The following is a 224,987-nucleotide window of genomic DNA, read 5'->3' on the forward strand; positions in this document are numbered from 1 at the left end:
GGTTGCTCCCATCGGTAAAGGCCAGCGGTCGCTGATCGTCGCTCCGCCGCGTACGGGTAAGACAGTTCTTTTGCAGAACATTGCGAATGCTATCGAACGGAACCACCCAGAGTGTTACCTGATCGTTCTTTTGATCGACGAACGCCCCGAAGAGGTGACGGACATGCAGCGCTCTGTGAAGGGTGAAGTAGTGTCATCGACATTCGATGAACCTGCGACCCGCCACGTCGCGGTATCAGACATGGTGATCGAAAAAGCCAAACGGTTGGTCGAGCATAAACGGGATGTTGTCATCCTGCTCGATTCCATCACCCGTCTTGGTCGCGCGTTTAACACGGTTGTTCCGTCATCCGGTAAAGTTCTGACCGGGGGTGTGGATGCCAACGCGCTTCAGCGTCCTAAACGGTTCTTTGGTGCTGCTCGGAATATTGAGGAAGGCGGATCTTTGACCATCATTGCGACTGCTCTGATCGATACGGGCAGCCGGATGGACGAAGTGATCTTTGAAGAATTCAAAGGCACGGGTAACTCCGAGATTGTGTTGGATCGCAAGGTTGCTGACAAGCGTGTCTTCCCGGCGATGGATATCCTCAAATCCGGTACCCGTAAGGAAGACCTGTTGGTCGACAAGATTGACCTGCAGAAAACCTTCGTTCTGCGCCGTATCCTCAACCCCATGGGCACAACGGATGCGATTGAATTCCTGTTGTCGAAGTTGAAGCAGACTAAAAATAACGCAGAGTTCTTCGATTCCATGAATACATAACTTATTGTTTAAAAACAGTGAGTTAACATGATTGATACGATATTTGCCTTGGCCACTGCGCAGGGTCGTGCGGGGGTTTCTGTTATTCGCATATCGGGGCCTGACGCACGTAACGTCGCATCAGCCTTGTGTGGGGAAATGCCAGCACCCCGTCGCGCGATGGTGCGGTCATTGCGCGACGATCAGAATGCTGTGCTGGATGAGGCTTTGGTCCTTTGGTTTCCGGCACCAGCAAGCTTTACCGGCGAGGATGTTGTCGAGCTTCAGGTACATGGCAGTGTCGCGGTCGTTCGTGCTGTCTTGGATGCTTTGGGTGCGACCGGTGGGGCGCGCGTTGCGGAGCCGGGAGAGTTCACCAGGCGCGCCTTGACGAACGGACGGCTTGACCTTGCTCAGGTAGAGGGATTGGCAGATCTTATCGATGCCGAAACCGAGGCTCAGCGGAAACAGGCACAACGGGTTCTTTCAGGTGCTATCGGTGATCGTGTCGAAGACTGGCGGGCAAAGCTGATACGCGCGGCAGCTTTGCTGGAGGCCACCATCGATTTTGCTGATGAAGATGTTCCAGTGGATGTTGGCCCTGAGGTCAATGACCTTTTGTCAGATGTATATCAGCAGGTGTCTCGCGAGATTGAAGGTTCGTTCGTCGCTGAACGAATACGCACGGGTTTTGAGGTTGCGATTGTCGGTCCTCCTAACGCCGGTAAGTCAACATTGCTGAATAAGCTGGCGGGGCGTGAGGCAGCGATAACGTCAGAGATTGCCGGTACTACCCGTGATGTCATCGAAGTTCGTATGGACCTCGATGGGCTTCCTGTCACGGTGTTGGACACAGCCGGCTTGCGGGAAAGCGAAGACAAGATAGAATCGATTGGTATTTCCAAAGCGAAAAATAGAGCAGAAGATGCAGACATTCGCCTTTTTCTGATTGGTCCGGATGAAGACCTCCCGCTGGCGATGCAGCCACACGATATTCGGGTCACGCCAAAATCCGACCTTCTTGAAGACATCAGTCATGGGATTTCAGGCGTGACAGGGGAAGGCATCCCGCAAATGATTGAAAAGCTGAAATATACGCTTGGAAAGAAAGCGGCTTCTGCCGGCATTGCCACCCATGCGCGGCACAGGGATGCCATGATTACAGCGGTGCAAGGCCTCACCGAAGCACAACAGGTTTTGGCTCAGGGCCCGGATATGTATGATATCGCTGCAGAAGAACTGAGAAGATCTATAAGGGCCCTTGAAATGTTGGTGGGTCGAGTCGACGTTGAGAATTTGCTAGATGAAATTTTCGCAAGCTTTTGCCTTGGGAAGTAGGAGTGTTTCACGTGAAACAATTTGATGTCGTGGTCATAGGTGGAGGACATGCTGGCAGCGAGGCGGCCCATGCTGCAGCGCGCATGGGTGCACGCACAGCGCTTGTGACAATGACCCGAGAGGGTATTGGCGTGATGTCTTGCAATCCTGCGATTGGCGGGCTGGGTAAAGGTCATTTGGTTCGTGAAATTGACGCAATGGATGGTGTCATGGGTCGCGTGGCGGATAAGGCGGGTATCCAATTTCGTCTCTTGAATCGAAGAAAAGGTCCTGCGGTGCAGGGCCCGCGCGCGCAATCTGATCGCGCGATTTATCAACGGGAAATGCTGGCCGAGACAGAAGCGCAGGAAAATCTGGAGATAATTGTTGGCGAAGCCGTTGATTTCATCATGAATCGAGGGATGGTATCCGGTGTTGTTCTGGCGGATGGGTCTGAAATTCCATCGCAATCCGTTGTTTTGACAACAGGGACATTTTTGCGGGGCGTTATTCACATCGGGGACGTGTCGCGACCAGGCGGGCGTTTTGACGACAAGGCATCTGTTAAGCTGGCTGACAGAATAGATGCGTTTGATCTGCCCTTGGGACGGTTGAAAACAGGTACTCCGCCTCGACTGGATGGCACGACCATCAAGTGGGATCTGCTGGATGATCAGCCGGGAGATGATGAGCCAACACTATTTTCTTTTATGTCAAAGGGTGTTTATGCACGGCAGGTGAGTTGCGGCATTACTCATACCAACGAGACAACTCACGACATAATTCGCAATAATCTGGCGAAGTCTGCGATGTACGGCGGCCATATTGACGGCGTTGGCCCTCGATATTGCCCGTCTATTGAGGACAAGATTGTCAGATTTTCGGATAAAACGTCGCACCAGATTTTCCTTGAGCCGGAAGGCCTGACGACAAATACAGTTTACCCGAACGGAATTTCGACGTCGTTGCCTGAAGATGTGCAGCTGGAGTATGTACATTCAATTTATGGCTTGGAAGGCGCTGTGATCCTCCAACCCGGATATGCAATTGAATATGATTACGTTGATCCCAGAGCGCTTGACGCCACGTTGCGATTACGAGACGTAAAAGGCTTGTATCTGGCTGGTCAGATCAATGGAACAACTGGCTATGAAGAGGCCGCAGCGCAGGGATTGGTGGCCGGATTGAATGCTGCCAGCGGCGCTTTGGGCCGTGATGAAGTGCGCTTTTCGCGATCGGAAAGCTATATCGGCGTAATGATCGATGATCTGACGACCCGCGGTGTATCCGAGCCGTACAGGATGTTTACCTCACGCGCAGAGTTCCGCTTGTCCTTGAGGGCAGACAATGCAGATCAGCGCTTGACGCCGCTCGGGATTGAGCTTGGCTGCGTATCAGAAGACAGAAAGACGCAATTCGGGGAAAAACTGGAGGCGCTGGAACAGGCGAAATCTCTGCTGACTTCCGAGACGTTCACACCCTCGCAAGCGAAAGCTGCTGGAATATCCGTTAACCAAGACGGGACAAGGCGGACGGCATTTCAATTACTTGCGTTTCCAAACGTCAGTTTCGCCGAGATTTCAAAGCTGGATCCTGAATTTGGAGTGTTGGACGATGATATCGCCCTGCAGATGTCGCGAGAGGCGCTCTACTCCAATTACATCGAAAGGCAGGCCAAGGATATTGCACTGCTTCGCAAGGATGAAGCACATGTTATTCCCGAAGGCTTTACCTATGCCGGTATTGATGGGCTTTCTAATGAACTAAAGGCCAAGCTTGAAGCGACACGGCCGGGAAATCTGGCGCAGGCCGGCCGGATCGATGGGATGACTCCGGCGGCTCTGACTTTGATCCTCGCAAAATTACGCCAGCAAGCCAAGAAACGCGCGTCATGACGCAGCCGCCTTTCGAAGGTTTGAATGTTTCACGTGAAACATTGGAGCGGCTGACAGAATACCATGACCTGGTTGTGAAGTGGACCGCACGGATCAATCTGGTATCAAAATCCAGTATATCTGATCTCTGGATCCGCCATATATGGGATTCCGCACAGATAATGATGTTGCCCGTTCATGGAAAGGTCTGGGTAGATATCGGTAGTGGAGGCGGGTTTCCGGCCTTGGTCATTGCAATCCTGTCTCACGAAACGGCGCCAGACCGGCATGTGATAATGATCGAAAGCGATCAGAGAAAAGCAGCTTTTCTGCGGACAGTCATTCGCGAGCTTGAGTTGAATGCAAAAGTCGTTGTTCAGCGCGTGGAAGATGTAAGCCCGCAAGGGGCAGATGTGGTGTCAGCGCGTGCGCTTGCTGATCTGACAGATCTTTTGGGGTTTGCGGATCGCCATTTGAATAAGAATGGCACTGCGCTGTTCATGAAAGGGGCGACTTGGGAAAAAGAGGTGCAAATCGCATCAGAATTGTGGTCTTTCCAGTGCGACGCGCATACAAGTAAAACAAATCCTGATGCAGCAATACTGGAAATAAAGGATATCGAGCGTGTCTGATCTGTCGCGTCCCGAAGGGCCGAAAATTATCGCGGTCGCCAACCAAAAAGGCGGTGTAGGCAAGACGACAACGGCGATCAATCTTGCAGCAGCACTCGCCGAGGCGGGCAAGCGGGTTTTGGTGGTTGATCTTGATCCACAGGGCAACGCATCCACTGGGTTGGGTGTCGAGATGGAAGACCGGACCTTCACCACCTATGATTTGCTGTTGGAAGACGTTGATCTGAAATCTGTTGTAATACCGACAGTTACGCCAGATTTGATGATCATTCCGGCGACAACAGACCTCAGTTCAGCTGATCTGGAGTTGATGTCGAATGAAAAGCGCAGCTTTCTTCTGCATGATGCCCTGCGCCAAATGCAGATGGACGCGTTTGAATTGGATTACATCCTGATCGATTGCCCGCCATCGCTGAATTTGCTGACGGTCAACGCGATGATTGCTGCTCATTCCGTGCTCGTCCCGCTGCAAAGTGAATTTTTTGCGCTTGAGGGATTGTCACAATTGATGTTGACCGTGCGGGAAGTGCGCCAGACCGGTAACAAGGATCTGAGAATCGAAGGTATTGTGCTGACCATGTATGATGCACGCAACAACTTGTCCCTTCAGGTAGAACAAGACGCGCGGGATAATCTGGGTGATCTGGTGTTTCAGACAGTGATTCCACGCAATGTGCGCCTGAGCGAAGCACCGTCTTTCGCGATGCCGGTACTCACCTATGATACCACATCCAAAGGAGCCGAAGCCTATCGTGCGTTGGCGGGAGAAGTCATCATGAAGAACAAAGTCAAAGTCGCGTAGAGGAGCAGAATATGGCGGAGGGAATTGATCGCAAGCGCGGGCTGGGACGGGGGCTGTCGGCCTTGATGTCAGATGTTGCGGAAACCGAGCAGACGGCCAGTGCAGGGCCGGCATCAGCGGATCGTAGTGTGCCAATCGAACAGGTCTCTCCCAATCCGGATCAACCCAGGAAGCGGTTTGCAGATGAAGACCTTGATGATCTGACCGCGTCAATTCAGGAAAAGGGCATCATCCAGCCATTGATTGTTCGCCCGGTGGGTCGTGATGCGTACGAGATTGTTGCGGGGGAGCGGCGCTGGCGTGCCGCTCAGCGTGCCCAACTGCATGAGATTCCTGTGCTGGTTCGGGATTTTACCGATGTAGAGGTTCTCGAAGTTGCGATCATCGAAAACATTCAGCGGGCTGATCTGAACCCCGTCGAAGAGGCGGCAGGCTACAAGCAGCTTATGGAGCGGTTTGGCCATACACAGGAAAAAATGGCAGAGGCGTTGGGCAAGAGCCGCAGCCATATCGCAAACCTGCTGCGGCTGTTGAATCTTCCCGAAGCCGTTCTGGAAATGGTGCGCGGGGGTGATCTGAGCGCGGGGCATGCGCGTGCGCTCGTGCCCGCTGACGATCCGTTGAAATTGGCTCAGCAGATCATCAAGGGTGGTCTGTCTGTTCGTGCCGCAGAAGCTTTGGTGAAGAAGCAACAATCCAAAGGTGATGGCAACATCTTTGAGGGAGACAAGCCCAAGAAGCCTGCCGCTGAAAAAGACGCGGATACCAAGGCCCTCGAAGGCGACTTGTCAGCGGCTCTGGGGATGAAAGTAGCGATTAACCACAAAGCTGACAGCGAGGAAGGTCAGGTTGTGCTGAATTACAGCAGCCTTGAAGAGCTGGATGAGCTTTGTCGCATCCTCAGCGGCTCTTAACCGCCCAGCAGTTTTGCGATCACAGCATTTAAAACGCTAAACCCTTGATTTGTAACAGTTAATCTATCGCTTGTGGATGTGATCATCCCAATTTCTTCAAGGTCGGAAATCGCGCGCTCTGGCAGACCATCACCTGCCAATGCTGCGTAGCGGTTCAGGTCTACACCTTCCTTTAGGCGAAGTCCCATGAGTAGCATTTCACTGGCCTGATCTTCTGCTGTGAGCGCCTGCCGAGGTTTTTCACGACTTGCCCCTTGAGGAGGCGACAACCACCGGGCCGGATTTCCGTAGGCCTCTGTCGCAAAGCGTTGTCCGTTTAGTGTGAGCCTTCCGTGGGCGCCTGGGCCAATCCCCACGTAATCACCGTACCGCCAGTAGACGAGGTTGTGTCGCGATTGTGCCCCGTCGCGCGCGTGGTTTGAAACCTCGTAGGCCGGCATGCCGGCATCTGCACAGATGTCTTGGGTCATGTCAAAAAGGTCTGCGCCCAAATCTTCGCCCGGCAGGCCTTTTAGCTTGCCCGCGTTATAGCGATCGCCAAAGGCTGTGCCCTGTTCGATGGTCAACTGGTACAGCGACAGGTGGTCGACCGCCATGGACAGTGCTTCTTGTAACTCGGTCTTCCACGCAGCGCGGGTCTGGTCCTGCCGTGCATAGATCAGGTCGAAGCTGACGCGATCAAAGGTTGCTCGGGCGATATCGAAAGCCGTGCGCGCCTCTGCCACCGAGTGAAGTCGACCCAAACGCCGTAGGTCTTCGTCGTTCAGCGCTTGCACGCCCATTGATATCCGGTTGACACCGCCGTCTCGATACGCACGAAAACGGCCAGCCTCGACAGATCCGGGATTGGCTTCAAGCGTGATTTCCAGATCATTGGCGACCGGCCATGCCGAGCGAATTTCGCGGATCACTTGCGCAACCGTTTCAGGATCCATCAGGCTGGGTGTCCCGCCACCGAAGAAAACCGAACGTAGCACGCGGCCTTGCGTTTCACGCGCAGCACGCTGCAGTTCGGTCAGATAGGCCGTGCACCATGCAGTTTGGTCAACATGCCGTGTGACGTGGCTGTTGAAATCGCAGTAGGGGCATTTGGCCTCACAAAACGGCCAGTGGATGTACAGGCCAAAACCGCCGTTTTCCCAATCGTCAGCCAAAACAACCCGCGATCAGTTTCTCAAATGCATCGGCCCGGTGGCTGATGCGATTTTTTTCTGACGGCTCCATTTCCGCAAAAGTCTTGTCGTACCCTTCCGGTTGAAACATCGGGTCATACCCGTGACCCGTACGCCCCCGTATGGGCCAGACAAGCGTACCACTTACCTTGCCGACGAAGATTTCTTCATGGCCGTCCGGCCAGGCCAGAACCATTGTTGCGTTAAAGCTTGCGCGTCGCGGGTGGGGCGCGTTTACCGCTTCAAGCTTGTCATGGGTTTTGGTCATCGCCATCAAGAAGTCACGCCCGTTCGGAGTCTCTGCCCAGTCAGCGGTGTACACGCCCGGAGCACCGTCCAAAGCATCAACCATGATCCCAGAATCGTCGGCAAGCGCGGGTAAGCCAGTTGCGGCAACAGCAGCCCGAGCCTTGATTCGGGCGTTTCCTTCGAATGTATCTTCAGTTTCTTCGGGCTCTTCCAGTTTCATCTCAGCGGCGCCCACCACGTCGACACCGTAGGGCGCAAAGAGCTGCTGCAATTCTTCCAGCTTGCCGGCATTATGGGTTGCCACCAAAAGGCGGGAGCCGTCGAACCGTCGCGTCATTCGGTGGCCGCCTTTTGTGCCAAAACCAGTTCGCTTACGCCTTTTTCTGCAAGGTCCATTAGCGCGTTCATCTGATCGCGGGAATAGGTAGCGCCCTCCGCACTCATCTGGACCTCGATCAACTGTTTTGAACCGGTCATGATAAAGTTGCCATCAACGCCTGCCTCGGAATCTTCCGGATAATCCAGATCGAGCACGGGCTGCCCTGCGTAGATGCCACAGCTGATTGCTGCAACAGGATCGACCAGCGGATCCGCGGAAATATCACCAGCTTTTAGAAGTTTGTTCACTGCAAGCTTGAGCGCAACCCAGCCCCCGGTGATGGACGCACAACGGGTGCCGCCGTCCGCCTGCAACACGTCACAGTCAACGGTGATCTGACGTTCGCCCAAGGCAACCCGATCCACGCCCGCGCGCAGGCTTCGGCCGATAAGGCGCTGGATTTCGACAGTTCGGCCACCTTGCTTGCCCGCGGCGGCTTCGCGGCGCATTCGCGTGTTCGTTGCGCGCGGCAGCATGCCGTATTCCGCAGTGACCCATCCCAGACCCGACCCTTTGATGAACGGCGGTACGCGATCTTCGATCGTTGCGGTACACAACACATGGGTATCGCCCATCTTGATGAGCGCCGATCCTTCGGCATGTTTGGTAAAACCTGTTTCGATGGAAACAGTCCGCATTTCGTTGAGGTCTCGACCGGAGGGGCGCATGGACTATCCTTTTTGCTGAGTGCATCGTCGATACGGGCGGACGACGCGTGATGCAAGCCCGATTGAATTTTCCACCCGCTGTGCTTTTATTCAATGGCGTGTGATAAAGGAATGCGATGAACGACGTACCGAATATCCTTGGTGAAATGAATGACCGCTCGCGTGAAGTATTCCGTCGGGTGGTTGAAGGGTATCTTGAAGACGGGTTGCCCGTCGGATCGCGTACCCTGACCCGGGATTTCAGCGAAAAGGTATCTGCGGCCACGATCCGCAATGTGATGCAGGATCTGGAGTATCTGGGCCTGCTGGACAGCCCGCATGTGAGTGCCGGGCGTGTCCCTACTCAGCTTGGTCTGCGGATGTTCGTGGACGGATTGATGGAGGTGGGCGATCTGACGGACAGTGACCGGGACCGGATCGATGCCACGATGACCTCGAACGCCGAGGATGTGAGCGGCGTTCTCGACCGCGTTGGATCGGCTTTGTCTGGCGTGACGCAGGGCGCTTCGCTGGTGCTGACGCCAAAACGCGAAGCACCCATCAAACATATAGAGTTTGTGGCGCTCTCGCCGGAACGCGCGCTGGTCGTGCTGGTTTTTGCAGACGGCCATGTGGAGAACCGGTTGTTCTCTCCGCCACCCGGTCAGACGCCATCCTCGATGCGCGAAGCCGCCAATTTTCTCAATGGTCTGATCGAGGGGCACACCATTGGTGACTTGCAGACCATCATAGCGCGAGAAATCGCAGGCCGGCGTCAGGAGATTGACGTTCTGGCGAGAGAGTTGGTGGAAAGCGGGCTTGCGGTATGGGAAGGAGAAGGTGAGCAGATTGAACGGCTGATCGTGCGCGGGCGGTCGAATCTGCTGTCGGGTGATGGAGAAACAGAGGACCTCGAGCGTATTCGCCGATTGTTTGACGACCTTGAGCGCAAGCGTGACATCGCCGATTTTCTGGAATTAGCCGAAGAAGGCGACGGCGTGCGCATTTTTATTGGGTCAGAAAACAAACTTTTTTCACTTTCGGGTTCCTCTCTGGTGGTTTCCCCATATATGAACGCTGATCGAAAGATCATTGGTGCCGTGGGTGTCATTGGTCCGACACGACTGAACTATGGACGTATTGTGCCGATTGTGAATTACACGGCACAACTGGTTGGCAAACTGATATCCGACCGGAGTTAGAGGTGAAGAATGGCTGAGCCAAAAGAAAACGAATTTCTGGATGATATCGAAGAGGCAGAAGCGGAAGCTTATGCTGAAGAGATTGAGGATATCGCGGACGAGGCGCTGGAGTTGGATGCGCTCCGTGCCGAACGGGATGAATACAAGGACCGTTTCATGCGCGCGCTGGCGGATGCCGAAAACGCGCGGAAACGCTCTGAACGGGATCGCCGTGAGGCCGAGAACTATGGTGGTTCGAAACTGAGCCGCGATATTCTTCCTGTTTATGACAATATGAAACGCGCGCTGGACACTGTGACCGACGAGCAAAGGCAGGCGAACGCCGCGTTGATCGAAGGGATCGAACTGACCATGCGCGAGCTTTTGAGTGTCTTCAAAAAGCACGGCATTGAGATCATCGCACCCGAAGTTGGTGACAAATTCGACCCCAAATTGCATCAGGCGATGTTCGAGGCACCGGTTCCCGATACCAAGGCAGGGGACATCATTCAGGTCGCCGCTGAAGGGTTCATGTTGCACGACCGTCTTTTGCGCCCTGCACAGGTCGGAGTGTCGTCAACACCGGCCAGTTAGGCGCGGGTGGAGAGCGGCCCTCCGGGGGGAGTTTATCTGGCAAAGTGAAGGAGCGGTCAGGACCTGGCCGCTTCTTTCAGTTTATAAACCAGATCAAGCGCCTGTTTTGGGGTGAGTTCGTCCGGATAGATTTCGGCGAGCGCATCTTCGAGCGCAGAGGATTTGGGGGGCGCAGGTGGCGGTGGCGGGGTCGCGGAGAACAGCGGCAGATCGTCTATGAGTGTCTTTTGCGTCGCACCACCCTCCCGTTCACCTTTTTCCAGCGCGTCAAGAACGACGCGGGCGCGGGCGATAACGCTGCCTGGCAAGCCGGCAAGCTGGGCAACCTGAACCCCATATGAGCGATCGGCTGCGCCTTTGCGCACTTCGTGCAGGAAAATCACTTCGCCTTCCCATTCTTTGACCGCAACGGTGGCGTTCGAGACACCTTTGAGCTTGCCAGAAAGCGCGGTCATCTCATGGTAATGCGTCGCGAAAAGCGCACGGGACGCATTGACGTCATGCAGGTGTTCCAGCGTGGCCCAGGCGATGGACAGACCATCATAGGTGGCGGTGCCGCGGCCGATTTCATCGAGGATCACCAGTGCGTGGGCATCCGCCTGGTTGAGGATGGCGGCTGTTTCGACCATTTCGACCATGAAGGTGGATCGTCCGCGCGCGAGGTCGTCAGAGGCACCAACCCTGCTGAACAGCTGGCTGACCAGACCGATATGTGCCGCGCGGGCAGGTACGAAACTGCCCATTTGTGCAAGCAGCGCAATCAGCGCGTTTTGACGCAGAAACGTCGATTTGCCCGCCATGTTCGGACCTGTGAGCAGCCAGATCTGTGCCTCCCCCGGATCGGCCGAGAGGTCGCAGTCATTGGCGATGAATGCTTCCCCGGATTGTTGACGCAGGCTGTGTTCGACAACGGGGTGGCGACCACCGGTGATCGCAAAGGCACGGCTGTCGTCAACTTTCGGACGCACCCAGTCTTCGGCGACGGCAAGCTGCGCGAGGCTGCTGACGAGATCGAGCGTGGCAAGTGCTGCTGCCGTTTGCGCGATGCGCGCGGCGGCTTCGAGCACGGCTGTGCGCAACGTGTCAAACAGCCCTTTTTCAATTTGCAATGCCCGCGCGCCGGCATTCAGGATTTTTGTTTCCAGTTCTGACAGGGCGACCGTTGTAAAGCGAACTTGGTTGGCGGTTGTCTGGCGGTGAATGAATGTTTCGGAAAGCGGCGGCGACAGCATCTTGTCCGCATGGGTTGCGGTTGTTTCGATGAAGTAGCCGAGAACATTATTGTGTTTGATCTTTAGCGAGGAAATCCCTGTTTCAGAGACGAAAGCCTGCTGCATTTCCGCAATTACGCCACGGCCCTTATCGCGCAGGTCCCGGGCTTCGTCGAGGTCTGCATCGTAACCTGCCGCGATAAAGCCACCATCCCGCGCCAAAAGGGGAGGTTCGGCAATAAGGGCCGCGTCCAGATGATCGCACAGGGTGTCGTGCCCTGCCAGATCACGGATTGCGTCTGACAAAACCTGTGGCATGTCGTGGCCCGACAAATCAGTGTGCAGTACTGCTGCCTCTGTCAGGCCGTTTCGAATCGCGGCAAGATCACGAGGCCCGCCACGGTCGAGTGAAAGCCGCGACAGGGCGCGATCCAGATCGGGCACCTTGCGTAGTGCCTCGCGCAAACCGTCGCGAAACGCGGCGTTTTCTGCAGCAAAAGCCACGCTGTCGAGGCGGTCGAGTACAGTTTGCAGATCGCGTGATGGGCTGGACAACCGCTGAGACAACAGGCGCCCGCCCGCGGCTGTGACCGTTCGGTCCATAACAGCCAGCAAAGACCCGGCGCGTCCGCCGGACAGCGCTTCGGTCAGTTCCAGATTGCGTCTGGTCGCGGCGTCGATCTGGACCGTGCGTGCCTCGGATTCTTTTCGGGGTGGCGCAAGGAGCGGGAGCTTACCTTTTTGCGTAATATCAAGGTATTGAAGCGTGGCGCCCATGGCAGCAATTTCTGCGCGGGAGAAACTGCCGTAAGCGTCCAGTGTATCGACCCCGAAGAGATCGCACAGGCGTTGCTCGCCACCGGTGCTGTCGAAGGTGGACCGCGCCAGCGGTGTAAGCGCCACGCGGAAATCTTCGGAGATTGGGCGCAATTCGGGTTCAAGACTGTCTGATACGATCAACTCGGAGGGGGCCAGTCGCGCGAGTTCTGGACCGAGGCGCGCCTGCGACAGGGACATCACATGGAAAGCACCGGTGGATATATCCACCCAAGCCAATGCCTGTGCGTCTCGTGCTTGAGCGTATGCGGCAAGGTAGTTATGGCGCCGCGCTTCGAGCAAAGACTCTTCGGTCAGCGTGCCGGGGGTGACCAGACGCACGACATCGCGTTTTACCACTGATTTCGAACCGCGTTTTTTTGCCTCTGCCGGGCTTTCCAATTGCTCGCACACGGCTACGCGAAAACCTTTCCGGATGAGCGTCAGAAGGTAGCCTTCTGCGGCGTGAACGGGCACGCCGCACATGGGAATATCGCTGCCGTCATGCTTGCCACGCTTGGTCAGCGCGATATCGAGGGCTTCTGCTGCGGCGACCGCGTCATCAAAAAACATCTCGTAGAAGTCGCCCATGCGGTAAAACAACAGCGCATCAGCATGGCGATCTTTGATCTCGAGATATTGCGCCATCATTGGCGTCACGGCAGAGCGCGGATCGCTCATAGTCTCCCCCTGATCTGGTGTCCGGGAACGATACTCCACACTCTATCTGGTTGAAAGAGGTGTTGGCCGTCGGTGTTGGCGCTAAACCTGTTGCTGGGCAGTTGTTTGCGGGGCGGCTGACCGCTATGAGCAATAGAGTCGGGTAAGGGAGGAACCGCATGTCAAAGAACCGTGTAACGCCAGAAGAAGCGCTTGCGTTTCACCTTGAACCGACACCTGGAAAGTTCGAGGTGACGGCGACGGTGCCGATGACCACGCAGCGTGATCTCAGTCTTGCCTACTCGCCGGGTGTCGCCGTGCCGTGCGAGGCGATTTCGGAAAATCCCGAGACGGCTTATGATTATACGACCAAGGGCAACCTCGTCGCGGTGATTTCTAACGGCACGGCGGTTTTGGGTTTGGGCAATCTCGGGGCGCTGGCGTCCAAGCCGGTAATGGAAGGCAAGGCCGTTTTGTTCAAACGGTTCGCAGACGTAAACTCCATCGACATTGAACTGGACACAGAAGATCCCGACGAGTTCTGCCGCGCGGTCAAACTGATGGGGCCTACTTTTGGCGGTATCAACCTAGAAGACATCAAGGCGCCTGAGTGCTTCATCATTGAACAGCGGCTTAAGGAAGAGATGGATATTCCCGTCTTCCACGACGACCAGCATGGCACAGCTGTGATTTGCGCCGCGGGGCTGATCAATGCGCTTCATATCTCGGGAAAGAAGATCGAGGATGTCCGGATAGTGCTTAATGGTGCAGGGGCTGCGGGGATTGCCTGTCTCGAGTTGCTCAAGGCTATGGGTGCGGGGCACCAGAACTGCATCATGTGCGACACCAAGGGTGTGATTTACCAAGGGCGGTCCGAAGGGATGAACCAGTGGAAATCAGGGCACGCTGTCGCCACTGAAATGCGCACACTGGAAGAAGCGATGAAAGGGGCGGATGTTTTTCTTGGGGTGTCGGTCAAGGGCGCTGTCACCCAAGAGATGGTCGAAAGCATGGCGGAAAATCCGGTGATTTTTGCCATGGCCAACCCTGATCCGGAAATCACGCCAGAAGATGCGCATGAGGTGCGTCCGGACGCGATTGTTGCCACAGGGCGGAGCGACTATCCCAATCAGGTGAATAACGTTTTGGGCTTTCCCTACCTGTTCAGGGGTGCGCTGGACATCAACGCGCGCGCGATTAACGACGAGATGAAGATCGCTTGTGCCCACGCATTGGCGAAGCTTGCACGCGAGGATGTTCCGGATGAAGTTGCACTGGCCTACGGAAAGTCGCTGAGTTTTGGTCGTGACTACATTATTCCAACTCCTTTTGATCCACGGCTGATCCACCGGGTGCCGCCGGCGGTTGCCAAGGCGGGCATGGATACAGGTGCCGCGCGCAGGCCCATCATCGATATGGATGCTTACGAAGTGTCACTGCGCGGACGCATGGACCCGACGGCCAGCATTTTGCGCGGTATCAATGCGCGCGCACGTGCAAATCAGGCGCGCATGATCTTTGCCGAGGGTGACGATCCGCGAGTGCTGCGGGCGGCGGTCACATACCAGCGGTCAGGATTCGGCAAGGCGCTTGTCGTCGGACGTCAGGAAGACGTGCGCAAGAAGCTCGAAGAAGCGGGGATGGCCGAGGCGGTGCGCGAGATTGAGGTTGTCAATGCAGCCAATACTACGCATCTCGATCAGTATAAAGATTTTCTTTATAACAGGCTCCAACGTGGTGGTTTTGACGTGCAGGATGTGCACCGTCTGGCCGCGAGAGACCGGCATGTATTCTCTGCTTTGATGCTCGCGCATGGCCATGGGGATGGTTTGGTGACCGGGGCGACACGCAAGTCAGCTCACATCATGGACCGGATCAACCATGTGTTTGACGCAGACGTCGGCAGTGGCGCGGCGGGGATCACCGCGATCTTGCACCGCGGCCGGATCGTATTCATAGCCGACACATTGGTACAGGAGTGGCCGGATGAGAATGATCTGGCCGATATTGCAGAACGCGCAGCGACTGTGGCCAGAAATATGGGTCTGGAACCACGTGTCGCTTTCGTCAGCTTTTCGACCTTCGGATACCCTGTTTCAGAGCGCGCCACAAAAATGGCCCGCGCGTCAGAAGTGCTGGATGCCCGTGGCGTTACCTTTGAATACGAAGGTGAGATGACCGTCGACGTCGCAATGAACCTGAAAGCGCAAGAGAACTATCCGTTCTCTCGGTTGACCGGGCCTGCAAATATTCTGGTTGTTCCTGCGCGACACTCCGCCAGTATTTCGGTGAAGCTGATGCAGGAAATGGCCGGCGCCACTGTAATCGGCCCCATACTCGCGGGTGTCGACGGCTCAATTCAAATCTGCTCCACCGTTTCGACGGCGAATGACATCCTCAACATGGCCGTTCTCGCAGCCTGTCGGGTTGGCTGATGGCGATATACAATCTGGGGTCAATTAACATTGATGTGGTCTATCGGGTACCGCATCTGGTTGCACCGGGCGAAACGCTCGCCGCAACAGAAATGACGCGTGGACTAGGCGGCAAGGGCACCAACATGTCCGTGGCTGCGGCCCGAGCGGCGGCGCGTGTTGTCCACATTGGCGCAGTTGGCAGCGACGGGCGCTGGGCGGCAGAGCGGTTGATGGAATACGGAGTGGATACTCGGTTTATCGCAATGGTGGATGCACCGACCGGTCACGCAAACATCTGTGTCGATGATGCAGGCGAAAATGCCATCGTCCTCTATCCCGGTGCGAATGGTGAGATCACGCAGGATGCGTTGGGGCAGGCATTATCCGAAGCTTGTGCGGGGGACACCTTCATCACGCAGAATGAAACCAACGCACAGGCAGAAGCGGTCAGGATGGCGCGAGACCTCGGATTGCGGGTGGTTTATGCGGCAGCACCTTTTGATGCCGATGCGGTGCGCGCGGTGATGGACGACCTCGATTTGCTGATCCTGAACGAGGTTGAGGCGGCGCAACTGAGCGCTGCAACAGGCTCTGATATTGAGGATTTGCCCGTTCTTGAAGTTGTCGTCACGATGGGTGCGCAAGGATGCCGGTGGTTCAAAAAAGGCGAGGCACCAAAAGACTTTGCCGCGCATCCCGCCGAACCGGTGGATACAACCGGCGCCGGCGACACATTCACCGGCTATCTGATCGCTGGACTTGACCGGGGCGCGCCAATGGCGCAGGCCATTGATCTGGCAATGCGGGCCGGTGCGCTGATGGTGACACGCCTTGGCGCGGCGGATGTGATCCCGGACCTCAAAGAGATTCAGGACCTGCGTCTGGGCTAGGTCTAGCTGCCAGTAAAGGGCGCGGCATCTCCCCAAAGCTCTTTGACCCGCTGGTCGCGGCCACATGCGTTGCGATACGCTTCATATGCTTTGGACTGCCGTTTTGGCCCAAACCTTGTCAGAACAATCTTGCTGCCTTTGTAATAATCCTGATGGTAGGCCTCGGCTGGATAGAACGGGCTGGCATTCAGAATAGGCGTGACGACTGTCTCGCCCAATGCGTTCTGTGCTTCTGCCTTTGCTTGCTTTGCAGCGTTTGCCTGCTCTACCGAGTTTGGGAAGATCGCGGTTCGGTAGGCGTCGCCGCGGTCACAGAACTGACCACCCGCGTCGGTCGGATCGACAGACCGGAAAAACATCGACAATAGCGCTTCTTCGCTGACCACGGATGGGTCAAACTGAATTTGTACTGCCTCATAGTGGCCGGTCCCGCCTGCCACGACCTGTTTGTACGTCGGATTCTCGACCGTTCCCCCGGTAAAGCCCGACACGACCTCTTTGACGCCGCGCACTTTCTCAAAATCTGATTCGACGCACCAAAAGCATCCACCAGCAACCGTAAGCGTCTCTAACTCAGCCGCTTTTGCTGCTTTTCCCTGTGCGATCAGGCCCAGTGCGATCATACCTGCAAGAGCCACGGACTTCAGTGTGTAAACATGTGTCATCGTAATTCTCCTTTGGAGCAACTTTGCTGATCAAACGCGCGAACAGCAATTAAGGTCCGTGTGATCTCACGCGGTGGTGATTTCTGTTTACAGCCTTGGCATTACGATGCGGGGTTTCTACCGTGTTTTGAAACAATGCGCGGCGTGCAGCGCGCCGTTTGAAACACAAGGAGGGGCGTTATGCGCATCGCAATGTGGTCTGGGCCGCGGAATCTGTCGACAGCGATGATGTACAGTTTTGCGGCCCGTGACGATTTCACCGTGATGGACGAGCCATTCTATGCGCCTTTTCTGGCCGCCACGGGCAACGACCATCCGATGCGCGACGAAATCCTTGCGCGGCACGAGACCGATCCGGCGAAAGTTGCCTCTGCATGCCTTGGCCCGTTGGAAACACCGCATCTTTATATGAAGCATATGCCGCACCACATGGAGCCCGGTTTTCCAATGGAGTGGACTAAAGAGTGCGTCAATGTTCACCTGATCCGCCACCCCGCACGAGTAATCGCCAGTTACGCGGCAAAATGGCCTGAAGTTACCCTGGAAGAAATCGGCTTTCAGCAGCAGATGCAGCTTTACGATCAGATTGGCGGTGCCGTGATCGACAGCTATGACATTCGCCAAAACCCTGAAGCTGCGCTGCGCAAGCTGTGCGCAACTATCGGCCTGCCGTTTGATCCGGCCATGCTGTCATGGCAAGAGGGCCCTCGCCCGTACGATGGTGTCTGGGCCGCGCATTGGTACGGGGCTGTGCATCGATCAAAAGGGTTTGCAGGCGCAGAAGGGCCGCTGCCCGAACTGAACGGTCGATATGCGGAGTTGCTGCGCGCCGCGATACCCGCTTATGAAAAATTGGCCCGCAGCAAGATTTAACCGAGCAGTTTACCGAGTTTCAGCGCCACTGACATGTCACCGGAGACTTTCAACTTGCCGGTAGCAAAAGCTGTGACCGGATTGAGCTTGCCTGCGATCAGCTTTTCGAGGTTGGCCGTAGAAATACCGATCGTGCAGTCGGCCGGGTGATCCGCCAATGTCGCCTCGCTGCCTGCCAGCGTCAGCATCCCATCTGCTCCGCAATCAAACTTCAGCGAATTGTCCAGCGGTCTCTTGTCGAGACCGCGCTGGATGCGCTGGGCAATCTCTGCAAGTGTCATCATTTCATGCGCCGATCGCGTGCAGCCAAAAGCTTTAGGCGCAGGGCGTTCAGCTGAATGAAGCCTGCCGCATCCTTCTGATCGTAAGCCCCCGCGTCATCCTCGAACGTCACATGCGCCTCGGAATACAGGCTGTGATCTGACCAACGGCCAACAGTGCGAACATGCCCCTTGTAAAGCTTCAGGCGAACGGTGCCTGTCACATGCGTCTGACTTTCGTCGATGGCGGCCTGCAGCATCGTGCGCTCCGGGCTGAACCAGAAACCGTTGTAAATCAGCTCGGCATAGCGCGGCATCAGCTCGTCCTTCAAGTGCATTGCGCCGCGATCAAGTGTGATGCTTTCGATGGCACGGTGCGCCTCAAGCAGCAGGGTGCCGCCGGGTGTCTCGTAGATGCCCCGCGATTTCATGCCAACAAAGCGGCCCTCAACCAGATCAAGCCGTCCGCATCCATGCTTGCCGCCCAGTTCGTTCAACTTGGTGAGGATAGCAGCAGGGGACATGGTTTTGCCGTTAATAGAGACTGCATCGCCCTTGTCAAAACCCACCTCGACATATTCCGGTGTGTCGGGGGCATCTTCCGGGTTTACCGTGCGCTGGTAGACATAATCCGGCGCGTCGACGGCAGGGTCTTCGAGCACTTTGCCTTCTGATGAGGTGTGCAGCAGGTTCGCATCAACGCTAAAGGGCGCTTCGCCGCGTTTGTCCTTGGCAATGGGGATCTGGTTCTTTTCGGCAAAATCAATCAGCTTTGTCCGGCTGGACAAATCCCATTCCCGCCACGGTGCGATCACCTTGATTTCGGGGTTCAGCGCGTAGGCTGCAAGCTCAAAGCGGACCTGATCATTGCCCTTGCCCGTAGCCCCGTGTGCAACCGCATCGGCTCCGGTTTCCTCGGCAATTTCTACCAGCCGTTTCGAGATCAGTGGGCGGGCAATGGAAGTGCCAAGAAGGTAAAGCCCTTCGTAAACCGCATTTGCGCGGAACATCGGAAACACGAAATCGCGTACAAACTCTTCGCGCAGATCTTCGATGTAGATGTCTGTCGCACCCATCATCTCTGCTTTCTTGCGCGCAGGCTCCAACTCTTCGCCCTGACCGAGATCGGCGGTGAATGTCACAACTTCGCAGCCGTATTCCGTTTGCAGCCATTTAAGAATGATTGAGGTATCGAGACCGCCTGAATAAGCGAGCACAACTTTCTTTGGCGCTTGCATGGTTTTTCCCCTTCGTTCGATGCACGCGCCCTAGCGGGTTTTCGCTGGCTGGGCAAGGTTGAACGCCGCGTTGACGGCAACGGGTTCTAAAGGTTAGGTCATCGGGTCTGTCAGAGGGATCGTGATGTCCGAAGAGTTCCGTACCGCCGCGCAGGCAGCGACTGCTGCAATGCGTGACGTATTTCCAGCCACGCCACTGCTGCGCAACGATCTGCTGAGCAAGCGCTACGGGGCTGACATCTGGCTCAAGCGCGAAGACCTCAGCCCTGTGCGTTCTTACAAATTACGCGGCGCTTTTAATGCCATGCGCAAAGTGATCCCGGCGCGTGATACATTCGTTTGCGCCAGTGCGGGAAATCACGCTCAGGGTGTCGCCTTCATGTGCCGTCACTTTCACGTAAAGGGCGTCGTTTTCATGCCTGTCACCACGCCTGAGCAAAAGGTAATGAAAACCAAGATGTTTGGCGGTGATAATGTCGAAGTGCGCCTGATCGGGGATTACTTTGACCAAACGCTTGGTGAAGCGCAGTTGTTCTGCAAAGAACAGGGCGCCCATTTTCTGTCGCCTTTTGATGATGAAGACGTGATTGAAGGACAGGCATCTGTTGCTGTTGAAATCGCAGAGCAGTTAGGCCGCGTTCCCGACCGGATTGTGCTGCCTGTTGGTGGCGGCGGTCTGTCAGCGGGCACGCGGAGTTACTTTGCTCAAGACACCGATTTTACCTTTGTAGAGCCTTCGGGCGCCAAAAGCCTCGCCGCTGCGCTGGAAGAAGGGCACCCCGTTGACGTATCGCCGATCAACAACTTTGTGGACGGGGCAGCGGTCGCTCAATTGGGCGCGCGCACCTTTGACCGGCTTCGGTCGGTTGAGCGGTCAGACGTTCTTGATCTGTCAGAAGATCGCATCTGCGGCACGATTATCGAAATGCTGAATGTCGAGGGTATCGTGCTGGAACCGGCGGGCGCACTGGCGATCGAGGCATTGGGCGAGATTGCGGACAGCATCAAGGGCAAGACGGTTGTTTGTGTTGCGTCGGGCGGAAATTTCGACTTTGAACGATTGCCCGAGGTCAAGGAAAGAGCGCAGCGCTATGCCGGATTGCAGAAATACATGATCCTGCGGTTGCCCCAGCGTCCCGGCGCGCTGAAGGATTTTTTGCAAACACTTGGCGCGCACGACAACATCACCCGGTTCGAGTACATGAAAAAATCGGCTCGAAACTTCGGGTCAGTATTGATTGGCATAGAAACAGACGATCCGCACAATTTTGAAGAGATGTTCCAACGAATTGAGGATGCGGGTTTTACCTACTCTGACATCACCAATGACGAAATCCTCGCGCAGTTTGTCATCTGATGGGAATGACGCCGGAAAATCGTGTGGTTCTTGTCACCGGCGGCGCGCAGGGCATCGGGGCGGCGCTGGTCGCGCGCTGCAAGGCGAAAGGTGCGCGTGTTGCGGTGCTGGATCAGGTTGCCTGCGCGACTCCGGATCTGTCTTTGATTTGTGACGTGGGAGACGCTGTCGCACTTGGGGATGCCGTGACGCAAGTTGAAAAAACGCTTGGTGCCATTGACATATGCGTCTCTAACGCGGGTGTTTTGAGCAGTGGCAGCGTACCGCTTGGTACGACGGCAGACTGGGAGAAGTGCTGGCGCGTCAATGTGATGGCGCATGTGCACATGGCGCATGCGGTACTGCCAGGTATGGTCGCCCGTGGATCTGGTTGGTTTGTCAATGTAGCTTCGGCTGCAGGGTTGCTGAATCAGATTGGTGATGCGGCATATTCGGCAACGAAGCACGCGGCGGTCAGTTTTGCCGAAAGCCTTGCGATCACCCATGGTGTAGATGGTATTGGCGTAAGCGTGGTGTGCCCGCAATACGTTGCCACGGGACTGATCGGTCTATCTGACGAAGACGCCTCAAAGTCAGAAAATTTGCTCACTGCGGATGATGTGGCGGTGCATATCCTTGCCGCAGTTGCTGAGGGAAGGTTCAGAGTGTTGCCGCATCCTGATGTTGCGCAGTTTGCGCAGATGCGCGCACAGGACCACGATGCCTGGATCGCGGGGATGAGACGCCTGCGGCAAAAAGCTGTCGATAGTTTTGGAAGCGCTCCGCCTGAAGCGATCTATAAACTGCTTTGATCATCCATGTGTTCGGGCAATTCGGCAATGAACTGAGAACGCGAAGCGCTATAGCTGCCTATAATACCGTCTATATCCACGCTGGTGTCTGCGGTTTGTGCCATTTCCTGTTCGGCCGCTGCGCATCTTTGCGAAAACTCTGCAAATCCCAAACTAAGCGCGCTGCCTTTGAGAAAGTGAAGTTTTTCCGCAAGTGTCTGAGGCGCTATCTGCGTGGTCAACTGCCCGATCTCTTCATCAACTTCGAGCAAAAACAGCTCGACAACCTCGTCAAAATCTTCGGCGCCTACTTCTTCGCGCAACTCCGATACTCGTTTCCAATCGATCATTTCCGGTCTCCCAACACGCAGGTTTATGGGGCTGGAACGCTTAAAAATGAGTATTCGCGTAGCATTAAAAAGAAGACAATTTTAGGCTTCACGCGGCTTTAATGTTCAGCGGAATATAGGTGGGCCACACGCAGTTCTCTTGAGGCCGAATGACCGAACCTTCCCCGAAAACAGTGGCCGATATACCACCTGTCACCGCCGCACCTCAGCGGCGGGTGCTTGTTGTAGATGACAGTCGATTGCAGCGCAAAATTCTCTCAAGTTCTCTAAAGCGCTGGGGTTACGACGTGATCGAAGCCGACAATGGGGCAACCGCGCTCGAAATTTGCCGGCAAGATCGGCCCGAACTCGTGATCAGCGACTGGATGATGCCCGGCTTGACGGGCCTCGAGTTCTGCAAGGCGTTCAAAAACCTGACGGACGACTCCTATGGTTATTTCATTCTGCTGACATCCAAGAGCGAAAAGCGTGAGGTGGCTGAAGGTCTCGATTCAGGAGCGGATGATTTTCTTACCAAGCCGGTGGATGGCAATGAAATGCGCGCCCGTATTACCGCGGGTGAGCGCATTATCGATATGCAACGGCAGCTGACTGAAAAGAATAAGGTCATCGGCGACACGCTGGATGAACTTCAGCGGTTGTATGACTCGCTGGACAACGACCTGCAGGAAGCCAAGCAATTGCAGCAATCGCTGGTTCCCGAGCGGCACAAGTCAATTGGCAACAGCAGTCTGTCTTTGTTGTTGCGGTAAAGCGGGCATGTCGGGGGGGATCTGGTTGGCTATTATCCAGCGGGCGACGGGCATCTGGGCCTGTTTGCTCTGGATGTTTCCGGCCACGGGATCAGCTCTGCCCTGATGACCGCGCGGCTGGCAGGATATCTGTCAAGCACAGCATTGCATCAGAATGTCGCGTTGGAAAAAGGCCCCGACGGGGAATATCGGTCGCGTCCACTTGCGGATGCGATCGAATCGCTCAACGAACTCGTTCTCGACGAGATGGAGACGGAACAGTACTTCACCATCATGCTTGCCGATGTCGATTTGCGAACCGGCGCGGTCGAGATCGGGCAGGCCGGGCATCCGCATCCGGTGGTGCAGCGCTGCGACGGCACGCTTGAGCAAGACGGGACCGGCGGGTTTCCGGTCGGGCTAATGTCTGGCGTCAGCTTTTCGCAATTTTCGCTCAAACTTGACGCGGGCGACCGCCTGATCATCTTCTCCGACGGCGTTACCGAATGCCCCGGTGAACAAGGAGCAATGCTTGGCGAAGAGGGTTTGGAAGAGATGCTTGCCGAGCTGAGCGATATCAAGGGGCCAGCGATGCTCGAAGCTTTGATCTGGCGACTGGGAGAGTTTGCCGGTCAGGCAGATTTCCCCGATGATATCTCAGGCATCTGTTTTGAATATCACCCCGATATGATGCCGAAGTAACGGCTGAGGTAAAGGCGATCACCGTCATTACCCAATAGTTCTGCGGCCGTTCTTGGTGCTACAAAAAGTGTCTCGTGATCTGCTTCTATAGGGTCGGCGATATGCAAAACCGGCCGCGCCACATAAACATGGCAGATCTTCTCGGCCCACAGATCATATTCCGGCATAAAGACAAACCGGCGAAACGCGCCCATACGGCGCGGCGCGGTGATGCGCCATCCGGTTTCTTCGAGTACCTCGCGGTGGAGCGCTTGCAATGGGCTCTCGCCCGGATCAATACCACCGCCGGGAAGTTGAACGTCGAGCGCGTCCGCGACCTGCAAGGTGAGCAGAACCTGCCCGTTTACAGGCAAAATCGCGTAGGCACCGGGGCGTGCGGTGTACTTGCGCGTTGCATCTGGTGCATGGCCGATACGTGGTATCATTCTGGCCTGTCCTCTTTTCATAGGGGTTGAGACGCTTATATGGACGCGGTATGCCAAGCGGCCAAGGCTAAGGAAACCCCTGATGACACTCGGACAACAGATTGCGTGGGATGACACTGTCCTGCCATTTCAACTCGATGCCAGCGACATACGCGGTCGCGTGGCCCGTCTAGATGGTGCGCTGAACGGCATTCTCAGTCAGCACGACTACCCGCCTCAGGTCGAGGCACTGGTGGCCGAAATGGCGCTTTTGACAGCGCTGATCGGCCAGACCGTGAAATTGCGTTGGAAACTGCAGTTGCAAGTCCAAAGCAAGGGCGCCGTTCGGATGATTGCCACCGATTACTACGGCCCGGAAGCAGAGGGCGATGTGGCCCGTATCAGAGCCTATGCAAGCTATGACGCAGACCGGCTGACCGACGCGGCGCCGTTCGATCAGGTGGGCGAGGGGTACTTCGCCATCATGATTGACCAGGGAAAGGGTATGACGCCGTATCAGGGGATTACGCCCTTGGCGGGCAAATCACTGTCTGACTGTGCCGAAGCCTATTTTGCGCAATCCGAGCAATTGCCGACACGGTTTTCACTGAGTTTTGGTAAGTCGACAGAACCCGGGGTCGCCGAGCACTGGCGCGCAGGTGGCGTGATGCTTCAGCACATGCCCAAAGCGTCCCCTTTTGTCGCTCAGGGCGAGGGTACAGGCGAAGTGCTTCAGGCTGACGACATCGTGCACGGGGACGAGAAGGACAATTGGAACCGGGTGAATATCCTGCTCGACACCGTCGAGGATATTGAACTTATCGGTCCTACCTTGCCGCCGAACGACTTGTTGTTGAGGCTGTTTCACGAAGAACAGCCGCGCGTTTTTGTGACGCAACCCGTGCGATTTGGCTGTACCTGTTCGGAAGACCGTGTGCGGCAGTCGTTGTCGATCTACTCGGCGCGGGACATCGAAAAAATGACGACAGACGCCGGTCGCGTGACGGCAGATTGCCAGTTCTGCGGGGCGCATTACGATCTCGATCCCGCAACCGTTGGCTTCGAGGCCGAAAAAGGCGGCGATGATGCATGACGTTGCAGAGATCCGGGCGGCTTTGTCTCGCCCGGGTCGCCCCTCTTCGGATTTTGATCTGAACCCTGAAACCGTTCTGCCGCAGGGCCGCAAGCTACGGCCTGCCGGCGTTTTGGCGCCAGTGATCGAAGCGCCTGACGGTCTGCGGTTGCTTTTGACCAAGCGATCCTCGGCCCTGAAACACCACCCCGGCCAGATTGCCTTTCCGGGTGGAAAACAGGATGAGGCCGATCCCGATGTCACTGCGGCGGCTTTGCGCGAGGCGCGCGAGGAGATCGGACTTCCGTCGGAACAGGTGGACATCCTCGGCAGACTGCCCGCACACGAGACGGTCACAGGGTTCTTGGTAACCCCTGTGATCGGGCTTGTTCGCGGGTCATTCACGATCACGCCGGAACCCGGAGAAGTCGATGAGGTATTTGACGTACCGCTGGCTCATGTGTTGGACGAGGATAATTTCGTCGTTGAAGGGCGTCGCTGGCGTGGGCAGCGCCGCTCTTATTTTGCGGTTCCCTACGGCCCCTATTACATCTGGGGGGCAACTGCGCGTATGTTGCGTGCATGGACCGATCAGATGAAATAAAAGTGCCATCCGGCACGCTTTGGCTGGAGGATTCCGCGGCACAGGCAGTTTGCAGGGCCGTCGCGGCGCGAGGTGCAAGCATATATTATGTCGGTGGTTGCGTCCGGGATGCGATATTGGGCGTGACTGGCGGCGACGTGGATTTTGCATCTGATGCGCGCCCCGAAGAAGTGACACGCCTTGTCGAAGAGGCAGGTCTCAAGGCGGTACCAACCGGTATTGAACACGGGACCGTCACCGTCGTCAGCGCGGGCAAGGGTTTTGAAGTCACAACGTTCCGAGCCGATGTCCAGACTGATGGACGTCGTGCTGTGGTGCAGTTTTCATCTGATATCACCGAGGACGCAAAGCGCCGCGATTTTACGATGAACGCCCTTTATGCAACGGGCGATGGCAAAATCGTCGATCCGCTGGGCGGTTTGGCGGATTGCCGGGCGCGACGGGTCCGTTTCATTGACGATGCGGCCACTCGCATTCGCGAGGATTACCTGCGCATCTTGCGGTACTTCAGATTTCACGCATGGATCAGCACACCTGAAGCAGGATTTGATCCCGACGCCTTGGATGCAATTTCCGCCAATTCAGACGGGTTAGAGACACTTTCCGCAGAACGCATCGGCGCAGAGATGCGGCGGCTGCTGGCTGCGCCGGATCCGTGTCGTGCAATAGCCACCATGGATCAGACAGGCGTCTTGATGCGCGTCCTTCCGGGGTCTGACACAAGTCTGTTGGGTCCGGTTGTGCACCTTGAAGCGCAATCAGGTCTTGTTGCGGATGTCATGCTGCGACTGGCGTCTCTGGGGGGACAAGATGCCACTGAAAGGCTGCGCCTGAGCCGGGCTGATGCGCAGGTGTTGCAGGCTTTTCTGGTGCATGGATACGGGGCAGTACCGCTGGCTGAAGTAGCGTACCGTCAGGGTGTGAGAATTGGTCTGGGTGCGGCAATCTTGCGGGCCGCGATGGCCAGTCAGCCATTGGAACCCAACACACATGCGCGACTGGAAAAAGCGGCGGCCGCACGCTTTCCCGTGACTGCAAAGGATCTGATGCCTGAATTATCCGGCAAAGCGCTGGGCGATGCGCTTCGCCAGATGGAGCAGCGATGGATTGCTTCTGACTTCAGCTTGTCTCGTGAAGATTTGATGAAAGCGCGCTGAAATCCTCGACAACTCGGGTCGGGCTCTGCTAGAGAAATCGCGTAATACGGAGGTGTACGAAATGTATCGCGGGATCTGGTTCGGCTGAAGCTGGCATAACCCACATCCTACCGGGCAGCCCGAGAGGCGTCTGGTCATTTCGTAATACGTCAAATCCAAGGCCTCCGTACCATGTTCCGTTTCTTCGAAAATCTTATTGATCCCTATTGCGACTACCCGCAGAAAAACGTGCCGCCGACGCGGTTGTGGCCGTTCTTGCAAGAGTACGCCGTACCGTTCCGGCGCGTATTTGCCATTACAGCTGTAATGTCCATCGTCGTCGCGGCCATTGAAATCTGGTTGATCTATTACATGGGGCGGGTCGTCGATCTGTTGCAGGGCGATCCGGCACGGGTCTGGGAGGATTACGGTACCGAGTTGGTCGCGGTGGCGGTATTCATTCTGCTGTTCCGGCCGATAATTCAGGCTCTGGATGTAGCGCTACTTAACAATACAATCATCCCGAATTTCACGGCGCTGATCCGGTGGCGCGCGCACCGCCACGTATTGGGTCAGTCGGTTGGCTGGTTCGAGAATGACTTTGCGGGCCGTATCGCCAATCGCATCATGCAAACACCGCCTGCTGCCGGTGAGGTGATCTTTCAGGTGTTCGACGCCATTTCATTTTCTCTGGCATATTTGATTGGCGCGGCAATCCTGCTGGCGACGTCGGATGAGCGGCTGCTGCTGCCGCTTGCTTTGTGGTCTGTTATGTACTTTTCGTTGGTCTACTGGACAGTAAAGCGCGTAGGTCCGGCGAGCCAGGCGTCGTCCAATGCCCGCTCTGTCGTGACCGGGCGCGTTGTGGACGCCTATTCGAATATTCACTCGGTGAAAATGTTCGCCCACCACGACAAAGAGATGAATTACGCCAAAGAGGCCATTGAGGACACGCGAAAGACATTCATGCGCGAGCAGCGCATCTTTACGCTGATGGACCTGATGCTGGTCTGCCTCAACGGGGTGCTGATCGTAGGTGTAGTGGGTTGGGCCATTGCGCTGTGGGTGCAGGGAACGGCGAGTGTTGGCGTCGTTGCCGCAGCGACGGCGTTGACACTGCGTCTTAATGCGATGACGGGATGGATCATGTGGGCCCTCACGTCGTTCTTTCGTGAACTGGGCGTTGTCGCCGAAGGCATGGAGACCATAGCGCAGCCGATTGCTCTGACGGATGTGAAAGATGCCAAGCCGCTTCATCTTTCCCAAGGCAGGATCGAAATGCAGGGTCTCAGCCACCATTATGGTCGCGCCAGCGGTGGTTTGGACAATGTCGATCTGGTTATAGAACCGGGCCAGAAAGTCGGACTGGTCGGCCGGTCCGGAGCGGGAAAATCGACACTGGTAAAGCTGCTTTTGCGTTTCTACGACCCCGAAGCGGGCCGCATCCTGATTGACGGGCAAGACATTACGCAAGTGACGCAAGACAGCCTGCGCCAGTCCATCGGTATGGTGCAGCAGGACAGTTCTTTGCTGCACCGTTCGGTGCGCGACAACCTTCTCTATGGTCGGCCAGAAGCGACCGAAAGCGAGATCTTTGCAGCGGCACGGCAAGCGCAGGCGCACGAATTCATCCTTGATCTGCAAGACCCCGCAGGTCGTCAGGGATACGACGCACAGGTTGGTGAGCGTGGCGTCAAACTGTCGGGTGGGCAGCGGCAACGCGTTACACTTGCACGGGTCATCCTCAAAGATGCGCCGATCCTCTTACTGGACGAGGCGACCTCGGCGCTCGACAGCGAAGTCGAGGCGGCCATTCAGGATACGCTTTATGGTATGATGGAAGGTAAAACGGTGATTGCGATTGCGCACCGGCTTTCCACGATCGCGCATATGGATCGTATCCTTGTGTTGGATAAAGGAAACATCGTCGAAGACGGCAGTCATGACGCGCTTTTGGCGCAAGGCGGACTATATGCAGAGTTCTGGGCCCGCCAGTCCGGGGGCTTTTTGCAGGTCGAGGATCAAACGTGAAGATATCCGAATGGATTGATGCCTTTCGTAGCGCCGAGGGACCGCCGCCGCAAACACTGGGAGCTTTCATGCGGTGGTGCCTGTCCGGGTCTTGGCCTGCGCTTTGGCTTGCCGCGTTTTTCTCCGCTGCTGCCGGTGCGATGGAAGCGGGGACGGCCTATATTCTCGGCTTGGTTATCGATGCCACTGCGGCTGCAGGCCCAGAGGCCTTTTTTGATGGCCGCAATCTCGCGCTCATCGCAGGGGCGGTAGCGTTCTTTTTGATCGCGCGGCCTTTGCTTTTTGGCCTGTCGGCCTCCGCAAATGCCATTATCGTTCAGCCTAACGTTAACCCGTTGGTCTTGTCGCGGCTGCATCGGTGGACACTGGGTCAGACGGTCGGTTTCTTTGATGATGATTTCGCCGGACGCATCGCACAAAAGCAGATGCAGGCGGCCCGCGCGGTCACGGACGTCGTGTCAGAGGTGATAAACGTGGTGGCGTTTGCGCTTGCGTCTCTGGCCGGTTCGGTGCTGCTGCTCTTTGCAATCGATTGGCGTGTCGCTGTGGGATTCGCGATTTGGCTGGTTGCCTATTTTGCCATGATAAACTGGTTTCTGCCGCGTGTGCGCAAAAGATCAGCGGGCCGCGCGGGCGCGCGTGCCATGGTGTCCGGCCAAGTTGTGGACACGATCACCAATATTAAGACCGTCAAGTTGTTTGCCCACGCCGACCACGAAGACCGTGCGGCGCTGGGCGCAATGGAAAGTTTCCGCCAACGTGCATTAGAATTCGGCTATCTCGCGGCGGGGTTTCGATTTGCGCTGATGACGCTTGCAGGCGTTCTGCCAGTACTTCTGCTAGGTGGGACCGTGATGTTGTGGCAGGCGGGTCAGGCAAGTCAGGGTGACATCGTTGCAGCGGGAGCCGTTGCAATTCGGATTGCCCAGATGACGGGTTGGGTCAGTTTCACGTTGATGGCGATTTACTCGAACATCGGCGAGGTTGAAGACGGTATCCGGACACTGACACCGCGTAACCGCGTTGAAGATGCGCCGGGAGCAACCGCGCTGTCGGTACCTCAGGGACGGATCGAGCTGAAAGACGTTGGCTTTGCCTACGGGCGTGAAAGTGGTGGCGTGCAGAATATCTCGCTGACCGTTGCACCCGGTGAAAAGCTGGGCATTGTCGGTGCATCCGGGGTAGGAAAATCGACACTGGTTTCACTGCTTTTGCGTCTCTACGACGCAGAAAATGGCACGATTACCATCGACGGTCAGGACATTACACAAGTTACTCAGGAAAGCTTGCGCCGGCAGATCGGGATGGTCACGCAAGAGACCGCGATGTTCAACCGGTCGGCGCGGGACAACATCCTCTACGGGCGACCCGACGCGACCGAAGAAGAGATGATGGCAGCTGCACGCAAGGCAGAAGCGCATGCGTTCATCGTTGATCTGGAAGATCACGCGGGGCGCAAAGGGTATGATGCGCATCTGGGTGAGCGCGGTGTGAAGCTGTCTGGTGGGCAGCGTCAACGTATCGCGCTTGCGCGTGCAATCCTGAAGGACGCACCCATTTTGGTTTTGGACGAAGCAACCAGCGCGCTCGACAGCGAGGTTGAGGCCTCTATTCAGGATGCGCTTGAGCGGGTGATGGAGGGCAAGACGGTTCTGGCCATTGCACACCGCTTGTCCACGTTGACCGAGATGGACAGGATCATTGTCATGGAAGCCGGACAGGTCGTCGAAGACGGATCGCACGCCGAACTATTGGCGAAGGGTGGCCTTTACGCGCAGTATTGGGATCGGCAGTCCGGCGGCTTTATCCGGACGGAGGCGGCGGAATAGGGCTGTTATCGTGCGCCCCAAGACCGTACATGCGTGACATGAGCGAATTCACGATCAATAGACTGGGGCTGCACGGCGACGGAATTGCGGACGGGCCCGTGTTTGTTCCACGCAGTTTGCCTGGCGAAGTGGTGACCGGCACGCTGGCAGGTCAGCAACTTCACGACATGCGCGTCCTCAGACCGTCGGACGCGCGTGTTGCGCCCCCGTGCCGCCACTTCAAGTCGTGCGGCGGCTGTCAACTTCAGCATGCTGCGGATGATTTCGTCGCAGACTGGAAAGTAGATGTCGTGCGTCAGGCATTGAATGCGCACGGGTTAGAGACTGTTTTCCGCCCCATTGCTACCTCGCCTGCGCAAAGCCGCAGACGTGCAGGCTATGCCGCGAGACGCACCAAAAAGGGCGCAACAGTCGGTTTTCACGCGCGTGGTTCCGATGCGATTATTCCGGTGCCCGATTGCCAACTGGTGACCAGCGAAGTGTTACAGGGGCAGGCAGTGGCCGCTGCGCTGGCCCAAGCGGGTGCCAGCCGCAAAACGGCTTTGTCGGTGATGGTAACGCAAAGCGATGCAGGGCTTGATGTTGCGGTGCGCGACGGCAAGGAACTGGACGGGCCGCTGCGCCAGCAGCTTGCCAAGATATGCGAGACTATGGGCATGGCGCGGCTGACATGGGGCGAAGAGGTTGTGGCAATGCGCGCACCGCCGTCTCTTGTGTTCGGTCCCGCGCAGGTCACCCCGCCGCCCGGTGCGTTTTTGCAGGCCACGTCCCACGGGCAAGCAACTCTGACAGAGGCTGTTGCTGATGCTGTTGCCGGCGCAACCCGCATTGTGGATCTTTTTGCCGGCTGCGGCACCTTCACGCTGCCGATGGCCTGCCGTGCCGAGGTCCACGCGGTGGAAGGAGATGCAGAGATGCTTTCCGCTTTGGACGCGGGGTGGCGCCATGCGACCGGCGTCAGGCTGGTTACGACCGAAGCGCGCGACCTGTTTCGCCGACCCTTGCTGCCGGACGAGTTCAAAGGCGTCGACGCGGTGGTGCTTGATCCGCCGCGTGCCGGCGCCGAGGGGCAAGTGGCGCAGTTGGTTCAGGCAAAAGTACCGCGCATTGCCTATGTTTCGTGCAATCCGGTGACCTTTGCACGCGATGCGGCACAGCTATCCGCTGCGGGCTTTGAGCTGGATTGGGTGCAAGTGGTAGACCAATTTCGCTGGTCGTCTCATGTGGAGCTTGTGGCCTGCCTGTCTGCCACCCATATGGCTTGAAATCGTTCAGGAGATTGAAATGGCGCTGAGGCAACGCATCGATGTGTGGTTGGACCAACGGTGGGTGACCAACCTTGTCGTCGCAGTGATCGTGTTCAACGCGGTTCTGTTGGGAATGGAGACTTCCCCAAGGATTATGGAACGGGCGGGCCCGTTGATCATTGCGCTTGATAAAGCCTGTCTGACCTTTTTCGTTATTGAAATCCTGCTCAAGCTTTTTGCGCGTGGCGGCCGGTTCTTTAAAAACGGATGGAATATCTTTGATGTCGTCATCGTGGGTGCGGCGCTTGTACCGGGCGCGCAGGGCATGTCGGTTTTGCGTGCGTTGCGCATATTGCGGGTGCTGCGCGTCATTTCCGTCGCCCCAAGCCTGCGGCGCGTTGTCGAAGGATTCGTCACGGCGCTGCCGGGGATGGGTAGCGTGTTTCTTTTGATGGCGATCATCTTTTATATCGGTGCCGTAATTGCGACCAAGCTGTTCTCTTCCAATTTTCCCGAATGGTTCGGGTCTCTGCCGCTGAGCGCCTACACGCTGTTCCAGATCATGACACTAGAGAGTTGGTCGATGGGAATCGTCCGCCCTGTCATGGAGGTTTACCCCTATGCCTGGGCGTTTTTCGTGCCGTTTATCATGGTCACGACATTTGCTGTCGTGAACCTGTTGGTCGGTCTGATCGTGAACTCAATGCAGGATGCGCATCAGGAAGAAGCGGGCGCCGTCACCGATGCCTATCGTGACGAGGTGCTGACGCGGCTGGTCGCCATCGAAGAAAAGCTTAATAAAAACCCGCCAGACTGACGTTTTTGTGAGCTTGATTAACCACATTGACATGTTAGAGGTGTAGAAAGAGCAGTACGTCGCAAAAACAAAAGCAGGATGGCAAAGCCATGAAACGACGTGAATTGTTGATGGGCTCCGCAGCCCTCATGACGCTGGGCGCTTGTGCGGATCCGAAATTTAAGCGTTACACCGGGCCCGAGGTAACCTTTGTCGTGGTCAATAAAGGCCAACGTCGCATGCATCTTTTGCATCACGAATCGCTGTTGGAAAGTTACGACATCCAACTTGGATTTGCGCCCGTTGGTCACAAGCAGTTCGAAGGCGACGGCAAGACGCCTGAAGGACTTTACCGGATTGACCGGCGTAACCCGAACAGTGATTTCCACCTGTCCATCGGTATTTCTTACCCGAATACGGCTGATGTCGCCTTTGCGCAGTCGCAAGGGAAGTCAGCGGGCGGAGATATTTTTATCCATGGCCAGAAATCCGGATTGCGTCGGGGCAAGGGTGACTGGACCTGGGGGTGCATCGCGGTCAAGAATAACGAGATCGAAGACGTCTACGCGATGGTTCGAAACGGGACGTTGATCCAGATAAACGCCTGATTATCAGACGTTATCCGGAGGTAATGCTGTTAGGGTGCTGCCGGTGATCAGCGTCCACCATATCTTGCCGTTGCTTTCCTGAAACCAGGCGAATCCCATTTTGTTGGCATTCGCGTTCAGAATAATGCGCCGCGTATCCGGTTGGTTCATCCACGCGCCCAGCGTTTCAAGTTCTGATTCGTATGTTTCAGAGATGTTTTCGCCAATGAGCCGTCCCTGAAAGCCGACCCGCTGCACCCGCTGAATCGGTGAAGAGCCGTCAGAACCGAAATGCCAGGGGCGGTTTTGGATCGACATATCGCGGGAATGCGTGGCGGCGGCGGCATTCAGTTGGGCGTCCAGCTCAAGCTGTGGCAGAGCTGAGGCACCGCGCAGGGCATTGACCGCATCAAGCATCCGGAACTGGATCTTGGCAGTATCTCTGTCGCTGATTCGATATACCTTTGGCAAAGGCCGACCGTCTGACCCAAGTTGAGAAGACGGCCCCGTCCCACAAGCAGTCAGCAGGGCAATTGCGGCAAAGCATAGGCAAATCAGTCGGATCATTTCGTACTCCTGGATCGGTTAGGTCACTTAACCCGCCGCGCGTGGTAATTCAAACTCAGTTCGGCGTGAAACTGCGTGATGACATCTGTTTGATTTGCGAATGATGCGCACAAACCATACATTGTGCTAAATAACGTTTTCAGGGTCTACGGAGGCATAAATGTCCGACAAGAAATCGCATCAGCAGGGACGGCGCGCGTTTCTGGCCGGGGCCGGCGCGATGTTGGCGACACCTGCACTGTCGCAGGGTTTTGACGGCGTCAATTCGCTGGCCACCACTCAAGGTGAGCGTGATCTGACAACGAACGTACGGCGCAACATCTCGAGCTTTCGTACGCTCGACTGGCAGCCCTACTTTTCGAACCTGCGCAACGGCGCCATTCTGGTAGATATCGATAGTCGTGTGCTGCATTATTGGGCAGACGGAGGGGATTTCTACAGACTGTACCCCTCAAGCGTTCCGCTGACCGAAGACCTTACAAGGCGCGGCCGCACCCGAGTGATTCTGAAAGACCCCAATCCTGATTGGCGTCCGACGCCTTCTATGTTGCAGCGCAACCCTGAATGGCCTGACTATATTCCACCAGGCCCGGATAATCCTTTGGGAACAAGGTCTTTGCACCTGAGCTGGACGTATTATCGCATCCACGGGACGCATGATACGCGCAAAATAGGTCGACAATCGTCAAACGGGTGCATCGGCCTGTACAATCAACATATCGAAGAACTGTACGAAATGGCCAAGGTCGGCACGCAAGTGTTGCTTATTTGACTACATTACCCCGGTTTGCTCGCCGTTTCCGTGAATCTGGTTTGCAAACAGTCTCGTATGGTGCTTAACGTGATTTCACGAGGTAAGTCTTGAGCGCGTGCTGAATTTATTTCGGCGCGCCGTCTTCTGGAGGTTATGAAATGAAGAAACTCGTTCTCGCAGCTGCTCTGACAGCCGCAGCATCCACAGCATTCGCTGGCTCCCTGGAAGAGCCAGTTGTAGAAGCACCTGTTGTCGTAGAAGAAGCCGAAGGCTCTTCTGCAGGCATCCTGCTGCCTCTGCTGCTGCTGGTAATCGTTGCAGCCGCTATCTCCTAATTGGGATGCGGAACCAGATAAAAGGCGGCACCTTTGTGTGCCGCCTTTTTATTTTGTCCTTACGGATAATGGCTTAGCCGATCCAACCTTTCAGGTTGTCATCAATGACATTGCATAGCGCAGTGATATGCGCATCGTCATCGTTCAGGCACGGAATGTAGGTAAACTGCTCTCCACCCGCTTCCTCAAAGCTTTCCTTGATCTCTTCGTTGATCTCTTCAAGCGTTTCGATGCAGTCCGCTGAGAAGGCAGGCGCGCAAACAGCGATATTCTTCTTGCCAGCTTCTGCAAGCCGGGCAACTTCTTCAACCGTATAGGGTTGAAGCCATTCTTCCGGTCCGAACTTTGACTGGAACGTTGTCGTAATTTCAGTGTCTGTCCACCCAAGCCGCTCTTTCAAAAGCCGCGTCGTCTTTTGACACTGGCAGTGATAGGGATCGCCTTCCATTAGGTAGCGGATTGGCACCCCGTGATACGAGCACACCAGAATATCGGGCCGTTTTTCCAATCCGGCATAGGCTTTCTCGATAGATTGGGCCAGTGCTTCGATGTAATCAGGCCGATCATAGTAGGGGTCTACCGTACGCGTTGTTGGTTGCCATTTTTCATACGTCAGCGAGCGAAAGAACTCGTCATTGGCTGTTGCTGATGTGGCGCCTGCGTAATGCGGGTAGAGTGGAAAAAACAAAATCTTGCGGCATCCGGCGGCTGTCATTTCAGCCACTTTCGATCGCGTGGAAGGGTTGCCGTAACGCATGCAGAAGTCGACCATAACGTCGTCGCCGTACTTTGCATGCATCGTGTCTTTTACTTTGACGGTCTGCGCTTTGGTAATGGTCATCAAAGGGCTTTCGCCCTCTGCCTCATTCCAGATCGACTTGTAGGCGGCACCGCTGGAGAACGGACGCTTGGACAAAATGATCAGTTGCAACAGCGGTTGCCAGATCCAAGGGCTGTAGTCGATGACCCGCCGGTCCGACAGAAACTCGTTCAGATAGCGGCGCATCGACCAGTAATCGTAATTGTCTGGTGTGCCGAGGTTGGCCAAAAGAATACCCACCTTGGGTTTTGCAACCTTTGGATGGTCCTCTGCGGCGTGAACCGGTCTTTCGGCGACGACGGAGGTTGAGCTGCTATCCAGCATCAGCATGTCCTTGAATTGAGTTTCAAGCCCTCAGATAGAGGGTTTTACGCGAGCGTCAATCGCGCAGCGGTGTTTCTGGTACGGACAGGGCGTCGGCCAGACGTTGCTTGGCTGACCCCGGTCTTAACGGTTTTTGCTGGCTTTCGTCGGGCGCCCAGCCTGTCAGAAAGACCATCTCGAATGTTGCTTTGATACGCTCATCGGTGGCGGGGTATGCATCTTGGTAGATGTCGTTGGCATGTTCGAAAAGCCGCGCAGAAGGGATACGCCGGTCGCGTTGTTCCAGCGCGTTTGCCTCGCCCATGCGCCGCAAGTCGCGCATCAGATGGAAGGCATCCCGGTAGGCAACGTCGAGCTTGATGCTGTCGGCAACAGGCAAGGCAAAGCCGGCCCGCTGCAACAGCGCGCCAAGATCACGTATTTCACCCATCGGCGCGACACGAGGAGACAGGCCGCCACTCAGCTTTATTTCAGACTGCCCAAGACAGGCGCGCAGTTCTTCGAGCGTTTGTCCACCAAGCGTTGCGCAGATCATCAACCCGTCAGGCTTTAGGCTGCGGCGCGCCTGAATCAGTTGGCCAACCGGGTCATTTGCCCAGTGTAGAGACAGAGAATGGATAACGAGATCATGTTTGCCCACCTCAAGATCAAGCGTATCCTTGTCCGCAACAATGCGGGCGTCGGCCAAGCGCGCTTCCCAAACCTCGGGGAAAGGTGTCACGACTGCGGGCGCCGTAAACGTCCTGTTAACCATGTCCAGCCGATCCTGAATCTCGTCTGCTGCCGATTCTTGTAGGAATAATGCGCTGCGGTCACTGCGGGCGCGATACCGGGCGAGGGCTTGCGTATCTGTCAGGCGGGTCTGAATTGTCATGAGAGGTGTCTTAGGATGGTGCAGCTTGGTTTTCAAACGGCAGTTTCACTTATTTATCCACCCCGGTGTTTGGGGTGTGGCGGTCAGGTGGAAAGTGATTTTGGTCTGTGTGGCACCTGCTGGCGTGATACGGCGTTTATCGGTGGGACGATTTGTGACAGTTGCGGGACACCGCTACCCGGTCACGACGAGAGTGGCACACTGAAATGTGATGACTGCATGAAAACGCCACGCCCGTGGTCCAAGGGGCGCGCGGCACTGGTTTACAAAGATAACGCGCGCCAACTCGTTCTTGCATTGAAACATGGCGACAGGCAGGAGATTGCCCAACCTGCCGCCCTGTGGATGTCGCGGGTCATTGAAAATTTGCCAAAAGAGAACCTGATCGTGGCACCAGTGCCGTTGCATTGGATGCGCCTGATGAAGCGGCGGTACAATCAGTCGGCCCTTCTTGCCCAGGCCCTTGCGCGTCACAGCGGCTTGCCTGTGTGCCCCGATCTGTTGCAGCGCCAGCGGCGGACACAATCGCTGGACGGGCTGACACGTGAGGTGCGTTTCACGTCGGTGAAAGGCGCAATGCGGGTGCATCCCCGCAGACGTCACCGGCTGATCGGTCGCCCGGTGTTGCTGGTCGACGATGTCATGACGTCGGGGGCCACCTTGTCGTCAGCTACAGATGCCTGCCTTGCAGCAGGATCAGGGCCGGTATACGTCGTGACCCTAGCGCGCGCGGTGCGGAATACCTAAATTCCTGACCAACACCACGTGTTGAAAAGGGATATGTGATGAAGACCGTCGAAATTTACACGTCGCCGCTGTGCGGATTCTGTCACGCGGCCAAACGCCTTTTGTCACAAAAAGGGGTCGAGTTTTCCGAAGTTGACGTTTGGGCCAACCCCGATCGCAAGCCGGAAATGATCCAGCGCGCAAATGGCGGTCGCACAGTACCGCAAATTTTTGTGGGTGATACCCATGTTGGCGGTTGTGACGATCTGTACGAACTGGAGCGCGCGGGAAAACTCGACACGTTGCTTGCCGCCTGATGAAAATCGCGCTTTTACAGTTGAATGTCTCGGATGATCCTGCGGCCAACCTGTCGAACACGTTGGAGATGTTGGACGCGGCGGTGGCGCAAGGGGCAGAATTTGTTCTGACGCCCGAGGTGACAAACTGCATATCGACCAGCCGCCGTCACCAAAACGACGTTCTCGCACTTGAACAGGACGACAAATCGCTCATGGCGCTGCGCAAGGCCGCAGCGCACCATGGCATTACGTTGCTGGTCGGATCTCTTGGCCTGAAGACAACAGATGAAGACGGCCGCTTTGCCAACCGGTCTTTCTTGATCGACGGGCAGGGTGATATTGTTGCACGATACGACAAGATTCACATGTTTGACGTGCAGGTTACGCCAGAAGAAACGTGGCGCGAATCCGATGGCTACCGCCCGGGCGCGCAGGCGGTCCTTGCAAATGCCGGTTTTGCAAAAATTGGTATGACGATCTGTTATGATCTGCGGTTTCCGGCCCTGCATGGCGCACTGGCGCGCGCCGGCGCACAAATTCTGACGGTGCCAGCGGCATTTTCACCGGTCACAGGGGCGGCCCATTGGCACACGTTGCTGCGCGCGCGTGCGATAGAGACGGGGTGCTATGTTATTGCACCTGCACAGACCGGCGAGCATGCGAGCGCCAATCACAAGACCCGCAAAACCTATGGGCATTCGCTTGTTGTCACTCCGTGGGGGGAGGTGCAACTTGACGCAGGTACCGCTCCGGGCGTTTACACAACCGTCCTTGATATGGAACAAGTTTCTAAGGCACGGCAAAAAATACCGAGCCTGGCAAACGCACGACCCTTTGACGGACCCTGATGACTGATGACAAGAACGCACTCGCGATTGCGCTATTCACAGAGGTGATGGCGGCTGATCAGTTGGTGCGGGCTCGGCTGAGCAAGGTTTTGCCCAAAGGCATGGAAATTTCTCATTTTACAGTGCTGAACCATCTGGCGCGTACGACCGAAGAACGCACACCCGCGCAGCTGGCTACCACTTTTCAAGTGACCCGGGGCGCGATGACCAACACGTTGAGCAAACTTGAATGGGCCGGTTACATTCATATCCGCCCTGATTGGGATGACGCACGTCGTAAACTGGTAGCGATTAGCACAGCAGGTCGTCAGGCGCGCGATCAGGCGGTCGGTTCTATCACGCCCGTAATCACAAAGGTGGTGGAAGAGTTGGGCGACACGCGTGTGCGGGACGCCCTGCCGATCTTGCGTGAAATGCGTCTGAAACTGCGCCAGCAGCCCTAGGCCGGTTTCACACTCGCCGTTACGTAGTTCACGCTCAGATCTCTGTCTGACAGACGCCACGACCAAGACACCGGATTAAAGACGAAACCCTTTCTGTCGACAGGGTCCAGACCGGCACCGCGCAACAGATCAAATAATTCGTCCGGGGTGATGAACTTGGACCATTCATGGGTACCTTTGGGCAGCCACCGCATGACATGCTCTGCGCCGATGATGGCCATCACGTACGACTTGGGGTTGCGGTTCAGTGTTGAGCAGATGTGCAACCCGCCGGGTTTGAGCAATTGCTGACAGGCTCGCAGATAGTCCGGAGGTGACGCTACGTGTTCTACCACTTCCATGTTGAGCACCACATCAAACTGCTCGCCGGCCTCTGCCATCGCTTCGGCCGTTGTGTGCCGGTAATCGATGCTCAGGCCTGATTGCTGTGCATGAATCTGCGCAACAGGAATGTTCCGCTCTGCCGCATCCGCGCCAACGACTTCTGCACCGAGCCGCGCCATCGGTTCTGACAGCAGCCCGCCGCCACAGCCGATATCGAGAATGCGCAGGCCCGCAAATGGCATATCTGCGGTCAGATCCTTGTCAAACTCACCGGCGATTTGCTGGGTAATGTAATCCAGCCTGCAAGGGTTGAGCATGTGCAGGGGCTTGAACTTGCCGTTTTCATCCCACCATTCCGCTGCCATTGCCTCGAATTTGGCAATCTCACCGGGATCGACGGTTGATAGAGGCGCTTGCATTCTGATCTCCATGTGCTCATTTACCATTTCGTATTATATAGAGCGATGATGGACAAATACCCGGATCAAAAGCGCGCAGTTCAGTATCTGTACCCGCCGATCGACCCTTTCGATCAGCGGATGCTGGACGTGGGTCAAGGACACCGCGTGTATGTCGAGCAATGCGGCAATCCTGACGGGGTGCCGGTGCTTGTATTGCACGGTGGTCCGGGCGGTGGGTGCAGCCCCGCAATGCGGCGCTATTTTGATCCAAAAAACTACCGCGTCATCTTGTTTGACCAACGTGGCTGTGGCCGGTCGCGTCCGCATGCAAGCGTCACCCACAACACAACGTGGCATCTGATCGACGATATCGAGTTGATTCGCCGGGAGTTGTCGATCGACGACTGGATCGTTTTTGGCGGTAGCTGGGGTGCCACGCTTGCGCTGATCTATGCCGAATCGCATCCGGACCGGGTGCGCAATCTGGTGCTGCGCGGTGTGTTCTTGATGACTCGCAATGAGCTGGACTGGTTCTATGGCGGTGGCGCGGGCAAGTTCTGGCCGGAGGTCTGGGAACGCTTTGTCGGGCCGATTCCGCAAGATGAGCGCGATGATTTCATCGAGGCTTACAGGCGCAGGCTCTTTTCAGGCGATATTTCACAGGAAACGCGGTTTGCAAAATCGTGGGCGTCTTGGGAAAACGCGTTGGCATCGATCCACTCCTCTGGTGTGACCGGTGACAGTCCGGGCGAATACGCGCGCGCCTTTGCCCGTTTGGAGAATCATTACTTCTCCAACGCGGGATTTCTGGATTTTGACGGGCAGATCCTCGCGCATATTGGCCGGATCTCTCATATCCCCGGAACAATAGTTCAGGGTCGGTATGATATGATCTGCCCACCTGAAAGCGCCTACGCGTTGGCCGAGGCGTGGGATAACTGCGAGCTTAAAATGGTGCGTAATGCCGGTCATGCCCTGTCCGAGCCGGGGATCAGTGCCGAGCTGGTGCGCACAATGGACAGGATTGCCGGGTTATGACGCGCCGTTCTTACATCGACCGGCGTGCGTTGTTTGCGTCAGGTGCAGCGGCGGCTTTGCTTGCGGCAAGTGGCGTGTCGGCGGGTTCACTGCCGCGGCGCGGTGGACGTCTGCGCATGGCGTTGTCAGGTGCATCGCGCGAAGATATTTTTGACCCCCGTGCTTTCGGATCATTTGCCGAGAGCCACAGCAGCGGGTTGTTCATGCAGGTTGCGATGGCAGGTGTTTTGTTCGAAACCCTGACCGAAGTGGCCGCAGACGGAACGTTGCGGGGCGAGCTGGCCACAGCGTGGCGCAGCAATGAAGATGCAACCATGTGGGAGTTTTCGCTGCGCGAGGATGTAAGCTTTCACAATGGCGCGCCCTTTACCTCAGCAGATGTGACACGCTTGGCCATTCATGCAAATGCGCATGAAATTCTGGATACGGTGGAGCGCGTGGTTGTCGCAGGAGAGCACAAGGTGCGGTTTGATCTGCATACCGCCGACAGACATTTGCCGTTCAAGCTGGCCAATCCGCAGCTTTGTATTTTGCCGCATGCTGATGTCGACATTGCCATGCAGCAGGGCATCGGCACCGGTCCGTACCGATTGCGCAAATTTGATGCCGGTCGGCACTTGATCGCGGATCGGCTGGATCGACACCACAAAGACGGGCAGGCTGCTTGGTTTGATGTGGTTGAACTGGTTGGAATTGCCTCGGACGAAGTGCGCGCCGAAGCATTACGCGATCATTATGTCGATGTTGCTGACCTCACTCGTATGGCGGACGTCGGAGATGTAGAAGGATTGACCGCATTGCCGCGCGACGGGTTCATGAATTGCGCCGTGGATAATTGCGTGGCATTGCCATCGCAGATCGGAGAAGCATGGCCGCTTGATAATCTTCGGGCACCGCAAAGGTGGTGGATGGCCTGATCGAGACGGGGCTTGCGGAACCCATGATATGGGTCTATATCAGCCTCAACAGCGGCGCTCTCGGGTCCACACCGAAGGCTCCACCGGAAATTTCGACGGGCCGCGCGCCCGTTTTTTTGTGCTTGAAGACAAAGTTCAAGGATCTATGACCAACGACCTGATTGCAAAAGCTGCCATTGATCGCCGCATGGCCGAGATCATCACACCGGTGATCGAGGATATGGGGTTTGAACTGGTGCGTGTACGCTTGATGTCCGGCAAGTCTACGACTTTGCAGATCATGGCGGATAAGCCCGATGGTGGCATCGAAGTAGACGACTGTGCCGAGATCAGCCAGGCGGTGGGTGCAGTGCTGGATGTCGAAGACCCGATCCTTGATGAATACACGCTTGAGGTATCAAGCCCCGGTATCGATCGCCCGCTGACCCGCCTCAAGGATTTTGAGATGTTCGAGGGTTACGAGGCGAAACTTGAGACCACCGAGATGATCGATGGACGTCGCAGGTTCAAGGGTGAGCTTGCCGGCGTCGAAGATGACGAGGTGTTGATCAATGTCCCTGAGGGGACAATCGGGTTGAAATTCGACTGGCTGAGCGATGCCAAGCTCGTTCTGACTGACGATCTGATCAAAGAAATGCTGCGCCAACGCAAATCGTCTGGCGCGATTGATGAAAGTAAATTTGACGAAATCTCCGATGAGAAAGCTTCGGGGACGTCTGCCGAGGGAGACCGATAAATGGCAATTACATCTGCAAACCAGCTTGAGCTGTTGCAAACGGCCGAAGCCGTGGCGCGCGAAAAGATGATCGATCCTGGCCTTGTTGTTGAGGCTATGGAAGAATCACTCGCCCGGGCTGCAAAGTCCCGTTATGGCGCTGAGATGGATATTCGCGTCTCTATCGACCGCAAAACCGGTCGAGCGACATTTACCCGTGTGCGGACAGTTGTCGAAGACGAAGAGTTGGAAAACTATCAGGCGGAGTTCACCGTAGAGCAGGCCAAACAGTATTTGGATGACCCAAAGGTGGGTGACACTTTCGTAGAGGAAGTGCCCCCTGTGGAAATGGGGCGCATTGCGGCGCAATCGGCAAAACAGGTTATTTTGCAGAAAGTGCGCGAAGCAGAGCGTGATCGTCAGTATGAGGAATTCAAGGACCGCGCAGGCACGATCATCAACGGTCTCGTCAAGCGCGAGGAATATGGCAACGTTATCGTTGATGTTGGGGCTGGCGAAGCGATTCTGCGGCGGAACGAAAAGATCGGTCGCGAAAGCTATCGCCCGAATGACCGTATTAGGGTCTACATCAAGGACGTTCGTCGCGAACAACGCGGCCCGCAAATTTTCCTGAGCCGCACTGCGCCAGAATTCATGGCCGAGCTTTTCAAAATGGAAGTACCTGAGATTTACGATGGTATCATCGAGATCAAAGCGGTGGCCCGTGATCCGGGTTCGCGCGCCAAGATCGCCGTAATTTCATACGACGGCTCGATTGATCCGGTCGGTGCCTGTGTTGGTATGCGTGGCAGCCGGGTGCAAGCCGTTGTGAACGAATTGCAGGGCGAAAAAATTGATATCATTCCCTGGAATGAAGACCAGCCAACATTCCTTGTGAATGCGCTGCAACCTGCTGAAGTAAGCAAGGTGGTGCTGGACGAAGAGGCGGGCAAAATCGAGGTCGTGGTGCCCGAAGAGCAACTGAGCCTTGCCATTGGCCGTCGCGGCCAGAATGTGCGCCTTGCATCGCAATTGACCGGTCTCGACATCGATATCATGACCGAAGAGCAGGAAAGCCAACGCCGTCAGGCCGAGTTTGAGCTTCGGACCCAGTTGTTTGTCGATAACCTCGACCTCGACGAGTTCTTTGCACAGCTTCTGGTGTCTGAAGGCTTCTCTAACCTTGAAGAAGTTGCATACGTTGAAGTTGATGAACTTCTGGTCATCGACGGTGTCGACGAAGATACAGCGAATGAACTTCAGGCCCGTGCCCGCGATGTGCTGGAGGCGCGGAACAAGGCCGCGTTGGAGAATGCACGCGCGCTGGGCGTCGAGGATAGCCTTATTGAATTTGAAGGGCTGACACCCCAGATGATTGAGGCGCTTGCAAATGACGATGTCAAAACACTCGAAGATTTCGCGACATGCGCGGATTGGGAACTGGCTGGCGGCTGGACCACCGTGGATGGCGAGCGTGTCAAAGATGACGGTGTACTTGAGCCTTTCGAGGTGACACTCGAAGAAGCGCAGGATTTGATCATGACCGCTCGTATCATGTTGGGTTGGGTCGATCCGGCTGATCTGGAAGCCGAAGCGGAAGCAGAAGCAGAAGGCGAAGGCGACGAAGAAGCCGCGGAGGAATCCGAGGTCTGATTTCAGGCCTCGGGCAACCTGATGGGTCGCGGTGGCGCTCCCAAAGACCGCACAGACGGTCCTGATCGCAAGTGCATTGCCACGGGCGAGGTGCAGCCGAAATTCGGACTGATCCGCTTTGTGGTCGGGCCGGAAGGGCAGATTGTTCCCGATGTATTGGGAAAACTGCCCGGCCGCGGGATCTATGTGGCGGCTGATCAGGCGGCGTTGGAAAAAGCGGTGCAAAAGCGCCTCTTTTCTCGTGGAGCCAAACAGGCGGTCACTGTTCCGGACGATCTGGTTCAGGAGGTCGAGCGGCAACTCGCGCATCGCGTGGTGGAGTTGATTTCGCTGCAGCGCAAAGCTGGCAAAGCGGTTGCCGGGTATGAAAAGGTCAAAGGCTGGCTCCAGACCGAAGAGGCCGAAGTGCTGATTCAGGCGGTCGATGGGTCTGGTCGCGGAAAATCGAAATTGAGCACGCCGCACTACGGTTCGTACATTGGCTGGCTCACGGCGGATGAATTGGGTTTGGCATTCGGGCGCCAAACTGTGATACATGGGGCGCTCGCCTCTGGTGGACTCACGCAACGTGTTGTAGAGGAAGCCCAAAGGCTGAAAGGCGTGCGCGTAAAAGAGAGTGGCAGCGGCCGCTCGAAAGGATAGACGAGCTAAATGAGCGATACTGACGGCAAGAAAACATTGGGACTGCGCGGTGGCGCACGTCCGGGCAACGTAAAGCAAAGCTTTAGCCACGGACGGACCAAGAACGTCGTGGTTGAAACCAAGCGCAAACGCGTTGTGGTCCCCAAACCCGGCGCGGCGAAGGCAACAGGCCCTGGTGCTGCGTCCAAGGGCGACCCGTCCAAGCGCCCGGCCGGGATTACCGACGCTGAAATGGAACGCCGGTTAAAGGCTGTCCAAGCGGCCAAGGCGCGCGAAGCTGAAGAGTCCGCGGCACGTGAGGCCGATGAAAAGGCACGTGCAGAAGAGCGCGAACGCCGCCGGGCTGAACAGGAAGCCAAAGAACGCGAAGAGCGCGAGCGCGAAGAGAGCCTCAAAGCGAAAGAGCAAGAGGAAAAGCGCCGCGCGCAGGAAGCCGAAGCAGCAGCCAAAGCCGCTGCCGCTCCGGCGGAAGAGCCTGTTGTGCAGCGTCCGACAAAGGAAAAAGCTGCGCCAGAGCCGCAAAACCGCAAGGGCCAGGATCGCGACCGCGACAACAAGCGTGGCGGCAAGGGCGGTGATGATAACCGCCGCGCCGGCAAACTGACCCTCAATCAGGCGCTTGCAGGCGGCGAAGGCGGCCGCCAACGTTCAATGGCTGCGATGAAGCGCAAGCAGGAACGCGCGCGCCAGAAAGCGATGGGCGGTCAGGTCGAGCGCGAAAAGGTTGTCCGCGACGTTCAGGTGCCCGAAGCGATTGTTGTGTCAGAGTTGGCCAACCGCATGACCGAAAAGGTTGGCGAAGTGGTCAAGGCGCTGATGAACAACGGCATGATGGTCACACAGAACCAGACAATTGACGCGGATACCGCTGAGTTGATTGTCGAAGAGTTCGGGCACAAAGTCGTCCGTGTATCGGATGCCGATGTTGAGGACGTAATTAAAGAAGTTGAAGACAATCCCGAAGATCTCAAGCCGCGTCCACCGGTCATTACGATCATGGGACACGTCGACCACGGCAAAACCTCGCTGTTGGATGCGATTCGCAATGCCAAGGTTGTTGCGGGCGAGGCAGGCGGGATCACGCAGCATATCGGTGCCTATCAGGTAAAAACCGATGGAGGTCAGGTTCTGAGCTTCCTCGATACTCCGGGTCACGCTGCCTTTACGTCGATGCGGTCGCGCGGTGCTCAGGTAACTGACATCGTCGTGCTCGTTGTTGCGGCAGATGACGCCGTGATGCCTCAGACGATAGAAGCGATCAATCACGCTAAAGCGGCAGAAGTGCCGATGATCGTTGCGATCAACAAGATCGACCGTCCTGCGGCCGATCCGAACAAAGTGCGCACCGATCTGTTGCAGCACGAGGTTATCGTCGAAAAGATGTCTGGCGATGTTCAGGATGTCGAAGTTTCTGCGATCACAGGTCAGGGTCTGGACGAGCTGCTTGAAGCCATTGCGCTGCAAGCCGAGATCCTTGAACTCAAAGCCAACCCTGATCGGGCGGCGCAAGGTGCGGTCATCGAAGCGCAGTTGGATGTCGGTCGCGGGCCTGTTGCGACCGTTCTGGTGCAGAACGGTACGCTGCGTCAGGGCGATATCTTTGTTGTGGGTGAGCAATACGGTAAAGTGCGTGCGCTCATCAATGACAAGGGCGACCGGGTCAAGGAAGCCGGGCCATCGGTACCTGTCGAAGTGTTGGGCCTTAACGGGACACCTGAGGCTGGCGACGTGTTGAACGTAACCGGAACCGAAGCGCAGGCGCGCGAGATCGCGGAATACCGCGAGCAAGCGGCGAAAGACAAGCGCGCGGCGGCTGGTGCGGCGACCACGCTGGAACAGCTGATGGCAAATGCCAAGGCCGACGAAAACGTGAGTGAACTGCCGATCCTCGTCAAGGCGGACGTTCAAGGCTCTGCCGAAGCGATTGTTCAGGCGATGGAAAAGATCGGCAACGACGAAGTCCGGGTGCGTGTGTTGCACTCTGGCGTTGGTGCCATCACCGAGACGGACGTAGGTTTGGCCGAAGCGTCAAACGCGCCGATCATGGGCTTTAACGTTCGGGCAAATGCCTCGGCTCGGAACACGGCGAACCAAAAAGGCGTCGAGATTCGCTATTATTCGGTCATTTACGATCTTGTGGATGATGTGAAGGCGGCGGCCTCAGGTCTCTTGAGCGCTGAAATCCGAGAGAACTTCATCGGGTATGCGACCATCAAGGAAGTGTTCAAGGTGACCGGTGTTGGCAAGGTTGCAGGTTGCCTCGTGACAGAAGGTGTCGCGCGCCGCTCTGCAGGGGTCCGTTTGCTGCGCGACAACGTGGTTATCCACGAAGGTACGCTGAAGACGCTCAAACGCTTCAAAGACGAAGTGGCCGAAGTACAGTCGGGTCAGGAATGCGGTATGGCGTTCGAGAACTACGACGATATCCGCGCAGACGATGTGATCGAAATCTTCGAACGCGAAGAGATTACACGCACGCTGAGTTAATCAGCGGCTTCAACAAAAAAGGGCGCCTTTACCGGCGCCCTTTTTTGTTTGGCGGAATGAAATAATTACGCCGCTTTGGTAACCGGAACGCCTGTATAGATTGAGTTGTCGAGTTTGACAGAGATCCGTCCATCCGGCCATGCCCGGACAAAGATCCCTTGGATGAAGACTGCGCTGCCTAGTGTTATTGTGCGAAGCATGTCGGCTCCTCCCCAGGAAAATGACATCGCTTTGGAACTAAAAGATTTTACGCAAATCACATAAACAAACTAACAATATATTAACGAATGTCGCGAAATTAGCAATAATCTTAAGGATTCTTACAAAAGATCACGCAATACGGGAATCAGTGGAATATCCGCCGCGGGCATTGGATAATCCTTAAGATTTTTAGCCCGAACCCACTTAAGATCCTGCCCTTCTCGTGACGCTGGCGTCCCTTCCCACTTACGGCAGGCGAACAAAGGCATCAGCAGATGGAATGTGTCGTAGCTGTGGCTGGCAAAGGTCAAAGGCGCAAGGCAAGAAGCCCAGGTGTTTATCCCCAGTTCCTCTTCGAGTTCGCGGATCAGGGCGATCTCTGGCGTTTCGCCCGGCTCTACTTTACCGCCCGGAAATTCCCACAACCCGGCCATTGATTTGCCTTCGGGCCGTTGGGCCAACAGAACACGTCCGTCAACATCAATCAGGGCAACGGCAGACACCAATACGGTTTTCATTCAAATCCCCTACAAATCTGCCAAGGTCAGGATCGGTAATCGGCGTTTATTTCGATGTATCCGTGCGTCAGATCACAAGTCCAGACCGTGGACGCGCCAGAGCCGAGCCCCAAATCAACGTCAATCACAATATGTTCGCCCTGCATATGAGCGGCTGCATCAGCCTCGACATAGTCAGGGCTGACCCAACCTTTGTCGGCTACCAGCACATCGCCAAAACGAATGGTTAACAGATCGCGGTCTGCCGCCGCACCTGATTTACCAACTGCCATGACGACGCGGCCCCAATTCGGATCCTGTCCTGCGATCGCCGTCTTCACCAGGGGGGAATTGGCGATAGACAGCGCGTGTGTCTTGGCGTCCGTATCACTGGCAGCACCAGCGACACGAATTTCCACGAATTTGGTAGCACCTTCGCCGTCACGGACGACCTGATGCGCCAGATCCAGCATGACATCACAGAGAGCTTTGGAAAATGTGGCGTTGCCGCTGACATCAGCACCGGACTGACCGGTGGCTGCAACCAGCAAGCTATCGGATGTCGACGTATCGCTGTCGACCGTGATGCAGTTGAACGTTTTCTCATTGAGCGCAGATACGAGTTCCTGCAACTCGGGTTGCGCGATACTGGCATCGGTAAAGATATAGACCAGCATCGTCGCCATATCAGGGGCGATCATCCCCGAGCCTTTGGCGATACCGCTGATCGTAACGGTTTTTCCTGCGACATCGATCTGACGGCTGCACCCTTTCGGAAATGTGTCCGTTGTCATGATGGCGCGCGCGGCGTCCTCAATCCCGTCCGGCGACAGATTGCCTGCAAGCGTGCTCAGGTGGCGCGTGATGCGCTCAAATGGCAGTGGCTCGCCTATGACACCGGTCGAAGCCGAAAACACACGGCTTTCAGGCACTCCACAGGCGTCCGAGACCGCTTTGGTGATCTTGGCAACCGCGTCTACGCCATTACGACCGGTAAAGGCGTTTGAGTTGCCGGAATTCACGAGAATGGCCGCCCCGTCAGAGGGGGGGCCTCCCAGCTTCGCCTGACAATCCAGAACAGGTGCTGACCGTGTTGCCGAGCGGGTGAAAACGCCTGCGATGGACGTGCCGTGAACCAGTTGCGCCAGCATCACGTCGGTGCGGCCTTGATATTTCACCCCTGCCGCGACGGTAGCGAATTGAACCCCGGCTATGCTGGGGATCTCTGGAAATGACTTGGGCGCCAGTGGCGATACCTTGGTCGTCTTTCCCATTGCCTAGTCCAGCAGGTCAGCCTGCCGCAGAACCGCAGGATCAATATTCAACTCGTTTGGAATTTCCACGGTAACCGCATCAGTTGAACCTGAGATGATCGCGGTGGCCGCATCGCGTTGCAGCTCATTGATCAGACGCGGGCGCTCTTCTTCCAGCGTCGGCGCGGTGGTCTTGCCAATTTCGTTCAGTTTGATGACGTGCCAGCCGAACCGTGTTTGTACCGGGGCAGATACCTCGCCCGCTTCCAGCGCAATTGTCGCGGCCTCGAATTCCTCAACCATTGCACCGGAGCCAAACCAGCCCAGATTGCCGCCGTTGGGGCCGGAGGGGCCAGTGGATTTTTCGCGTGCCGTCTCTGCAAAATCCGCGCCCTCTTCGATCATCTTTTTGACCTCTTGGGCTTCTTCCTCAGTTTCCAGAAGAATGTGCGACGCGTTGTACTCCGTTTCAGGTTGGAAATCACCGAACTGGGCGTCATATGCGGCCTGCACATCTTCGTCGGTTACAGCGCCTTCCAAAGCCGCTTGCAATGCTTCGTTGGCCTTCAATGCGCGTTCTTCGTTTTCCAATGACTTCACCACGCGCGCGGGAACATCGTCGCCGACAGATTCCGCAAGTGCAGTTTGCTGGATGAGTTGCTCTAAAATCCCGTCATAGAGCGCGCCGTTTTCCAGCGATTGGTAATTTTCCGGCAAGGTTTGAAACGCGGCAATCATGTGCCCGACAGTAATCTGCGTGTCGCCAACGGTTGCGACAACAGTATCTGCATCGACCGGGGTCGTTTCCTGAGCAAAGCCAGGCAGCGCCAAAGTTGCGGCAACAGCAGCACTGGCAAGAAGAGTGAAGGGTTTTTGCATGGATTCGTCCTATGAAGGGGTCGCGGCGCGGCGCGACATTGACACGGTTTGGCGTGACCCTTACATCGCGACAGGGGCGTTGCAAGGCTGTAACGTTCACTTCTTTTTTTATGGGTACTGCTGAGGACGAGCAAGCAGATGACTGCCCATGACACACAGGTCCGCTGGAGATTGCATGCTGGGTTTCGGAACGATTGCGAAAAAGGTTTTTGGTACGCCAAATGACCGCAAGATCAAGGCAACACGGCCGATCATTTCAAAGATCAACGAGCTCGAGCCAGAGTTCGAAAAGCTGAGCGATGACGGTCTGAAAGAAAAGACCGAAGAATTCCGCAAGCGGATTGAAGCTGGCGAAAGCCTCGACGATCTTTTGCCTGAAGCCTTTGCCAATTGCCGCGAGGCCGCGCGTCGCGCGCTGGGCTTGCGCGCCTTCGATACACAGTTGATCGGCGCATTGTTCCTGCACCGTGGCAACATTGCCGAACAGAAAACGGGCGAGGGCAAAACTCTTACCGCGACCTTCGCCGCCTATTTGAACGGCCTGACGGGCAAGGGTGTCCACATTGTCACGGTGAACGAATACCTCGCAAAGCGTGACGCGGCTTGGATGGGTCAGGTATTTGCAGCACTGGGTCTGACAACAGGTGTCGCCTATTCGGACATGCCTGAAGAAGCAAAGCGTATCGCTTATGACAGCGACATCACATACGCAACGAACAACGAGCTTGGGTTCGACTATCTGCGCGACAATATGAAGTCAGAACTGAGCCAGATTTATCAAAAGCAGCACAACTTTGCGATTGTCGACGAAGTCGACTCGATCCTGATCGACGAAGCGCGGACACCTCTTATCATCTCGGGCCCTGCGCAAGACCGCTCGGAGCTCTACAAAACAATTGATGCGGTAATCCCGTCGCTGGAAGATCACCACTTCGAACTTGATGAAAAGACACGCAACGTCACCTTCACGGACGACGGTAACGAGTTTCTTGAAGGGCTCCTGAAATCCGAAGGCCTGCTTGAGGAAGAGCAAACTCTCTACGATCCGGAAAGCACGACCATTGTGCACCACATCAATCAGGGCCTGCGGGCGCACAAGCTTTTTCAGCGCGACAAGGATTACATCGTGCGCGACGATAATGTCATCCTGATTGACGAGTTTACCGGCCGCATGATGCCCGGGCGCCGCCTGTCCGATGGTTTGCATCAGGCGATCGAGGCCAAGGAAGACGTGTCGATCCGGCCTGAGAACGTCACACTCGCTTCTGTAACCTTCCAGAATTACTTCCGGCTTTACGACAAGCTGGCCGGCATGACCGGCACCGCGCTGACCGAGGCTGACGAGTTTATGGAAATCTACGGTCTTGGTGTGGTCGAGATTCCCACCAACAAGCCGATCGCGCGGGTAGACGAAGACGATCAGGTCTACCGTACGCAGGGCGAAAAATATCAGGCTATGCTTGAACAGATCAAGGAAAGCCACGAGAAAGGTCAACCGGCTCTGGTCGGGACAACCTCTATCGAAAAGTCTGAAATGCTGAGCAATATGCTCACGCAGGCCGGGATCAAGCACAATGTTCTGAACGCCCGCCAGCACGAACAGGAAGCCCAAATCGTTGCGGACGCAGGCAAGCTGGCTGCGGTAACAATCGCCACGAATATGGCGGGTCGCGGGACCGACATTCAGCTTGGTGGTAACGTGGACATGCAGGTTATGAATGCAATTGCCGCTGACCCTGATGCCGATCCCGATGCGATCCGCGCCAAGATCGAGGCGGAACATGCAGATGAGAAAGAAAAGGTGCTGGCCGCGGGCGGGCTTCATGTTCTGGCGTCCGAGCGTCACGAAAGCCGCCGGATCGACAACCAGTTGCGCGGACGGTCCGGTCGTCAGGGTGACCCTGGCCGGTCATCGTTTTATCTGAGCCTTGAAGACGACCTGATGCGAATCTTTGGGTCAGAAAGACTGGAAAAGGTTCTGACGACTCTCGGCCTTAAAGAAGGTGAAGCGATTGTTCACCCTTGGGTTAATAAATCCCTCGAGAGAGCACAGGCAAAGGTCGAAGGACGCAACTTTGACATCCGCAAGCAGTTGCTGAAGTTCGACGACGTCATGAACGAACAGCGGAAAGTCGTCTTCAGCCAGCGCCGTGACATTATGGAGGCCTCGGACCTGTCTGAGATTACTACCGACATGCGTCATCAGGTGATCGACGACCTTGTAGATCAGTATCTGCCGCCTAACACCTATGCTGACCAGTGGGATGCTGAAGGGCTTTATGCGGCGACCATCGAAAAGCTTGGCGTCGATCAGCCTGTGCTCGAATGGGTAGAAGAAGAAGGCGTGGATGACGAAATGATCCGCGACCGCCTGATCGAAGCAACCGACAAGTTCATGTCCGACAAGGCAGAGCAGTTCGGTGCCGAAAATATGCGGAATATTGAAAAACAGTTGCTGCTGCAGTCCATTGACAGCAAGTGGCGCGAACACCTGTTAACACTGGAGCATTTGCGTTCTGTCGTGGGTTTCCGCGGTTATGCCCAGCGTGACCCGCTTAATGAATACAAAAACGAATCGTTCCAGCTTTTCGAAGGCATGCTCGACAGTTTGCGCGAAGATGTGACCCAAAAACTGTCTCAAATCCGGCCGATGTCGGAGGAAGAGCAACGCGCTATGGTAGAACAGATCCGTGCACAGCAAGCCGCCGCGGCCGCTGCGGCCGCCGGTGCTGTTCCCGCATCACCCGAGGTGCCGGAGCAAACCGGCGAAGCCCAAGCAGGCTTCGTTGAGGATGACCCTGCCACATGGGGTGATCCGGGCCGGAATGATCCGTGTCCTTGCGGGTCTGGAAAGAAATTCAAGCACTGCCACGGCCGTCTCGCATAGACAATTGCCTTTATCTTGCCCGATTGTGTCCTTGTGCATGTCACAACAGGGCCGTCTTTACGTTTCATTAACAATTCGACGGAAATCGTTAAGAAGGCGTATTAGATGTCTCGGAAAACTGAAATTATGACTGCGGCCTGCACGTTAGGGTGTGCTGTCGGTATCGGTTTTGTAATGCAAAACGGCGAAATCGCCGAGTTGCGTTACGGCTCGGGCGAAATTACCGCGATGTCGACCACACCGCTTGTCGGCAAACCTGCAGTACCGCTACGCGTCACCGACCTCAGCATTGCGCCGGAAGAAATCGAAGAGACGCTTGATGCAGAGAACATCACGCTGACATCTGCCAAAATTGACATCCTGCCGGAGCCGGTCGAGCTACGCACGGGCGTCATTGAGGTATCAGCGCCAGCGTCCAGCATCGACGATATTGACGCAGGCAGCCATGACATTGCCCGTGCGCCGGACTGCGAGTTGACAGCACGCGCAACACCGACGGCTGGTGCCATGGTGGATGTAACGCTTGAAGCACCCTGCTATAGCGGTGAGCGCGTCGCGATCAGACATGAAGAGATGAATTTTGCCCAGAACCTGTCGGCGACCGGTAATCTGAAAGTGACGGTGCCCGCACTGGTCTCGGATGTGAGTATCTCCTTCTCATTCCTGAACGGCGAGGTCATCACGGCATTTGCAGATGTTCCCAGTGTCCCACTGTACGACCGCGTCGTGCTTCAGTGGCAGGGCAATATAGGGGCGCAAATCCATGCGCGTGAATTCGGGGCCGAATACGGCGCGGAAGGTCACGTCTGGGCTGGTGCGCCGCGTGACTTTACAGCGGTTGTTGCCGGGGCTGGCGGTTTTCTGACGTCGCTGGGCGATCCGGCTTCGCCCAAGCCAATGCTTGCCGAGGTTTATACCTTCCCATCCGGGCTTGCGAAAACCGAAGGTGGCGTGGCGCTGACGGTTGAGGCAGAGGTTACCGACGATAACTGCGGGTCTGAATTGCGGGCGCGTACATTCCAGTATTCTGGCGGCAAAGAGATATCGTCACAGCACATGAGCCTTGCCGTACCGAATTGCAGCGCTGTCGGTAACTTTCTGGTGTTGAATAATCTGCTGCAAGACCTGACAGTTGCACGAAAGTAGCAGCAAGCAGGATCAACCCTCATGCATACGAAATGTGCGGCCCTCGGTGCCGCACTTTTGTGGTTCACAAGTGTCGCCTTGGCGGCAGCACAGGATATCACACTGACATCACGCGACGGGCAGGTCGAAATCTCCGGCACTTTTTTAGGGTTTGATGGCGAGTTTTATCGTGTTCAGACCGCCTATGGAGAGCTGACGGTCGATGGCTCGGGCGTGCGTTGTGACGGGCCTGCATGCCCCAATCTGCAGGATTTCGTCGCCGAACTGTCGATTTCTGGCTCGGCCACGATGGGTGCAGTACTGATGCCAGCGCTGGTCGAGGGGTTCGCCCGCCAAGCAGGTTTGGATGCCCGGCGCGAAGACCAAGACACAACACATTTCATGTATTCCTTGTCAGACTCGGAAAATAAGTCGCTGATCGGTCAGTTTTCGTTCCGTTTGACCAATGCAAACGAAGGTTTTGCTGATCTGTTGGCAAATGAAGCTGACATCGTCATGTCGCTACGCGAAATCAGGTCGGACGAAAGCCTGCGTGCCGCCGAGGCGGGCATGGGTGACCTGAAGGATGCCAATCGGTCTCATGTGTTGGCACTGGATGCGGTTGTGCCGATCGTTGCACCGGGCAATCCGGTCCGTGAAATTTCACCAGAGCAGTTGGCGCGGGTTTTTTCCGGCCAGATCGTGAACTGGCGCGAACTGGGTGGTCCCGACGCGGAAATTGGGTTGTATGTGCCTGACGATGACACCGGTTTGGGGCAGGCGATGGCCGATCAGGTTCTGAAACCGGTTAGTTTTGATGTGGCGCAGGGCGCGCAACGGCTGGATACCGGGCAGCAGATTGCAGAGGTGGTACGTAGCGATCCTTTTGGCCTTGGTGTTACCAGTTATGCTGAAGTGGGCGGCGCGCAGGCACTCACGCTAACCGGTACTTGTGGTCGGACACTGCGCGCCACGCGCCGGTCGATCAAAACGGAAGATTATCCGCTCACCGCTCCGATGTTTTTGTACACACCTGCGCGGCGATTGCCGCAAGTTGCACGCGCATTTTTGGCGTATGTCCGCACGTCTGAGGCACAGGTGGTGATCCGCCGTGCCGGATTTGTGGATCAGGCCCCTGAAGAAATCAGTGTCGACGCGCAAGGAGACCGTTTTGCCAATGCCATTTCAGCCGCGGGGTCAGAGGTGCCTTTGGCCGAACTACAGCGCATGACCGCAATGCTCAACGGGATGGATAGGTTGACCACGTCATTTCGCTTTGAGAGAGGATCGGCAAAGCTTGACGCACAGTCGAGAGCAAATGTGGTTCAACTGGCGGCTCGGCTTGAGCAAGGGCGCTATGATGCCCGACGTCTCCTGCTTGTCGGGTTCAGCGACGGGGAGGGCCCGGCAACTGCAAACCGCGCCATCGCGATGGAGCGTGCAATTGCCGTGCGCGCCGCAATTGAAAAGGCGGCCGAGGCTGTTGACCTCAGCCGGGTCAATATCGGTGTTGCGGCCTTTGGGGAGGCGCTGCCCATGGCCTGCGATGACAGCGCATGGGGCCGTCTGGTCAACCGACGGGTCGAGGTTTGGGTCCGGTGATGGTCACAAGTACCCTTCTGACCTAAAGCTGAGTTCGCGCGACTTTCCGATGATGAGATGATCGTGCAGCGTGAGACCCAAAGCGTTGCAGGCAGCCGCAATCTGATCCGTCATGCTGATGTCGGATTGAGACGGTGTCGGATCGCCAGAAGGGTGGTTATGGACAAGAATGAGTGCACTCGCGTTCAACTCCAGGGCACGCTTGGCAACCTCTCTGGGGTAGACAGGCACGTGATCAACCGTTCCCTTGGCTTGCTCTTCGTCGGCAATCAGAACGTTTTTGCGGTCAAGGTACAGCACACGAAATTGTTCGGTTTCGCGGTGCGCCATCGTGGTGTGGCAGTAGTCGAGCAGCGCATCCCAACTAGACACCACATGCTGCTGTAGCACACGAGACCGCGCCATGCGCTGTGCCGCAGCTTCGACCACTTTCAGCTCTGTGATAACGGCCTCACCGACACCGGGGACATCGCGCAACCGTGCCAAGGGTGCCGAGAGAACACGATTGAAATCGCCAAATTGCGCCATAAGCGCATGTGCGAGAGGTTTTACATCGCGTCGTGGGATCGCGCGAAACAGGACCAGTTCAAGCAGTTCGTAATCCGGCAGGGCCTGCGCACCCCCTTGCATGAACCGCGTGCGCAAGCGTTTGCGATGATCACCGATGTATGACGGCACCTGACCACTGGGAAGTGGCGCAGGTTCTGCTTCATCCATCAAGAATGGCAACGGCGTTTCTTCAAATCTCTTGGGCTTGTCGACCATGCCCCAAGTCTAGAAGTAACTTGGTTTATGGCGTGTTAACGATCACCCGAACGCATTGCGCCGCCCGTGAGGGCGGCGCGATGTAACGGTTAGGCCGCAAGATGCAGCCGGTGCGACTTCAACCTGAAAAATCAGCCTTTCATGCTGTCCCAGAAACTTTTCACAGACGAAAAGAAGCTGGAGCTTTCGGGGTTGTTGTTTTCAGAAAGCTCGTCGAACTCCTGCAGGAGTTCTTTCTGGCGCGCGGTCAGATTAACCGGAGTTTCAACGGCCAGTTCGATGAACATATCGCCCGACCCACCGCCGCGCAGGGCAGGCATACCCTTGCCGCGCAAGCGCATCTGGCGCCCTGACTGGCTGCCAGCCGGGATTTGTACGCGACCGCGGCCGCCATCGATAGTTGGTACTTCGATCGACCCGCCCAATGCGGCCTTGGCCATAGACACGGGAACCCGGCAGAATAGGTTCGAGCTTTCACGCTGGAAAAGTTCGTGGTCAGCCACATCGATAAAGATATACAGGTCCCCTGACGGGCCGCCCCGCATTCCAGCTTCACCTTCGCCTCCGAGACGAATACGCGTGCCGGTTTCAACACCCGCCGGGATGTTGACGCTGAGGGCACGATCCTTTTCGACACGCCCTGCGCCCTGACAGCTTTTGCAGGGGTTCTTGATGATCTGGCCCAGACCTGAACAGGTTGGGCACGTCCGTTCGACCGTGAAAAAGCCCTGCTGAGCGCGCACCTTACCCATACCAGAGCACGTCGGACAGGTCGTCGGCTCTGAACCGCCCTCGGCGCCGGAGCCCGAACAATTGTCACAGGCAACCGACGTGGGTACGTTGATGGTCTTTTGCATGCCGCGGAAAGCATCTTCGAGGTCGATGCGCAAATTGTACCGCAGGTCGGAGCCGCGCGCTGCGCGGTTTCCACCGCCGCGCCCACCGCCGGCAAAATTGCCAAAGAGATCGTCGAAAACGTCTGAGAAGGCTGACGAGAAATCGCCATGACCGCCTCCCATACCGCCACCTGGACGCCCGCCGCCGCCGCCCATACCACCTTCAAAGGCGGAATGGCCGAACCGGTCATAGGCTGCTTTCTTATCCGCATCCTTCAGGACTTCGTAGGCCTCGTTGGCCTCCTTGAACTTGGCTTCTGCATCCGGGTTGTCTTTGTTGCGATCCGGGTGCAGTTCCTTGGCCTTAGTGCGGTACCCTTTTTTGATTTCATCGGCAGAGGCACCTTTGGCTACGCCAAGTACCTCGTAATAGTCACGTTTTGCCATGAAAATATCCCCTCGGTGGAACGTGACGGGCCGACCCTGAGGCCGGCCCGATCATAGGTTCCGGGTTTCGCACGCGATCAGGCGCGCTTGTCGTCGTCGAGATCTTCGAACTCAGCGTCTACGATGTCTTCGTCTTCGCCGTGCGGTGCGTCAGCAGCTTCGGCCACGTCCTCGCCGTCTTCCTGCGCGGCTTTGTAGATTGCCTCGCCAAGCTTCATCGCAGCCTCGGTTACGTTCTGAATGCCGGATTTGATCTTGTCCGCGTTGTCGGTCTCAAGCTCGTCCTTGAGAGCGGCAATTGCCAGTTCGATTGCTTCGATTGTGGTCGGGTCGACCTTGTCGGAGTGCTCTTCCATCGATTTTTCGGTCGAGTGGATCAGGCTCTCTGCCTGATTTTTGGCGTCGACGAGCTCGCGGCGGGCCTTGTCGGCCTCTGCGTTCTCTTCGGCATCCTTGACCATCTTTTCGATGTCCTCATCAGACAGACCGCCTGAAGCCTGGATCGTGATCTTCTGCTCTTTGCCGGTGCCTTTATCCATCGCACCAACCGACACGATGCCATTGGCGTCGATATCAAAGGTCACTTCGATCTGTGGCAGGCCGCGTGGCGCCGGAGGAATGTTCTCCAGGTTGAAGGCGCCAAGGATTTTGTTATCCGCCGCCATTTCACGCTCGCCCTGGAAGACCCGGATCGTCACCGCGTTCTGGTTGTCTTCGGCGGTGGAGAAAATCTGGCTCTTCTTGGTTGGGATCGTGGTGTTGCGATCGATCAGGCGGGTAAACACGCCGCCCAGCGTTTCAATCCCGAGTGACAGAGGCGTCACATCGAGCAGAACAACATCCTTCACGTCCCCTTGCAGAACGCCGGCCTGAATGGCCGCACCCATGGCGACAACCTCGTCAGGGTTCACACCCTTGTGCGGCTCTTTGCCAAAGAACTTGGTGACTTCTTCAACCACCTTCGGCATCCGCGTCATACCGCCGACGAGAACAACCTCGTCGATGTCAGAGGCAGACAGGCCCGCATCTTTCAACGCGTCTTTGCATGGTTTCAGGGAGGACTTGATCAGATCACCTACAAGGCTTTCCAGCTTGGAGCGGGTCAGCTTCATCACCATGTGCAGAGGCTGGCCGTTTGCGCCCATCGAGATAAACGGCTGGTTGATCTCGGTCTGGCTCGAGCTGGACAGTTCTATCTTGGCTTTTTCGGCAGCTTCCTTGAGGCGTTGCAGCGCCATCTTGTCAGCTGTCAGGTCGACCTGATGCTCTTTTTTAAACTCTTCAGCGAGGTAGTTTACGATACGCATGTCAAAGTCTTCACCACCGAGGAACGTATCACCGTTGGTGGATTTTACTTCGAACAGGCCGTCGTCGATCTCAAGGATGGTCACGTCAAAGGTACCGCCGCCAAGGTCATAGACTGCGATGGTCTGCGTGTTTTCCTTGTCCAGACCGTAGGCGAGGGCAGCTGCTGTCGGCTCGTTGATAATCCGCAACACTTCCAGGCCGGCAATCTTGCCTGCGTCTTTGGTGGCCTGACGTTGAGCGTCGTTAAAGTAGGCAGGGACCGTGATGACGGCTTGCGTGACTTCTTCACCAAGATAGCTTTCGGCTGTCTCTTTCATCTTTCCGAGGATGAAAGCAGAAATCTGGCTCGGGCTGTATTTTTCGCCCTTGGCCTCGACCCATGCATCACCGTTACCCCCGTCGATGACGGCGAACGGCAGGTTTTTCTTGTCTTTGGCAAGATCGGCATCGTCGTTCCGACGGCCAATCAGGCGTTTGACGCCAAAGATCGTGTTATCAGGGTTGGTGACGGCCTGGCGCTTGGCGGGTTGGCCGACAAGGCGCTCGTCGTCGGTAAAGGCCACGATGGACGGTGTGGTCCGGGCCCCTTCGGAGTTTTCGATGACCCGTGGCTGCGAGCCGTCCATGATGGCGATGCAGCTGTTTGTTGTTCCCAGGTCAATACCAATAACTTTGGACATGTTTTGATCCCTCATTTACTCAAGGCGATGACGCGAAGCGTGAGCCCATTTTGGCGCCGTTGCTCCGCTGGATTTACGCTCGTGGCCGCAGCCGCGAGTGGTTCGCAGCGTATATAGGGAGGGGACCCCCCACCTGCAACCTTTCGACCCCTTCTTCGCAGGGTTTCTTGGGCTAATTTGTTGCACGTTTGCACAGGAGAATGATCAGTGACGCAAATGACGGTCGCAGGTTTCGTGATTCACAAGGGTTTTCTGGACAAGGCGGCCCAGCAGCAAGTGGTTGAGGCGGTTCGCGGCGTCGTGCGCAAAGCGCCCTTGTTTGCACCCGTCACGCCGCGCGGTAAGCCTATGTCGGTGCGGATGACTGCCGCTGGTGAATATGGATGGATCACTGACCGTCGCGGATACCGCTATGATACTGTGCATCCAAACGGGGGTGCGTGGCCACCGATACCGGACCTGATCATGGATATCTGGAATGGTGTCAGCGGCGTCGAGCGTCGCCCCGAGTGCTGCCTTGTCAACTTCTACGGCGAAGGGGCTCGCATGGGCATGCATCAGGATAAAGACGAGGGAAGCTTCGATTACCCCGTGGTGTCGGTCTCGCTCGGGGACGAAGGCCTGTTTCGCATGGGAAGTCGCGAAAGGGGCGGCAAAACACAATCCCTATGGCTGCAGTCTGGCGACGTTGTCGTCATGGCTGGCGATGCGCGCCTCGCGCATCATGGCGTAGACCGTATCCGGTTCGGCTCTTCCTCGCTCTTGGACGGTGGTGGTCGGTTGAACCTGACTTTGCGGGTTGTCACCTGATCCGGGTCACAAGACGTGAGCAAACCGTTCCGGCAGCCGGTACAGCTTGTCATCGTCGATGTTGCCGTAGATGAAGCAGTTTGGTTTCTTTTCGACCTGCTTGAGCATCTGTGCCCGTATTTCGGGCAAGGCGAGGCCCTCACCCGCGAACGTTAGACGCTCGAGTATCTTGCCGTGGTTCTTGTCGGCGGCGTAAAATCCGCGCCCGGCGTCACCATAGCCGTTGGTTACCTTTCCTGACCCCAAAACAGTCTCTACCCTGTCGTTTGTGCGCTCTTCTATGGTCGCACTGTCAAAAAACTTGAGATGGATCGTGTAGAGATCATCCGGCAGGTGCCGTTCCTTGAGATTGTTGAAATGCCCACCCGCACGGTAGACCACCGGCGCGCGTACGAGGCAGGGTTTGCTGTAGTTGCGATTAGGTCTGAAAGTGCGTCGCCGCGACAGAATCGACGCTTCGGCTGTGATCGGCAGATGTTCGTCTTCCGGATAATGTACCAGATCAAGACACATCGGCGCGATGTTTATCGGCGCGGTTTCGGGATCCCAGTACCGGGCTTGCAGATGATCGACGAGCCCTGCGGATACGTCAGGGTCGACAACGACAAGCTCGTCAACGTCGGCGAGGATCATCCAATGGTAGAACTGGAGCATCCCGGACGTAAAATTGCTCAGCATGCGCCATCGGCGCCGGTCGAACCGGTGCATCGTCTCGTCGCGGGGAATATTGATGACGTTGGCGTCAGGCGCAATGCGCCTGTGTTCGGGATCACCGCCGTGGCTGAATATGTAAAGGCTCTGCGCACCGACCTGTGATTTGTAGTACCGGTACCAACGCTCGAGAAAGAAATAATCGCCATGCACCATGGTCGCCACACCGAGGGGCTGCTTGGTATCGTCCATATACGTTCCGTGCTGGTTTGTTTGCTGCTGCCTGCACCATGCTTGGGCCGTAATCAGGCTCTAAGCAAGAGAAAATCCGGCACCTAACGCTTGGCGCCCCAGCTTACCGAGGCATGGCGGCGGGTGTAGAATTCGCCCATCAGCCCGATCATCAGCAGCACCACACCAACCCACAGTGCATACTCCCAAGAGGTGTAGCGCGGGTTGTAATTGATAAAGGCAAACCCGCGCGCCTGATCGATCGTGTGAAATAAAGGGTTCCAGTCAAACATCGCGAGCATAAAGCCGGGCAGCGTGTTTGCGACAAACATCTTGCCCGACGCGATCATATTTGCGCGCTGATAGATCGTTGTAAAAATACTGACGAACTGAGGAAACCATGGCTTGATCGACAGCAACACAACCCCAAGCGCAACGCCGACGAACCAAGAGATCAACAGCATCCCGAAGGCGGCAAAGGGTTCTTCGATGGTGAAAGGCGTGAATGCCACGTGATACACGAACAAGATAATCGCCATGGAAAACACCTGAATATACAGCGAACCAACCGCGGCCGCCGCAATCGTGATGATGGTGTTGAGTGGCGCGTGCTGCATCATGGGGCTGGTCGGCCCTTCGGACCCGACAACCGCGCCAAGCGCCTTGGTATGGGTCAGAAACAGGAAAATCCCGGACATGATGTATAACAGAAAGTCGCCACGCAAGGCGGCGCCGCGCAATCCCAGTACAGAGAACATCACGTAAAAGGCCATGACAAAGATGATTGCCTGCAAAAGGTTCGTACCGATCGCCCAGAACGCGTTGTTGTGACTTTTGCGGACTGACCTGACCACCGAATGGTAAATCAGTTCCAGTATGGTCAGTGTTGCGCCCAGGTTGCCCTGTCGCTTCTGTGTGCTTTGAAACATCTCTGCCGAGCCTCGTGATCTTGGGCACAGTTGCACGGAATTCTTGCTGTTCCGTTACGCCGGCAGCATAAGAGGCTTTGAGAGTTTAGGCAATGACGGTGCCGAAAGGGAAAATCGCAATGAATTATAATGAGTTAGTAGTTGAAATGCGCAGGCTTTCGCTGCTCGCGGGTGCCCGGATCATGGAAATTTACGAGGGACCGGATTTTGACGTCAAGCTGAAGTCCGATGAGAGCCCGGTGACAGAAGCGGATGAAGCAGCGGATGCGATTATCTCGGCGGGGTTACGCGCGGCTTTTCCCGGCATTTTGTTAGTGACAGAGGAGCAAGCCGATACACACGGTGAAAAAGGCGACACCTTTCTGATCGTTGATCCGCTGGATGGAACCAAGGAATTCATTCATCGGCGTGGCGACTTCACCGTCAATATTGCCTTGGTGGAGAACGGCATTCCCACCCGTGGAGTTGTATTTGCGCCGGCAAAGGGGCGGATGTTCTTCACAAACGGTGAAGGGAAGGCTGTCGAGGAAACCGGGCCGCTCGACCTTTCTTCTGTGGGGGAAACACGCGGAATATCAGTCTCTAATCCGGATAATTCGGCTCTTTTGGTGGTCGCATCAAAGTCCCACCGCGATCAGGCAACGGATGACTATATCAACCAGTATGCCGTATCAGACAGCAAAAGCGCGGGCAGCTCGCTCAAGTTCTGTCTTGTGGCCACGGGGGAGGCGGATCTCTATCCCCGCTTGGGGCGCACAATGGAATGGGACACAGCCGCAGGTCATGCGGTTTTGCGCGGCGCAGGTGGCGATGTTGTCCGCTTTGATGACCATACGCCTTTGCGTTACGGCAAACCCGGCTATGCAAACCCGTTTTTTATCGCCCACGCGCCGGGCGTTGTGTTAAAGCCAGCGTAATGTCTGTTCTGATCGCAATACCCGCCCGTTTCGCCTCTAGCCGCTATCCTGGAAAGCCCTTGGCCAAGCTGCGCGGCGCATCAGGTGTTTCACGCAGCCTTATAGAACGCAGTTGGCTTGCAGCGTGCTCTGTGGCCGGCGTTGACCGCGTCGTCGTGGCAACAGATGACGACAGGATACGCGCAGCATCCGAAGCTTTCGGCGCCGAAGTGGTCATGACATCAAGTGGCTGTCAGAATGGCACCGAGCGCTGTGCCGAGACGCATAAGAACCTTGGCGAAGGCTTCGAGATAATCGTTAATCTTCAGGGGGATGCACCACTAACGCCAGCTTGGTTCGTCGAGGATCTCGTGGCCGGGTTACGCGCCGCGCCCGAGGCGGATATCGCGACCCCTGTACTGCGATGTGACGGGGCCACGCTGAACGGATTTCTCGATGACCGCAAAGCCGGACGGGTCGGGGGTACAACAGCTGTTTTTGCGGGCGATCACCGGGCTATGTATTTTTCCAAGGAAGTGATCCCCTTCACAGCCAAAGACTATAGCCCGCAAGAGGAGACACCGGTTTTTCACCATGTGGGCGTTTACGCGTATCGCCCCAAGGCCTTGGCTGAGTATCCGACGTGGCCCGTTGGCCCGCTTGAAACGCTCGAAGGGTTGGAACAGCTCCGCTTTATGGAGAACGGTCGCTCGGTCCTGTGCGTTGAAGTCGAGGCACGCGGTCGTCAGTTCTGGGAACTGAATAATCCGGAAGATGTTCCGCGGCTTGAACGCATGATGGCCGAGATGGGCGTGGAATAATTTCCTGTCGCTGGTACCCGTCTCATAATCGAAAGTATTTTCATTAAAAAATGGAAACGATGACCGGAAAATTCGGTATCATTTCTATAAATCGGCAAAAATATGGGAATTTGTTGAGATTATTCTCCGTTGTGCTTTACCTGCCGTGTGTGTTCGTGTTCTGAAACCGGTGGGTGAGTGTAAAAACGAGTACGAGAGGAAGATAGATGCAGCGCAAGGTCACAACAGCGGTTTTTCCCGTCGCCGGCATGGGGACGCGGTTTCTACCGGCGACAAAATCGGTACCGAAGGAAATCATGACTTTGGTGGACCGTCCGTTGATCCAATACGCGATCGACGAGGCCCGGGCTGCGGGCATCAAAGAGTTCATTTTTGTCACGTCGCGGGGCAAAGGAGCCTTGGAAGACTATTTTGATCACGCGCCGCAGTTAGAGCGTGAGTTACAGAAAAAAGGCAAAAAGAAGCTGCTTGAAGTCCTTGAGACGACCAACATGGACAGCGGTGCAATCGCCTATATCCGTCAGCACAAGCCACTGGGGCTTGGGCACGCCGTTTGGTGCGCACGCCGTTTGATCGGTGATCAGCCGTTTGCCGTTATCCTGCCCGATGACGTGATCGCAGGGGAAAAACCCTGCTTGCAACAGATGGTCGAGGCTTATGAAGAAACAGGCGGCAACATGGTCGCCGCGATGGAAGTTCCACCGGAAAAAGCGTCATCCTATGGCGTTCTGGATATCGACGAGGATATGGGGTCGATGGTCAGCGTAAAAGGCATGGTCGAAAAACCAGCGCCCGAGAAAGCGCCTTCAAATCTTGCCGTAATTGGCCGGTACATCCTCGCGCCTACGGTGTTGGACGCGTTAAACAACCTTGATAGCGGTGCGGGCGGTGAAATTCAGCTGACCGATGCAATTGCCAACGAGATCGGATCAGAACGCGGCGTTTACGGGTACAGGTTTCAGGGCCAGCGGTTTGATTGCGGCTCTAAAGCAGGGTTTTTGCAGGCGACTGTCGCATTTGGTCTGGCGCGTGACGATCTCAGAGATGACCTGTCGGCCTATCTCAACGATGTGGTCGCGATGAACAAAGCCGCAGAATAGGCGATTGATCGGCGCCGTTTGCCTTTGCGCTTTCTATTGCCGCAGTGTCGCGCGGTAATCCGATAGGGCGGCTTGGGTGAACGGCTTGGCATCAGAACTGAACAGACTTTGGTCCAGGTACAAGTTGCGCATCAGGCGCAAACGGCTTTTGCTGCGCGCTTGGAGAAAGCGGCGGGAACTACAAAGCGTCAGTCGAAAAACCGGCAGCATTGCAGATCGTGACGTCTTGCTGTTCGCTTGTGTCCGCAACGAAGCACTAAGACTGCCGTATTTTCTCGAACACTATCGGGATTTGGGCGTTGGTCATTTTCTGATTGTCGATAACGGCAGTACGGACGGCGGCGACAAATGGCTGGCGGAACAACCGGATGTGTCTCTGTGGCGTACTACGACAAGCTACAAATCAGCGCGGTTCGGAATGGATTGGCTGACGGCCCTGTTGTGGCGGCATGGCAGCGGACACTGGTGCGTGACCGTCGATGCGGACGAGCTTTTGGTGTACCCGGATCATCAGCGTCGCGGTCTGCCTGAGTTGACCACTTGGTTATCGGCACGAGGGGTGCGGCAAATGGGTGCTCTGATGCTGGACCTTTACCCAAAAGGGCCGGTACGTGATGCGACATACGCTGCCGGAGACGACCCCGTTGATGTCGCACCTTGGTTTGATGCTTATGGATACTGGGTGCAGCGGCAGCAGAAGATGGGCAATCTTTGGTGTCAGGGCGGTCCGCGCGCGCGAATGTTTTTTGCGGATCAACCTGAAAAAGCGCCGACACTAAACAAAATCCCGCTCGTCTTTTGGGATCGCGCCTATGTCTATGTGAATTCCACGCATAATGCCCTTCCCGCTAGCCTAAACCAGACGTGGGCGGAGCAGGGAGCACGAGAGGCGGTAAGCGGTGTTCTGCTCCACACGAAGTTTCTTGCCGATGCGCCAGCGCGGGCCGCGCTTGAACGGGAGCGCGGCGAGCATTTTGCCGATGCCACGCACTACCAACAGTTTTATGATGACATGTCCGAAAATCCGGATTTCTGGACGCCGCAATCGCACCGCTACAGCGGTTGGGAAGAGCTTTTGGATCTCAGACTGATGTTTGCGGGCAACTGGCTAAGTCGCTAGATCATCACCGAAACGCAGTTCTGCCAGTCGCCCGTTGCGAAATAGCCCTTTTTAGGCAATAAATCTTAAATAAGTCGCGATTAGAAACAACGCGGCAAATACCGAACCGGACAGGTGGCATCTAGGGGGAGCGTCAGCGGTCCGGCAGAGGCGGTGGCAGAGAAGGAATAGGCTTGGGTATTCTGGGGTCTTACCGGATGCGTTGGGCGCGTAAGCGCCTGCGTTTTCGTGCCCGAAGAAAATCTCATGAATTGCGCCGTGTTGCCGATCGCACCAGCCAGATCAAGCCGGGTGAACTTCTGCTGTTTTCCACCCAGAGAAACGAGAAAGTGCGCCTGCCGTTCTTTCTGGACTACTACCGCGACATGGGGGTTACCCACTTTCTGATCGTTGACAACGACAGCACCGATGGCACGCCAGACTATCTGGCAGCGCAGCCTGATGTGTCGGTGTGGCAATCGCGGGCGAGTTACAAAAAATCGCGGTACGGGGTCGATTGGCTCAACTATCTGCAAAGCCGGTATGGCCACGGTCACTGGTGTCTGACGGTCGATCCGGATGAGTTTCTGCTTTATCCGTTTTGCGATACGCGGCCACTGAGGGCGCTGACGGACTGGCTTGATGCCTGCTCGATCAGGGCGTTTAGCGCGATGCTGCTGGATATGTATCCCAAGGGCCGGCTCGAAGACCAACCATACCTGCCGGGCCAAAACCCGATGGATATTGCCTGCTGGTTCGACAGCGGCAATTACTCCATGTCGCGCAACCATCTTTACGGCAACCTCTGGATACAAGGCGGTCCGCGCGCGCGGATGTTCTTTCCCAAAGAGCCGGAACGCGCACCGGCGCTCAACAAGATACCTCTGGTAAAGTGGGACAGGCGGTACGCTTATGTTCACTCTACACATATGCTTCTGCCCCGGGGCCTGAACCTCGTTTACGACGAGTGGGGCGGCGAAAAAGCTTCTGGTGTTTTACTGCACGCCAAGTTTCTTGACACTTTCGCCGATAAAGCCGCCGAAGAGATATCTCGCCAACAGCACTATGCAGAAAGCTATGAATACAGAGCCTATGCAGAGGGTTTGCGTGACGATGGGCAGATTTGGTGCAACTGGTCTGAAAAGTATATCAACTGGCGGCAGTTGGAAATCCTTGGCCTGATGTCCAAGGGAAACTGGGCATGAGCGTCGGGATCGTCATGCTGGTTCACACGGCATTGGGCCGTGCGGAACAGGTCGTCCGGCATTGGTCGGCATCCGGTTGCCCGGTTGTGATCCATGTGGACAAATCCGTGCCGCGCAAGGAATATGATGGCTTTGTCCGGGCCTTAGCCAATGTGCCCACGGTTCAATTTTCCAAACGGTTTCGATGCGAATGGGGCACGTGGGGCATCGTTGCAGCAACGCAAGCTGCGTCAGAACAAATGCTGCGCGAGTTTCCCGGTGTGCGTCACGTCTATCTTGCATCGGGTTCCTGTTTGCCGCTGCGTCCCGTGCAGGAATTGATCGATTACCTTGCAGTTCGCCCGCAAACCGATTTCATCGAGAGCGCGACGACCGCGGATGTACCCTGGACTGTGGGTGGCCTCGATGCAGAGCGCTTTACACTGCGGTTTCCCTTCTCTTGGAAGAAAAACCGATACCTTTTTGACAAATACGTGCAGTTGCAACGGCGCTTGCGGGTCAAGCGCATCATTCCGAACGGGTTGGTGCCGCACATGGGATCGCAATGGTGGTGTCTGACGCGGCAAACCCTGTCGGCCGTGCTGCAAGACCCATCGCGCGCCGAGTATGACAAATATTTCCGGCGCGTCTGGATTCCGGACGAAAGCTATTTTCAGACGCTGGCCCGGCAATACTCGATCAAGATCGAAAGTCGTTCGCTCACGCTGTCAAAGTTCGACTATCAAGGTAAGCCTCACATCTTTTACGACGACCACCTGCAGCTTTTGCGCCGGTCCGACTGTTTTGTCGCACGCAAGATCTGGCCGCATGCAAACAGGCTCTATGACGCGTTTTTGACAGATGCTGCCGGTGCGATGAGCAAGCAGGAACCGAACCCGGGCAAAATCGACCGGATTTTTGCCAAGGCTGTCGAACGCCGCGTGCGGGGACGCGCCGGACTTTACATGCAAAGTCGTTTTCCGCGCGAAGACTGGGAAAACGGCGTCACTGCCGCGCCTTTTTCGATGTTTCAGGGGTTTGCAGAGCTTTTCGAAAACTTTGAACCTTGGCTGGCCAAGGCTACGGGCGCGCGGGTGCATGGTCATCTCTTTGCGCCGGATCGGGCTCATTTTGCGGATGGGCAAACCTCCATGAACGGGGCGCTCAGCGATAGCGCCACGTTGCGGGACTATAACCCGCACGGGTTTCTGACCAATCTTATCTGGAACACCCGCGGCGAGCGTCAGTGCTTTCAATTCGGTCCGGCGGACAATCAGGCAATCAACTGGCGCATCGCCAAAGACCCCAATGCGCAGGTGTCTGTCATTACAGGGGCTTGGGCCGTGCCGCTTTTCCGGTCAAATGCCAATTTTATCGACCTGCGGCAAGAGGCCGCCCGGTTGCAAAAAATCGAAAGCGACCATTTGGATGTTCTGCGTTCAACCTGGACCAAGGCGCGGGTCAGGACATGGACAATGGCCGAATTTATCGAAGCTCCGATGGAACCGTTGCAGACAATCCTTGACGAAATCGCCCCAAGCACACCGCGTCGGCTGTCAGAGGCGCCACGCATGGTAGATTTGTCGGGGTTCGGGCAATTCCTGCAAAATCTGAAAAACCAAGGCATGCACCCGTACCTCATGGGCGACTTTCAGGTGGACCCAAGCGCAGCAACGCATCGCGAGGTGCAAAGACCCAAACCCTATCTGGTACGCTGACGGATGAGTATGTTTCACTGTTTCGTGGTTTTTGCAGAAATGCGAACCGGATCCAACTTTCTGGAATCCAATCTCAATGCGATGTCGGGGGTGACCTGTCACGGCGAGGCATTCAACCCGCATTTCATCGGGTATCCCAACTTGTCCAGCCTGCTTGGCGTAACCGAAGACGCGCGTGAGGCAGATCCAATGGTTTTGCTGCAGGCCATTCGATCGGCGCCAGGACTGAACGGGTTTCGCTACTTCCATGACCATGATCCGCGGATTTTCGACGCACTGTTAGACGACCCGAGATGCGCGAAAGTCATTTTGACCCGAAACCCGGTTGATAGTTATGTCAGTTGGAAAATCGCGCGTAGCACTGGCCAATGGAAGCTGACGGATGCCAAACGACGCAAAGCGGCAAGGGCGCATTTCGATGCAGTCGAGTTTGCCGAGCATCTGGCCGCAACCGACGGTTTTCAGCAAAAGCTTGCGCGGCGCCTTCAGGCGCTTGGTCAGACCGCATTTCACCTGCGCTATGACGATCTCGGAGAACTTGAGATCATGAATGGGTTGGCGGCCTTTTTGGGGGCGGACGCGGGGCTGGACGCGATTGATACCAGCCTCAAAGTTCAAAACCCTGCACCGTTGTCGGAAAAAGTCGTGAATTTCGACGAGATGCAAACAGAGTTGGCGGGCGCTGATGTTTTCGGGCTGGATAGTGTTCCGGATTTTGAGCCATCACGCGTTGCCGCTGTTCCCTCTTATGTGGCCGCGTCCAAGACACCGCTGCTTTACCTTCCCGTGCGCGGTGGGCCGGAGGCTCCGGTTCGAGCGTGGATGGCACAGCTTGACGGCGTTGCCGAAACGCAGCTTTTGACCAAGATGTCGCAAAAAACACTGCGTCAGTGGAAAAGGGCAAACAAACGCCACCGTAGCTTTACCGTTTTGCGTCATCCTTTGGCCCGCGCTTATCATGCCTACTGCGCGCATATCCTTGGGTGGGGAAAACCGGTTTACGGTGCGATCCGCCAGACGCTTGTGCGTCGATATGATCTTCCCGCGCCGGAAGAGGCGCAGGGCGACGCTTATGACGCGGCAACGCACCGGGACGGATTCGAGATTTTCCTGAGATTTCTAAAGCAGAATTTGGCAGGTCAGACGTCAATTCGGGTAGATCCTGCGTGGTGCAGTCAGGTGCAGGCGCTGCAGGGGTTCGGGCGTTTTGCTTTGCCCGATTTCGTACTGCGTGAAGAAGAGTTGCCGACAGCCCTGCCAGAGATCGCCACGCGTGTAAGCGGGAAAAAGACGGCATATGCGCCGCAGGATAGCGACGGTTTTCCGATCAGCCTTGAGGCAATTTACGACGACACGCTAGAAGCTCTGGCGTCTTCGGCTTACGCGCGCGACTACCTGATGTTTGGTTTCGAGCCTTGGAAAAGCAGCTAGGCTGCTTGATCCGACTCTGCAGACGTCAAAATGGTGTAGAGCGTTGCCGGATCGTGGTTTGCGCGCAGCTTTGCGCAGATCGCAGGGTCACGCAGTGTCCGTGAAACAAGAGCAAGAGCCTTGAGGTGATCCACGCCCGCTTCTTCCGGCGCAAACAGACCGAACACCACGTCAACCGGCTGGCGGTCAACCGCGTCAAAGTCAATCGGCTTGTCCAGCACTACGAAAACGCCGGACACGGTTTCAAGTGCTTCCAGTCGCGCGTGTGGCAGAGCGATACCATGACCGACACCGGTTGGCCCCAACGCTTCGCGCGCCAAAAGAGCGTCGAGAACATCGTCTGATTTCAAGCCATATGCCTGCTCTGCCAGATCGCCAAGTTCTTGCATCAAGCGCTTTTTGCTAGAGGCCGAGGTCAATACCTTGACGGCCTCCGGCTTCAGGAGATTGCCAAATTCCATTATGCTCGCACTTTTCTGACGCTTTTTGCGCCGTTTCTACCTACTTTGGGTCGATCCAGCCGATGTTTCCGTCATCCCGACGGTACACGACATTCACACCCTTCTTGCCTTCGTTTCGGAATACCAACACCGGAGCGCCTGCCAGCTCCATCTGCATTACCGCTTCTCCGACGGACAGCGAAGGTATCTTCGTTTCCATCTCAGCGACGATAATTGGCTGGAGCGTTTCAGGCTCCGATTTATCCGACTCGTCTTCTGACGCGAGGATATATGAGGACGCACCGTAGATTTCAACCGGTTCCGCGCGATCTTTATGATGATCTTTCAAGCGCCGCTTGTATCTTCTCAGCTGCTTTTCCATTTTTTCGCAGCAACTATCAAAGGCAGCATAGATCTCTGTTTGGTGCGCTTTGGCCTGTGCTGTAAGGCCTGTGGACAGGTGCACCGTCGCTTCGCAAACGTATTCATGGGCGGATTTTGAGAAAACAACGACAGCTTCTGTCGGGCGCTCCGCATATTTTTTGACAGCTTCGCCAAGTTCTTCTTTGACGTGGGTTTGCAGAGCGTCGCCGATATCGATTTGTTTGCCGCTGATTTGGTACCGCATGTAATCTCCTTTTCGATCGGGCCCACGTGACGCGCGTGCACAACTGCACGCAATTACAGACACTTGGGTTACGGAAGATGGCTTTCAGGTATGTGCATTTTTGTGCTCTGGCGAGCTAACGGAGAGGAAAAATGACAAGAAGCTGAAGATGCCATAATCCTATTGAGCCCGAAAACCGACCCGCCTGTCAAACAAAAGCGATCAGTTAAACTGAGAATCTTTGTTCGATCTGGCGTTAAGAAATCTTAAAATTGTCGCCGAGGTAAACGCGCCGCACGTTCTCATTTTGCACAACCTCCTGCGGCGTTCCTGACATCAGTACGCGGCCTTCGTGCAAAATATAGGCGCGATCCACGATTTCGAGCGTTTCTCGCACATTGTGATCCGTGATGAGCACGCCGATGCCACGATTTTTCAGGTCAGCGACAAGGTGACGAATATCGCCGACAGAGATCGGATCGACCCCGGCAAACGGTTCGTCCAGCAACAGGTACTTGGGGTTTGCAGCAAGACAGCGCGCGATTTCAACGCGGCGTCTTTCACCGCCGGACAGGGCGAGCGCAGGCGCGCGGCGCAAATGCTCGATCGAAAACTCTGACAGAAGCTGCTCCAGCTTTTCGCGTCGCTTGTGCCGATCCGATTCTGTTATATCAAGGATTGCCGCGATGTTGTCTTGCACAGAAAGACCACGAAAGATGCTCATTTCCTGCGGCAGGTATCCGATGCCAAGTTGCGCACGGCGGTACATTGGAAAGGTCGTGACATCGCGACCGTCGATTTTGACGCTGCCGCCTTCCGGTGTCACCAGCCCTGCTATGGCATAGAAAGTGGTGGTCTTGCCCGATCCGTTAGGCCCCAGCAGCGCAACCACTTCGCCCCGTTCCAATTCCATCGAAAAGTCGCGGATGACTGTTTTCTTGCGGTACGATTTACGCAGATGATCTACCCGTAAACCCGCAGAGCCTTCGGCAACTGTCAGGGTTGGCCGCGCCATTATTGATCGCCAGTCTGCAAGATTGTTCTGACACTGCCCGACATCTGGGCCGTACCACTTTCGAGTTGTACGGTCATCCGGTCTGCGGAGAGCGCGGATGGCCCTTGCGCGAGCAAAACGCTGCCCGTCATAACAATAGTGCCATCGTCAACATTGTAGTCCGCTTTTTGGGATTCAGCGGCGTCAGTGCCGGAAACGAGAACCACATTACCCGTCGCTTCAATCCGTTCAACGCCGTTCGGATCTTGTCTATAGACAACCAGCACGCGATCTGCGGACAACCGCATCTCTCCCTGACCGATCACGACGTTTCCAGTAAAAATCGCTTCACCGGTCTCCTGATCTACAGCGAGATTATCGGCGGTGACTTCAACAGGAAGACCGGCGTTTTGCTGTACCACGCCAAAGGCGACCTGTGCGTCTTGCGCTGCTGCCACCGCCGGCAGGAAGCCGGCGAGCAGAGCGAATACCAAAGTTCTGAAATAAGTCACAAGTTAATCTTCCCGTTCTTGCGGGAGGTATAGCAGCTTCACCCCGCCAGTGAAAAGTAGTTGCGCGTCGGTTTGGTCGTCGGGGACAAAGAGGCGCATACTGCCCGCCTGAAGATCACCCAAAGGCGTCGATGCCGAGACCGGCCCGGGCGAAGTTACGTCAAGCCGGGACAGTCTGAACTGCAACTTGTCAGAGGTAACCCGATATCCGTCAGTTGTGATTGCTTCGACATCGCCGATAAGGTTTGAGATGTCGTTGATCATGTCCACTTCGGCATGATCTGCTTCGACCATGATTTGTTGACCATTCGCCATATCGACCTGAACAATCACTTCTTCGGCCATGTTAGAGCCGACCGTGCCATCCGGAGAGCTAAGTCGCTCGGCAATAAACGCGATCTGGTCACCGCGCGAGGATGTTCCGGAAAAGAAAGGGCCGGTGACCTGTTGATTGGTCAGACGTTCCTGAACCTCACTGTCGGCAAAAGGGATGGTTGCCGTGGGCGTGACAGCCCTTGAGATCAGAAAAAGAGTGGACAGGAGCGCGAGGGCCAGCAATGGCAACGCGACTTTGAGCAACGCGATCGTTCTGGAGTACCGATCCGCCTGCATCCCCGATCATCCCAGCCCGACGCGCAGGCAGTCATGAATGTGTATCAGTCCCGCTGGCACGTCCGGATTTGCCGGGTCAACCACCAGCAAACAGGTGATCTTTTTGCCGTTCATGATGCCAACGGCTTTTTCGGCCAGTTCATCCGGCGCAATCGTCACCGGAGACGCGGTCATCACGTCGCGCGCCCGTTTCGACATCAGCCCGTCCATGTGGCGACTAAGGTCGCCTGTCGTGATGATGCCGGTCAGCTTGCCAGCTTGGTCTGTCACGCCAGTCACACCAAAGGCTTTCTCTCCGATCTCGATCAGGGTGTCAGGCATCGACGTCTCTTCTGTGACCAACGGCATGGCCGCGCCCGCATGCATGAGGTCGGAAACCTTGCTCAGCTGAGCGCCCAGTTTGCCGCCCGGATGAAAGTCGCGAAACCGTTCAGGCGTAAACGCGCGATGCTCCATCAGCGCAACGGCGAGCGCGTCGCCCAGAGCAAGCGTCATTGTGGTGGAGGATGTGGGTACAATGCCCGTGCCGCAGGCTTCTTCCGCACGGGGCAGCACAAGTGCCACATCGGCCTGCCGCAGAAGGGTCGAGTCGGGCTTGCTTGCCACACCGATCATCGGGATGGAAAAGCGTCGGGTAAAGGCAATGACATCGGCCAATTCCGGCGTTTCACCCGAGTTGGACAGCATGAGAACCACATCTCCCTGACCCATCATGCCAAGGTCGCCATGGCTTGCCTCTGCGGGATGCACGAAATGCGCCGGCGTTCCGGTACTTGCCAGCGTTGCTGCAATTTTCCGCGCGATATGCCCGGATTTGCCCATACCAGTGACGATGATCCGCCCTGTCGCTTTGAGCATCAAGGTCACCGCAGCGTCAAAGCTTTCGTCCAGCCCGGCCTCAAGCGCCGCCAATGCGTCGGTTTCAATGCGGATGACCCTGCGGGCGGTATCTAGGAACGACTGACTCATGAGTGCGCAAAGATGTCCGTTTCAGGCCATCCCATCAAATCCAGCCGCGCTCGCATTGGCAAAAAGTCGAAACAGGCCTGTGCGACGTCGCTGCGGCCTTCGCGGGCCAGCATTTCATTTAACGCCTCGCGTAGCTTGTGCAGGTACAATACGTCGGATGCTGCATAGTCAATCTGCGCATCAGTGAGCGTTTCAGCGCCCCAGTCGCTCGATTGCTGCTGTTTGGAGATGTCGATCCCCAAAAGCTCCTGCAACAATTTGGCCAGTCCGTGCCGGTCGGTGTAAGTCCGGACAAGTCGGCTGGCGATCTTTGTGCAGTACACAGGCTCTGTCAGCGCGCCAAAAGCATTGAAGAGCGCGGCAATGTCAAAGCGGCCAAAATGAAAAAGCTTTAATACCTTCGGATCGGTCAGCAACCGGCACAGGTTTGGCGCTTCGGTCTGGCCTTTTGCGATCTGGACCAGATGTGCGTTGCCATCCCCGCCCGAAAGCTGAACGACGCAAAGCCGGTCCCGATGGGGGTTCAGCCCCATTGTTTCGCAGTCGATAGCGACCATCGGGCCAAGGTCCAGTCCGTCTGGCAGATCATTTTTGTACACGTTGTGCGTCATGGATGCTCCACGTTAGTCATCACAGCAAAAGGCAGAGTGCAGCATAAATGGGCGCGCCGCCCGCCTCGTGCAAGCAGCGTTATCGCCTATCCTACATCACTACAAGCGCGACGCACCATTTAGCCCTGTAGGCGAAGCACTACTCCGGCAGATCCACCCAGGCAGCATTTCGCGCAGACGACCGCACGCAGGCGTCAACAAAGTGCATGCCGCGCAAACCGTCCTGAATGGTCGGGTAGACAACCTCGGGCGACGGTTCCTTCCCGTTTCGATGTGCCTCGATGGCTTCGGCGGCTTCTGAATAGATGTTGGCAAAGCCTTCGAGATATCCCTCGGGGTGTCCCGGAGGAATACGGCTCATCCGCGCGGCGGCTGCACCCGCGCCTGCGCCGTTGCGGGTGATCAGCCGCTTGGGTTCGCCCAAAGGGGTAAACCAAAGGTTGGTGGGATTCTCCTGCGCCCATTCCAACCCGCCTTTCTCACCGTACACGCGCAGCCGGAGCGCGTTTTCGTTGCCCGGCGCAACCTGACTGCACCACAACATCCCGCGCGCACCCCCGGCAAACCGCAGCATGACATGCCCGTTGTCATCAAGTTTTCGCCCCGACACAAAGGCCTGAAGGTCAGCAGCAAGGCTCTCGACCCGCAAGCCCGTCACAAAGCACGCAAGATTATGCGCATGGGTGCCGATATCGCCGGTCGATCCGCCTGCACCCGAACGCTCGGGGTCGGTTCGCCACGCGGCCTGTTTGAAATCCTGCTCTTCGCTCAACCAGTCTTGCGGATATTCGACCTGAACCACCCGCACCTGACCGATTTCACACGCCGCGACCATTTCACGTGCCTGCCTGACCATCGGGTACCCGGTGTAGTTATGCGTGAGCACAAACAACGCGTCGGCGCTTTCTGCCGCCTTGGCCAGTTTTTTGGCGTCCGCCAGCGTAGAGGTCAGCGGTTTGTCGCAGATCACGTGAATACCACGCTTGAGAAACTCGCGGGCAGCGGCGTAATGCACATGGTTGGGCGTCACGATTGCGACGGCTTCGATACCATTTTTCAGCCGCGCCTCGCGGATCGCCATCTGCTTGAAATCATCGTAAGTCCGGTCTGCCGGCAGCCCCAGTGCCGCACCAGAGGCCCGAGCCCGCTCCGGTGTTGATGACAAAGCGCCGGCAACCAGTTCGTACCGGTCGTCTATCCGACTGGCGATCCGGTGTACCGCGCCGATGAAAGCGTCGTTGCCACCGCCAACCATTCCAAGCCTGATCCGTGTACCCATCTGTTCCTCCCTCGCGGGGCGTGTTCCCCGCTCTCTCACTTTGCAAAATAAACTCCCGCCGGAGGCGCACATCAGCCTCCTCACGGAAGGTTTCAGTCAATTCCGAGCATTTTGCGGTTGGCCGCCTCGTCCGCGCCGCCGTCGGCGAAGTCATCAAACGCGCGTTCAGTCACACGGATAATGTGATCTGACACGAATTGTGCGCCTTCGCGCGCGCCGTCTTCGGGGTGTTTCAGGCAGCATTCCCATTCTACCACGGCCCAACCGTCAAAATCATTTGCGGCCATCTTTGAGAATACCGCGGCAAAGTCGACCTGCCCGTCGCCCAGAGACCGGAACCGTCCCGCCCGGTCGACCCATGACTGGTAGCCACCATAGACGCCCTGCCGCCCGGTCGGATTGAACTCCGCGTCCTTGACGTGAAACATCTTGATCCGCTCGGCATAGATATCGATGTTTTCGAGGTAATCGAGACACTGCAGCACGTAGTGGGACGGATCGTAAAGCATATTGCAACGCGGATGATTATCGACCCGTTCCAGAAACATCTCGAAAGTGACACCGTCGTGCAAATCCTCGCCCGGATGGATTTCGTAGCAGATGTTAACGCCTTTATCCTCTGCGTGATCAAGAATGGGCCGCCACCGTTTTGCCAACTCATCGAAGGCTGTTTCGACTAATCCAGCGGGGCGCTGCGGCCACGGGTAAAGATACGGCCATGCCAATGCGCCCGAAAAGCTCACGTGATCTGCGATCCCCATGTTGGCGGATGCACTAATTGCTTTCATGACCTGATCCACGGCCCAGGCCTGACGGGCCGCTGGATCATTATGGACCGACGGGTCAGCAAACCCGTCAAAGCCTGCGTCATAGGCTGGATGTACCGCCACCAACTGGCCCTGCAAATGGGTGGAGAGTTCGGTCACTTCGATACCGTTCTCCCGCGCCTGCCCCTTGAACTCGTCGCAGTAGGTCTTGCTTTCAGCGGCCTTTGCCAGATCGAACAACCGTGCGTCCCAGCTTGGGACCTGAACACCCTTGTAGCCGCAATCGGCGGCCCACTTCGTGATGGCATCCCAAGAGTTGAACGGTGCTTCGTCGCCAGCAAACTGCGCCAGAAAGAGCGCGGGCCCTTTAATCGTTTTCATTGTAATCCTCCCTCTTTGGCCGCCGGGTCGGGCGGCAGATTTTCCTTCAGATACACGTCGATGCGAATGCGTTCCTGAGCCAGATTGATCGGTGCGCGGTCGCTGTTGGCACGCATGATCCGTATGGCGCTGCGGATAAGGTGTCCCGTGTCCTGACTGATCACCGCGTCGAACAGGCCGGACCCAAGTGCGGCGCGTGACAGTGGCGTCAGTTCGTGCGCGATCGTGACGGGCGAGGTACCGCCCGACTTTTCAAAATGCCTTACCAGTCCGGTATTCCCTGCCGCAGAAGAGTAAATACCACGGATGTTGTCAGATTGACCCAACGCTTGGGGCAAAAGACGTTCGATGAGGTCTGCATCGTCTCGGCCTTCGAGCGAGGGCAGAACCCGCAACTGGGGAAAATCGCGCGCCATCACTTCGTCAAAGCCAAGGCGCCGCTCAAGGTGATCGCGCGCCAGCATCGACCCGGTCACAACCAGAATATCCCCGGGCCCGGGCCCGACAAAGCGACCCATAAGCTGACCCGCTGTGCGTCCGGCTGCCACGTTGTCGATCCCGACGTAATTGTTGCGGTCAGAGCTGGGGATGTCGGATACGAGCGACACCACGACAACACCATCCGCCCGCAAGCCGGCAATACTGTCCCGTACGGATGGCGTCTCTGGGCCAAAGACTGCAACGCCGTCAACTTCGGAAGGATCGACCCTGCTGATTGCTTCTGCGAGGGCCATCGGATCGAATGCAGGAACACGCTGACACACTACCTGTGTCCGTTCGCGCACCAAAACGGCGGATTGCTCGGTAATGTGGTCTTCAAGCAGTGTCAGAAATTCCGTGGTGTTTGCGGGCATAATGAACAGGAACCGGTAAATTCGCCCACGCGCCAGATTTGCAGCCGCCGTATCCCGAACATAACCAAGGTCGGCGATGGCCCTGTGCACCTTGTCTACCGTGGTCTGACGCACGCCCGGTCGCGCATTGAGAACCCGGTCTACGGTCGCAAGGCTCACCTTTGCTACGCGTGCGATGTCGTTGACTGTCGGTTTCATGTGTGCGTCCGGGCTGTTTTTCATCTTGGCCGGCTTAGCCTTTCATATCGTGAGCAAGTCCCTCGAACAGGCGGGCAACAGCTTCGGCCCCCGGATCGTTGTGACCCATCAGATTTTCCTCTGGCACGTAAGAAGCACGGCCTGCCTTGGCTCTGCCCATTGTCGCCGTACCGTCTGCTCCGGCGCGGGCTGCGGCGGCTGCCGCGGCCAAGCCGTCATCAATTGCCTTGAGCGCCGGATCGAGCGCATCGATCATCGTGCGGTCGCCAACCTGTGCGCCACCTACTTGGCTGATCCGCTGCAAACCTTGACGCAGGGCCGCAAAAGTAGCCTGACCATTGGCACAGGCGTCGCCGGTCGCACCAAAGAAAATGGCCATGATAACGCCGGAAGAACCGCCCATCGTCTGGCTTAATTCGTTTCCAACGGCGCGGAACAGTTGCGTAAGATCGGCAAGCGGCATGCGGTCCAGTGATGACTTGAGCGCGCGTGCCGCGGTTGCAAGGGTGCTGCCCGTATCGCCATCGCCGGATTTTGCATCCAGAAGGTTCAGATCAGTTTCCGCCGCAACCAGCAGATCACAGCAATTTTCGATAAGGGCCCGCACCGACGCATTCTCCGACGGGATCGGTTTGATCGGGCTTAATCCGTCCGGCAGTGGTTTGACCGTGACCTCGCTTATCGCGTGCATGCCGGGCCAGTCGCGCAAAGGAATATCGCGGGCCAGCAGCTTCTCTGTTTCATCATCCAATGGAAGGACAGAAACCGAAAATCCGTGCATGTCGAGTGAAGTCATCAACGGCGCAGGGCCGATCAAGGCGGCAATTGCCCCGGCGCGTGCGTTATTCGTCAGGGCGTGCGCGAGCACAGACATTTCAAGCGGGGTTGTAGAGCCGAGGTTGTTCAGCAGGGCCACGTATTTCCCGTTCGAAATATGCGGTGCCAGTTTGTCCATGACAGCAGTCATGGCAGAAGTCGCAGTCTCGAAAGAGATTTGCTCGACTCCCGCCTCTCCGTGAATACCCAGACCGAGTTCCGCTTTGCCCTTGGCTATGCGATCCTCTTTTTCCGATCCCGGCACGGTGCAGGTATCCAATGACATGCCAATCGACGCCATGCCGCCAATTGTCTTCTCAGCCGCTGCGGTCACCGTATCCAGATCCGCTCCTGCTTCGGCCAGCGCACCGGCGATCTTGTGCACGAAAAGCGTACCTGCGACGCCGCGCGCCTGAGGCAGGTCCGGCAATGCGATGTCATCATCTACAACGACCATCGACACCTTCAAACCATACGCTCTCGCACGTTCTGCAGCGAGGCCAAAGTTCAAACGGTCACCTGTGTAATTCTTGACGATGAGCAGGCAGCCTGCTTCGCCTGTAACAGCAAGAATACCAGCGAGCACGGCATCAACAGAAGGTGACGCAAAAACCTCACCACAGACTGCAGCCGTCAGCATGCCCTCGCCGACAAAGCCTGCATGGGCCGGTTCGTGTCCTGAACCGCCGCCGGAGATGAGCGCCACGCGAGACTTGTCCCAACCGCCGCGGCAGACCACTTTGATGTGCGGATAACCGTCCAACCGGTACAGCGCGCCGTTTGATCCGGCCAAAAGCCCGTCCAGTGCGTCAGTGACCAGCGATTCCTTGGTGTTAATGAACTGCGCCATGGTCTTCTCCCTTCAGTAGATGCGGTTGCCTTCGGTGTCGAAACACAAAGGGTCTTGCGGCGCCACTCTGATCTCGCCACCCGCCGCGTAGCTGGCATGTGGATCGGCCAGCGTTATGATGTCGTGACCTTCGAGGTTCAGATGCAGCCTTGTATGGTCGCCCAGTCGTTCGACGCGGCCGATCTTTGCGGAACGTCCTTCTCCCTGCCGGACATGTTCCGGGCGCAGACCGATGCGGTGCGCGCCTTTCGGCGCTGGCCCAAACAGATCGCCGGGCAGAATGTTGATGCGTGGTTGCCCGAGCCGCGATGCCACGTAAACAGAGTTCGGGTTTTCGTAAATCTCGCGGGGTGTGCCGTATTGCACCAGCCGCCCCTCATTCAAGACGCCAACATGCGTTGCCATGGTCATCGCTTCGATCTGGTCGTGCGTGACATATAGAATGGTGGCACCAAGACTGGCCTGAATCCGTTTCAGTTCGACGCGCAGATCGCTGCGCAATTTGGCGTCAAGCGAGCTTAGCGGTTCATCCATCAGGTAAATCTGCGGTTCGCGCACCAACGCGCGCCCAATCGAAACACGCTGCATCTCGCCGCCGGACAGGGCGGTGGCCTTGTTGTCGAGCTTGTGGCTGATTTGCAGGACGCGCGCCACTTCATCGACCTTTTGCTCAATAATGTCGGCAGGTGTGTTGAGGATTGGAGACTTGAGCGGGAAAGCAAGGTTTTCGCGAACCGTCAGGTGCGGGTAAAGCGAATATTGCTGGAAGACCATGGCAACGTCGCGCTGGGCCGGTGTGTCGTCGTTGACCTTACGCCCGCCTATTGTGATCTCGCCCTTGTCCATTTTCTCGAGCCCGGAAATGAGGCGGAGTGTGGTGGTCTTGCCTGCGCCTGTCGGCCCGAGCAGAACAACAAAGGCACCGTCGGGAACCGTCATATCGATGTCTGCAACGCCGACCGTGTCGCCGAACGATTTAGACAGGCCTTTCAGAACGACTTCTGCCATGTCACAGCACCTCCTGGTTCAGTTCCGAGCGCAGGGCGCGCCCGGTGTTTTCGTCGAACAGGGTGATTGCATCACTTTGAAAAGAAAGCCCTACTGTCTCGCCGGGGTGGGCCGGTTGGCCCGAAGGCGCACGGGCTTTGAGGTCCCCGTTTGAGGTTTTCAACGTGATGATCTGGTCGGTGCCAAGATACTCTGCGGCGATGATTTCTCCCCGGTAGCCGCCTGCGTCGGACAGGGTTACGTGTTCTGGCCGTACGCCAAACACCAGATCACCCGACGCGTCTTCCAACTGGCGGGGCACCGACATTGTCTGACCGGCGAGCGTGATGTCGGATGCACCTTTGCCTACCGTGCCGTCGAAGCGGAGGAAGTTCATTGAGGGAGACCCGATAAAGTCAGCGACAAACATGGTTGCTGGCTTGTCGTAGATTTCCTGTGGCGTACCAAACTGTTCTACGACAGCGTTGTTCATGACAACAATCTTGTCGCCCATTTGCATGGCTTCGAGTTGGTCATGCGTGACGTAAACGGTCGTGGCATTCATCCGGTCATGCAGGGCGCGCAGTTCTTCGGCCATGTGTTCGCGGAACTCCGCATCCAGCGCACCCAAGGGTTCGTCCATCATGAAAGCCTTCGGGTCTCGCACGATGGCGCGGCCCAATGCCACGCGTTGCCGGTCGCCCCCTGACAGGCCGCCAACCGGCTTTTTCAGAATGTTTTGAATGCCGAGAATATTTGCGACTTCGTCCACCTTGGCACGGACCTGCGCGCGCGGCATGCCCTGACTGACAAGCGGATAGCTGAGATTGCGATATACGTTCATGTGCGGGTAGAGCGCGAACATCTGGAAAACAAAGGCGATGTCACGCTGGCTGGGCGGGCGTTGGCTGATCTCTTCGCCGTCGAGGTAGATTTCTCCGCTGGTTGGTAATTCCAGCCCGGCGATCATCCGCAGCGTGGTGGTCTTGCCGCATCCTGACGGGCCCAGCAGCATGAAGAACTCGCCATCCTCGATGGTGAACGAGCTTTCCTTTACGGCGACGAAATCGCCGAATTGCTTGCGGATGTTTTTGATGACAATCTGCGCCACTGGGTTACTCCGGGAAATGGCTGACAATGATGAACATGACGGTGCCGATGAGTGTGGTGATGAAGGAATAGGTGAAGGCCCACATCACAAAGGGCTGCATCAGCATGAAGACTCCGATGCCGATGATGATGGTGGCGAGCATCTCCCACGGGCCGCGCCGCAAGCGGATCAAACCGGTTATGAAATTGTTCATCAGATGGCCTCCGATAGGGTCGATTTGACGGTCGGTGTCGCGTCGTTATTGCGTCGGTAAAACGTCGGTGCGTTGCGGCCGGTGCTGAAACGACTGATTAAGCGGGCCAAAGAGGTGTTCGGACACATCATTTGCGCACCGCGCCAAAGGTAATCCCGCGCAGCAGGTGTTTGCGCAAAAGGATGGTGAAGATCATCACAGGCAACAGGAAGATCGTGGCGCCGGCGGCAACGGCGGGCCAGTCGAGGCCGCCCACACCGATGATCGTCGGGATGAAGGGTGGCGCGGTTTGTGCCGTGCCCGAGGTGAGCAGCACCGCAAACGCGTATTCGTTCCATGCAAAGATCAGGCAGAAGATCGCAGTGGAGGCGATGCCTGTTGCGGCCTGCGGCAGAACCACTTTGTAGAACGCCTGAAAGCGGGTGTAGCCGTCGATCAGGGCGGCTTCTTCGTATTCGGTCGGGATGCCATCGATGAAGGATTTCAGCAGCCAGACCGCCAGCGAAATGTTGACCGCGGTATAAAGCAGGATCATCCCGAGGTGTGTGTCGGAAAGCCCCAGTTGCCGGTACATCAGGAAGATCGGGATCGCCACGGCGATGGGTGGCATCATCCGCGTGCTGAGGATGAAGAACAGCAGGTCATCCGCCAGCGGGATTTTGAACCGGGAGAACGCATAGGCCGCAAGTGTGCCGAGAAAGACGCTGAGAAAAGTCGAGCCGAACCCGATGATGACCGAATTGAGAAAGCGTTCGCCGAATTTGGACGGGCCGGCGATGACCATGTCGTACTGGCGGACGATCTCTTCGTACCATGTCTGGGGCGGATTGGCGGCGAGGAATTCATCGGTTTGACGGGTGCGGGTGGTGAAGAGATTGACGTAACCTTCGAGTGTTGGCTCGAACACCACCTTGGGCGGGTAGCTGATGGCATCTGCAGGAGATTTGAACCCTGTCAGCATGATCCATGCCAGCGGGATCATGGTAATCAGCGCGTACAGGATGACCAGCGCGCCGGCGAAGGTCTTGGTGCGTTTGCTGGGCTCGGTTGCAGAGAAGCTGCTCATGATGCGTGCCTTTGCGCGTGTTGCCGGGTTGGGCGGGGGCTGTCTGCCCCCCGCGGGCTGCGCCCGCGCCCCCCGAGAGTTTTCTGGGCAAGATGACAGGGAGCGGTCATCGTTCCTTTACCTTGTTGAGTGCCTTGACGTAGATCGAGGCGAGGCCGAAGACGGTCACGAAAAGGATGATGGCGTAGGCTGATGCGTAGCCTGTGCGCCATTTCTCGAAGGCTTCGCGTTTGAGATTGATCGATGTGAGCTCTGTCGTTGAGCCGGGGCCGCCGCCGGTAAGTTGAACCACCAGATCGAACATCTTGAAGTTTTCGATGCCGCGGAACAGTACGGCGAGCATCAGGAAGGGCAGCACCATGGGGATGGTGATGGTGAAGAACTGCCGCAGTTTCGAGGCGCGGTCGATTTCTGCGGCCTCGTAGATGTAGTCGGGGATGGAGCGCAGCCCCGCAAGGCAGATCAGCATGACAAAGGGCGTCCACATCCATGTGTCCACGATGACGATGGACCACGGCGCCAGATCGACCGACCCCAGCATCTCGAAGCTTGACGGATCCTTGCCTGTGAAGAAGGCCACGATGTAGTTGAAAAGCCCGATCTGCGGCTGGTAGAGGAATTTCCAGAAATTGCCGACCACCGCCGGGCTGAGCATCATTGGCAGCACGATGATTGTCGTCCACAGGTCGTTGCCTTTGAATTTCTTGTTGATGAGATAGGCCAGCGTGAAGCCGATCAGCACCTGTAAAAAGATTGTCCAGAACAGGAAATGCGCGGTGGCCTGCATGTTGAGCCAGATATCGGTATCGGTGAGGATACGCTCGTAGTTGCGCAGGCCCACGTAGTCGACTTCGCGGTTCAGGCGGTTGGCGCGGAAGTTCGTAAAGCTGAGGTTGATCGTCCAGATCAGCGGGAAGATGTTGATCGCGAGCAGCAAAAAGATTGTAGGCGCCACGAATATCCAGGCAATGGCGCGATCGCTGAGACCTTTGATCTTGCGGGCGACTTGCGGGGGTGTGGCCTTGGCCGCTTTGGTGATCGGCGTGTCAGTCATGACGCGTAACTTTCCCGTTGCAAGGCCGCGGTGGCACGGCTTGCCTGACTTGAAGGGTGGGTGGGGGATGACCCCCACCACACAGTTTACGGATTACAGTTTGCCTTCGTCTTCGAAGGTTTCTGTCCAGTCCTCGATCAGCTTGTCCAGGGCTTCTTTTGCAGTGCCCTGATCAGCCACCACGTAGTCGTGGATGCGCTTTTGCATTGCCAGCAGCAATTCGGCGTAGGCCGGTTCCTGCCAGAAGTCCTGTACGGCGCCCATGGCTTCGAGGAAGTCGCCGGCGAAAGGAGCGCTGTCTACAAACTCCGGGCTTTCAAGCACGGCTTTGTGTGCCGAGTAGCCGCCGAGGTCCCACCATTTTTGCTGCACGTCGGGCTGTGCAAACCATTTGATGTACTCAAGCGCGGCGTCCTGCTTGTCGGAGTAGGCCACAACCGAGATACCCTGTCCGCCCAGCGTGGAGCCTGCCTGATTTTGCGGCGGGTTCACGAAGAAGTCGATCTTGTCACCGCCGGTGTTGGGGTCGGCGTAGAGACCGGGGAAGAAGGCGAACCAGTTCATTGCCATCGCCACCTGACCGGATTTGAACGCATCGAGCGATTCACCCATGTAGGAGTTGGTGTAGCCGGGTGGTGTGGCGGTCTCGTAGAACTCTTTGTAGAATTCCAGCGCTTCGACAGCTTCGGGCGAGTTTACCGCACCTTCCATGTCGTAGGAGCCTGCCTCGTTTTCATACTTGAAGCCCCAAGGATAGAGCGCCGAGGTCACGCCCATGGTGATGCCTTCCGAGCCGCGCTCGGTGAAGATGGCCGCACCGTAAACTGTTTGGCCATCGATCTCGCGGCCCTGGAAGAACTGCGCAATCTCGAGCATTTCCTTTTGCGTTTTCGGCTCGCCCAGTTCACGGCCGGTGGCGTCTTTGAACGCGGCGCGGATGTCTTCGCGTTCGAACCAGTCCTTGCGGTAGAACCAGCCGTTCGCGTCCCCCATGGCGGGCAGCGCGTAATAGTTCGGTGTGCCTTTGGGCCAAGTCGAGTACGCGTAGACGGTCGCATCTGCGAAGTCGCCCATCGAGATGCCTTCGGCGTCGAAGAAGTCGTTCAGTTTGACGTAGTGGCCGTTCTCCGCGCCGCCGCCGATCCACTGGCTGTCGCCGATGAGCAGGTCGCACAGTTTGCCGCCGGAGTTCAGCTCGTTCAGCATTCGGTCAGCGAAGTTGGGCCATGGAATGAACTCGAAGCTCATGGAGTGGCCGGATTGTGCTTCGAATTCCTTGCTGAGTTCAACAAGGGCGTTCGCCGGGTCCCAAGCGGCCCAGCACAGCGTCAGGTCTTCGGCCTGTGCCGCAGCGCCAAGGCTGGCGATCGACAGGCTGAGGGCGCTGACGGTTGTCAGTTTCGAATACTTCATGGTGATCCTCCCAAAATGCCGCGACCTGCGTTGAGCGATTCGGTCGCTTAGACAGCCCGACGCTAAATGAGGAACGTACCTCATGTCGAATGATTTTTGAGGGACGTACCTCAAAATCGTAGTAGAGCGCTGATTTAATTTGATAAGTATTTTTGATTTGGTGGCGGAATGGCGCTGTCAGCCTGTGGGTAACCGGGTGCGCGTCAGAGCTTCTGACCTAACCGGCGTTCGCGCCAGATGATCAAAAGCCCGCCAAGGATAATGAGGATGGCACCGGGGAAAAGCGCGTCCCATGGTGTTTCGTCAAAGAACACCCATCCGAGGACGAAGGCCAGCGGGATGCCGAAATAGTTGAACGGGGCGAGGTTGCTTTGCTCGGTCATGCGGTAGCTGACGACGAGGAACAGCACCGCGGTGCCGCCAAAGCCGCCCATCGCAGCGATCCAGCCAAGATCGGACCAACTGGCAAGCGGGGTAAAGCCGCCCCATGCCATCGCCACAATGAAGGAGCCGACAAGCGCGGTTACCGCTGAATAGAGACTAAGCAGGGGGCTGGGCACCGTGTCATCAAACATCCGCGATGTCACACCGACAAGCGCATAGAGAAAGGCGGCGCCCAAAGGCAGCAAGGCCGTCAGCTCGAACGCGTCAGAGCCGGGCTGCATCACCAGTATCACGCCCACAAAACCGATCAGCACGGCTATCCAACGGATCCAGCCGACGCGCTCTGCCAGTAGCGGGACCGCAAGCGCGGTCATGAAGAGAGCGTTTGCGTAGGTGATGGTGGCGGCAGTCGCAAAGGCCATAAGCCCGAGTGCCAGATAGAACATAAGCTGCGCAAAGGTGACGATAAAACCGCGGGCCAAGGCCAGTTTCCATTGCCGGATAACGACAGGGCGACCGGATGCGTGCCACGAGCGGGAAAGCCAAACTGCGATGACAGATGGAATGACGCCAAAGAGGTTGCGCCAGGCAGATAGCTCTTGGGCGCTGTAGCGCTCCGAGAGCAGTTTGATCACCAATCCCATGGCGTCAAACAACGTCAGCGCAACGAGGCTGAGCACGATGGCAAGACCTGTTCGGTCGGTTGGTCGCATGATGCTCTCCGGTGCGCTATCGCGCGACGCTAGCCTGCGCATGCGCCGACGACAAGCGCCGCCGTCATTCCGGGTCGACCTTGCCGCGCAGTGCCTTGACCTCGCCTCGCACCTTTTTCGCTTTCAGCCTGCGTTTTTTCGAGCCTAACGTGGGCTTTGTCGCGATGCGGCGTTTGGGCGGCACGAGCGCCTTGCGTACCAGTTCGGCAAGGCGGTCCCGCACAATTTCGCGATTGCGGGCTTGGCTGCGGGTTTCATCGCATTGCAGCACCAGCGCGCCCTCGGTTGTCCACCGCCGCCCCGCGAGCCGCTTGAGCCGGGTCTTGACCGGACCGGGCAGATTGGGAGAGCGGGCAGCCTCAAAGCGCAGTTCAACAGCGGAAGATACCTTGTTGACGTTCTGGCCGCCGGGGCCGGACGATCGCATGAAGCTTTCGGTGAACTCCCAGTCTTCGAGAGTAATGTCATTGTTGATTTTCAGCACGACACCCTCCTTTCCGCAGGGAACGAATTTGCAGCGTCCGGCGTTTTAACCCCTGACAACACGAATAACGAGGTGAAAAGGTATGCTTTCTACGCAATCGATCAATCAACTAAGTACAACACGCCCGGATCTCTATGCGTTTCGGATTGAAGGCGAGGTTTCGCGCGAGGACATGACAGAGATGGCCGAGCACATGAACTCTGCGTTTGATGCGCACGATCATGTGGATATGCTGCTCTATTTCGATGAATTTAAAGGGTCTGAAGCGGGCGCTTCGATGAGCCTTGAAAACATTCAGTCACGGCTGCGCGCTTTGAGTTCTGTACGGCGGTATGTGGTGGCGAATGCGCCCGAAGCGGCAGCCGGCATGGTGGAAACCTTTGGCAAGATACTGCCGGTAGAAGCGGAAAGCTATGACAGCGTGGACGAGGCATTCGAAGCGCTGGGCGCGAAAGCGATGTTGACCGCCAGCTAACAACACATTCTACAGAAAAGGGCCGCACGACATCTCGTGCGGCCCCATCGACTGGTCATAAGGAGGCGGGATCGGTTAGACGATCACGTCCACTGTGGTTATCTGCCCGTCCAAGGGCTGCCTTAGCAGGCGACCTCCACAGCTGTTCCGACACCTCTCTCCAATACCTTTCTCGACACTGGATCACCTCCTTTACTATCTGTTGACGTTGCTTGAATCGTCGCACAGCTTTTGGCAGCGACCAAGCTTTTTTTCATTTTCGTCGCAGATTTTGTCGACAGTGCTCAAGCTGCGCGCACAGCCTTTGCAGTGAGGGCGCGGAACGGGATCAATGCCAGCAGTGCGAGGCCCAGTTTGACCATCCAATCCGCCACGGCCAGAGAGACCCATAGCGGCGCATCAAACCCGACGCCCAGCAGCGGCAGCACTTCTCCGGCCCAGCTTACGTCGTTGGCAGGTTCCAGAAAGGAGAGGCTGGCCGAAAAGGCGATGGTGAAGAAGAGGGCGGTGTCGACCGTGCTGCCGATCAGCGTCGAGGCGAGGGGCGCGCGCCACCATGATCCGCCGCGCAGGGCGGAAAAGACGGCAACGTCGAGCAGTTGCGCTGTCAGAAATGCGATACCTGAGCCGATTGCGATGCGCAGCGTCACCAGCGGGCCGAACTCGCCCATGATCTGCGTGCCGATGAGCGAGCAGGCAACCCCCACAAGAAAGCCCACAAAGACAACACGCCGCGCGGCAGATGCCCCGTAGACACGGTTCATCACGTCGGTCACCAGAAAGGCGAGCGGGTAGGTAAAGGCCCCCCACGTCAGCCAGTTACCAAAGAGGAACTGGACGAGGATGTTCGAGGCCACGACGATGGCGGCCATGGCAAGGATGCCGGGAAGATGAGTGCGTGTCATAATGATAATCCGTTTTGGCAAGGGTGCGGCACTTGGTCGGCATGGGCCGACGGGCGGTCTTTACTGGCCTTGACCGTCCGGCGCAACCCCGACCGGCAGGGCATATTCGACGATTTCGCCGCGTGCGAGCGGCAGAAAGTTGTCGTCGACCACCATTGTCAGTCGGATGATGCCGTTCGCGTCCTGCCAGACGGACAGCCCTTCGAGGTTGCCATGCCGAAAGAGCGGGGTGTGCAGCACCGTCTCTGCGCCGGTGACCCCGGTATCGGTCATCTGCATGCGCCGCACCCGGGTGTAAAAGCCAAAGGGGTAGAGCCCCCGTTCGAGCAAATAGAATGCGCCATCGGGGCCAAAGTCGGCGCCCACCGGTTTGAAAGCGCGGTCCACAGGCAGGGTAAAGGCCTGCTCCCATCGCTCACCCGGTCGTTGGCGGTAGACCAGCGCTTGGGTTGCCCCGCGCGCAATCGCCTCGGGCAGGGCGATCAGTGTGCCGTCGGGCTGAAGGGCGAGCGCTTCGAGGCTGCCGTTCTTTGGCAGGGCTTTCCACGCCATATGCGTCTCTTCGACGGGGTTTTCAGTGTCGAAGCGGTCGAGTGTCATGATCCGGTGAGCATGCTCGAACGAGACGAACAAGGTCCCGTCGCTGGCCTGAGCGAGGCCTTCGGCGTCGGTGCGGGGCACCTCCTCGCTTTTCGGGGCGGGTTGGGCAAGCAGGCGGTTTGCAGTCAGGGAGACATCGGTCAGGCTGCCGTCGGGCGCGCGGGTCAGCGTTCCTTGTATCAGGTGCCCCCGATCGGTCACGGCGAAAAAGGCGGTGCCGTTGTCGGTTACTTCGATGCCGGAAATACCGCCCACCCAGTCAGCGGTTTTGGGTACCGGCACAGCGCTGGAAAGCTGTGCCGGCTGGGTGGTGGGCGGCGTTTCAGGATAAAACCAAAGCCACGGCGCGACGGCGACCGCCGCGATCAGGGGGATTGCAAAACGTCGGCGCATTGCGCGGGCAGGTCTGCCAGTTGGATGGTGCGGCGCGGTTTGCGCGGCTTGGCACTTGGGTCAGGTGGTGGCGGGTTGAGAATGTTATTGACCCAGGCTTGGGCGTCTGCGCAACCGTCGCCTGCGGGTGGTGGGCTTTGGTCAACGCAGCCAGACGTGCCGCGCGGACAGGCGAGGCGGACGTGGAAGTGGTAGTGGTGGCCGAACCACGGACGCACCTTGCGCAGCCAGCTGCGATCTCCGGTCGCGTTTTTGCACATCTCGACCTTGGCGCCGGGGAAGATGAAGATGCGCGCCACGCGTGGATCGGATGCTGCGGCCTTGACGATGGCCTCGTGTTGCGGGGTCCACTGGTCGTTCACGAAGGCCCCTTTATTGCGGCGCATCGAGATCGACGAGATGTTTTCGCGGTCTGCGACGGACAAGCCCAGATTGTCGGCGGGTCGCAACCAGATGTCGGCATCCAGCCCGATCTGGTGACTGGCGTGCCCGGACAGCATCGGGCCGCCGCGCGGCTGGCTCAAGTCCCCGACATAGAGACCGTTCCAGCCGGATTGTCGTGCCGCGACGCGGCTGAGGTCCTCGACGAAATCCACTGTTTCGGGGTGGGCCCAGTTGCGGTTGCGCGACAGGCGCATGGCCTGCCATGTCGGGCCTGTTTCCGCCAGCTGTGCGGCACCCGCGACGCAGCCCTTGGCGTAGCTGCCGAAAGGCGCCGGGGCAGTGCGGGTGGCCACAGATTTTGCGCCGAAGAGTTGTTTTGCGGGTGTGGCGCTGAGCGCGCCGCCGGACGTGCCGATGGTGGGCAGGCTGGCGGCTGCTGACGTCTGCGGTGGCGGCGCGGTGTTTTCGGTGCAGGATGCCAGCACAAAGGTGACGGCCAGTAGTGCGGATAAGGAGGGAAGTTTCATGCGAAGTCTCCTTTCGGTTTTACCCAGGCTAGCAGGACCAGCCCAAGCAGGAACAGCCCGACAATGGGCAGGATACCCAATCGCTGACTGCCGGTAAGGTCTGAAACCAGCGCGATCAGGAACGGTGCGATAAAGGATGTGGCTTTGCCGGACAGAGCATAAAGCCCAAAAGCCTCGGTCATACGTTCGGGGTTGGCCTGCCGGGTCATCATGTTGCGCGACGAGGCTTGCAGTGCGCCGCCCGCGGCACCGATGGTAGCCCCGGCAATGAAAAATCCGATGTCGGGCAGGCCGGACCCGGAAGGCAGGGTGAGACCCAGAATCGAGGTGGGTGTGATGGATACGACCAACCCAGAAGTCAGCACCAGCAGGACGCAGCAAAACACGATAATCGGCATCGGGCCGAACCGTTTGTCGGCGTGCCCGCCGATCCAGCAAAAGACCGCGCCACTGATCGCCGCGATGATGCCGAATATGCCAACCTGCGTAATTGACCAGCCCAGCACGCCCAAGGCGTAGATGCCGCCGAACGTGTACATGCCGTTGAGCGCGTCGCGGTAAAACATCGACGATCCCAGATAGGCGAGCAGGGACGGGTGGCGCGGCAGCCCTTTGATGGTGCGCCACAGGTCTTTCAGCCCGTTTTGAAAGCTGACGGTGCTTGCCCGGTCTATGGCGCGGTCTCTGGTGAAAAGGAAAAACGGCACCATGAAAACCACGAACCAAAGCGCGGTAAAGGGGCCTACGATGCGGCTGTCGGCGCTGGTTTCGGTATCAAGGCCGAAGGCAGGCGCAAGGCCTGCTATGGTGCGCCCGTTGTCGCCGGCCTGAAAGAAGACCAGCATAATCACCAGCGCCACCACGCCGCCGACATACCCGAAGGCCCAGCCCGAGCCTGAAATGCGGCCAAGTTCATCCGGGTCATCATGCAGGTCGGGCAGATAGGAATTTGTAAAGATGACGGCGAATTCGGAACCGATCAGACCCAGACCAAAGAAGAACAGAGCCCAGATCACAGAGAAGCTATCGGGGTCTGTCCACCAGAGTGCAGCGGCGCCGACCGTGTACAGCAGCGAGAAAAACCAGATCCATGGCAATTTGCGGCCCGTACCATCCGCAACAGACCCCAGAATCGGTGCGAGCACCGCTATGGTCAGGCCCGCAACCGTCAGACCGTAGCCCCAGTAAGCCTGCGCCTGCGCCTTAGCCGCAGTTTCACTCATGCCACCGGCAATCAGGGCGTCGCTTGCTGCCTGCGCAAAGTAAGGGCCAAAGATGAAGGTGAGCAAAAGGGTATTGTAAGGCTGGCTTGCCCAGTCAAAAAAGTACCACCCCCAGATGCGTTTGCGTGCGCTGATCATGATCGCTGCCTGTATCGGGTTTTTTGCTCTGCCTTAGTGCAACTAGAACAGGACCGGGCCGTCTGCGCAAGGAAAGGTTGAAGGCGTGTGAACCATGATCGCGCGCCCGGCCTTGTCCTTTTGCCGAGGCTTGCTTAATTGAAGGGCGACGTAAGGAAAGGTCGGCCCATGCAATCGCTTTTCGAGATCCTGATGCTGCTGCTCAATGTGCTGTGGTTCTTTATCATTGCTCATGTGATCATGAGTTGGCTTATCAACTTTCAGGTTCTGAACACACGCCAGCAGCTTGTTGCGCAAATCTGGTACGGTCTGAACCGTTTGTTAGAGCCGATTTACGGCCCTGTCCGGCGGATTTTGCCGCCCATGGGCGGGATTGACCTTGCGCCGCTTGTCGTACTGTTGGCTGTTGCGGCGCTGCGCATCATTCTGGTGAACAATTACGCCGCATTCGTCTGAGGCGGTCTTGTCTGATTTTTCGCCTTTGCGATCAGCGGGGGCTTGTTCATGATTCCTTAGTGTGGGAGTCTGCAAAAAAGAGCAGATAGAACACAGGACAGGACATGACAGGCGCCACAGCCTTGCTGCGTGACGTATTTGGATTCGACGCATTCCGGCCCGGGCAGGAAGAGATCGTCGACGCGGTATCTGCTGGCGAAAATGTTCTGGCGATCATGCCCACGGGTGGCGGTAAATCTTTGTGTTTTCAATTGCCTGCGTTGATGCGTGAGGGCGTCACGGTGGTGATCTCGCCGCTCATTGCGCTGATGCGGGATCAGGTGCGCGCCCTGCAGGAAGCGGGCGTCTCGGCGGGCGCGCTGACGTCTGGCAATACGCCCGAAGAAACCGACGCGGTTTTCGATGCTCTGTCGCGTGGCGACCTCAAGCTGTTGTACATGGCGCCCGAGCGTCTGGCAGCCGGCGCAGCGATGGGCGTTCTGCGCCGTGCCGGTGTGTCGCTGATTGCTGTCGACGAGGCCCATTGCGTCAGCCAGTGGGGTCATGACTTCAGGCCGGATTATCTGCGCATTGGCGCGCTACGGCGCGATCTGGGCGTGCCGCTGGCGGCTTTTACTGCGACGGCCGATGCAGAGACGCGTGCCGAAATTATCGAAAAACTGTTCGGAGATGTGGAGCCGCGCGTGTTTTTGCGTGGCTTTGACCGCCCCAACATTCACCTGATGTTTGCCGCCAAGGATGGCCCGCGCCGCCAGATCCTCGACTTTGCTGCGGCCCGCAAGGGCCAGTCTGGCATCGTTTACTGCGGGACACGTGCCAAGACAGAAAGCCTTGCCGGGGCGCTGCGTGACGCGGGGCATACCGCGCTGCATTACCACGGCGGGATGGACCCGGAAGACCGGCGCATCGCCGAAAGGCGGTTTCAGCAGGAAGACGGGCTTGTGGTTGTGGCAACGGTCGCCTTTGGCATGGGCGTGGACAAGCCCGACATCCGCTGGGTGGCGCATGCCGATCTGCCCAAGTCGATCGAGGCATACTATCAGGAAATTGGTCGCGCTGGCCGCGACGGGGCGCCTGCCGAGACGCTGACACTTTTTGGTCCGGATGATATCCGGCTGCGCCGCTCGCAGATCGATGAGGGGTTGGCCCCACCTGAGCGCCGGGCGGCAGATCACGCGCGGCTCAACGCTCTTTTGGGTCTGGCCGAGGCGCTCAAATGTCGCCGCGAGACCTTGCTGCGGTATTTTGGTGAAACTGACGTGACTTGTGGCAGCTGTGATCTGTGCGATGCGCCCGCCGAGGTGTTTGACGGGACGGTCGCGGTGCGCAAGGCGCTGTCGGCGATCTTGCGGACTGATGAGTGGTTTGGCGCGGGGCATCTTATCGACATTCTGCTGGGCCATGAAACCGACAAGGTCATCCAGCGGGGTCACCAGCACCTGCCGACCTTCGGCGTCGGTCAGGAGTACGACCGCCGTCAGTGGCAGGCCGTGTTTCGCCAGATGATGGGACATGATCTTGTCCGCCCCGACCCCGACAGGCACGGGGCGCTTCGGATGACCGATGCCGCGTTGCCCATCCTGCGCGATCAGGCGCAGATTTCGCTGCGTCGGGACAGTATTCGCAAGGCGGCGTCGCGCAGGCCAGCGGTAAAGGCGATGGTCTCGGAAGAGGATGCGCCGCTGCTTTCGGCACTCAAGGCAAAGCGTCGCGCATTTGCAGAAGCCGCAAAGGTGCCAGCCTATATCATCTTCAACGACCGCACGTTGATCGAGATGGCGGAAACACGGCCCGCGACCCTTGATGACATGGCGCGCATTGGCGGGATTGGCGCAAAAAAGCTGGAACGGTACGGCGCTGCATTTCTGGAGGTCATCGCGGGCGAGGTTGCGCAGATGCACCCAACCAGACGCAAGCTGGCGGGACGGGATGCGGGATCTGTTTATGATCGTCTGCTTGAAGTGCAGGCAAGCCTCACGCGCGGGTCTGAAGGCCACGACAAGCCGATGAGTTGCTCGGCGGCGCAGCTGGCGCGCATTGCCAAAATGCGCGAAGCCGACGAACAGACGTTGACGCGGGTTCTTGGCGACCGGCGCGCGGAACGGTTTGGTACCGCTTTTCTGGACGTCCTGCGGCAAGCGAGCTAGATAGCCCTCAAAGCGCAATGCGGCGCAGCTATTGATTGAGGGGAACGGGTATGCTGGTGGTGATCTCACCTGCCAAACGGCTTGACTGGGCGGAACGTGAAGAACAAGTGACCGAGCCTGCGTTTCAGGCAGACGCGATACGGCTGACAAAGACGGCCCGCAATCTGACCTTGGGCAACCTGAAGGGTCTGATGGATTTGAGTGATGACCTCGCACGGCTCAACCGCGACCGGTTTCGCGCGTTTCAAGATGTGCCGGAGCCTGAAGCCACGCGACCCGCAGCGCTGGCATTTGCGGGCGACACCTATCAGGGTCTCGAGGCCGCCAGTCTGGATGCCGATGAAATGGCGTGGGCGCAGGAGCATTTGCGCATCCTGTCCGGACTCTACGGCATTTTGCGCCCTCTCGATGCGATCCAGCCTTATCGACTTGAGATGGGCAGCCGGTTGAAAACGCGCAGGGGATCGAACCTTTACGACTACTGGCGTGATGACCTGTCGAAGGCGTTGAATGCGCAGGCAGACAAGGTGGGCGCTTGTGTGCTGGTCAATTGCGCAAGTCAGGAATATTTCGGCGCGGTCGCGCCCAAGGCGCTGAAGTTGCGGGTGATTACGCCGAGCTTCATGGAAGACAAAGGCGATGGGAAGAGCCCCAAGATCGTCAGTTTTTTCGCCAAGAAAGCCCGGGGTGCGATGGCGCGTTTTATTGTCCAGAACCGGTTGACCGATCCATCCGCGCTAAAGGATTTCGACCTTGGCGGATATGCCTATGACGCGGCGCGTTCCTCGCCGGATCAGCCTGTGTTCGTGCGGCCTTATCCCGCTGCCTGAGCGGGCGTCTCGGGTTCGGCCGGGTGCTGCGTTCCGGCGGGTTGGTGTTTAACGATCTGTTCGATGATCTGTGGTTTGCGCAGCGGCTTTGTCAGGTATTCGTCCAAGCCGGCCTTTAGAATCTCCTGATCGTCGCCGGCCATCGCGTGCGCTGTCAGTGCGATGATCGGCACATGGCTGCTGGTGTTTTCTTCCAGTTTGCGGATCGCGCCGGTTGCTTGCTTGCCGTCCATGCGTGGCATGGAAATGTCCATAAAGATGAGGTCCGGCTGAAATTCCTTGTAAAGCTCGACAGCTTCGGCACCGTCGCAGGCAAAGTTAAGGTCGATGGCGAGCGATTTGAGCATCTTGCCAAGAACCAACCGGTTGGTTTTGTTGTCTTCGGCCGCAAGGACGCGCATGGGTCGCCGGTCAGACGTGGCGGGCAGTGATGTGCCCTGCGGCGGGTCACTTGCGACTTGTGTCGGGGTGCTATTGCTTTGCGGAGCGAGCGGTTGATCCGGCGTTGTATCGCGCATGGAACGCTGCACTTGCTCTGGCGCGCCGCGCCGGTGAGAAAACACGGCAGGCTGCGCATCTGGCACTGAAGTCTCGGACGCGGGTTGCGCGGCTGCGGCGGTTTCGGCCGGATGCGACAGCCAGCCGAACAAGTCATTTCTGAAGAACGGGCGCTGCGCGATCACGTCCACCGCGGCGCTGTCCGGATCTTTGCGTGCCTGACTGGGGTGGCTGCTGAGCATGACGATCCGGTGCCGGTGACCGGCGGCGCGGGCGGCCTTGGCAAAATCGACCCCGCTTTTGTCTTCCATCATGTGGTCGGCGATGACCAGATCAACTGTCCGGTCCAGCGCGGCAAGCGCCTCGCATGCTGTGCTGCATGCGGTTACTTTCAAACCGAGCGTTTCGAGTTGATGGCGCAACAAATCCCGGTTCACCGTAAAATCATCCAGCACGAGCACATGGCGCAGGTTTTCCGAAATGCCCGGATGCTCTTTGGCAGGTGGCGTTACAAAGGGCAGGGTAATTTCGAACCCAAAGCATGACCCGATCCCTTCTTCGGAAGTGAGCCAAATCCGTCCGCCCATCAATGCGATCAGTTGCTTGCTGATGGCGAGGCCGAGGCCGGTGCCGTCGAACTGCCGGTTTCTCTCTGATTCCACCTGATTGAATTCCCCAAAGACGTGTTCGACCATGTCTTCGGGGATGCCGATCCCTGTATCTTCGACGGTCACCTGCAGGGTCGAGCAGGCGTTATCCAGATCGGAAGTGCCTGCGACCCGCACCATGACGTGACCCTGAGACGTAAACTTGACCGCGTTGCCCACGAGGTTGGTCAGAATCTGCCGGATGCGGCCAGCGTCGCCCACGAATTCGTCAGGCAGCATCAGGTCATAATCCGAGGTCAAGACGAGGCCCTTGTCCTTTGCCGAGGACTGCAAAAGCATGAGAATTTCATGAATGGACGCTTCGAAATTGAAGGGCGCGGTGTGAAGCTGCAGTTTCGCTGCCTCGATTTTGGAGTAATCGAGCACGTCGTTGATGATGACCAGCAGCGCATCGCCGGATTTCTTGATCGTGTCGATGTAGAGCAGTTGCTCTTCCGTGAGATCGGTGTCTGTGAGCACATCTGCCATGCCGACGATCCCGTTCATCGGCGTGCGAATCTCGTGGCTCATGTTGGCGAGGAACGCGGATTTGGCCCGGTTCGCCGCCTCTGCATTGGCGCGGGCGGCTTTGAGCTTTTCCTCGTATCTCACCGTCTCTGTGATGTTGATGCCCAGCGTAATGATATCGCCCTCCGGGCCGCGCCGGTCGATAAGGCGAATGTGCTCGCCGTTCCACAGTTGCAGGACAACGGGCGGTGGATCGGGTGTTTGGGCGCGTTCGATCATTTGATGGCGCCATGCAGCCGGTGTCAAATCGCCGGGGTTGATAATGCCCTCATCGGTCAAAAGCTGTAAAATGGTGACATAGCTGATGCCAGGTTTGACGTCTTCGAGCCCGTCAAATACCGCGAGGTAAGCGGGGTTGGCCATGATCAGTTCGAGGTCGGCGGAGAAAAAGGCAAAGCCGTCATTGATGGAGCCGAGAGTCTGCCACAGGCGGCTTTCCACCCTTGCAATTTCTTTCTGCGCGGCCGTCAGGTCGGATTTGACGCGCAGGTTTTCGTCGCGCACGGTGGCGACTTCGGCGCGGGTTTCGACGATTTCGTCAGAGAGTTTGCGTGCGTGTTGGCCAAGTTTCTGGTTCGCAGCAAAAAGCTCTGCCTGCTTGAGTTCGAGCAGGCGTTCCGCAGCCAGTCGGTTGCGCCTCTCCTGGGCTAGTTTATTGGCAATACTCACAAATCATTCAACCAGCGCTGTTGCGGCGTTGGCAGCACAATCATGCATTTTAGTGAATATCGATTTAACCGACGCGCTTTTAGACCTACCGGCGCCCCTCGCGCAGCCAGGCCCCAGTGATCAGTCCGGCGGACAGGATCAGAACGAGCCATGCGGGAAGCAGCGGAGTTTGCCGAACATCGCGGGTCTCATATGCGCCACGCGGGGTCAGCCCGATCCAGCCGCGCCCCGACGCCGGCCGCCCTTCGCGGACATCGCGAATGCGCGGCAGCCCGTCCTCAAGCATCAGAACACCGCCGCGAACTGCGCTGATGACAGGGCTGAGCAGGTCACCGGTTGCGATGGTTTGCTCAAACTCGCGCGGGGCTGCGGGGCCAAGGCCGATGACCGCTGTCTGATCGCCGTTTTCCAGCCTGTAGAGGCCGATCTCCGGCCCGTCGAAAACATTCTCGAACACGCCCGGATTGCTTTCTTCCAGAGGCAATTCGACGGTATTGCCCAATGGGTCCGTGATGGTGACGGGGGGTACGGTATCTTCGAGCGTACGGCGCTGAATGCGCATCCGTTGACCCGTCGCCTGTGCGGTGAGCGCCTCTTCTTCGAGTTCAGGTTCTTTCATCATCCAGTGCGCGAGCCGGCGCAGCAGTTCAAGCTGGGGCCCGCCACCTTCGTATCCGCGGCTCCATAACCATGCGTGGTCGGAGGCCAGAAGGGCAACACGCCCCTCGCCAACGCGATCAAGCACCAGAAGCGGGCGGTCGCCAGTGCCGGACATCACCACCTGCCCGCTTGGGTCTGCCACATCAACCTGACGTAGCCAGCGCCCCCAGTCGCCCCCGCCGGGCAGGTTCGACGACACCGGGTGCCGCGCGCCCAGTTCAGTCACTTCGGGCCGGTAGGGCTGGTCGATGACACGTGCGGTCGGCGCGGCGGGCAGTACAGGGCCCAATGGCGAGCGGAATATACTGTCCGCACCGGCAAAGTCAGGGCCGGCGGCGACCAGAACCGCACCGCCCTGCTGGATATAGTTGGCAACATTATCAAGGTAGAGTGAGGGCAGAATACCGCGCCGCTTGTACCTGTCGAAAATAATCAGGTCGAAGTCGTCGATCTTTTCCAAAAACAGCTCGCGCGTCGGAAAAGCGATGAGGGACAGTTCGCTCACCGGCACACCATCTTGCTTTTCGGGGGGGCGCAGGATGGTAAAATGCACAAGGTCGACCGAGCTGTCCGACTTCAGCAGGTTGCGCCACGTGCGCCCGCCCGGATGCGGCTCTCCCGAGACAAGAAGAACGCGCAACCGGTCGCGCACGCCGTTCATCTGTATGAGGGCTTTGTTGTTTCGGTCAGTCAATTCGCCATCGGCTTCGGGGACGGTGAATTCAATCACGTTCCGGCCCCCGTGCGGCAGGGTGACCGGCAACTCGATATCCTGATCCAGCGGCACTTGGAATTCCTGCGGCGGTGCGCCGTCAACAGAGATTTGCAAGGGCGCGACGACCGCATCGGTGGGGGCGGCGCCGATATCCTCGATGCGCAGGGTGAGGGTGACAGGTTCGCCAATGATTGCGAATGCGGGCGCATTGCGAATGCTGAGGCGTCGATCCCAGTCTGTGTCGCGGCCGCTTAGCAGCACATGCATGGGCGCGGGCAGATCTACAGGCAGATCCGCGTCGTGGACCTGCCCATCGGTTAGCGCGATGACCCCTGCGATGCGCGCGCGGGGTTCTTCCGCCAGCGTGTTTGACAGCGCAGTCATCAGTTGCGTGCCTGCGTCTCCTTCTCCGTCGGGGATCTGGACCCGCCGCACTTCGGTGTTGGCGCGTGCGGCTATCTGGTCGGCGAGTGTATCGGCGGCGGTTCCGGTTTGTTCAGCCCGGTCCGACAACCTCTGGCTGGCGCTTTCATCTTCGAGAAAGACAACGATATCCGTAAGCGGTGCGCGGTCTTCCTGCTGGTAACTTGGACCGGTGAGCGCGCCAAGCACAACCATCGCCGCCAGTGCGCGCAGCGGCCAGCCGTTGAGACCGCGAAGCCCGGCCAGCATGATGCTGGCGGCTGCGATCACGGCCACTATGGCGACCATTTCCCATGGCACGAGCGGATCGAAAATTACCTGTCCCGTCATTGGCCCAGCCTATCCAGCAGCGCAGGTACGTGTACCTGATCAGATTTGTAGTTTCCGGTCAGCACGTGCATCACGAGGTTCACGCCAAAGCGGTAGGCCAGTTCGCGCTGCCGTTCACCGGTAAAGCCGCGACCAATCGGCACCATTGGCGCACCGGTTTGTGTCATCGCCCAGGCCGCAGCCCAGTCGTTGCCGCCGATGACGACGGGTGTCACGCCGTCATTGAGGTTTCTGAATGGCATGCCTTCGACCTGTTCGGCGTCAGGCGGTGCCGCTTCTACCCAGACGTCGCGGCTGGTGTGGCGGCCGGGGAAGTCCTGCAACAGGTAGAACGTGCGGGTCAGCACGTGATCAGCGGGCAGCGGCTCCAGCGGTGGTACGTCTAGAGGCGCCGCGAGATCGCGCAGTTTGCGCCCGTTCGGGCTGGCTGCGCCAAAGCGGGCCACATCTGCATCGCGCGTATCAAACAAAATAAGCCCGCCCGATCGCAGATAGTCGTTCAGCTTGGTATAGGCCTCAGAGGAGGGGCGCGGCTGATCAGGGGTTATTGGCCAGTAAAGGATAGGGAAAAAGGCCAGCTCGTCTATTTCCAGATCGACGCCCACAGGATCGGCAGGTTCGACCGAGGTGCGGAAGTTCAGGGTCTGCGACAGGCCAAAAAGCCCCGCTTGGGACAATTCGTCTATCTGCGCATTTCCGGTGATGACATAGGCAAGAACCATCTCTGCCGTGACATCCAGCGCAAAGTTGTCGGCCGTGGCATCTTGTGCCCCGGCGGGCTGCGCCAAGCCGACGGGTAGGCCAAGGGCGAGGACAATGGCCGCCGCAGTGCGGTTTGCTTGCCCCAAAAGACGGCCTGTGAGGGCAAGTGACGCGACAACATCAGCCAGCAACAGCAGGATCGCGAGGCTCAGAAGCCATCCCGCTATGGGTTGCTCGGGCGGGACAGAAAAGCCTTTCACCGGAATACGCGCAGGCCAGAGTGCAGGTGCGATTGCCGTGTCTTCGGTGACGACATTGCGCGCGAGCCGCCGATCGCCAGATGCGTATAGTCCGGGCTGGAGATCGACGCTTGGTGGCGCGCTGACGAGATCAGGTCCGGGGACGCCGGGCAGTGTGCCCGCATCGCGCAGGGTGCCGTAGCCATCCATGACCTGCTCGGGTGTCCATGTTGTGCCATCCAGTTGTTCTGCATCCGGCCGGGTCGCCGAAGAAGCAACGGCAAGCCGTTCCAGCATCTGAACGAACAATCCGGACAAGGGCAGGGTTGACCAGTCGGCGGTGGCCGTAACATGGAACAGAACCACCTGCCCCTGACCGATCGACTTTCGCGTCACCAGCGGTGTGCCGTCGGTCAGTTCGGCAATGACACGCTCTGCCAGCGTCGGGTCGGGCTGGGCCATCACCTGACTGCTGATCTGAACGTCTTGTGGAACGGCCAGGCCAAAAAACGGCGAGCTTTCCGAAAAGGGCGCCAACGCCTTTGGCTCGCCCCAGCTCATCGCGCCGCCGACACTGCGTCCGCCTGTGCGAAGGCGCACCGGCATCAGCGGATCCTCGTCAACCCGGCTGATGTCGCTGGCGGCGACACGCGGCCCGGCAAACCGTACCAGCATACCGCCGTCTTCGATCCACGCGCTGATCCCGTCGGACTCCTGTTCGGACAGCGTCGCCACGTCGGCAAGGACAATCACATCAGGATTGGCTGGCAGTACGTCTGACAGGCCACCGCTGATCAGGTCGGCGTTCACGACCAGCGCCTGTTCGAGGTAGTGGAGCGGCGACAAAAGCTGCAAACCTTCGCGATCTTCGCGCCCTGCGATCAGGGCGATTTCGCGTCGCCGCAGGCTGTCATCGGCCAGCGTCGTCGCGCCGGCAGACCTCTGGCCCTGCACGTCAAACCGTGTGATGCGCGCGCGCAGTTCGGCCGGCAGCGAAATATCAGCCTGCGCAACGGTTGCATTCTCGTCGAACGTGGCCGGCACACTGGCAAGCAGGGTGGCGTTTCCTGCCGGATCGCGCCCTTGCACCTGCAAAGTCACGGAGCGTTCCGCGCCGCCAAAAGCGCGTTGGGCCGTCAATGTCACGACGCCGTCGGCAAAGCTGACCGGCGCCATTGCAATGACATTCGCCGCTGTTTGGTACACTTCAACCGCGCCTTTCGCCTCGAATATTGCCAACGCGTCGTCGCGTCCGGGAAAGTCGAGCCCGTCGCTGAACCATAGCGTATCGAAATCGGGCAGTCCGGATATGGCTGCGATGGCCTCGGCCACGCGCGCGTCGTCTGCTTGCCAAGCAGAGGGTGTAAAGCCTGCCAAGCGACTGCGCCACACATCAGCGGATTGAAAAACCGGTACTTCGGGATCGGTCAGTTCCAAAAAGGCGACAGTTCGGCTGGCGCGGCTGGCGCGCGTCAGCTGCGCGTCAATCGCTTCGATTTGTTCGGGCCAGCGGGTGGCACCGGCCCAGCTGCCATCTAATACAATCAGCAGGGGGCCATTACCTTCGGCCGCGTTCTTGTTGGGATTCAGGACCGGACCTGCAAGGCCAAGAATAATTGCTGTAACGGCCAGCATCCGCAGCAGCAACAGCCACCACGGGGTGCGGTCCGATACGCTTTCGTCATCCTTGAGGCCGAGCAGCAGAGCAACACCGGGAAAGCGGCGCCTGATCGGTGCCGGGGGTACAGCGCGCAGGATCAGCCACAAAAGAGGCAACGCCAAAAGCGCCAGCAACAGCCAGGGTGCTGTAAAGCCTATGCCACCAAGGACGGTCATGCGCTGCGCCCCGTGTCCAAGGCGCGGTAAAGCCACAAGAGCGCAGTCTGCGCTGACGCATCAGTGTGGTGCATGCCATATTGCCAGCCGGTAACAGCGCACAGGTGTTGCAATTCGGCTTTGCGGTCCGCCAGCCTTTCAAGATAGCGGTCTCTCAAGTCATTCGCCTTCAGCGTCTCGTGGCTCAGCGTGCCGCCAACACTTTCAAACACCGTCCGCCCCTTGAACGGGAACGCCTCTTCTGACGGATCGAGCACGTGCAACAGCACACCGCGTACGCCGCGATCGGCTGCTTTGGTCAGGGCGAGCCGCACCTCACCCACATCGCCCATAAAGTCGGAGATAAAGAGCGCCCGCGCAGACGGGATCATCGCGCGGTGTTCGGGCGGCGCATAGTCTTCGGGGGCATCTTGGCTGAACATTTCCGCCAGACGCAGGATTTGCGCATTGCCCCGGCGCGGTGGCAACGTCGTACCGGTTAGTCCCACGCGTTCTCCGCCGCGCACGAGAAGGATAGCGACGGCCAGTGCCAGAACGCGGGCGCGATCCGCCTTTTCCGGCAGGGAGTCTGTACTGGTAAAACGCATAGACGCGCCCTGATCGATCCAGAGCATGACCGACTGGGCGATTTGCCATTCTCGTTCGCGGACGTATTCAACGTCGCCCATGGCTGATCGCCGGTGGTCGATCAGGCGGCGGCTATCACCCGCCTGTGCCGGACGATACTGCCAGAAATCATCGCCTAGGCCGGCACGTCTGCGTCCGTGATCGCCCAGCAAAACCGCGCCTGCAAGATGTTCGGCGCGCGCAAGCAAGGCTGGCAAACGCGCGGCTTCAGTCTCCGCGGCGCTGCGAAGTTGCCGCGGGCGGGCGCTGTCCTGGAGGGCGGTAACTGCGCTCACGCAGCGGCCTTTGCGCCACCAAGCGAGGCAGCAGTGCTCTCAATCAGGTCAACGAGGCTGTCGCCGCGTGCCCGTGCGGCGAAATTCAGCGCCATACGATGGCTCAGGACAGGTCGGGCCATGTCGATCACGTCTTCGGCAGACGGTGCCAGACGCCCGTGCAACAGCGCGCGGGCGCGTACCGTCAGCATCAGGGCCTGCGCCGCGCGCGGGCCGGGCCCCCATGCGACCGTGTCGCGAACCTGTTGGCTGACGCCTTCTTCTTCGGGGCGGAACGCACGCACCAGATCGAGGATCATTTCAACAACACTGTCGCCCACTGGCATCCGGCGCAGCAATTGTTGCGCGTTCAGCAACTCCGCCGCGGTAAAGACTTCGGACGAGACAGCCTCGCCATCGCCGGTTGTTGCCAGCAGGATATCGCGTTCGGTGTCACGGTCTGGATAGGCGACGTCGATCTGCACGAGGAAACGATCCAATTGCGCCTCGGGCAGCGGGTAGGTGCCTTCCTGCTCGATCGGGTTCTGCGTCGCGAGAACATGGAACGGCACGCCGAGGCTGCGACTTTCGCCTGCTACGGTGACTGTTTTTTCCTGCATGGCCTGAAGCAGCGCCGACTGCGTCCGGGGGCTGGCGCGGTTGATCTCGTCAGCCATCAGGAGCTGGCAGAAGATTGGCCCCTGAATAAAGCGGAATGCGCGGGTGCCGTCGGAGGCTGTGTCCAGCACTTCGGAGCCAAGAATGTCGGCTGGCATCAGGTCTGGTGTGAACTGCACGCGGTTGCCGTGGAGCCCCATGACCGTGGAAAGTGTTTCGACCAGCCGCGTCTTTCCAAGCCCCGGTAGCCCGATCAAAAGACCGTGACCACCGCAAAGCAACGCCGTCAGCGTCAGTTCGACCACGCGTTCCTGACCGATAAACCGCTGCGTGATCGATTCTTTGGCCTCGCGCAGCTTGTCGCCCAGCGCTTCTATCTCGGCCACCATACCCTCTGCGTCTGCGTCATTCATGACATTGCTCTCCGATGAATTATATCTTCTATGTAAGACTATCGCGCTTGAGGAAAATGGCAAAAGCAATGAGTGGACAAAAAACCGTTACACCTTCGGCTGAAAGCCTTGCCGCATCGTTAACTGCTGCAAAAACACGCGGTTTGCCGCCAGTACACCTGTGGAACCCGCCTTTCTGCGGTGATCTTGATATGCGCATCGCGCGGGATGGCACGTGGTTTTACCAAGGAACGCCAATCGGACGGCCTGGATTGGTTAAACTTTTTTCGTCAATCATCAAAAAGGAAGGGGATAAATATTTTCTTGTGACGCCGGTCGAGAAGGTAGGGATCACGGTTGACGATGCTCCTTTCGTTGCGGTCGACTTTGAGGCGTCCGGCGCAGGAGAGCAACAGGTTCTGACCTTTTTCACGCAAGTTGAGGACAAAGCCGTGGCAAGTGATGAATTGCCCATCCGCGTGGAACGGGACCCCGAAACCGGCGAGCCGTCACCCTATGTGCGCATCCGGTCGAATCTGGATGCTCTCATCGACCGCAAAAGCTTTTACCGTCTTGTTGATCTTGGCGCGCATCATGACGACTGGTTTGGCGTCTGGTCGTCGGGTACGTTTTTTCCAATTATTCCCAGCAGCGAATTGCCATAACGCCCGCCTGGGGATGGACACCTGCGGCCTGACGGTGGGATAGATTCATCACGCGATAATGCGGAACGATTCCAATGGTCAAATTTGCCGCCAATCTAGCAAGCCTGTGGGCTGAGTTACCCTATCTCGATCGGTTTGAGGCCGCTGCTGAAGCGGGTTTCGAGGGCGTATCGGTGCCCTTTCCTTATGAAGCGCAGGTCAAGGATACGCAGCGGGCATTGCTGCGGTTTGGGCTGGACATGGTGCAAATCACCGCACCACCGCCGAATTATACCGGTGGTGCCCGCGGGTTTGCAGCACAGCCCGAGTTGAAGGACCGGTTCCGCTATGACTTGCGGCGCGCCTTGAGGTACAACGCGGCCCTGCGCGCGCCCATTCTGCAGATCACGGCAGGTACCGCTTCTGGTGACGACGCCCGTGCGTGTCTGACCGACAATCTGTGCTTTGCTGTTGGTACACTACCCGACAGTGTCGTTTTGACACTGGAGCCGCGCGCTTTGGATGGGGCTTTCTTGAACCGGTTGGACTCCGCAATAGAGGTAATTGCCGCAGTTGGCTCGCCACGCTTGGGTTTGCAACTGCACCTTGACCAGCTTTCGGCAATGGATCTGGATGTCCGGCAGGTGCTGCGCGATCATGGACCGGTTATTCGTCACGTGCAGACAGGTCCGATACCGCTGGAAAAACTCGGTGAGACTGTCCGGTGGGTCGAGGGCATGACACAATCCGAATGGATTGCGGTCGACTTTGACACCGGGGGCGACACCGATAGCCGGATTGGCTGGCTAAGGGATTACCTTTCCGATTAATGCGCCACAGCCCAATTAGGCCCGGTACCGGCATCGACGGTGAGGTTCACATCAAGCTTCACCACAGGGTCGGGTGCGCCTTCCATTATGGTGCGTGCAGCACGGATCAGGGCGTCTTCGGCGCCCTCTTCGACTTCGAACAGCAGTTCATCATGCACCTGCAAAAGCATCTTTGCGGGGATATCGCGGATCGCCTCAGGCATACGGATCATCGCGCGTCGAATGACATCTGCTGCGGTGCCTTGGATGGGCGCGTTGATCGCAGCACGGGCGGCAAAGCCTGCCTGTGGCCCCTTGGCTGCGATGTTCGGTGTATGGATCCGACGCCCGAAAAGCGTCTCTACATAGCCGTTTTCTTTGGCAAAGGCCTTGGTTTTATCCATGTAAGTGCGGATGCCGGGAAACCGTTCGAAGTAGCGGTCAATAAACCCCTGTGCTTCGCCGCGGGGAATACGCAGGTTACGCGCGAGCCCGAATCCGGAAATCCCGTAGATGACGCCAAAGTTGATGGCTTTGGCGCGACGGCGGATATCCGGGGTCATTTCCTCCATCGGGACGTCGAACATCTCCGAGGCTGTCATGGCGTGAATGTCCTGACCTTCGGCAAAAGCCTGTTTCAGGGCGGGAATGTCTGCAACATGCGCAAGAATGCGCAACTCGATCTGGCTGTAATCCAAGGCAACCAGTGTTTTGCCGTCTTCTGCGACGAACGCCTCTCTGATCCGTCGTCCTTCTTCGGTGCGGATCGGAATATTTTGCAGGTTCGGATCTGTTGACGCCAGCCGTCCGGTAGAGGCGCCCGCAATCGAATAGGACGTATGCACGCGGCCCGTGTCGGCATTGATATGGTCTTGCAGCGCGTCGGTGTAGGTCGACTTCAGTTTGCTAAGCTGGCGCCAGTCAAGAATGCGCCGTGGCAGTTCATGTTCTGTTGCCAGATCTTCCAGAACGTCTGCGCCTGTCGCATATGCTCCGGTTTTGCCTTTCTTGCCGCCTTCAAGGCCCATCTCATCAAAGAGGATTTCTCCCAGCTGTTTTGGAGAGCCCACGTTGAACTTGCGGCCTGCCAGTTCGTAAATTTCGTCTTCGAGGCCAGCCATCTTCTGACTGAAGGCATTTGACATGCGGCTCAGGGTGTCGCGGTCTACCTTGATGCCGGTCCGTTCCATATCTGCAAGCACCGGTACCATGGGCCGTTCCAGCGTCTCGTAGACGCGGGTGACCTGCGCACGGTGCAAAGACGGTTTGAACTGTTGCCACAGACGCAGGGTGATATCTGCGTCTTCTGCGGCATAGGGCACCGCATCTGCAAGAGGCACCTTGTCAAAGGTGATTGCCGATTTACCAGACCCTAACAAAGGCTTAATCGGGATCGGCGTGTGGTTGAGGTAGCGTTCAGACAGAGCATCCATGCCATGCCCGTGCAATCCGCCGTGCATCGCGTAAGACATCAACATGGTGTCGTCGATCGGTGAAACGGTGATCCCAAGATTGGCGAAAATCTTGGCGTCGTATTTCATGTTCTGGCCGATCTTGAGAATACTGTCATCTTCAAGAACGGGCTTGAGCATCTTGAGCGCCTCGTCCAAGCCCATCTGCCCGTCCGCCAAATCATCAGACCCAAAGAGGTCGTCACCAGCCTGTGCCTTGTGGATCAACGGCACATAGCAGGCTTTTCCCGGCTCAACGCACAAGGAAATCCCGACAAGATCGGCGATCATCTCGTTCAGACCTGTGGTTTCTGTATCGACGGCCACATATCCGCGTTCGTATATTTGATCGATCCAGCCTTGCAGCTCTTTGGCTGAGCCTACAGAAACGTACTGCGACCGATCGAAGGGCACGTCCTCTATCTCTGGCGCATCAGGCGCATTGGCCGGTGTATCGTTTATTTCCGGCATCTCGACATCAAGCTGGTCGGCGATGCGCTTGGTTAGGGTGCGAAATTCCATTTCCGCCAGAAACGGCATCAGCTTGTCTGCATCCGGATCGCGGACCTCAAGATCATCGAGAGTGAAATCAAGCGGTGTGTTTTCATCAAGCAGTACCAGCCTGCGGGACAGGCGGATTTGCTCGGCATGGTCGATCAGGGTCTGGCGGCGCTTGGGTTGCTTTATCTCTTCTGCACGCTCTAGCAGCGCGTCCAGATCGCCATATTCGTTGATCAGCAAAGCTGCGGTCTTGATCCCGATACCCGGTGCGCCCGGAACGTTGTCGACGCTGTCCCCCGCCAAGGCCTGCACGTCGACGACGCGGTCCGGAAAAACGCCGAACTTTTCGAAAACGCCATCGCGGTCGATGCGCTTGTTTTTCATCGCATCGAGCATTTCGACACCGTCGCCAACAAGCTGCATCAGGTCTTTGTCCGAACTGATGATCGTGCAACGGCCGCCGGCGGCGCGCGCCTGTACTGCCAGCGTGGCGATAATGTCGTCAGCCTCGTAGCCTTCTTTTTCCTTGCAGGCGATGTTGAAGGCTTCGGTCGCGCGGCGGGTCAGTGGGATCTGCGGGCGCAGGTCTTCGGGCATTTCATCCCTATTCGCCTTGTACAGGTCGTAAATCTCATTTCGAAAGGTGTGGCTGCCTTTGTCGAAAATCACGGCGACGTGGGTGGGTGCATCGGGCCCTGTGTTACCCTCCACATATCTGTGCAGCATGTTGCAAAAGCCGGACACAGCGCCGATTGGCAGCCCGTCGGATTTCCGCGTCAGAGGAGGCAAAGCGTGATAGGCGCGAAAGATGAAGGCCGACCCGTCGATCAGGTGCAAATGGCACCCTTTGCCGAAACTGCTATCTGACATGCAAAACCCCCTGATTGACTAGGCAGCGTTCTACATGAGGCGTGGTCCGATGACGACCCTTTTTCCCGCGATTTCGGGTGGGGAATGTGGTGATATTACTTTGCAACCCGTGCGGAATTCATCGCACGGCAGATCCAACAGCGCCGCGCCTCGATCACGCCTGACAGGATGCGAAAAGTGGCTCGCTGCTCAGAACCCGAAGATCGAGTCGAGGTTTTGAATGATAGCGATCAACAGCATGACGCCTGCAATGATCAGGACAATGGCCAGAAGTGCCTGAACGAAAACGGCACAAACGCTGACGGCAAGGCCATAGGCTGCAAAGCGCCGGGGCTCGCGCCGAATGAAAGCAATAATCGAAGCAAGGATTCCAAGGACGCCGACTGCCGGAGCCGCCACCATCAAAATGCGATCAATGTCCCATTGCGGCTGGACGATCGTCGTTTCCGGCTGTTCCAGGCCAAAGAAAGAGCGCCATGCAGCCGCGCGCATGTTGCCTGCGATTTCACCGATCTGCGTCCCAATATCCGGTTGTGGCGTGAATGGGCCTGCGAAAACGACGAGCAAAGCAATGACCAGACCCGCGCCGCCCAGCGCTATCGCGGCCAACGAAAAAGGTATCGGTTGATCAGGTGTGTCAAACTGCATGCGGTTGGTCCTTCTTTTGCGGCGTGGTAGCGCTCGAAAAGGGCAACAGTATGTCAGACGGTGGACGTAATTCTGTTAGATGATCCGGGCAGTTCAGCGTGCAATGCAGCGTCAGGTTTTGCCTTCAAAATCTTTGTGAATGTACTTGCAGTCGCAATACCCGCATTCGACCCACCCGGTGTCCTTTGGGATTTGCAGCCACACCCGCGGATGTCCCAAGGCCCCTTCGCCGCCGTCGCACGCGACGCGGTAACTGTCGACAATTTTGGTCTCGGGCGCATGCAGGGTCATGGATATTCCTTTGGCTGAACTTGCCTCGTTATGGCCAATGCGCAAGGTCTGGGCAAGCCCATGTTGGGCTTAATGGTCAATGCGAAGCTGATAACAGTTGTTGCGTGCGGAACGGACATGCAGATAAGCGATATCTTGGCGGCGTAACAGGCTTTGGCAGTGTAAATGCAGCGCATCTTTGGGCACGACCGCGCCCGTGCCATAGACGATTCTTTCGTTGGTGTTATAGCCCTTCACCAAATAGTCCGGTGACGTCGTAAGTATCTGCGGCAGGTCGTGACCCCCACCGCGGGTGCATGGATCGGCACATACAAAAATCGGTCCGGTTTCCGCGTAGGGATGCAGCCTGTCAAAGGGTCTGTGGGCCAGAATCAGCATGCCGGCTCCGGCCGGTATGTCGCGCAGGCAGTGGCGACAGGGCACGCCATCCCCATCCGAGAGTGCAAGTTCGGGGGTCATACCGTTGGCATCAGCGCCGCCGCGTTGCCAGTTACGAACAATATTCGTGTCTAATGCGACGTATTTCATGGATTCCTCCGCGTTTTGAGGGTTTTGTAGCGCGCAGCCAAGGTTCAAGGCGACCCGGATTTTGCGCAATTCACAAAGGGACTCCAAATGAGAACAAAAGGGGAATATACTGCTGCTCTGCCATGTTTAGCGAACTCAACATCACATCGAATTTTTCCTTCCTGAAGGGGGCCTCCCATCCGGAGGAATACATGGCGCGCGCGGCAGCGCTCGGGATGGAAGCGATTGCCATAGCTGATGAAAACTCGGTCGCTGGTATTGTCCGGGCACATGCACGGGGAAAAGAGATCGCACGGCAGGTGCGCGAACGACAGGCGTGGGAGGCGGAAAACGGACCAATGGGACCGATAGCTCCCCCCGATCTGGCACTGCCGGACCGCAGCCCTGCGCTTTACGCGACGCCCCGGCTTATTCCCGCGGCACGGCTGGTGTTTCAGGATGCGCCTGACATCACAGCACTGCCGGAAAACCGTCAGGGCTGGGCCAGCCTTTGCAGGCTTTTGTCAACGGGACGTCTGCGGGCGGAAAAAGGTGCCTGTGATTTGCAACTGGGTGATCTGCTGGAGCATGGCGCGGGGCTGCAACTGATCCTCTGGCCAGAGGCGCTTCAGGGGCAGACCAGCGCGGGCGCTTGGGTGCAAGCGGCGCAACAGTTGGCGCGCTGCTTTGCCGGAAAACTGCATATCGGTCTTACACCGCAATATGACGGGCGGGACTCTGATCGCTTTGCCGCTCTCAGCGCAGTGGCGCGCCGTCTTGATCTGCCGACCATTGCCAGCGCTGCGCCCTTGATGCACCACGGGGCGCGGCGCAAGTTGGCGGATGTTGTTACGGCAATCCGGCTGGGGCGACGGGTGGATGATCTGGGCCGGGATGCGCTGCCGAACAGTGAAGCACGCCTGCGCTCTGAGGAGGAAATGCGCCGCCTCTTTGCAGGGTTCGAAGACGCGGTAGATCGTGCATATTCCCTTTCACAGAGACTGGATTTCGCGCTTGATAGCCTGCGCTACGAGTATCCTTCAGAGATTGCCGACGGGGAAACGGCGAGCCAGCGGTTACGTCGGCTTGCTTATGAGGGGATGCGGTGGCGGTACCCGTCCGGAGCGCCTGACAAGGCCATCGGATTGCTCGAACACGAGTTGAAGCTGATCGCAAAGCTGAAATATGAACCCTATTTCCTCACAGTCCGCGACATTGTCGCCTTTGCCCGGTCACGGGATATCCTGTGTCAGGGGCGCGGGTCAGCGGCGAATTCAGTGGTCTGCTATTGCCTTGGCGTAACCTCTGTAAGCCCCGAAATCGGCACAATGGTGTTTGAGAGGTTTGTGTCTGAAGCGCGTGACGAACCCCCGGATATCGATGTCGATTTCGAACATGAGCGTCGCGAAGAGGTCATTCAGCATATCTATGAAAGATACGGCCGGCACCGTGCCGGACTATGCGCCACGGTGGTCCATTACCGTGGTAAACGTGCAATCCGAGAGGTGGGGCGCGCCATGGGCCTTACCGAAGACACGATTTCCGCGCTCAGCTCGCAGCTATGGGGGTTTTTCTCGACCAAAGGGATCGAGGCAGAGCGTATGGCCGAAATCGGCCTCGATGCGCGCGACAAACGGCTGCAACAGACCTTGGCGCTGGTCTATGAGATCAATGGTTTTCCGCGTCACCTGAGCCAGCATGTGGGCGGCTTTGTCATTACCGAAGGACGCCTTGATGAACTGGTCCCGATAGAAAATGCAACCATGGAAGGCCGCACGGTGATCTGCTGGGACAAGGACGACATCGAGGCGCTGGGCATTCTCAAGGTCGATGTGCTGAGTCTGGGTATGCTGACCTGTATCCGCAAGGCGTTTGATCTTTTGCAGATGCACCACAACACCCATCATACGCTGGCCACGCTCCCGCCGGAGGATCCGAAGGTTTACGATATGCTCTGCGCTGCGGACAGCATCGGGGTTTTTCAGGTGGAAAGCCGTGCACAGATGAATTTTCTGCCACGCATGAAGCCTCGGTGTTTTTACGATCTTGTCATTGAGGTTGCGATAATACGGCCGGGGCCGATTCAGGGTGACATGGTGCATCCCTACATTCGGCGGCGCAATGGCGAGGAAGAGGTGTCCTTTCCGTCAGATGAATTGGGTGATGTCCTTGGCAAAACACTTGGCGTGCCACTTTTTCAGGAGCAGGCAATGCAGATTGCCATTGTGGGGGCGGGCTTTACCCCGGATCAGGCAGACCGGCTGCGCCGTTCGCTGGCGACCTTCAAAAAGCATGGCAATGTGAGCGAGTTCAAAACACTTTTCCTGCGGGGGATGGCCAGAAAAGGCTATGATAGAGACTTTGCAGAGCGGTGTTTCAGCCAGATCGAGGGGTTCGGCTCTTATGGCTTTCCCGAAAGCCATGCGGCCAGCTTTGCGCTATTGGTCTATGCGTCGGCATGGATCAAGTGCCACCATCCGGGCATCTTTGCCTGTGCGTTGCTTAACGCGCAGCCCATGGGCTTTTATGCACCGGCGCAGATCGTGCGTGATACGCGTGAGCACGGTGTCGAGGTGCGGCCCGTATGTATCAATGCGAGCTTTTGGGACAACACGATGGAACCGGACGGGCAGGGAGGTCTGGCGCTGCGTCTGGGGTTCAGGCAGATCAAGGGGCTGGCGGAAGAAGATGCAAGCTGGCTGACGGCGGCGCGGGGCAATGGATACCGTTCTGTACGCGATGTCTGGCGCCGTGCGGGGCTGGCGCCTGCCTTGGTAGAAAAGCTTGCCGAGGCTGATGTGTTTGCTGTTCTGGGCGCGGGCCGCCGGGCGGCACTGTGGGAGGCTAAAGCATTGGCGCCCGGTGAGCCTTTGCCACTTTTCTCGGGTGATATTGACGGTGAGGTTGTGGACGAACCTGCCGCCCTTTTACCGGAAATGACGCTGGGCGAGCAGGTAGTGGAGGATTACGTTTCCATGCGGTTGACCTTGCGGGCGCATCCCATGGCGCTGTTACGGCACCGTCTGACGCCAGGGGCCGGGGATGGGCAAGAGATTTGTGCCTCCGGCGGGGATATTTGAGGTCAAAGAAACCTGAACCACCGAAAGAGGTTCACCCTGCCCGCTGCACGGGCTAGAAAAGCCGTGAACAAAAAGGGAGAGCAGAAGGTGAGTGCACCAAAACCTGTCGTGTTGTGCATCCTTGATGGCTGGGGTCTCAGCGAGAGCCGGGAAGGGAATGCGCCGCTGCTGGCCAATACTCCGACCATGGATCATCTGATCGCCACCTGCCCGCATGCCACATTGACCACTTTTGGGCCTGATGTGGGGTTGCCGCGTGGACAGATGGGAAACTCGGAAGTCGGGCATACCAACATCGGTGCAGGCCGTGTGGTTGCGATGGATCTGGGGCAAATCGATCTGGCCATCGAGGAGGGGAGCTTTGCCGAAAACCCGCGGCTTAGAGACTTTATAGAAACGCTGAAGGCCACAGGCGGGCGTGCGCATCTGATGGGCGTGGTGTCGGACGGCGGCGTGCATGGTCACATTCAGCACCTGATTGCCGCGGCGCGAACGATTGCCGAAGCAGGCGTGCCTGTTGTCATCCATGCGATGACCGATGGCCGAGATGTCAGCCCGCGTTCGGCGTTGGGGTATTTTGATACGCTTCTTTCGGCTTTGCCAGAAGGGGTCTGTGTCGCAACGGTTTGCGGGCGTTACTATGCCATGGACCGCGACAATCGCTGGGACCGCGTCGGTCGCGCTTATGCCGCCATGATCAACGGTAGGGGCGCGCAGGCGTGCTCCCCCAGCGAGGCTGTTGACGCTGCATACGCACGCGATGAAAACGACGAGTTTATCCAGCCCACGGTCATTGGTGATTATGAGGGTGCGCGGGATGGAGATGCCATTTTTTGTCTGAATTTCCGTGCAGATCGCGCACGGGAGATTATGGCAGCCATTGGTGCGCCCGGATTTAACGATTTTGAAACCGGGCCTCGACTCGACTGGGCGGCCATCATGGGCATGGCACAATATTCCGAGGCACATTCCGCCTACATGACGACCATGTACCCAAAACCCGAAATTGAGAATACGCTTGGTGACTGGGTCGCGCAAAAGGGATTGCGCCAGTTCCGATTGGCTGAGACAGAAAAATACCCCCATGTGACCTTCTTTCTCAACGGCGGGGAGGAAGTCTCGTTTGCTGGAGAAGACCGCGAAATGCCGAAGTCACCGGATGTTGCGACGTATGACCTTCAGCCGGAGATGTCGGCAGAAGAGGTGACAGCCGCGCTGGTTGGAGCCATCCGGGACCGCTACGACCTGATCGTTGTGAACTATGCAAATCCGGACATGGTCGGTCACACGGGCGATTTGCAGGCGGCAATTACCGCTTGTGAGGCGGTAGACGCCGGTCTGGGGGAAGCTTTGAGTGCTTTGCAAGAGGTTGGCGGCGCGATGGTCGTGACCGCAGATCACGGTAATTGCGACATCATGATCGATCCGGAAACCGGCGGGGCGCATACGGCGCACACGCTCAATCCGGTGCCTGTTGTAGTCTTTGGCGCATCGGAAGGTGCAACGCTTTCTTCTGGGCGACTGGCGGATCTCGCGCCGACCGTTCTGCATTTGATGGGGCTGGATACACCACCTGAAATGACGGGGACATGTCTGATCAAATGAGGCTGATTCTGTGTATGCTTGCCCTCATTCTGCCGGGGATATCTGTCGCGCAGACATCGCCCGCAGAGCAGGCGCGCGATGCGATCGAGACGCTGAACAGCGCGATGGCAGGTCTCGAGGCGGCAGACGGTTCACGCGACAGAGTGCGTGCCTTGACCGAAACGATTGGCGCTCTGGAAGAAGGCTTGGCGGCATTGCGGGACGGGCTTCGTCGGGCGGAGTTGCAGTCTACCGCGCTTGAAGAGCGCCTGCAGGCGCAAGAGAGCGATACAGCAGCGTTGTTGTCCGTCTTGATGCGCATGGGGGACGGGCGCACGCCTGCAATAATGACGCACCCCGGTGGCCCCAAGGGTGCAGTGCGGTCTGGCATGATCCTGACGGAGGTGACCGAGGCGCTTGACGCGCGCGCTGAAGGCCTGCGGTCGGATGTAGAAAAAATGGCAGCGCTTCAGAGCCTTCAAACAGAGGCGGAAGGGCAACTGGAGGAAGGGCTTGTTGCTGTGCAAGAAGCCCGTGCCGCCTTGAACAATGCAATCGCAGAGCGCACAGCACCACCCAAGCGGTTCGTGAACGATCCTGTTCGCGAAGCCATTCTCATCGCGTCCGCGGCCAGTCTTGCGCAGTTTGCAGAGGGCCTTGACCGCGTCTCTGTTGATGAAATTGCGCCGGCCGCGCGCGATCTGGAAGGTGAAAAGGGCGCCTTGCCCCTGCCGGTGCGAGGGGATGTCGTCCGTCGGGCCGGCGAGCGGGATGCAGCAGGTGTTGCGCGTCCGGGTATTATCATTGCGGCTCAGAATGACGCGCTTGTTACAACACCGGTACCTGCGACAATTCGCTATGCCGGCCCGCTTCTGGACCTTGGAAACGTGGTGATCCTTGAGCCGCAGGCTGATGTTCTTTTTATATTTGCGGGTCTTGGCGCCCTTTACGGTGCGGCGGGTGATGTCGTCGCGGCGGGCACCCCCTTGGGCCTCGTGCACAATTCCGGGCGTAAAAATGACGCAATGCCGTCAACAGATGGTGATCAGACTGGCGCTGGCGGTCGGGAAAGGCTCTATATAGAAGTAAGGCAAAACGACGTGCCGGAGGATCCGAGCCTCTGGTTTCAAACCGACAACGATGGATAGGACGATATGAAAAAATTTGCCATGGCAGCTCTGGGCGGCACGCTCGCCGGGGTGATCGCCACGACATATATTGCGGGGCCCCTGCTTGCGCAGGAAGCTGAAAAATCTGGTAGCGTGTATGAACAACTCGATTTGTTTGGAGATATTTTCGAGCGGATTCGCGCGCAGTACGTCGAAGAAGTAGATTCCGGCGAACTGATCGAGGCGGCCATCGATGGCATGCTCACATCACTTGATCCTCACTCCAGTTACCTCAGCCCGGATGATGCGGCGCAGATGCGCGTGCAGACCCGTGGCGAATTTGGCGGCCTTGGAATCGAGGTGACCCAGGAAGAGGGCTTTGTGAAGGTGGTGTCACCCATCGACGGCACACCGGCGGACGAGGCCGGGGTCGAAGCAGGTGACTTTATCACGCATGTCGACGGAGAATCGGTGTTAGGTCTTTCGTTGGATGAAGCCGTCACGCTTATGCGTGGACCGGTCGGGTCGGAAATCGTCATCACATTGGTACGAGAGGGCGAGGCAGAACCTTTCGACGTCTCTATCATCCGCGATACCATCAAGCTGACCGCCGTACGTACCCGCACCGAAGGCGATACTGTGGTGCTGCGGGTGACAACGTTTAATGATCAGACGTTCACCAACCTCGAAGCCGGTCTGGCCGAACAAATCGAGACGGCTGGTGGACTGGATAACATCAATGGGATCGTGATCGATCTGCGGAACAATCCGGGCGGTTTGCTGACGCAGGCAATCCGGGTTTCCGATGCATTCCTCGAAGAGGGAGAAATCGTCTCCACCCGTGGACGTCAGGTGCAGGACGGTGAACGCTTTAACGCAACGGCAGGCGATCTGGCCGAGGGCAAGCCGATTGTCGTGTTGATCAATGGCGGATCGGCGTCAGCCTCCGAAATCGTCGCTGGCGCATTGCAAGACCACCGGCGTGCGATCGTTGTGGGGACAAAAAGCTTTGGCAAGGGGTCGGTGCAAACTGTCATGCCGCTTCGCAGTGACGGCGCGATGCGCCTGACGACCGCGCGGTATTACACGCCGTCGGGCCGTTCCATTCAGGCGCTGGGCGTCTCCCCCGATATCGTAGTGGAGCAACCGCGTCGTCGGGATGCATCTGAAGAAGAGGATGATGCACCCAACCGGACGTCTCGCTCCGAAGCTGATTTGCGCGGGTCGCTGAACAACGACAGCCTGTCTGAAGACGAGATCAAACAGATCGAAGCAGACCGGGAAAAAGCCGAAGCTGCGGCAGCCTTGCGTGAAGAAGACTATCAACTGGCATACGCCATCGACATTCTCAAAGGCCTTTCTGCGATTGGCACACAGGAATGATCTGGTGACGACACTATAAAAAAGAATAAAGCCCTGGCGCCACGCGTCAGGGCTTTTCCTTTTATTGACGGTTGCTCAAGCGGTTTCGAGGCAATGGCGCCGAAACGCGCGCTTTAGCATGTCGAGTTCCGCTCGCAGCAGATCGACTTCGGCGCGCAGATCGTCGCCGAGAGCGTCCCCGGCAATTAGTGTGATACGCTCGACAACTGTGTCGGTAGCCGCATCGGTAATCAGCAGGGTTTGTACACCATCGGCAATGGCCGAGGCCGGGATCGGTACGTTTAATACCCAGGTTCCCTCCTCCGCCGCGCTTTCCAGTTGAATGCCGGCCACCGGCTGGTCCAGATGGGTTACGGCGACGGCCGGTTCTGCCGCGGCACCCGTGATGACACCTGCCCAGTGTCCCGCCTGCATCTGCGTTTTGGTCAGTTCCCACTGTGACATCAAAGGCTCCTATAATTGCGCGCGCGGGCGTCGGCTGAGGGTGAGGTCGCGGAGCGTCACCTGGTTCATCTGCGGGTTTTCAAAAATCAGGTCCACCCATGCCTTTTCGATGCGCTTTTCATTTATGTTGGCGTAGGCAAGATCGAACTCCGCCGAGACATTTTCGCTGCCTACTGGCAACTCGCGCACGATCTGTTCGGTGTTGGGCCCATGCCGGATGTTCAGCCGAACAAAGATTTCCAACGGCTGCTCCATCTCCACAATGGTGCTGATCTGCAAGATATGCATCCGCTTCAGACCCTCAATGGCGCCTGTAGGCAGGTCAAGCACGAGCGACAGGAACGACCCATCAAAGTTGAAGACATCGAGGCGCAGGCCGTAGGGTGCGAGGTCTTCCTCGCGTTGGTTTCGAACCTGGCGCAGGGTCAGTTCTGACATTGCGCAGTCGTGAAACAGGGTGATCTCGTCGCCGAGCATGGATTTGTTGGCGACCGAAGAAATGCCGCGCTGTGAGATCGCACTCCGCCAAAGGTCGGGGCGCCATGCCCAGTCGGCGTTGTGAGGCTTGGGAAAACTCGAAGATCCGATGACGGGTAGCGTAAGCCGCTCATCTGCGATGTGGATCAATGTGTCGAGATGTGTGCGCAGCACCCGGGCGCGCAGGCTCTGGCGGCGCAGGGTGCTGAGTTTCGATTTGCTTGCTTCGCGCGCAGCAATTGCCCAGCGGCTGACAGCGCGCCGGTAGAATGTGGTGGTCCAAAAGGTGTCGCCGATTTTTCCCATCGGTACCTGACTGCCTTTTTGCTGCTCGTTACATCCCTCATTTCATGAAAGGGTTGAATTCAGATAAACCGCAGGCTTCGGTCAGGGCAAGAGAATAGTCTAAAAAACCCCGCATGCGGGCGCATACGGGGTTTTCAGTCTCTATTTGGAAGGATTCAGAGATCCATATAGGCGTGACCTTCGTCTTTGCCGCCGGGGTGGGTGACCGCGCCAAGGTAGGTGGGTCCAACCAGTTTGGCATATTTCCACAAAGCGCCTGCGCCATAGATCGTCTGACGCGGGCCTTTCCATTCGGCTTTGCGTTCTGCCAGTTCCTCGTCGGAAAGTGCAACGGATATTGAACCCTCGACCGCATTCAGAGTGATCATGTCGCCGTCTTTAAGCAGCGCAATAGGGCCGCCATGCGCTGCTTCGGGCCCGACATGTCCAACGCAGAAGCCGCGTGTCGCACCGGAGAAACGGCCATCTGTGATAAGCGCCACTTTCTTGCCCATGCCCTGACCGGACAATGCTGCAGTAGTGGCGAGCATTTCGCGCATGCCCGGGCCACCTGCGGGGCCTTCGTTCCGGATGACGAATACATCGCCTTCGTCGTAGGCGCGGTTTTGAACCGCATCAAAGGCGTCTTGCTCGCATTCAAAAACACGCGCAGGGCCTGTGAAGAGCAGGTGTTGCGGCTCCATGCCGGCAATTTTCACAATTGCGCCTTCCGGTGCGAGGTTGCCTTTCAGGCCAACCACGCCGCCCGTTTTGCTGAGCGGTGTCTCCACGGGGTAGACCACGCGCCCGTCCGCTTCTAGGCTGACTTTGTCGAGTTCTTCACCGATGGAATAGCCGGTAGCTGTCATGCAGTCCTCGTGCAGCAAACCCGCTTTGCGCAGTTCTTTCATCACGACTGGGACGCCACCTGCCTCGTACAGGTCTTTGGCCACGTATTGCCCGCCCGGTTTCAGGTCTACGAAATAGGGTGTGTCGCGGAAGATTTCGCAGACGTCATCAAGGAAGAAATCGATACCCGCCTCATGCGCCATGGCTGGCAGGTGCAGACCGGCATTCGTCGATCCGCCGGTACACGCGACGATACGGGCTGCATTTTCGAACGCTTCGCGCGTGCAGATGTCGCGTGCCCGGATATTCTTTTCGATCAGGTTCATGACTGCCGCGCCTGATGCTTCGGCATAGGCGTCGCGGCTTTCGTAAGGCGCAGGCGCGCCGGCGGAATTTGGCAGCGCCAGCCCAATCGCTTCGGAGACGCATGCCATGGTGTTGGCAGTGAACTGTCCGCCGCAGGCACCGGCCGACGGGCAGGCGACACGTTCGAGTACTTCCAGCTCTGCTTCGGACAGGGTGCCGCTTTGCTGCCGCCCGACCGCTTCGAACATGTCCTGAACGGTCAGGTCGCGGTTTGCAAAGTCTTCCGGCACTTTGGCACCCGCTGGCGCACGACCGGGCAGGATCGACCCGCCGTAGAGAAAGACCGAAGGGACGTTCAGGCGGATCATCGCCATCATCATGCCCGGCAAGGATTTGTCGCATCCGGCAAGCCCGACGATAGCGTCATAGCAGTGCCCGCGCATCGTCAACTCGACCGTGTCCGCAATGGCCTCGCGCGATGCCAGAGACGAACGCATACCTTCGTGACCCATAGCGATCCCGTCTGTGACGGTGATTGTGGTGAATTCGCGCGGTGTACCGTCTTCGCGTTTAACGCCCATCTTGACGGCCTGCGCCTGTCTGTTCAGCGCGATGTTGCAGGGAGCAGCCTCGTTCCAGCAGGTTGCTACGCCGACGAGAGGCTGGTGAATCTCTTCGTCTGTCATCCCCATCGCATAGTAGTAGGACCGGTGCGGCGCGCGTGATGGGCCCTCGGTTACGTGTCGGCTTGGAAGCTTTGATTTGTCAAAACGCGAGCTGGACATCTGTCTCTCCCCTCAAATTCGTCTGACACGGCATAGCGGTCCCCTACATAGGCTGCAAGGCTCTGGATACGCAAAGCAGGTCGATTGCGCGCTTGTATTGGCAATTCACGGCACCTAGATTGAGCAAACGACAGTGACGCTGCGAAAACCTGCGCCTTGCATGTCCGTCCCGGAGCACACCGAAAGCCGGAATATGGAACCCAGTCTATTTTCTTTTATCTGGAAATTCTCCAAGCGAGATCAGTTGTTTCTGCTGTTTTTCACGCTGTTTACCTTTCCATTTCTGTACGCAACGCTCGAATTGCCGAAACGTATCATCAACGATGCGATCGGTGCTCAATCGAGTATTATCCGGGTTCTGGACACCCAACTATCGCAGACCGAATTTTTGATGATCCTGTGTGGGCTGTATCTGGGAGCGGTGCTCGTGCACGGCGTGCTCAAGATGCGACTGAACACCATGAAAGGTGTCCTTGCCGAGCGGTTGCTACGCCGTTTCCGCTATCAACTTATCGGCCGCATGATGCGCTTTCCCAGTGGCTATTTCCGGACCACGTCCCAAGGTGAACTTGTGTCTATGGTGACGTCCGAGGCGGAACCAATGGGTGGGTTGATGGGTGACGCTGTTGCCCAACCGGTTTTTCAGGCTGGCCAGATGCTTATCATCGTCGTGTTCCTGTTTGCCCAAAGCATCTGGTTCGGACTGGCGGGTATCGCTCTTATCCCGTTGCAGGCATGGTTGATCCCGATGCTGCAGCGCCAGATCAACCAGTTGAACAAAAAGCGCATCGTCGAGGTTCGCCATTTTGCGGCAGAGATTGGCGAAACGGCAGCGGGGATCACAGATCTACGCACCAATGGCGGCTGGCGGTATCGTCTGGCGACCTTTACCGACCGGTTGGGCAGGCTTTTTGAGATCAGGTTCCAGATCTACCAGAAAAAGTTTTTCATGAAGTTCCTTAACAACTTCATCACGCAACTGACGCCCTTTTTCTTCTACGCTGTCGGCGGGCTTCTTGCGATCCGCGGTGACATCACCGTGGGCGCGCTTGTTGCTGCACTTGCCGCCTACAAAGACCTCAGTTCTCCTTGGAAAGAGCTTCTGACCTATTACAATCAGGTGCAGGATATGTCCTTGCGCTGGCAGATCGTGACCGAGCGTTTTGCCCCCACCGGCATGATCGATGAAAAGCTGTTTGACGGTGAACCTGAAGAAATCCCCCATCTTGATGGCGCGATTTCCATTCAAAACGTGACGGTGCGCAATGCCGATGGCAACCCCGTATTGGAAAACATCTCGCTCGACATTCCTCCGGGATCACGGGTTGCGATCAAGGCATCCAGCCAGAACGAGCGCACGGCCTTTGCCGAGGTTCTGACACGTGAAGTCGTGCCGGCGCGGGGGGACATTACAATCGGCGGGCAGCCTTTGAACGATTTGCACCAAGCCGTCATTGCAGCCCGCGTGGGATACGCGCATTCGCGCCCCTATCTGTTTGACGGCACCTTGGGTGACAACCTTCTGATGCCGCTAAAGGCAAGCCCCAATACTGTCTTGTGGGACCCAGACCGGAAAGACCACAAGATGCTCGAAGCCAAGCGTTCAGGCAACTCTCTGGACAGCACCGAGGCCGACTGGATCGACCCTGGCCTTGCTGGCCTCGACACGAGCGAAGAAGTGCGCGGCTGGTGGTTCCAACTGGTCGAGGCCATGGGTATCGATGACTTTATGTTCCGGCGCATGTTGAAGTCCCGTATGGACGCCGAACAACACCCGGAGCTTGCCCGGCAGTTGGTTGGCTTGCGCGACGAAGTATTCAAGCGGCTTGAGGCTGCAGGGTTGTCGGAAATGGTAAACCGCTTTCACCCTGACGAGTTCAACCCATCTGTCCCGCTGGGTGGTAACCTGATGTTTGCATCGCCAAAGCGCGACATCTCGCAACAGGGTCTTGCCGCCGAAAAAGATTTCCTTGCGCTCATCATCGAGCTGGGTCTGGCAGAGCAAGGCATTGCCATCTCGCAGACGCTGATCGAAACCCTGCACCAGACCTTTGGCATGGATGGGACAGAACACCCCTTGTTCACCGCACTCGGGATTGACGAGGAGCTTTACGAAAAACTGGTCGATATTGCATCGCGACGTGCCGAAAAGGGTGATCAGGCGATCAGCGAAGACGAGTTCGCCTTGTTGCTGACGGTTCCTTTCGCATTCACGGCGGAACAGATCGGGCCAGGATTTCCCGAAAGCTTCAAAAGCGAGATCCTCGAAATCAGAAAGCACAAGAGCGAAGAGATGCGCGAGCGCATGAGAGATTTGTTTGTGCCCGTTGCGCCAGAGAATTATCTTCCGCGCCTGACGCTGATGGAAAACGTACTTTTCGGCCGGATTTCTGCGGTCGCTGGTGTGCAAGGCGAGTTGATCGAAGATATTGTTGCCGAGGTGCTAGGGGAACACGGGCTGAAACGTTACGTGGCCGAGACAATTCTGGATGTCCGCACAGGGCTGGGCGGCTCTAATCTGGCGAATGTCTTTCAGGAAAGGGCGGCGTTCAGCCGCGCAGGCATCAAGCGGCCCGATATCTTGATACTGGATACGGCACTTGCCAGCCATGACAGCGCAACGCGCAGCCGCACGCGCTCCAAACTGCAGGAACTTCTGCCGAAAACCACCATGTTCTTCCTCGAAGAGGATTTTCGGAATCCGCATGCCTATGACATCTTTGTCGAGATCAAGAATGGTCGTATCGACGGGGCCACCGACACGGATGAGCCCGAAGAGAACGAATCCGGTTCTGATGACCTGCGCCGTAAAATCAGGGTGATTTCGCGGACCGAGCTTTTTGCCAATCTGGATGCGCGCAGCCAGCGCCTGCTCGCCTTTGCTGCGCAGTGGTACAATGTCCCCGCCGGCAAACAGGTCTTTGCGCTCGGCGAGCGGGCGGACGCGGCATACCTGTGTCTGTCGGGGCGCGGCATGTTGAGCTACGTCGATCCTGCCGGCGTTCGCCGCGACGTCACTGCAGTTGAACCAGGTCGGTTGATCGGCGATCTTGCGATCATTCTGGACGAGCCCCGTCAGCTTGATCTGTTTGCCGAGGAAGACAGCCAGTTCTTGCGCATCGGGGCCGAGCAATTCCGATCTGTTATCGGTGATGACACCACTGTCCTGATGAGTCTGCTAAAGACAGTTGCCAGCCACTTGACTGGCGCGGCCGAGTTGTTGCGAGAAGCGCGTGTGAACGTACGCGAAGAGGCGGAGGAACATGAAGCCGCCGGCGCGAGAAACGCCCGCGAAGAACCATTGGCGGACAAATGATGTTGCTTCCTGCAAGAGGTTCTTACCGCCCCCATGAGGCTATGGTTTCGCCCGCGCGACCAAAAGCGCAGGTTTGGCGGCTGGTCGTAGGGATGATCCTGATTTCAGGCGTTTTCCTGCTTGGCAATCAATTTTTGCACCAAACCATGTTCAACCTGCTGGGGGCAGAGAATTATCGCAGTATAACAACCGTTTCGGGTCAGAGTTCGCAGGCGTCGATCATATTTCTGCTGCTCACCTTCGGCTTTTTGACGGTGGGCGTCATCGTCGCGCTGAGGGTGGCCCATACTAGAGGTGCGGGTGCCATGTTTGGGCCAGCGGCCGTTTTCCGGTCTCAATTCGTCTCGGTGCTGTCCATTCTGATTCTACTGAACGTCGTAATTTTTGTTTTGCCGCCGTGGGACATTGGTGGACCGTTAGAGCTAAACAATCCGCCGGTGCGCTGGTTGCTGGTCCTGCCCTTTGCGATGCTTGCTATCATGGTTCAGGTCAGCGCCGAAGAGATCCTGTTTCGCGGGTATCTGCAGCAACAACTGGCAGCCCGGTTCAATACCCCTATTATATGGATCGGCGTACCCGCCGCGCTGTTTGGTCTAGGACACTACATGCCCAACGAGGCAGGTGAAAATGCCAGCCTCATTGTGATCTGGGCGGTCGTGTTCGGTATCCTGATGGCGGATCTGACGGCACGTGCAGGTTCGCTGGGTCCGGCCATCGCCGTGCATTTCGTCAATAATTTTATCGCAATCGCAATCATTTCCATGCCGGACAGCCTGTCAGGGCTTTCGCTGTACCACACACCTTTCACCATGCAGGACACAGCGCAGGTGCGCGCGTGGCTGCCGGTTGACTTTGCCATGATGGTTGTCAGCTGGCTTGCGGCACGACTGGCCATCCGCCGCTGATTGCACTTTCACGGCGACCGGATTATCTACGAACTGAAAGAACCCAAAGGGGCGCATAGATGAACTGGATCACCAATTATGTCCGGCCGCGGATTAACTCGATCTTTTCGCGGCGTGAAACACCGGACAACCTGTGGACCAAGTGCCCTGAATGCGGAACGATGCTGTTTCACCGCGAGGTTTCGGACAATCTGAACGTTTGCACCAATTGCGAACACCACATGTACATCTCTGCAAGGGACAGGTTTCAGGCGCTTTTTGACAACGGTACGTTTACCGAAGTAGCAGTGCCGGCCCCCAAGCCGGACCCGTTGAACTTTCGCGATCAGAAGAAGTACCCGGATCGTCTGAAAGCTGCGCAGAAGCAAACGGGCGAGACCGAGGCCATGCTTGTTGCAGCGGGTGAACTCGGGCGCACGCCGATCATTGCGGCGGCGCAGGATTTTTCATTCATGGCAGGCTCAATGGGTATGTATGTGGGCGATGCTATCATTGCGGCAGCCGAAGAAGCGGTGCGTCTGAAACGGCCACTTGTCCTGTTTTCGGCAGCCGGCGGCGCGCGGATGCAAGAGGGGATCCTGTCCCTGATGCAGATGCCGCGCACAACTGTGGCCGTCCAGATGCTAAAGGAAGCAGGGCTACCATACATTGTCGTATTGACCCACCCGACGACGGGCGGTGTAACCGCAAGCTATGCAATGCTGGGTGATGTACACATCGCCGAGCCCAATGCACTGATCTGCTTTGCCGGTCCCCGTGTGATCGAGCAGACCATCCGGGAGAAACTGCCCGAAGGGTTCCAACGTGCTGAGTACCTTCTCGATCATGGAATGCTCGACAGGGTCACGCACCGCACCAAGATGCGCGAAGAACTGATTACCATTATTCGCATGCTGTTGTCGCTGCCGCCTGCGGTATGGGGTGATCTGCCGCCGCCCGACCCGGAAAAGCCTACAGCTGAACCGGCGGTCGATGCGGCGGTGAAAAAGGCCAAGCCTGCCGGTAAAGGAACTGCAAAGAAATGAGCGCCGGCACCTCGGGCGATATCCTCGCCCAGATGATGGCGCTTCATCCCAAGATCATTGATCTGACCTTGGATCGCATGTGGCGGCTTCTTGACGCCTTGGGAAATCCACAAAACGACCTGCCCCCGGTTATTCACATTGCCGGAACCAACGGCAAAGGGTCGACGCAGGCGATGATCCGCGCGGGTCTCGAGGCCGAAGGCCACAAGGTGCATGCCTATACCAGCCCGCATCTCGCGCGGTTTCACGAGCGCATCCGCCTTGCTGGGTCTCTGATTGACGAGGATGCACTGATCGACGTTTTGCAGGAGTGCTATGCGGCCAACAACGGGCGCGACATCACTTATTTCGAGATCACTACCTGCGCAGCGCTGTTGGCCTTTGCCCGTCACCCTGCGGATTACACAGTGCTCGAAGTCGGGCTGGGTGGCCGGCTGGATGCCACCAATGTGGTCGATACACCGCTGGTTACTGCGATTACGCCTGTTTCCATCGACCACCAGCAGTTTCTCGGAGATACGCTGGCCAAGATCTCAGCCGAGAAGGCTGGCATAATGAAGCGTGGTGTTCCCTGCATCGTGTCACGGCAAGAGCATGACGCCTTGGACGTGATAGAAGAGACCGCCGCCCGTGTCGGCGCGCCGCTGATGGCATACGGTCAGCACTGGCATATTGGCCCTGACCGGGACCGGATGAGCTTTCAAGACGAAACCGGTTTGCTGGACTTGCCACGGCCTAACCTGCCCGGTGCGCACCAGATCATGAATGCGGGTACGGCGCTGGCTGTTTTGCGTCAGATCGGGATTGGCGACGAGGGCTGCGAAGCTGCCGTAAGCAAGGCGGTCTGGCCCGCGCGTATGCAAAAGCTGTCGGAAGGGCCGCTGGTTAATGCGGTGCCGGATTGTGAGCTGTGGCTGGATGGCGGTCATAATCCTGCCGCTGGCGAAGCGTTGGCCGCCCATTTGGCAACGCTGCCAAAACGACCCACCTATCTGATCTGCGGCATGCTGAACACAAAGGATATCGGGGGATATCTGCGGCCGCTGGCGGAACAGGCCAGCCATCTTTTCGCGGTATCCATACCCGGTGAGACAAATACCCTTACCGCGCAAGATACGGCGGCAGCCGGAAAGCAAGCGGGCATGTCGGCGACAGCTTCGCCTTCTGTTCTCGACGCGTTGGAGCAGGTAAGCCAGCAATCGCCCGGTGCACGTATCCTGATCTGTGGATCGCTGTATCTAGCAGGGGTTGTATTGCGCGAAAATGGCTAGGTGAATCACTTTTGGCACACCGGGCTCTATGTCCGAATGACCCCATTGACGAAGTGATTCGCGCCTGACTATACGTAGCGCGTTGCGACGCTGCGTCCCCGTACCCAGCGCTGCGCTGCTCGTGATTGCCGTGGGGGAAATCACCATGTTCGGACAAGGAAATGGCCGCGTTTTTGCGCGGCCAATCAGGAAATCATTGTGGCGTCGCGCCCTGCGGTGGACGCCTCTTTTGGCGCTGGTTGGCGGAGCTGTCGTCGCGGGCGGTACTTTTGCGCCGCTGCCGGATAACGCCGATTTTGAGACCGCAAGTCGGTCAGATGCTGTGACCATCACGCTTCCCACACCGATCGCAACTATCCGGTCAGAGTCTGCAAGCCTGCTGCTGCGCGCGCCAACGGGTATCGCTGACACGAATGCTGAAGCTCAGGATTTGGCCGGCTTGGTTGCGCAGGCGCTCGATGCGCTGGGCCATCACAGGGACGAAGCGGATCTGTTACATGCACTCGTGCTGAAAACGCTGGCCGAGGGCCAGAGCGATGCCTACATCAACGCGGTGCTGAATGCTGCACTGGCGCGCGGCGCTTTCATACCGCCGCAAGGGATGCTCAACGGTGACGGAACGTTGAACACAGACAGGCTGCTCGACATGCTCGTCCAGATGGCCAACGCCTAACGCGCCCAGTCGGCCGATTGCATTTCCCGTAGTCGCGAGGCGGTCCTTTCAAATTCAAACGTGCCTTCGCCTTCGAGATAGAGCATTTCGGGTTTGGCGGCCGCAGAGCAGATCAGGCGCACGCGTGCTTCGTAAAGGGCATCAATCAGCGTCACAAAGCGTTTTGCCTCGTTGAAATTGTTGCGCGACAGCGTGGGAATATTGTCAATCAGCAAGACTTTTACGGCCTCGGCCAGCGCCAGATAATCTCCCGGTCCCAGTGGCCTACCGCACAGTTCGTGAAAGCTTGCACGCGCAACGCCATTGCGAAACGCGGGAATTTCGACATCCCGGCCCTTGACCCGCAAAACAAGTGGCATGCCCGGGCCTCCGGCCAGATCGTTCCACACGGCGTCCATGGTGGCGCGCGCCTCAGCATTTACGGGGGTGAAATACACTTGCTGACCGCCAAGCCGGTCTTGCCGGTAATCTGTCGGGCTGACCAGTTCATGTATCACCATGTTTTCCTTGATCAGCGCGATAAACGGCAAAAAGAGGTCGCGGTTCAGACCGTTCTTATAAAGGTCATCCGGCATTCGGTTGGACGTCGTGACCACCACGACACCAGCTGAAAACAACGCTTCGAACAAGCGCCCAACGATCATTGCGTCGGTAATGTCGGTAATCTGCATTTCATCGAAGGCAAGCAGGCGCACCGAGGCTGCAACATCAGCAGCAACCGGCGCAATCGCATCATCGACACCAGTCTTGCGGATTTCGTGAATTGCTGAGTGGATCTCCTGCATGAAAGCGTGAAAGTGAACGCGTCGAGCCGGGACACCTTCAAGGTTCTGGATAAAAAGATCCATCAACATCGATTTCCCACGCCCGACACCACCCCAAAAGTAGACACCCTTAGGGGGCGGCGGTGCTTTGCGGAAAATTCCTTTTTTCACAGGGGCACGCAAGGCGGATTCGATGCGTTCGAATTCAGGCAGGGCAGCGCGCTGTGCTGGGTCTTCCTTTAGCTCTCCTGAGGCGACCATACGGTCGTAAATATCACTTAATCCGGCCATAAGTGCTGCATAGCTTCTTGCTGAAGGTCAGGAAAGAGGGCGTTCAGATCAGTTTTCGTGAAGCGAAGGCAAAAATTGCTGATTTGACGGATATTTGCAGCGCTGTAGGGTGCCAGTTCAACAGAGGACTCCGCCATGCCAGGACGCGTACCGCTTTTTACACCCGTACTGATTGTCGGATGTGCCATCATCATCGTCAGTTTTGCCATTCGATCGACTTTTGGCGTGTTTCAAATCCCGATCGCCGAAGAGTTCGGGTGGTTGCGTGCCGAGTTCTCTCTCGCGATTGCAATCCAGAACCTTGCATGGGGCATCGGGCAGCCGCTGTTTGGTGCATTGGCGGAAAAAATTGGCGATCGAAAATCCATCATTCTGGGTGGGATTGTGTACGCACTGGGTCTTGCGCTGAGTGCACAAAGCACCACGCCAGTGGAACACCAGCTGTACGCTTGGTTGGTCGGTTTCGGAGTTGCTGGTACGGGCTTTGGTGTGATCCTTGCGGTTGTTGCCCGCGCTTCGGCTGACGAAAACAGATCAATGTCACTGGCAGTGGTTTCTGCCGCGGGCAGTATCGGTCAGATCTTTGGCCCGCCGCTGGCGGAATGGATGCTCGGGTTCATGACATGGCAGGCGACGTTCATGCTCTTTGCTGCAGCCATTCTGGCGGTGTTGCTTACCCTGCCGCTCATGCGTGCGCCTGTGGCCGCGACGCGACAGGAGTTGGACGAAGGTTTGGGGCAGATCCTTATCAAGGCCTTCAAAGATCCCAGTTACACTTTCATCTACCTCGGGTTCTTTTCGTGCGGGTATCAGGTGGCGTTTATGACCGCCCATTTTCCGGCCTTTGTCACCGAACTGTGCGGGCCGATTATGCCCGGCGGGTTTCTGGACAACATGGGGATCAGCACAACCTCGGCCTTGGGTGCTGTTGCGATCTCTCTGATCGGTATCGCCAACATCGGTGGTACCCTGCTGGCTGGTGTTCTGGGCAAGCGCTACCCCAAGAAATACCTGCTGGCGGGTATTTATACGGGGCGCACGATCATCGCCGCCATGTTTATCATGATGCCGATCACGCCAACCAGCGTCATCCTCTTTTCCATCGCGATGGGGTCACTTTGGCTGGCGACGATTCCTCTGACATCTGGTCTGGTCGCCCATATCTACGGTTTGCGCTATATGGGTACGCTGTACGGTATCGTATTTCTCAGCCACCAACTCGGGAGCTTTCTGGGAGTCTGGCTGGGCGGTCGCCTGTACGACGTCTACGGCGATTACACAGTGGTTTGGTGGATTGGTGTGGCTGTGGGCGCTTTCAGCGCAATCATCCACCTGCCCATCCGCGAGCGTCCGCTTGCAGCCCAGCCTGCGGCCTAGCTTGTGTCACCGACGAACTGTTTGATGAAGGCAGCAACCTTGCCGGTGTGTGTGTAGGTCAACCCGTGCCCGGCATCGTCTATCACAGCGTTTTTTGACCCATCGTTCCATTGGGCCAGCGTGTCTGCGGCGCTGACGGGAATGACATCATCGTCGCGGCCCCAGATTGCAAGCACCGGAATACCTTCACGCGCAATCGCCTCATGCGCGGGACGCAGATCGCAGTTGAGCATGTGCCGCAAGCTTGAAAGTACGGCAGGCACGAAACCGCGCCAGTCCAGTTCGGCATCTTGAAGCGCGGTGATGTTCGGCACAGAACTTTCAAGGTGCTTTTCCCGTTCGATGCCGCGCCGCAGGACCGTGGGGTAAATGGCAAGCATCAGCCAAGTCCCGATGATCGGTGTCTGGATCATGAAACGCAAGAATCCGTCGCCCAACCTGTTCATGCCTGCGGGCGCCAGCAAAATCACGCGCTGAACGGCAAGGGGGTTTTCTGCCGCAAATGCAGCAGCGACGGCGCCGCCCATCGAGTACCCGATGACAGTCAGGTCGTTATCGATCCGCTGATGCTGGAGCAAGTCGTTCAAGTGTTTCACAAAGAATTCAGGCGTTTGCCTATCGACGGCGTGATCAGAATAGCCGCGTCCGATATGATCGTAGGTCAGCACGCGAAATCCCATTTCGACCAATTGGGGTGTTAACCCTTCCCATACGAAACTGGGAGTGGTCAGACCGTGGATGCAAACGCAGACTGGCCCGTTCTCTGGACCTGACCATCTATAGTGCGTTTTGCCTTGTGGCAGGTTGGCAAAGGATCCCGGTGCATCGACGCGGGCGCTGTCGGTCATTGGTTTTCGTGTGATTTCAATAACCAGCGGAACCGCTACGATACCCGCCAACAGAATGAACACCCACAACATCATGAATGGGCAACCCAGCGATCCATTATGTACCGCGAGGTCATCAGATCAAGATGCGCGCCGCCGCCATTCTTGAAGAGCGTAATCTCATCATCGCGTTGCCGGGAGAAGCGTTCCGGCGCGTAGTAGTCGGCCACGATCTCGCCAGCACTGAAAGTTCCGGCTTCGATCGGGCGTTTCAACTCACCGATGTGTCCCACTGTTGTGTCGAGGCTGTCGACAAAAACGCGTGCCCTGGCAAGGGCCGCGTCGTCAGTCTCGCGCATATCCGGGCGATAGGCCCCGATCAGGTCTACGTGCTGTCCGGGCTGCAACCACGCGCCTTTAATAATCGGTTCAGTGGACATTGTCGCGCTGGTGATGATGTCGGCGTCGCGGACGGCTGCTTCGAGATCGGTTGCCATTTGCAACCCCGGCAGTTCCTCGGCGAGTGTTCGAGCATTTGCTTGCGTTCGGTTCCACACGGTGAAGACTGCATCGGGAAAGACACTGCGATAGGCAGCGTGTAAACCGCGTGCTTGGGTGCCAGCACCTACGATCAGAATTTTCCGACTATCTGGGCGGGCAAGCCTTCGGGCGGCAAGCAGACTGTCACCGGCTGTTTTCCACTTTGTGACCAAATGGAAGTCGATGATTGCGTCCAGTGTCCCGGTATCATCGCTGAAAAGCATAACACCGCCGTTGATCGTCGAAGCCCCTTTTTCGGTGTTGCCGGGAAACACGGTTGCTGCCTTTACAGCGAGGCCCAACCCGTCGATCCATGCGGAACGATTCAAAAGGGTGTCGGGATCGCGGTAGAGGAATGTGTCCGCGATTTCGGCTTTCGGGCGCGTGTGACCTTGGGCAAGAGCATCAGTCAGCCCGATCCAGTCGAGAATGGCGTCACCGGCTTTGAACGTTATGACCGGCGCGCTGCTCACGCTGCTTCCTCCGAGGTTAACAGGCCCGCGTCGACAAGGCGGTCAGCCCATCCCTGCGGGTGTTCGAACAAATGGGTCTGCCAGCCAAACGCGCGTGCGGCATCAATATTGTCTGCCCTGTCGTCGGTAAAGATCAGGTCGCTGCCGCCAAAGCCGGATGTCTCTTCGAGACGCCGGTAGATTTCCGGCGCTGGTTTTGTGACCTGCATGTGACCAGAGATAAAGTCACGGTCAAAGTCGCGCAGGAAGGGGTAGTGTGTGGAAGCATAATCGTAGCTTTGAATGCCGAAATTCGTCAGCGAAAATACAGGTACGTCTTTTGCTTGCAATGCTTTCATCAGGCGGACCGAATGATCGATGACGGGTGTTGCCAACTCGATCCAGCGATCATGCCACATACGAATTTCGTCGCGCCACTCTGGATTGCGGTCAGCCGCCGAGTAGATGGTTTCGGTAAAGTGATGGCCCAGGTCCACGAGTTCATTCATGCCGTGCAGGTCCACAGCGCTGAACATTGCCCGTCGTCGCTCTTCGCCGATTTCGGCATCGTAGAAACGTTCTGGCTGCCACTCGATCAGCACATTGCCAATGTCAAATACGACAGCTTTGGGTTGAGTATTATTCACTATACACTGCCTTTTGTTGCACGTTACTCTTTTTCGCGCGCGGCGCGCAAGAGTCGCTCCATGGTATTGAGGAACCGCGATCTGTCAGCTTTGCCAAAGCTTTTGCCGCCACCCTGACGGAAAGGATCTGCGGCGCGCAGATCAGCCATCAGGTCGCGCGTTGCCAGCACATTCCCAATGTTGGCCGACGTCAGAGTTTCGCCGTCCGGCTTGATGACCTGAGCACCGGCCTCAACGCAGCGTGCCGCCAGTGGGATGTCGCTTGTCACGACAACATCGGCAGGCCCACACCGCTCGGCGATCCAGATGTCGGCCACGTCTGGCCCCTCCGGCACGATCACTGTCTCTACCAAAGGGTTCTGGGACGGTCTGATGCCGCCGTTAGAGACGATATACATTTGCACATTGTGCCGGGTCGCTACCCTTTCTGCCTCTTGTTTGACAGGGCAGGCGTCTGCATCGACGTAGATCGCCATCACGCGTAGAGCGCATCGGCATGAAACGCTACGTGTTCTTCCATGAACGTCGAAATAAAGTAATAGCTGTGATCATACCCGGGCTGAAGGCGCAGAACGGCCTGTTGACGCCGTGTGTTGACGGCTTCGGCAAGGGCTTCGGGTTTGAGCAGGTCGATAAACTGGTCTTTTGTACCCGTGTCCACCAGCATAGGCCCGTCAAAACCTTTCTCGCGCATCAGGAGCGTTGCGTCATGCGCTGCCCAGTTCGTTTCGTCTTGGCCGAGATAGGCGGTGAACTGTTTGCGACCCCAGTCGCTTGCGGTTGGATGGGAAATGGGGGCAAAGGCCGACACGGACCGGAACCTTTCAGGCAGTGTCATCGCAAGGGTCAAAGCGCCGTGACCGCCCATAGAGTGGCCGGTGATCGCCTGCCGGCCCATGTCCAGTTGAAAACCGTTTTCCAACGCATCGGTCAGATCCTTGGTGATATAGTCCCACATACGAAAATGTGGTGCCCATGGGTTTTGCGTGGCGTTGATATAAAACCCCGCTCCTTTTCCCAGATCATAAGCGTCGTCGTCTGCAACATCGTCACCCCGCGGAGATGTATCGGGAAAAACAACCGCGAGACCCTGTTCGGCGGCCCAGGCCTGCGCTCCGGCCTTGGTCATTGCGTTCTCATGGGTGCAAGTCAGCCCTGACAGAAACCATAAAAGAGGTACGGGGCCGTCGCGCGCTTCTGCTGGCATGAACAGCCCGAAAGTCATATCACAGGCGCAGCTTTCGGACGTGTGCTTATAGACGCCTTGTACACCGCCAAAGCAGGTATTTTCAGAAACGGTTTCCACGGGTGTCCCCCATAAATTGAACTAAGTGCATCTTGGCTAGCGACTGTAACGCGGCGCGGCAAGCCTTATGACGGTGCAACCACGGCAATGACGGCGCTGACGGTGAAAATACTAAAAATTGTTGAAACCAGTATCGCAGCAGAGGCGCGTTGTGGCGCAACCCCGTAGTGTTGCGCAAGGATATAGACATTGCCTGCGATTGGCAGGGCGGCGGCGGAGATCACTACCGCCGCTGTGAAATCATCCACCGGAAAGAGGATCAGAAGTGCCAGCGCAACCAAGGCAGGATGCAAAACAAGTTTGCAAAGGCTCAACCATCCGGCCACAGCCACGCGCTCCGCGGATTTTCCGGCAAGCGACGCGCCGATTGCAAATAAGGCCCCGGGTGTTGCCGCGTCTGCCAGAATGTCGACAAACTCCGCCATGGGAGCGGGTATGGGCCACTGTAGCGCGCCCCACGTCAATCCTACAGCAACCGCAACAATCATCGGATTTTTTATCAGGCCCGCCCCAACCGTTCCGAGCGTACCAATTCCGATCCGACCCTCGCGGGCGGCCGTAATCAGGATGACGATCATGCTGGAGAACACAACCAGATCAATGCTGACCGCCATCACGATAGGCCCAATCGCGGCAGGCCCCAGCAACAGTGTCAGCATTGGGATGCCCAAAAAGCCGACGTTGCCCATCGTGGCGCATTGGGCCTCCACTGCTGCGGTCGCCAATTGCTGTCGGCGCGCAATGGCCACAACCACGACCAGCAGATAGAGTGCTGCAGTTGCCAGAAGGTAGCCCAGCACGAGGTTCTTGTCCCAAATCTCGGCAAGGGTGAGATTCGACGTAAAGCGAAAGATCAGCGCGGACAGCGCAAAGTAGAAGACGAATTTCGTCAGATATGCTGTCGCTTCTTGATTGAAAAAACGGGTGGCGCCGGCCCAGTACCCTAGGCCGACCAATGCAAAGAAAGGCAGGATTTTAAGAAATATCTCAACCATGGATGCGTCTCGCGCGCGGCTCCCTTATCAGCCTGATCCGATCAGCACGCCTGCCGCAAACACCAGTGCGCCACCCAGTACGACCTGCAATGCGGCTCTGAAAAAGGGTGTTTCCATATACTTGTTCTGTATCCACGCGATCGCCCAAAGCTCGACAAAAACAACAATGATAGCGGTTATTGTTGCCGTCCAGAAATCAGGGATCAGATACGGCAGCGCGTGACCCAAACCCCCAACTGTCGTCATGACACCTGACGCGATGCCGCGTTTGAGTGGAGACCCACGCCCTGACAACTCGCCGTCATCAGAGGCTGCTTCTGTAAACCCCATGGAAATCCCGGCGCCCACTGACGCGGCCAGCCCGACAAGGAAAGTTGTCCATGTGTCCTGCGTGGCGAAAGCCGTGGCGAAAATTGGCGCAAGGGTCGACACAGAGCCGTCCATGAGGCCGGCCAACCCGGGCTGGACCCACGTCAGGATGAACTGGCGTTTGGCCTGACTTTGTTCTTTCTCACGTGCGTCCTCCGAGAGGTGTTTGGCTTCCAATTCGACAGCGGTGGATTGATGTCCCGCCTCAGCTGCTGCCAAATCGCCCAGTAATTTCCGGGTTGCCGCGTCCTTGGTGCGAGAGGCTGCCTTGAGATAGAATTGTTCGGCCTCGCGTTCCATTGCTGCGGCTTCTTCGCGAATACGCTCCAACCCCAGATTTTCTACCAGCCACACGGGACGGCGTTGATAGTATCCTGCAACGTGTTCGCGCCGAATAAGGGGGATCGTTTCGCCAAAGCGAGAGACATGCAGATCAATCAGCCGTTGGCGGTGCTGGTCCTCTTCAATCGCCATGCCCTCAAATACGCGCGCACTGTCTGGAAAGTCTGAGCGCAGGGTGTCGGCGTAGCCACGGTATATGCGCGCGTCGTCTTCTTCGGACGAAATCGCCAGCGCCAAAATCTCCTGTTCTGTCAGATCGCGAAACCGCTTGCGCGCAAATGAAAACCGCATCGTAAGCCCCTTTCTTAGAATCATTCTAAAAAATAACCCTGAATTTGCAATCGCTTTACGCAGAGTTTTTGGTTTTTTTCTTGGGAACTGAACTGATCGGTTTATAGTTCAGGTAGATCAAGTCAAAAGGACACTTCATGACCACCACCACCGCAACCGTGCGCAAGGGGCGTAAATTCGATCAGGTTTTGAATGGTGCGCGGGATGTGTTTATGTCTGATGGGTTCGAAGGTGCGAGCGTCGATGAGATTGCGCGCGTAGCAAATGTTTCCAAGGCAACGCTATACAGCTATTTCCCAGACAAGCGACTGTTGTTCATGGAGGTCGCACGCAGCGAATGCGAACGTCAGGCTCGGGATGCGTTGGACAGCATTGATATGGCAGCGCATCCACGCGAAGTGTTGACGCAGACCGGTCTGCACTTTCTGCGCTTTATCACGACAGAGTTTGGCCAACGGATTTTCCGTATCTGCGTGGCGGAGTCCGACCGGTTTCCGGAGCTTGGTCAGCGGTTCTATGCCTCGGGGCCTGCGGTCTTTCGCGAAGAGATGGCAGCCTATTTCGAGCAAGCCGTAGCGCGGGGTGAACTTGCCATGGACGATCCGGTTATGGCAGCGGATCAGTTTGGCGAATTGTGCAAGGCGGATATTTGGCCTCGGCTGATTTTTGGTGTTTCCAAAACTGCCAGCGACGAAGATATCGCGCGAGTCGTGGAAAACGCGGTAGAGACTTTTCTGGCGCGTTACGGCCGCTAAGGGGACTCGACTCCATCGTTTGCAGTGGCTAAGTCTTTTATAGAACAAAATGGGAACATTTGAGTCTGTCGGGGTCTCTGCTGCCAATGAAAGAGCGCCGTATCCTGTCGTTGTGGTTTCCCCGTTTGGGGGCGGAACGGTTGATCCGGAAGGATCAGCTGCTTGCCGATGTGCCTTTGGGTGTGGTGGAGGAACATCATAACGCTCAGGTACTCAGCGCGCTTAACGCTGTCGCTGCCAGTTACGGATTGCGGGTTGGCCAGCCGGTGCGCGATGCCCATGCAATGTGCGAAGGGCTGGTGACGCGTGCCCGTATTGCTCCTGCAGAAGAGGCTTTTCTTACAGCGTTGCAGCGATGGGCGGGCAAATTCAGCCCGTGGGTATCGATAGAGGCAGAAGACGGGCTTGTGGTCGATCTGACCGGGTGCGCGCATCTTTTTGGTGGTGAGGAGCCTTTGTTGGGCGTGGTTCAGCATGACTGCAATGATCTGGGGCTGACCGTACGCATGGGGCTTGCCGATACCCGTGGGGCGGCATGGGCACTTGCCCGATTTGCCGGACAGAAGGCCGGATCGCATCGCAGCGGGGATGCGATCGACCAAGAAGCGCGCGCAACACGGTCGCGTGCCGGCAAACGGCGACACTGGACACGCGGCGGCGCTGCACCGGTCACAATCTTGGGGCCTGATGAGGCGACACATCGTATCGCGGCGCCCGGGCAGAATTATTCGGCGTTGAGCAATTTGCCGGTAGCGGCCCTGCGGCTGGAGCCTGAGATGGTGGCGCAGCTGTCACGTCTGGGCCTGCGCCGGGTCGGAGATCTTTTGGGCCAGCCTCGCGCCAGCCTCGCGCGGCGGTTCGGGCGTGGGTTGGTGATGCGTATGGATCAGGCGATGGGGTCCGCGCCCGAGCCGGTCTCCCCAGCCAAGCCAACTGACCACTTTGCCGTCCGGATGACCCTTCCCGACCCTATCGGATTGGAAGAAGACATTCTGGCGGGTATTGACCGTCTGCTGCCACGGCTTTGCACGGCGCTTGAGGTCAAGGGCCGTGGGGCGCGGCGTATTCTCTTTCAAGCAACCCGTACCGACCATGATATACAGAGTGTTGAGATCGGACTGGCGCGACCGTCTCGTGATCCGGCGCGAATTCGCCCGCTGTTGGCGCTGAAGCTTGATCGCATCGACGCGGGCTTTGGCATCGACATGCTGCGTCTTGAGGCGGTGCAATCAGAGCCGATACATGCCCGAACTGTTGTCGGCCATGCCGAGGCAGGCGCAGCCGTGAACAAGCGCCTCGCGGCAAACACCGCTCTGGATGACCTGATTGGGCGGATTGGTGCGCGTGTCGGGCTGGAGGTGATCAGCCGGCTTCATCCAGCGGCAAGCCATATTCCGGAAAAAACATCAAAAACGCTGGCCGCCGCGTGGTCAGAGCCGCACAAAGAGGACTGGCCCAAACCGCGCAACCCACGTCCGGTATTGCTGTGGCAACCTGAACCAGTGCAGGCACCGGATGTTCCACAAGTGCCTCAGAGTTTTCGCTGGCGGGGCAAGACCTTTCATCGCATACGCGCTGTCGGGCCTGAGCGGATCGCCCCCGAGTGGTGGCTTGATGATCCGAACTGGCGCTCCGGGGTGCGCGATTACTGGGTGACGGAAACCCAAGATGGGCAACGGCTTTGGTTGTTTTACGGGCATGGGCATCTGATGTCTTCTGGTTGGTTCTGCCAGGGCGCTTTTGCGTGAAAAACCGCTCAACCACCAGAAAGCGCCTGCGAATTGCAGGTTCAAATCCACGATGCGGGGTTGATTTGCGCGCAGAAGAGCGCAAGTCTTTATGCATGAACTATCAGGTGCCGCCTAACAGCAATTTGCATCATCTGCCCCCGGCGCAAGTTGCGTTTCACCGGACCGAGCTTTCCGTGATCCTGTCGCTTTATGGGCGCTTTGTTGCGGCCGGAGAATGGCGCGACTACGGCATCTCGTGTTTGCGCGACGTGGCTGTCTTTTCTGTTTTTCGGCGGACCGCGGAAAACCCGCTTTACCGTATCGAAAAGCGCCCGAAACTCCGTGACAAGCAAGGCATGTACGCTGTTGTCGGTATGGACGGCCAGATAATTCGACGCGGGCATGACCTGCGTACCGTGTTGCGGGTATTGGAACGCAAGCTGATCCGTGCGGTCGATACCGACTAGTCCCTGTTCACCGGCAAACGTCTGAAACCTGTTGGCGCACCGTCGCCCTGCGCTTCGATCCGGGTCAGCGCCTCGTTCACTGGTTCGAAAACCACAGCCATGTGCCCTGCGTTTGCGTGGATCAAAGTGTCTGCGTCGCAAACCAGTGCAACGTGCCCTTGCCAGAAGATCAGGTCATTGCGACACAGCCGGTCTGTTGACTGCAATTCAGCGCCAAGCAGTGATGCTTGCTGATCACTGTCACCCGGGCAGGGAATCGCACATGCGAGACATGCTGCCTGCACCAGCCCCGAGCAATCGATACCAAGGTGCGAATTGCCGCCCCACAGGTATGGCGTGCCTAGAAAAATCTCGGCAATTGATGCGGGATCTTTTCCTGTAGCATCCAGTCCGTGAACATGTTGGCGGGGCACATGGCCCTGTGGGGTCTCGATAAATGTTGCGGTTTCGCTGACGGCTGTCAGGCGACTGCCAAAGCTGAGCCACCCCAAGTCTTTGGATTTCATATCCGGGGCTTCGTAAAAGTGCGACGCGCGCGCTGTAACGCGATGCGTCGGTGTTGTTTCCTCACTCAGCGCTTCATTTGCGACGTAGCCGCAATATCCGTCCTTTGTGGCACGTACCAAGGATGTGCGGTCCTGACGATTCAGGATGTGCACGCTGTCTCCGAACAGAAGTTGCCGGTCGCGTGCCCCATGAGGCGCACGGCACAAGTCGGCAACGGGTACGCTGATCTGGGCCGGAGTGTTCGAAACGACCAGACTGGGATCAGGCGATACCCGTGGATCAGTCATCCGTCGGCCATTTTCGCAATGACACCCAGCAAGGCGCGAGTTGCCTGACCTACCCCGCCTTTTGGGCGCGCGGGCGCGTCAGAGGGGTTCCAGCCGTAAATGTCGAAATGAGCATACGTGCTGTCTTCGACAAAACGGCGAAGGAAAAGGGCAGCGGTGATTGATCCGGCAAAGCCGCCTTTTGGCGCATTGTCCAGATCGGCAATACCCGGTTCAATCATCGCCTCGTAAGGCGCATGGAACGGCATCCGCCAGACAGGGTCTGCGTGTTTGTGCGCGGCACTCTCCAAGGCTGCTACAAAATCCGTGTCATCGGTGTAGTAGGGCGCAAGATCAGGGCCCACCGCGACCCGTGCAGCACCGGTCAGCGTGGCCATCGACACGATCAGGTCAGGATCATCCTCTTGCGCCAGCGTAAGGGCATCTGCAAGAACCAGCCGCCCCTCGGCGTCGGTATTGTTGATCTCGACCGTTAACCCCTTGCGCGATGGAAGAATGTCTCCGGGTCGAAATGCGTCGCCGGAGACGCTGTTTTCCACCGCGGGGATCAGGATACGCAAATCGATTTTGGCTTCTGTCGCCATCAGCATTTGACCAAGGCCCAATACATTGGCTGCACCGCCCATATCTTTCTTCATCAGACCCATCGATGCACCCGGCTTGAGGTTCAGGCCGCCGGTATCAAAACAAACGCCCTTTCCGACCAAGGTTATTTTCGGGCCGTTGCCCCCCCAACGCATATCGATCAGGCGCGGTGCGCGACTTGATGCGCGCCCAACGGTGTGAATCAACGGAAAATTCTGATCGAGCAGTGCATCACCTTCGATGACCGTTATCTTGGCATCGTGTTTGGCGGCAAGTTGGCGCGCAGCGGCTTCCAGTTCTTCAGGGCCCATGTCGTTGGCCGGCGTGTTGATGAGATTGCGGGTCAGCGTCTCTCCGTCCAGTTGGGCTGTCAGATACGTTTTATCGACCCCATCAGGCAGGATAAGTTTGGCCTGCATGGTCGGACCGTTCGCATAGGTGTGAAAGCGATAGGCGGCGAGAAGCCAACCCAGAACTTCGACTTCCGTTTCGCTCTCGGGCAGTCCAGAGGCAATTCGGTAAGTCCATTTCGGCAACTTTGCAGCGGCGCCTGCCAGATGAAAACGGGTGCGCGCCCGTGCGCGAGCAGACCCGTAGCCAGCAACGGCCATTGCCGGCGTGCCATCTGCCCCGGGGACCAGAAGCGCCTGACCAAGTCCACCAGTGAACCCGTTAGCCGCAACCCACGTGCGCGCAGGCTCGCTCTGACGCTTTAGCCAGCCTTCCAGATCGTCTTGGGCGATCACATGCAGATCAATGGCGTCATCCGAAGGGTCGGCAATGGGAGAAGTCATACGTTGCGCCTTTTCGTGCTGCTACCCGATGCAGCCTAATGCGAAGCGGCGTGTGCGCAAGCCATCAGATCGTAATGTCCTGCAAATCCCATATTGCGGTCAGTGACCGCTCGCCAATGCGCAGAAGGCGCGCAAGGGTTGCGGACACCGCCGGCAGATCGCGTGCGTCGATTGTTTCGATGACATCTTCGGCGACGCGGGCCAAAACCAGCATTCCAATCTGTTCCGAAATGGCGATCAGCGATCTGGTGCATTTGCGCAACTCGTCCCACGCCTGTACGTCATGCAGTCTGCTGCAATGCGACAGTCTCAGCGCGAGTTCTTCCATGGCACGACAGACCACATCCTCTGCACTGGCTTCTCCAAGTTGGGTATAAAGGGCACCAAGCTTGTCCTGATCGACATGCACGGTTTCTGAAATCCTGAGTTTCAGGACATGTTCCATCTCTACTCACCTCTCTTTGCCCCCACGGCGACTTTTTGTGACATGAAAATCTATCCAAAGGATTGAGACAGAATGCTGTTTTTGCTCGAATTTGAAGTGATTTGGCGATAAACAGAGTAAACAGTGTGCGAGAGAAGATAGACTATGGAACAGGCGAAACCGCTGCCAGGCTACCTGGTGCAGCGCTATCATGGCTGGAAGGCAACCGGTTATGCGGAAAACCAATCTTGGTACAAACAGCTTGCGATAAACGGTCAGCATCCACGCGCGATGGTCATTTCGTGTTGCGACAGCAGGGTGCATGTAACCTCTATTTTTGGTGCTGATCAGGGCGAATTCTTCATTCACCGCAACATTGCCAACCTCGTGCCGCCGTACTCACCAGACGGCGATCACCACGGGACCTCTGCGGCGGTAGAGTATGCGGTGACGATGCTGAATGTCAGCCATGTCATTGTTCTTGGCCACTCCAACTGCGGCGGGGTCAAGGGATGCATCGATATGTGTCAGGGCCACGCGCCTGAACTCGATGACCCAACCAGCTTTGTTGGCCGTTGGATGGACATTCTCAAGCCGAGCTACCCGTTGGTGGCGTCGGAGAATGATCCCAAAGTACAGGCGCAAGCTCTGGAAAAGGAATCTGTTCTCGTCAGTCTCAAAAATCTGATGAGTTTTCCGTTCATCGCGACCCGCGTTGAAGAGGGGCTTTTGACGCTGCATGGGTTGTGGACAGACATTGGCGAAGGCAGCCTCGAATTCTTCCATGCTGACGATCAGGAATTCCGTCCGGTTTGAACGGGGCAGGCCCGAAACGGCCTCTTGATGATCCGGTTAAAGCTGCCTAAACGCCTCCTTGTGTCATGCAAGGAGGCATAATTTGGATCAGATCCTGTCGTTGGCCGCTAATAACCTGTTGTCGCCCATTATCTTGTCTTTCGCTCTTGGCGTGGCTGCATCTCTGGCGCGTTCTGATCTGACCATTCCGGAAGCCGCGGCAAAGGCACTGTCAATTTACCTGTTGTTTGCGATCGGGTTCAAAGGCGGTGTCAGCGTTGCCGCGCATGGCATAGATGCCAAACTCGGTTTGACGCTTCTGGCGGGGATCGTCCTATCTGCGGGTTTGCCCCTGATCGCCTTCGCGATGTTGAAAGTTATGACCGGACTGAGCCGGCTTGATGCCGCGGCGGTTGCTGCTCACTACGGGTCAATTTCGATCGTGACCTTTGTTGCGGCGACCTCGGTGCTGCAAAGCAGTGGGATCGCATCCGAAGGGTACATGGTCGCGGTAGCTGCCGCGATGGAAGCGCCTGCTATCCTGTCTGCGCTTTGGCTTGTGTCCCGTGGAGGAGATAATCGACGCATGGACAGCGAGTTGTTGCGCGAGATTTTGCTAAACGGTTCGATTGTCCTGCTCGTTGGTTCCTTCTTTATCGGTTGGATTACCGGAGAAGAGGGTCTGAAGGAAATTTCAAGTTTCATCGTGGCACCTTTCAAGGGCGTGCTGTGCCTCTTTCTGCTCGACATGGGGCTTGTTGCCGGGCGGGGGTTGCGCGGCGGCAGCGGCGTGCTCAAACCCGGTGTGCTGGCCTTTGGCGTCACAATGCCGCTTGTCGGCGCGAGCCTCGGCGCTTTGTGTGGTGTTCTGCTTGGCCTCACGCCCGGTGGGGTGGCGCTTTTGATGGTACTGTCCGCTTCGGCCTCGTATATCGCTGTCCCGGCTGCGATGCGGGTCGCATTGCCCGAAGCCAACCCTTCGATTTATCTTACCTTGTCGCTGGGCGTTACGTTTCCATTTAACCTGACACTTGGTATCCCGCTTTATGTTGCGGTGGCCACGGCACTTACAGGAGGATGATCAGATGAAAACGCATCGCGCGAAACGCGTGGAAATCACGATCGAAGCGATCATGCAATCGCGTCTGTCAGATGCGCTTTTGAAAGCAGGTGTCACAGGCTTTACCGTTCTTCCGGTTCTGGGGGGGTCAGGGCGCTCTGGCTCATGGACGCGCTCGGGTGAAATCGGACGCGCCAGCGGCATGGTGCAGGTTGTCTGTATTATCCGGCCAGAGCGGTTGGACGGGTTGCTTGATGCCGCGTTTGAAGTGGTCGAAAAACATATCGGTGTAGTCTCTGTAGTTGACTGCGACGTTCTTCGCGCGGAGCGATTTTAACGTTTTGTAAATCATGTTTAAGCAACGTGACGGCATGACAAAAGTACCCGTTACCCTTGAACTTTCTCCCGACCTTTTTTACGCGGTGCATGATCTGGCCTCTGAAAAAGAAGGCACGGTCGGTTCGGTTGTAGAAGATTTGCTTGCTTCGCATCTGGCGACCAACAAAAAGGCTCTTCCAACCACCAAATTTGCAGACGAACGGTTGGTTTTTGCTTTGCAAAAACTGCTGTTTCGCGATCTGGCCGAGGCTACGAGCTGGTCGGACCTCGACACGAGATTGTCCAAGCACGGCTATTATATGCGCATCGCGTGGGGCGGCTTGTCGCTACACAGCGAGACGAGCGGTCAAAAGCTTTGCAATCTGCACGACATGGGTTTTTCCTATGGAACCTTCGTGCGCCGGTTCGGGCCGGGTCGACCGAAAGATCCCAACGCAGTTTAAAAAAGTTCTCTTTCTGTGATGCGGTTCACAGCCAAAAGCGATTCGCTGTGGCTTTATGGTGTCAGAGATAAGGAACTTCGCCATGCAAACTCAGTTTTCAAAAGCCCGCCAGATCTGTTGGGAAATTCTTGACGCTGTAAAATATTGCCAGGGTATTCAGTCACAAGTGAACCGGTACCATTAACAAGTGCGCTGAACGCGTTTCCCAAGAAAAGGGCCGCCTGCGTTGAGCAGGCGGCCTGACATGGGTTTAAAAAACGCGTTCAGCCTTTTTTGAGTACACGCTGCCCCAGTAGCTCTGCAATTTGCACAGCGTTCAAGGCTGCCCCTTTGCGCAGATTGTCCGATACGCACCAAAGGTTGAGGCCGTTGTCGATCGTACTGTCTTGGCGGATACGACTGATAAAAGTGGCAAAGTCACCGACACATTCGACCGGCGATACATACCCGCCGTCTTCACGTTTATCGATGACCATGATCCCCGGAGACTGACGCAGAATATCCCGCGCCTCGTCTTCATCGAGAAATTCCTCTGTTTCGATGTTGATAGCCTCTGAGTGTCCCACGAAAACAGGCACCCGCACGCAGGTCGCGGTGACCTTGATGGAAGGGTCCACGATTTTCTTCGTTTCTGCGACCATCTTCCACTCTTCCTTGGTGGAGCCGTCTTCCATGAAAACATCGATATGAGGGATCACGTTGAACGCGATCTGTTTTGTGAATTTCCTGGCGGGCTTGTCGTCCGTCGGATTGTAGATCGACTTGGTCTGGTCCCAAAGCTCGTCAATGCCTTCTTTGCCTGCTCCGGAAACCGATTGATACGTGCTGACCACGACCCGTTTGATCTTTGCACGGTCGTGCAACGGCTTGAGGGCCACAACCATCTGGGCTGTAGAGCAGTTGGGATTGGCGATGATATTCTTTTTGGAATACCCCATTACCGCGTCCGGGTTCACTTCAGGCACGATCAGAGGCACGTCAGGATCATAGCGGTAGAGCGACGAGTTATCGATCACGACACACCCGGCCTTGGCCGCGCGGGGCGCATATTGCTTTGTGGCTTCAGAGCCTACGGCGAAAAGAGCAATGTCCCAACCGGCGAAGTCGAACGTGTCGAGGTCCTTCGTCTTGAGCGTCTTGTCTCCAAAGCTGACTTCCGTACCCAATGACTTACGCGATGCAAGCACGGCAATTTCGTCCACCGGGAAGTGGCGCTCGGAAAGAATGTTCAGCATTTCGCGGCCCACATTGCCTGTGGCACCAACGACGACGACGCGATAGCCCATCTTTTTACTCCAATATGCATGTGATGGTGCGGGCCTCTTATACCTATGACAAGCTGCTGGAAAGGGGGGGTGCTCTCGCCAAGCTGCGTCATAGGGTCTAAGCACTGCATTGTGATAGGCTGGCCACATAAACAAAGGTGGATTTCATGACGAACGCGGTGGCCGGTTTTCAGTTCTACGATGCCCTGCCAAAAGTATCGGCGTTCACTGCATTGACCGAAGATGCGCATTACCACGACGTGCCAGATGATTGGCTTATCGGCGTATCAGACATCGTGAACTCGACAGCAGAAGTGTCGGCGGGGCGATACAAGACAGTAAATATGGTTGGCGCGGCTGTCATCTCAGCCGTCATGAACGGGCTCAATGGCCGCGCCTTTCCTTTTGTGTTTGGTGGTGACGGGGCCAGCTTTGCGATTCCTCCTGACGCTCGCGAATGCGTACAAACCGCGATGTCGGAGGTCGTCCGCTGGGCAGAGGAGGCTTTTCAAATCGGTCTGCGCGCGGCGCTTGTACCGGTGTCTGAGGCAGTGCGCGCGGGTCAGCCGGTTCGGATTGCGCGATTTCAAGCCTCAGCAGGTATAGACTATGCCATGTTTTCCGGTGGTGGATTGATGTGGGCGGAAAACCAGATGAAATCAGGCAACTGGCTGGTGACAAAAGCGCCGGCGGGTGCAGCACCGGACCTCAGCGGACTATCGTGCAGGTGGGCGCATATGCCAGCCCGTCAGGGGGTGATACTATCGCTTGTCGTTGCGCCGGTTCAGGGCGCAAAGAGTGCCGATGTCGCACAAGTCTACCGCGCAGTGATCGACGCGGCAGAAGTTCTCGACCGCGCGGGCCATCCGGCCGACGATAATGGCATGAAGGCCAGATGGCCTGCTGCGGGCACCGGGCTAGAGGCGCAGGCAGCCAAGGGGAATGGTTCGCTCAGGCTCGCAAAAGCGAAAGTATTGCTCGAATCCTTGATTGCTTGGGTGTTGATCAAGACGGGGTGGTCTTTGGCAGGCTTTGACGCGCGCCATTACGCCCGGGTCGTCGCTCAAAACGCCGATTTCCGTAAACTGGACGATGGTTTGAAAATGACGCTGGATTGTGACCCTGCAACCCAAGCCACGCTCGAAGGTATTTTGGCCAAGGCTGCCGAGGCGGGAATAGTGCGTTATGGCACGTCAACCCAGACAGAGGCGATGATGACATGCATTGTGCCGTCGATCATGACTGACGATCACTTGCATTTCATTGATGGTGCTTCGGGAGGCTACACAAAAGCCGCGACCGAAATGAAACGCGCTAGCGCTTGATCCACTTGTTCGCTTCAACCTTTGCATTTTCGATAAGCAACGCGATATCCATTGCCACGGCCACAAAGCGCGCGCCGGCGTCCAGCGAGGCCTGTATCATCCCTTCGTTCGTAGTCAGGATGCCTGCGGCTTTGCCACTGTCGCTAATCCTTTTCAGGGCCGACAGGATCGTTTCCTGCATGTCCGGGTGCATCGTTTGGCCCAGATACCCAAGACTGGCTGACAGGTCGGCGGGCCCGATAAACACGCCATCCACACCTTCGACGGCAAGAATTTCGTCTAGGTTGTCCAAGCCCTGCTTGGTCTCGACCTGCACCAGAAGGCAGATTTGGTCGTCGGCTGTCGGTCCGTAATTTTCGAATTGACCGAACCCGCCTGACCGCGACACACCATATCCCACACCGCGTGTGCCGTGTGGAGGATACCGGCAGGCCCGCACCAGTTCTCGTGCCTGTTCTGCGGTTTCGACGATTGGTACCAGAATGGTCTGAATGCCCAAATCCAGCATCTGCTTGATGATCCATGTTTCACCGATCGGAACACGCACGACCGTATGGCTGGGGCTGCCTTCCAATGCCAGAACCTGATCGCGGATTGAACGGATGTCATTTGGTGAGTGTTCGCCATCAATCAAAAGCCAGTCAAAGCCCGCCTTGCCAAGTATCGCGGCTGTAAAACCCTCGGCGAGACTCATCCAGCAGCCAAAGACTGTCTGGCCTTCGGCCAAGGCTTTTTTGAACGGGTTGATTGGCGCAGGCATTACGGGTTCCTTTTTGAAGGGTTTTGCCACAGTAATGGGAAAAAAAACCGATTTGCCAGAGCTTGGACCAAACAATCTCATTGGCGCTAGAAGAACTGGCCGTTAACCTGCCACGAGACCTAAATTGAAAGGCGTGTTTTGATGGCCGAACATATCCACCCGCTGGCCCCCGATCACCTGCCCCGTTACTTCGCCGCCCCGGATGGTTCAGATTACCTTTTTACAGCGATGGTCGTGCTGGTTGTAGCCGTCATTCTGTTGCTTGGGGTTGTGTATTTCACATTGCACTCACTGCCGGAACGGATGGCGCATAAATCGAATGCGACGCAATTTCAGCTTATCAGTATTTTGTGCATCCTTGCGCTGTTTACGCACAACAACCTGTTTTGGGTGCTGGCACTCGTCTTGGCGGCCTTCAGAGCCCCCGATTTCGTCACACCGCTCAACAGCATAGCCCAATCATTGCAGAAAATCTCCGGCAAGGAAAAAACGAATGATTGAACTCTTTCTTTGCTCGCTGGTGACCATCTGGCCAGACTATTTTTTGCGGCGCTTTTTGCAGGGAAAACGGTTTGGCCGTGAAATTACTTTCTTTTCGGTCTGGTATGAATTGCGGTGGGGCATAACCGGTTGTCTGATGCTGACGATCAGCCTGTTGACTATCGTTTTCTACTATCACCCAAGCACGCCTTATGTTGCATCCTTCTTTCGCACAGTGACGATTTTGTCCGAAGGTGCCGGCCGGGTCGAAGAGGTATACGTTGGCAATCTTGACCGCGTCAAAGCCGGAGATCCGGTATTCCGCATGGACAGCAGCCGACAAGATGCAGCCAAAGAAACGGCCCTGCGCCAGATTGAAGAGGTAGAGGCGGCATTCTCGGTCGCAGAAGCGGATCTGGCCGCTGCGCTTGCTGCGGTGGATCAGGCTGAATCTTCATTACTGCAGACACAAGAAGACCTTGATCGCCGTCGTACACTTCGGGCTCAGGGATCATCGGTGGTTTCGGAACGCGATGTCGAAGTTTTGGAGAATGAACTCGGCGTGCGTCAGGGCGCATTGGATGCTGCCCGCGCCGGCGTCGAAGCGGTCAACGCGAATGTCAGCGTTCTTTTGCCGGCACAATTAGCAAGCGCCAGAGCTGCTTTGGAACAGGCGGAAGTCGAAATAGAAAAAATGACCGTCTATGCCGGCACCAACGGCACTGTCGAGCAATTTACGCTGCAGGTCGGAGACATCGTTAACCCGATACTACGACCAGCCGGAATTCTCATTCCGGAAGGCTCCGGTAAAAACCGTTTCGAAGCCGGTTTCTCGCAAATTTCCGCGCAGGTCATCAAACCAGGCGGTGTGGCGGAAATCATGTGCGCTTCCAAACCGTTTACAGTCATACCTATGGTGATTGTCGATGTGCAGGATGTTGTCGCTTCGGGGCAAATTCGGCCAACAGACCAACTGATCGACATTAGCCAGCGGTCAGTGCCCGGATCGATTGTCACCATATTGGAACCGATCTACCCCGGCCAGACAGACGATATCCCCGCTGGCAGCCGCTGTATGGCGACTGCCTATACGGACAATCACGACCGACTGGAAGATCCCTCACTTGGAACGGGGGAACGGATCTTTTTGCATGTGGTTGATACGGTTGGGGTCATCCATGCCGCAGGTCTGCGGATAAGGTCACTGCTGTTGCCGCTTCAAACGCTGGTGCTGACAGGTCACTGAGGCCGCCGGTCAAATGACCTTGATGACGTCTTTGTCGATGGCCAGCATGTAGCCGCGCCGCGCGATATTCTTGACCAGTAGTTCCGATACGATCTGGTTGCCCAGCGTGTCGCGCAATCGCTTGATCCGCGTCGCGCCGGCGGCTTCTTCGCAATCTGCGGCAGACCGGCCCGAGATCACCCCCTCGATTTCAGAGCCTGTCAAAACGTCGTCGTCCATGCGCGCTTCGGCCAGTACTGACATCGTTTCCATCGCCGCGTCGGTAAGCTTGAAGCCGAGATTGTTCAGGTAGACGGTATTTTCTTCGCGGCTGATCAATAGTGAGTTCACCTGTATGCCCGCGCGTTCAATCTGAGCCATCCGACGATTAAAACCAGCCAGCAAGACGAGGAAAATCAAGGCAGCAATCAACATCGCGGTCGCAAAAACCAGCAATACAAAGATCACCACGCGATAGCTGGCAAGCGTTTCGGAAAAGGCGGTGCCAGACTGCGCCAAAATCTCCAGTAGTTTGATTTCGGCCTGAGAAGTCAGGTCGTTATTTTCTACAAAAAGCTGTTCGACTCGCGCATTAAAGGCATTGGCGTCGGGTAGCGTCCAGAACAGTACCACTGCGGCTACGACCAGAATGGCCAGAATGCCAACGATGCCAAATCCGACAATCCGCCCTCCGGAACGGCGCATGTCAGAAGCGAAGGTAGTTTGGTCCTGCACTCTCTTTCCTTTCCGCCAGCCCAGTTTCATCAAAGACAGACACGATGTTCAGCAGGGTCCACCCACGTGCAGCGAGCCGCTCTGACAACTCGGCTGCGGCCGTCTGTTCAGAGCACTGCGATATTTGAGCGACGCCATAATGCAAGCGCAGTGGATCGTCCTGCTTTGCCTTGTAATCAGCATAGCAATCTGCTGCGGCGATCCCGCCAGACAGGAAAAGCACGACCAGCGGCGCAACAATATGTGCAATTTTTTTCATACGCTAAACCTGCGCCTGTGACTGCAGATATTCAATAACAAAGGGGGTTTGTCAGCTTTGATATCGGATAGCGCCGCGCCGATATTGCCTGTCGCAAGGGGGCGGGCCCAGTTTGGTCGCATCAAGACCGCGCGTTGATGCGCCGGATCAACAAGAACAAAGGACCTCGCCCATGACCCGCAAATTTATCGCAGCTGTGGTTTGTTCAGCGTTATCTGTTACTGCCATTGGCGCAGCCCCGGCAAAAGCAGACGAAGATCTTGCCAAAGCTTTGGCCGCCATTGTCGGGATCGCCATTGTCGGCAAGGTCATCAGTGACAAGTTGGATGATGACAAGCCACCGACGCAAACGGTCGCCCGTAATCGCGCCTACGATAATTTTCGTTTCGAGAATAACGCAAACACGGATCGTGTGATCACCCCGTGGGAGCCGCGCCCGTTGCCCCGACGCGTTGAACGCAGGTTGTTGCCCGGCGACTGCCTGCGCAGCTTTGAAACGTCTGACGGTCGCGTCCGCGTGTTCGGAAAGCGCTGCCTTGAGCGCAACTACAGTTACAATCAGTCGCTGCCGCGTTCCTGTGCTGTACGGTTTCGCGTCAATAACAAGAAGCGGCGCGGCTATGATGCGCGGTGCTTGCGGCGAGAAGGTTACCAATTGGCCCGACGTTAACGGAAGGCCGACACAAGGCGGGCAGGTCCCCTGATCCTGCCTTGGAACTGGAGGGGGGCGTTCGGGCGTCTCCCTCTCTTTTTTTGACAAGTGTGCGTCTCCGGTTTCAGCCGGAGGCACTTTTGCGCAGAACAAGTCTTGAGATTTCATGGCGATCAGTTGAAGACAGGGCATGGATCCTGATTTCGAGATCGAACGCGCAGCCATGGCGGCTGGTGCCAGCCGGGTTGCGGGCGTGGATGAAGTTGGACGGGGGCCTCTTGCCGGCCCTGTGACGGCTGCTGCCGTCGTTCTCAATCCTAAGGCTATTCCCGTAGGGCTCAATGATTCCAAGAAGTTGACGGCGAAAAAGCGTCATGCGCTGGCCGCAGAACTATATGACTGTGCCGAAGTCAGTGTCGCTCATGCCAGCGTCGAGGAAATCGAAGAGCACAATATCCTGCGCGCCAGCCATATTGCCATGCAGCGCGCCTTGGCAGGGTTGCGGCTGCCCCCGGACCATGTGCTGTTTGATGGGAACATGTTGCCGCGTGGTTTGACTCTTTCTGCACAACCCGTTGTTAAGGGTGACACCAAAAGTCTGACGATCGCTGCTGCCTCTATTGTGGCCAAAGTGGCCCGCGACGCGATCATGGTGGATTTAGCGCAACAACATCCCGGATACGGATGGGAGACCAATATGGGATATGGATCGAAAAGCCACATATCCGCGCTTCAAAATCTTGGTGTGACCCCACATCATAGACGTTCGTTCAAACCGGTACACAACATGTTGTATCAAGGAAAAATCATAAACTCTTGATTCAAAAAAGAAATTGACCGCGAATCGCCTTTGACTCATCTTAGGGCCAACGACGAGTGCAAAAAGCACCGGACAGAGGCAGATTGATGATGACCAAGACCAAGGGCGCCGCGGCGCTTCCTTTGAACACGATTATCGACGGCGATTGCATCGAAGAGATGAACCGCCTGCCAGCAGGGTCTGTCGACCTGATATTTGCTGACCCACCTTACAATCTTCAGTTAAAGGGTGATCTGCATCGGCCTGACAACAGCCGTGTCGATGCGGTCGATGATGCGTGGGACCAATTTGCAAGCTTTCGTGCCTACGATGAGTTTACGCGCGCATGGCTGAAGGCCGCGCGACGTCTGCTCAAGCCAAACGGTGCGATCTGGGTGATCGGGAGCTATCACAATATCTTTCGCGTGGGTGCTGCGCTGCAGGACGAGGGGTTTTGGATCCTCAATGACGTTGTATGGCGCAAAACCAACCCAATGCCCAATTTCCGCGGCAAACGGTTTACCAACGCGCACGAGACTATGATTTGGGCGGGGCGCGACGAGACCAGCAAGTACACGTTTAACTACGAGGCGCTAAAGGCGCTGAACGAGGGCATTCAGATGCGCTCTGACTGGGTGCTGCCGATTTGCACCGGACATGAGCGCTTGAAGGACGAGAATGGCGAGAAGGCTCATCCGACGCAGAAACCGGAGAGCCTGTTGCATCGGGTGTTGGTGGGGGCCACGAACCCGGGCGACGTCATTCTCGATCCTTTCTTCGGGACCGGCACAACAGGCGCCGTGGCCAAGATGCTTGGTCGTGATTTCATTGGCATCGAGCGCGAGGCCGCCTATCGCAAGGTCGCGGAAAAACGGATCAGCAAGGTGCGCAAATTTGACCGCGAAGCGTTACAGGTCAGCGCCTCCAAACGGGCCGAGCCACGTGTGCCTTTTGGACAACTTGTGGAACGCGGCATGCTGCGTCCTGGCGAAGAACTATACTCCCCGCGCGGTCAGATCGCCAAAGTGCGCGCGGACGGAACATTGATCGGGGACGACGTAAAAGGGTCTATCCATCAGGTTGGCGCAGCTTTTGAGGGTGCCCCCAGTTGCAACGGCTGGACGTATTGGACCTTCAAACGGGACGGAAAGAAAGTTCCAATTGATGTGCTGAGACAGCAAATCCGGTCTGAAATGGCCTCTTAGAACTCTTTGAATTTGAGAACACCGCCGGTGCCTGTGGCCTTCTGAACGAGGCTGCCTGTTAAAGGCACACACCTTTGCCCCGCCATTTGGCGGGGTTTTTTTTATGCCCGAAGGGTGGAGAGCACATAGCGCGTGCCAAGTTCTGATTTACTGACAAAGTGGCGGCAAAGTTTTCACCTTGCCCGTCCGGCAGGTCGTTATCCCGTGAGGTAAGGCTTGGCATTGCAAGTCGAACTGTTGCGCGCTGTCTTCAGAATGGTAGCGAGATCCGTCTGTATTTCCTTGCAGCGGTGGTCCAGAACGCGCCTTACCGTTCCCGGTCAAAAAGGCTGTTCTTGACCACGTGGCAACCTTGATCGCGGGCTTGGTGGTCGCGCGAGCGACGCAAAACTCTTGCACTTTTTAGGCCTTGGCGATCACTCGGCACCGCGTTTTAGCTGAAGCCGCGCGCGGGCATCGGATTTTTCGCCTTGTTGTAGGCGTGCCAGTCATCAATCTCGGGGTAGTACTGCGCGCGCCACGCGCGCACACGCGGATTCATCACCTTGCGCCACAGTGACGGGATCATGGCGGCCATGGTCATGACCGGGTATCCGTAAGGAAGCTGCGGTGCTTCGCTTGCGTCATAGGTCTGGAGCACTGGAAAGCGGCGATCCGGCTTGAAGTGGTGATCGGAGTGGCGTTGAAGGTTTATCAACAGCCAATTAGAGGCGCGGTGATCTGCGTTCCACGAGTGGTGGGGCTTTACGTGTTCGTATCGCCCGTCTCCTAGATACTTTCGCGTCAGGCCATAATGCTCGATGTAGTTGACGAGTTCGAGTTGCCACACAGCGGTACCAGCTTGGATCAGAAACAAAATTACGCCAGTCCAGCCTCCCAGAACAAACGCCAGCGCCAGCATCGCCGCCTGAAGCGCCCAGTATCGCCAGAAGGGGTTTGTCTTGTGATGCCATGGCAGGTTCTTGCGCGCGAGAAGCGCTGCTTCGGCTCTGAATGCCGATCTGAGGGACTGTCGCAGCACGCGTGGGTAAAACCGGTAAAAGCTCTCGTTGTAGCGTGCGGTGACCGCGTCTGCTGGCGTTGCCACATGGCGATGATGCACCAAAAGGTGTTCTGATCTGAAATGCGCGTAAAGAACCATCGCCAGCAATACATCCGCCATCCACCGCTCGATCTTCGGTTTTTGGTGCATCAGTTCGTGGCTGTAGTTGATACCAACCGTGCCGGTAATCACGCCCACTCCGAAAAACAATACTGCCCGTTCCACTGCGCCAAGGTGTTCGGCCTGCGGCACATACCAGATGAGGCTGAACAGCATGAGAAATTGCACCGGCGCCCAGATCAGTGTGATCGCACGGTGTATCAGCATATCCGATTCAACGGTTTGCGGATCCGGGTTTGAACTGTTGCGCCCGACCATCAGATCGAGACCAGAGAAAAGATACCATGTTGCGATCGGCAGAATGATCACTGTCCATCCGCCGACATAGGCGCCAAGAACGGCAAGGGGGATCAGCGCCAGCGATACCCAGAAAGGTGCTGCGTTCGGCAAGGCATCAGAGGCGGCTGCCTGAGTTGTCTCGGGGTGGCTCATGCAAGAAACACTAGCGCGGAACAGCGTTGCGCGCCAAGCCTAGCACATCTTGCTTTTCGCAACGTCAAAAGCCTTGCGCATCACCGTGGGCAGATCAGAGGGACGAAATTTTTCTGCTGACTGAAAGTAGCCCACTTTAGGCTCTGTTTCGGCACTAACGTGGGCAAAATAGACCCGAAGTATCAAATGGAAATGCGTGAAAGTGTGCCTGACTTCTGCCTCTACAACCGACCAGTCGCCGGAACAGGGCACGTCAACCGGCGGCATCGGCTCTGCCGTGTCGCGCCATTCAGATCCCGGCCATCCGATCATCCCGCCAAGCAAGCCGGTGTCCGGTCGTGTTTCGATCAGCCACGCGCCGTCTGCGCGTCGGGCGACAAAGACAACGCCCTGCCGGATTGGTTTTGCTTTTTTTGGCGACTTTTTGGGCAAAAGCGCCGCTGATCCCATTTGTCTGCCGCGACACTCGGGCCGCCACGGGCAAATGCCACAGGCCGGAGAACGTGGCGTGCAAATCGTGGCCCCCAAGTCCATGACTGCTTGCGCGTAGTCGCCTGCACGATGTTGCGGTGTCAACGCCTCGGCGCGGTCCATCAATTCCGGTTTTGCCTCCGGAAGTGGCGTGTGGATATCGTAGAGCCTTGCCATGACCCGTTCTACGTTTCCGTCCAGAACCGTGTGCGGCAGATCAAAGGCAATCGATGAAACAGCTGCGGCAGTATAAGGCCCTATTCCGGGCAACTTCAGCAAAGCTGCGTGATCTGCGGGGAATGCGCCGTCATAGTCTGTAACAACAACGCGGGCGCATTTCAGCAAGTTGCGGGCACGCGCGTAATAGCCCAAACCTGCCCATTCTCCCATAACATCGGCATCTTCGGCGGCGGCAAGGTCCCGCACTGTGGGCCACCGTTTGGTGAAGCGTTCAAAGTAGCTTTTGACCGTAGCGACAGTCGTTTGTTGCAGCATGACTTCGGAGAGCCAAACGCGATAAGGGTCCGGACGAATCCCGGCCTTGCGATCCGCAGGGGAAACCCGCCATGGCATGCTGCGGGCATGATTGTCGTACCAGTCTAGTATCTCATCAGCGAGGGCGCCGGTGTCAGCAGCTTGGTCACGCAATGTTTATGCCTTTCGGTTGGTGCTTGGGCTGGTTGACCGGTAACGAAAGCGTTAAGCTCAGCCATCGTCTTAAGGGAAGATAGTCATGCCTCCGCGACGCGCCAGTACAAAAGGCTTTACCCGCACGTCCAGTTTGCTGACGGGGCGTATCCGCAAGGCATCCGAAAAGCGCGGGTTCGCGCAGAGCCGCCTGCTCACCCATTGGGCCGAGGTTGTCGGCGAAGATGTGGCGGCAATGGCCCGTCCGGTCGAGGTCAGCTACGGGCGGGGTGGCATGGGGGCCACATTGACGTTGCTTACTACCGGAGTACATGCACCGGTATTGGAGATGGAAAAGGAAAAACTGCGTACGCGCGTGAACGGTGTTTACGGATATAACGCCATAGCGCGCATCCGTGTGACACAAACGGCGGCGACAGGTTTTGCCGAAGGGCAGGTTGACTTCCAGCCGGCGCAGAAAAAAGTACAAGCAACAGCGCCCGACCCGGCGGTGCAGCGAAAGGCCGCTGAAGTCGCGCAACCGATCGAGGATGACGGCCTGCGCGCAGCCTTGGCGCAGCTTGCACAAAACGTAATGAACAAGACACACCGATAAAAAAGGGAAACCTCAATGTCTCGTATGATGATCATTTCTGCCGCAGTCGCGGTCATTGGTCTGGGCGCCTATTTTGTAACTTCGCCGGGGTCTGGCACCAATGTCACCCCTGTCGATCCGTTGGGCGCGGCAAACGCTCAGGAAGCATCAGACGTGGATACGTCAAGCATCGCGGAAATGTCGCTTGGCAATCCGGATGCTCCGGTCACTGTGATCGAATATGCCAGTTACACCTGCCCGCATTGCGCGCGTTTCCATGAAGGCCCCTTCAAACAGTTGAAAGCGGACTACATCGACAATGGCAAAATCAACTTTGTTTACCGAGAGGTTTATTTTGACCGCTACGGTCTTTGGGCGTCAATGATTGCGCGCTGCGCTGGCACGCCCGAGGCGTTCTTTGGCATGTCGGACCTGATCTATGAAAAGCAGTCAACATGGTCACGAGCCGGTGAACCCGGTGCTATTGTAGACGAACTGCGTAAAATCGGCCTGCTGGCTGGTCTTGACGCCGGTAAGATGGAAGCCTGCCTGCAAGATGGCGACAAGGCGCGTACACTGGTCGCATGGTATCAGGAAAACGCGACAGCGGATGGCGTGGACAGCACGCCCAGCTTTGTCATCAACGGCACCAAGTACTCGAACATGTCTTATGCTGAGATGTCCGAGTTGATCGACGCAGCGGTCGAGTAATGGCCGCCCCGCTCGCCGGGCTGAAGGTTGTTGAACTGGCGCGTGTTCTGGCTGGCCCATGGGCTGGCCAGACGCTTTCCGATCTGGGGTGCGATGTCGTCAAAGTAGAAAGCCCGAACGGGGATGATACCCGACAATGGGGTCCCCCGTTTGTGACCAGAGACGACGACGTTTCTGCCGCCTATTTCCACTCCACAAACAGAGGCAAGAAATCGATCACGGCCGATTTTCGCACCGAAGAGGGTGTCGCGCGGCTGAAAGGAATTCTGGCAGACGCGGATATCCTGATCGAAAACTTCAAGACCGGCGGGTTGGCGAAGTACGGGCTGGATTACGACAGCCTCGCCAAGGAATTCCCATCTCTGATCTATTGCTCAATCACCGGCTTTGGGCATGACGGGCCTTATGCCCATCGCGCGGGCTATGACTTCATCATTCAGGGAATGTCAGGTTTGATGTCACTGACCGGCGATCCGGCGGGGCAGCCGCAAAAATATGGTATCGCCATTACCGACATTCTTACCGGTGTCTATGCAACCACTGCGATCCTTACCGCTGTACACCAGCGCAACACGACAGGTCGCGGGCAACACATTGATATGTCTTTGATGGATGTGGCCGTAGCAGTGACGTCGAACCAAGCGCTCAACTACCTGACTACGGGGACTTCGCCGCGCCGAATGGGCAACGCGCATATCAATCTCGCACCTTATCAGGTATTCGACTGCGCGGACGGACACATCATCATTGCCACCGGAAATGACCGGCAGTACCGCCGTTTGTGTCATCTGCTTGGCCTCGCTGAAATGGCCGAGGCCCCTGCGTTTCTTCGAAACGAAAACCGTCTTGAAAACCGTGATGAGATGAATGCACGTCTCACAGAGGCAACGCTGAAGCGGACCAAGGCGGAATTACTTGCCGCGTGCGAGGCAAACGGGGTGCCGGCCGGCCCGATCAACAACATGGCGGAAGTTATGGCGGACCCTCAGGTACAGGCGCGCGATTTGCAAATCTCGCTGGGCGGTGTGCCGGGAATTCGGTCGCCATTCACGTTCTCGGATGCAGACCTGGACCTGCACAAGCCTGCGCCAAAACTTGGTGAAAACGACAGTGACTTTGAATAAATTCTACCGGCTTGTAAGGTCCTGAAGAATTTTGCGAAGTGTGTCCTCTCCGTCGGAGAACGTCAGCCGTACCGGCAGTGTTATGACCTTTGTCCTGAAATCGGGTGGTAGACGCACCGCGTCCTTTTCAGTGGTGACCAGTTGCGCACCCCGCAGTTTGGCTTCGGCTTCGAGCCGCTTCATCAATGCTGTCGTCAGCAACTGGTGGTCATCCAGCGGTTCGGCATGAATAACATCTGCGCCAAGACCCTTTAAAGTATCAAAAAACTTCTTTGGATGCGCAATCCCCGCAAAGGCGAGTACACGGGTTTCGCTCCAGTCCATCCCTGTTTGCAAGGGCGCAAGGTGCGCCCGCACGTGGGTGATACCTTTTGGGATTATACTGCTGTCGAAACGCCTTTGGGCAGCATCGTCGCCTATGGTCAAGATGATATCTGCGCGTTTCAATCCGGCAGTCACGGGCTCGCGTAGCGGTCCGGCGGGCAGGCACAGGCCGTTTCCAAAACCTTTGGCAGCATCAACAACGACGATATTGAGATCTTTTTGCAAGCCGGGATTCTGAAATCCGTCATCGAGTACGATTACTGAGGCCCCTGCATTTACCGCCGCCTGCGCGCCCGCCGCACGATCCTCCGCGACCCAGACTTCGGCAAAAGCTGATAGCAAAAGCGGCTCATCCCCGACCTGTTTCGCAGTGTGCTGACCCGGATCAACCCGCACCGGACCTTTGAGCGTTCCACCGTAGCCACGCGAGACTACATGCGGTGTCTGGAATAAATCGGCAAGCAGGCTGACAACCGCCATTGTGGTCGGGGTTTTGCCCGTGCCGCCTGCATGCAGATTGCCGACGCAGATGACTGGTACGTCAAGCTTGAGACCCTGTGTAGATGCGAGCCTGCGGGCGGTGGCGGCAGCATATGCCCAGCCCAAAGGACGCAGAAGCTTTGCTTGCCAGCTGAGATTATCCGCAGTGGTATCCCAAAACTCAGGCGCGCGCATTTACGCCCTCCAATTCGCCGTCCAACCCAGCCTGCACAAAGTCGACGACCCTGTCAGTCAGGCTGGCACCCTCGCTGATCACGTCCCACCCGGCATGGGCCATTGATGCGGCTTGATCCGGTGCGATCAAATGGGTGATTGCAGTGCCAAGCCCGTCAGCATCTTGGACAATTCTTGCAGCGCCCGCTTTTGCGAGCCGGGAATAGAACGGCAAAAAGCGACGGACGTTCGGGCCATACAATACAGCAGAGCCCAAGGCGGCGGCATCGAAGGGATTGCTGCCATGATAGCCTGCAAACATCGAACTGCCGATGAAAGACACCGGCGACGCTCGGTAGAACAGGCCGATGTCGTCGGGATCGGTTGCCAGCAAGACCTGCACGGCATCATCGCAGGTGTTACCCTCTGACCAGTTCGCCATCCGAAACCCTTCTGATGCGATGTTTTGTTCGATCCTGGCCCGCAGGTCTTCTTGCGCCGGGTGCAGCACCAGTAAAAGGCGGTGTGACATTCGTTGAGCTTTACGGTGGGCGGCCAGTACAGGCGAAATTTCCTTTTCTTGCACATGGCTTGCAAACCAGACAGGGCGGCCTTTCAGTTGCTCTGCCAGATCGTCCAGATCACTGTGGTCGCAAGGCAAGGCACGCCCGCCTGCTTGCAGGGGCGGGGTGACATCGATGTTTGACGTAGAAAGCCCGAGCGTTTCCATGCGCTTTAGCGTTTCGCTGGAGCGTACCATAATGCCTGCGAAAGGTGTCAGAAGCTGCCGCGACAAATCGGGAAGCCAGCGGTCGCGGCGCCCATCAAACCCAGACACGTCGGCATCAATCAGCAACATGGGGCAGGCTTTGCTATGCGCCAGAGAGATCAGATTGGGCATCAGCCTGCCCCATGTCCATAAACCCATGTCTGGCGCCCAATGCTGCCAGAATGCTTTAACCGCATCCGGATGGTCGCTGGGGGCGACTTCCAGTTTCAGCGCCTCCTGCGCGCCAAAAACTTTATGAGCCGCTTCAATTTCTGCTTGGGTCTGTACGGTGATCAGGATCTGAAGCCCGTATCGCGCGGCACGCAGGCGTTGCGTGAGGTCTTCGATAGCCAGGAGGGTGTCGGTTTCGGGTGCATGTATCCAAACCAGCTGACCTGCGGGCCGTGGCCCCGACGGAAGAAAACGCCGGTCGCTGGTACGTCGCGCAAGGGCGCTGTAGGCCGCCAACCCGAATGAGCGGCCCATCACATGTTAGCCCAGTTCTTCTGTCGAGGATGCAGCGGCTTCTTCATCACGCAGCCGATGCAGATGGGCGATGTAGTAGCGCATATGCGCATTATCTACTGTGCGCTGCGCTTCGGACTTCCAAGCATCAAAGGCCGTAGCATAATTCGGAAAGATGCCGACGATATGAAGCTCGTCTACATTCTTGAACACGTTTTTGCTGGGATCGACGAGCTCGCCGCCAAACACGAGATGAAGTCGTTGGGTCATGTGGCTTTCCTTGGATCAGGTGCTCTTTGCGGGCGAAACTTGCTTATCCGGACGGGATGGTCAAGCTGCAGTTGGGTCAGGGTGGCCGAGCGCAAGCATCACGGCATCGTGCATGCCTGTCCCACAGGCGACCAATCCGTCCAGTTGCGGAACAGGGTTGTTAAAGCGCAAAGCAGCGCCCTTGCGGGTCGTACATCTGCCAGATGCCTCTTCGATCAGCAAAACGCCTGCGGCAACATCCCATTCCCAAGTTGGTCTGAAGGTGAGCATGCCGTCAAACCGGCCCTGTCCGACCAATCCCAGACGATAGGCAAGGGACGGTCGGTGCGATCGTTCGAACGATGGCACTCCATTCGGCCAGTGCTCGGGGGCAATAACCGGCTTGGTCGCCAGTATTTGTGCGCCCTCCAGCGCCGAAGCCTGCGAAACAGTCAACGGCCTGCCGTTGAGCCATGCGCCGCGCCCACGGGCTGCGGTGTAGAGTAGGTCACGCATCGGCAGGTAAATCGCGCCAGCGGTTACAATACCATTTTCGGCAACCGCGACGGAATGTGCCCACGTTCGTGATCCTTCGACAAAACTGCGTGTGCCGTCGATCGGGTCAACGATGAATACGGTTTGTTTGCCCAGCCGGTCTTGGGTGTCTTCGGTTTCCTCTGACAGCCAGCCGTACTCGGGTCTGGCAGAGCGCAGCACTGTAGTCAGGTAATCGTTCACGGCCAAATCAGCCTCGGTGACCGGTCCGGCACCGCCGGGTTTGTCCCATCGCTGCGCTGATGCACCGACAAAGCTGGTCGCAACCCGTCCCGCCATCCGGACTGCGTCTGTTATCAGAGCAAGATCACGTGCCGGCAACGGTCATCCCCGAAACCAGCAAAGAGGGCACAACGCGGCTCAGATGGGCGCGTGCATCGTTCGCCGGCACCAGCGATCTGAGCATATCGTGCAGGTTTCCGGCTATTGTGCATTCGTTGACGGGGTAGGTCAGCTCACCGTTTTCGACCCACACGCCTGCGGCCCCGCGAGAGTAATCACCCGTATTCGAGTTTATGGTGGACCCGATCATCGATGTGACCAAAAGCCCGGTGCCCATGTCTTTCAACAGGTCTTCTTTGCTGTAATCGCCTTGGGTCAAAGCCACGTTCCATGTGGCCGGCGACGGGCCGGACGACGGCCCGCGTGCAGCATTCGCTGTCGAATTCATGCCCAGCTTGCGGGCGGTCGCAAGGTCCAGCGTCCAGCCCGTTAATACACCGTCCTGCACGATCTGGCGGGGCGCCGTTGGCAAGCCCTCGGCGTCAAAGGGGCGAGACCCGGAGGCGCGCCGCCGATGCGGATCTTCATGCAGGCTCAGTCCACTTGCCAAAACCTGTTTGCCCAGAGCGTCACGCAGCCATGAACCGCCTCGGGCCACGGACGCGCCGTTCGCTGCAACGAGCAAGTGACCGATCAGCGATGATGCAACACGCTCGTCATACAATATCGGAAAGCTACCGGTCGGCGGCTTTCTGGACCCGGCCCGCGCAACGGCGCGTTCTGCCGCGGTGCGGCCAATTTCCTGGGGGCTGCGCAGATCGCTTTGAAAAATCCGGCTTTCGCCGTCATAATCGCGCTCCATCCCGGTGCCTTCACCGCTGATGGCAACACAAGACAAGCCGCGATCAGTCCGGGTATAGCCGCCCGAAAATCCGTTGCTGGCAGCAAGGTGGATTTCGCGTGCAGAGTATCCTGCCGACGCGGATTGCACCTGCGTCACCCCTGCAACGGCCTCAGCCGCAGCCTCGGCGCGGCGGGCATCTTCCTGCAAATCGGCCGGCGATGGCTCTGGTGTCGGGTCTGCAAGTTCCAGTGCATCTGCGTTGCGCAGCGCGCTGAGATCCGAGGCGGCTGCCAGCCCGCTGAATGGGTCTTCTGGTGCTTCGCGTGCCATGGCCACCGCGCGTTCTGCCATCTCGGCGATGGTGCTGTCCTTCGTGTCCGAAACCGAAACATTTGCGGTACGCTGACCAACGAACACACGCAGACCAAGATCGACCCCCTCTGCGCGCTCTGCCTGTTCAAGCTGCCCCCCGCGTACTTCGATGCTGACAGACGTGCCCTGAACTGCCATTGCATCGGCGGCATCTGCGCCCGCACGTTTGGCTGCGGTCAATAGTCGATCGGTAAGCGTGTCTAATTCAAACGCCATGAAATGCTCCAAGCTTTGGTGCTGCTTGAGGTAGACCCCGCTTGCCGCGCTTGCAAGGGTAGCGGCGGATTTGACCGCGTTTCGCGCCTTACTGGATACGCTGGCCGTTTGCCGAGATATGGCCCTGGTCGTTAATTTCAATGCGGGAGTTCAGTGTGTCAGGTGCCGCGCCGGGAACCGCAAGAAGCCCCATCATCATACGTACCCCTGTTGCCTGTTCCTGCGGCACGATGCCGATCGCGACCAGCTTGTCCAGCAACGCATTGCCACCCACCAGCATCAAATCAACGCCACCGACCGGTCGTGGTGCACCGCCTGCGGAGTTATCAAAACGGAATGCCCCATTCCCTGTCAGATCTGCGCCGGCCACAGAAATCTGTACCCGGTTAATGTCGACACTTTCTACTTCTGCCGGGGTGATATCGGGATTGCCAGACAGGCTGGCGGCCTCGGGATCGAGGAAATCAAAGAGCAGCCGCCCCTTGCCTGCAATTTCGGCAATTACCGTTGCTGGATCACGGGGCAACTGCGCTGCCGGATCGAAAAGACCCCAGAGAATGTCTGACATGGCAAAGCCGTCAAGCCGCAACCCAAGTCCGAAGTCTTGTGCCGTCTCTGATTTTCGCAGGGGCATTTTCAGGTCTACACCCGCCTCACCAACCGAAAACTCCACAGGAACCGGGATGCCATCAGCAGCGATTTGAGCGTTCAGCGCGTTCTGTGAAATGGCGTAGGTCAGGCCACTTTCACCCATCGTCACTTTCAGATCACCGGATGTCGATGTGAATGAGCCTGCAAACCGCTCTTCTTCACCAACAGCGGTAATTTGGGATTTACCGTCTTGAAAGGTAAACATCCCGTCTACTGCGAAACCCGCGTCCAGCATGGACGACATGTTTTCAGCCTGCACTACCTCCAGCGGTGACGCTGATGTGCCATTGAATTGCAGATTGGCCGCTCCGCCTGTCAAATCAACCTGTTCCGAGCTGTCCGGCTCGCCGATGCTGAAATTGTATTCAAATTCAGCAGCTTCCAATGATTGGGCGTTTCGCCGCATCGTATCCAGCAGAATGTTGCTGGTGCCGGATAGCTCATCTAAGCGGGCTTCGAAATTGTTTGTGTCTGCTGGCAGAATCTGGCCGTCCATTTCGATCTCGGTCGACGTGATCGCCATTCTGTTGGCGGTATATGCGTATTGCAGATTTGCAGGTGTGCCTGTGGCCGTGATGCGCAACCCATCCTGTGCCACGTTCATTTTCACCGTTGCTAGGCCGCCTGTTTCGGTGTCCGATGTCATGACCAAGGGCGAAACCGCAGGCAGTGAAACAGATACGCTGCCATCGGACTGCTCTGTCAGCACGATGCGATCAAGAGCGATTTGCGCCGATCCGTCGTTTTCGGGCGATGTGCTCGACACAATCAAGTTTGTCAGGGTCAGTTGATTGCCGGATCGCTCTTCGTTGGCCGAATAGGTGTATCCGAAGCTGGTAAAATTCGATTGCCAGTCTTTCCAGACCTCCTCGGCGGTTAAATCCGCCCAAGCGACCGGAGCCGCGAAAATGGCGAGAACCGCAGGAGTTGCGAAGGTGAGACGCATCATGTGGAGATCCTTTGTAACGCTTACAGCGTGCATCGTCTGCCATGACCTTAAGATGGTCAAGAGGTTGCGGGGTGGACCCTCAGGTATCGCCGCACTATCCATGGTCATATCAGCGTGAGCGGAGGTTTCATTGATGGATATGACGGGTAAAACGGTAATGATCACGGGCGCAAGCCGTGGCATTGGCGCAGAGGCGGGGCGTGTGTTCGCGGCTGCCGGAGCGAACGTCGCATTATTGGCACGTTCCCAGACAGCTATTGCGGATTTGGCAGGCGAGATCGGTGAGAAGGCCGTTGCCATCCCGTGTAACGTAGCGCGGTATGCTGATGTTGCGGCCGCGGTTGATGCCACTGTCGAAGCATTTGGCGGCGTTGACGTCTTAATCAACAATGCTGGCGCCATCGAGCCCATCTCGCATCTGACCTCTGCCGATCCTGACGGCTGGGCTGATGTCATCGACGTGAATCTCAAAGGTGTTTTCTACGGGATGCGCGCTGTGTTGCCGATCATGAAAGCGGCAGGCGGTGGATCTGTTCTGACCATCAGCAGCGGCGCTGCACATAACCCGATCGAAGCGTGGAGCCATTATTGCGCCTCCAAAGCCGGGGTTCATATGCTAACCCAATGCCTCGACAAAGAAGAAGCCGCGAACGGGATCCGTGCAATGGGGTTGTCGCCCGGTACTGTTGCCACGCAGATGCAAAAAGAGATCAAGGCCAGTGGAGTTAACCCAGTCAGCCAGCTTGACTGGGATGTTCACATACCTGCGGACTGGCCTGCACGCGCGCTTTTGTGGATGTGCAGCCCAGAGGCGGATGACTGGTGCGGCAAAGAGATATCGCTGCGACAAGAGGATATTCGCCAAAAGGTAGGCTTGATATGATCCGGGTTGTTCGCGATGACGAAGGTGTCTGGTCGGTTACGCTGGACCGCCCTGACAAGGCAAACGCCCTGACCGAAGACATGTTGAGCGAATTGGTGCGCCACATGCAGGCTGCGCGCAAGGCGCGTGCCGTCATCCTGACCGGTCGCGGGAGCGTATTTAGCGCCGGTGCAGATCTTGAGGCGGCCAAGGCCGGGCTTGCCGTCTCCCCTTTGTGGGAAGAATTGTCCGCGGCGATTGCATCATTGCAAGGGTTTTCCGTGGCGGCACTGAACGGAACATTGGCGGGCGGTGCTTTTGGTATGGCCTTGGCCTGCGATGTGCGGATCGCCGTTCCGACCGCAAAGTTTTTTTATCCGGTCATGAAGCTTGGCTTTATGCCCCAGCCAAGCGATCCCGGCCGTCTGGCCGCACTTGTCGGACCGGCCCGCGCCAAGCTGATCCTTATGGGGGCACAAAAGATTACAGCGGATGAGGCGCTCATGATGGGGCTGATCGAGCGCATCGTCCAACCCGAAGACTTGCTGGTCACGGCGCAGGAGCTTGTCAAAGCCACGGTGGGCGCTCCGGGAAATGTGGCCCGTGGTATCAAAGACTTGTGCCGTGGCGGTTAACGTTTTCGGCGTCCGCCCGGCACCTTTGACATAAACCCCGGAGGCCGCTTGCGGACCCATGTGACGAACTTTGACAGCCTTGGATGCGCGCGCAATGCATCCACAGTGTTGTAGTCGCGCGCCAACTCTGCCTCGGTGAGCGTTGCGTGAATTTCGCGATGACAGATGTGATGCAACAACACCGTTTCTCCCCCTTTCCCGCCTTTGAGTTTTGGGATCAGGTGATGCAGGCTCTGCTTGACGTCCGGTGGGATAGGGCGGCCGCACAAGGGGCACTCAGGTATCGACATCGGGCTTGCTCTGTGGTGTGGACATAGATCAGAACCTAGCGGGGCTACGCAGTGATTAAAGAGGGGGCGCGACGTGGAGTTTGACCTTTCGAGCCAGCCGGAAATTGTACAGCAGGCGGCCGCCTATGGTTTGCAGGTGCTGGAAGTTGGGCGATCGTGGCTGTTAAGCCCTGCAGCTTGGTCACAGTTTGCATTGCTCGTTGTCGCCTATCTTTTGGCGCTAGTCTTGGCCGCGCGCTTGCGAGGGACACTGCGTCGGTTTCTCACACCTGACGAAAGCGCCGATACGTTTCTGGCCAAGGTCCGCCGGACTACACTGCTTGGCCTGCCGTTACTTTTGCCGCTTTTGGCGTATGTCTTTACCGCGATTGGTGAAAGCGTTGTGCGCTCGATTTTTGACAGCGGTGCCGTCATCGCATTTGGCAAGCGGGTTTTCCTGTTCCTCGCGGCACGCATCTTCGTTCGCGAAATCCTAACTGACCCGCTTCTAAAGCTGCTTGGTAAATATGTGCTGCTGCCAATTGCGGCAATCTATGCGCTTGGGTTGCTGGATGAGGTTGCAACCGAACTCAATGAGATGACCGTCAGTCTGGGCAATATCACGTTTTCGGTGATGAGCCTTGTGCGCGGCGTGATCGCCGGCGGCGTTCTTTTCTGGTTGGGCGGATGGTCAAACCGTCAGTCTGCCGAGTTCATCGAAGCGCAGAAAGATATGCGCCCGTCAATGCGCCAGTTAATGGCCAAGGTGGTGGAGTTTGGGATCTTTGGCATCGCCTTTCTTCTCTTGCTGAACATCATGGGCATCAACCTGTCCGCACTCGCTGTGATCGGCGGTGCGATTGGCGTTGGCTTGGGTTTTGGTCTGCAAAAGATCGCGTCCAACTTCATCTCCGGCGTGATCCTTTTGATCGAAGGTCAGGCGACTGTGGGCGACTTTGTCGAATTGGACGGCGGCGAATCCGGGCAGATCGTGAAGATGACAGCACGTGCTGCAATTCTGGAAACCTTTGACGGGCGCTGGATCGTTGTGCCCAACGAAGACTTCATCACAACGCGCGTCACCAATTTTTCTGATTCCGGTTCCGCCAACCGATATGAGGCCCCGTTTTCTGTGAGTTACGACACAGATATCAATCTGGTGCCGGGTATTATCGAAGCTGCTGTCGCCACTCATCCCGACGTGCTTGATGCGCCCTATCCCCCTGACTGCGAATTACGAGGGTTTGGCGATAGCGGCATTGATTTTGCCGTTGAGTTCTGGGTGAACGGGTTGGACGATGGGCCAAATAAATACACCTCAGACGTGCTCTTTTTGATCTGGAATGCATTGAAAGAACACGACATCGAAATTCCGTATCCTCAACGTGTCGTCGAACTCAAGGGCGGGCTGCCACAGGCTGACGCGTGACGTCGCGCGCGTTGGTAATCGGCGGCGGTCCTGCCGGGTTGATGGCCGCCGAGGTGTTGGCGCAGTCGGGGGTTGCTGTGAGCGTGTGTGACGCCAAGCCATCACTTGGCCGCAAGTTTCTGATGGCGGGTAAATCCGGTCTCAATCTGACGATGGACGAGCCACTAGATGTGTTTGCGTCGCGCTATTCAGAGGGCTGCGAGGTACTTTCGCCAATCCTTCGGACATTTGATGCAGAGGCGGTACAACGATGGGCGTGCAGCTTGGGTCAGGAGCTGTTTACGGGTTCGTCGGGGCGGGTATTTCCCAAAGCTATGAAAGCGTCGCCCCTGATGCGTGCGTGGCTGGCAAGACTTGACGACCTTGGGGTCGACCGCAAAACGCGTTGGCGCTGGCAGGGTTGGTCAGATGGGGCGGCAGTCTTTGACACCCCGACCGGGCAAGAGAATTTCGATGCAGATGTGACGATACTGGCTCTGGGGGGCGCAAGCTGGTCGAGGTTGGGTTCTGATGGGCAGTGGATGAAAACGCTGGATCGCGCCGGTGTCGCGGTGGAACCGTTTGCGCCCAGTAATGTGGGCCTCGCGATTGACTGGACACCGCACATGACGCCGCATTTCGGTTCTGCGATCAAAGCTGTGGAATGGCGGGCCGGTACACAGGTCTCGCGCGGGGAGGCGACGATCTCTGCACGCGGACTGGAGGGTGGCGGCGTTTATTCTTTAACCCCTGCGCTGCGTCACGGCGAAGAACTCAGGGTTGACCTTGTCCCAGATCGATCTGTGGCCGATCTGGAAAATGACCTCGCGAGAAAGCCAGCAAAGCTGCGCCTCGCTCATTGGCTCAAGAATTCGTTGAGGTTGCCGCCGGCAAAGGTCGCCCTCTTTTTTGAGATGACCGATACCAGCCTGCGCAACCGCGAAAACTGGGTAAGACAAGTAAAGAGCCTTGGGATGACTGAAATCAAGTTGCGCCCCATGGATGAAGCTATTTCAACTTCGGGCGGCGTTTCCTTTGGCGCGCTTACAGATGGCTTGATGTTGAAGGCCCGGCCGGGTGTGTTTTGTGCGGGTGAGATGCTGGCGTGGGATGCGCCAACGGGGGGCTATCTGATCACCGCGTGTCTGGCGACAGGCCGACATGCCGCAAATGGTGCATTGGCTTATCTGGATGCTGCGGCCTGAAATGCGGGCCGTTCCCGCAATGATTTTCCGTAGTTAAACAATTTTTCGTCGGTCCGCGGAAATTTGGCGCCGATAGCCCAGTTCAGACAATGGCAGGCCAAGATATCAGGGATGGTCATCTGATCACCCATCAAATAGGGGCCTTCTAATTGGTCACTCAGCCGTTGCGCGTTCAGACTGAACTCTTCCTTTGTTATCGAAATGAGCTCTGGGATCCGCATTTCTTCGGGCAAGACGAATTTGTGCTTTGCCGCGGTCCATAAAACCGCATCGAACTCATCTATCAGCCAAAAGGTCATTGCATCCTGACGTGCGCGCTCGGGCGTGCCGGCTGGCGCTGTCAATGCACCGTGTTTGTCTGCGAGGTAAGTAATAATCGCCATTGAATCGGTGAGCACGTGATCACCATCGATCAGTGCCGGTATTTTGCCAGAAGGATTATACTTGATCGCTTCTTCCGAGCGTGGCGCAGCAGGAACATGATTATACGGGGCACCGATTTCCTCCAGCGCCCAAAGAACGCGCATCGCTCGTGATTTTGTTGCGCCAATTACCGTGTACATCGCTTATGATCCTTTTCGACCTCGTTTGAAAACAGTGACACGCGCAGAAATCGGGCGCAATCACTCACGTTGCGAAAAGGGGAAGGGCCAATGCCGTTAAAGGGTCGTTGCATGTGTGGTGCTGTGCGCTTCACGCTCGTCGAGAAGCCAAAAAGCGCAGGGGCCTGCCATTGTGAAATGTGCAGGCATTGGACCGGTGGCATCTACGTCGCTGTAGAGGTGCCGTCGGACGGTCTGACGCTTGAGGCTGATGACGGGTTGCGAGTGTATACATCATCTCCTTGGGCGGAACGTGCGTTTTGTGCGACGTGCGGCAGCAGCTTGTGGTACCGGGTGACTGCGGATGGGCCATATCAGGGCCGTTATCATCTTGGCATTGGAGCGCTCGACGATGCGTCCGGCATTCCTGTGACGAGTGAGCTTTACATCGACGAAAAACCAAATGGCTATAGTTTTGCGCAAAAGACGCACCAGATGACAGCTGCTGAAGTGCGGGCGCTGTTCGAAGGCGGCTAGCGCGCCGCCAACATGGCCAGGCGGATGAATGCCCTTTCAACCAGAGCCATCGCTGGCGCATGCTGCCCTGCAGAGCGCAATTGCAAATCGGTGTCGGTTAATACGCCCAGTGCCGTTTCCAGCTTGGCCGGTCCCCAATTTCGAGATTGCGCCAGCATTCGGTCGCGGTACGGACCAAAAATCGTTGGGCGACCTGACGTGTCGCTTGCCGCGCGGTGTAGCGCGCGGAAGTGGCGCATCGCACCGATACACAGTGTCACCGGATTTGCGCCTTGAGCGACGAGCTTTTGCATCATTGGCCCGATTTCGCGGACTTTCGCCTCTGCGACAACCATCAATACGTCGTCTACGTCAGCCTCCGTGGAAGTAGGAGCACAGGCCATAACATCTTCGATTGAAACCGGATCGGGATCATTGAGTTTGTAAAGAGACAGCTTTTCGATGGTCTGCCTGAAATCGCCGGGGTCTATGGCCTGTGCGAGGTCATTCAGTGCGGCCATCACATCTCCCATCGGCACAGAGAGGTCGGCGTCACGCAGCGCCGTTTCTATCTCGTCGCGCGTGGGCGGGTTGTCATATATGCCTGCAGCGTAGGCATTCGGGTGGCTTTCGAATGCCTTGCGTAGTTTGGATGTCGGCTTGAGCTGTCCTGCCGTTACAATGATTTGGGCATCGCCGGGTTGCCAGTCTTCCAGCGCCGCGAGGATTGACGGCGCGGTATTTTCGTTGGCCTCTTCCACAAATGCAGCCCGTGGCCCGGGGAAGAACCCCACAGCTTTGATTGCATCTACCAGCAGGGCGGGGTCCTTGCGAAGGTCAGCACCATTTATGCGCGTCAGGCGCATTTCTTCTTCGGCGCCTTTTCCCAAAAGCGCAGCCAGTACCTGCTGTCGTTTGAGCGCGACTCGCATTGCATCGGATCCATAGATCAGCAAACCGGTTTTGGCTTCATCCGGCTTGGCAAAATATCCATTAGCCTCGCGGGTCGATAACTTCATGTCAGATCGGCGCTGAGCAGACGTACAACGATCATATCTGCGAGCAGTATCATCAGGCGTTGCTGTGCGTCCCTTTGTGCTGCCAGCGTTGCAACAGTGGTGCCCGTGGTTGAATAGCTGGTAAAATTGTCCACTCGGCCAGAGACAACCGTCTGACCAGTGCTTTGGTCGACGAGTGCATAATCCGCCTGTCCCAGAAGGTTGAAACGTGCAGTGTCACCCTCACGGTCAACGGCAAGGTCTTCTTCTGCCGTAGCGACGCTTAGCGTGAGCTTGTACGCAGGGTCAGAGGAACGGCCCAGCCGCTCTTCCAGACGCCGTGTGACAAGAAACGCATCGCGGTCGGCTGGTTCGATGACTTCGATGCTGTTTTGCAGTGCGCTGCCCGATCCACCGGTGCCGTAGACGGGGGTAAAGCCGCAGGCGGCCACGGCCAGCAGTGCTATCGTAAGAAATGCGCGCTTAAACAACGACATTCACAATCCGTCCAGGCACCACAATCACCTTTTTCGGCGCAGCACCGTCCAAGGTTCTGACAACAGCATCGTGCTGTAGCGCCATCTTTTCAACCTCATCCTTACCCATATCGGCAGGCACATTGATCTCTGCGCGCCGCTTGCCGTTGACCTGTATCGGCAATGTGATCGTATCAGACACCAGCATTGCTTCATCGGCCTTCGGCCAAGCAGCCGTCGCGACGAGGCCCTCGCCGCCTTGATGTGCCCAGATGTCTTCCGACAGATGCGGTGTCATAGGTGACATCAGTTGTGCCAGTGTCATGATCGCCGTGCGTTGTGCCGGGTAACTCGCTTTGGATTTCTGTAGCGTGGCGGTGAAAGCATAAAGCTTTGCAATCGCAGCGTTAAACCCAAAGGATTCGATCCCCATGGTAACGTCGTGAATACAGACATGCATCGCTCGTAACAGTCCGTCGTCCCCGTTGCCGGATGCGTCCTTGTCCATCTTGCCAATCCGGTCGCACAGGTTCCAGACCCGTGACAGATGCTTGAAGGCGGCTTCTGCGCCTGCTGCTGTCCATTCAACATCGCGTTCCGGCGGGCTGTCTGACAGGACGAACCAGCGTGCAGTATCCGCGCCGTAGGCAGAGATGATGTTGATCGGATCGACCACATTTTTCTTGGACTTGGACATTTTGGCCGATGGGATGATTTCGACCTCGGTGCCGTCGGAGAGTTTGCCTTCCGTCACGTCCTCCGGCAGGTGGTAGACGGGGCGGCCTTTGTCATCGCGGGTCTGGTAAATTTCATGGGTGACCATGCCTTGGGTGAAGAGCGCATCAAATGGCTCACAGGCTGATTCCGGCAGATGCCCGCAGATATGCATCGCTCGGGCAAAGAAGCGCGAGTAGAGCAGGTGCAGAATTGCGTGCTCGATGCCGCCAATATACTGATCGACGTTCATCCAGTATGAGGCGTCTTCCATCACGGTGGGCGTGTCGGCACGAGGCGCGGTGAAGCGTGCAAAATACCACGAGCTGTCCACGAATGTGTCCATGGTGTCCGTTTCCCGCAACGCTGGTTTGCCGCAATCGGGGCACTGTGTATCGCGCCATGTCGCGTGCCGGTTCAGTGGGTTGCCGGGGACATCAAAGCTCACATCATACGGTAGCTCGATCGGCAGGTTTTCTTTCTTTTCAGGCACCACCCCACAATCGTCGCAGTGCACTACCGGTATCGGGCAGCCCCAATAGCGCTGGCGGCTGAGGCCCCAATCGCGCAGGCGGTACTTGGTGACACCCTGACCAATCCCGTTCGCTTCACAGAAATCAATGGCAGCGTCGATGGCCTGCAGGCCCGTCTGATGCGGATTTCCGGAAAAGCCCCTGTTATAAAACACTTTTTCCGTCTTTGGCGGCACAAATGGCTCTGGCAGGACTTCGTCTGCGTCCTGCGATGGCAAAAAGGTCGATAAGATCGGCAGGTCGTATTTTGTCGCGAATTCCCAGTCACGGGCATCGTGGGCGGGGCAGCCGAAAATCGCGCCTGTGCCGTAATCCATGAGGATGAAATTTGCGATATAGACCGGCAGTTCGTGTGCAGTATCAAACGGATGCCGCACTTTGATGCCGGTGTCATATCCCAGTTTTTCCGCTGTTTCGATAGCCTCTTCGGTGGTGCCGCCTTTACGGCACTCGGCGCAGAATGCAGCTATGTTCTCGTCATCCCGCTCCAGTAGTTTGGCCAGTGGGTGATCTGGGCTGATGCCGATAAAGGATGCCCCCATCAGTGTGTCAGGCCTTGTCGTGTAGACTTCGATCCGGTCATGCCCGTCAGGTGCATCGATGGTTGAAAACGCGAACTGCAGGCCGCGTGACTTGCCGATCCAGTTTTCCTGCATCAGCCGGACTTTGGCAGGCCAGTTCTCCAATGTATCGAGCGCGGCAAGCAACTCTTCGGAATAGTCTGAAATCTTGAAGAACCACTGCGTCAGTTCGCGCCGCTCAACCAACGCGCCAGACCGCCAGCCGCGCCCCTGTTCAACCTGCTCGTTGGCCAGAACAGTCATGTCGACCGGGTCCCAGTTCACCACGGCGTTCTTGCGGTACACCAAGCCTTTTTCGAGAAAGTCGAGAAAGAGAGCCTGCTGCTGGCCGTAATACTCCGGATCACAGGTGGCGAATTCGCGAGACCAGTCTATCGACAGGCCAAGCGGCTTCATCTGGTCGCGCATGTCCTTGATGTTGCCATACGTCCAGTCCTTTGGATGGCCGCCAATCGCCATAGCAGCGTTTTCGGCAGGCATTCCGAAGGCATCCCATCCCATTGGGTGCAGCACGTTATGCCCGGTTGCCATCTTATACCGCGCGATGACGTCGCCCATCGTGTAGTTTCGTACGTGACCCATATGGATGCGCCCGGAAGGGTAGGGAAACATCTCAAGCACGTAGTATTTCGGCTTGTCTGCACTACGGGTCGCTTTGAAGATCTCGTTGTGTGACCAAGCCTCTTGCCAGCGTGCTTCGATCTCGGCGGGAGTGTAACGCGTCATCACTGCGTCCTTTTAACGTAAGAGCGCCGGGTGCTGTGTCTGGTCAACACGCAAGGCCCGGCGCTGGAATTCTAAATGCCCTTGCGGGCGTGGTTTTACAGCCTGTCGTCTGCTATGCGCAACTGCCGTGCGCGGCTCAGTATGGCATTTTCCACCGCACGGACAGCGGATGCGCTCGCAGGGCCGTTGCGGGTTTGCAACGACACATTCAAGGCACGCGCATCCAAAGCGGGGTCATCAATCAGGATCGTCGCCCGATAGGCGCGCCCGCTGCCCGGCGGCGTCCCGTAACCGGTCAGGATAATTCCCGAAAACGGGTCGACCGATTCCACCGGAAGGAAATCAAGCACCTCGAACGACGCCGCCCACAGGTACTTGTTTACGTTTACAGTGCGCTCGGCGTTGCGGCTTGCGCCGAATGCTTCCCAAATCGTGGTACCGGTCGAGTTCCGCGCGAGATCCGCTTGGCTGGTTTCACCATTTCGTGGGGCTGCACCTGAAGTTGCCGTCGGCTGTGTGCCACAAGCCGAAAGCAATGCGGCTGTCGCTACCCCGACGATGATTGATTTTAGAGTGTTTAACGCCATCGGAAACCCGTATGAAAGCTGCTTACGCTTGGCTTAAAGCAGAAAACATGTCGTCGCAAGCTGTAGCCACTTTGCTGATGCCGCCCTTCGACGTTTTACAGTGTGACATCAAAGCACCATATTCCTGAAATCCCGGCCACACCAAACGACGATGCTTGAGATTGGTCCGGTTGTGAGACATTAGACGATCACACCTGGGGTGCACGACATTCTAGGAAACTTATGAACCTTAGGGACAACGACATGAAAAAAGTTCTTCTCGCGTCCACAATGCTCGTCGCCACAGGCGGCATGGCAGCAGCGGACATCACATTCAACGGCTTCGGCCGTTTCGGTCTGTACTATCAGGAAAACGACGTAGCCGGTGCAGACAGCACTCGCGTAGAACAGCGTTTCCGTCTGAACATCGTTGGCTCCGCCACAACAGACGGCGGTGTTGAGTTTGGCGCACGTATCCGTCTTCAATCTGACGAAAACGGTACTGCAGGTGTGGCACCATCCACGCCTAACCCAACATACGGCAACGGCGGCGCAGGCACAATCGGCGCTCCTGAATTCAACGTACAAGCAGGCGGCTTCCGTCTGGACGTTGGTAACACATCCGACGTCATCGACTCTGGCGACGTTGTTGACTACTACGGCTATGGCGTTGGTCTGACATCGTTCATCGAGCAGTCGTCCGGCTTTGGCCTGCCAGCTTCCGGCTTCGGCAACGGCGGCAACGTACCTCCGACCCTCAAAGGTCGCTACTCCGCGGGTGACTTCACAGTTGCGGCCTCTTACACTTCGAACAGCTGGTCCGACTCTCGTGAAGAGTGGCAGATTGGTGCTGGCTACAACTTCGGCAACTACTCCGCAGGCATCGCCTTCGGTAACGAAGACGACTCAAGCGGCCTTAACAACGTTGGCGACAACGACTTCTGGGCAGCGTCCTTCGGCGGCACAATCGGCTCCGTTGGCTTCTCCCTGTTGGTTGCTGACAGCGACAATCAAGACGACACATCCTATGGTGCGTCCATCCTGGTTCCAGTCGGTGCGTCTACAGAAATCATCGCAGCAGTTTCCGACAACGGCTTTGATGGCGACGACACAGCTTACGGTATCGGTGTTCGTCACAGCCTCGGCGGCGGCGTATCCCTCCGCGGCGGTATCGGCGAAAACAGCTCCGGTGACGCAGTTGCTGACCTCGGTGTTATCTTCAACTTCTAATAGTTGAAAATATCACGCTGAATTTGGGGCGGGCCTTTGGTCCGCCCCTTTTCTTATTGCCAAAGCGCTTATTTATAAACGGACACCAAGACGGAGAAACGCATGGCACTGTCGGATATCAAGGAACGGATCGCACAGGCGGAGGCGGATGCAGGCCGCGCTGGCGGCTCGGTGTCGCTGATCGCGGTGTCCAAAGTGCAGCCAAACGACCGGGTCGAGCATGTTTTGTCTCAGGGGCATCGCTGCTTTGGCGAAAATCGCGTTCAGGAGGCCGCTGGGAAATGGCCGATGTTTCGCGAAACTTATTCAGACATCGATTTGCACCTGATCGGACCCTTGCAAACGAACAAGGCACGACAGGCGTTCGAGCTGTTTCAGTCAATTCACACCCTCGACAGACCAAAGCTGGCCAAGACATTTGCGCGGCTGGCTCAGGAAACAGGGGCGTGTCCGGACCTCTTTATTCAGATCAACACGGGCGAAGAGCCGCAAAAGGCCGGTGTGCTGCCCGCGGATGCTGACAGTTTTATCAAGGAAAGCGTTGCGATGGACCTACCCGTCCGCGGCCTGATGTGTATTCCCCCGATTGATGAGGAACCATCTTTGCACTTTGCGCTGTTGGCCAAGATCGCTGCGCGCAACGGTCTGAAGGGGATCAGCATGGGAATGAGCAGCGACTTTGACACCGCAATCTCGCTCGGTGCCACGCATGTGCGCGTCGGCTCTGCTATTTTTGGCGCGCGGGTGCAGCAGGCCTGAGTGTTACGGGACAATCAGGCGCGTCCGGTATGTGATCCGCGCGGCGATGGCTCGTAAATGTGCACGAGACAGCGCGATGCACCCCTCTGTCGGGTAGCCCGGTCGCCGGAATTGGTGGATGAAAATGGCTGAACCCCGCCCCTTGACCGCGTAAGGCCAGTTCCAGTCGGTCAAAATCACCAGATCATAGAGCGGGTCGGCGCGGCGCAGTTTCTCATGACTGAACGGATACGGCGCACGCACCATCATGTTGTAATCGTCCGAGTTCACATCATCAGACCACAGGTCGCCGGGCCCAATGGGCAGCGCCCACTCCGCCGGCCGCGCGATCCGGTCCGGTCGGTAGAGCATACCGACAATGCGGTGCGTGCCTTGTGGTGTCGCGCCGTCTCCTTCCTGCTTACGTCGGGAAACACCGGTTTTTCCAATGGTGCATGGATAAGTATGCCCCTGAAAACGCACACCTTTTGGCGTCAGAACGAGATCATCGCGGGTCATTCAAGGTGGCCCGACTTTGCTCGCTTGGTCGCGAGATAATCCCGATTGTGCGGGTTCTCGCCAACCAGCAGGGGCACTCTTTCAGTGACAGTAACGCCGCAGGCATTCATCATGTCGACCTTGCGCGGATTGTTGGTCATCAATCTGACCTGATCGACACCGAGGGATGTCAGGATGTCCGCGCCCAAGCGAAAGTCACGTTCGTCGTCTTCGAAACCTAGTCGGTGATTGGCCTCGACCGTATCAAAACCCTGATCCTGCAACGAATAGGCACGCATCTTGTTGGCCAAGCCAATGCCACGCCCTTCTTGATTGAGATACAAAAGGATGCCTGCGCCCTCCTGAGCCATTTGCGCCATCGCTGCCCTGAGTTGTGGCCCGCAGTCGCACTTTAGCGAGCCGAGCAAATCTCCGGTAAAGCACGCCGAGTGTAAGCGAGCCAAAACAGGTTCTGACCGGTTCGGCCTGCCAATTTCGATTGCATAATGCTCTTCTGCGCCATCAGACGGGCGAAAGACATGAAGCCTTCCGGCCTCTGATACTGCCATCGGCAGGCGTGCGTGTATGACCGGTTCCATCTCGTTTCGCGCGGCCAACACCTTTTCTGTGTCAGCCAGCGACAGGCAAACAAGGTCGTGTGCTTTTGCAAAGTCTTTGGCATCAGACACAGCAACTGAAACAACAGCAGGTAAAAGCCTCGCGGCTTTGGCAATCTGGATCGCTGCGCGCATCGGGCGCGCGTCCCCGTCGCGCTCACACGCCAACGGTCCCTTCATGGGGTGGCGCAGGTCGCCTGCCGGATCGGCTATGCTTTGAAGCCAACTCAGGTCAGCATCCGATGGGACCAGAATCCGCGCCAGATCGCCGTCATATGCCCGTGCTTTCAGGGTTTCAGCGCGCCATCTGGTAATTGACAAAACCAATTTGGCTTTGACGTTTCGCAGAGCGCTCAACCGCTCGGGAGAGAGCGTTTCAACTGCTGCAAATACGATATCTTGTGGTCCTCTCAGCACGACTGGCACTCCCATGCGCAGGTCTGCTCGCGCGCGCGCGACGAGTTCTGAGTGATCCGGAGAGAAAGTCATGATGTAACAAAACCTACAAGATTACGGCTCACATCTAGGCGAAATGTACGGGAATTGAAACAAATTCCCCTGCGCTAACACGAGGGCGTGAGAACAATGACCTGATCCTTGAGAGATTTCGTACAAGAACACACTTATAGGTGAACCAAAGCGGAGAGTTTCGATGGGACAACTGAAAAAAATTCTTTTGGTCGATGACGATGATGATTTGCGTGATGCGCTTAGCGAACAGCTCATCATGACCGAAGACTTTGATGTTTTCGAAGCCGCTAATGGTGCCGATGCGATGGTCCGCGCCAAAGAAGCGATCTACGATCTTGTCATACTTGATGTTGGATTGCCGGATACTGACGGGCGCGAGCTATGCCGCCTGATGCGCAAGCAAGGCGTCAAAAGCCCGATCCTGATGCTGACCGGTCACGACAGCGATGCCGATACTATTCTCGGTCTCGACGCTGGAGCCAACGACTACGTGAGCAAACCGTTCAAATTTCCTGTCCTGCTCGCCCGTATTCGGGCGCAGTTGCGCCAGCATGAGCAGTCCGAGGACGCAGTTTTCCAACTTGGACCTTATACGTTCAAACCGTCGATGAAGATGCTGGTAACCGAGGACGACAAGAAAATTCGCCTTACCGAAAAAGAGACGAATATTCTGAAATTCCTCTATCGCTCTACCGAAGGTGTGGTGCCGCGCGACGTGCTGCTGCACGAGGTTTGGGGATACAATGCCGGTGTGACAACCCACACGCTAGAGACGCACATTTACCGCCTTCGTCAAAAAATTGAACCAGAACCGTCAAATGCGCGCCTTCTTGTGACCGAATCAGGCGGTTACCGTCTTATGGCCTGACAAGTTTCAATTGGCTTGATGCAGATCAAAAACGCCTTAGTTGATTTCATGTAGGGCTAAAGAGTTCCCGCCGCATGCCCGGGTAATGGCATGCACCTCCCTGTTGGACTTGGCCGGGCTTCGTGCCCGGCCCTTTTTTTGTTTTGGACTGAGGGAAATCGCTCCGGATTGTGTTTCTGCCATGGTGCACGGGCGATCAGGCGCGTATCGTCCCGCCACTACGAAAAGCGGAGAGCAGCGATGAGTTTTACCCTTGCCACCTGGAACATAAATTCGGTTCGGTTGCGCGAAGCGATCGTTCTGAAACTGTTGGCAGAGCAAGGCCCCGACGTGCTGTGTTTGCAAGAGTGCAAAAGCCCCGTCGAAAAAATCCCTTTGGAAGCTTTTGCCGCCGCTGGCTATCAGCACTTGGTTGCGCGCGGGCAAAAGGGTTACAACGGTGTCGCGATTCTTTCGAAACTGCCTATCAAAGAAGTGGCGGCGAAGGACTTTGCCAGCCTCGGACATGCGCGCCACATTGCCGGTCAGTTGGAAAACGGGGTGACGATCCACAACTTTTATGTACCAGCAGGTGGCGATGTGGCCGACCGATCGGTAAATGAGAAATTTGGCCAGAAACTGGATTACCTGACCGAGATGCGGGACTGGTTCCATTCGGAAGCACCCAAGAAATCAATTCTCGTCGGGGATTTGAACATCGCCCCGCGTGAAGACGACGTCTGGGATCATAAAAAACTGCTCAAGGTCGTAAGCCATACGCCGATTGAGGTCGAGCATCTGGCGCAAACACAGGATGCAGGCGCTTGGGTAGATGTGACGCGACAGGATATTCCAGAGGGTCGTCTTTACAGTTGGTGGTCATACCGCGCGCGGGACTGGGATATTGCAGACAAAGGCCGTCGGCTTGATCACATCTGGGCCAGCAAGGACATCGCAAACGCAGGTTATGACAGCCGCATCCTGCGCGAGGCGCGGGGCTGGGAAAAACCAAGCGACCATGCGCCTGTCTTTGCACGCTTTGACCTTTGAAAAACTCAAAATCCTCCCATATAAGGCCAGACGCGTGATCAGAAGGACTAAAGACAGATGATGGATCTCAATCTCGGTGCGGCACCTGCCGCAGAAGACCTGATCAAGGACACCACCGAAGCCACTTTCATGGCGGATGTCGTCGAAGCATCTCAAACCGTACCAGTGGTTGTCGACTTCTGGGCGCCTTGGTGCGGACCATGCAAAACCCTTGGCCCCCAGCTTGAAGATGCGGTGCGCGGCGCCAAAGGCGCGGTCAAGATGGTCAAGGTCAATGTGGATGAAGCCCAGATGATCGCGGGCCAGTTGCAAATTCAGTCGATCCCGACTGTTTATGCGTTTTACAAGGGCCAGCCGGTCGACGGGTTTCAGGGTGCTGTGCCGCCGTCTGAGATCAAAGCGTTTATCGATCGTGTGGTGAAAGCCGCCGGTGGCGAAGCGCCCGGCGATAGTTTGGCAGATGCGGTCGCAGCGGCCGAGGAAATGTTGGCGGAAGGGGCAGCAGCCGATGCCGCGCAAACGTTCGCCGCCGTTCTGGGCGAGGACGCGAACAATGCACCGGCGTACGGCGGCATGGTGCGGGCGCATATCGCCATGGGAGAGTTAGACCAGGCCGAAGCGATCCTGAATGGCGCGCCTGCGGAAATCTCGAATTCACCTGAACTGGAAGCGGCTTTTGCGCAACTCGAACTGGCGCGTCAGGCTGAAAAAGCTGGCCCACTGGATGAATTGAAGGCAGCGGTTAGCGCCAATCCGGATGATCACCAAGCGCGGTTTGATCTGGCACAGGCCCTTCATGCGGCTGGTGAGGTGGAAACCGCGGTCGATGAATTGCTTGAGTTGTTCCGCCGCGACCGGGAATGGAATGAAGGCGCTGCGAAGGCGCAACTTTTCACTATTTTCGAGGCGCTTAAACCAAATGATCCGATCATGCTGAACGGTCGTCGCAAGCTGAGTTCGATGATATTTGCCTGATGCGCCGCGCGGGCTAAGTCTTTGACTATGATAAAAGCCGCAGAGCTACCTGACACGATCGCAATTTTCCCATTGCCCGGTGCGCTGCTATTGCCGCGCGCACGGCTGCCTTTGCACATCTTTGAGCCGCGGTACCTTCAAATGATTGAAGATACACTGAAAACGCCGACCCGTTTGATTGGAATGATCCAACCCAATGAAGTGCCCGGCCGCAAAAGTAGCGGGTTGCACTCTATTGGCTGTGCGGGTCGCATCACGCAGTTTTCCGAAACGGAAGACGGGAGATACCTGATCACGCTTGGCGGCGTCTCACGGTTTCGCATGATAAAAGAGATAGAAGGGTTCGCGCCCTACCGTCGTTGCGATGTCGCTTGGGGTGGGTTCGAACAGGACCTTGGCCCTGAAGAAAAGGACCCGGACTTTGTTCGAAGCGATTTTCTGAAACTGTTGGAACGGTACTTTGATGCGCGTGAATTGTCGGCAGACTGGGATACGCTTAAGGATGCGGATGATGAGCTGTTGTTGAATTCGCTATCGATGATGCTTGATCTTGATCCCGAAGATAAACAAGCTTTGCTCGAAGCGCCGTCATTGCCGACCCGTCGGGAGACGCTTGTGACACTTTTGGAATATCACCTGCGCGGTGGCAGTGAAAAAGAGATGATGCAGTGACAGAAGTGTCCCCTACCTTTGACCGCCGCATGCTTGAATCGCTGATTTGCCCGCGCACCCAGACCCTGTTGTCTTATGATGCGGAAAAACAGGAACTGGTCTCAAAGTCGGCGAACCTGGCGTATCCGATCCGTAACGGTATTCCCGTTATGCTGGTCGATGAGGCGCGTGTTCTGGACTAAGGCTTTTGCCCCTTGAGCAACCGGGGCAAGTCACCAGTCAATCCAGCTGCTTCCCGGATAAACCCACGGCGCAGAGCAGGCCAAGAGCCGACAACGCCCATGCCAATGTCCCGTACTGCCCGAAGGATGGGATTGTCATTTGAAAACAGCCTGTTGAACGTGTCTGTCGCAATGGCAAGGGTCGTATTGTCGAACCGTCTCCACGTGCTGTATCTGTCCAGCACCGCGGTGGTTCCAATGTCTTCGCCCCGCCGCTTTGCCTCTGTCAAAACGTCTGCCAGCGCTGCGATGTCGCGGATGCCAGCGTTGAGCCCCTGTCCTGCGATTGGGTGGATGCCGTGCGCTGCATCGCCCACTAGCGCGACCCTGTCTGCGACAAGCGCATTCGCGAGAGAGAGCGACAATGGATAGCTGTAGCGTGCTCCAGTTAAAGATATCTGGCCCAGAAAACTGCCAAAACGCGGCCGCAATACATCCAGATAGTCGTCATCGGACATCGCGTTGATGTCTTCGGCGTTTTGCGATGCTTCGCTCCATACGATTGAAGACCTGTTGCCGGTCAGGGGCAAAATGGCCAGCGGGCCGGGCGGCATGAAAAACTGATGCGCGACGCCGTGGTGGGGCAGTTCGTGTTCGATAGCGCAGACAAGTGCGGTCTGCCCGTATTCCCACCCCGTGCGCGCGATGCCCGCGCGCGTTGCCGTCTGAGACGCGCGACCGTCACATCCGACAAGCAACCGGCAGCGTAATTCTGTGCCCGAGGCCAGTGACACCGTGACCCCCGTTGCGTCAACTTGCTGACCCGTAACCGCGTCGCCGTTGATCTGTGTGAGCTGCTCACTGCGGTCCATCGCGTCCATCAGAGCGGGGCGCAGGTGTCTGTCTTCGACCATATACCCCATCGGGCCTTCTTCGATTTCTGTATGGTCAAAGTGCATGAAGAATGGGGCCGGCCCTTCTCCGGCGCGCCCGTCGGTCACTTTGATATCCAGCATCGGCTGCGCGTTGTCTGCGAGCTCGTCCCAGATGCCCAAACCCTGCAGCAACCGCGTGGACGTAAGTGCCATGGCATAAGATCGGCCGTCAAAGCCTGCTTTCGTACGCGGTACGCGCGGCAGGGCATCCACCACGGCAACCGAGTGTCCAGCACCGGATAAGGCGAGGCCAAGCATAGGCCCGTTCAGGCCGCCACCGACGATGATGATGTCATGATCGAATTCCATGGCGGGAAATATGGCTCAACCGGGGGGATTGTCCATGCGTGCTTGCGTCGCTACCGTTCCCCAAGGGTAGATTTGAGGGATTTGAGATGCACCAGTGGCTCAAGATGACAGCGGCCGATCTTGGTCGTGGGATCGGCGCGGGCGAAATTGACCCGGTCGCTTTGACGCAATGCTACTTGGAAGCGATCGAAAACCATCCACTGACGGATCGCATATATGCCCGCGTCACTTCTGATCGAGCGCTTGCCGAAGCCAGAGCCGCTGCCTTGCGGGCGCAACAGGGTCAGCGCTTGTCGGTTCTGGACGGTGTACCAATCAGTTGGAAAGACCTGTTTGACACACAAGGCATCGCGACCGAGGCCGGGTCCAAGCTTCTCGCTGGCAGGGTGCCCGATCAGGACGCCGCGGTGCTGCGCAACGCGACGTCCGCCGGTTTGGTCTGTCTGGGCAAAACGCATATGAGCGAACTGGCCTTCTCTGGCTTGGGGCATAATCCCAGCACGGCGACACCCCCCTGCGTAAACGACGATGCGGCGGTTCCGGGCGGGTCTTCGTCAGGTGCCGGTACGTCTGTGGCGTTCGATCTGGCCGCTGCGGGGATCGGCTCTGATACAGGGGGCTCTGTGCGTATCCCGTCTGCGTGGAATGATCTTGTGGGCCTGAAAACTACGGCAGGCAGGCTCAGTCTGGAAGGCGTTGTGCCGTTGGCTTTGAAATTCGATACCGTTGGGCCATTGTGCCGTTCCGTCGAAGATGCAGCCCTTTTGCTCGGCGCGCTTGAAGGGGGCCGTGTCGCCGATTTGCGTGGAGCGAAGGTAGCCGGAAAGCGTTTTGCAGTTCTGCGCACGGCAGCACTGGAAGACGTAAGGCCCGAACCGATGAAGGCCTTTCAGGATGCCGTGGTCAGGTTGAGCCAGGCTGGAGCCATCATCCGCGAGATCGACGTGCCCGAGATTGATAACGTAATGCCCTTGAGCGGGTGTCTTTACACTTCAGAGGCTTACGGACTGTGGCGAGATGTCATCGAAGCAAACCCAGACGCGATGTACAGCGAAATTCTGGCGCGTTTCCGACTGGGGAAAGAACATAGCGCGCCTGACTACGTCGCTGCATGGGCGCAGTTGGAAGCGGCGCGCATAGCCTATGATCGTGCGACCAATGGCTTTGACGCGGTATTGTTGCCGACTGCGCCAACGATTCCGCCAAATCTGGAACGTTTGAACAGCGATCACGACTACTACGTAACAGAAAACCTCCTCGCACTTCGCAATACGCGGATCGGAAACCTGATGGGGTTGTGCGCTCTGAGCCTGCCAACCGGGACTCCCAGTTGCGGCCTCATGCTGATGGGCACACCTCACGGCGAAGAAGCGCTATTGCGCGTGGGCGCTGCCGTCGAAGCTGCGTTGGCCTAAAAGCCACAAGTAAAGATTTAGCGACGCCTTTTTGTGGACGCGCGCTGCCTGCTTGAGTACTTTAGCAGTAACGGGACGAAAACGATCCCGACTTGAGGCAGTTTTGATGGTGTATCCTGAGCGGTTTTCGAACCTTCCGGCGCATGCATGGCCGCGTTTGCGCGCTTTGCTTGATGTGAATGATGGCGGTGGCGCGCCCATTCACATGACGATTGGCGAGCCAAAACACGAATTTCCTCAATGGGTTATGGACGTAATTGCCGAGCATTCGGCAGGCTTTAACAAATACCCTCCGAACGATGGCGCAACGGAACTGAAACAAGCGATTGCCAGCTTTGTGCACCGCCGGTACGGGGTTGCTGCTGATCCTGAAAGCCAAGTTATGGCACTGAATGGAACGCGCGAGGGGCTGTACAATGCCGCCATGGCCCTGTGTCCGGAAACTAAAAACGGCGCTCGTCCAGCGGTTTTGATGCCAAACCCGTTTTATCAGGTGTATATGATTGCCGCGCTTTCCGTGGCAGCTGATCCGATCATGGTTCCTGCAACCGCAGACACCGGCCATTTACCCGACTATGCAAGTCTGCCTGAAGACGTCTTGAACCGTACCACTGCTGCCTACATTTGCTCGCCTGCCAACCCGCAGGGGGCAGTAGCGGACGCAGACTATTGGCGGGGGCTGATCGACTTGGCGGAACGCTATGATTTCAGGGTTTTTGCCGATGAATGCTACTCTGAGATTTACCGCGGCGCGCCGCCTGTAGGTGCATTGCAGGTTGCCTACGAGATGGGGGCTGATCCTGACAGGGTGGTCATTTTTCACTCACTGTCAAAACGCTCGAACCTGCCGGGTTTGCGTTCGGGGTTTGTTGCCAGTGGCGCAGGTAATATCGAGCAGATCAAGCAGCTGAGGAACTACGCAGGTACGCCTTTGCCGCTGCCATTGCAAATGGCGTCTGCCGCTGTTTGGAACGACGAAGTCCACGTCACGGAAAACCGTGCGCTCTATGTCGAAAAATACGAAGCAGCGGATCGAATTCTGGGCAACGTACCGGGTTATATGAGCCCTCAGGCTGGGTTCTTTCTTTGGCTGCCGGTCGAGAACGACGAAGAAGCTGCGGTAAAGCTCTGGAGGGAAACCGGCGTGCGCGTGTTGCCCGGAGGTTATCTGGCACAGGACTACGAGGGGTCAAACCCGGGGCAAGGATATATTAGGGCCGCCATGGTGGCCCCAAAGGCGGAAACGGTACGCGGCATCGAATTGATCCGCGACTGCCTTTATCCGCAATAAAAACAAGGGGTAAGAGAGTATGGCATATCAGACACGCGGGCGCGACAGACTGTTGGACAGCAACATGGCAGAGGCCATGGAAAAACGCGGCAAAGAGTTGTTCGGTCTTTTTCTGATAGCTTTGGGCATCATGGCGTGCGCGATGATTGCCAGCTACACACCGGATGATCCGAACTGGATGGTTGCCACGGATGCGCCAACGCAAAACTGGATGGGGCGTATGGGCGCAACCATCGCTGCTCCGTTGTTTATGATTGTGGGATGGGGCTCTTGGGGTCTTGGGATCGTTTTGCTCGCGTGGGGGCTTCGCTTTGCCCTGCACATCGGTGAAGAGCGTGCCATCGGGCGGCTGATCTTTGCGCCAATTGCCATCGCACTGGGGTCGATCTATGCCGCTACGCTGACCCCGGACGGAAACTGGTTGGACACGCACAGCTTTGGGCTTGGCGGTTTGTTTGGGGACACGGTAATGGGCGCGTTGCTGACGCTGCTTCCCATTGGGTCCACAATGACCGTCAAGCTGATGTCGCTCTTTATGGCGATTGGCATTCTCGCTTTTGGCGCGTTTGTGTTGGGCTTTACCCGGCCCGAGCTTGCGCGGATCGGGCGTTTTCTTTTGTTGGGTCTGGTGATGATCTATGCCGCTATCATGTCTGTCTTGGGGCGTGGTGCTCAAGGCGCGGTTTCTGCGGCACAGGATATGTCTGTCCGTCGCGCTGAGCGGCGTGAAGAAGCGCGCGCGGCAGCCGCGCAAGCCGCACTGGTGCAAACCGAAGTTGCGCCGCTTGCTGGCATACCGGCCTTTGAACCTGAGGCGCCAGAAAAACGCAGCGGGCTGCTGTCCCGCATGCCTTCCCTTGTCCGGCGTCCCGAACCCTTGCCAGAAGAAGAACTGGTCGCTTCTGAGTTTACGGATCCATATGACGACGTGCCCGGTGAAGAACGCATCAAGGCCCGTATTGCCGATGTCATCAAAAGTCGTGTGCGCAGCAGCACTGCTGTTCACGTGCCCAAAACCGCACCCCTGACGCGCGGCCGTGGCCGCGGGCCCGACCCGCTTGTGCTGGACACCAGCGGCGCTCGCGCCGAACCGCCTCTCACCGCAGCGCAGGCTGCACCAGCGGCATCTTTGCAACCGATCGATGAGCCAGAGATGTTTGAGGCCGATGCGTTTGAGGATGACCGCATCGATACCATAGATGCACCCTCGGTGCCGATCGCAGAACCAACACGTCGCGTGGTTCAAAATCCGCAACGCAAAGCGCCGCAACCGTCAAGAAAGGCAAAGGCCGAAGCGCAACCTTCGCTGTCGTTTGACGACACGCATCCGGGCTTTGAGTTGCCACCGCTAAACTTGTTGGAAAATCCGGTCGACGTGCCGCGTTTGCAGCTCAGCGACGAAGCGCTGGAAGAAAATGCGCGCATGCTGGAGTCGGTGCTCGATGACTACGGTGTAAAGGGCGAGATCGTTGCGGTACGCCCCGGTCCCGTTGTCACAATGTATGAGCTGGAACCTGCACCCGGCCTCAAGGCGAGCCGCGTGATCGGGCTGGCGGATGATATTGCGCGGTCTATGGCCGCTCTGTCCGCGCGTGTCTCTACGGTGCCGGGCCGGTCCGTGATCGGTATCGAATTGCCTAATGACAGCCGTGAAAAAGTTGTGCTGCGCGAGATTTTGTCAGCGCGAGATTTTGGTGACAGCAACATGCGGTTGCCGCTGGCTCTGGGCAAGGATATCGGGGGCGATCCGGTGGTCGCGAACCTTGCAAAGATGCCGCACCTGCTTATCGCGGGGACAACTGGCTCGGGTAAATCGGTCGCGATCAACACGATGATATTGTCACTCCTGTACAAGCTGACACCAGAAGAGTGCCGGATGATCATGATCGACCCTAAAATGCTGGAACTCAGTGTCTATGACGGAATTCCGCACCTTTTGTCGCCAGTGGTAACAGACCCTAAAAAGGCAGTTGTTGCCCTGAAATGGGTCGTCGGCGAGATGGAAGAACGCTATCGCAAGATGTCGAAGATGGGTGTGCGCAACATTGAAGGGTACAATAGCCGGGTCCGCGAAGCTTTGGCCAAAGGCGAGATGTTCACCCGGACGGTGCAAACCGGATTTGACGACGAGACAGGCGAACCAGTGTTTGAGACGGAAGAGAACACGCCGGTCGCGCTGCCTTACATTGTCGTGGTCGTTGACGAGATGGCCGACCTGATGATGGTTGCGGGCAAAGAAATCGAAGCCTGCATCCAGCGTCTGGCACAGATGGCGCGTGCGTCGGGCATCCACCTGATCATGGCGACACAGCGCCCGTCGGTTGACGTCATTACCGGTACGATCAAGGCCAACTTCCCGACACGGATCTCTTTCCAGGTCACGTCAAAAATCGACAGCCGCACCATTCTTGGTGAAATGGGCGCCGAACAGCTGCTGGGTATGGGCGACATGCTGTACATGGCCGGGGGTGCGAAGATTACCCGCTGCCACGGTCCTTTCGTCTCGGATGAAGAGGTCGAAGAGATCGTGAACCATCTCAAGGCGTTTGGCGAACCTGATTACGTCAGCGGCGTGGTCGAAGGCCCCTCCGAAGATGCTGAAAGCAACATTGATGCTGTTTTGGGCCTCGGTGGAAACACCGATGGCGAAGACGCGCTTTATGATCAGGCAGTTGCCGTCGTCATCAAGGACCGTAAGTGTTCAACCAGCTACATTCAGCGCAAACTGGCAATTGGCTATAACAAGGCCGCACGTCTTGTGGAGCAGATGGAAGACCAAGGTCTGGTTTCTGCGGCAAACCACGTCGGTAAACGCGAAATTCTGGTGCCGGAGCAGTGATAATCGGAGCTAAATCGCAAAATCACAGCCATTGATATCGTATAGCGGGGTGATAACCCCTATCTCACAAGATACCAATAGTGCTGTAAGGACCGCGTTATGAGCTTTTTTTCCCGTTGCCTCGCGATATGTGCGATCAGTTTGATGCCCACGATGTCAATGGCGGCAGAGCAGCTGAAACTTGCGGATATTTCAGCCTATCTGAACAGTTTGACGACGGTGAAGTCGAAATTTACCCAGATCAATGATGACGGGTCAATCAGTACGGGGCAGCTTTACATCAGTAGGCCAGGGCGCATGCGTTTCGAGTATGACCCGCCTCAGGAGGCTTTGGTTATTGCAGCCGCACAGGCCGTCTACATCATTGACGGTAAATCCAATCAGCCGCCCGAAACCTACCCGCTGCGTCGAACGCCGCTGTCACTAATTTTGGGCCGCAATATCAATCTGGGGCGTGCCAATATGGTCGAAAAAGCGGTCTTTGACGGCACATCAACAACCGTGACGGCGCGCGACCCTGACAACCCCGATAATGGTTATATAGAATTAACCTTTACCGATAACCCCACCCAGCTGCGCCAATGGGTCATCCATGACGCAAACGGCGGTAAAACGACCGTGATCTTGGGTGAATTTGAAACGGGCATGAACCTGCCGCGATCGCTGTTCAACGTGCAACGCGCGAGCCGCGACAGGTAGCGTTTAACCGATCAGACCACAGGTCGCCAATTGCGTCTGGTACAAGTCTGCCCGCGCATCCACCCGGTTTGCGACGGTCAACAGCCAAGACTTGCGATTGTAACTGCCGCGTGCGTATCCGGTATGCCCTTCGTGATAGGCAAGGTACTGGTTGCGCGCATCATGAAGCGGGATGCCGTTTTTTGCGCGACTGGTCACCATGTACCAGCCCATGAAGTCCGACGCATCCTTGATACGGTCGCGGCGTGCAAAGCGTTTGCCCGTGGCGCGTTGATAATCGTCCCATGTGCCGTCGAGTGCTTGGGAGTAGCCATAAGCGCTTGAGACGCGGCCCATCGGGATTACGCCAAGCGCGTATTTGTGTGGCGTGCGCGCGTTTCCAACAAAGCGGCTTTCCTGATGCATGGTAGCCATCTGGACGTGAACGGGCACGCCCCATTTGCGTTCGGTCGCTTTGAACGCGCGAAGGTATTCCGGGCGCTGTTCGACAATGCTGCACGCGTTATCAAGGTTGCGTGGCGCCGAATTGTAGCCGCCCCCACAGGAAGCTACCAAAAGCACGATTGCCATAGCGCGAAGAGTTCTGCTCATCTGCCTCTCTCGCATTTGTTTATTTGTTTTGAGTCAGTTTACCGCAAAAACGCGCAGAGTGAAATCACGATTTCTACAAAACGAACGCGAGTATTACCGGTAAGGCGGCAGCAGACATGAGCGTCGAAGCGACCACGAGGCCTGCGACCTCTTGGGCGTTTGCGCCGTATTTTTCGGCAATCATGTAAGAAGTTACAGCGACCGGTGTCGCGACCTGCAAAACCAGTACGCCAAAGCCTATTCGATCAAGCGCGAAGTATTCGCCGACATACCATGCAATTGCCGTACAGACCGCTAGTTTCAATGCGCTAAGTACGAAGGCTTTTGCGATGCCACTGGCTTCCAGTCGCGCCACGGCGACACCCAATGTGATCAGCATGAGCGGAATGGCCATCTGACCGATCAGCTGTAATGTGTTGGTTAGGAATACAGGCGTCTGCCAGCCTTGCCACAAAAAGAGCGTCCCTAACAGGGTCGCCGCCACCATCGGTTCGCGCAAAACCTTGCCGAAAGAGCCTTCTCCCGCGACCAGCCAGATGCCAAAGGTAAACGACCAGAGCGCCATGATCGCAAAAACGACAACCGCGTAGCTCAATCCAGTTTCGCCAAAAGCAAACAACGCCAGAGGCAAACCTACATTGCCCGTGTTGCCAAAGATAAGAGGTGCTGCGTATGTCCGTCTGTTCAGTCGCAAGATGCTGACCAATACCAGAAAAACAACTGTAACAAACGCGTAGGCAATAACAGCCGCTAAAGTCAGGCTAGTGAGCGCTGCGGGATCAATGTCTGCCTGCATCAAGGCTACAAAGATCAGGCAAGGCACCGACAGTGTCATTGCCAACTGCGTCACAAACCGGATTCGGTACTCCAACCCGGTTTTTACCCACACGAACCCGATCGCCGCCAAAAGGAATACGGGTGCTACAATTTCAAGCACTGTTAGCGTCAGGTTCACAGTCTGTTTCTCACTTTTCGCATCCGACCATTGGACAATCCCCACCTGTTCCGTCTACTAACGGAGACAAGGGGCTGCAATGTTATGCTAAGATCACGCGCAAAATATCATCTGGGTCAGGTAGTGCGCCACAAGAAACACCCGTTTCGTGGGGTCATTTTTGATGTCGATCCGCAATTCGCAAACACCGATGAATGGTACGAGGCGATCCCGGAAGACAACCGTCCGATCAAGGAGCAGCCGTTTTACCATCTGTTGGCGGAAAACGAGCAGAGCTACTACGTCGCATATGTGTCAGAGCAAAACCTCGTCGTGGATTATTCAGGAGAGCCGGTGGACCACCCGGATATACCCGACCTCTTCGGGCCGTTTCAAAACGGTTCTTACCCGCTGCACTTTCAGCTGAACTGATCCCTCAATACCCTAACGCACAGCCGTCCTTGCGCGGATCGCTGGCGCCCTCAAGAACGCCGCTTGGGTGAATTCGGATGGCCTGTGCGCCGCCGATAGCCGTATGCGGGATGCTAACCTCGTGCCCCAGATCGGACAGTTCCTGCCGGACGGTATCGCTGTAACCACGTTCCACCTGCATGTCACCAGCGTCGGAAAATGCACGCGGTGCATCGATCGCAGATTGGGGATCCATGCCGAAATCCGTCAGGTTAGAGACGAATCTGGCGTGGCCGTTGGGTTGATAGGCCCCCCCCATGACGCCAAAAGGCATGGTTACTTTGCCACTTTCCTGTAACATCGCAGGAATGATCGTATGCATGGGCCTCTTGCCGCCCTTCAACTCGTTCGGGTGGTCCTGTTCCAACGTGAAACCGGCCCCGCGGTTTTGTAGCAAGATCCCAAATTTATCAGATGCGATCCCTGATCCGAAGTCTTTGAAAATTGAATAAATCAACGACACCGACATGCCGTCCTTGTCGACAACGGTGATATAGATCGTGTCCTTGTGTACCATCTCTGTAAGCGGCGCGGCGGCAGGCATGACTTTGGTAGGGTCGATCAGTCCGGCGAGTTTCTCTGCCAGAGCAGGGTCGAGCATGTAATCGAGGCGGGTCATGTAATCAATGTCGCCGAGAAAGCGGTTGCGGGTGTCATAGGCCAGCTTTGCAGCCTCTGCTTCGATATGCGCGCGTTTGGTACCAAAGGGATCAAGCGCCCCGAGATCGAAATGCGAAAGGATATTCAGCATCAGAATGGCCGTAGCACCGTGCGAATTCGGCGGGTGCTCGACCAGTTCTATACCGTTGTACGTGCCTGTAATCGGCGTAACTTCCTCGCAGGCCGCATTGGCAAAGTCATCCAATGTGTGCACTCCGCCCGCCGCACGCAGGGTCGATACCATGTCTTCGGCAATCTCGCCGGTGTAAAACGCCTGTGCGCCATCCCGGCCGATCCGGCGCAATACTTCGGCTTGGCCCGGGGCGCGAAACAACTCGCCCACTTTAGGGGCTGCGTCATTGTGCAAAAAGTGTTTGCGGCCAGCGCCTTGCAGGTTATGCGCATAATTGGCCCAGTCAAAAGCCACGCGCGGCGCCACTGGTATCCCTTCTTCCGCATAGTGGATACTGGGCGCCAAAAGAGCGTCGAGCCCGAGCTTGCCAACGTGTTCCGACAAATGCGCAAACCCAGCAATTGCGGTAGGGATTGTGACCGCCTGAGCCGAAAAAACAGGGACAATTGTTTCGCCTGCGTCGCGGAGCTTGGCGGCGTCCTGTGCCGCGGGTGCGCGGCCAGATGCATTGAGCGCGCGCACGTCGTTCTGTCCGCCATGGGACCAAAGCACAAAGCAGTCGCCGCCGATCCCTGTCATTGCAGGTTCACACAAGCCCAGTATCACCGCGCCTGCAATGGCTGCATCCATCGCGTTACCGCCGCGCTCGAGAATGTTAATGGCGGTTTTCGCGCCCAAAGGATGTGAAGTCGCGCAGAGGCCATTGGTCGCAAATACTGCGGAGCGTCCGGGCAGGTGAAAATCGCGCATATGGGCTGTCCTTTTGCCGTGCTTGTGCGAGGCAAACTAGCAACCCGGTCGTGGATGTCCACGCATAGGGGTAGTTGATGTGGGGGGGAATGTCCTCGACGCCGCGCACTGGGTGGGGGCTATAACACGCGGCGCCGAGGGAAGCTATATGCAGCTACAAGAACAGGTATGACGTCGGAACAAGGCGGTAATGTGATCGGACCTAGGCGCTTTCACGATTTAATTGGGTAACATTAAGGCCAAGCCGCCATAGGTGCTAACAGCCAGTGAATATCAGATGCCGACCACAATACGCATCTTGAGAACGTTCTGGTTGCCAACCCGCTCGTAGGTCACGTCCTTGGCAAGGTTCTGGATGAGGAACCACCCGAACCCGCCTTCGGGCAGATCATCCAGATCGACTTCAAGGGATGCCAGTGTACCGGTAGGAAGCCTGCCGTCCGGCATCATTTTGCCTGTGTCTTTTATGAAAACGGTCAGGCCGTCGGGTTTCTTTGAACAGCGCATGTTGATTGTCCCGCCGTCCGGCTTGTCTGCATAGGCATGTTCGACAATGTTGTTGAGTACTTCGGCCATAACGAGCTCAACCGTGCCGGTCTCTTCAACTGTGAGATCGAGAGGTGCCAGCTTCTCCAGGACATGTTCCAAAGCTTCGCGAACGGCCATTTCACCGCTTTGAAAATCGTAGTCGAACACGATTGGTGCAGCGCTACCTTTGTCGCTCTGAGAAGTGGGTCGGATCATGATGCCTTCAATTCCGTCAATGCACCGTCAAGCGTTGGAAAAATCTTGAAAACCGTATCCATGCGGGTGAGTTCGAATACCCGTGCAACCGTCGGGGTCAGGCCGGCCAAGGCCAGTTGGCGTCGACCGCCGAGATGTTTCAGGGAGGCAACGATTGCGCCCAATCCGCTGGAGTCGATGAACTCAACACAGCTCAGGTCAAGGACGATCAAATCCGGGCCATCATCGGTGTTCTCACGCATGGCATCCTTGAACTCAATTGCGACTGCGGCGTCGATCCTCAATGCCTTGATTGACACAATGCGCAACCGGTCTTCTGTTTTGCTATCGATGTCCATAAAAACTCCGAACTCTATACCCCTTGCAGGCATTAGGGCCGAAGTCTTACAAAATCATTGAAACCAGATCGGAGACAGCAATGCACAAAGTACTGATAACCGGCGCCGCACGGACACCGATGGGCGGTTTCCAAGGTGATTTTGCGTCCCTTTCAGCTTCTGATCTCGGCGCAGTGGCCATTCAAGAGGCGCTCGCGCAGTCACAAGGGGCACCGGTCGAAGAGCTGTTGATGGGCTGTGTGTTGCCGGCAGGTCAGGGTCAAGCTCCGGCCCGTCAAGCAGGCTTTGCAGCCGGCCTCAGAGAAGAGGTACCAGCAACAACGCTGAACAAAATGTGCGGATCAGGTATGAAAGCGGCCATGATCGCGTTCGACCAGATCGCGCTTGGTGACAGGGAAGCGATGATCGCCGGTGGCATGGAAAGCATGACCAATGCGCCATACGTGTTGCCAAAGATGCGCGCAGGAGCGCGGCTCGGTCATGGGCAGGTGCTGGACCACATGTTTCTCGACGGGCTGGAAGATGCCTATGACAAAGGTCGATTGATGGGCACTTTTGCCGAAGACTGCGCCGAAACTTTCCAATTTACACGTGCGCGTCAGGACGAGTACGCGCTTGCCTCCCTGTCGCGCGCGCTGGCGGCCGAGAAAGCAGGCGCCTTCGAGAACGAAATAGCCCCGGTAGATGTCACCACACGCAAGAGCAGTGTGATCGTTTCAAGTGATGAGCAACCAAAATCCGCGCGTCCCGATAAGATACCGCAGCTAAAGCCAGCCTTTCGGGAGGGTGGCACGGTGACCGCCGCCAATTCGTCGTCAATTTCCGACGGTGCTGCTGCCCTGATGCTGATGTCTGCAGAGGCAGCCGAACGCCACGGCGCAACCGCCAGAGCATATATTGTCGGTCACGCAAGCCATGCGCAGGCCCCGGGCCTCTTCACTACAGCGCCCGTGCCTGCGGCGCAAAAACTCCTGAAAAAGCTGGGGTGGTCTCGTGATGACGTCGGTTTGTGGGAGGTCAACGAGGCTTTTGCCGTCGTGCCGATGGCTTTCATGCAGGAAATGAACCTGCCACATGACCGGGTGAACGTAAATGGCGGTGCTTGTGCGCTTGGGCACCCGATCGGCGCCTCAGGTGCACGGATTATGGTGACACTGCTCAACGCGATGGAAAAGCGCGACATTAAACGCGGCATCGCGGCAATTTGCATCGGCGGGGGCGAAGGGACGGCCGTCGCACTCGAACGACCCTGATGCTCTTTCATCTTGCCAGAAAAACTCTCGGGGGTCCGGGGGCAGACAGCCCCCGGGGCGCGACAGGAACAACACTATGAATGTCGATTACGACAACCTTTTGAAAACCATCGCCGCGCTGACCGAGGGTGAAACCGATCACGTGGCGCTCATGGCGACTGTCGCGTGCGAGGTACACCACGCCGATGAACGCTTCGACTGGACCGGATTTTACCGTGTGACAGCACCGGGGATCCTGAAAATCGGGCCTTATCAGGGGGGGCACGGCTGCCTCGTCATCCCTTTCTCCAAAGGCGTGTGCGGTGCTGCGGCGCGTACTGGTGAAACCCAGTTGGTGCCGGATGTAGACGACTTCGACGGGCATATCGCCTGCGCAACTTCCACGCGGTCAGAGTTGGTCATACCCGTTTTTGACCGCAATGCTGAGTTGATCGCAGTTTTTGACATCGATAGTGACCAGCCCGCTGCCTTCACGGTGCAGGATGCAGAACGCCTGACGAAGTTGCTCGCATCAGTCTTCGCGCGCTGAGTTCCATCAGACAGCCCCGGTTTTCAAACCGCTCAAAGGATTTCGCGTGGGCACGGTGAAATTCTACTGGATTTTTTCATGCGACTCAGGCACCGTGAAAAAAACCGAAGAAATTTCACCGCATGGAACACAGCGTACCTGATCAACCAAAGACTTTAGGGGCCGACTTGCGTGCGTTGCGCAAGGCGCGCGGTGTAACGCTGGCCGACCTGGCTGACCGACTGGGCCGCTCTGTTGGGTGGCTCAGTCAGGTCGAGCGGGATAAATCTGACCCGTCGATCAACGATCTTCGCGACATGGCCAGAGAGCTGGGTGTGTCCCTGTCGATGCTGTTCAGGCATAGCGCCGCCCCAGCAGAAGAGGCAGGATTTGTGGTGCGCTGCGCGGCGCGGCGTCCGATCGGGTCCAAGATTGAGGGCCTCGTCGAAGAACTATTGTCTCCCGATCTGACCGATGATTTTGAAATGGTGCACTCGACATTCGCGCCGGGTGCAGCAATCGAAGAGGCCGTGATGCGTCCAACCCAAGAGGTCGGATACCTCTTGTCCGGACAGCTGAACATCGAAATCGATGGCAAAACCCACATCATCACGCCCGGTGACAGTTTCCGCATCCGCGGTGAACGGTTTCGCTGGTCTAACCCGTACTCGGATCCTGCTGTCGCGATCTGGGTCATTGCGCCGCCGGTGTATTGATGAGTTTCGAGGCTTGGACCATATTCGCTTTCTTCTGGCTCTTGTTTGTCACCACGCCGGGGCCCAACGCGGTGAACTGCATTCAAAATGGCATGTACTTGGGGTTTCGGCGCGCACTTGTAGGTGTTTTGGCAATACTGACACAGGCCAGCCTGTTTCTGGTTTTGTCAGCATTGGGTATCACTGCCCTTATCGCCGCGTCGCCGACCGGGTTTTTCATCGCAAAAATCGTTGGTGCAGGCTTTCTGGTCTATCTCGGTGTGCGCGGATGGATGATGGCCAACAAGCCCGTCACAGTATCTGACAAGCCCGCCAAACACGTCTATCTGCATGCGCTGGCCGTTGCCACGATCAACCCCAAAAGCGTTGCAGGATACCTCGCGGCGTTTTCGCAATTCGTACAACCCGACGTACCAATCTGGGACCAGATGGTCGTAATTGTACCTACTGCACTGACGCTGACGGCGCTCAGCTACACCGGGTATACTGCGCTGGGCGCCGGGCTTGGGCGCGCGGCTCTTGGCGCTGTGTTCCACGTCTCCATCCGCCGCTTGCTGGCTGCATGTTTCGTAATTTACGGCGTTCTTCTCGGCACAACCGCCACGCCGGGGAGGGCTTGAGATGATCAGGGGCAGCTGTCTTTGCGGCGCAATCAGGTATCAGGCTGTCGGAACCGTCGGTGCCCCGGCAGCCTGTCACTGTACCCAGTGCCGCAAGCAATCCGGCCATGTGTGGGCATCTGCGTATCTCGAGGATGGCACGCTGGAAATCTCGGGTGATGTGCGCTGGTTCCAGTCTTCGGACAAGGCCAAGCGCGGGTTTTGTCCAACCTGCGGCTCCGCACTGTTCTGGAAGCACGACGACGATGCTTTTACCTGCTTTTCAACAGGTTCGATAGACGGACCAACCGGGCTGCATCTGCGTGGCCACATCCATACCGCCGACAAAGGCGACTACTACACGATTTCGGCTGCTGAGCCACAAAGGGAGACCTAAGACATGGCAGAATTTCCAACGACAGCGCGGGTTGTCATCATCGGGGGCGGCGTTGTCGGCACCTCCACGCTCTATCATCTGGCGAAAGCCGGGTGGAAAGACTGCGTATTGCTCGAAAAGAATGAGCTTACAGCCGGCTCTACGTGGCATGCCGCAGGCAATGTGCCGAATTTTGCCGGATCATGGGCGGTCATGAATATGCAGCGCTATTCCGCTGCCATGTACCGAACACTGGGTGAAGATGTCGATTACCCGATGAACTACCACGTCACCGGTGCGGTGCGTCTCGCCCACACCAAAGAACGGATGCAGGAATTCGAGAAAGTTGCCTCGATGGGGCACTATCAGGGGCTGCAGATGGATATCTGCACGCCTGAAGAACTGCTTCAGTACAACCCATTCATGGAAACACATGATCTGATGGGCGGCATGTGGGATCCGCTGGACGGCGACATTGACCCTGCTCAGCTGACCCAGGCTTTGGCAAAAGGCGCGCGGGATGCGGGTGGCCGTATCGAGCGGTTCTGCCCGGTTACAGGCATCGACCGCGACGGGGATGAATGGATCGTAAAGACCGAAAAGGGCGACATCCGCTGCGCGTATGTGGCGAACTGCGCCGGTTACTATGCCCAGCGCGTCGGCGAGATGTTCAAACCCTTCGGCGGGCGTACGGTGCCGATGGTCGTGATGTCGCACCAGTACTTCCTGACCGAGCCGATCCCCGAACTCGAAGCGTGGACCAAGGAAAACGGCAAGAAGGTCGCGATGATCCGTGACGTAGATATTTCCTACTACCTGCGGCAGGAAAAAACGGGTTTGAATCTCGGACCCTATGAACGGAACTGCAAAGCGCATTGGGTGACACCTGACGACCCGATGCCCGAAGATTTCTCGTTTCAGCTCTATCCCGACGATCTTGAACGGCTGGAATTCTACATCGAAGACGCGATGGCGCGGCTGCCGCTCTTGGGAACATCAGGCGTTGGGCGCAACATCAACGGCCCAATCCCCTATGCGCCTGACGGCCTGCCGATGGTTGGCCCCATGCCGGGTGTGAAGAACGCATTTGAAGGCCATTCCTTTACCTTTGGCATCGCTCAAGGTGGCGGCGCGGGCAAGGTGCTGTCCGAATGGATCATGCATGGCGAAACCGAGCTTGACATGTGGGCGGTCGATCCGCGGCGCTATACCGACTACGCCGATCACGACTACTGCCTGTCAAAGGCGCTGGAAACATACGGCCACGAATACGCGATGCATTTCCCGCATCACGAATGGCCTGCCGGACGCGACAAAAAGCTGTCGCCGGTACACGACAAGATCTTGGCTGCGGGTGGGCAGATGGGGGCCTACAACGGTTGGGAACGTGCCAACTGGTTTGCCAAGGACGGCGACGACACCTCCGAAGAAGCGACCCATACATGGGACCGCCAAGGCCCTTGGGCGCCTCGTGTCAAAGAAGAGGTGGAAGCCGTGCGTGACGGTGTCGGGGTTCTGGATTTGCCGGGCTTTTCCCGGTTCAGCCTTGAAGGATCTGGTGCTGCGGAATGGTTGCGCGGCAAAATCGCCGGCGCGCTGCCGAAAGCAGGTCGCATGACGCTTGGCTATTTCCCCGACAGCCGTGGTCGCATCCTGACGGAAATGTCGCTGATACGGCATGCCGAAGATCACTTTACCCTGATTACTGCAGCAACCGCGCAGTGGCACGATTTTGAGGTGCTGGCCAAAGATCTGCCCGACGGAGTTAACCTGAGCGATCTGACGCGCGAATTCAGCACGCTGATTGTCACCGGTCCGAAGTCCCGCGCACTTTTCGAAGAGATCGGAACAGAGGCCGATCTTTCACTGGGATGGCTGACGCATCAATCGGCCACTGTGGCCGGCATCCCGTGCAAGCTTGCGCGGGTGTCGTTTGCTGGCGAGCTGGGCTGGGAAATCCACGCGCGCAACGATGCAATCCCTGCGCTTTATGACGCTGTGATTTCCGCCGGTGCTGTTCCGTTTGGCATGTATGCACTCAACTCGATGCGCATGGAAAAAGGCTACCGAGCATGGAAAGGCGACCTGTCAACGGATTATTCCCTGCTCGAAGGCGGGCTTGAACGGTTCGTCAAGCTCGACAAACCGCAGGATTTTCCCGGTAAGGCAACCCTGCTCAACGAAAAGCAACAGGGCAGCAAAAAGCGTTTTGTCACACTTGTCGTCGACGCGGGCGAGCAGGACGCGCCTTATATGTCCCCTCTCTATCATGGCGATGAGGTGGTTGGTGAAACCACATCCGGTGACTGGGGCTACCGCATCGACAAGTCTATCGCCCTTGGCATGTTGCGGATTGATCTGACCGCCCCCGGAACAGAGATCGAAGTTGAAATCTACGGGCAGCGCCGCAAGGCGACTGTCCAAAAAGACCAACCGCTGTGGGATCCGCAGAATGAAAGGCTCCGCGCATGACACGGATAACGCTGCTTGACGGTGGCATGGGGCAGGAACTGGTTCACCGAGCGGGGGATAAACCTACGGCATTGTGGTCAACGCAGGTCATGGTGGACCACCCGGGCATGGTCGAAGGCGTGCACCGCGATTTTTTTGAGGCGGGTGCCACTGTTGCCACGACCAACACCTACGCGATACACCATGACCGCCTCGAAGGCACCGGTCTCGAAGACCAGTTTGGCGACCTTCATGATCGCGCTCTGGCCGAAGCAACCGCAGCCCGTGCGGCCCACGGCTCCGGGCGCATCGCCGGTTCGATTGGACCATTGCGGGCGAGCTATCGGCCAGACCTGCATCCCGATCAGGTGGTGGCGGTGCCGCTTTTTTCTGAAATCGCAGACCGGATTGCGCCGGGCTGTGATTTGCTGATCTGCGAGACAGTGGCATCTATTGCACATGCTCGCGATGTACTGGCAGCGGCAAAACAGACTGGACTTCCCGTCTGGCTGGCCTGCACCGTCAATGACCGCGATGGAACAAGACTGCGCTCCGGCGAGCCCGTGAGCGATCTTGGTGACGTGGCGCGTGCGGCAGATGCGGTCCTTGTCAATTGCTCCGCGCCCGAGGCGGTCACCCAGGCGTTGCCACTGATCGCGCCATTCGGCGTCCCCTTCGGTGGATATGCGAATGGTTTTGTCCAGATCAGCCAAGACTTTCTGAAAGCCAAACCAACAGTGGACAGCCTCGAACTTCGCAAAGACATGGGGCCCCGTGCCTATGCAGGGTATGTGATGGAATGGGTCGCTGCGGGTGCCACCATAGTGGGCGGATGCTGTGAAGTGTCCCCAGCGCATATCGCAGAGATCCACCACCGCCTGACAGCAGCCGGATATGACGTTGTCTGACACCGTGATGCTCTTTCACTTTGCCAAGAAAACTCTGGGGGGAGGTGCGGGCACCGCGCCGGGGGGCAAAGCCCCCATTACCCGTATTCCTCCTCCTGACTGCTTTAAGGAGACATCCGAATGACTTCCGTACCATCACACGCGCGCGTGGTTATCATCGGCGGCGGCGTAATTGGCTGCTCTGTTGCCTATCACCTGACCAAACAGGGTTGGAAGGACGTGGTGCTGCTGGAACGTAAACAACTGACGTCCGGGACGACGTGGCACGCAGCAGGCCTCATTGCCCAATTGCGCGCTACGGCGAATATGACCAAGCTTGCGAAATACAGCCAGGAACTATACGGCAACCTCGAAGCGGAAACCGGGGTCGCCACCGGTTTCAAGCGGGTGGGGTCCATCACCGTTGCCCTGACCGAGCACCGACGCGAAGAAATATATCGTCAGGCGGCTATGGCCCGCGCATTCGGTGTTGAAGTCGAGGAAATATCAACGCGCGAAGTGCAGGACCGCTACTCGCATCTGAATGTCGACGGTGTTACCGGCGCCGTCTATCTGGACAAAGACGGTCAGGGTGACCCGGCCAATATCGCACTGGCGCTGGCAAAGGGCGCGCGCCAGAACGGAGCGCGGGTGATCGAACGCACTTGCGTCACGCGGATCGCAAAAGAGGGGCGTCGGGTCACAGGCGTTGATTGGGCGCAGGACGGGCAAACCGGTCACATCAAGGCAGACATGGTTGTCAACTGCGGCGGCATGTGGGGCCACGAAGTGGGCCGCATGGCCGGCGTGAACGTGCCGCTTCAGGCGTGCGAACACTTCTATATCGTGACAGAGGCCATCGAAGGATTGACGCAATTACCGGTGCTGCGCGTGCCCGATGAATGCGCCTATTACAAGGAGGACGCGGGAAAGATGCTTTTGGGCGCCTTTGAGCCCAATGCCAAACCTTGGGGCATGCAAGGCATCCCGTCCGACTTTGAGTTCGATCAGTTGCCAGAGGATTTTGACCACTTCGAACCAATTCTCGAAAAGGCCGTCGACCGCATGCCGATGTTGGCCGAGGCGGGCATCCATACGTTCTTCAACGGCCCCGAAAGCTTTACGCCTGATGATGCGTATCATCTGGGATTGGCTCCGGAGATGGACAACTTCTGGGTCGCCGCCGGGTTCAACTCCATTGGTATCCAGTCTGCAGGCGGGGCTGGCATGGCGCTTGCCCAATGGATGGACGCAGGTGAAAAGCCCTTTGACCTCGGAGATGTGGACATCTCCCGCATGCAGCCTTTTCAGGGAAACAAAACCTATCTGTTCGAGCGGTCCAAAGAAACGCTGGGTCTGCTTTATGCGGATCACTTTCCCTACCTGCAAAAGGCAACAGCACGCGGTGTGCGGCGAACGCCGTTTCACCAGCACCTGCTCGACCGTGGCGCTGTGATGGGAGAACTCGCAGGCTGGGAACGGGCCAACTGGTTTGCAAACGACGGTCAGAAACCTGCGTATGAGTACAGCTGGCGGCGGCAGAATTTCTTTGAAAACGTCGCAGCAGAGCACAAAGCAATCCGCACAAACGTCGGTATGTATGACATGTCTTCCTTCGGCAAGATCCGCGTTGAAGGGCGCGATGCGGTGGCCTTCATGAACCACGTCGGGGGCGGGCAATATGACGTGCCCGTGGGCAAAATCGTCTACACACAATTCCTGAACCACACCGGCGGAATCGAAGCCGATGTCACAGTCACGCGCCTTTCTGAGACGGCTTTTCTGGTGGTCACTCCCGCAGCGACCCGGCTGGCTGATCAGACGTGGATGCAACGCCATATCGGTGAATTCAACGTGGTGATTACTGATGTCACGGCAGGTGAGGGCGTTCTGGCCGTTATGGGGCCCAATGCGCGCGCGCTCTTGCAAAAGGTCTCTCCTGCCGATTTCAGCAACGAGGCCAACCCTTTCGGGACGGCACAGGAAATTGAGCTTGGCCTTGGTCTGGCGCGTGTCCATCGTGTCACCTACGTGGGCGAACTGGGCTGGGAAATCTACGTGAGCGCCGACATGGCAGCCCACGCTTTTGAGGTTCTGCACGACGCCGGGCAGGATATGGATTTAAAGCTCTGTGGCATGCATATGATGGATTGTGCGCGCATCGAAAAAGGGTTCCGCCATTTCGGACATGACATTACCTGTGAGGATCACGTGCTCGAAGCCGGTCTGGGGTTTGCGGTCAAGACGGATAAGCCCTCTTTCATTGGGCGGGACGCAGTACTGCGCAAGAAAGAAGAGGGTCTGGCCAAACGGCTTGTTCAATTCCGTCTCACAGACCCCGAGCCGCTTTTGTATCACAATGAACCGGTTTTAAGGGACGGGGAGATCGTTGGCTATCTCAGTTCGGGGGCGTATGGTCATCATCTGGGTGGCGCCATGGGGCTGGGGTACGTCCCGTGCAGGGGAGAGACCGCAAGCGAAGTTCTCGCGTCGCGGTATGAGATCGATATTGCAGGCTCAAAGGTGCAGGCCGAGGCGTCACTCAAGCCTATGTATGATCCAAAGTCAGAGCGGGTGAAGGCGTAAGCTCAGGTTCCCCAAAGATCGGCCCGCCGCGCAAATTCATGCGGCGGGAGCCTCCGGCGGGAGTTTATTTTGCAAAGTGAGAGAGCCAAGGGCGCTCTGGTGTTCCTGGTCAAGGGGCTTGATGTTTGCAGGGTGATTTGCGAGCAGGGCGCATGGATGATATTTACACGCCCCCGGATACGCCGATTAAGATTTTGCACGAAGATGCAGAAGTTGTTTTGGTGGATAAACCCGCCGGGCTTTTGTCTGTGCCGGGCAAGGGGCCGCATCTGGCGGATTGCCTTCTGTCACGTCTGAAGGCTGTATTTCCTGATGTTCTGCTGGTGCACCGCCTGGATCGTGACACTTCTGGGGTTATGATTTTTGCGCTGACAGCCCATGCACAGAGGCATCTCGGGCTGCAGTTCGAAAAGCGGATGACACAGAAAACATACGTAGCGCGGGTCTGGGGCGTCCCGCAGCAAAAGACAGGGACGGTCGACCTGCCACTTATCGTCGACTGGCCCAATCGGCCGCGGCAGAAAGTCTGCCACGAGACGGGAAAACCTGCGCAGACTGACTGGCGTGTGCTTAAAGACGAGGGCGAGACTGCGCGGCTACGGTTGTCGCCTCGTACCGGGCGCAGCCACCAGTTGCGAGTGCACATGCGCGCGCTTGGCCATCCAATTCTGGGCGATCCGTTTTACGCCGACGGGCCCGCGCGCGCATTTCCGCGATTGATGCTGCATTCGCAGGAACTGCGCTTCAAACATCCCCAAGGCGGCCGGTCAATGAAAATGCGGGCTGCGGTACCTTTCTGAGTGCTTCGATTGCGAAGGCTTGACATGATACCGTTTGGTACTCTATTAAATGATACCTTCTGGTTTCACATGGGGATTCGATGCATCACGATCAGACCGTTTTTCGCGCGCTTGCAGATCCGACCCGACGCGACATTTTACGCATACTGAAGTCGCGTGATCTGACCATCGGCGAGGTTGCTCAAAACTTTGATATAACCCGCGCCGCGGTGAAGAAGCATTTGACAGTTCTGTCTGACGGTGGGCTCATCACCGTGCGTACGCAAGGCCGAGAGCGTATTAACTCTCTGAACCCAAGAGGAATTCAGCCAGTTCTCGACTGGTTGGGTATTTTCGATGAATTTTGGACTGACCGCCTCTCGGCTCTTAAGGCGGCTATTGAAAAGGATAGCCAATGACTGACCCTGTGCTTCGTAAAACAATATTCCTGCGCGCGACGCGAGAGGAGGTCTGGGCGTTTCTGACCGAGCCGGACAAACTTGCAAAATGGTTTCATGCGCCCAAGGTGCCGCTGGCCCAAGGGCAGCCGTTGGAATTGTTTGGCACGACCAGTGGCGACCTGCTGATCTGGGGAGAAGTGAGAGAAGCGCGCGCGCCCGAATATCTGGAGCACACTTTTACCGTCAAACCGATGGGACAGGCCGTCAGCGTTGTGAAATGGCGCTTGCGCAGTGTCTCGGGCGGAACCGAACTGGCGCTTGAACATTCCGGATTACCGTCTGCTGCAGAAGCGTTCGATCTCGTTCTTGCAATGGATCACGGTTGGGACAAGCATTTCATGCAGATGCGCGACGCCCTGCATCCTGTTCCCGCATAGGAAAAAGGCCCCCGACGGGGGCCTTTCGTTCCTGCGGCGATGCCGCTACTCCGCAGCCCATCCGGAAACGGCTTTGACCTCCAGGAACTCCTCGATCCCGAAAACGCCCCCTTCGCGGCCATTGCCTGATTGTTTGTAGCCGCCGAACGGAGAGCCTTTAGCGAACCCCTGGCCGTTGGTTTCGACCATTCCAGAGCGCAACCGCCGTGCCACGCGACGGCGCTTTTCGTCGTCTTCGGTCTGCACGTAATTCGTCAGGCCGTAGGGTGTATCATTGGCAATTGCGATGGCTTCGTCTTCGGTGTCGAAGGGAATAATCGATAAGACGGGTCCGAAAATTTCTTCGCGTGCAATGGTCATATCATTTGTCACATCTGCGAATACCGTCGGTTTCACATAGTAGCCGCGGTTAAGCCCATCAGGACGTCCAAGCCCACCTGCCACGAGGCGCGCCTCGCTCATGCCGGTTTCAATCAGAGCCTGAATTTTGTCGAATTGCGCCTTTGATACGACCGGACCAATGTGTTTTCCGGCCTCGGACGCGGGCCCGACATGGGTCGCCACAGCGGTTTCCGCTGCCATCTCGACAGCAGCATCGTAGCGTGATCTGTGCACAAGCATCCGGGTCGGCGCGTTACATGACTGCCCTGAGTTGCGAAAGCAGCGGATCGCACCGGCTTTGGCCGCTTTGGGATGTGCGTCTTCAAAGATGATGTTTGCTCCCTTACCGCCGAGCTCCAGGCTCACACGCTTTAGCGTGTCCGCCGCAGCCTTGGATATTGCGATGCCTGCGCGGGTTGATCCGGTAAAGCTGACCATATCGACATCGGGATGCGCCGAAAGTTGCGACCCAACACCCGCACCATCGCCGTTCAAAAGATTGAAGACGCCTTTCGGAAACCCCGCCTCATGCACGAATTCGGCAAACAACAGGCCAGACAGAGGTGCAATTTCCGAAGGCTTCAGGATCATTGTGCATCCTGCGGCCATTGCGGCCACCGTCTTGAGCACAATCTGGTTCATCGGCCAGTTCCACGGCGTGATAAGTGCACAGACGCCAATCGGTTCACGCAACGTCTTCTCAGTCGCTGTGAAATCCGTTTCGAATTCGAAAGCGTCAAAAGCTTCGAGGAACCCCTCGATATGCCAGCTTCCCGCGCCCACTTGCTGCGCGCGGCTCAATTCGATTGGCGCGCCCATCTCCATCGACATTGCCTGCGCCATTTCTTCCGCGCGGGATTTGTAAACTTCCATCAGTTTCACGATCAGCGCGCGCCGCTCTGCCTTGCTGGTCCGCGACCACGCTTCGAATGCGGCTCGCGCAGCGGCCACGGCGGCATCCGTATCCGCCTGATCCCCCAGCGATATGACCGCGCATTCTTCTTCGGTCGAAGGGTCGATCACCGAAAAATCACGCGCTGTCGCGGGTGCGACCCATTGGCCATCAATGTAAAACTCACGCTTTTCCTGCATGGGGTAACTCCTGTTGCGGGCGCGGCGCGCCCTATGTTGCGGCGCGCAGCATGCCTTTGCTGGTCACAGTGTTCAAGGGGGGGTGCAACGGCGCGCGTTTACGACTAGGACTCGTTGCGAAAGACAGCTTCACAATGGACCGGAGGATACCATGGCTTTGCGCATCAACGATACCGTACCAGATTTCACAGCCGAGACCGACCAAGGGACAATTCAGTTTCATGACTGGATTGGCGACAGTTGGGCCATTCTGTTTTCGCACCCCAAGGATTTCACGCCAGTATGTACAACGGAATTCGGTGCCGTGGCTCAACTGGCCGACGAATGGGAAAAGCGCGGCACCAAGGTGATCGGTGTTTCCGTTGACGGTGTGGAAGATCACAAGAAGTGGAAAGGCGATATCGAAGCCGTCGGTGGCGCAAAGGCAGGGTTCCCGATCATCGCAGACGAAGGTTTGGCAGTATCCAAGGCATTCGACATGCTGCCAGCCGAGGCCTACATGCCGGACGGCCGCACGCCGAATGACAGTGCCACGGTCCGGTCGGTTTTCATTATCGGGCCAGACAAGCAACTGAAGCTTAACATGACCTACCCCATGACAGTTGGCCGCAACTTTGCCGAAGTTTTGCGCGCGCTCGACGGGTTGCAGATGTCTGCCAAGGGTGTGGCAACACCCGCGAACTGGCAGGTTGGCGAAGACGTAATCATCCCTGCTGCTCTGTCTGACGAAGATGCCAAAGCCAAATTCGGCGAGTTCGAGACTGTTTTGCCCTATCTGCGCAGAACAAAAGCCCCCGAATAATCTGACAAGGAAGGGGCCGTAGGTATCGGCCCCTTTTTATCTCGCCGATGAGTAGTTTTTTCAAATTAGACACGGGCCAACTGCGCAACTTCGATGCAGTTCTTGGACCCGAGTGCGTGACGTTTGCAACCGGTACGTGGTCTGTTTTGCGGTCGCTCGCGACACATGCAGGCTGGTCGGGCGCTGTTACGGCGCTGATGCGGTCGGCATTCGCGCCCGCAACCGGGCAGCGCGCTCTGGTGCAAGGAAATCTTGACCGCAAACGCATTCGCTTGCCGCAGGTGTTCGGCAATCCGGTGGTCATGGCGGTCTATGGCTGGATCAAATCGACCCAAGCCGGGGTATTGAAAGCCGCTCTTGAGGCAAAGATCGCGGCTGAAAACCCTGAGGTAACCATTGTCTATAACGGGTCGGTCTACCCCGAGGCTGTGCTGGCATCGGTGAGCCGGGGGCGTCGTCGTGTTTTTGTCGAGGCGGGTTTCTTTCCCAAAACGCTTCAGATTGACCCCGAAGGATTGAACGGAGCCAATTCGGTTCCTCGCGATCCTGCGTTCTATCTGGATACGGATCAGGATTATGCAGCCGATGGTTTGCCTCAGGCGGTAAACAACCGCGCGTCCAAAGCCACGGGCGAGGGCGTCGTTGATTTGGAACCGGGTTATGTATTTGTGCCCTTTCAGGTGCCTTCCGACATGCAGGTCACGGTTCATTCCCCTTGGGTGCGTGACATGGAAGCGTTTCTGGATGTCGTGTTGGCCGCTGCAGAACGGCACCCCGACGACATTTTCGTCATCAAGGAACACCCAAGTTTCAAGCGATCCGTCAAAGGCCTCAGACCCACGCATCCACGCGTGATCTTTGCCAACGACAATGTAACGTCCGATCTGATCCAGAATGCGCGCGCTGTTGTCACGCTTAACTCGACCGTGGGTATCGAGGCCCTGCTGTTTGACAAACCGGTCATCACGCTGGGGCGCGCGTGTTACAACGTCGAGGGATTGGTTCTGCATGCAGACGGGCCGGATGCATTAAGCGACGCGCTGCGTGCGTCACAGAAATGGCGGCATGATGATCGATTGCGTCGCCAGTTCGTGGGCTTTCTGTGGAACAGCTATCTCGTGTCCGGGACTTACGATACACCGCCTGCTCATCTGAAAGAGATCATCCTTGGCAAGGCGAGGGATTAGCGACTGTCCCAGTCCTTTGCTTCGGCCTGCACAGTAGGGCGCAGCATCTCCTGCAAACCGGTCTGGAATACTTCAGCGCGCTGGCGCATGAATTTTTCCTCGCGGTTCTTTTTCAGGATTGGCGACCGAAGCTCGCGCAGAAAAACGTATGGATGGGCATTGAGAAAATAAATGCCGACTTTGCTGCGCTCAAGCACATCCGTTCTCGCGGCCTGCCAGCCGGGATCGCCGGGGGCCAGATCTTTGAGCGGGGCAAAGACGTTTCGCATAATGTGATCTGATCCAAGCTGGCGCTTGGCAACTTCGTAGAGCTCGGAATCCGTCAATGCGGCGTAAGCGTCGCGCACCTGCTGCGCCTCATACAATCCGCTGGCAGAGAAACCGCGCTGGGTAAAATAAGCGGTCAGTTTGATTTCGAACTGACGAATGATGATGCGTTTCGATCCCTGAAACATCGGCATTTTGCGCCAATAAGCGGCGAAAACCTCTGATGCGGCCAAGTCTTTACTGAAGCGGTAGAAATAGGAATGAAGGTGCCAGTGTCGGGTTTTACGGCTCTTTTTCGTATAGTAGATCCCGAACACATCTGTTTCAGCGGCGCGGGCGCGATCAATCAGATCGCAATCATCGTAGAGCGGGAACCAGATGCTGTCGTTAAGCAGGAACAAGTTGTCAAAAGGCAGCCCTGCTTTCTGAATGTGCATCAGGGCATCACGATACCCGCCAAAATCATACCCGAAATTGGGGCGGCAAAGTATCAATCGCGTTTTCTGCTTTAACTTGGCTTTGTCCGCATCCGACAGGGGCGCATTCGACACCACCAGCGGCCCGACACCACTGGCGATCAGATGATCCAGTTGTTCGTAAGTGGATTGCAAGACACCGTCGGGTTGGTAGATCAGAATGACAGCCAGATCGGCAAGGTCAGCGACGTGTCCTTCCGTTACGCGAACCTGTGGTTTGAGAAACCGATCATAGTAAAGCCGGTTCACCGGCCCCATCGCGAACAGGCGCGCTTCGCTGATCTGGGTCCAGACGCGGGCAACCTCGCGTTTTGCTTTCCACCAGTTTGCCATCTAAACGCACACCCCATGATCGCGCTGTACAGTGCCATCGCTTTAGCAGGCTTTTGGCGAAAGTATAAGCGCCTGCGCCCGCGTTTCGACCAACAAAAAAGGCCGCTCGCACGGGCGAACGGCCTTTCTTTCAGAGTAGGCGTAACGGCTTAGCCGTCGGCTTTTTCTTCTTTTTTGATCTCTTCGCCGGTTTCCTGATCGACGACTTTCATCGACAGGCGGACCTTGCCACGGTCGTCAAAGCCAAGCAGTTTGACTTTGACTTCCTGACCCTCTTTCAAGACATCAGAAGGGTGGTTGAGGCGGCGGTTTTCGATCTGGGAAACGTGTACCAGACCGTCCCGCTTGCCGAAGAAATTCACGAATGCACCAAAGTCGACAATCTTGACGACTGTACCGGTGTAGACCGCGCCTTCTTCAGGCTCTGCCACGATCGAGTGGATCATGTCATAGGCTTTTTGGATCGAGTCGCCGTTCGGGCTTGCGATCTTGATTGTGCCTTCATCGTTGATGTCCACTTTCGCGCCGGAAACTTCGACGATCTCGCGGATGACCTTGCCGCCCGACCCGATCACTTCGCGGATCTTGTCGGTTGGGATCTGCATCGTTTCGATGCGCGGGGCGTGGACAGAGAAGTCAGATGCACCGGAGAGAGACTTGTTCATCTCGCCCAGAATGTGCATCCGGCCTTCTTTGGCCTGAGCCAAAGCCTTTTCCATGATCTCAGGCGTGATGCCCGCAACCTTGATGTCCATCTGCAGCGAGGTAATGCCGTTCTCGGTACCCGCAACTTTGAAGTCCATGTCGCCGAGGTGATCTTCGTCGCCCAAGATGTCGGACAAGATCGCGTAGGATCCGTCGTCTTCAAGGATGAGGCCCATCGCGACGCCGGCTACGGCGGACTTCAGCGGCACACCAGCGTCCATCATGGACAGAGAACCGCCACAGACAGAAGCCATGGAAGAGGATCCGTTGGACTCGGTGATCTCAGAGACCACGCGAACGGTGTAGGGGAAATCCGTCGCCGCTGGCAAAACCGCCTGCAACGCGCGCCATGCCAGCTTGCCGTGGCCAATTTCACGACGTCCGGGAGGGCCCACGCGACCCGCTTCGCCAACCGAGTATGGAGGGAAGTTGTAGTGCAGCAGGAAGTTGGATTTGAAGTTGCCATGCAACGCGTCGATGAACTGCTCATCGTCGCCGGTGCCGAGGGTCGTAACCACAAGGCCCTGCGTCTCACCACGTGTGAACAGGGCAGAGCCGTGTGTACGGGGCAGCAGACCTGTTTCGCAAACGATGTCGCGGATTTCGTCCGTCTTGCGGCCATCGATACGCTTGCCGGTTTTCACGACATCGCCGCGCAGGATGGATGCTTCGAGACCTTTCATCGCCGAGCCGAGGTTGGGATCTTCCAGTTGCTCTTCGCTCAGCGCTTCCATGATTTTTTCGCGGGCTGCGGCAACGGCTGTTGTCCGCTCCTGCTTGTCAGAGATCGCGAATGCCGCGCGCATGTCTGCCTCGCCCGCTGCCGCAACGGCACTGGACAGGTCAGAGTAGTCTGCCGGCTGGAAGTCAAACGGCTCCTTGGCGGTGTCTTCGGCCAAAGCGATGATCAGGTCGATTACGGGCTGGATCTGTTCATGCGCAAAGTTTACGGCGCCCAGCATTTCTGCTTCGGTCAACTCGTAAGCTTCGGACTCGACCATCATCACAGCGTCTTTGGTTCCCGCGACTACAAGATCAAGGCGCTGATCCGGGTTCAGGCGCAGGTCCTGCATGTCGTCGACAGTCGGGTTCAGGATGTACTCGCCATCTTCAAAACCGATGCGCGCACCGGCGATTGGGCCCATGAACGGTGCACCGGAAATTGTCAGCGCGGCAGAGGCTGCAATCATCGCGACGATGTCCGGGTCGTTGACCAGATCGTGGGACAGAACGGTACACATCACCAGCACTTCGTTTTTGAAGCCGGGAACAAACAGCGGGCGGATCGGACGGTCGATCAGGCGGGCTGTCAGAGTTTCTTTTTCTGTCGGGCGCGCTTCACGCTTGAAGAAGCCACCGGGCACTTTGCCTGCGGCATAGTATTTCTCTTGGTAATGGACAGTCAGCGGAAAGAAATCCTGACCGGGCTTTTGCTTTTTGGCAAAAGTTACGTTGGCCATCACGCTTGTCTCGCCCAGTGTGGCGATTACTGAACCGTCCGCCTGACGGGCAACTTTTCCTGTTTCCAGTGTCAGCGTTTCCTCGCCCCACTGGATTGATTTTTTCGTTTCGTTAAACATCTACGTTTCCTGTTTCGGCCCTCGGGCCATTTGCATAGGGGGCGTATTCCCCCTGACCTCGGTATCTTCTTTGTCAGGCGCTGAGGTCCGGGCGCCGGCTTTCAGATGGCGGCGGCATACACGACATGGCGGCTTTTGGAAAGAGAAGCTTCAGTCTTTCATCCACGGCTTGGCAGGTGGCGATCTGTAGCTTGGGGCGTCGTCGGGAAACATGTCTAGCGTGCGCATGTCGCCTTGTGCCCTGTCGAACCGTCGCATCCACGGTTTATCCGGCGCAAAGCCGGTTGCCGGTTGCCATTCAAAGTACCCCAGAGCACCTGACGCGGGGATTGGCGTGATCGCCCGCGGATCGGCGAGCAGGAGCCCGGCATCGCCCCCGAACCATTCACTGTCAGATTCTGTAATTATATCAGTGACCTGAACGGTTCCAATGAGACCCCCGCGAACCAGTTCATCAGGGCGCGGACACCTGACGCCATGCCGCGCGAGACGCCACTGGCCGTACCGGTATTCCGCTTCGGACATGCCACTGGCCGCGTGGATGCAGATGTGTCCCGGACCCATGCGCCCCGCCGGTATCGAACCCATGGAACGGTTTTCGATCACCTTGCCGCCGTTTACGATCGCCCATGCCCACGGTTGGCGCACGGAGAGAGCGAGAGGTGGCAGGCCGGTCATCTTCAGCCCTGTGCAAAGGCCGCCAGCGCCACCACAAGCAGCATGGACGCCGCCATCGCAATATTGATCACACGTTGTTTGCGATGCGGCAGGTTCATGCGCCGCAGGCTGATACCGGCCCAGAGCCACGCAAAGTGGATCGGGATCCAGATGGCGTTGACGACAATAAACTTCAGAATGATTTCGAGGGTGTAGTTGTCGGGCAAGAACTGAAAGCCGGTAAAGAGCGCGGTGTTGACCGCATAGGCCTTGGGGTTGATGGCCTGCAGCAGTACCCCACCGGTAACACCTGGTGGGTGGGCACGTTCGATAAAGGCCAGTTTGCTGCCTGCGAAAGCGATGCGCATCGCAAGATAAAACAGATAGGCGATAGAGGCGAAGAAGAGCACGGTACGCAGACGCTCATCCGCAAAAAGGATCGCCGTCAGGCCGCTGACAATCGCAAGGCATACAAGGTTTGTGCCAATGAAAAGGCCGGTGACATAGCGCGTGCCCGCGCCCGCACCAAAGGCTGCGCCGACCCCTGCTGTCGAGAGCACACCGGGCCCGGGGGTGATGATCAGAAAAAAGACAGCGGCGGCAAAGGTCAGCATGAGGCCACTCAATCAGGCTCCGGTCGGAGGGGCAAGCAACATCGCCCGACCTGCGCTCGGCGCGGGTTTTCGAAACCTTTGCGCAACGCGCGCCGGGTAGTTTTCACGCAAGGGCGGGAATCACCCGTTAAGCCTTGTTTTGTTGGGAAATGCGGCATCGGTGTAACGTCGGTATTGCGTCGGTGCCTTGTCGGCACTGGTCGTGGTTAACAGCGCGTACGCCGGAGTTCGTTACCCAAATGTGCATCACACGCCCGCAAGCTGAGGCATCAACACACCGCGCATGTGGTGACAGATGAGACTGAGACGGATCTTGCCCTTTGCAGAGTCGGGTATTGTCCGGGGCACTGGAACAAAGACACGCGGCCGGACTGGCCGCGGAGCGGGTTGTTTATGGTCTGCACATAAAGCTTAATAAGTTTGTTGCGCTCGTTACCGATCGCAATTTGCGCGCAGAAACAGTTGAGAGACAGATCGAAAAATCCGGCGACATTTGAAAAACGCTGGCTCCCAATTCCGACAGGAACCAATGATGAAAAAGCTGATCGATGCTACCCTCGGAAAATGGTTCCGACACTTCTTTTTCGTCTTGGTGCGAACCTATTATGCGCTGTTTTACAACATCAGTTGCGCAAACAAGCACTTGCTTCAGGACGCGCCGGGAACCCTTATTCTGGCGACACATGTCAGCCGACATGACGGGCCGCTTATTGCTGCGATCCTGTACACGACCATGCGCATAAGACCGACCGTTCACTACGACGAATACCACAACTGGAAGCAGTGGTTTCCGATGTATGTTGCGGCGGCCATTCCTATGAGTTCTCCGACGTCATGGCCGGAGGAAAAACGGCGGGAACGAAAAGAGCATACGCTGGGTGTCATCCACAAGGTGCTGGCCAATGGTCATTCGGTTCTTCTTTTTCCTGCGGGGAAGGTCCGCAGACAAAAAGAGGAAGTCATCTCGCCGAGGCTGTCTGGCGTGCGGGATATTCTGCGAAGGGAACCGAACACGCCGGTTATGTTGCTAAAATTGGACGGGCTGGGGAAATTCCAGTTTGCAAAATACGATGGCTTTTGGAGTTTTCTGGGGATCAAAAAAGGCCGGCGACACGTCAGCATTCACATCGCGCGGCTTACGGACCTTGATCCGGAGGCCGACCTCGCGGAGTTCAACCGAAAGCTCGAAAGTCTTCTCAACCAATAAAGCAGCGCGATTGCGGGAATTGGAGCGCGCGCCGTGTTTGGCAGGGCTTTTAAGGCTGGCCGTTTCAACCCGTCACCGCTCCGAAATCCCCGCCCCCGATCCAGCCAATGCTGAATCGGAGGAGAGCAATGTTTTGGTTGCGCCGCCTAGTCGTCGGTTGTGGTGATGGCCTTCCACAGAACCGCGCCGATAACAGCACCCAGCATGGGCGCCACCCAGAACAGCCACAGTTGGGCCAGCGCGGGGCCATCGGCGAAGATGGCCACGCCAGTTGAACGGGCAGGATTAACCGAGGTGTTGGTGACCGGAATCGAAATCAGGTGGATCAGGGTCAACCCCAGACCGATCGCAATGGGTGCAAATCCTGCCGGTGCTCCTTTGGAAGTCGCGCCCAGAATTATGATCAGGAAAAAGCAGGTGAGGACAATTTCGATGACAAGGCCAGACATCATCGAATAGCCCTGCGGAGATGCCGCGCCGTATCCGTTCGAGGCAAAACCGCCAACGCCGCTGAAGTCCGGAGACCCGGCCACGATGACGTAGAGAACGACTGCGGCCAGAGTTGCGCCGACGACCTGTGCGGCCCAATAGGGCAGGAGTTCTTTGCTGTCGAACCGGCCAGCCACCATCAGGCCAAGCGATACGGCCGGATTGAAATGGCCCCCTGAAATGTGACCCACGGCGAAGGCCATGGTCATTACGGTCAGACCGAAAGCAAGGCTTACGCCTAACCAGCCGATTCCAACATCGGCGATGCCAGCGGCTAGAATAGCGCTCCCGCATCCGCCGAATACAAGCCAAAAGGTTCCGAACAACTCGGCGAGCAGTTTCTTTGTCATTGAAAATTCCCCCATAGAAATTGGCAAAAGGAGCGTGCCACTGTGCCGGAAAGATGCAGCAGTCGTTAATCTATGACAATGAAAATATGGCTCTTGGGGGTTTTGATCTGATCAGAACTGGCTGTGGCAGCAGCGTGTGGCGGGGCGCAATGTCAAACTATGACCAAAAGGGCGCAGGCTGTCGGACCGAGACACGCCATTTTCGGGGGGGTGCGTGCGGTGACAACCAAAACGGAGAAACAATTTGGGCGAATGACTGCTTTGCGCTTTTTTGACTGGTGATCTTGAGCGGGCAAATGCCCGCATTTGATCTTGACAAAAACGTGGTGCCTTCCAGTTATGTGGGTATGGAATTCGGCCTTTGACAGGCCGTGGGAATGCCCAGTAATCGAGAAAAACCTATATTTCGCAGACTGTTACAACAGATAGGCCTTTAATCATGCTTCGTTCTTTTTCAGTGATCATCAGCTTGATCGTTATTTGCTTTGCCAACCTGGCAATCGCGTCGGAAACCCCTAACCCTGCCGCTGTTTTTTGCGTTGACCAAGGCGGGACGTATCGCATCGTGGACGAGGCCGATGGCCAGCGCGGCGTCTGCACCCTTGCGGACGGGAGCGAGGTTGACGCATGGGCGTATTTCCGCGCTGAGCATAGTACTGAAGACAAAGGTGATGGCGTGACACAGTTGGGTAATCCGGCAGCAGCGTTCTGTGTTGCCGCAGGTGGCAGCTATTCGGTCGTGGACGAGGCCGATGGCCAGCGCGGCGTCTGCACCCTTGCGGACGGCAGTGAGGTTGATGCCTGGGCGTATTTCCGGGAGCAACATGCATCGGCTGTACAAGACAGTATTGCACCTGTTTTTGCCGACCGTATTTGGGTGGGTGGGCCGATCCTGACCATGGTCGATGAGGCGATGCGGGCGGAAGCGCTGGCGGAAAAAGACGGTGAGATTATCGGGGTCGGCGATGTTGATCGCGTGATGGCCTTTCAAGGCCCCGAAACCAAGGTCATCGATCTGGCGGGTCGTACGATGATCCCCGGCTTTGTAGATGCCCACGGTCATGTATTCATGATCGGTATTCAGGCGCTTTCGGCAAACCTATTGCCTGCGCCTGACGGCACGGTAAATGACATTCCCGCATTGCAAAAAGTGCTGCGCGACTTTGCCGAAGCCCAGCCGGACCGTGTCGGTGCGGCGGGGTTGATCCTTGGTTTTGGCTATGACGATGCGCAACTTGCAGAGCAGCGCCATCCGACCCGGGATGAGCTTGATGCGGTTTCAACGGATATTGCGGTTTATGCCGTGCACCAGTCTGGCCATCTTGGCGTGGCCAACTCCAAAGCGCTGGAACTTGCTGGTATCTCTGCTGATACACCGGACCCCGCGGGCGGTGTTATCCGGCGGCGCGAAGGCAGTATGGAGCCCAACGGCGTGCTTGAAGAGAACGCCGCCACGATGGTGATCGGCGGGCTGCTGGGTGGATTGGATGAAACCGCCAACCGCGCGGTATTCCGGGCCGGTCTCGAACTGATTGCAACCTATGGATATACCACCGCGCAAGAGGGGCGTTCGGTTCCTGTTGTCGCGGACCTGATGCAGGCGGTGGCGAGTGAGGAAGGGCTGGACATAGATGTGGTCACCTACCCTGATATGCTGGTGGATCGCGCATATATTCTGGAAAACCAGTCCCTGAGCTATACCGACCGTTTCCGCGTCGGGGGCGCAAAGCTGACCATCGATGGCTCGCCCCAAGGGTTTACGGCGCTGCGCGACCGCCCCTACTTTGATCCGCCCGAAGGCTTCCGGGCCGATTATGCGGGTTACTCTGCTGCTTCGAACGATCAGGTTTTTGAGGCCGTTGACTGGGCGTTCGAAAACGATGTGCAGATTCTTGTGCACGCCAATGGTGAAGGAGCGTCGGATATTCTGATCGGCGCCGTCGACACTGCAACAAAAAAGCACGGGAACACCGACCGGCGACCTGTCCTGATACACGGGCAATTCATGCGAGAAGATCAGGTGGACGCCTACAACCGCCTTGAAGTGTTCCCGTCGTTGTTTCCCATGCACACATTTTACTGGGGTGACTGGCACCGTGACCGCACGGTTGGCCCTGCGGCTGCCGACAACATCTCGCCCACCGGATGGGTGCGTGAACGTGGCATGATGTTTTCCAGCCATCACGATGCACCGGTGGCTTTTCCTGACAGCATGCGCATTCTTGACGCCACAGTGACCCGCCGTTCACGATCCAATGATATCATCGGTCCGGCGCAGCGCGTTGATGTGCTGACGGCACTCAAATCCCTGACAATCTGGCCTGCGTATCAACATTTCGAAGAAGATCGCAAAGGCTCGCTGGAGCCGGGCAAGCTTGCTGATCTGGTGATCCTGTCGCAGGACCCCACGGCCATAGACCCGGAGACCCTGGATACCGTTGAAGTGCTCGAAACGATCAAGGAAGGCCGGACGATCTACAACGCCAGCACCCGGGAGGGGCGTCTGAACTACCGCCCGCGCAACGACGGTACGGACCCTTATGCGGGTTTCCTGCGTACGTTCACAGTGTCACACGAAATGCAGGGTGCTCAAAGATCGTTCAGCGCGGTACGCCCTTCGGTTTTTGCAAATGCTCCGCATTCGGGTGCCTGTGTGGCGCGCACTTTGACCGATATCATCACCGCTTCGCTTGTGACGGATACGTCCGGCGAAAAGTAGCGGGAGGCTGAATGTCGAAGGGATGCAGACCGGTTTCCGATGCGAGCGCCGTCTGCAGGCCCATCGTGGCGGATATTGAAACGACGGTTTTGTGGTTTCTTTTCGCAGCGCCCACAAAAAAACCGCGCCGTTGACAGGCGCGGTTTTCGAAACTCGGTATTGGTCGCTGGTTAGCGGCGCAGGCCGAGGCGTTTGATGAGGTCTTGATAGCGGGCCTCGTCTTTGCCTTTTACGTAGTCCAGAAGCTTGCGGCGCGTGGCGACCATCTTCAGCAGACCACGGCGGCCGTGGTTGTCTTTTTTGTGCTCTTTGAAGTGCTCTGTCAGTGTCGCGATGCGCGAGGACAGAATGGCAACCTGAACTTCAGGCGAACCGGTGTCGCCGTCTTTGGTTGCGTATTCCTTCATGATGCGGCTTTTTTCTTCAGCAGTAATCGACATCGGGGGCTCCTAATTTGTTGGTTTCGGTCAAGGCGCAGGCCGGGATGTCGTCCAGCACAGGCCCGTGGAGGTACCGCGTGCAGAAAGGATTCTCGCAAGCGATGGGGGCGTATAGGCAAGAATGCCTGAAATGGCAAATGGTTTTCAGTCTCTTTCGATCAGCGGTATGGGCTGCTGTTTCTGCGAGGGCTTGAGACCGGCGATCAGCGCCGAACTCAGCGCCACCAGCGCAATGTCGGCGAGAGTCAGCCCCGGCTCTCCGTGGATCTCTGCCAGCGGGGCGCCGTTCATCTCGACATGTACCACATCGGGGTCGTCGGGGTCGGCGGAGACGGCCACTTCCGGCTCTGCCGCACCTTCTGCCATGTCGTCCCAGACCAGCACCAGTTGTTCATCGCGGGCTGCGTAGTCGATGATTTCCGGTGTTTCGGCCTGCGTGATCCAATCGCCTGCCAGCGGCATCTCTTCGACCGTGCGCTCTAAGGCGACGGGCGGCTCTGGCGGCATCGGGGCAAAGGGCGCAACATCATCTTGGGCGGTATCATCACCGGGCACATCAAAACCGCTGCCGCCTTCGGCATAGAGCATGTCGTCATCTGTGATGGTGTCATAGAGGATGGCGTCCTCTTCACTGTCTGAAAGACGCTGGTCTGTCGCCGGAGCGGCGGGTGCGCCGTAGGCAGAGACATGATCCAGCAGGTTGCCCGCGTCATCCACGTCTGGGTCGTGATCGATAAAATCGTCTTCGTCGTCGTCGGGCTGCTGCAATTGCACCACGGCAATTGATGCCGCGCCCATGCCTACTAGCCCCATCAATCCTGCCAGCCACAACATTTGAAACCTCGATACCGATGCCCACCGGCTTTGCGCTATCAGAGAAACACCAAGGTTCGGTTAACTTTTGGCCGGCGTTGTCCAGACCTCGGGCAGGTGTGCGTAGGGCACATAGAGCGGGTGGCGGGGGTGCCCGTGTTTGGTCAGCCCGAGGTGGTGGAGCGTCACGCCCGCGTTTGACAGCAGCCGTGCAACGTCAGGTCCGCGCGCGCGGTGGCTGGCGTGACTGCCCCATGCGGCGATCACAAGGCTGGCCTGCTGCGCGGCTGCGGTGATGATTTCATCATTGCGCGGGCCTACCGGCTCTGCCGCGCGGCGCATGGCGTGGGGGTCGGTGTCGCGCCACGCAAAGATGTTGGTCACGCTAAAGCCGCCAAAGCCCATGGCGCGTGCGCGGCGTTCGCAGCGCTCGACCGTCGGGTCGTTTCTGAACTCGTCTGCGCGGGACGGGTTGAGCATGATGAAGTTCACTGTGTCCTTTGTGCCTGCCCAGTGTCGGGTCAGCTGGTAGCGATAGAGGCCGCAGTCGGAAAACTGCGCCTCGGAGCGGGTTTGGTCTGTAGCATGGTGGCGGATATCCATGGCCGGCTGAGATGCCAGCCCGCAGCCGCCTTTGCAAGTCGCGAGATCAAGCCCAAACCGCGGACGAGAGAGACCTGCAAGGCGGGTTGTTGCGGGCCGTTACCCGATTGCGACGCTGCGCGGTCTGGGCAGGTCGAGCACGACGCCGCGCGTTTCAAGGACCGCTGCGGCCACGAGCGCGTAGACCACATGGCCCCACAGAGCGACCCACGTGATGCCGGTAAAGCCGAGGAACGGCTTCATGCCTGCGACGAGGTGCGCCATGCCGTAAAGGGCAAAGGCCCAGAGGGCGACGCCGTATACCACAGCAGTCACGCCCCAGTGCAGACCGGGCAGGATGCTGCGCTGCACGGGGCGCGCGATGGCATAGTAGCCGATGACGTAAAACAGCAGGCCTGTCATGCTGTGCAGCAGGTAGGCCGCACCGGCGGGGTTTGCGCCGAAGGTTGCCTTTAGCGTTGCGCCGGCGAGGCCCACCGGGGCGAGTTTGGCATAACCGAAGAGCGGGCTGAGCGCTTGTCCGAAGGTATCGAAGGCCACGGTGGCGAGGGCGCCGGCGGCAATGATGGTGAAGGCGGTGTGTTTCATGGTCAGTCTCCTGAAAGGTGGCTCGCTGCGGTGTGTCTGACCACGATGTGTGCAGCCCGCGGCGACACTGCGAGGCTGTTCACGCATCGATGAACGGGGTCGGGATTTTGTAACAAAAGGCTGAAACATCCCCCGCGTGTCGATGACGAACGCGCGAGGAATGCAACGAAATGCAACAATCGTGCAGGTCAGGTGGGGCGGTTGATCACCCGCGCCGGATGCAGTTCGCCCGATTTGAAGCGCCCTACGGCCACGGCCTTGCCGTCTTCGGAGGCCCAGCAGGTGCCGCCGTATTCTATGTCTGACGCCAAGACCATGCCGGGATTGCCGTTGCGCAGGCGGGCGGCACCTTCGGGTGTGGTTTTAACCTCGGGCAACTCGCTCAGGCCGACTTCGAGCGGCATGACATGTGCGTCAAGCTCGGCAGATTTCGCCATGGCGTCGATTTGTTCGACCGTCAGGCCGTCTTCGGCGTCAAAGGGGCCGGACCAGATGCGTCGCAGCCGCAACACATGGCCGAGGCAGCCGAGCGTTTCGCCCAGATCGCGGGCGATGGCGCGCACGTAGCCGCCCTTGCCGCAGACCATTTCGAGCGTGGCATGATCGTCGTCGGGGCGGTCGAGCAGCAGCAGGCTGTCGACGTAGAGGGGGCGTGCGGCGATTTCCATTTGTTCGCCGTCGCGGGCCCGCTTGTAGGCGCGTTCGCCGTCGATCTTGACCGCCGAGAACTGCGGCGGCACCTGTTCGATGTCGCCGATGAACGCGCCCAGCGCGGATTTGATTTCGTCATCGGTCGGGCGGGTGTCGCGGCTGCCAATGACCTCGCCCTCGGCGTCGTCGGTGTTGGTCGCTGCCCCGAAACGCACGGTGAACTCGTATGCTTTGAGGGCGTCGGTGACGTAGGGCACGGTTTTTGTCGCCTCGCCCAGTGCCACGGCCAGCACGCCTGTCGCTTCGGGGTCGAGCGTGCCGGCGTGGCCCGCTTTTTTCGCCTCAAGCGCCCAGCGGACCTTGTTGACCACGGCGGTCGAGGTCATCCCTGCGGGTTTGTCCACCACCAGCCATCCTGAAATGTCGCGACCTTTGCGTCTGCGGGCCATAGCTGCGCTCCTGTGTCCTGTGCCGCGCGCTCTTAGCGACCCGAGCCGCGAATGCAAAGCCCCTGCGCGCATATTCGGGCAGCTTTACCGGGTTGGTTCGACGACCCCGACGATCGGACCGAGTGCAAAGCCGAAATCGCTGCGGTTCAGTTGCGGCGCGTAGAGTCGGGATACCTTGCCATCAAAGTAGAGCGCATTGGGCACACCGAGGGCGTCGCGGAAAAATGACCCGAAGGTGTAAAAGTTCACCGGCTGATCGGAGATCACAAAGACCGCGCGGCGCCCGTCTGCCGAAGTTCCGACACCGTTGCGGATGAATTTCGATGTGCCGTCCTTGAGAAAGCGGGGGTGGAGTGCGCCGTCGATCACCAGCATCGGCCCGGACTGCGTGGCGTCGGTGCAGTCGGGCGCCGCTGCCAGAAAGGCCTGCGTTTCGATCACATCGGCGCGCCCCGGGCGCAGACACAGCACCCCGTTTGGCAAAAGCCCGAAGTTGCCGGGACCGGCATTGGGGATGACGCGCATGATTTCCTGACCGTCTTCGACATAGTGGCCGACGGGCGCGCGGTCATCGTGGTACATGCCGGCATTCATGGCAAAGACCAGCGCCTCGCCCTTGGTGGCGAGATGCCGGTCGATGTTGGTGAACTGGCCAAAAACCTCGCCGCGCGGATCTTTCAAAAAGAGTTCGATCTTCTCGCGGGCGGCATCAACCTCGCAGATCGTGTAGCGGGCACCCTGATAGTCTTGCGCGGTGCAGGACACTGCGCCGGCGGTTGTGCCTGCGGTGACAAGCGCGGCCGCGAAGATGGCCGCGCGGATCATTCCGGTTCGCTCTGCCCCGGCGTGCTATGCGTGTCGCGGCGCACGTCTTCGCGGTTCAGCATCTCGCGTGTCTTGTCCATCTGGTCAAAGGTCTGATCGAGTTGAAAGCGCAGGTCGGGCGCGAATTTCAGCGCCAGCTTTTTGGCCACGATGCGGCGCAACTCGCCCTTGTTGCGCGCCAGAAGCTCGATCACCTGATCCTGCCCCTGACCACCCAGAGGCAGCACATAGGCGGTTGCAATCTTGAGATCCGGCGAAGTGCGGACCTCGCCCACGGTGATCGACATGCGGTTGAGCTCGGGGTCATGCACGTCGCCGCGCGCCAGCACGTCCGACAGCGCACGCCGGATCGTTTCGCCCACGCGAAGCTGACGTTGTGAGGGGCCGGGCCCGTCGTGAAACTTGTTCTTTCCCATGACACCCATCTAAGTGGTTGCGCGCCCTTTGCCAAGCGGCCCGCGACGGGTTATGACGCCACGCAAAGACCAAAGGGGTATCACAGCATGGGCACGCCAATGAAGATCGCGATCACCGGAGTTTCCGGACGCATGGGGCGCATGCTTGTCGAAACGATCGACGCATCCGAGGCGGCGGAGGTCACGCAGGCGATCGAGCGGCCGGACCACCCTTGGGTCGGCAAGGACTTGGGCGACATGCTGGGCGGTCAGGCGCGCGGGGTGGTCGTCAGTGATAATGCGGGTTCGGTGTTTGGCGCGGTGGACGCTGTCATCGACTTTACCGCGCCGCAGGCAACAGTTGCATTTGCGCAGGAAGCCGCAGCACATGGGGTAATCCACGTGATCGGCACCACTGGCATGACAGACGAGGATATCGCGGCGCTGGAGCCTGCCGCGGCTCGCGCCGTGATCGTACGCGCGGGCAACATGAGCCTTGGCGTTAACCTGCTGGTGCAACTGACAAAGCGTGTTGCCGCTGCGCTGGATGAGGATTACGACGTCGAGGTCATCGAGGCGCATCACAACAAAAAGGTCGACGCGCCGTCGGGCACGGCGCTGATGCTGGGTGAAGCTGCTGCCGAAGGCCGCGGTGTTGCGCTTTCGGATGTAGCGGACCGGGCGCGCGATGGTATCACCGGCGCGCGGCGGCGCGGTGACATCGGCTTTTCCGTGATTCGTGGTGGCGACATCATCGGCGAACATGACGTCATGTTTGTGGCTGAGGGCGAGCGCATCACGCTGCGCCACGTGGCCTCTGACCGGTCCGTTTTTGCCCGTGGTGCATTGAAGGCCGCGTTGTGGGCGCGTGACAGGGCGCCGGGGGCCTACAACATGCTGGATGTGCTGGGTCTGAACGACGACTGACCCCCCCCAAATTTTTTTTGATCCAACTGCCGTGCGTGTTCGTATTGATCCCAAAGGATCAGTCAGGAGCAGTCAACATGCGCTTTGGAACAATCATTGCACTTGCCGCCGCGCTCGTGGCGACGCCGGCTCTGGCGGAGTTCACGAAAGTGGATGAGCAGGCCGAGTTTGTCTCTCTCGTGCAGGGCAAAAAATTGAAACGGCCCTTCGTCAACCTTCAGGTTTCTGCGGACGGGGACATTTCCGGCCGTGGTGCCGCGTGGGACGTCGAGGGAAACTGGACGTGGAAAGACGGCTTTTTCTGCCGCGACCTTTATTGGGGTGGCGACGCGCTGGGCTACAATTGTCAGGAAGTAAAAGCGACGGGTGACCGCATCCGCTTCACTTCGGATCGTGGGCAGGGCGATTCTGCCGAGTTCCGTCTGCGCTGACTGCTGGGCCGCACCTCAGAAGTCGATGGCGATGCCTTTTTTCTCCCAGTCACCGTAGCGAACGGGCTCTGGTCCGTCGCGCCCGCCCAGTTCCGGCGGTAAATCCATCTCTTGGGCTTTCTTGCGCCGCGCCTCGGCTTCAGCCAGCGCCCTTTGTGCGGCGGGTGGCAGTTTTGTGACGTCGTAGGAATCCTGCGGCACGTCGTCGTCCTTGGGTGTGTCGGTCATTTGGCGCTGTCCTTCAATCATGCCTTTGATATACGTCCGCGCAGGCTTTGGACAACCCGTCCGCCTTATCCAGACCAAGGAATATACATGGCTGACATCGGCGTTGCGGCGCGCAAAAGTGCGGTTTACCTGTTGGATCAGGTGCTGGGAGAGAAGCGGCTGATGTCCGAGGTTGTGGCGTCCGGTGCTTTGGAACGGTTACCGCAGGAGGATCGGGCACGGGCCGCTCGCCTGACGCTTGATACGTTGCGCGGGCTGGAGCGCGCGGACCGGTTGCTGCAAAAACACCTCAAGAAATACCCGCCGCTGACGGTGCGCAATGCTTTGCGCCTCGGGACGGTTGAGTTGTGTCAGGGGGCTGCGGCGCATGGTGTGGTGAACGCGATGGTCCAGCTGATTTCGACACATCGGAAATACGGCAAGATGAAGGGTTTGGTGAATGCGGTGCTGCGCAAGATCGCTGCCGAAGGGCCCGAAGCGTGGGCCACGCTGCGGGCACCGCGGCTTCC

Annotated in this window: 220 protein-coding genes and 1 pseudogene (2 of these 221 cut by a window edge); 113 read left to right on the forward strand and 108 right to left on the reverse strand. The window is 57.3% G+C overall.

What is annotated here, in order from left to right:
* The 6 genes in view from rho to AC2D8V_RS16240 are tightly spaced (at most 30 nt apart) and all read left to right on the forward strand, a layout consistent with a single transcriptional unit that may run on beyond the window.
* Positions 1-766 carry the 3' portion of a transcription termination factor Rho gene (gene rho / locus AC2D8V_RS16215; protein WP_484734630.1) on the forward strand. Its footprint begins 542 nt before the window's first position, so the window shows 766 of its 1,308 coding nt (coding positions 543-1,308); its start codon lies beyond the left edge, outside the window; it ends in the stop codon at positions 764-766.
* Positions 767-796: 30 nt separating this feature from the next.
* A complete protein-coding gene (gene mnmE / locus AC2D8V_RS16220) occupies positions 797-2,083 on the forward strand; it encodes a tRNA uridine-5-carboxymethylaminomethyl(34) synthesis GTPase MnmE (RefSeq protein ID WP_484735176.1) in 1,287 nt (428 codons plus the stop codon).
* Positions 2,084-2,085: 2 nt separating this feature from the next.
* Positions 2,086-3,957, forward strand: coding sequence for a tRNA uridine-5-carboxymethylaminomethyl(34) synthesis enzyme MnmG (gene mnmG / locus AC2D8V_RS16225; RefSeq protein WP_484734631.1), 1,872 nt, complete (start codon positions 2,086-2,088; stop codon positions 3,955-3,957).
* Positions 3,954-4,568, forward strand: a complete 615-nt coding sequence (gene rsmG / locus AC2D8V_RS16230; RefSeq protein ID WP_484734632.1) for a 16S rRNA (guanine(527)-N(7))-methyltransferase RsmG — start codon at positions 3,954-3,956, stop codon at positions 4,566-4,568. The genes mnmG and rsmG overlap by 4 nt, the downstream gene beginning before the upstream one ends.
* Positions 4,561-5,370 carry a ParA family protein gene (locus AC2D8V_RS16235; protein WP_484734633.1) on the forward strand — a complete coding sequence of 270 codons (810 nt, stop codon included), beginning with the start codon at positions 4,561-4,563 and terminating at the stop codon, positions 5,368-5,370. The genes rsmG and AC2D8V_RS16235 overlap by 8 nt, the downstream gene beginning before the upstream one ends.
* Before the next feature lie 11 nt (positions 5,371-5,381).
* Positions 5,382-6,284, forward strand: a complete 903-nt coding sequence (locus tag AC2D8V_RS16240) for a ParB/RepB/Spo0J family partition protein (protein WP_484734634.1) — start codon at positions 5,382-5,384, stop codon at positions 6,282-6,284.
* Here AC2D8V_RS16240 and hemW read toward each other — a convergent pair.
* The 3 genes from hemW to rph are packed head-to-tail and all read right to left on the reverse strand — an operon-like array spanning position 6,281 to position 8,752.
* Positions 6,281-7,438, reverse strand: a complete 1,158-nt coding sequence (gene hemW, locus AC2D8V_RS16245; protein WP_484734635.1) for a radical SAM family heme chaperone HemW — start codon at positions 7,436-7,438, stop codon at positions 6,281-6,283. The two genes, AC2D8V_RS16240 and hemW, sit on opposite strands and share 4 nt — an antisense overlap.
* Positions 7,431-8,042, reverse strand: a complete 612-nt coding sequence (rdgB, locus tag AC2D8V_RS16250; protein ID WP_484734636.1) for an RdgB/HAM1 family non-canonical purine NTP pyrophosphatase — start codon at positions 8,040-8,042, stop codon at positions 7,431-7,433. Before rdgB ends, hemW begins: the two co-directional genes overlap by 8 nt.
* Positions 8,039-8,752, reverse strand: coding sequence for a ribonuclease PH (gene rph / locus AC2D8V_RS16255; protein WP_484734637.1), 714 nt, complete (start codon positions 8,750-8,752; stop codon positions 8,039-8,041). Before rph ends, rdgB begins: the two co-directional genes overlap by 4 nt.
* A gap of 116 nt (positions 8,753-8,868) precedes the next feature.
* Between rph and hrcA the strand changes: the two genes are divergently transcribed.
* Positions 8,869-9,933, forward strand: a complete 1,065-nt coding sequence (hrcA, locus tag AC2D8V_RS16260; protein ID WP_484734638.1) for a heat-inducible transcriptional repressor HrcA — start codon at positions 8,869-8,871, stop codon at positions 9,931-9,933.
* Positions 9,934-9,942: 9 nt separating this feature from the next.
* The gene (locus AC2D8V_RS16265; protein ID WP_484734639.1) at positions 9,943-10,506 is read left to right on the forward strand and encodes a nucleotide exchange factor GrpE; all 564 of its coding nucleotides are present in this window, start codon (positions 9,943-9,945) and stop codon (positions 10,504-10,506) included.
* Positions 10,507-10,562: 56 nt separating this feature from the next.
* On the opposite strand, the gene mutS is transcribed toward AC2D8V_RS16265, so the two are convergent.
* Positions 10,563-13,214, reverse strand: coding sequence for a DNA mismatch repair protein MutS (gene mutS / locus AC2D8V_RS16270; protein ID WP_484734640.1), 2,652 nt, complete (start codon positions 13,212-13,214; stop codon positions 10,563-10,565).
* Between the two features lie 158 nt (positions 13,215-13,372).
* Between mutS and AC2D8V_RS16275 the strand changes: the two genes are divergently transcribed.
* Together AC2D8V_RS16275 and AC2D8V_RS16280 are read left to right on the forward strand one after the other, a co-directional pair.
* The gene (locus AC2D8V_RS16275; protein WP_484734641.1) at positions 13,373-15,628 is read left to right on the forward strand and encodes an NADP-dependent malic enzyme; all 2,256 of its coding nucleotides are present in this window, start codon (positions 13,373-13,375) and stop codon (positions 15,626-15,628) included.
* Positions 15,628-16,500 carry a ribokinase gene (locus AC2D8V_RS16280; RefSeq protein WP_484734642.1) on the forward strand — a complete coding sequence of 291 codons (873 nt, stop codon included), beginning with the start codon at positions 15,628-15,630 and terminating at the stop codon, positions 16,498-16,500. Before AC2D8V_RS16275 ends, AC2D8V_RS16280 begins: the two co-directional genes overlap by 1 nt.
* A gap of 2 nt (positions 16,501-16,502) precedes the next feature.
* Here the strand turns inward: AC2D8V_RS16280 and msrA are convergent, their stop codons facing one another.
* Positions 16,503-17,165 (reverse strand): peptide-methionine (S)-S-oxide reductase MsrA, encoded by a 663-nt coding sequence (msrA, locus tag AC2D8V_RS16285; RefSeq protein ID WP_484734643.1) that lies wholly within the window; start codon positions 17,163-17,165, stop codon positions 16,503-16,505.
* A gap of 180 nt (positions 17,166-17,345) precedes the next feature.
* Here msrA and AC2D8V_RS16290 point away from each other — a divergent pair, with 180 nt between their 5' ends.
* Complete coding sequence (locus AC2D8V_RS16290) at positions 17,346-18,038, forward strand: sulfotransferase-like domain-containing protein (RefSeq protein ID WP_484734644.1); 693 nt, start codon at positions 17,346-17,348, stop codon at positions 18,036-18,038.
* On the opposite strand, the gene AC2D8V_RS16295 is transcribed toward AC2D8V_RS16290, so the two are convergent.
* A complete protein-coding gene (locus tag AC2D8V_RS16295; protein WP_484734645.1) occupies positions 18,035-18,319 on the reverse strand; it encodes an SCP2 sterol-binding domain-containing protein in 285 nt (94 codons plus the stop codon). The genes AC2D8V_RS16290 and AC2D8V_RS16295 overlap by 4 nt on opposite strands.
* Positions 18,319-19,536: an argininosuccinate synthase gene (locus tag AC2D8V_RS16300; protein ID WP_484734646.1), complete on the reverse strand. Its 1,218-nt coding sequence runs from the start codon at positions 19,534-19,536 to the stop codon at positions 18,319-18,321. Before AC2D8V_RS16300 ends, AC2D8V_RS16295 begins: the two co-directional genes overlap by 1 nt.
* Before the next feature lie 124 nt (positions 19,537-19,660).
* Here AC2D8V_RS16300 and ilvA point away from each other — a divergent pair, with 124 nt between their 5' ends.
* The gene (ilvA, locus tag AC2D8V_RS16305) at positions 19,661-20,893 is read left to right on the forward strand and encodes a threonine ammonia-lyase IlvA (protein ID WP_484734647.1); all 1,233 of its coding nucleotides are present in this window, start codon (positions 19,661-19,663) and stop codon (positions 20,891-20,893) included.
* 5 nt (positions 20,894-20,898) lie between these two features.
* A complete protein-coding gene (locus AC2D8V_RS16310; protein WP_484734648.1) occupies positions 20,899-21,684 on the forward strand; it encodes an SDR family NAD(P)-dependent oxidoreductase in 786 nt (261 codons plus the stop codon).
* Here the strand turns inward: AC2D8V_RS16310 and AC2D8V_RS16315 are convergent.
* Positions 21,669-22,013: an Hpt domain-containing protein gene (locus tag AC2D8V_RS16315; protein ID WP_484734649.1), complete on the reverse strand. Its 345-nt coding sequence runs from the start codon at positions 22,011-22,013 to the stop codon at positions 21,669-21,671. The two genes, AC2D8V_RS16310 and AC2D8V_RS16315, sit on opposite strands and share 16 nt — an antisense overlap.
* A 149-nt stretch (positions 22,014-22,162) precedes the next feature.
* Here AC2D8V_RS16315 and AC2D8V_RS16320 point away from each other — a divergent pair.
* Positions 22,163-23,446 (forward strand): annotated as a pseudogene (locus tag AC2D8V_RS16320) (PP2C family protein-serine/threonine phosphatase).
* Here AC2D8V_RS16320 and AC2D8V_RS16325 read toward each other — a convergent pair.
* The gene (locus tag AC2D8V_RS16325) at positions 23,422-23,871 is read right to left on the reverse strand and encodes an NUDIX domain-containing protein (RefSeq protein ID WP_484734650.1); all 450 of its coding nucleotides are present in this window, start codon (positions 23,869-23,871) and stop codon (positions 23,422-23,424) included. The pseudogene AC2D8V_RS16320 and the gene AC2D8V_RS16325 sit on opposite strands and share 25 nt — an antisense overlap.
* 82 nt (positions 23,872-23,953) lie before the next feature.
* On the opposite strand from AC2D8V_RS16325, the gene hslO reads away from it, so the two are divergent.
* From hslO to AC2D8V_RS16365, 8 genes are all read left to right on the forward strand, one after another.
* The gene (gene hslO, locus AC2D8V_RS16330; RefSeq protein ID WP_484734651.1) at positions 23,954-24,943 is read left to right on the forward strand and encodes an Hsp33 family molecular chaperone HslO; all 990 of its coding nucleotides are present in this window, start codon (positions 23,954-23,956) and stop codon (positions 24,941-24,943) included.
* Positions 24,936-25,526 carry a CoA pyrophosphatase gene (locus AC2D8V_RS16335; RefSeq protein WP_484734652.1) on the forward strand — a complete coding sequence of 197 codons (591 nt, stop codon included), beginning with the start codon at positions 24,936-24,938 and terminating at the stop codon, positions 25,524-25,526. The genes hslO and AC2D8V_RS16335 overlap by 8 nt, the downstream gene beginning before the upstream one ends.
* Complete coding sequence (locus AC2D8V_RS16340; RefSeq protein WP_484734653.1) at positions 25,505-26,683, forward strand: CCA tRNA nucleotidyltransferase; 1,179 nt, start codon at positions 25,505-25,507, stop codon at positions 26,681-26,683. Before AC2D8V_RS16335 ends, AC2D8V_RS16340 begins: the two co-directional genes overlap by 22 nt.
* Positions 26,684-26,854: 171 nt before the next feature.
* Entirely contained in the window at positions 26,855-28,693 is a 1,839-nt protein-coding gene (locus tag AC2D8V_RS16345; protein ID WP_484734654.1) for an ABC transporter ATP-binding protein, read from the forward strand.
* A complete protein-coding gene (locus AC2D8V_RS16350) occupies positions 28,690-30,522 on the forward strand; it encodes an ABC transporter ATP-binding protein (protein ID WP_484734655.1) in 1,833 nt (610 codons plus the stop codon). Before AC2D8V_RS16345 ends, AC2D8V_RS16350 begins: the two co-directional genes overlap by 4 nt.
* A 38-nt stretch (positions 30,523-30,560) precedes the next feature.
* A complete protein-coding gene (locus AC2D8V_RS16355; RefSeq protein WP_484734656.1) occupies positions 30,561-31,787 on the forward strand; it encodes a class I SAM-dependent RNA methyltransferase in 1,227 nt (408 codons plus the stop codon).
* A gap of 19 nt (positions 31,788-31,806) precedes the next feature.
* Entirely contained in the window at positions 31,807-32,586 is a 780-nt protein-coding gene (locus AC2D8V_RS16360) for an ion transporter (RefSeq protein ID WP_484734657.1), read from the forward strand.
* 89 nt (positions 32,587-32,675) lie between these two features.
* Entirely contained in the window at positions 32,676-33,173 is a 498-nt protein-coding gene (locus AC2D8V_RS16365) for a L,D-transpeptidase family protein (RefSeq protein ID WP_484734658.1), read from the forward strand.
* A 3-nt stretch (positions 33,174-33,176) separates the two neighbouring features.
* Here the strand turns inward: AC2D8V_RS16365 and dalA are convergent, their stop codons facing one another.
* Positions 33,177-33,719 (reverse strand): divisome-associated lipoprotein DalA, encoded by a 543-nt coding sequence (gene dalA / locus AC2D8V_RS16370; RefSeq protein ID WP_484734659.1) that lies wholly within the window; start codon positions 33,717-33,719, stop codon positions 33,177-33,179.
* 160 nt (positions 33,720-33,879) lie between these two features.
* Between dalA and AC2D8V_RS16375 the strand changes: the two genes are divergently transcribed.
* Both AC2D8V_RS16375 and AC2D8V_RS16380 read left to right on the forward strand, forming a co-directional pair.
* Complete coding sequence (locus tag AC2D8V_RS16375) at positions 33,880-34,491, forward strand: L,D-transpeptidase (protein WP_484734660.1); 612 nt, start codon at positions 33,880-33,882, stop codon at positions 34,489-34,491.
* A 140-nt stretch (positions 34,492-34,631) separates the two neighbouring features.
* Positions 34,632-34,808 carry a hypothetical protein gene (locus AC2D8V_RS16380; protein WP_484734661.1) on the forward strand — a complete coding sequence of 59 codons (177 nt, stop codon included), beginning with the start codon at positions 34,632-34,634 and terminating at the stop codon, positions 34,806-34,808.
* A 73-nt stretch (positions 34,809-34,881) separates the two neighbouring features.
* Here the strand turns inward: AC2D8V_RS16380 and hemH are convergent, their stop codons facing one another.
* Together hemH and AC2D8V_RS16390 are read right to left on the reverse strand one after the other, a co-directional pair.
* On the reverse strand, positions 34,882-35,952 hold the full coding sequence (gene hemH, locus AC2D8V_RS16385; RefSeq protein ID WP_484734662.1) for a ferrochelatase: 1,071 nt from the start codon (positions 35,950-35,952) through the stop codon (positions 34,882-34,884).
* A 55-nt stretch (positions 35,953-36,007) separates the two neighbouring features.
* Positions 36,008-36,826, reverse strand: a complete 819-nt coding sequence (locus tag AC2D8V_RS16390) for a methyltransferase domain-containing protein (protein WP_484734663.1) — start codon at positions 36,824-36,826, stop codon at positions 36,008-36,010.
* 15 nt (positions 36,827-36,841) lie between these two features.
* Between AC2D8V_RS16390 and AC2D8V_RS16395 the strand changes: the two genes are divergently transcribed.
* The 4 genes from AC2D8V_RS16395 to AC2D8V_RS16410 are packed head-to-tail and all read left to right on the forward strand — an operon-like array spanning position 36,842 to position 39,142.
* Positions 36,842-37,573 carry a ComF family protein gene (locus AC2D8V_RS16395; RefSeq protein WP_484734664.1) on the forward strand — a complete coding sequence of 244 codons (732 nt, stop codon included), beginning with the start codon at positions 36,842-36,844 and terminating at the stop codon, positions 37,571-37,573.
* A 38-nt stretch (positions 37,574-37,611) separates the two neighbouring features.
* Positions 37,612-37,869 (forward strand): glutaredoxin 3, encoded by a 258-nt coding sequence (gene grxC / locus AC2D8V_RS16400; RefSeq protein WP_484734665.1) that lies wholly within the window; start codon positions 37,612-37,614, stop codon positions 37,867-37,869.
* Positions 37,869-38,699: a carbon-nitrogen hydrolase family protein gene (locus AC2D8V_RS16405; protein WP_484734666.1), complete on the forward strand. Its 831-nt coding sequence runs from the start codon at positions 37,869-37,871 to the stop codon at positions 38,697-38,699. The genes grxC and AC2D8V_RS16405 overlap by 1 nt, the downstream gene beginning before the upstream one ends.
* Positions 38,699-39,142 (forward strand): MarR family winged helix-turn-helix transcriptional regulator, encoded by a 444-nt coding sequence (locus AC2D8V_RS16410; protein WP_484734667.1) that lies wholly within the window; start codon positions 38,699-38,701, stop codon positions 39,140-39,142. The genes AC2D8V_RS16405 and AC2D8V_RS16410 overlap by 1 nt, the downstream gene beginning before the upstream one ends.
* Here AC2D8V_RS16410 and ubiG read toward each other — a convergent pair.
* The gene (gene ubiG / locus AC2D8V_RS16415; RefSeq protein WP_484734668.1) at positions 39,139-39,885 is read right to left on the reverse strand and encodes a bifunctional 2-polyprenyl-6-hydroxyphenol methylase/3-demethylubiquinol 3-O-methyltransferase UbiG; all 747 of its coding nucleotides are present in this window, start codon (positions 39,883-39,885) and stop codon (positions 39,139-39,141) included. The two genes, AC2D8V_RS16410 and ubiG, sit on opposite strands and share 4 nt — an antisense overlap.
* A gap of 48 nt (positions 39,886-39,933) precedes the next feature.
* On the opposite strand from ubiG, the gene pip reads away from it, so the two are divergent.
* The 6 genes from pip (at position 39,934) to infB (ending at position 47,319) form a co-directional block, all read left to right on the forward strand.
* On the forward strand, positions 39,934-40,905 hold the full coding sequence (gene pip / locus AC2D8V_RS16420) for a prolyl aminopeptidase (RefSeq protein ID WP_484734669.1): 972 nt from the start codon (positions 39,934-39,936) through the stop codon (positions 40,903-40,905).
* The gene (locus tag AC2D8V_RS16425) at positions 40,902-41,822 is read left to right on the forward strand and encodes an ABC transporter substrate-binding protein (RefSeq protein ID WP_484734670.1); all 921 of its coding nucleotides are present in this window, start codon (positions 40,902-40,904) and stop codon (positions 41,820-41,822) included. The genes pip and AC2D8V_RS16425 overlap by 4 nt, the downstream gene beginning before the upstream one ends.
* A gap of 145 nt (positions 41,823-41,967) precedes the next feature.
* Positions 41,968-42,558, forward strand: a complete 591-nt coding sequence (gene rimP / locus AC2D8V_RS16430) for a ribosome maturation factor RimP (protein ID WP_484734671.1) — start codon at positions 41,968-41,970, stop codon at positions 42,556-42,558.
* Positions 42,559-44,190: a transcription termination factor NusA gene (nusA, locus tag AC2D8V_RS16435; RefSeq protein WP_484734672.1), complete on the forward strand. Its 1,632-nt coding sequence runs from the start codon at positions 42,559-42,561 to the stop codon at positions 44,188-44,190. It begins immediately after the preceding gene.
* 21 nt (positions 44,191-44,211) lie between these two features.
* Positions 44,212-44,832 (forward strand): RNA-binding protein, encoded by a 621-nt coding sequence (locus AC2D8V_RS16440; protein ID WP_484734673.1) that lies wholly within the window; start codon positions 44,212-44,214, stop codon positions 44,830-44,832.
* A gap of 9 nt (positions 44,833-44,841) precedes the next feature.
* Positions 44,842-47,319 (forward strand): translation initiation factor IF-2, encoded by a 2,478-nt coding sequence (infB, locus tag AC2D8V_RS16445; protein WP_484734674.1) that lies wholly within the window; start codon positions 44,842-44,844, stop codon positions 47,317-47,319.
* Between the two features lie 65 nt (positions 47,320-47,384).
* Here the strand turns inward: infB and AC2D8V_RS16450 are convergent, their stop codons facing one another.
* The 4 genes from AC2D8V_RS16450 to AC2D8V_RS16465 form a co-directional block, all read right to left on the reverse strand.
* Positions 47,385-47,519 (reverse strand): hypothetical protein, encoded by a 135-nt coding sequence (locus AC2D8V_RS16450; protein ID WP_484734675.1) that lies wholly within the window; start codon positions 47,517-47,519, stop codon positions 47,385-47,387.
* Between the two features lie 120 nt (positions 47,520-47,639).
* Entirely contained in the window at positions 47,640-48,038 is a 399-nt protein-coding gene (gene mutT / locus AC2D8V_RS16455; RefSeq protein WP_484734676.1) for an 8-oxo-dGTP diphosphatase MutT, read from the reverse strand.
* Between the two features lie 26 nt (positions 48,039-48,064).
* On the reverse strand, positions 48,065-49,291 hold the full coding sequence (gene argJ, locus AC2D8V_RS16460) for a bifunctional glutamate N-acetyltransferase/amino-acid acetyltransferase ArgJ (RefSeq protein ID WP_484734677.1): 1,227 nt from the start codon (positions 49,289-49,291) through the stop codon (positions 48,065-48,067).
* A 3-nt stretch (positions 49,292-49,294) separates the two neighbouring features.
* Positions 49,295-50,149 carry a peptidylprolyl isomerase gene (locus AC2D8V_RS16465; RefSeq protein WP_484734678.1) on the reverse strand — a complete coding sequence of 285 codons (855 nt, stop codon included), beginning with the start codon at positions 50,147-50,149 and terminating at the stop codon, positions 49,295-49,297.
* A 175-nt stretch (positions 50,150-50,324) separates the two neighbouring features.
* Here AC2D8V_RS16465 and secA point away from each other — a divergent pair, with 175 nt between their 5' ends.
* The 3 genes from secA (at position 50,325) to AC2D8V_RS16480 (ending at position 55,763) form a co-directional block, all read left to right on the forward strand.
* The gene (secA, locus tag AC2D8V_RS16470; RefSeq protein WP_484734679.1) at positions 50,325-53,036 is read left to right on the forward strand and encodes a preprotein translocase subunit SecA; all 2,712 of its coding nucleotides are present in this window, start codon (positions 50,325-50,327) and stop codon (positions 53,034-53,036) included.
* Positions 53,037-53,141: 105 nt separating this feature from the next.
* Positions 53,142-54,182: a hypothetical protein gene (locus AC2D8V_RS16475; protein ID WP_484734680.1), complete on the forward strand. Its 1,041-nt coding sequence runs from the start codon at positions 53,142-53,144 to the stop codon at positions 54,180-54,182.
* Between the two features lie 21 nt (positions 54,183-54,203).
* Positions 54,204-55,763: a phosphate ABC transporter substrate-binding/OmpA family protein gene (locus AC2D8V_RS16480; RefSeq protein WP_484734681.1), complete on the forward strand. Its 1,560-nt coding sequence runs from the start codon at positions 54,204-54,206 to the stop codon at positions 55,761-55,763.
* A 3-nt stretch (positions 55,764-55,766) separates the two neighbouring features.
* Here AC2D8V_RS16480 and radC read toward each other — a convergent pair whose 3' ends face one another.
* From radC to dnaK, 3 genes are all read right to left on the reverse strand, one after another.
* The gene (gene radC, locus AC2D8V_RS16485; RefSeq protein ID WP_484734682.1) at positions 55,767-56,480 is read right to left on the reverse strand and encodes a RadC family protein; all 714 of its coding nucleotides are present in this window, start codon (positions 56,478-56,480) and stop codon (positions 55,767-55,769) included.
* A gap of 179 nt (positions 56,481-56,659) precedes the next feature.
* The gene (gene dnaJ / locus AC2D8V_RS16490) at positions 56,660-57,811 is read right to left on the reverse strand and encodes a molecular chaperone DnaJ (RefSeq protein WP_484734683.1); all 1,152 of its coding nucleotides are present in this window, start codon (positions 57,809-57,811) and stop codon (positions 56,660-56,662) included.
* A 77-nt stretch (positions 57,812-57,888) separates the two neighbouring features.
* Positions 57,889-59,799, reverse strand: coding sequence for a molecular chaperone DnaK (gene dnaK, locus AC2D8V_RS16495; protein ID WP_484734684.1), 1,911 nt, complete (start codon positions 59,797-59,799; stop codon positions 57,889-57,891).
* Between the two features lie 216 nt (positions 59,800-60,015).
* Here dnaK and AC2D8V_RS16500 point away from each other — a divergent pair, with 216 nt between their 5' ends.
* Positions 60,016-60,609, forward strand: coding sequence for an alpha-ketoglutarate-dependent dioxygenase AlkB family protein (locus tag AC2D8V_RS16500; protein WP_484735177.1), 594 nt, complete (start codon positions 60,016-60,018; stop codon positions 60,607-60,609).
* Positions 60,610-60,615: 6 nt separating this feature from the next.
* Here AC2D8V_RS16500 and AC2D8V_RS16505 read toward each other — a convergent pair whose 3' ends face one another.
* A complete protein-coding gene (locus AC2D8V_RS16505) occupies positions 60,616-61,512 on the reverse strand; it encodes a glycosyltransferase family 2 protein (protein WP_484734685.1) in 897 nt (298 codons plus the stop codon).
* A gap of 83 nt (positions 61,513-61,595) precedes the next feature.
* Positions 61,596-62,420, reverse strand: a complete 825-nt coding sequence (locus AC2D8V_RS16510) for an ABC transporter permease (RefSeq protein WP_484734686.1) — start codon at positions 62,418-62,420, stop codon at positions 61,596-61,598.
* A 119-nt stretch (positions 62,421-62,539) separates the two neighbouring features.
* Here AC2D8V_RS16510 and cysQ point away from each other — a divergent pair, with 119 nt between their 5' ends.
* From cysQ to AC2D8V_RS16545, 7 genes are all read left to right on the forward strand, one after another.
* Positions 62,540-63,337, forward strand: a complete 798-nt coding sequence (gene cysQ / locus AC2D8V_RS16515) for a 3'(2'),5'-bisphosphate nucleotidase CysQ (RefSeq protein WP_484734687.1) — start codon at positions 62,540-62,542, stop codon at positions 63,335-63,337.
* Positions 63,337-64,137, forward strand: coding sequence for a 3-deoxy-manno-octulosonate cytidylyltransferase family protein (locus AC2D8V_RS16520; RefSeq protein ID WP_484734688.1), 801 nt, complete (start codon positions 63,337-63,339; stop codon positions 64,135-64,137). The genes cysQ and AC2D8V_RS16520 overlap by 1 nt, the downstream gene beginning before the upstream one ends.
* A 206-nt stretch (positions 64,138-64,343) precedes the next feature.
* The gene (gene galU, locus AC2D8V_RS16525; protein WP_484734689.1) at positions 64,344-65,237 is read left to right on the forward strand and encodes a UTP--glucose-1-phosphate uridylyltransferase GalU; all 894 of its coding nucleotides are present in this window, start codon (positions 64,344-64,346) and stop codon (positions 65,235-65,237) included.
* 76 nt (positions 65,238-65,313) lie between these two features.
* Complete coding sequence (locus AC2D8V_RS16530; RefSeq protein ID WP_484734690.1) at positions 65,314-66,357, forward strand: glycosyltransferase family 2 protein; 1,044 nt, start codon at positions 65,314-65,316, stop codon at positions 66,355-66,357.
* A 197-nt stretch (positions 66,358-66,554) separates the two neighbouring features.
* Entirely contained in the window at positions 66,555-67,541 is a 987-nt protein-coding gene (locus tag AC2D8V_RS16535) for a glycosyltransferase family 2 protein (protein ID WP_484734691.1), read from the forward strand.
* Complete coding sequence (locus AC2D8V_RS16540; protein ID WP_484734692.1) at positions 67,538-69,238, forward strand: DUF5927 domain-containing protein; 1,701 nt, start codon at positions 67,538-67,540, stop codon at positions 69,236-69,238. Before AC2D8V_RS16535 ends, AC2D8V_RS16540 begins: the two co-directional genes overlap by 4 nt.
* Before the next feature lie 3 nt (positions 69,239-69,241).
* Entirely contained in the window at positions 69,242-70,669 is a 1,428-nt protein-coding gene (locus AC2D8V_RS16545) for a nodulation protein NodH (RefSeq protein WP_484734693.1), read from the forward strand.
* Here the strand turns inward: AC2D8V_RS16545 and AC2D8V_RS16550 are convergent.
* The 19 genes from AC2D8V_RS16550 to arfB all read right to left on the reverse strand — a co-directional run bounded on the left by AC2D8V_RS16550 (position 70,666) and on the right by arfB (position 87,964).
* Positions 70,666-71,130 (reverse strand): PTS sugar transporter subunit IIA, encoded by a 465-nt coding sequence (locus tag AC2D8V_RS16550; protein ID WP_484734694.1) that lies wholly within the window; start codon positions 71,128-71,130, stop codon positions 70,666-70,668. The genes AC2D8V_RS16545 and AC2D8V_RS16550 overlap by 4 nt on opposite strands.
* Positions 71,131-71,170: 40 nt before the next feature.
* Entirely contained in the window at positions 71,171-71,737 is a 567-nt protein-coding gene (gene hpf / locus AC2D8V_RS16555; protein ID WP_484734695.1) for a ribosome hibernation-promoting factor, HPF/YfiA family, read from the reverse strand.
* A gap of 235 nt (positions 71,738-71,972) precedes the next feature.
* Complete coding sequence (gene lptB / locus AC2D8V_RS16560; RefSeq protein ID WP_484734696.1) at positions 71,973-72,731, reverse strand: LPS export ABC transporter ATP-binding protein; 759 nt, start codon at positions 72,729-72,731, stop codon at positions 71,973-71,975.
* The gene (gene lptA, locus AC2D8V_RS16565) at positions 72,731-73,222 is read right to left on the reverse strand and encodes a lipopolysaccharide transport periplasmic protein LptA (protein ID WP_484734697.1); all 492 of its coding nucleotides are present in this window, start codon (positions 73,220-73,222) and stop codon (positions 72,731-72,733) included. Before lptA ends, lptB begins: the two co-directional genes overlap by 1 nt.
* A 3-nt stretch (positions 73,223-73,225) precedes the next feature.
* The gene (gene lptC, locus AC2D8V_RS16570; protein WP_484734698.1) at positions 73,226-73,834 is read right to left on the reverse strand and encodes an LPS export ABC transporter periplasmic protein LptC; all 609 of its coding nucleotides are present in this window, start codon (positions 73,832-73,834) and stop codon (positions 73,226-73,228) included.
* A 6-nt stretch (positions 73,835-73,840) separates the two neighbouring features.
* Complete coding sequence (locus AC2D8V_RS16575; RefSeq protein WP_484734699.1) at positions 73,841-74,803, reverse strand: KpsF/GutQ family sugar-phosphate isomerase; 963 nt, start codon at positions 74,801-74,803, stop codon at positions 73,841-73,843.
* Positions 74,800-75,414 (reverse strand): ribonuclease D, encoded by a 615-nt coding sequence (locus tag AC2D8V_RS16580; RefSeq protein ID WP_484734700.1) that lies wholly within the window; start codon positions 75,412-75,414, stop codon positions 74,800-74,802. Before AC2D8V_RS16580 ends, AC2D8V_RS16575 begins: the two co-directional genes overlap by 4 nt.
* A 139-nt stretch (positions 75,415-75,553) precedes the next feature.
* Positions 75,554-76,693 carry a Gfo/Idh/MocA family protein gene (locus AC2D8V_RS16585; RefSeq protein ID WP_484734701.1) on the reverse strand — a complete coding sequence of 380 codons (1,140 nt, stop codon included), beginning with the start codon at positions 76,691-76,693 and terminating at the stop codon, positions 75,554-75,556.
* Between the two features lie 92 nt (positions 76,694-76,785).
* Positions 76,786-77,841 carry a sugar phosphate isomerase/epimerase family protein gene (locus AC2D8V_RS16590; protein ID WP_484734702.1) on the reverse strand — a complete coding sequence of 352 codons (1,056 nt, stop codon included), beginning with the start codon at positions 77,839-77,841 and terminating at the stop codon, positions 76,786-76,788.
* Entirely contained in the window at positions 77,838-78,893 is a 1,056-nt protein-coding gene (locus AC2D8V_RS16595) for a LacI family DNA-binding transcriptional regulator (RefSeq protein WP_484734703.1), read from the reverse strand. Before AC2D8V_RS16595 ends, AC2D8V_RS16590 begins: the two co-directional genes overlap by 4 nt.
* A 34-nt stretch (positions 78,894-78,927) precedes the next feature.
* On the reverse strand, positions 78,928-80,559 hold the full coding sequence (locus AC2D8V_RS16600) for a dihydroxyacetone kinase subunit DhaK (RefSeq protein ID WP_484734704.1): 1,632 nt from the start codon (positions 80,557-80,559) through the stop codon (positions 78,928-78,930).
* 12 nt (positions 80,560-80,571) lie between these two features.
* Complete coding sequence (locus tag AC2D8V_RS16605; protein ID WP_484734705.1) at positions 80,572-81,567, reverse strand: ABC transporter ATP-binding protein; 996 nt, start codon at positions 81,565-81,567, stop codon at positions 80,572-80,574.
* 1 nt (position 81,568) lies between these two features.
* Positions 81,569-82,657: an ABC transporter ATP-binding protein gene (locus AC2D8V_RS16610; RefSeq protein ID WP_484734706.1), complete on the reverse strand. Its 1,089-nt coding sequence runs from the start codon at positions 82,655-82,657 to the stop codon at positions 81,569-81,571.
* A 4-nt stretch (positions 82,658-82,661) separates the two neighbouring features.
* Positions 82,662-82,850, reverse strand: a complete 189-nt coding sequence (locus AC2D8V_RS16615) for a hypothetical protein (protein ID WP_484734707.1) — start codon at positions 82,848-82,850, stop codon at positions 82,662-82,664.
* 127 nt (positions 82,851-82,977) lie between these two features.
* Complete coding sequence (locus tag AC2D8V_RS16620; RefSeq protein ID WP_484734708.1) at positions 82,978-83,916, reverse strand: carbohydrate ABC transporter permease; 939 nt, start codon at positions 83,914-83,916, stop codon at positions 82,978-82,980.
* 106 nt (positions 83,917-84,022) lie between these two features.
* Positions 84,023-84,970, reverse strand: a complete 948-nt coding sequence (locus tag AC2D8V_RS16625) for a carbohydrate ABC transporter permease (RefSeq protein WP_484734709.1) — start codon at positions 84,968-84,970, stop codon at positions 84,023-84,025.
* Between the two features lie 93 nt (positions 84,971-85,063).
* A complete protein-coding gene (locus tag AC2D8V_RS16630; protein WP_484734710.1) occupies positions 85,064-86,383 on the reverse strand; it encodes an ABC transporter substrate-binding protein in 1,320 nt (439 codons plus the stop codon).
* A 203-nt stretch (positions 86,384-86,586) separates the two neighbouring features.
* Positions 86,587-87,480 carry a DMT family transporter gene (locus AC2D8V_RS16635; RefSeq protein ID WP_484734711.1) on the reverse strand — a complete coding sequence of 298 codons (894 nt, stop codon included), beginning with the start codon at positions 87,478-87,480 and terminating at the stop codon, positions 86,587-86,589.
* Positions 87,481-87,544: 64 nt separating this feature from the next.
* Positions 87,545-87,964 carry an alternative ribosome rescue aminoacyl-tRNA hydrolase ArfB gene (arfB, locus tag AC2D8V_RS16640; protein ID WP_484734712.1) on the reverse strand — a complete coding sequence of 140 codons (420 nt, stop codon included), beginning with the start codon at positions 87,962-87,964 and terminating at the stop codon, positions 87,545-87,547.
* 82 nt (positions 87,965-88,046) lie between these two features.
* Between arfB and AC2D8V_RS16645 the strand changes: the two genes are divergently transcribed.
* Positions 88,047-88,439, forward strand: coding sequence for a SpoIIAA family protein (locus AC2D8V_RS16645; protein ID WP_484734713.1), 393 nt, complete (start codon positions 88,047-88,049; stop codon positions 88,437-88,439).
* A 284-nt stretch (positions 88,440-88,723) separates the two neighbouring features.
* Here AC2D8V_RS16645 and AC2D8V_RS16650 read toward each other — a convergent pair whose 3' ends face one another.
* Genes AC2D8V_RS16650 through AC2D8V_RS16665 form a run of 4 tightly spaced genes read right to left on the reverse strand, consistent with a single transcriptional unit; the run spans position 88,724 to position 92,609 of the window.
* On the reverse strand, positions 88,724-89,344 hold the full coding sequence (locus AC2D8V_RS16650; protein ID WP_484734714.1) for a queuosine precursor transporter: 621 nt from the start codon (positions 89,342-89,344) through the stop codon (positions 88,724-88,726).
* 60 nt (positions 89,345-89,404) lie between these two features.
* The gene (locus AC2D8V_RS16655; RefSeq protein WP_484734715.1) at positions 89,405-90,337 is read right to left on the reverse strand and encodes an esterase-like activity of phytase family protein; all 933 of its coding nucleotides are present in this window, start codon (positions 90,335-90,337) and stop codon (positions 89,405-89,407) included.
* Positions 90,310-91,248: a penicillin-insensitive murein endopeptidase gene (gene mepA, locus AC2D8V_RS16660; protein ID WP_484734716.1), complete on the reverse strand. Its 939-nt coding sequence runs from the start codon at positions 91,246-91,248 to the stop codon at positions 90,310-90,312. Before mepA ends, AC2D8V_RS16655 begins: the two co-directional genes overlap by 28 nt.
* Positions 91,245-92,609, reverse strand: coding sequence for an MFS transporter (locus AC2D8V_RS16665; RefSeq protein WP_484734717.1), 1,365 nt, complete (start codon positions 92,607-92,609; stop codon positions 91,245-91,247). The genes mepA and AC2D8V_RS16665 overlap by 4 nt, the downstream gene beginning before the upstream one ends.
* A 168-nt stretch (positions 92,610-92,777) precedes the next feature.
* Between AC2D8V_RS16665 and AC2D8V_RS16670 the strand changes: the two genes are divergently transcribed.
* The 3 genes from AC2D8V_RS16670 to yaaA all read left to right on the forward strand — a co-directional run bounded on the left by AC2D8V_RS16670 (position 92,778) and on the right by yaaA (position 96,042).
* Positions 92,778-93,065 (forward strand): YggT family protein, encoded by a 288-nt coding sequence (locus AC2D8V_RS16670; protein WP_484734718.1) that lies wholly within the window; start codon positions 92,778-92,780, stop codon positions 93,063-93,065.
* A 104-nt stretch (positions 93,066-93,169) separates the two neighbouring features.
* A complete protein-coding gene (gene recQ / locus AC2D8V_RS16675; RefSeq protein WP_484734719.1) occupies positions 93,170-95,212 on the forward strand; it encodes a DNA helicase RecQ in 2,043 nt (680 codons plus the stop codon).
* Positions 95,213-95,262: 50 nt separating this feature from the next.
* A complete protein-coding gene (yaaA, locus tag AC2D8V_RS16680; protein ID WP_484734720.1) occupies positions 95,263-96,042 on the forward strand; it encodes a peroxide stress protein YaaA in 780 nt (259 codons plus the stop codon).
* Here yaaA and AC2D8V_RS16685 read toward each other — a convergent pair.
* The 5 genes from AC2D8V_RS16685 to AC2D8V_RS16705 form a co-directional block, all read right to left on the reverse strand.
* Positions 96,027-98,384 carry a response regulator gene (locus AC2D8V_RS16685; RefSeq protein ID WP_484734721.1) on the reverse strand — a complete coding sequence of 786 codons (2,358 nt, stop codon included), beginning with the start codon at positions 98,382-98,384 and terminating at the stop codon, positions 96,027-96,029. The two genes, yaaA and AC2D8V_RS16685, sit on opposite strands and share 16 nt — an antisense overlap.
* A gap of 85 nt (positions 98,385-98,469) precedes the next feature.
* Entirely contained in the window at positions 98,470-100,512 is a 2,043-nt protein-coding gene (locus tag AC2D8V_RS16690; protein WP_484734722.1) for a hypothetical protein, read from the reverse strand.
* Positions 100,509-103,289, reverse strand: coding sequence for a DUF4159 domain-containing protein (locus AC2D8V_RS16695; protein ID WP_484734723.1), 2,781 nt, complete (start codon positions 103,287-103,289; stop codon positions 100,509-100,511). Before AC2D8V_RS16695 ends, AC2D8V_RS16690 begins: the two co-directional genes overlap by 4 nt.
* Positions 103,286-104,191 (reverse strand): DUF58 domain-containing protein, encoded by a 906-nt coding sequence (locus tag AC2D8V_RS16700; protein ID WP_484734724.1) that lies wholly within the window; start codon positions 104,189-104,191, stop codon positions 103,286-103,288. Before AC2D8V_RS16700 ends, AC2D8V_RS16695 begins: the two co-directional genes overlap by 4 nt.
* A complete protein-coding gene (locus AC2D8V_RS16705; RefSeq protein WP_484734725.1) occupies positions 104,188-105,201 on the reverse strand; it encodes an AAA family ATPase in 1,014 nt (337 codons plus the stop codon). Before AC2D8V_RS16705 ends, AC2D8V_RS16700 begins: the two co-directional genes overlap by 4 nt.
* Before the next feature lie 68 nt (positions 105,202-105,269).
* Here AC2D8V_RS16705 and AC2D8V_RS16710 point away from each other — a divergent pair, with 68 nt between their 5' ends.
* Complete coding sequence (locus AC2D8V_RS16710; protein WP_484734726.1) at positions 105,270-105,845, forward strand: DUF1285 domain-containing protein; 576 nt, start codon at positions 105,270-105,272, stop codon at positions 105,843-105,845.
* 74 nt (positions 105,846-105,919) lie between these two features.
* A complete protein-coding gene (locus AC2D8V_RS16715) occupies positions 105,920-106,654 on the forward strand; it encodes a TIM barrel protein (protein ID WP_484734727.1) in 735 nt (244 codons plus the stop codon).
* On the opposite strand, the gene polA is transcribed toward AC2D8V_RS16715, so the two are convergent.
* From polA to AC2D8V_RS16735, 4 genes are all read right to left on the reverse strand, one after another.
* Entirely contained in the window at positions 106,651-109,455 is a 2,805-nt protein-coding gene (gene polA, locus AC2D8V_RS16720; RefSeq protein ID WP_484734728.1) for a DNA polymerase I, read from the reverse strand. The genes AC2D8V_RS16715 and polA overlap by 4 nt on opposite strands.
* Positions 109,456-109,644: 189 nt before the next feature.
* Entirely contained in the window at positions 109,645-110,103 is a 459-nt protein-coding gene (locus AC2D8V_RS16725; protein WP_484734729.1) for a hypothetical protein, read from the reverse strand.
* Positions 110,104-110,214: 111 nt separating this feature from the next.
* A complete protein-coding gene (locus AC2D8V_RS16730) occupies positions 110,215-110,394 on the reverse strand; it encodes a zinc-finger domain-containing protein (protein WP_484734730.1) in 180 nt (59 codons plus the stop codon).
* 69 nt (positions 110,395-110,463) lie between these two features.
* Positions 110,464-110,922, reverse strand: a complete 459-nt coding sequence (locus AC2D8V_RS16735; protein WP_484734731.1) for a DUF1203 domain-containing protein — start codon at positions 110,920-110,922, stop codon at positions 110,464-110,466.
* 122 nt (positions 110,923-111,044) lie between these two features.
* Between AC2D8V_RS16735 and AC2D8V_RS16740 the strand changes: the two genes are divergently transcribed.
* From AC2D8V_RS16740 to AC2D8V_RS16755, 4 genes are all read left to right on the forward strand, one after another.
* Positions 111,045-113,981, forward strand: a complete 2,937-nt coding sequence (locus tag AC2D8V_RS16740) for an error-prone DNA polymerase (protein ID WP_484734732.1) — start codon at positions 111,045-111,047, stop codon at positions 113,979-113,981.
* Positions 113,982-114,068: 87 nt separating this feature from the next.
* Entirely contained in the window at positions 114,069-115,586 is a 1,518-nt protein-coding gene (gene gpmI, locus AC2D8V_RS16745) for a 2,3-bisphosphoglycerate-independent phosphoglycerate mutase (protein WP_484734733.1), read from the forward strand.
* A complete protein-coding gene (locus tag AC2D8V_RS16750; RefSeq protein WP_484734734.1) occupies positions 115,571-116,713 on the forward strand; it encodes a murein hydrolase activator EnvC family protein in 1,143 nt (380 codons plus the stop codon). The genes gpmI and AC2D8V_RS16750 overlap by 16 nt, the downstream gene beginning before the upstream one ends.
* A gap of 6 nt (positions 116,714-116,719) precedes the next feature.
* Positions 116,720-118,057: a S41 family peptidase gene (locus tag AC2D8V_RS16755; RefSeq protein ID WP_484734735.1), complete on the forward strand. Its 1,338-nt coding sequence runs from the start codon at positions 116,720-116,722 to the stop codon at positions 118,055-118,057.
* Positions 118,058-118,132: 75 nt separating this feature from the next.
* Here AC2D8V_RS16755 and AC2D8V_RS16760 read toward each other — a convergent pair whose 3' ends face one another.
* The 3 genes from AC2D8V_RS16760 to ilvD all read right to left on the reverse strand — a co-directional run bounded on the left by AC2D8V_RS16760 (position 118,133) and on the right by ilvD (position 121,203).
* The gene (locus AC2D8V_RS16760; RefSeq protein WP_484734736.1) at positions 118,133-118,501 is read right to left on the reverse strand and encodes a hypothetical protein; all 369 of its coding nucleotides are present in this window, start codon (positions 118,499-118,501) and stop codon (positions 118,133-118,135) included.
* A gap of 9 nt (positions 118,502-118,510) precedes the next feature.
* Positions 118,511-119,284, reverse strand: a complete 774-nt coding sequence (locus AC2D8V_RS16765) for a DUF6478 family protein (RefSeq protein ID WP_484734737.1) — start codon at positions 119,282-119,284, stop codon at positions 118,511-118,513.
* Positions 119,285-119,439: 155 nt separating this feature from the next.
* The gene (gene ilvD / locus AC2D8V_RS16770; protein ID WP_484734738.1) at positions 119,440-121,203 is read right to left on the reverse strand and encodes a dihydroxy-acid dehydratase; all 1,764 of its coding nucleotides are present in this window, start codon (positions 121,201-121,203) and stop codon (positions 119,440-119,442) included.
* Positions 121,204-121,396: 193 nt separating this feature from the next.
* Here ilvD and AC2D8V_RS16775 point away from each other — a divergent pair, with 193 nt between their 5' ends.
* From AC2D8V_RS16775 to AC2D8V_RS16795, 5 genes are all read left to right on the forward strand, one after another.
* Positions 121,397-124,519, forward strand: a complete 3,123-nt coding sequence (locus tag AC2D8V_RS16775) for an ABC transporter transmembrane domain-containing protein (RefSeq protein WP_484734739.1) — start codon at positions 121,397-121,399, stop codon at positions 124,517-124,519.
* A 41-nt stretch (positions 124,520-124,560) separates the two neighbouring features.
* Entirely contained in the window at positions 124,561-125,424 is an 864-nt protein-coding gene (locus AC2D8V_RS16780; RefSeq protein WP_484734740.1) for a CPBP family intramembrane glutamic endopeptidase, read from the forward strand.
* Between the two features lie 59 nt (positions 125,425-125,483).
* Positions 125,484-126,449 (forward strand): acetyl-CoA carboxylase, carboxyltransferase subunit beta, encoded by a 966-nt coding sequence (gene accD, locus AC2D8V_RS16785; RefSeq protein WP_484734741.1) that lies wholly within the window; start codon positions 125,484-125,486, stop codon positions 126,447-126,449.
* Positions 126,446-127,720, forward strand: a complete 1,275-nt coding sequence (locus AC2D8V_RS16790) for a bifunctional folylpolyglutamate synthase/dihydrofolate synthase (RefSeq protein ID WP_484734742.1) — start codon at positions 126,446-126,448, stop codon at positions 127,718-127,720. Before accD ends, AC2D8V_RS16790 begins: the two co-directional genes overlap by 4 nt.
* 145 nt (positions 127,721-127,865) lie before the next feature.
* The gene (locus AC2D8V_RS16795) at positions 127,866-128,393 is read left to right on the forward strand and encodes a hypothetical protein (RefSeq protein ID WP_484734743.1); all 528 of its coding nucleotides are present in this window, start codon (positions 127,866-127,868) and stop codon (positions 128,391-128,393) included.
* On the opposite strand, the gene zapE is transcribed toward AC2D8V_RS16795, so the two are convergent.
* The gene (gene zapE / locus AC2D8V_RS16800) at positions 128,390-129,448 is read right to left on the reverse strand and encodes a cell division protein ZapE (RefSeq protein ID WP_484734744.1); all 1,059 of its coding nucleotides are present in this window, start codon (positions 129,446-129,448) and stop codon (positions 128,390-128,392) included. The two genes, AC2D8V_RS16795 and zapE, sit on opposite strands and share 4 nt — an antisense overlap.
* Positions 129,449-129,583: 135 nt before the next feature.
* Here zapE and AC2D8V_RS16805 point away from each other — a divergent pair, with 135 nt between their 5' ends.
* Positions 129,584-130,825, forward strand: coding sequence for an MFS transporter (locus AC2D8V_RS16805; protein ID WP_484734745.1), 1,242 nt, complete (start codon positions 129,584-129,586; stop codon positions 130,823-130,825).
* On the opposite strand, the gene AC2D8V_RS16810 is transcribed toward AC2D8V_RS16805, so the two are convergent.
* From AC2D8V_RS16810 to mbfA, 7 genes are all read right to left on the reverse strand, one after another.
* A complete protein-coding gene (locus AC2D8V_RS16810) occupies positions 130,822-131,748 on the reverse strand; it encodes an alpha/beta fold hydrolase (protein WP_484734746.1) in 927 nt (308 codons plus the stop codon). The two genes, AC2D8V_RS16805 and AC2D8V_RS16810, sit on opposite strands and share 4 nt — an antisense overlap.
* On the reverse strand, positions 131,745-132,665 hold the full coding sequence (locus tag AC2D8V_RS16815; protein WP_484734747.1) for an ornithine cyclodeaminase family protein: 921 nt from the start codon (positions 132,663-132,665) through the stop codon (positions 131,745-131,747). The genes AC2D8V_RS16810 and AC2D8V_RS16815 overlap by 4 nt, the downstream gene beginning before the upstream one ends.
* On the reverse strand, positions 132,662-133,291 hold the full coding sequence (locus tag AC2D8V_RS16820) for an HAD family hydrolase (protein ID WP_484734748.1): 630 nt from the start codon (positions 133,289-133,291) through the stop codon (positions 132,662-132,664). Before AC2D8V_RS16820 ends, AC2D8V_RS16815 begins: the two co-directional genes overlap by 4 nt.
* A 23-nt stretch (positions 133,292-133,314) precedes the next feature.
* Positions 133,315-133,767, reverse strand: a complete 453-nt coding sequence (locus AC2D8V_RS16825; protein ID WP_484734749.1) for a YaiI/YqxD family protein — start codon at positions 133,765-133,767, stop codon at positions 133,315-133,317.
* A complete protein-coding gene (gene fghA / locus AC2D8V_RS16830) occupies positions 133,767-134,597 on the reverse strand; it encodes an S-formylglutathione hydrolase (protein WP_484734750.1) in 831 nt (276 codons plus the stop codon). The genes AC2D8V_RS16825 and fghA overlap by 1 nt, the downstream gene beginning before the upstream one ends.
* Positions 134,598-134,662: 65 nt before the next feature.
* Positions 134,663-135,592, reverse strand: coding sequence for an AEC family transporter (locus tag AC2D8V_RS16835; RefSeq protein ID WP_484734751.1), 930 nt, complete (start codon positions 135,590-135,592; stop codon positions 134,663-134,665).
* Positions 135,593-135,619: 27 nt separating this feature from the next.
* Positions 135,620-136,594, reverse strand: a complete 975-nt coding sequence (mbfA, locus tag AC2D8V_RS16840; protein ID WP_484734752.1) for an iron exporter MbfA — start codon at positions 136,592-136,594, stop codon at positions 135,620-135,622.
* A gap of 137 nt (positions 136,595-136,731) precedes the next feature.
* On the opposite strand from mbfA, the gene AC2D8V_RS16845 reads away from it, so the two are divergent.
* From AC2D8V_RS16845 to AC2D8V_RS16855, 3 genes are all read left to right on the forward strand, one after another.
* Positions 136,732-137,349, forward strand: a complete 618-nt coding sequence (locus AC2D8V_RS16845; protein ID WP_484734753.1) for a TetR/AcrR family transcriptional regulator — start codon at positions 136,732-136,734, stop codon at positions 137,347-137,349.
* A gap of 86 nt (positions 137,350-137,435) precedes the next feature.
* Entirely contained in the window at positions 137,436-139,097 is a 1,662-nt protein-coding gene (locus AC2D8V_RS16850; RefSeq protein ID WP_484734754.1) for a Y-family DNA polymerase, read from the forward strand.
* Positions 139,098-139,192: 95 nt separating this feature from the next.
* Entirely contained in the window at positions 139,193-139,546 is a 354-nt protein-coding gene (locus tag AC2D8V_RS16855; protein WP_484734755.1) for a DUF2794 domain-containing protein, read from the forward strand.
* Here AC2D8V_RS16855 and AC2D8V_RS16860 read toward each other — a convergent pair.
* From AC2D8V_RS16860 to AC2D8V_RS16870, 3 genes are all read right to left on the reverse strand, one after another.
* Positions 139,543-140,340, reverse strand: a complete 798-nt coding sequence (locus AC2D8V_RS16860) for a C40 family peptidase (RefSeq protein ID WP_484734756.1) — start codon at positions 140,338-140,340, stop codon at positions 139,543-139,545. The genes AC2D8V_RS16855 and AC2D8V_RS16860 overlap by 4 nt on opposite strands.
* Positions 140,337-141,719: a leucyl aminopeptidase family protein gene (locus tag AC2D8V_RS16865; protein WP_484734757.1), complete on the reverse strand. Its 1,383-nt coding sequence runs from the start codon at positions 141,717-141,719 to the stop codon at positions 140,337-140,339. Before AC2D8V_RS16865 ends, AC2D8V_RS16860 begins: the two co-directional genes overlap by 4 nt.
* A 64-nt stretch (positions 141,720-141,783) precedes the next feature.
* Positions 141,784-142,164 (reverse strand): hypothetical protein, encoded by a 381-nt coding sequence (locus tag AC2D8V_RS16870; protein ID WP_484734758.1) that lies wholly within the window; start codon positions 142,162-142,164, stop codon positions 141,784-141,786.
* Positions 142,165-142,308: 144 nt separating this feature from the next.
* Here AC2D8V_RS16870 and AC2D8V_RS16875 point away from each other — a divergent pair, with 144 nt between their 5' ends.
* The 4 genes from AC2D8V_RS16875 to AC2D8V_RS16890 all read left to right on the forward strand — a co-directional run bounded on the left by AC2D8V_RS16875 (position 142,309) and on the right by AC2D8V_RS16890 (position 144,780).
* Positions 142,309-142,959: a carbonic anhydrase gene (locus AC2D8V_RS16875; protein WP_484734759.1), complete on the forward strand. Its 651-nt coding sequence runs from the start codon at positions 142,309-142,311 to the stop codon at positions 142,957-142,959.
* 82 nt (positions 142,960-143,041) lie between these two features.
* Complete coding sequence (locus tag AC2D8V_RS16880; protein ID WP_484734760.1) at positions 143,042-144,019, forward strand: sodium-dependent bicarbonate transport family permease; 978 nt, start codon at positions 143,042-143,044, stop codon at positions 144,017-144,019.
* A gap of 4 nt (positions 144,020-144,023) precedes the next feature.
* Positions 144,024-144,335 carry a P-II family nitrogen regulator gene (locus AC2D8V_RS16885; RefSeq protein WP_484734761.1) on the forward strand — a complete coding sequence of 104 codons (312 nt, stop codon included), beginning with the start codon at positions 144,024-144,026 and terminating at the stop codon, positions 144,333-144,335.
* Positions 144,336-144,369: 34 nt separating this feature from the next.
* Positions 144,370-144,780 carry a hypothetical protein gene (locus AC2D8V_RS16890; protein WP_484734762.1) on the forward strand — a complete coding sequence of 137 codons (411 nt, stop codon included), beginning with the start codon at positions 144,370-144,372 and terminating at the stop codon, positions 144,778-144,780.
* Positions 144,781-145,043: 263 nt separating this feature from the next.
* Here the strand turns inward: AC2D8V_RS16890 and AC2D8V_RS16895 are convergent, their stop codons facing one another.
* Entirely contained in the window at positions 145,044-146,066 is a 1,023-nt protein-coding gene (locus tag AC2D8V_RS16895; protein WP_484734763.1) for an aspartate-semialdehyde dehydrogenase, read from the reverse strand.
* A 146-nt stretch (positions 146,067-146,212) separates the two neighbouring features.
* Here AC2D8V_RS16895 and AC2D8V_RS16900 point away from each other — a divergent pair, with 146 nt between their 5' ends.
* Complete coding sequence (locus AC2D8V_RS16900; protein ID WP_484734764.1) at positions 146,213-147,370, forward strand: DUF3095 domain-containing protein; 1,158 nt, start codon at positions 146,213-146,215, stop codon at positions 147,368-147,370.
* Here AC2D8V_RS16900 and AC2D8V_RS16905 read toward each other — a convergent pair.
* Positions 147,360-148,130: an HpcH/HpaI aldolase family protein gene (locus tag AC2D8V_RS16905; RefSeq protein ID WP_484734765.1), complete on the reverse strand. Its 771-nt coding sequence runs from the start codon at positions 148,128-148,130 to the stop codon at positions 147,360-147,362. The genes AC2D8V_RS16900 and AC2D8V_RS16905 overlap by 11 nt on opposite strands.
* A 141-nt stretch (positions 148,131-148,271) precedes the next feature.
* Between AC2D8V_RS16905 and AC2D8V_RS16910 the strand changes: the two genes are divergently transcribed.
* Together AC2D8V_RS16910 and AC2D8V_RS16915 are read left to right on the forward strand one after the other, a co-directional pair.
* Complete coding sequence (locus tag AC2D8V_RS16910; RefSeq protein ID WP_484734766.1) at positions 148,272-148,631, forward strand: hypothetical protein; 360 nt, start codon at positions 148,272-148,274, stop codon at positions 148,629-148,631.
* A complete protein-coding gene (locus AC2D8V_RS16915; protein ID WP_484734767.1) occupies positions 148,624-149,856 on the forward strand; it encodes an HlyD family secretion protein in 1,233 nt (410 codons plus the stop codon). Before AC2D8V_RS16910 ends, AC2D8V_RS16915 begins: the two co-directional genes overlap by 8 nt.
* A 9-nt stretch (positions 149,857-149,865) precedes the next feature.
* On the opposite strand, the gene AC2D8V_RS16920 is transcribed toward AC2D8V_RS16915, so the two are convergent.
* The gene (locus AC2D8V_RS16920; RefSeq protein ID WP_484734768.1) at positions 149,866-150,570 is read right to left on the reverse strand and encodes a winged helix-turn-helix domain-containing protein; all 705 of its coding nucleotides are present in this window, start codon (positions 150,568-150,570) and stop codon (positions 149,866-149,868) included.
* Complete coding sequence (locus AC2D8V_RS16925; RefSeq protein ID WP_484734769.1) at positions 150,542-150,829, reverse strand: hypothetical protein; 288 nt, start codon at positions 150,827-150,829, stop codon at positions 150,542-150,544. The genes AC2D8V_RS16920 and AC2D8V_RS16925 overlap by 29 nt, the downstream gene beginning before the upstream one ends.
* A 172-nt stretch (positions 150,830-151,001) precedes the next feature.
* Between AC2D8V_RS16925 and AC2D8V_RS16930 the strand changes: the two genes are divergently transcribed.
* From AC2D8V_RS16930 to AC2D8V_RS16940, 3 genes are all read left to right on the forward strand, one after another.
* Positions 151,002-151,499, forward strand: a complete 498-nt coding sequence (locus tag AC2D8V_RS16930) for a hypothetical protein (RefSeq protein WP_484734770.1) — start codon at positions 151,002-151,004, stop codon at positions 151,497-151,499.
* A 172-nt stretch (positions 151,500-151,671) separates the two neighbouring features.
* On the forward strand, positions 151,672-152,301 hold the full coding sequence (locus tag AC2D8V_RS16935; RefSeq protein ID WP_484734771.1) for a ribonuclease HII: 630 nt from the start codon (positions 151,672-151,674) through the stop codon (positions 152,299-152,301).
* Between the two features lie 86 nt (positions 152,302-152,387).
* On the forward strand, positions 152,388-153,485 hold the full coding sequence (locus AC2D8V_RS16940; protein ID WP_484734772.1) for a DNA methyltransferase: 1,098 nt from the start codon (positions 152,388-152,390) through the stop codon (positions 153,483-153,485).
* A gap of 433 nt (positions 153,486-153,918) precedes the next feature.
* On the opposite strand, the gene AC2D8V_RS16945 is transcribed toward AC2D8V_RS16940, so the two are convergent.
* Positions 153,919-155,079 carry an alkane 1-monooxygenase gene (locus tag AC2D8V_RS16945; protein ID WP_484734773.1) on the reverse strand — a complete coding sequence of 387 codons (1,161 nt, stop codon included), beginning with the start codon at positions 155,077-155,079 and terminating at the stop codon, positions 153,919-153,921.
* Between the two features lie 39 nt (positions 155,080-155,118).
* Positions 155,119-156,198, reverse strand: a complete 1,080-nt coding sequence (gene mutY / locus AC2D8V_RS16950; protein ID WP_484734774.1) for an A/G-specific adenine glycosylase — start codon at positions 156,196-156,198, stop codon at positions 155,119-155,121.
* A gap of 85 nt (positions 156,199-156,283) precedes the next feature.
* Between mutY and AC2D8V_RS16955 the strand changes: the two genes are divergently transcribed.
* From AC2D8V_RS16955 to AC2D8V_RS16965, 3 genes are read left to right on the forward strand one after another with little or no spacing between them, the layout of a single operon-like run.
* Positions 156,284-156,793 (forward strand): DUF721 domain-containing protein, encoded by a 510-nt coding sequence (locus tag AC2D8V_RS16955; RefSeq protein ID WP_484734775.1) that lies wholly within the window; start codon positions 156,284-156,286, stop codon positions 156,791-156,793.
* A 15-nt stretch (positions 156,794-156,808) separates the two neighbouring features.
* Positions 156,809-157,483 carry a DsbA family protein gene (locus AC2D8V_RS16960; RefSeq protein WP_484734776.1) on the forward strand — a complete coding sequence of 225 codons (675 nt, stop codon included), beginning with the start codon at positions 156,809-156,811 and terminating at the stop codon, positions 157,481-157,483.
* On the forward strand, positions 157,483-158,607 hold the full coding sequence (locus AC2D8V_RS16965; RefSeq protein ID WP_484734777.1) for a CaiB/BaiF CoA transferase family protein: 1,125 nt from the start codon (positions 157,483-157,485) through the stop codon (positions 158,605-158,607). Before AC2D8V_RS16960 ends, AC2D8V_RS16965 begins: the two co-directional genes overlap by 1 nt.
* Positions 158,608-158,610: 3 nt before the next feature.
* On the opposite strand, the gene lpxK is transcribed toward AC2D8V_RS16965, so the two are convergent.
* From lpxK to AC2D8V_RS16995, 6 genes are all read right to left on the reverse strand, one after another.
* Positions 158,611-159,606: a tetraacyldisaccharide 4'-kinase gene (gene lpxK, locus AC2D8V_RS16970; protein WP_484734778.1), complete on the reverse strand. Its 996-nt coding sequence runs from the start codon at positions 159,604-159,606 to the stop codon at positions 158,611-158,613.
* Entirely contained in the window at positions 159,593-160,840 is a 1,248-nt protein-coding gene (locus AC2D8V_RS16975) for a 3-deoxy-D-manno-octulosonic acid transferase (RefSeq protein ID WP_484734779.1), read from the reverse strand. The genes lpxK and AC2D8V_RS16975 overlap by 14 nt, the downstream gene beginning before the upstream one ends.
* A gap of 6 nt (positions 160,841-160,846) precedes the next feature.
* Entirely contained in the window at positions 160,847-161,089 is a 243-nt protein-coding gene (locus AC2D8V_RS16980; RefSeq protein ID WP_484734780.1) for a DUF4170 domain-containing protein, read from the reverse strand.
* A gap of 60 nt (positions 161,090-161,149) precedes the next feature.
* Entirely contained in the window at positions 161,150-161,944 is a 795-nt protein-coding gene (locus AC2D8V_RS16985; protein WP_484734781.1) for a 3'(2'),5'-bisphosphate nucleotidase CysQ, read from the reverse strand.
* On the reverse strand, positions 161,931-163,277 hold the full coding sequence (locus AC2D8V_RS16990) for a TldD/PmbA family protein (protein ID WP_484734782.1): 1,347 nt from the start codon (positions 163,275-163,277) through the stop codon (positions 161,931-161,933). Before AC2D8V_RS16990 ends, AC2D8V_RS16985 begins: the two co-directional genes overlap by 14 nt.
* An 88-nt stretch (positions 163,278-163,365) precedes the next feature.
* Positions 163,366-164,877, reverse strand: a complete 1,512-nt coding sequence (locus AC2D8V_RS16995) for a DUF2125 domain-containing protein (protein ID WP_484734783.1) — start codon at positions 164,875-164,877, stop codon at positions 163,366-163,368.
* Between the two features lie 133 nt (positions 164,878-165,010).
* Here AC2D8V_RS16995 and AC2D8V_RS17000 point away from each other — a divergent pair, with 133 nt between their 5' ends.
* Both AC2D8V_RS17000 and AC2D8V_RS17005 read left to right on the forward strand, forming a co-directional pair.
* Positions 165,011-165,760, forward strand: coding sequence for an SDR family oxidoreductase (locus tag AC2D8V_RS17000; RefSeq protein ID WP_484734784.1), 750 nt, complete (start codon positions 165,011-165,013; stop codon positions 165,758-165,760).
* Positions 165,757-166,374, forward strand: a complete 618-nt coding sequence (locus tag AC2D8V_RS17005) for an enoyl-CoA hydratase/isomerase family protein (RefSeq protein WP_484734785.1) — start codon at positions 165,757-165,759, stop codon at positions 166,372-166,374. Before AC2D8V_RS17000 ends, AC2D8V_RS17005 begins: the two co-directional genes overlap by 4 nt.
* Here AC2D8V_RS17005 and AC2D8V_RS17010 read toward each other — a convergent pair.
* Entirely contained in the window at positions 166,371-166,664 is a 294-nt protein-coding gene (locus tag AC2D8V_RS17010) for an HNH endonuclease family protein (protein ID WP_484734786.1), read from the reverse strand. The two genes, AC2D8V_RS17005 and AC2D8V_RS17010, sit on opposite strands and share 4 nt — an antisense overlap.
* Before the next feature lie 73 nt (positions 166,665-166,737).
* Here AC2D8V_RS17010 and AC2D8V_RS17015 point away from each other — a divergent pair, with 73 nt between their 5' ends.
* Complete coding sequence (locus AC2D8V_RS17015) at positions 166,738-168,072, forward strand: mechanosensitive ion channel family protein (protein WP_484734787.1); 1,335 nt, start codon at positions 166,738-166,740, stop codon at positions 168,070-168,072.
* On the forward strand, positions 168,069-169,256 hold the full coding sequence (locus AC2D8V_RS17020) for a TIGR03862 family flavoprotein (RefSeq protein WP_484734788.1): 1,188 nt from the start codon (positions 168,069-168,071) through the stop codon (positions 169,254-169,256). Before AC2D8V_RS17015 ends, AC2D8V_RS17020 begins: the two co-directional genes overlap by 4 nt.
* Here the strand turns inward: AC2D8V_RS17020 and AC2D8V_RS17025 are convergent.
* A complete protein-coding gene (locus AC2D8V_RS17025; RefSeq protein ID WP_484734789.1) occupies positions 169,235-169,819 on the reverse strand; it encodes a glutathione S-transferase family protein in 585 nt (194 codons plus the stop codon). The genes AC2D8V_RS17020 and AC2D8V_RS17025 overlap by 22 nt on opposite strands.
* 90 nt (positions 169,820-169,909) lie before the next feature.
* On the opposite strand from AC2D8V_RS17025, the gene AC2D8V_RS17030 reads away from it, so the two are divergent.
* Entirely contained in the window at positions 169,910-170,335 is a 426-nt protein-coding gene (locus AC2D8V_RS17030; RefSeq protein WP_484734790.1) for a GFA family protein, read from the forward strand.
* Here AC2D8V_RS17030 and holA read toward each other — a convergent pair.
* The 4 genes from holA to AC2D8V_RS17050 all read right to left on the reverse strand — a co-directional run bounded on the left by holA (position 170,332) and on the right by AC2D8V_RS17050 (position 174,929).
* A complete protein-coding gene (gene holA / locus AC2D8V_RS17035) occupies positions 170,332-171,333 on the reverse strand; it encodes a DNA polymerase III subunit delta (RefSeq protein WP_484734791.1) in 1,002 nt (333 codons plus the stop codon). The genes AC2D8V_RS17030 and holA overlap by 4 nt on opposite strands.
* Entirely contained in the window at positions 171,330-171,809 is a 480-nt protein-coding gene (lptE, locus tag AC2D8V_RS17040) for an LPS assembly lipoprotein LptE (protein WP_484734792.1), read from the reverse strand. The genes holA and lptE overlap by 4 nt, the downstream gene beginning before the upstream one ends.
* Positions 171,796-174,342 (reverse strand): leucine--tRNA ligase, encoded by a 2,547-nt coding sequence (leuS, locus tag AC2D8V_RS17045; protein ID WP_484734793.1) that lies wholly within the window; start codon positions 174,340-174,342, stop codon positions 171,796-171,798. The genes lptE and leuS overlap by 14 nt, the downstream gene beginning before the upstream one ends.
* A gap of 95 nt (positions 174,343-174,437) precedes the next feature.
* Positions 174,438-174,929 (reverse strand): DUF3576 domain-containing protein, encoded by a 492-nt coding sequence (locus AC2D8V_RS17050; protein ID WP_484734794.1) that lies wholly within the window; start codon positions 174,927-174,929, stop codon positions 174,438-174,440.
* Between the two features lie 243 nt (positions 174,930-175,172).
* Between AC2D8V_RS17050 and AC2D8V_RS17055 the strand changes: the two genes are divergently transcribed.
* Entirely contained in the window at positions 175,173-176,138 is a 966-nt protein-coding gene (locus AC2D8V_RS17055; RefSeq protein WP_484734795.1) for a porin, read from the forward strand.
* Between the two features lie 102 nt (positions 176,139-176,240).
* A complete protein-coding gene (locus AC2D8V_RS17060; RefSeq protein WP_484734796.1) occupies positions 176,241-176,897 on the forward strand; it encodes a YggS family pyridoxal phosphate-dependent enzyme in 657 nt (218 codons plus the stop codon).
* A gap of 3 nt (positions 176,898-176,900) precedes the next feature.
* On the opposite strand, the gene AC2D8V_RS17065 is transcribed toward AC2D8V_RS17060, so the two are convergent.
* Both AC2D8V_RS17065 and ribA read right to left on the reverse strand, forming a co-directional pair.
* Complete coding sequence (locus AC2D8V_RS17065; RefSeq protein WP_484734797.1) at positions 176,901-177,395, reverse strand: L,D-transpeptidase family protein; 495 nt, start codon at positions 177,393-177,395, stop codon at positions 176,901-176,903.
* Positions 177,392-178,480, reverse strand: coding sequence for a GTP cyclohydrolase II (gene ribA, locus AC2D8V_RS17070; RefSeq protein WP_484734798.1), 1,089 nt, complete (start codon positions 178,478-178,480; stop codon positions 177,392-177,394). Before ribA ends, AC2D8V_RS17065 begins: the two co-directional genes overlap by 4 nt.
* Positions 178,481-178,643: 163 nt before the next feature.
* Here ribA and AC2D8V_RS17075 point away from each other — a divergent pair, with 163 nt between their 5' ends.
* The 5 genes from AC2D8V_RS17075 (at position 178,644) to AC2D8V_RS17095 (ending at position 182,188) form a co-directional block, all read left to right on the forward strand.
* Positions 178,644-179,330: a response regulator transcription factor gene (locus tag AC2D8V_RS17075; protein WP_484734799.1), complete on the forward strand. Its 687-nt coding sequence runs from the start codon at positions 178,644-178,646 to the stop codon at positions 179,328-179,330.
* A gap of 240 nt (positions 179,331-179,570) precedes the next feature.
* A complete protein-coding gene (locus AC2D8V_RS17080; protein WP_484734800.1) occupies positions 179,571-180,359 on the forward strand; it encodes an exodeoxyribonuclease III in 789 nt (262 codons plus the stop codon).
* 57 nt (positions 180,360-180,416) lie between these two features.
* Entirely contained in the window at positions 180,417-181,334 is a 918-nt protein-coding gene (locus tag AC2D8V_RS17085; RefSeq protein ID WP_484734801.1) for a tetratricopeptide repeat protein, read from the forward strand.
* A 27-nt stretch (positions 181,335-181,361) separates the two neighbouring features.
* Positions 181,362-182,006: an LON peptidase substrate-binding domain-containing protein gene (locus tag AC2D8V_RS17090; RefSeq protein WP_484734802.1), complete on the forward strand. Its 645-nt coding sequence runs from the start codon at positions 181,362-181,364 to the stop codon at positions 182,004-182,006.
* A 29-nt stretch (positions 182,007-182,035) separates the two neighbouring features.
* The gene (locus AC2D8V_RS17095; protein WP_484734803.1) at positions 182,036-182,188 is read left to right on the forward strand and encodes a Trm112 family protein; all 153 of its coding nucleotides are present in this window, start codon (positions 182,036-182,038) and stop codon (positions 182,186-182,188) included.
* On the opposite strand, the gene AC2D8V_RS17100 is transcribed toward AC2D8V_RS17095, so the two are convergent.
* Positions 182,185-183,411: an FAD-dependent monooxygenase gene (locus AC2D8V_RS17100; RefSeq protein ID WP_484734804.1), complete on the reverse strand. Its 1,227-nt coding sequence runs from the start codon at positions 183,409-183,411 to the stop codon at positions 182,185-182,187. The genes AC2D8V_RS17095 and AC2D8V_RS17100 overlap by 4 nt on opposite strands.
* Before the next feature lie 86 nt (positions 183,412-183,497).
* Between AC2D8V_RS17100 and AC2D8V_RS17105 the strand changes: the two genes are divergently transcribed.
* From AC2D8V_RS17105 to AC2D8V_RS17120, 4 genes are all read left to right on the forward strand, one after another.
* Entirely contained in the window at positions 183,498-184,826 is a 1,329-nt protein-coding gene (locus AC2D8V_RS17105) for an amidase (RefSeq protein WP_484734805.1), read from the forward strand.
* A 106-nt stretch (positions 184,827-184,932) separates the two neighbouring features.
* Positions 184,933-186,117 (forward strand): aminotransferase class I/II-fold pyridoxal phosphate-dependent enzyme, encoded by a 1,185-nt coding sequence (locus AC2D8V_RS17110; protein ID WP_484734806.1) that lies wholly within the window; start codon positions 184,933-184,935, stop codon positions 186,115-186,117.
* Positions 186,118-186,136: 19 nt separating this feature from the next.
* The gene (locus AC2D8V_RS17115) at positions 186,137-188,956 is read left to right on the forward strand and encodes a DNA translocase FtsK (RefSeq protein ID WP_484734807.1); all 2,820 of its coding nucleotides are present in this window, start codon (positions 186,137-186,139) and stop codon (positions 188,954-188,956) included.
* Positions 188,957-189,055: 99 nt separating this feature from the next.
* Positions 189,056-189,655: a LolA family protein gene (locus AC2D8V_RS17120; protein ID WP_484734808.1), complete on the forward strand. Its 600-nt coding sequence runs from the start codon at positions 189,056-189,058 to the stop codon at positions 189,653-189,655.
* Between the two features lie 3 nt (positions 189,656-189,658).
* Here AC2D8V_RS17120 and AC2D8V_RS17125 read toward each other — a convergent pair whose 3' ends face one another.
* Both AC2D8V_RS17125 and AC2D8V_RS17130 read right to left on the reverse strand, forming a co-directional pair.
* A complete protein-coding gene (locus AC2D8V_RS17125) occupies positions 189,659-190,246 on the reverse strand; it encodes a transglycosylase SLT domain-containing protein (protein WP_484734809.1) in 588 nt (195 codons plus the stop codon).
* A 73-nt stretch (positions 190,247-190,319) separates the two neighbouring features.
* On the reverse strand, positions 190,320-191,201 hold the full coding sequence (locus AC2D8V_RS17130; protein WP_484735178.1) for an AEC family transporter: 882 nt from the start codon (positions 191,199-191,201) through the stop codon (positions 190,320-190,322).
* An 84-nt stretch (positions 191,202-191,285) separates the two neighbouring features.
* Here AC2D8V_RS17130 and hspQ point away from each other — a divergent pair, with 84 nt between their 5' ends.
* Entirely contained in the window at positions 191,286-191,612 is a 327-nt protein-coding gene (gene hspQ / locus AC2D8V_RS17135) for a heat shock protein HspQ (protein WP_484734810.1), read from the forward strand.
* 4 nt (positions 191,613-191,616) lie between these two features.
* Here the strand turns inward: hspQ and AC2D8V_RS17140 are convergent, their stop codons facing one another.
* From AC2D8V_RS17140 to AC2D8V_RS17150, 3 genes are all read right to left on the reverse strand, one after another.
* Positions 191,617-193,194 carry a gamma-glutamyltransferase family protein gene (locus AC2D8V_RS17140; RefSeq protein ID WP_484734811.1) on the reverse strand — a complete coding sequence of 526 codons (1,578 nt, stop codon included), beginning with the start codon at positions 193,192-193,194 and terminating at the stop codon, positions 191,617-191,619.
* A 273-nt stretch (positions 193,195-193,467) separates the two neighbouring features.
* The gene (locus AC2D8V_RS17145; RefSeq protein WP_484734812.1) at positions 193,468-193,938 is read right to left on the reverse strand and encodes an ATP-binding protein; all 471 of its coding nucleotides are present in this window, start codon (positions 193,936-193,938) and stop codon (positions 193,468-193,470) included.
* Positions 193,935-194,276: an STAS domain-containing protein gene (locus AC2D8V_RS17150; RefSeq protein ID WP_484734813.1), complete on the reverse strand. Its 342-nt coding sequence runs from the start codon at positions 194,274-194,276 to the stop codon at positions 193,935-193,937. Before AC2D8V_RS17150 ends, AC2D8V_RS17145 begins: the two co-directional genes overlap by 4 nt.
* Before the next feature lie 80 nt (positions 194,277-194,356).
* On the opposite strand from AC2D8V_RS17150, the gene AC2D8V_RS17155 reads away from it, so the two are divergent.
* From AC2D8V_RS17155 to AC2D8V_RS17210, 12 genes are all read left to right on the forward strand, one after another.
* The gene (locus AC2D8V_RS17155; protein WP_484734814.1) at positions 194,357-195,529 is read left to right on the forward strand and encodes a thiolase family protein; all 1,173 of its coding nucleotides are present in this window, start codon (positions 194,357-194,359) and stop codon (positions 195,527-195,529) included.
* A gap of 76 nt (positions 195,530-195,605) precedes the next feature.
* Positions 195,606-196,058 (forward strand): GAF domain-containing protein, encoded by a 453-nt coding sequence (locus AC2D8V_RS17160; RefSeq protein ID WP_484734815.1) that lies wholly within the window; start codon positions 195,606-195,608, stop codon positions 196,056-196,058.
* 122 nt (positions 196,059-196,180) lie between these two features.
* The gene (locus tag AC2D8V_RS17165; protein WP_484734816.1) at positions 196,181-196,753 is read left to right on the forward strand and encodes a helix-turn-helix domain-containing protein; all 573 of its coding nucleotides are present in this window, start codon (positions 196,181-196,183) and stop codon (positions 196,751-196,753) included.
* Positions 196,753-197,373: a LysE family translocator gene (locus AC2D8V_RS17170; RefSeq protein ID WP_484734817.1), complete on the forward strand. Its 621-nt coding sequence runs from the start codon at positions 196,753-196,755 to the stop codon at positions 197,371-197,373. The genes AC2D8V_RS17165 and AC2D8V_RS17170 overlap by 1 nt, the downstream gene beginning before the upstream one ends.
* 1 nt (position 197,374) lies before the next feature.
* Positions 197,375-197,749 (forward strand): GFA family protein, encoded by a 375-nt coding sequence (locus AC2D8V_RS17175; RefSeq protein WP_484734818.1) that lies wholly within the window; start codon positions 197,375-197,377, stop codon positions 197,747-197,749.
* Between the two features lie 3 nt (positions 197,750-197,752).
* On the forward strand, positions 197,753-200,200 hold the full coding sequence (locus AC2D8V_RS17180) for a GcvT family protein (RefSeq protein ID WP_484734819.1): 2,448 nt from the start codon (positions 197,753-197,755) through the stop codon (positions 200,198-200,200).
* The gene (locus AC2D8V_RS17185; RefSeq protein ID WP_484734820.1) at positions 200,197-201,087 is read left to right on the forward strand and encodes a homocysteine S-methyltransferase family protein; all 891 of its coding nucleotides are present in this window, start codon (positions 200,197-200,199) and stop codon (positions 201,085-201,087) included. The genes AC2D8V_RS17180 and AC2D8V_RS17185 overlap by 4 nt, the downstream gene beginning before the upstream one ends.
* A complete protein-coding gene (locus tag AC2D8V_RS17190; RefSeq protein WP_484734821.1) occupies positions 201,074-201,211 on the forward strand; it encodes a hypothetical protein in 138 nt (45 codons plus the stop codon). The genes AC2D8V_RS17185 and AC2D8V_RS17190 overlap by 14 nt, the downstream gene beginning before the upstream one ends.
* Entirely contained in the window at positions 201,208-203,652 is a 2,445-nt protein-coding gene (locus AC2D8V_RS17195; RefSeq protein ID WP_484734822.1) for a GcvT family protein, read from the forward strand. The genes AC2D8V_RS17190 and AC2D8V_RS17195 overlap by 4 nt, the downstream gene beginning before the upstream one ends.
* A 152-nt stretch (positions 203,653-203,804) precedes the next feature.
* Entirely contained in the window at positions 203,805-204,452 is a 648-nt protein-coding gene (locus AC2D8V_RS17200) for an RluA family pseudouridine synthase (protein WP_484734823.1), read from the forward strand.
* An 80-nt stretch (positions 204,453-204,532) separates the two neighbouring features.
* On the forward strand, positions 204,533-204,850 hold the full coding sequence (locus tag AC2D8V_RS17205) for an ArsR/SmtB family transcription factor (RefSeq protein WP_484734824.1): 318 nt from the start codon (positions 204,533-204,535) through the stop codon (positions 204,848-204,850).
* The gene (locus AC2D8V_RS17210; protein WP_484734825.1) at positions 204,847-205,269 is read left to right on the forward strand and encodes an SRPBCC family protein; all 423 of its coding nucleotides are present in this window, start codon (positions 204,847-204,849) and stop codon (positions 205,267-205,269) included. Before AC2D8V_RS17205 ends, AC2D8V_RS17210 begins: the two co-directional genes overlap by 4 nt.
* Positions 205,270-205,314: 45 nt before the next feature.
* On the opposite strand, the gene AC2D8V_RS17215 is transcribed toward AC2D8V_RS17210, so the two are convergent.
* A complete protein-coding gene (locus AC2D8V_RS17215; RefSeq protein WP_484734826.1) occupies positions 205,315-206,742 on the reverse strand; it encodes an aldehyde dehydrogenase family protein in 1,428 nt (475 codons plus the stop codon).
* Positions 206,743-206,893: 151 nt separating this feature from the next.
* On the opposite strand from AC2D8V_RS17215, the gene AC2D8V_RS17220 reads away from it, so the two are divergent.
* Positions 206,894-207,544, forward strand: coding sequence for a peroxiredoxin (locus AC2D8V_RS17220; RefSeq protein WP_484734827.1), 651 nt, complete (start codon positions 206,894-206,896; stop codon positions 207,542-207,544).
* Between the two features lie 116 nt (positions 207,545-207,660).
* On the forward strand, positions 207,661-208,731 hold the full coding sequence (locus tag AC2D8V_RS17225; protein WP_484734828.1) for a capsular polysaccharide export protein, LipB/KpsS family: 1,071 nt from the start codon (positions 207,661-207,663) through the stop codon (positions 208,729-208,731).
* On the opposite strand, the gene AC2D8V_RS17230 is transcribed toward AC2D8V_RS17225, so the two are convergent.
* The 4 genes from AC2D8V_RS17230 to AC2D8V_RS17245 all read right to left on the reverse strand — a co-directional run bounded on the left by AC2D8V_RS17230 (position 208,728) and on the right by AC2D8V_RS17245 (position 213,363).
* Positions 208,728-209,807 (reverse strand): rhamnan synthesis F family protein, encoded by a 1,080-nt coding sequence (locus AC2D8V_RS17230; protein ID WP_484734829.1) that lies wholly within the window; start codon positions 209,805-209,807, stop codon positions 208,728-208,730. The genes AC2D8V_RS17225 and AC2D8V_RS17230 overlap by 4 nt on opposite strands.
* Positions 209,808-209,956: 149 nt before the next feature.
* Positions 209,957-212,092, reverse strand: a complete 2,136-nt coding sequence (gene pnp / locus AC2D8V_RS17235) for a polyribonucleotide nucleotidyltransferase (protein ID WP_484734830.1) — start codon at positions 212,090-212,092, stop codon at positions 209,957-209,959.
* A 150-nt stretch (positions 212,093-212,242) separates the two neighbouring features.
* A complete protein-coding gene (locus tag AC2D8V_RS17240) occupies positions 212,243-212,770 on the reverse strand; it encodes an ASCH domain-containing protein (protein ID WP_484734831.1) in 528 nt (175 codons plus the stop codon).
* A gap of 2 nt (positions 212,771-212,772) precedes the next feature.
* The gene (locus AC2D8V_RS17245; RefSeq protein ID WP_484734832.1) at positions 212,773-213,363 is read right to left on the reverse strand and encodes a LysE family translocator; all 591 of its coding nucleotides are present in this window, start codon (positions 213,361-213,363) and stop codon (positions 212,773-212,775) included.
* A 532-nt stretch (positions 213,364-213,895) separates the two neighbouring features.
* On the opposite strand from AC2D8V_RS17245, the gene AC2D8V_RS17250 reads away from it, so the two are divergent.
* The gene (locus tag AC2D8V_RS17250) at positions 213,896-214,570 is read left to right on the forward strand and encodes a 1-acyl-sn-glycerol-3-phosphate acyltransferase (protein WP_484734833.1); all 675 of its coding nucleotides are present in this window, start codon (positions 213,896-213,898) and stop codon (positions 214,568-214,570) included.
* Between the two features lie 146 nt (positions 214,571-214,716).
* On the opposite strand, the gene aqpZ is transcribed toward AC2D8V_RS17250, so the two are convergent.
* Positions 214,717-215,409 (reverse strand): aquaporin Z, encoded by a 693-nt coding sequence (gene aqpZ, locus AC2D8V_RS17255; RefSeq protein WP_484734834.1) that lies wholly within the window; start codon positions 215,407-215,409, stop codon positions 214,717-214,719.
* 439 nt (positions 215,410-215,848) lie between these two features.
* Here aqpZ and AC2D8V_RS17260 point away from each other — a divergent pair, with 439 nt between their 5' ends.
* Positions 215,849-218,128: an amidohydrolase family protein gene (locus AC2D8V_RS17260; protein ID WP_484734835.1), complete on the forward strand. Its 2,280-nt coding sequence runs from the start codon at positions 215,849-215,851 to the stop codon at positions 218,126-218,128.
* Positions 218,129-218,298: 170 nt separating this feature from the next.
* Here AC2D8V_RS17260 and rpsO read toward each other — a convergent pair whose 3' ends face one another.
* The 7 genes from rpsO to rbfA all read right to left on the reverse strand — a co-directional run bounded on the left by rpsO (position 218,299) and on the right by rbfA (position 222,913).
* Complete coding sequence (gene rpsO, locus AC2D8V_RS17265) at positions 218,299-218,568, reverse strand: 30S ribosomal protein S15 (protein ID WP_484734836.1); 270 nt, start codon at positions 218,566-218,568, stop codon at positions 218,299-218,301.
* A 144-nt stretch (positions 218,569-218,712) separates the two neighbouring features.
* Positions 218,713-219,402 (reverse strand): hypothetical protein, encoded by a 690-nt coding sequence (locus tag AC2D8V_RS17270; RefSeq protein ID WP_484734837.1) that lies wholly within the window; start codon positions 219,400-219,402, stop codon positions 218,713-218,715.
* Between the two features lie 60 nt (positions 219,403-219,462).
* Positions 219,463-219,984 carry a DUF1643 domain-containing protein gene (locus AC2D8V_RS17275; RefSeq protein ID WP_484734838.1) on the reverse strand — a complete coding sequence of 174 codons (522 nt, stop codon included), beginning with the start codon at positions 219,982-219,984 and terminating at the stop codon, positions 219,463-219,465.
* A gap of 99 nt (positions 219,985-220,083) precedes the next feature.
* A complete protein-coding gene (locus tag AC2D8V_RS17280) occupies positions 220,084-220,572 on the reverse strand; it encodes a hypothetical protein (RefSeq protein ID WP_484734839.1) in 489 nt (162 codons plus the stop codon).
* 188 nt (positions 220,573-220,760) lie between these two features.
* Positions 220,761-221,672 (reverse strand): tRNA pseudouridine(55) synthase TruB, encoded by a 912-nt coding sequence (gene truB, locus AC2D8V_RS17285; RefSeq protein WP_484734840.1) that lies wholly within the window; start codon positions 221,670-221,672, stop codon positions 220,761-220,763.
* An 84-nt stretch (positions 221,673-221,756) separates the two neighbouring features.
* Positions 221,757-222,497, reverse strand: coding sequence for a phosphodiester glycosidase family protein (locus AC2D8V_RS17290; protein ID WP_484734841.1), 741 nt, complete (start codon positions 222,495-222,497; stop codon positions 221,757-221,759).
* Positions 222,494-222,913, reverse strand: coding sequence for a 30S ribosome-binding factor RbfA (gene rbfA, locus AC2D8V_RS17295; protein WP_484734842.1), 420 nt, complete (start codon positions 222,911-222,913; stop codon positions 222,494-222,496). Before rbfA ends, AC2D8V_RS17290 begins: the two co-directional genes overlap by 4 nt.
* 87 nt (positions 222,914-223,000) lie before the next feature.
* Between rbfA and dapB the strand changes: the two genes are divergently transcribed.
* Both dapB and AC2D8V_RS17305 read left to right on the forward strand, forming a co-directional pair.
* Complete coding sequence (dapB, locus tag AC2D8V_RS17300) at positions 223,001-223,819, forward strand: 4-hydroxy-tetrahydrodipicolinate reductase (protein ID WP_484734843.1); 819 nt, start codon at positions 223,001-223,003, stop codon at positions 223,817-223,819.
* A gap of 77 nt (positions 223,820-223,896) precedes the next feature.
* Positions 223,897-224,250 carry a dihydrodipicolinate reductase gene (locus AC2D8V_RS17305; protein WP_484734844.1) on the forward strand — a complete coding sequence of 118 codons (354 nt, stop codon included), beginning with the start codon at positions 223,897-223,899 and terminating at the stop codon, positions 224,248-224,250.
* 15 nt (positions 224,251-224,265) lie between these two features.
* Here the strand turns inward: AC2D8V_RS17305 and AC2D8V_RS17310 are convergent, their stop codons facing one another.
* The gene (locus tag AC2D8V_RS17310) at positions 224,266-224,478 is read right to left on the reverse strand and encodes a DUF1674 domain-containing protein (protein ID WP_484734845.1); all 213 of its coding nucleotides are present in this window, start codon (positions 224,476-224,478) and stop codon (positions 224,266-224,268) included.
* Between the two features lie 87 nt (positions 224,479-224,565).
* Between AC2D8V_RS17310 and AC2D8V_RS17315 the strand changes: the two genes are divergently transcribed.
* Positions 224,566-224,987 carry the start of an RsmB/NOP family class I SAM-dependent RNA methyltransferase gene (locus AC2D8V_RS17315; RefSeq protein ID WP_484734846.1) on the forward strand. It continues 850 nt past the right edge of the window, so only the first 422 of its 1,272 coding nucleotides appear in the window; the start codon lies at positions 224,566-224,568; the stop codon falls past the right edge of the window.

The organism is Roseobacter sp. YIN89, from assembly GCF_057219365.1.

Coding starts and splice junctions, on each gene's coding strand:
- ilvD (WP_484734738.1), bottom strand. CDS start 121,203: ATGTCCAGCTCGCGTTTTGACAAATCAAAGCTTCCAAGCCGACACGTA.
- AC2D8V_RS16780 (WP_484734740.1), top strand. CDS start 124,561: ATGGTTTCGCCCGCGCGACCAAAAGCGCAGGTTTGGCGGCTGGTCGTA.
- AC2D8V_RS16380 (WP_484734661.1), top strand. CDS start 34,632: ATGAAGAAACTCGTTCTCGCAGCTGCTCTGACAGCCGCAGCATCCACA.
- AC2D8V_RS16630 (WP_484734710.1), bottom strand. CDS start 86,383: ATGAAGTATTCGAAACTGACAACCGTCAGCGCCCTCAGCCTGTCGATC.
- AC2D8V_RS16635 (WP_484734711.1), bottom strand. CDS start 87,480: ATGCGACCAACCGACCGAACAGGTCTTGCCATCGTGCTCAGCCTCGTT.
- AC2D8V_RS16810 (WP_484734746.1), bottom strand. CDS start 131,748: ATGATGTTGTGGGTGTTCATTCTGTTGGCGGGTATCGTAGCGGTTCCG.
- AC2D8V_RS17030 (WP_484734790.1), top strand. CDS start 169,910: ATGCCGTTAAAGGGTCGTTGCATGTGTGGTGCTGTGCGCTTCACGCTC.
- AC2D8V_RS16695 (WP_484734723.1), bottom strand. CDS start 103,289: ATGACCGTCCTTGGTGGCATAGGCTTTACAGCACCCTGGCTGTTGCTG.
- AC2D8V_RS16865 (WP_484734757.1), bottom strand. CDS start 141,719: ATGACTTCTCCCATTGCCGACCCTTCGGATGACGCCATTGATCTGCAT.
- AC2D8V_RS16505 (WP_484734685.1), bottom strand. CDS start 61,512: ATGGACGATACCAAGCAGCCCCTCGGTGTGGCGACCATGGTGCATGGC.
- AC2D8V_RS17230 (WP_484734829.1), bottom strand. CDS start 209,807: ATGGCAAACTGGTGGAAAGCAAAACGCGAGGTTGCCCGCGTCTGGACC.
- AC2D8V_RS17245 (WP_484734832.1), bottom strand. CDS start 213,363: ATGCTGACCTTTGCCGCCGCTGTCTTTTTTCTGATCATCACCCCCGGG.
- AC2D8V_RS17120 (WP_484734808.1), top strand. CDS start 189,056: ATGAGCTTTTTTTCCCGTTGCCTCGCGATATGTGCGATCAGTTTGATG.
- AC2D8V_RS17050 (WP_484734794.1), bottom strand. CDS start 174,929: ATGGCGTTAAACACTCTAAAATCAATCATCGTCGGGGTAGCGACAGCC.
- AC2D8V_RS16710 (WP_484734726.1), top strand. CDS start 105,270: ATGAGTGGACAAAAAACCGTTACACCTTCGGCTGAAAGCCTTGCCGCA.
- lptE (WP_484734792.1), bottom strand. CDS start 171,809: ATGTCGTTGTTTAAGCGCGCATTTCTTACGATAGCACTGCTGGCCGTG.
- AC2D8V_RS17170 (WP_484734817.1), top strand. CDS start 196,753: ATGAGTTTCGAGGCTTGGACCATATTCGCTTTCTTCTGGCTCTTGTTT.
- AC2D8V_RS16375 (WP_484734660.1), top strand. CDS start 33,880: ATGTCCGACAAGAAATCGCATCAGCAGGGACGGCGCGCGTTTCTGGCC.
- AC2D8V_RS16755 (WP_484734735.1), top strand. CDS start 116,720: ATGAAAAAATTTGCCATGGCAGCTCTGGGCGGCACGCTCGCCGGGGTG.
- AC2D8V_RS17095 (WP_484734803.1), top strand. CDS start 182,036: ATGCTTGAATCGCTGATTTGCCCGCGCACCCAGACCCTGTTGTCTTAT.
- AC2D8V_RS17275 (WP_484734838.1), bottom strand. CDS start 219,984: ATGGATATCCGCCACCATGCTACAGACCAAACCCGCTCCGAGGCGCAG.
- AC2D8V_RS17150 (WP_484734813.1), bottom strand. CDS start 194,276: ATGGACATCGATAGCAAAACAGAAGACCGGTTGCGCATTGTGTCAATC.
- AC2D8V_RS16750 (WP_484734734.1), top strand. CDS start 115,571: ATGTCTGATCAAATGAGGCTGATTCTGTGTATGCTTGCCCTCATTCTG.
- AC2D8V_RS16575 (WP_484734699.1), bottom strand. CDS start 74,803: ATGAGTCAGTCGTTCCTAGATACCGCCCGCAGGGTCATCCGCATTGAA.
- AC2D8V_RS16875 (WP_484734759.1), top strand. CDS start 142,309: ATGGAACAGGCGAAACCGCTGCCAGGCTACCTGGTGCAGCGCTATCAT.
- lpxK (WP_484734778.1), bottom strand. CDS start 159,606: ATGCGCGCGCCTGAGTTTTGGGATACCACTGCGGATAATCTCAGCTGG.
- dnaK (WP_484734684.1), bottom strand. CDS start 59,799: ATGTCCAAAGTTATTGGTATTGACCTGGGAACAACAAACAGCTGCATC.
- cysQ (WP_484734687.1), top strand. CDS start 62,540: ATGAATTATAATGAGTTAGTAGTTGAAATGCGCAGGCTTTCGCTGCTC.
- AC2D8V_RS16885 (WP_484734761.1), top strand. CDS start 144,024: ATGAAAACGCATCGCGCGAAACGCGTGGAAATCACGATCGAAGCGATC.
- AC2D8V_RS16665 (WP_484734717.1), bottom strand. CDS start 92,609: ATGATCAGCGCACGCAAACGCATCTGGGGGTGGTACTTTTTTGACTGG.
- rsmG (WP_484734632.1), top strand. CDS start 3,954: ATGACGCAGCCGCCTTTCGAAGGTTTGAATGTTTCACGTGAAACATTG.
- AC2D8V_RS16520 (WP_484734688.1), top strand. CDS start 63,337: ATGTCTGTTCTGATCGCAATACCCGCCCGTTTCGCCTCTAGCCGCTAT.
- AC2D8V_RS16355 (WP_484734656.1), top strand. CDS start 30,561: ATGAGCGAATTCACGATCAATAGACTGGGGCTGCACGGCGACGGAATT.
- AC2D8V_RS16625 (WP_484734709.1), bottom strand. CDS start 84,970: ATGACTGACACGCCGATCACCAAAGCGGCCAAGGCCACACCCCCGCAA.
- AC2D8V_RS16760 (WP_484734736.1), bottom strand. CDS start 118,501: ATGTCACAGTGGGAACTGACCAAAACGCAGATGCAGGCGGGACACTGG.
- pnp (WP_484734830.1), bottom strand. CDS start 212,092: ATGTTTAACGAAACGAAAAAATCAATCCAGTGGGGCGAGGAAACGCTG.
- rdgB (WP_484734636.1), bottom strand. CDS start 8,042: ATGACGCGACGGTTCGACGGCTCCCGCCTTTTGGTGGCAACCCATAAT.
- AC2D8V_RS17060 (WP_484734796.1), top strand. CDS start 176,241: ATGGCACTGTCGGATATCAAGGAACGGATCGCACAGGCGGAGGCGGAT.
- AC2D8V_RS16955 (WP_484734775.1), top strand. CDS start 156,284: ATGCCTCCGCGACGCGCCAGTACAAAAGGCTTTACCCGCACGTCCAGT.
- mutT (WP_484734676.1), bottom strand. CDS start 48,038: ATGAAAACCGTATTGGTGTCTGCCGTTGCCCTGATTGATGTTGACGGA.
- ubiG (WP_484734668.1), bottom strand. CDS start 39,885: ATGCAAGCGCCTCTATCAACCGTCGATCCCGGTGAGATTGCCAAATTC.
- AC2D8V_RS16740 (WP_484734732.1), top strand. CDS start 111,045: ATGTTTAGCGAACTCAACATCACATCGAATTTTTCCTTCCTGAAGGGG.
- recQ (WP_484734719.1), top strand. CDS start 93,170: ATGACAGGCGCCACAGCCTTGCTGCGTGACGTATTTGGATTCGACGCA.
- AC2D8V_RS16965 (WP_484734777.1), top strand. CDS start 157,483: ATGGCCGCCCCGCTCGCCGGGCTGAAGGTTGTTGAACTGGCGCGTGTT.
- AC2D8V_RS16360 (WP_484734657.1), top strand. CDS start 31,807: ATGGCGCTGAGGCAACGCATCGATGTGTGGTTGGACCAACGGTGGGTG.
- AC2D8V_RS17000 (WP_484734784.1), top strand. CDS start 165,011: ATGGATATGACGGGTAAAACGGTAATGATCACGGGCGCAAGCCGTGGC.
- AC2D8V_RS16595 (WP_484734703.1), bottom strand. CDS start 78,893: ATGAAACCGACAGTCAACGACATCGCACGCGTAGCAAAGGTGAGCCTT.
- truB (WP_484734840.1), bottom strand. CDS start 221,672: ATGGCCCGCAGACGCAAAGGTCGCGACATTTCAGGATGGCTGGTGGTG.
- AC2D8V_RS16670 (WP_484734718.1), top strand. CDS start 92,778: ATGCAATCGCTTTTCGAGATCCTGATGCTGCTGCTCAATGTGCTGTGG.
- AC2D8V_RS16845 (WP_484734753.1), top strand. CDS start 136,732: ATGACCACCACCACCGCAACCGTGCGCAAGGGGCGTAAATTCGATCAG.
- hrcA (WP_484734638.1), top strand. CDS start 8,869: ATGAACGACGTACCGAATATCCTTGGTGAAATGAATGACCGCTCGCGT.
- AC2D8V_RS16850 (WP_484734754.1), top strand. CDS start 137,436: ATGAAAGAGCGCCGTATCCTGTCGTTGTGGTTTCCCCGTTTGGGGGCG.
- mepA (WP_484734716.1), bottom strand. CDS start 91,248: ATGAAACTTCCCTCCTTATCCGCACTACTGGCCGTCACCTTTGTGCTG.
- AC2D8V_RS17155 (WP_484734814.1), top strand. CDS start 194,357: ATGCACAAAGTACTGATAACCGGCGCCGCACGGACACCGATGGGCGGT.
- hemH (WP_484734662.1), bottom strand. CDS start 35,952: ATGCTGGATAGCAGCTCAACCTCCGTCGTCGCCGAAAGACCGGTTCAC.
- AC2D8V_RS16465 (WP_484734678.1), bottom strand. CDS start 50,149: ATGCAAAAACCCTTCACTCTTCTTGCCAGTGCTGCTGTTGCCGCAACT.
- AC2D8V_RS16935 (WP_484734771.1), top strand. CDS start 151,672: ATGGATCCTGATTTCGAGATCGAACGCGCAGCCATGGCGGCTGGTGCC.
- lptB (WP_484734696.1), bottom strand. CDS start 72,731: ATGGCGCGGCCAACCCTGACAGTTGCCGAAGGCTCTGCGGGTTTACGG.
- leuS (WP_484734793.1), bottom strand. CDS start 174,342: ATGACGCGTTACACTCCCGCCGAGATCGAAGCACGCTGGCAAGAGGCT.
- AC2D8V_RS17010 (WP_484734786.1), bottom strand. CDS start 166,664: ATGTCGATACCTGAGTGCCCCTTGTGCGGCCGCCCTATCCCACCGGAC.
- AC2D8V_RS16735 (WP_484734731.1), bottom strand. CDS start 110,922: ATGAAATACGTCGCATTAGACACGAATATTGTTCGTAACTGGCAACGC.
- hpf (WP_484734695.1), bottom strand. CDS start 71,737: ATGCGGTACCAAATCAGCGGCAAACAAATCGATATCGGCGACGCTCTG.
- AC2D8V_RS16535 (WP_484734691.1), top strand. CDS start 66,555: ATGCGTTGGGCGCGTAAGCGCCTGCGTTTTCGTGCCCGAAGAAAATCT.
- AC2D8V_RS17140 (WP_484734811.1), bottom strand. CDS start 193,194: ATGCGCGATTTTCACCTGCCCGGACGCTCCGCAGTATTTGCGACCAAT.
- AC2D8V_RS16905 (WP_484734765.1), bottom strand. CDS start 148,130: ATGCCTGCGCCAATCAACCCGTTCAAAAAAGCCTTGGCCGAAGGCCAG.
- lptC (WP_484734698.1), bottom strand. CDS start 73,834: ATGCAGGCGGATCGGTACTCCAGAACGATCGCGTTGCTCAAAGTCGCG.
- AC2D8V_RS17270 (WP_484734837.1), bottom strand. CDS start 219,402: ATGTTGTGGCTGGCAGGATTGATGGGGCTAGTAGGCATGGGCGCGGCA.
- polA (WP_484734728.1), bottom strand. CDS start 109,455: ATGTCAGATAGCAGTTTCGGCAAAGGGTGCCATTTGCACCTGATCGAC.
- AC2D8V_RS16925 (WP_484734769.1), bottom strand. CDS start 150,829: ATGAAAAAAATTGCACATATTGTTGCGCCGCTGGTCGTGCTTTTCCTG.
- AC2D8V_RS17220 (WP_484734827.1), top strand. CDS start 206,894: ATGGCTTTGCGCATCAACGATACCGTACCAGATTTCACAGCCGAGACC.
- AC2D8V_RS16655 (WP_484734715.1), bottom strand. CDS start 90,337: ATGCGCCGACGTTTTGCAATCCCCCTGATCGCGGCGGTCGCCGTCGCG.
- AC2D8V_RS16310 (WP_484734648.1), top strand. CDS start 20,899: ATGACGCCGGAAAATCGTGTGGTTCTTGTCACCGGCGGCGCGCAGGGC.
- AC2D8V_RS17080 (WP_484734800.1), top strand. CDS start 179,571: ATGAGTTTTACCCTTGCCACCTGGAACATAAATTCGGTTCGGTTGCGC.
- AC2D8V_RS16335 (WP_484734652.1), top strand. CDS start 24,936: ATGCATGACGTTGCAGAGATCCGGGCGGCTTTGTCTCGCCCGGGTCGC.
- AC2D8V_RS16940 (WP_484734772.1), top strand. CDS start 152,388: ATGATGACCAAGACCAAGGGCGCCGCGGCGCTTCCTTTGAACACGATT.
- AC2D8V_RS17115 (WP_484734807.1), top strand. CDS start 186,137: ATGGCATATCAGACACGCGGGCGCGACAGACTGTTGGACAGCAACATG.
- AC2D8V_RS16890 (WP_484734762.1), top strand. CDS start 144,370: ATGACAAAAGTACCCGTTACCCTTGAACTTTCTCCCGACCTTTTTTAC.
- AC2D8V_RS16980 (WP_484734780.1), bottom strand. CDS start 161,089: ATGACCCAACGACTTCATCTCGTGTTTGGCGGCGAGCTCGTCGATCCC.
- galU (WP_484734689.1), top strand. CDS start 64,344: ATGCAGCGCAAGGTCACAACAGCGGTTTTTCCCGTCGCCGGCATGGGG.
- AC2D8V_RS17110 (WP_484734806.1), top strand. CDS start 184,933: ATGGTGTATCCTGAGCGGTTTTCGAACCTTCCGGCGCATGCATGGCCG.
- AC2D8V_RS17105 (WP_484734805.1), top strand. CDS start 183,498: ATGCACCAGTGGCTCAAGATGACAGCGGCCGATCTTGGTCGTGGGATC.
- AC2D8V_RS17250 (WP_484734833.1), top strand. CDS start 213,896: ATGAAAAAGCTGATCGATGCTACCCTCGGAAAATGGTTCCGACACTTC.
- ribA (WP_484734798.1), bottom strand. CDS start 178,480: ATGACTTTCTCTCCGGATCACTCAGAACTCGTCGCGCGCGCGCGAGCA.
- AC2D8V_RS16790 (WP_484734742.1), top strand. CDS start 126,446: ATGAGCGCCGGCACCTCGGGCGATATCCTCGCCCAGATGATGGCGCTT.
- AC2D8V_RS16795 (WP_484734743.1), top strand. CDS start 127,866: ATGTTCGGACAAGGAAATGGCCGCGTTTTTGCGCGGCCAATCAGGAAA.
- AC2D8V_RS17125 (WP_484734809.1), bottom strand. CDS start 190,246: ATGAGCAGAACTCTTCGCGCTATGGCAATCGTGCTTTTGGTAGCTTCC.
- AC2D8V_RS17240 (WP_484734831.1), bottom strand. CDS start 212,770: ATGACCGGCCTGCCACCTCTCGCTCTCTCCGTGCGCCAACCGTGGGCA.
- AC2D8V_RS16550 (WP_484734694.1), bottom strand. CDS start 71,130: ATGGAATTTGGCAATCTCCTGAAGCCGGAGGCCGTCAAGGTATTGACC.
- AC2D8V_RS17145 (WP_484734812.1), bottom strand. CDS start 193,938: ATGATCCGACCCACTTCTCAGAGCGACAAAGGTAGCGCTGCACCAATC.
- AC2D8V_RS17195 (WP_484734822.1), top strand. CDS start 201,208: ATGACTTCCGTACCATCACACGCGCGCGTGGTTATCATCGGCGGCGGC.
- AC2D8V_RS16910 (WP_484734766.1), top strand. CDS start 148,272: ATGGCCGAACATATCCACCCGCTGGCCCCCGATCACCTGCCCCGTTAC.
- AC2D8V_RS16275 (WP_484734641.1), top strand. CDS start 13,373: ATGTCAAAGAACCGTGTAACGCCAGAAGAAGCGCTTGCGTTTCACCTT.
- AC2D8V_RS16825 (WP_484734749.1), bottom strand. CDS start 133,767: ATGGCGATCTACGTCGATGCAGACGCCTGCCCTGTCAAACAAGAGGCA.
- AC2D8V_RS16295 (WP_484734645.1), bottom strand. CDS start 18,319: ATGACACTTGCAGAGATTGCCCAGCGCATCCAGCGCGGTCTCGACAAG.
- AC2D8V_RS16585 (WP_484734701.1), bottom strand. CDS start 76,693: ATGGGTACACGGATCAGGCTTGGAATGGTTGGCGGTGGCAACGACGCT.
- AC2D8V_RS16600 (WP_484734704.1), bottom strand. CDS start 80,559: ATGGCGCAGTTCATTAACACCAAGGAATCGCTGGTCACTGACGCACTG.
- AC2D8V_RS16590 (WP_484734702.1), bottom strand. CDS start 77,841: ATGAAAACGATTAAAGGGCCCGCGCTCTTTCTGGCGCAGTTTGCTGGC.
- AC2D8V_RS16290 (WP_484734644.1), top strand. CDS start 17,346: ATGCGCATCGCAATGTGGTCTGGGCCGCGGAATCTGTCGACAGCGATG.
- AC2D8V_RS16540 (WP_484734692.1), top strand. CDS start 67,538: ATGAGCGTCGGGATCGTCATGCTGGTTCACACGGCATTGGGCCGTGCG.
- infB (WP_484734674.1), top strand. CDS start 44,842: ATGAGCGATACTGACGGCAAGAAAACATTGGGACTGCGCGGTGGCGCA.
- yaaA (WP_484734720.1), top strand. CDS start 95,263: ATGCTGGTGGTGATCTCACCTGCCAAACGGCTTGACTGGGCGGAACGT.
- AC2D8V_RS17205 (WP_484734824.1), top strand. CDS start 204,533: ATGCATCACGATCAGACCGTTTTTCGCGCGCTTGCAGATCCGACCCGA.
- AC2D8V_RS17305 (WP_484734844.1), top strand. CDS start 223,897: ATGCGCTTTGGAACAATCATTGCACTTGCCGCCGCGCTCGTGGCGACG.
- holA (WP_484734791.1), bottom strand. CDS start 171,333: ATGAAGTTATCGACCCGCGAGGCTAATGGATATTTTGCCAAGCCGGAT.
- AC2D8V_RS16365 (WP_484734658.1), top strand. CDS start 32,676: ATGAAACGACGTGAATTGTTGATGGGCTCCGCAGCCCTCATGACGCTG.
- AC2D8V_RS17025 (WP_484734789.1), bottom strand. CDS start 169,819: ATGTACACGGTAATTGGCGCAACAAAATCACGAGCGATGCGCGTTCTT.
- AC2D8V_RS16900 (WP_484734764.1), top strand. CDS start 146,213: ATGACGAACGCGGTGGCCGGTTTTCAGTTCTACGATGCCCTGCCAAAA.
- AC2D8V_RS16930 (WP_484734770.1), top strand. CDS start 151,002: ATGACCCGCAAATTTATCGCAGCTGTGGTTTGTTCAGCGTTATCTGTT.
- AC2D8V_RS16860 (WP_484734756.1), bottom strand. CDS start 140,340: ATGACTGATCCACGGGTATCGCCTGATCCCAGTCTGGTCGTTTCGAAC.
- AC2D8V_RS16650 (WP_484734714.1), bottom strand. CDS start 89,344: ATGACACGCACTCATCTTCCCGGCATCCTTGCCATGGCCGCCATCGTC.
- mbfA (WP_484734752.1), bottom strand. CDS start 136,594: ATGCGGTTTTCATTTGCGCGCAAGCGGTTTCGCGATCTGACAGAACAG.
- AC2D8V_RS16730 (WP_484734730.1), bottom strand. CDS start 110,394: ATGACCCTGCATGCGCCCGAGACCAAAATTGTCGACAGTTACCGCGTC.
- AC2D8V_RS16425 (WP_484734670.1), top strand. CDS start 40,902: ATGACGCGCCGTTCTTACATCGACCGGCGTGCGTTGTTTGCGTCAGGT.
- accD (WP_484734741.1), top strand. CDS start 125,484: ATGAACTGGATCACCAATTATGTCCGGCCGCGGATTAACTCGATCTTT.
- AC2D8V_RS17005 (WP_484734785.1), top strand. CDS start 165,757: ATGATCCGGGTTGTTCGCGATGACGAAGGTGTCTGGTCGGTTACGCTG.
- AC2D8V_RS16475 (WP_484734680.1), top strand. CDS start 53,142: ATGTCTCGGAAAACTGAAATTATGACTGCGGCCTGCACGTTAGGGTGT.
- AC2D8V_RS17055 (WP_484734795.1), top strand. CDS start 175,173: ATGAAAAAAGTTCTTCTCGCGTCCACAATGCTCGTCGCCACAGGCGGC.
- grxC (WP_484734665.1), top strand. CDS start 37,612: ATGAAGACCGTCGAAATTTACACGTCGCCGCTGTGCGGATTCTGTCAC.
- AC2D8V_RS16995 (WP_484734783.1), bottom strand. CDS start 164,877: ATGATGCGTCTCACCTTCGCAACTCCTGCGGTTCTCGCCATTTTCGCG.
- rpsO (WP_484734836.1), bottom strand. CDS start 218,568: ATGTCGATTACTGCTGAAGAAAAAAGCCGCATCATGAAGGAATACGCA.
- hslO (WP_484734651.1), top strand. CDS start 23,954: ATGACACTCGGACAACAGATTGCGTGGGATGACACTGTCCTGCCATTT.
- AC2D8V_RS16915 (WP_484734767.1), top strand. CDS start 148,624: ATGATTGAACTCTTTCTTTGCTCGCTGGTGACCATCTGGCCAGACTAT.
- AC2D8V_RS17160 (WP_484734815.1), top strand. CDS start 195,606: ATGAATGTCGATTACGACAACCTTTTGAAAACCATCGCCGCGCTGACC.
- AC2D8V_RS16480 (WP_484734681.1), top strand. CDS start 54,204: ATGCATACGAAATGTGCGGCCCTCGGTGCCGCACTTTTGTGGTTCACA.
- AC2D8V_RS16405 (WP_484734666.1), top strand. CDS start 37,869: ATGAAAATCGCGCTTTTACAGTTGAATGTCTCGGATGATCCTGCGGCC.
- AC2D8V_RS17180 (WP_484734819.1), top strand. CDS start 197,753: ATGGCAGAATTTCCAACGACAGCGCGGGTTGTCATCATCGGGGGCGGC.
- AC2D8V_RS17210 (WP_484734825.1), top strand. CDS start 204,847: ATGACTGACCCTGTGCTTCGTAAAACAATATTCCTGCGCGCGACGCGA.
- AC2D8V_RS16240 (WP_484734634.1), top strand. CDS start 5,382: ATGGCGGAGGGAATTGATCGCAAGCGCGGGCTGGGACGGGGGCTGTCG.
- AC2D8V_RS17260 (WP_484734835.1), top strand. CDS start 215,849: ATGCTTCGTTCTTTTTCAGTGATCATCAGCTTGATCGTTATTTGCTTT.
- AC2D8V_RS16805 (WP_484734745.1), top strand. CDS start 129,584: ATGCCAGGACGCGTACCGCTTTTTACACCCGTACTGATTGTCGGATGT.
- AC2D8V_RS17090 (WP_484734802.1), top strand. CDS start 181,362: ATGATAAAAGCCGCAGAGCTACCTGACACGATCGCAATTTTCCCATTG.
- AC2D8V_RS16870 (WP_484734758.1), bottom strand. CDS start 142,164: ATGGAACATGTCCTGAAACTCAGGATTTCAGAAACCGTGCATGTCGAT.
- AC2D8V_RS16345 (WP_484734654.1), top strand. CDS start 26,855: ATGTTCCGTTTCTTCGAAAATCTTATTGATCCCTATTGCGACTACCCG.
- rph (WP_484734637.1), bottom strand. CDS start 8,752: ATGCGCCCCTCCGGTCGAGACCTCAACGAAATGCGGACTGTTTCCATC.
- AC2D8V_RS17310 (WP_484734845.1), bottom strand. CDS start 224,478: ATGACCGACACACCCAAGGACGACGACGTGCCGCAGGATTCCTACGAC.
- AC2D8V_RS16835 (WP_484734751.1), bottom strand. CDS start 135,592: ATGGTTGAGATATTTCTTAAAATCCTGCCTTTCTTTGCATTGGTCGGC.
- AC2D8V_RS16725 (WP_484734729.1), bottom strand. CDS start 110,103: ATGCAGTTTGACACACCTGATCAACCGATACCTTTTTCGTTGGCCGCG.
- AC2D8V_RS16690 (WP_484734722.1), bottom strand. CDS start 100,512: ATGACGGGACAGGTAATTTTCGATCCGCTCGTGCCATGGGAAATGGTC.
- AC2D8V_RS17065 (WP_484734797.1), bottom strand. CDS start 177,395: ATGACCCGCGATGATCTCGTTCTGACGCCAAAAGGTGTGCGTTTTCAG.
- AC2D8V_RS16390 (WP_484734663.1), bottom strand. CDS start 36,826: ATGACAATTCAGACCCGCCTGACAGATACGCAAGCCCTCGCCCGGTAT.
- rimP (WP_484734671.1), top strand. CDS start 41,968: ATGACCAACGACCTGATTGCAAAAGCTGCCATTGATCGCCGCATGGCC.
- AC2D8V_RS16300 (WP_484734646.1), bottom strand. CDS start 19,536: ATGCAAGCGCCAAAGAAAGTTGTGCTCGCTTATTCAGGCGGTCTCGAT.
- mutS (WP_484734640.1), bottom strand. CDS start 13,214: ATGAGCGATCCGCGCTCTGCCGTGACGCCAATGATGGCGCAATATCTC.
- AC2D8V_RS16855 (WP_484734755.1), top strand. CDS start 139,193: ATGAACTATCAGGTGCCGCCTAACAGCAATTTGCATCATCTGCCCCCG.
- AC2D8V_RS16280 (WP_484734642.1), top strand. CDS start 15,628: ATGGCGATATACAATCTGGGGTCAATTAACATTGATGTGGTCTATCGG.
- AC2D8V_RS17100 (WP_484734804.1), bottom strand. CDS start 183,411: ATGGAATTCGATCATGACATCATCATCGTCGGTGGCGGCCTGAACGGG.
- AC2D8V_RS17075 (WP_484734799.1), top strand. CDS start 178,644: ATGGGACAACTGAAAAAAATTCTTTTGGTCGATGACGATGATGATTTG.
- msrA (WP_484734643.1), bottom strand. CDS start 17,165: ATGACACATGTTTACACACTGAAGTCCGTGGCTCTTGCAGGTATGATC.
- AC2D8V_RS16605 (WP_484734705.1), bottom strand. CDS start 81,567: ATGGCAGAAGTCGTTCTGAAAGGCCTGTCTAAATCGTTCGGCGACACG.
- AC2D8V_RS16945 (WP_484734773.1), bottom strand. CDS start 155,079: ATGAGCCACCCCGAGACAACTCAGGCAGCCGCCTCTGATGCCTTGCCG.
- AC2D8V_RS17280 (WP_484734839.1), bottom strand. CDS start 220,572: ATGAAACACACCGCCTTCACCATCATTGCCGCCGGCGCCCTCGCCACC.
- AC2D8V_RS16990 (WP_484734782.1), bottom strand. CDS start 163,277: ATGGCGTTTGAATTAGACACGCTTACCGATCGACTATTGACCGCAGCC.
- AC2D8V_RS16450 (WP_484734675.1), bottom strand. CDS start 47,519: ATGCTTCGCACAATAACACTAGGCAGCGCAGTCTTCATCCAAGGGATC.
- AC2D8V_RS16395 (WP_484734664.1), top strand. CDS start 36,842: ATGGTGCAGCTTGGTTTTCAAACGGCAGTTTCACTTATTTATCCACCC.
- AC2D8V_RS17200 (WP_484734823.1), top strand. CDS start 203,805: ATGGATGATATTTACACGCCCCCGGATACGCCGATTAAGATTTTGCAC.
- AC2D8V_RS16580 (WP_484734700.1), bottom strand. CDS start 75,414: ATGACGCACAACGTGTACAAAAATGATCTGCCAGACGGACTGGACCTT.
- AC2D8V_RS16960 (WP_484734776.1), top strand. CDS start 156,809: ATGTCTCGTATGATGATCATTTCTGCCGCAGTCGCGGTCATTGGTCTG.
- radC (WP_484734682.1), bottom strand. CDS start 56,480: ATGGATGAAGCAGAACCTGCGCCACTTCCCAGTGGTCAGGTGCCGTCA.
- AC2D8V_RS17175 (WP_484734818.1), top strand. CDS start 197,375: ATGATCAGGGGCAGCTGTCTTTGCGGCGCAATCAGGTATCAGGCTGTC.
- AC2D8V_RS16325 (WP_484734650.1), bottom strand. CDS start 23,871: ATGATACCACGTATCGGCCATGCACCAGATGCAACGCGCAAGTACACC.
- AC2D8V_RS17165 (WP_484734816.1), top strand. CDS start 196,181: ATGGAACACAGCGTACCTGATCAACCAAAGACTTTAGGGGCCGACTTG.
- AC2D8V_RS16410 (WP_484734667.1), top strand. CDS start 38,699: ATGACTGATGACAAGAACGCACTCGCGATTGCGCTATTCACAGAGGTG.
- ilvA (WP_484734647.1), top strand. CDS start 19,661: ATGTCCGAAGAGTTCCGTACCGCCGCGCAGGCAGCGACTGCTGCAATG.
- zapE (WP_484734744.1), bottom strand. CDS start 129,448: ATGGCCGGATTAAGTGATATTTACGACCGTATGGTCGCCTCAGGAGAG.
- rbfA (WP_484734842.1), bottom strand. CDS start 222,913: ATGGGAAAGAACAAGTTTCACGACGGGCCCGGCCCCTCACAACGTCAG.
- hspQ (WP_484734810.1), top strand. CDS start 191,286: ATGCTAAGATCACGCGCAAAATATCATCTGGGTCAGGTAGTGCGCCAC.
- AC2D8V_RS17185 (WP_484734820.1), top strand. CDS start 200,197: ATGACACGGATAACGCTGCTTGACGGTGGCATGGGGCAGGAACTGGTT.
- AC2D8V_RS16645 (WP_484734713.1), top strand. CDS start 88,047: ATGCTTTCTACGCAATCGATCAATCAACTAAGTACAACACGCCCGGAT.
- AC2D8V_RS16620 (WP_484734708.1), bottom strand. CDS start 83,916: ATGAGCAGCTTCTCTGCAACCGAGCCCAGCAAACGCACCAAGACCTTC.
- dnaJ (WP_484734683.1), bottom strand. CDS start 57,811: ATGGCAAAACGTGACTATTACGAGGTACTTGGCGTAGCCAAAGGTGCC.
- aqpZ (WP_484734834.1), bottom strand. CDS start 215,409: ATGACAAAGAAACTGCTCGCCGAGTTGTTCGGAACCTTTTGGCTTGTA.
- AC2D8V_RS16765 (WP_484734737.1), bottom strand. CDS start 119,284: ATGGGAAAAATCGGCGACACCTTTTGGACCACCACATTCTACCGGCGC.
- pip (WP_484734669.1), top strand. CDS start 39,934: ATGGACAAATACCCGGATCAAAAGCGCGCAGTTCAGTATCTGTACCCG.
- AC2D8V_RS16315 (WP_484734649.1), bottom strand. CDS start 22,013: ATGATCGATTGGAAACGAGTATCGGAGTTGCGCGAAGAAGTAGGCGCC.
- AC2D8V_RS17085 (WP_484734801.1), top strand. CDS start 180,417: ATGATGGATCTCAATCTCGGTGCGGCACCTGCCGCAGAAGACCTGATC.
- AC2D8V_RS17190 (WP_484734821.1), top strand. CDS start 201,074: ATGACGTTGTCTGACACCGTGATGCTCTTTCACTTTGCCAAGAAAACT.
- AC2D8V_RS16705 (WP_484734725.1), bottom strand. CDS start 105,201: ATGAATGACGCAGACGCAGAGGGTATGGTGGCCGAGATAGAAGCGCTG.
- AC2D8V_RS16895 (WP_484734763.1), bottom strand. CDS start 146,066: ATGGGCTATCGCGTCGTCGTCGTTGGTGCCACAGGCAATGTGGGCCGC.
- argJ (WP_484734677.1), bottom strand. CDS start 49,291: ATGGGAAAGACGACCAAGGTATCGCCACTGGCGCCCAAGTCATTTCCA.
- AC2D8V_RS16615 (WP_484734707.1), bottom strand. CDS start 82,850: ATGAACAATTTCATAACCGGTTTGATCCGCTTGCGGCGCGGCCCGTGG.
- AC2D8V_RS16975 (WP_484734779.1), bottom strand. CDS start 160,840: ATGGGCCGCTCATTCGGGTTGGCGGCCTACAGCGCCCTTGCGCGACGT.
- nusA (WP_484734672.1), top strand. CDS start 42,559: ATGGCAATTACATCTGCAAACCAGCTTGAGCTGTTGCAAACGGCCGAA.
- AC2D8V_RS16440 (WP_484734673.1), top strand. CDS start 44,212: ATGGGTCGCGGTGGCGCTCCCAAAGACCGCACAGACGGTCCTGATCGC.
- secA (WP_484734679.1), top strand. CDS start 50,325: ATGCTGGGTTTCGGAACGATTGCGAAAAAGGTTTTTGGTACGCCAAAT.
- AC2D8V_RS16265 (WP_484734639.1), top strand. CDS start 9,943: ATGGCTGAGCCAAAAGAAAACGAATTTCTGGATGATATCGAAGAGGCA.
- AC2D8V_RS17290 (WP_484734841.1), bottom strand. CDS start 222,497: ATGATCCGCGCGGCCATCTTCGCGGCCGCGCTTGTCACCGCAGGCACA.
- dalA (WP_484734659.1), bottom strand. CDS start 33,719: ATGATCCGACTGATTTGCCTATGCTTTGCCGCAATTGCCCTGCTGACT.
- AC2D8V_RS17215 (WP_484734826.1), bottom strand. CDS start 206,742: ATGCAGGAAAAGCGTGAGTTTTACATTGATGGCCAATGGGTCGCACCC.
- dapB (WP_484734843.1), top strand. CDS start 223,001: ATGGGCACGCCAATGAAGATCGCGATCACCGGAGTTTCCGGACGCATG.
- AC2D8V_RS16510 (WP_484734686.1), bottom strand. CDS start 62,420: ATGTTTCAAAGCACACAGAAGCGACAGGGCAACCTGGGCGCAACACTG.
- AC2D8V_RS16500 (WP_484735177.1), top strand. CDS start 60,016: ATGACGGTCGCAGGTTTCGTGATTCACAAGGGTTTTCTGGACAAGGCG.
- AC2D8V_RS16775 (WP_484734739.1), top strand. CDS start 121,397: ATGGAACCCAGTCTATTTTCTTTTATCTGGAAATTCTCCAAGCGAGAT.
- AC2D8V_RS16715 (WP_484734727.1), top strand. CDS start 105,920: ATGGTCAAATTTGCCGCCAATCTAGCAAGCCTGTGGGCTGAGTTACCC.
- AC2D8V_RS16545 (WP_484734693.1), top strand. CDS start 69,242: ATGAGTATGTTTCACTGTTTCGTGGTTTTTGCAGAAATGCGAACCGGA.
- AC2D8V_RS16340 (WP_484734653.1), top strand. CDS start 25,505: ATGGACCGATCAGATGAAATAAAAGTGCCATCCGGCACGCTTTGGCTG.